General features: G+C 35.7%; 245 protein-coding genes, 1 other RNA gene and 2 riboswitches (2 of these 248 cut by a window edge). Of the genes, 48 read left to right on the top strand and 198 right to left on the bottom strand.

What is annotated here, in order from left to right; genetic code table 11:
- The 5 genes from LG296_RS09210 to dapF all read right to left on the bottom strand — a co-directional run.
- Window positions 1-1,763, bottom strand: the 5' portion of a protein-coding gene (locus LG296_RS09210) for a 2-oxoglutarate dehydrogenase E1 component (RefSeq protein WP_107936150.1). Its footprint begins 1,048 nt before the window's first position; the window shows 1,763 of its 2,811 coding nt (coding positions 1-1,763); it begins with the start codon at window positions 1,761-1,763; its stop codon lies off the left edge, out of view.
- A 252-nt stretch (window positions 1,764-2,015) separates the two neighbouring features.
- A complete protein-coding gene (locus LG296_RS09205; protein ID WP_107936148.1) occupies window positions 2,016-3,419 on the bottom strand; it encodes a cell wall metabolism sensor histidine kinase WalK in 1,404 nt (467 codons plus the stop codon).
- On the bottom strand, window positions 3,416-4,093 hold the full coding sequence (locus LG296_RS09200) for a response regulator transcription factor (RefSeq protein ID WP_107936146.1): 678 nt from the start codon (window positions 4,091-4,093) through the stop codon (window positions 3,416-3,418). Before LG296_RS09200 ends, LG296_RS09205 begins: the two co-directional genes overlap by 4 nt.
- Before the next feature lie 66 nt (window positions 4,094-4,159).
- Window positions 4,160-6,193 (bottom strand): bifunctional diguanylate cyclase/phosphodiesterase, encoded by a 2,034-nt coding sequence (locus LG296_RS09195; protein ID WP_181418070.1) that lies wholly within the window; start codon window positions 6,191-6,193, stop codon window positions 4,160-4,162.
- Window positions 6,194-6,216: 23 nt separating this feature from the next.
- Window positions 6,217-7,182, bottom strand: coding sequence for a diaminopimelate epimerase (dapF, locus tag LG296_RS09190; protein ID WP_107936142.1), 966 nt, complete (start codon window positions 7,180-7,182; stop codon window positions 6,217-6,219).
- A gap of 342 nt (window positions 7,183-7,524) precedes the next feature.
- Between dapF and LG296_RS09185 the strand changes: the two genes are divergently transcribed.
- Entirely contained in the window at window positions 7,525-8,073 is a 549-nt protein-coding gene (locus LG296_RS09185) for a GNAT family N-acetyltransferase (protein WP_107936140.1), read from the top strand.
- A 116-nt stretch (window positions 8,074-8,189) separates the two neighbouring features.
- Here LG296_RS09185 and LG296_RS09180 read toward each other — a convergent pair whose 3' ends face one another.
- The 6 genes from LG296_RS09180 to LG296_RS09155 all read right to left on the bottom strand — a co-directional run bounded on the left by LG296_RS09180 (window position 8,190) and on the right by LG296_RS09155 (window position 14,510).
- Window positions 8,190-9,266 carry an undecaprenyldiphospho-muramoylpentapeptide beta-N-acetylglucosaminyltransferase gene (locus tag LG296_RS09180; protein WP_107936138.1) on the bottom strand — a complete coding sequence of 359 codons (1,077 nt, stop codon included), beginning with the start codon at window positions 9,264-9,266 and terminating at the stop codon, window positions 8,190-8,192.
- Window positions 9,267-9,667: 401 nt separating this feature from the next.
- The gene (locus LG296_RS09175) at window positions 9,668-10,540 is read right to left on the bottom strand and encodes a CAP domain-containing protein (protein WP_107936136.1); all 873 of its coding nucleotides are present in this window, start codon (window positions 10,538-10,540) and stop codon (window positions 9,668-9,670) included.
- 234 nt (window positions 10,541-10,774) lie between these two features.
- Window positions 10,775-11,677: a GTP-binding protein gene (locus LG296_RS09170; RefSeq protein ID WP_107936134.1), complete on the bottom strand. Its 903-nt coding sequence runs from the start codon at window positions 11,675-11,677 to the stop codon at window positions 10,775-10,777.
- A gap of 106 nt (window positions 11,678-11,783) precedes the next feature.
- Complete coding sequence (locus LG296_RS09165) at window positions 11,784-13,280, bottom strand: S41 family peptidase (RefSeq protein WP_107936132.1); 1,497 nt, start codon at window positions 13,278-13,280, stop codon at window positions 11,784-11,786.
- A gap of 185 nt (window positions 13,281-13,465) precedes the next feature.
- Complete coding sequence (deoD, locus tag LG296_RS09160) at window positions 13,466-14,170, bottom strand: purine-nucleoside phosphorylase (protein ID WP_107936130.1); 705 nt, start codon at window positions 14,168-14,170, stop codon at window positions 13,466-13,468.
- A 121-nt stretch (window positions 14,171-14,291) separates the two neighbouring features.
- Complete coding sequence (locus tag LG296_RS09155; protein WP_107936128.1) at window positions 14,292-14,510, bottom strand: YozE family protein; 219 nt, start codon at window positions 14,508-14,510, stop codon at window positions 14,292-14,294.
- Window positions 14,511-14,649: 139 nt separating this feature from the next.
- On the opposite strand from LG296_RS09155, the gene LG296_RS09150 reads away from it, so the two are divergent.
- From LG296_RS09150 to LG296_RS09140, 3 genes are read left to right on the top strand one after another with little or no spacing between them, the layout of a single operon-like run.
- Entirely contained in the window at window positions 14,650-15,765 is a 1,116-nt protein-coding gene (locus LG296_RS09150) for an endospore germination permease (RefSeq protein WP_107936126.1), read from the top strand.
- A 17-nt stretch (window positions 15,766-15,782) separates the two neighbouring features.
- Entirely contained in the window at window positions 15,783-17,243 is a 1,461-nt protein-coding gene (locus LG296_RS09145; RefSeq protein WP_107936123.1) for a spore germination protein, read from the top strand.
- Window positions 17,240-18,388 (top strand): Ger(x)C family spore germination protein, encoded by a 1,149-nt coding sequence (locus LG296_RS09140; protein WP_107936121.1) that lies wholly within the window; start codon window positions 17,240-17,242, stop codon window positions 18,386-18,388. Before LG296_RS09145 ends, LG296_RS09140 begins: the two co-directional genes overlap by 4 nt.
- Before the next feature lie 66 nt (window positions 18,389-18,454).
- Here the strand turns inward: LG296_RS09140 and msrB are convergent, their stop codons facing one another.
- From msrB to LG296_RS09115, 5 genes are all read right to left on the bottom strand, one after another.
- Window positions 18,455-18,889: a peptide-methionine (R)-S-oxide reductase MsrB gene (msrB, locus tag LG296_RS09135; protein WP_181418071.1), complete on the bottom strand. Its 435-nt coding sequence runs from the start codon at window positions 18,887-18,889 to the stop codon at window positions 18,455-18,457.
- Complete coding sequence (gene msrA / locus LG296_RS09130) at window positions 18,876-19,409, bottom strand: peptide-methionine (S)-S-oxide reductase MsrA (protein WP_107936117.1); 534 nt, start codon at window positions 19,407-19,409, stop codon at window positions 18,876-18,878. The genes msrB and msrA overlap by 14 nt, the downstream gene beginning before the upstream one ends.
- An 11-nt stretch (window positions 19,410-19,420) precedes the next feature.
- A complete protein-coding gene (locus LG296_RS09125; RefSeq protein ID WP_107936115.1) occupies window positions 19,421-19,999 on the bottom strand; it encodes a YpmS family protein in 579 nt (192 codons plus the stop codon).
- Between the two features lie 102 nt (window positions 20,000-20,101).
- Window positions 20,102-21,142 (bottom strand): GDSL-type esterase/lipase family protein, encoded by a 1,041-nt coding sequence (locus LG296_RS09120; protein ID WP_107936113.1) that lies wholly within the window; start codon window positions 21,140-21,142, stop codon window positions 20,102-20,104.
- Between the two features lie 167 nt (window positions 21,143-21,309).
- On the bottom strand, window positions 21,310-22,152 hold the full coding sequence (locus tag LG296_RS09115) for a DegV family protein (RefSeq protein WP_107936111.1): 843 nt from the start codon (window positions 22,150-22,152) through the stop codon (window positions 21,310-21,312).
- Window positions 22,153-22,349: 197 nt separating this feature from the next.
- Between LG296_RS09115 and LG296_RS09110 the strand changes: the two genes are divergently transcribed.
- A complete protein-coding gene (locus tag LG296_RS09110) occupies window positions 22,350-22,991 on the top strand; it encodes a hemolysin III family protein (protein ID WP_107936109.1) in 642 nt (213 codons plus the stop codon).
- A 150-nt stretch (window positions 22,992-23,141) separates the two neighbouring features.
- Here LG296_RS09110 and LG296_RS09105 read toward each other — a convergent pair whose 3' ends face one another.
- The 10 genes from LG296_RS09105 to LG296_RS09060 form a co-directional block, all read right to left on the bottom strand.
- Window positions 23,142-26,192: an MMPL family transporter gene (locus tag LG296_RS09105; RefSeq protein WP_404427950.1), complete on the bottom strand. Its 3,051-nt coding sequence runs from the start codon at window positions 26,190-26,192 to the stop codon at window positions 23,142-23,144.
- Between the two features lie 26 nt (window positions 26,193-26,218).
- Window positions 26,219-26,722: a MarR family winged helix-turn-helix transcriptional regulator gene (locus LG296_RS09100; RefSeq protein ID WP_107936105.1), complete on the bottom strand. Its 504-nt coding sequence runs from the start codon at window positions 26,720-26,722 to the stop codon at window positions 26,219-26,221.
- Window positions 26,723-26,944: 222 nt separating this feature from the next.
- Complete coding sequence (locus tag LG296_RS09095; protein WP_107936103.1) at window positions 26,945-27,853, bottom strand: SDR family oxidoreductase; 909 nt, start codon at window positions 27,851-27,853, stop codon at window positions 26,945-26,947.
- Window positions 27,854-28,198: 345 nt separating this feature from the next.
- Window positions 28,199-28,744, bottom strand: a complete 546-nt coding sequence (locus tag LG296_RS09090) for an NADPH-dependent FMN reductase (protein ID WP_107936101.1) — start codon at window positions 28,742-28,744, stop codon at window positions 28,199-28,201.
- Between the two features lie 39 nt (window positions 28,745-28,783).
- On the bottom strand, window positions 28,784-29,218 hold the full coding sequence (locus tag LG296_RS09085) for a MarR family winged helix-turn-helix transcriptional regulator (RefSeq protein ID WP_107936099.1): 435 nt from the start codon (window positions 29,216-29,218) through the stop codon (window positions 28,784-28,786).
- A 119-nt stretch (window positions 29,219-29,337) separates the two neighbouring features.
- Entirely contained in the window at window positions 29,338-29,691 is a 354-nt protein-coding gene (locus tag LG296_RS09080; protein WP_107936097.1) for a DoxX family protein, read from the bottom strand.
- A 216-nt stretch (window positions 29,692-29,907) separates the two neighbouring features.
- Complete coding sequence (locus LG296_RS09075) at window positions 29,908-30,618, bottom strand: hypothetical protein (RefSeq protein ID WP_404427949.1); 711 nt, start codon at window positions 30,616-30,618, stop codon at window positions 29,908-29,910.
- Window positions 30,615-31,490, bottom strand: a complete 876-nt coding sequence (locus LG296_RS09070; protein WP_107936092.1) for an ATP-binding cassette domain-containing protein — start codon at window positions 31,488-31,490, stop codon at window positions 30,615-30,617. The genes LG296_RS09075 and LG296_RS09070 overlap by 4 nt, the downstream gene beginning before the upstream one ends.
- On the bottom strand, window positions 31,483-31,854 hold the full coding sequence (locus LG296_RS09065) for a GntR family transcriptional regulator (protein WP_107936090.1): 372 nt from the start codon (window positions 31,852-31,854) through the stop codon (window positions 31,483-31,485). Before LG296_RS09065 ends, LG296_RS09070 begins: the two co-directional genes overlap by 8 nt.
- A 224-nt stretch (window positions 31,855-32,078) precedes the next feature.
- On the bottom strand, window positions 32,079-32,978 hold the full coding sequence (locus LG296_RS09060) for a LysR family transcriptional regulator (RefSeq protein WP_107936088.1): 900 nt from the start codon (window positions 32,976-32,978) through the stop codon (window positions 32,079-32,081).
- A gap of 130 nt (window positions 32,979-33,108) precedes the next feature.
- Between LG296_RS09060 and LG296_RS09055 the strand changes: the two genes are divergently transcribed.
- Window positions 33,109-34,326, top strand: coding sequence for an MFS transporter (locus tag LG296_RS09055; RefSeq protein ID WP_107936086.1), 1,218 nt, complete (start codon window positions 33,109-33,111; stop codon window positions 34,324-34,326).
- A 100-nt stretch (window positions 34,327-34,426) separates the two neighbouring features.
- Here the strand turns inward: LG296_RS09055 and LG296_RS09050 are convergent, their stop codons facing one another.
- The 5 genes from LG296_RS09050 to LG296_RS09030 form a co-directional block, all read right to left on the bottom strand.
- Window positions 34,427-34,867: a CoxG family protein gene (locus LG296_RS09050; protein ID WP_107936084.1), complete on the bottom strand. Its 441-nt coding sequence runs from the start codon at window positions 34,865-34,867 to the stop codon at window positions 34,427-34,429.
- A 155-nt stretch (window positions 34,868-35,022) separates the two neighbouring features.
- A complete protein-coding gene (locus tag LG296_RS09045; RefSeq protein ID WP_107936082.1) occupies window positions 35,023-35,709 on the bottom strand; it encodes a DUF3600 domain-containing protein in 687 nt (228 codons plus the stop codon).
- Window positions 35,702-36,229 (bottom strand): sigma-70 family RNA polymerase sigma factor, encoded by a 528-nt coding sequence (locus LG296_RS09040; protein WP_107936080.1) that lies wholly within the window; start codon window positions 36,227-36,229, stop codon window positions 35,702-35,704. Before LG296_RS09040 ends, LG296_RS09045 begins: the two co-directional genes overlap by 8 nt.
- A 412-nt stretch (window positions 36,230-36,641) precedes the next feature.
- On the bottom strand, window positions 36,642-37,457 hold the full coding sequence (locus LG296_RS09035) for an undecaprenyl-diphosphate phosphatase (protein ID WP_107936078.1): 816 nt from the start codon (window positions 37,455-37,457) through the stop codon (window positions 36,642-36,644).
- Between the two features lie 132 nt (window positions 37,458-37,589).
- Entirely contained in the window at window positions 37,590-38,465 is an 876-nt protein-coding gene (locus tag LG296_RS09030; RefSeq protein WP_404427948.1) for a DMT family transporter, read from the bottom strand.
- A gap of 162 nt (window positions 38,466-38,627) precedes the next feature.
- Between LG296_RS09030 and LG296_RS09025 the strand changes: the two genes are divergently transcribed.
- Entirely contained in the window at window positions 38,628-39,500 is an 873-nt protein-coding gene (locus LG296_RS09025) for a LysR family transcriptional regulator (RefSeq protein ID WP_107936074.1), read from the top strand.
- A gap of 109 nt (window positions 39,501-39,609) precedes the next feature.
- On the opposite strand, the gene LG296_RS09020 is transcribed toward LG296_RS09025, so the two are convergent.
- Window positions 39,610-40,110, bottom strand: a complete 501-nt coding sequence (locus tag LG296_RS09020) for a hypothetical protein (RefSeq protein WP_107936072.1) — start codon at window positions 40,108-40,110, stop codon at window positions 39,610-39,612.
- Window positions 40,111-40,378: 268 nt separating this feature from the next.
- Window positions 40,379-40,945 (bottom strand): DUF4256 domain-containing protein, encoded by a 567-nt coding sequence (locus LG296_RS09015; RefSeq protein WP_107936070.1) that lies wholly within the window; start codon window positions 40,943-40,945, stop codon window positions 40,379-40,381.
- 223 nt (window positions 40,946-41,168) lie between these two features.
- Between LG296_RS09015 and LG296_RS09010 the strand changes: the two genes are divergently transcribed.
- Window positions 41,169-41,891, top strand: coding sequence for a metal-binding protein ZinT (locus LG296_RS09010; protein WP_107936068.1), 723 nt, complete (start codon window positions 41,169-41,171; stop codon window positions 41,889-41,891).
- Between the two features lie 99 nt (window positions 41,892-41,990).
- Here the strand turns inward: LG296_RS09010 and LG296_RS09005 are convergent, their stop codons facing one another.
- The 24 genes from LG296_RS09005 to folA form a co-directional block, all read right to left on the bottom strand.
- Complete coding sequence (locus LG296_RS09005; protein ID WP_107936066.1) at window positions 41,991-43,466, bottom strand: sodium:solute symporter; 1,476 nt, start codon at window positions 43,464-43,466, stop codon at window positions 41,991-41,993.
- Complete coding sequence (locus tag LG296_RS09000; RefSeq protein WP_285842055.1) at window positions 43,466-43,651, bottom strand: DUF3311 domain-containing protein; 186 nt, start codon at window positions 43,649-43,651, stop codon at window positions 43,466-43,468. Before LG296_RS09000 ends, LG296_RS09005 begins: the two co-directional genes overlap by 1 nt.
- A gap of 296 nt (window positions 43,652-43,947) precedes the next feature.
- Window positions 43,948-45,210: a group II intron reverse transcriptase/maturase gene (gene ltrA / locus LG296_RS08995; protein ID WP_107937924.1), complete on the bottom strand. Its 1,263-nt coding sequence runs from the start codon at window positions 45,208-45,210 to the stop codon at window positions 43,948-43,950.
- 602 nt (window positions 45,211-45,812) lie between these two features.
- The gene (locus LG296_RS08990; protein ID WP_235867664.1) at window positions 45,813-46,838 is read right to left on the bottom strand and encodes a hypothetical protein; all 1,026 of its coding nucleotides are present in this window, start codon (window positions 46,836-46,838) and stop codon (window positions 45,813-45,815) included.
- Between the two features lie 383 nt (window positions 46,839-47,221).
- Window positions 47,222-47,473: a hypothetical protein gene (locus tag LG296_RS08985; protein ID WP_107935704.1), complete on the bottom strand. Its 252-nt coding sequence runs from the start codon at window positions 47,471-47,473 to the stop codon at window positions 47,222-47,224.
- A gap of 55 nt (window positions 47,474-47,528) precedes the next feature.
- Window positions 47,529-48,317, bottom strand: coding sequence for an energy-coupling factor transporter transmembrane protein EcfT (locus tag LG296_RS08980; RefSeq protein WP_107935702.1), 789 nt, complete (start codon window positions 48,315-48,317; stop codon window positions 47,529-47,531).
- Complete coding sequence (locus tag LG296_RS08975) at window positions 48,301-50,025, bottom strand: ABC transporter ATP-binding protein (RefSeq protein WP_107935700.1); 1,725 nt, start codon at window positions 50,023-50,025, stop codon at window positions 48,301-48,303. The genes LG296_RS08980 and LG296_RS08975 overlap by 17 nt, the downstream gene beginning before the upstream one ends.
- A complete protein-coding gene (locus tag LG296_RS08970; RefSeq protein WP_107935698.1) occupies window positions 50,006-50,611 on the bottom strand; it encodes an ECF transporter S component in 606 nt (201 codons plus the stop codon). Before LG296_RS08970 ends, LG296_RS08975 begins: the two co-directional genes overlap by 20 nt.
- A 70-nt stretch (window positions 50,612-50,681) precedes the next feature.
- Window positions 50,682-51,284 (bottom strand): YkoF family thiamine/hydroxymethylpyrimidine-binding protein, encoded by a 603-nt coding sequence (locus tag LG296_RS08965; protein ID WP_107935696.1) that lies wholly within the window; start codon window positions 51,282-51,284, stop codon window positions 50,682-50,684.
- A 138-nt stretch (window positions 51,285-51,422) separates the two neighbouring features.
- Window positions 51,423-51,528: riboswitch (TPP riboswitch) on the bottom strand.
- 128 nt (window positions 51,529-51,656) lie between these two features.
- Complete coding sequence (locus LG296_RS08960) at window positions 51,657-52,178, bottom strand: YfiT family bacillithiol transferase (protein ID WP_107935694.1); 522 nt, start codon at window positions 52,176-52,178, stop codon at window positions 51,657-51,659.
- 543 nt (window positions 52,179-52,721) lie between these two features.
- A complete protein-coding gene (locus tag LG296_RS08955; RefSeq protein WP_146223219.1) occupies window positions 52,722-52,892 on the bottom strand; it encodes a rhodanese-like domain-containing protein in 171 nt (56 codons plus the stop codon).
- Window positions 52,893-52,976: 84 nt separating this feature from the next.
- Window positions 52,977-54,254, bottom strand: a complete 1,278-nt coding sequence (locus tag LG296_RS08950) for an MFS transporter (protein ID WP_107935714.1) — start codon at window positions 54,252-54,254, stop codon at window positions 52,977-52,979.
- 62 nt (window positions 54,255-54,316) lie between these two features.
- Window positions 54,317-54,976, bottom strand: a complete 660-nt coding sequence (locus tag LG296_RS08945) for a metalloregulator ArsR/SmtB family transcription factor (RefSeq protein WP_107935692.1) — start codon at window positions 54,974-54,976, stop codon at window positions 54,317-54,319.
- A gap of 507 nt (window positions 54,977-55,483) precedes the next feature.
- Complete coding sequence (rlmD, locus tag LG296_RS08940) at window positions 55,484-56,884, bottom strand: 23S rRNA (uracil(1939)-C(5))-methyltransferase RlmD (protein WP_107935690.1); 1,401 nt, start codon at window positions 56,882-56,884, stop codon at window positions 55,484-55,486.
- 215 nt (window positions 56,885-57,099) lie between these two features.
- Window positions 57,100-57,642, bottom strand: a complete 543-nt coding sequence (locus LG296_RS08935) for an NADPH-dependent FMN reductase (protein WP_107935688.1) — start codon at window positions 57,640-57,642, stop codon at window positions 57,100-57,102.
- Between the two features lie 66 nt (window positions 57,643-57,708).
- Window positions 57,709-58,167: a hypothetical protein gene (locus tag LG296_RS08930; RefSeq protein ID WP_107935686.1), complete on the bottom strand. Its 459-nt coding sequence runs from the start codon at window positions 58,165-58,167 to the stop codon at window positions 57,709-57,711.
- A 12-nt stretch (window positions 58,168-58,179) separates the two neighbouring features.
- Window positions 58,180-60,756 (bottom strand): peptidoglycan-binding protein, encoded by a 2,577-nt coding sequence (locus LG296_RS08925; protein ID WP_404427947.1) that lies wholly within the window; start codon window positions 60,754-60,756, stop codon window positions 58,180-58,182.
- A gap of 105 nt (window positions 60,757-60,861) precedes the next feature.
- Window positions 60,862-62,055 (bottom strand): GTP-binding protein, encoded by a 1,194-nt coding sequence (locus LG296_RS08920; RefSeq protein WP_404427946.1) that lies wholly within the window; start codon window positions 62,053-62,055, stop codon window positions 60,862-60,864.
- Between the two features lie 47 nt (window positions 62,056-62,102).
- Window positions 62,103-62,372, bottom strand: a complete 270-nt coding sequence (gene rpsN, locus LG296_RS08915; RefSeq protein ID WP_107935680.1) for a 30S ribosomal protein S14 — start codon at window positions 62,370-62,372, stop codon at window positions 62,103-62,105.
- 24 nt (window positions 62,373-62,396) lie between these two features.
- Window positions 62,397-62,546, bottom strand: a complete 150-nt coding sequence (gene rpmG, locus LG296_RS08910) for a 50S ribosomal protein L33 (RefSeq protein ID WP_107935677.1) — start codon at window positions 62,544-62,546, stop codon at window positions 62,397-62,399.
- Between the two features lie 218 nt (window positions 62,547-62,764).
- Entirely contained in the window at window positions 62,765-63,160 is a 396-nt protein-coding gene (locus LG296_RS08905; protein WP_107935675.1) for a potassium channel family protein, read from the bottom strand.
- 118 nt (window positions 63,161-63,278) lie between these two features.
- On the bottom strand, window positions 63,279-64,790 hold the full coding sequence (locus LG296_RS08900) for a flotillin family protein (RefSeq protein WP_107935673.1): 1,512 nt from the start codon (window positions 64,788-64,790) through the stop codon (window positions 63,279-63,281).
- A gap of 11 nt (window positions 64,791-64,801) precedes the next feature.
- Window positions 64,802-65,341 carry a hypothetical protein gene (locus LG296_RS08895; protein WP_107935671.1) on the bottom strand — a complete coding sequence of 180 codons (540 nt, stop codon included), beginning with the start codon at window positions 65,339-65,341 and terminating at the stop codon, window positions 64,802-64,804.
- A 134-nt stretch (window positions 65,342-65,475) separates the two neighbouring features.
- Window positions 65,476-65,955 carry a type 3 dihydrofolate reductase gene (gene folA / locus LG296_RS08890; protein WP_107935669.1) on the bottom strand — a complete coding sequence of 160 codons (480 nt, stop codon included), beginning with the start codon at window positions 65,953-65,955 and terminating at the stop codon, window positions 65,476-65,478.
- A 139-nt stretch (window positions 65,956-66,094) separates the two neighbouring features.
- Here folA and LG296_RS08885 point away from each other — a divergent pair, with 139 nt between their 5' ends.
- The 3 genes from LG296_RS08885 to LG296_RS08875 all read left to right on the top strand — a co-directional run bounded on the left by LG296_RS08885 (window position 66,095) and on the right by LG296_RS08875 (window position 68,462).
- Window positions 66,095-66,901 carry a hypothetical protein gene (locus LG296_RS08885; protein ID WP_107935667.1) on the top strand — a complete coding sequence of 269 codons (807 nt, stop codon included), beginning with the start codon at window positions 66,095-66,097 and terminating at the stop codon, window positions 66,899-66,901.
- 133 nt (window positions 66,902-67,034) lie between these two features.
- A complete protein-coding gene (locus LG296_RS08880) occupies window positions 67,035-67,490 on the top strand; it encodes a branched-chain amino acid aminotransferase (protein ID WP_107935665.1) in 456 nt (151 codons plus the stop codon).
- A gap of 18 nt (window positions 67,491-67,508) precedes the next feature.
- The gene (locus LG296_RS08875; protein WP_146223218.1) at window positions 67,509-68,462 is read left to right on the top strand and encodes a TRM11 family methyltransferase; all 954 of its coding nucleotides are present in this window, start codon (window positions 67,509-67,511) and stop codon (window positions 68,460-68,462) included.
- Between the two features lie 49 nt (window positions 68,463-68,511).
- Here the strand turns inward: LG296_RS08875 and LG296_RS08870 are convergent, their stop codons facing one another.
- Window positions 68,512-69,030 carry a GNAT family N-acetyltransferase gene (locus LG296_RS08870; protein WP_107935663.1) on the bottom strand — a complete coding sequence of 173 codons (519 nt, stop codon included), beginning with the start codon at window positions 69,028-69,030 and terminating at the stop codon, window positions 68,512-68,514.
- Window positions 69,031-69,201: 171 nt separating this feature from the next.
- On the opposite strand from LG296_RS08870, the gene LG296_RS08865 reads away from it, so the two are divergent.
- On the top strand, window positions 69,202-69,336 hold the full coding sequence (locus LG296_RS08865) for an RAxF-45 family protein (protein WP_255502527.1): 135 nt from the start codon (window positions 69,202-69,204) through the stop codon (window positions 69,334-69,336).
- 117 nt (window positions 69,337-69,453) lie between these two features.
- The gene (gene abc-f, locus LG296_RS08860) at window positions 69,454-71,268 is read left to right on the top strand and encodes a ribosomal protection-like ABC-F family protein (protein WP_107935661.1); all 1,815 of its coding nucleotides are present in this window, start codon (window positions 69,454-69,456) and stop codon (window positions 71,266-71,268) included.
- A gap of 77 nt (window positions 71,269-71,345) precedes the next feature.
- Here the strand turns inward: abc-f and LG296_RS08855 are convergent, their stop codons facing one another.
- From LG296_RS08855 to LG296_RS08755, 21 genes are all read right to left on the bottom strand, one after another.
- The gene (locus LG296_RS08855; RefSeq protein ID WP_107935659.1) at window positions 71,346-72,305 is read right to left on the bottom strand and encodes a C-terminal binding protein; all 960 of its coding nucleotides are present in this window, start codon (window positions 72,303-72,305) and stop codon (window positions 71,346-71,348) included.
- Between the two features lie 2 nt (window positions 72,306-72,307).
- Window positions 72,308-73,255 carry a U32 family peptidase gene (locus LG296_RS08850; protein ID WP_107935657.1) on the bottom strand — a complete coding sequence of 316 codons (948 nt, stop codon included), beginning with the start codon at window positions 73,253-73,255 and terminating at the stop codon, window positions 72,308-72,310.
- Window positions 73,255-74,163 (bottom strand): dihydrodipicolinate synthase family protein, encoded by a 909-nt coding sequence (locus LG296_RS08845; RefSeq protein ID WP_107935655.1) that lies wholly within the window; start codon window positions 74,161-74,163, stop codon window positions 73,255-73,257. Before LG296_RS08845 ends, LG296_RS08850 begins: the two co-directional genes overlap by 1 nt.
- Window positions 74,164-74,175: 12 nt before the next feature.
- Complete coding sequence (gene gucD, locus LG296_RS08840; protein WP_107935653.1) at window positions 74,176-75,624, bottom strand: alpha-ketoglutaric semialdehyde dehydrogenase GucD; 1,449 nt, start codon at window positions 75,622-75,624, stop codon at window positions 74,176-74,178.
- A gap of 10 nt (window positions 75,625-75,634) precedes the next feature.
- The gene (locus tag LG296_RS08835) at window positions 75,635-76,510 is read right to left on the bottom strand and encodes a fumarylacetoacetate hydrolase family protein (RefSeq protein WP_107935650.1); all 876 of its coding nucleotides are present in this window, start codon (window positions 76,508-76,510) and stop codon (window positions 75,635-75,637) included.
- A 16-nt stretch (window positions 76,511-76,526) separates the two neighbouring features.
- Window positions 76,527-77,294 (bottom strand): IclR family transcriptional regulator, encoded by a 768-nt coding sequence (locus LG296_RS08830; RefSeq protein ID WP_107935648.1) that lies wholly within the window; start codon window positions 77,292-77,294, stop codon window positions 76,527-76,529.
- A gap of 14 nt (window positions 77,295-77,308) precedes the next feature.
- Window positions 77,309-79,498: a dihydroxy-acid dehydratase gene (locus LG296_RS08825; protein ID WP_107935646.1), complete on the bottom strand. Its 2,190-nt coding sequence runs from the start codon at window positions 79,496-79,498 to the stop codon at window positions 77,309-77,311.
- Window positions 79,499-79,520: 22 nt separating this feature from the next.
- Complete coding sequence (locus LG296_RS08820) at window positions 79,521-80,786, bottom strand: TRAP transporter large permease (RefSeq protein WP_107935644.1); 1,266 nt, start codon at window positions 80,784-80,786, stop codon at window positions 79,521-79,523.
- 26 nt (window positions 80,787-80,812) lie between these two features.
- Window positions 80,813-81,382 (bottom strand): TRAP transporter small permease, encoded by a 570-nt coding sequence (locus LG296_RS08815; protein ID WP_181418066.1) that lies wholly within the window; start codon window positions 81,380-81,382, stop codon window positions 80,813-80,815.
- A gap of 67 nt (window positions 81,383-81,449) precedes the next feature.
- Entirely contained in the window at window positions 81,450-82,499 is a 1,050-nt protein-coding gene (locus tag LG296_RS08810; protein WP_107935640.1) for a TRAP transporter substrate-binding protein, read from the bottom strand.
- A 186-nt stretch (window positions 82,500-82,685) separates the two neighbouring features.
- A complete protein-coding gene (gene rpiA / locus LG296_RS08805; RefSeq protein WP_107935638.1) occupies window positions 82,686-83,354 on the bottom strand; it encodes a ribose 5-phosphate isomerase A in 669 nt (222 codons plus the stop codon).
- Window positions 83,348-84,496 carry a galactonate dehydratase gene (dgoD, locus tag LG296_RS08800; protein ID WP_107935636.1) on the bottom strand — a complete coding sequence of 383 codons (1,149 nt, stop codon included), beginning with the start codon at window positions 84,494-84,496 and terminating at the stop codon, window positions 83,348-83,350. Before dgoD ends, rpiA begins: the two co-directional genes overlap by 7 nt.
- Window positions 84,486-85,139 carry a bifunctional 4-hydroxy-2-oxoglutarate aldolase/2-dehydro-3-deoxy-phosphogluconate aldolase gene (locus tag LG296_RS08795; RefSeq protein ID WP_107935634.1) on the bottom strand — a complete coding sequence of 218 codons (654 nt, stop codon included), beginning with the start codon at window positions 85,137-85,139 and terminating at the stop codon, window positions 84,486-84,488. The genes dgoD and LG296_RS08795 overlap by 11 nt, the downstream gene beginning before the upstream one ends.
- 10 nt (window positions 85,140-85,149) lie before the next feature.
- The gene (locus LG296_RS08790) at window positions 85,150-86,109 is read right to left on the bottom strand and encodes a sugar kinase (protein ID WP_235867665.1); all 960 of its coding nucleotides are present in this window, start codon (window positions 86,107-86,109) and stop codon (window positions 85,150-85,152) included.
- A 7-nt stretch (window positions 86,110-86,116) separates the two neighbouring features.
- The gene (gnd, locus tag LG296_RS08785; protein ID WP_107935630.1) at window positions 86,117-87,052 is read right to left on the bottom strand and encodes a phosphogluconate dehydrogenase (NAD(+)-dependent, decarboxylating); all 936 of its coding nucleotides are present in this window, start codon (window positions 87,050-87,052) and stop codon (window positions 86,117-86,119) included.
- Between the two features lie 19 nt (window positions 87,053-87,071).
- A complete protein-coding gene (locus LG296_RS08780; protein ID WP_107935628.1) occupies window positions 87,072-87,797 on the bottom strand; it encodes a TSUP family transporter in 726 nt (241 codons plus the stop codon).
- A 373-nt stretch (window positions 87,798-88,170) separates the two neighbouring features.
- A complete protein-coding gene (locus LG296_RS08775; RefSeq protein WP_107935626.1) occupies window positions 88,171-89,127 on the bottom strand; it encodes a thymidylate synthase in 957 nt (318 codons plus the stop codon).
- 88 nt (window positions 89,128-89,215) lie between these two features.
- Window positions 89,216-90,403, bottom strand: a complete 1,188-nt coding sequence (locus tag LG296_RS08770; protein WP_107935624.1) for a diguanylate cyclase — start codon at window positions 90,401-90,403, stop codon at window positions 89,216-89,218.
- A gap of 250 nt (window positions 90,404-90,653) precedes the next feature.
- Window positions 90,654-91,163 (bottom strand): (2Fe-2S)-binding protein, encoded by a 510-nt coding sequence (locus LG296_RS08765; protein ID WP_107935622.1) that lies wholly within the window; start codon window positions 91,161-91,163, stop codon window positions 90,654-90,656.
- Complete coding sequence (pucD, locus tag LG296_RS08760) at window positions 91,154-93,412, bottom strand: xanthine dehydrogenase subunit D (protein ID WP_107935620.1); 2,259 nt, start codon at window positions 93,410-93,412, stop codon at window positions 91,154-91,156. The genes LG296_RS08765 and pucD overlap by 10 nt, the downstream gene beginning before the upstream one ends.
- 21 nt (window positions 93,413-93,433) lie before the next feature.
- Entirely contained in the window at window positions 93,434-94,312 is an 879-nt protein-coding gene (locus LG296_RS08755; RefSeq protein WP_107935618.1) for an FAD binding domain-containing protein, read from the bottom strand.
- 331 nt (window positions 94,313-94,643) lie between these two features.
- Here LG296_RS08755 and moaC point away from each other — a divergent pair, with 331 nt between their 5' ends.
- On the top strand, window positions 94,644-95,129 hold the full coding sequence (gene moaC, locus LG296_RS08750; RefSeq protein ID WP_107935616.1) for a cyclic pyranopterin monophosphate synthase MoaC: 486 nt from the start codon (window positions 94,644-94,646) through the stop codon (window positions 95,127-95,129).
- A 58-nt stretch (window positions 95,130-95,187) separates the two neighbouring features.
- On the opposite strand, the gene LG296_RS08745 is transcribed toward moaC, so the two are convergent.
- The 15 genes from LG296_RS08745 to LG296_RS08675 all read right to left on the bottom strand — a co-directional run bounded on the left by LG296_RS08745 (window position 95,188) and on the right by LG296_RS08675 (window position 106,845).
- Window positions 95,188-95,697 carry a molybdenum cofactor biosynthesis protein B gene (locus LG296_RS08745; protein ID WP_107935710.1) on the bottom strand — a complete coding sequence of 170 codons (510 nt, stop codon included), beginning with the start codon at window positions 95,695-95,697 and terminating at the stop codon, window positions 95,188-95,190.
- 24 nt (window positions 95,698-95,721) lie between these two features.
- Entirely contained in the window at window positions 95,722-95,955 is a 234-nt protein-coding gene (gene moaD, locus LG296_RS08740) for a molybdopterin converting factor subunit 1 (protein WP_107935614.1), read from the bottom strand.
- A gap of 19 nt (window positions 95,956-95,974) precedes the next feature.
- Window positions 95,975-96,415, bottom strand: coding sequence for a molybdenum cofactor biosynthesis protein MoaE (locus LG296_RS08735; protein ID WP_107935612.1), 441 nt, complete (start codon window positions 96,413-96,415; stop codon window positions 95,975-95,977).
- A gap of 20 nt (window positions 96,416-96,435) precedes the next feature.
- Window positions 96,436-97,707 (bottom strand): gephyrin-like molybdotransferase Glp, encoded by a 1,272-nt coding sequence (glp, locus tag LG296_RS08730; RefSeq protein WP_107935610.1) that lies wholly within the window; start codon window positions 97,705-97,707, stop codon window positions 96,436-96,438.
- A 12-nt stretch (window positions 97,708-97,719) separates the two neighbouring features.
- Window positions 97,720-98,736: a MoeB/ThiF family adenylyltransferase gene (locus tag LG296_RS08725; protein ID WP_107935608.1), complete on the bottom strand. Its 1,017-nt coding sequence runs from the start codon at window positions 98,734-98,736 to the stop codon at window positions 97,720-97,722.
- Window positions 98,737-98,742: 6 nt separating this feature from the next.
- Entirely contained in the window at window positions 98,743-99,408 is a 666-nt protein-coding gene (gene modB / locus LG296_RS08720; RefSeq protein WP_107935606.1) for a molybdate ABC transporter permease subunit, read from the bottom strand.
- 59 nt (window positions 99,409-99,467) lie between these two features.
- Window positions 99,468-100,244 carry a molybdate ABC transporter substrate-binding protein gene (modA, locus tag LG296_RS08715; protein ID WP_107935604.1) on the bottom strand — a complete coding sequence of 259 codons (777 nt, stop codon included), beginning with the start codon at window positions 100,242-100,244 and terminating at the stop codon, window positions 99,468-99,470.
- A 15-nt stretch (window positions 100,245-100,259) separates the two neighbouring features.
- Window positions 100,260-101,273 (bottom strand): GTP 3',8-cyclase MoaA, encoded by a 1,014-nt coding sequence (gene moaA, locus LG296_RS08710; RefSeq protein ID WP_107935602.1) that lies wholly within the window; start codon window positions 101,271-101,273, stop codon window positions 100,260-100,262.
- A gap of 20 nt (window positions 101,274-101,293) precedes the next feature.
- On the bottom strand, window positions 101,294-101,890 hold the full coding sequence (locus tag LG296_RS08705; protein WP_404427942.1) for an NTP transferase domain-containing protein: 597 nt from the start codon (window positions 101,888-101,890) through the stop codon (window positions 101,294-101,296).
- A complete protein-coding gene (locus LG296_RS08700) occupies window positions 101,883-102,932 on the bottom strand; it encodes an XdhC family protein (RefSeq protein WP_404427941.1) in 1,050 nt (349 codons plus the stop codon). Before LG296_RS08700 ends, LG296_RS08705 begins: the two co-directional genes overlap by 8 nt.
- 236 nt (window positions 102,933-103,168) lie before the next feature.
- Complete coding sequence (locus tag LG296_RS08695; RefSeq protein WP_107935596.1) at window positions 103,169-103,360, bottom strand: ABC transporter permease; 192 nt, start codon at window positions 103,358-103,360, stop codon at window positions 103,169-103,171.
- A 227-nt stretch (window positions 103,361-103,587) separates the two neighbouring features.
- Window positions 103,588-103,842, bottom strand: a complete 255-nt coding sequence (locus LG296_RS08690) for a hypothetical protein (protein WP_107935594.1) — start codon at window positions 103,840-103,842, stop codon at window positions 103,588-103,590.
- 322 nt (window positions 103,843-104,164) lie between these two features.
- Window positions 104,165-104,341: a hypothetical protein gene (locus LG296_RS08685; protein WP_181418064.1), complete on the bottom strand. Its 177-nt coding sequence runs from the start codon at window positions 104,339-104,341 to the stop codon at window positions 104,165-104,167.
- 814 nt (window positions 104,342-105,155) lie between these two features.
- Window positions 105,156-105,980: a hypothetical protein gene (locus LG296_RS08680; protein ID WP_107935592.1), complete on the bottom strand. Its 825-nt coding sequence runs from the start codon at window positions 105,978-105,980 to the stop codon at window positions 105,156-105,158.
- Between the two features lie 259 nt (window positions 105,981-106,239).
- Window positions 106,240-106,845: a YpjP family protein gene (locus tag LG296_RS08675; protein ID WP_107935709.1), complete on the bottom strand. Its 606-nt coding sequence runs from the start codon at window positions 106,843-106,845 to the stop codon at window positions 106,240-106,242.
- A gap of 856 nt (window positions 106,846-107,701) precedes the next feature.
- Between LG296_RS08675 and LG296_RS08670 the strand changes: the two genes are divergently transcribed.
- The 3 genes from LG296_RS08670 (at window position 107,702) to LG296_RS08660 (ending at window position 110,024) form a co-directional block, all read left to right on the top strand.
- Window positions 107,702-108,484 carry an amino acid ABC transporter substrate-binding protein gene (locus tag LG296_RS08670; protein WP_107935590.1) on the top strand — a complete coding sequence of 261 codons (783 nt, stop codon included), beginning with the start codon at window positions 107,702-107,704 and terminating at the stop codon, window positions 108,482-108,484.
- A 124-nt stretch (window positions 108,485-108,608) separates the two neighbouring features.
- On the top strand, window positions 108,609-109,265 hold the full coding sequence (locus tag LG296_RS08665; protein WP_107935588.1) for an amino acid ABC transporter permease: 657 nt from the start codon (window positions 108,609-108,611) through the stop codon (window positions 109,263-109,265).
- 12 nt (window positions 109,266-109,277) lie between these two features.
- The gene (locus LG296_RS08660) at window positions 109,278-110,024 is read left to right on the top strand and encodes an amino acid ABC transporter ATP-binding protein (protein ID WP_107935586.1); all 747 of its coding nucleotides are present in this window, start codon (window positions 109,278-109,280) and stop codon (window positions 110,022-110,024) included.
- Between the two features lie 257 nt (window positions 110,025-110,281).
- Here the strand turns inward: LG296_RS08660 and LG296_RS08655 are convergent, their stop codons facing one another.
- The 5 genes from LG296_RS08655 to LG296_RS08635 all read right to left on the bottom strand — a co-directional run bounded on the left by LG296_RS08655 (window position 110,282) and on the right by LG296_RS08635 (window position 113,774).
- A complete protein-coding gene (locus LG296_RS08655) occupies window positions 110,282-111,070 on the bottom strand; it encodes a class I SAM-dependent methyltransferase (protein WP_107935584.1) in 789 nt (262 codons plus the stop codon).
- Window positions 111,058-111,489 carry a BrxA/BrxB family bacilliredoxin gene (locus LG296_RS08650; RefSeq protein ID WP_107935582.1) on the bottom strand — a complete coding sequence of 144 codons (432 nt, stop codon included), beginning with the start codon at window positions 111,487-111,489 and terminating at the stop codon, window positions 111,058-111,060. Before LG296_RS08650 ends, LG296_RS08655 begins: the two co-directional genes overlap by 13 nt.
- A gap of 76 nt (window positions 111,490-111,565) precedes the next feature.
- Entirely contained in the window at window positions 111,566-112,762 is a 1,197-nt protein-coding gene (locus tag LG296_RS08645; protein WP_107935580.1) for an MFS transporter, read from the bottom strand.
- A gap of 421 nt (window positions 112,763-113,183) precedes the next feature.
- Entirely contained in the window at window positions 113,184-113,363 is a 180-nt protein-coding gene (locus LG296_RS08640) for a hypothetical protein (protein WP_107935578.1), read from the bottom strand.
- A gap of 63 nt (window positions 113,364-113,426) precedes the next feature.
- Window positions 113,427-113,774, bottom strand: coding sequence for a hypothetical protein (locus LG296_RS08635; protein ID WP_107935576.1), 348 nt, complete (start codon window positions 113,772-113,774; stop codon window positions 113,427-113,429).
- 115 nt (window positions 113,775-113,889) lie between these two features.
- Between LG296_RS08635 and LG296_RS08630 the strand changes: the two genes are divergently transcribed.
- Window positions 113,890-114,516: a LysE family transporter gene (locus LG296_RS08630; RefSeq protein WP_107935573.1), complete on the top strand. Its 627-nt coding sequence runs from the start codon at window positions 113,890-113,892 to the stop codon at window positions 114,514-114,516.
- Between the two features lie 29 nt (window positions 114,517-114,545).
- On the opposite strand, the gene LG296_RS08625 is transcribed toward LG296_RS08630, so the two are convergent.
- Both LG296_RS08625 and LG296_RS08620 read right to left on the bottom strand, forming a co-directional pair.
- Window positions 114,546-115,910 (bottom strand): amino acid permease, encoded by a 1,365-nt coding sequence (locus LG296_RS08625; protein WP_107935571.1) that lies wholly within the window; start codon window positions 115,908-115,910, stop codon window positions 114,546-114,548.
- Window positions 115,911-117,092: 1,182 nt separating this feature from the next.
- On the bottom strand, window positions 117,093-117,644 hold the full coding sequence (locus LG296_RS08620) for a GNAT family N-acetyltransferase (protein ID WP_107935569.1): 552 nt from the start codon (window positions 117,642-117,644) through the stop codon (window positions 117,093-117,095).
- A gap of 92 nt (window positions 117,645-117,736) precedes the next feature.
- Here LG296_RS08620 and LG296_RS08615 point away from each other — a divergent pair, with 92 nt between their 5' ends.
- From LG296_RS08615 to LG296_RS08605, 3 genes are all read left to right on the top strand, one after another.
- Window positions 117,737-117,940, top strand: coding sequence for a hypothetical protein (locus tag LG296_RS08615; RefSeq protein ID WP_107935567.1), 204 nt, complete (start codon window positions 117,737-117,739; stop codon window positions 117,938-117,940).
- A 17-nt stretch (window positions 117,941-117,957) separates the two neighbouring features.
- Window positions 117,958-118,251, top strand: coding sequence for a spore coat protein (locus tag LG296_RS08610; RefSeq protein ID WP_107935565.1), 294 nt, complete (start codon window positions 117,958-117,960; stop codon window positions 118,249-118,251).
- 331 nt (window positions 118,252-118,582) lie between these two features.
- Entirely contained in the window at window positions 118,583-119,218 is a 636-nt protein-coding gene (locus LG296_RS08605; protein ID WP_107935561.1) for a pentapeptide repeat-containing protein, read from the top strand.
- 70 nt (window positions 119,219-119,288) lie between these two features.
- Here the strand turns inward: LG296_RS08605 and LG296_RS08600 are convergent, their stop codons facing one another.
- From LG296_RS08600 to LG296_RS08530, 15 genes are all read right to left on the bottom strand, one after another.
- On the bottom strand, window positions 119,289-120,056 hold the full coding sequence (locus LG296_RS08600) for a hypothetical protein (RefSeq protein WP_404427939.1): 768 nt from the start codon (window positions 120,054-120,056) through the stop codon (window positions 119,289-119,291).
- 34 nt (window positions 120,057-120,090) lie between these two features.
- Window positions 120,091-120,459, bottom strand: coding sequence for a VOC family protein (locus LG296_RS08595; protein ID WP_107934528.1), 369 nt, complete (start codon window positions 120,457-120,459; stop codon window positions 120,091-120,093).
- A gap of 166 nt (window positions 120,460-120,625) precedes the next feature.
- Complete coding sequence (locus LG296_RS08590) at window positions 120,626-121,252, bottom strand: PH domain-containing protein (RefSeq protein ID WP_107934527.1); 627 nt, start codon at window positions 121,250-121,252, stop codon at window positions 120,626-120,628.
- Window positions 121,253-121,347: 95 nt separating this feature from the next.
- Window positions 121,348-122,547 carry an MFS transporter gene (locus LG296_RS08585; RefSeq protein ID WP_107934526.1) on the bottom strand — a complete coding sequence of 400 codons (1,200 nt, stop codon included), beginning with the start codon at window positions 122,545-122,547 and terminating at the stop codon, window positions 121,348-121,350.
- Between the two features lie 121 nt (window positions 122,548-122,668).
- The gene (locus LG296_RS08580; protein ID WP_107934525.1) at window positions 122,669-123,196 is read right to left on the bottom strand and encodes a carbon monoxide dehydrogenase; all 528 of its coding nucleotides are present in this window, start codon (window positions 123,194-123,196) and stop codon (window positions 122,669-122,671) included.
- Window positions 123,197-123,263: 67 nt separating this feature from the next.
- Complete coding sequence (locus tag LG296_RS08575) at window positions 123,264-123,476, bottom strand: hypothetical protein (protein WP_107934524.1); 213 nt, start codon at window positions 123,474-123,476, stop codon at window positions 123,264-123,266.
- A gap of 39 nt (window positions 123,477-123,515) precedes the next feature.
- Window positions 123,516-124,121, bottom strand: coding sequence for a group-specific protein (locus LG296_RS08570; RefSeq protein WP_181417984.1), 606 nt, complete (start codon window positions 124,119-124,121; stop codon window positions 123,516-123,518).
- Between the two features lie 179 nt (window positions 124,122-124,300).
- On the bottom strand, window positions 124,301-124,840 hold the full coding sequence (locus tag LG296_RS08565) for a VUT family protein (RefSeq protein ID WP_107934523.1): 540 nt from the start codon (window positions 124,838-124,840) through the stop codon (window positions 124,301-124,303).
- A 35-nt stretch (window positions 124,841-124,875) separates the two neighbouring features.
- Entirely contained in the window at window positions 124,876-125,604 is a 729-nt protein-coding gene (gene queE / locus LG296_RS08560) for a 7-carboxy-7-deazaguanine synthase QueE (RefSeq protein ID WP_107934522.1), read from the bottom strand.
- Window positions 125,597-126,070, bottom strand: a complete 474-nt coding sequence (queD, locus tag LG296_RS08555) for a 6-carboxytetrahydropterin synthase QueD (RefSeq protein WP_107934521.1) — start codon at window positions 126,068-126,070, stop codon at window positions 125,597-125,599. The genes queE and queD overlap by 8 nt, the downstream gene beginning before the upstream one ends.
- The gene (gene queC / locus LG296_RS08550) at window positions 126,067-126,732 is read right to left on the bottom strand and encodes a 7-cyano-7-deazaguanine synthase QueC (RefSeq protein ID WP_107934520.1); all 666 of its coding nucleotides are present in this window, start codon (window positions 126,730-126,732) and stop codon (window positions 126,067-126,069) included. Before queC ends, queD begins: the two co-directional genes overlap by 4 nt.
- A 113-nt stretch (window positions 126,733-126,845) precedes the next feature.
- Window positions 126,846-127,346: a preQ(1) synthase gene (gene queF / locus LG296_RS08545; RefSeq protein ID WP_107934519.1), complete on the bottom strand. Its 501-nt coding sequence runs from the start codon at window positions 127,344-127,346 to the stop codon at window positions 126,846-126,848.
- 126 nt (window positions 127,347-127,472) lie between these two features.
- Window positions 127,473-127,519: riboswitch (PreQ1 riboswitch) on the bottom strand.
- 73 nt (window positions 127,520-127,592) lie between these two features.
- Window positions 127,593-127,973 carry a hypothetical protein gene (locus LG296_RS08540; protein WP_107934518.1) on the bottom strand — a complete coding sequence of 127 codons (381 nt, stop codon included), beginning with the start codon at window positions 127,971-127,973 and terminating at the stop codon, window positions 127,593-127,595.
- 73 nt (window positions 127,974-128,046) lie between these two features.
- On the bottom strand, window positions 128,047-128,601 hold the full coding sequence (locus tag LG296_RS08535; protein ID WP_107934517.1) for a DUF5412 family protein: 555 nt from the start codon (window positions 128,599-128,601) through the stop codon (window positions 128,047-128,049).
- Window positions 128,602-128,915: 314 nt separating this feature from the next.
- A complete protein-coding gene (locus LG296_RS08530) occupies window positions 128,916-129,404 on the bottom strand; it encodes a hypothetical protein (RefSeq protein ID WP_107934516.1) in 489 nt (162 codons plus the stop codon).
- A gap of 233 nt (window positions 129,405-129,637) precedes the next feature.
- Here LG296_RS08530 and LG296_RS08525 point away from each other — a divergent pair, with 233 nt between their 5' ends.
- Both LG296_RS08525 and LG296_RS08520 read left to right on the top strand, forming a co-directional pair.
- Entirely contained in the window at window positions 129,638-129,829 is a 192-nt protein-coding gene (locus tag LG296_RS08525) for a hypothetical protein (protein ID WP_107934515.1), read from the top strand.
- Complete coding sequence (locus LG296_RS08520; RefSeq protein ID WP_107934514.1) at window positions 129,829-130,026, top strand: YwbE family protein; 198 nt, start codon at window positions 129,829-129,831, stop codon at window positions 130,024-130,026. Before LG296_RS08525 ends, LG296_RS08520 begins: the two co-directional genes overlap by 1 nt.
- 124 nt (window positions 130,027-130,150) lie before the next feature.
- Here the strand turns inward: LG296_RS08520 and LG296_RS08515 are convergent, their stop codons facing one another.
- The 4 genes from LG296_RS08515 to LG296_RS08500 form a co-directional block, all read right to left on the bottom strand.
- Window positions 130,151-130,858, bottom strand: a complete 708-nt coding sequence (locus tag LG296_RS08515; protein WP_107934513.1) for a DNA alkylation repair protein — start codon at window positions 130,856-130,858, stop codon at window positions 130,151-130,153.
- A gap of 115 nt (window positions 130,859-130,973) precedes the next feature.
- On the bottom strand, window positions 130,974-131,396 hold the full coding sequence (locus tag LG296_RS08510; RefSeq protein ID WP_107934512.1) for a VOC family protein: 423 nt from the start codon (window positions 131,394-131,396) through the stop codon (window positions 130,974-130,976).
- Window positions 131,397-131,777: 381 nt separating this feature from the next.
- The gene (locus LG296_RS08505) at window positions 131,778-133,136 is read right to left on the bottom strand and encodes an NAD(P)-binding domain-containing protein (RefSeq protein WP_107934511.1); all 1,359 of its coding nucleotides are present in this window, start codon (window positions 133,134-133,136) and stop codon (window positions 131,778-131,780) included.
- 74 nt (window positions 133,137-133,210) lie between these two features.
- Entirely contained in the window at window positions 133,211-133,657 is a 447-nt protein-coding gene (locus tag LG296_RS08500) for a MarR family winged helix-turn-helix transcriptional regulator (RefSeq protein WP_107934510.1), read from the bottom strand.
- Window positions 133,658-133,752: 95 nt separating this feature from the next.
- Here LG296_RS08500 and LG296_RS08495 point away from each other — a divergent pair, with 95 nt between their 5' ends.
- Window positions 133,753-134,253 (top strand): GNAT family N-acetyltransferase, encoded by a 501-nt coding sequence (locus LG296_RS08495; RefSeq protein WP_107934509.1) that lies wholly within the window; start codon window positions 133,753-133,755, stop codon window positions 134,251-134,253.
- 46 nt (window positions 134,254-134,299) lie between these two features.
- Here the strand turns inward: LG296_RS08495 and LG296_RS08490 are convergent, their stop codons facing one another.
- The gene (locus tag LG296_RS08490; protein ID WP_235867602.1) at window positions 134,300-134,884 is read right to left on the bottom strand and encodes a GNAT family N-acetyltransferase; all 585 of its coding nucleotides are present in this window, start codon (window positions 134,882-134,884) and stop codon (window positions 134,300-134,302) included.
- A 93-nt stretch (window positions 134,885-134,977) separates the two neighbouring features.
- Between LG296_RS08490 and LG296_RS08485 the strand changes: the two genes are divergently transcribed.
- Complete coding sequence (locus tag LG296_RS08485) at window positions 134,978-136,348, top strand: PLP-dependent aminotransferase family protein (protein WP_181417985.1); 1,371 nt, start codon at window positions 134,978-134,980, stop codon at window positions 136,346-136,348.
- A gap of 55 nt (window positions 136,349-136,403) precedes the next feature.
- Here LG296_RS08485 and LG296_RS08480 read toward each other — a convergent pair whose 3' ends face one another.
- Window positions 136,404-136,751, bottom strand: coding sequence for a DUF3147 family protein (locus LG296_RS08480; protein ID WP_107934508.1), 348 nt, complete (start codon window positions 136,749-136,751; stop codon window positions 136,404-136,406).
- Window positions 136,748-137,140: a MarR family winged helix-turn-helix transcriptional regulator gene (locus LG296_RS08475; RefSeq protein ID WP_107934507.1), complete on the bottom strand. Its 393-nt coding sequence runs from the start codon at window positions 137,138-137,140 to the stop codon at window positions 136,748-136,750. Before LG296_RS08475 ends, LG296_RS08480 begins: the two co-directional genes overlap by 4 nt.
- A gap of 153 nt (window positions 137,141-137,293) precedes the next feature.
- On the opposite strand from LG296_RS08475, the gene LG296_RS08470 reads away from it, so the two are divergent.
- Window positions 137,294-137,485 carry a hypothetical protein gene (locus LG296_RS08470; protein WP_107934506.1) on the top strand — a complete coding sequence of 64 codons (192 nt, stop codon included), beginning with the start codon at window positions 137,294-137,296 and terminating at the stop codon, window positions 137,483-137,485.
- Between the two features lie 62 nt (window positions 137,486-137,547).
- Here LG296_RS08470 and epsC read toward each other — a convergent pair whose 3' ends face one another.
- The 8 genes from epsC to LG296_RS08430 all read right to left on the bottom strand — a co-directional run bounded on the left by epsC (window position 137,548) and on the right by LG296_RS08430 (window position 146,290).
- Window positions 137,548-138,444 carry a serine O-acetyltransferase EpsC gene (epsC, locus tag LG296_RS08465; RefSeq protein WP_107934505.1) on the bottom strand — a complete coding sequence of 299 codons (897 nt, stop codon included), beginning with the start codon at window positions 138,442-138,444 and terminating at the stop codon, window positions 137,548-137,550.
- A gap of 202 nt (window positions 138,445-138,646) precedes the next feature.
- Window positions 138,647-139,618 carry a D-glycerate dehydrogenase gene (locus LG296_RS08460; protein ID WP_107934504.1) on the bottom strand — a complete coding sequence of 324 codons (972 nt, stop codon included), beginning with the start codon at window positions 139,616-139,618 and terminating at the stop codon, window positions 138,647-138,649.
- 343 nt (window positions 139,619-139,961) lie between these two features.
- The gene (locus tag LG296_RS08455) at window positions 139,962-140,189 is read right to left on the bottom strand and encodes a hypothetical protein (RefSeq protein ID WP_107934503.1); all 228 of its coding nucleotides are present in this window, start codon (window positions 140,187-140,189) and stop codon (window positions 139,962-139,964) included.
- 56 nt (window positions 140,190-140,245) lie between these two features.
- Complete coding sequence (locus LG296_RS08450; protein WP_107934502.1) at window positions 140,246-140,473, bottom strand: thymidylate synthase; 228 nt, start codon at window positions 140,471-140,473, stop codon at window positions 140,246-140,248.
- Between the two features lie 16 nt (window positions 140,474-140,489).
- Complete coding sequence (locus LG296_RS08445) at window positions 140,490-141,020, bottom strand: peptide ABC transporter ATPase (RefSeq protein ID WP_107934501.1); 531 nt, start codon at window positions 141,018-141,020, stop codon at window positions 140,490-140,492.
- A 138-nt stretch (window positions 141,021-141,158) separates the two neighbouring features.
- Window positions 141,159-142,520: an aspartate kinase gene (locus LG296_RS08440; protein ID WP_107934500.1), complete on the bottom strand. Its 1,362-nt coding sequence runs from the start codon at window positions 142,518-142,520 to the stop codon at window positions 141,159-141,161.
- Between the two features lie 449 nt (window positions 142,521-142,969).
- A complete protein-coding gene (locus tag LG296_RS08435) occupies window positions 142,970-143,953 on the bottom strand; it encodes a hypothetical protein (protein WP_404427937.1) in 984 nt (327 codons plus the stop codon).
- Between the two features lie 261 nt (window positions 143,954-144,214).
- A complete protein-coding gene (locus LG296_RS08430) occupies window positions 144,215-146,290 on the bottom strand; it encodes a DNA topoisomerase (protein ID WP_181417986.1) in 2,076 nt (691 codons plus the stop codon).
- A 212-nt stretch (window positions 146,291-146,502) separates the two neighbouring features.
- On the opposite strand from LG296_RS08430, the gene LG296_RS08425 reads away from it, so the two are divergent.
- A complete protein-coding gene (locus LG296_RS08425; protein ID WP_235867603.1) occupies window positions 146,503-147,045 on the top strand; it encodes a hypothetical protein in 543 nt (180 codons plus the stop codon).
- 57 nt (window positions 147,046-147,102) lie between these two features.
- Here the strand turns inward: LG296_RS08425 and LG296_RS08420 are convergent, their stop codons facing one another.
- Together LG296_RS08420 and LG296_RS08415 are read right to left on the bottom strand one after the other, a co-directional pair.
- Window positions 147,103-147,609, bottom strand: a complete 507-nt coding sequence (locus LG296_RS08420; protein WP_107934531.1) for a GNAT family N-acetyltransferase — start codon at window positions 147,607-147,609, stop codon at window positions 147,103-147,105.
- A 154-nt stretch (window positions 147,610-147,763) separates the two neighbouring features.
- Window positions 147,764-148,159 (bottom strand): hypothetical protein, encoded by a 396-nt coding sequence (locus LG296_RS08415; protein WP_107934497.1) that lies wholly within the window; start codon window positions 148,157-148,159, stop codon window positions 147,764-147,766.
- Window positions 148,160-148,336: 177 nt separating this feature from the next.
- Between LG296_RS08415 and LG296_RS08410 the strand changes: the two genes are divergently transcribed.
- A complete protein-coding gene (locus tag LG296_RS08410) occupies window positions 148,337-148,558 on the top strand; it encodes a hypothetical protein (RefSeq protein ID WP_107934496.1) in 222 nt (73 codons plus the stop codon).
- A gap of 48 nt (window positions 148,559-148,606) precedes the next feature.
- On the opposite strand, the gene LG296_RS08405 is transcribed toward LG296_RS08410, so the two are convergent.
- The 4 genes from LG296_RS08405 to LG296_RS08390 form a co-directional block, all read right to left on the bottom strand.
- Complete coding sequence (locus tag LG296_RS08405) at window positions 148,607-149,611, bottom strand: transglutaminase domain-containing protein (protein ID WP_404427936.1); 1,005 nt, start codon at window positions 149,609-149,611, stop codon at window positions 148,607-148,609.
- Window positions 149,612-149,778: 167 nt separating this feature from the next.
- Entirely contained in the window at window positions 149,779-150,546 is a 768-nt protein-coding gene (locus LG296_RS08400; RefSeq protein ID WP_107934494.1) for a YibE/F family protein, read from the bottom strand.
- Window positions 150,543-151,682 carry a YibE/F family protein gene (locus LG296_RS08395; RefSeq protein ID WP_107934493.1) on the bottom strand — a complete coding sequence of 380 codons (1,140 nt, stop codon included), beginning with the start codon at window positions 151,680-151,682 and terminating at the stop codon, window positions 150,543-150,545. Before LG296_RS08395 ends, LG296_RS08400 begins: the two co-directional genes overlap by 4 nt.
- A gap of 153 nt (window positions 151,683-151,835) precedes the next feature.
- Complete coding sequence (locus LG296_RS08390) at window positions 151,836-152,402, bottom strand: hypothetical protein (RefSeq protein ID WP_107934492.1); 567 nt, start codon at window positions 152,400-152,402, stop codon at window positions 151,836-151,838.
- 134 nt (window positions 152,403-152,536) lie between these two features.
- Between LG296_RS08390 and LG296_RS08385 the strand changes: the two genes are divergently transcribed.
- Both LG296_RS08385 and LG296_RS08380 read left to right on the top strand, forming a co-directional pair.
- Window positions 152,537-152,926, top strand: coding sequence for a hypothetical protein (locus LG296_RS08385; protein ID WP_107934491.1), 390 nt, complete (start codon window positions 152,537-152,539; stop codon window positions 152,924-152,926).
- Between the two features lie 116 nt (window positions 152,927-153,042).
- Entirely contained in the window at window positions 153,043-153,969 is a 927-nt protein-coding gene (locus LG296_RS08380) for a polysaccharide deacetylase family protein (RefSeq protein WP_107934490.1), read from the top strand.
- A 113-nt stretch (window positions 153,970-154,082) separates the two neighbouring features.
- Here LG296_RS08380 and LG296_RS08375 read toward each other — a convergent pair whose 3' ends face one another.
- From LG296_RS08375 to LG296_RS08365, 3 genes are all read right to left on the bottom strand, one after another.
- Window positions 154,083-154,382: an RNA polymerase alpha subunit C-terminal domain-containing protein gene (locus LG296_RS08375; RefSeq protein WP_107934489.1), complete on the bottom strand. Its 300-nt coding sequence runs from the start codon at window positions 154,380-154,382 to the stop codon at window positions 154,083-154,085.
- A gap of 104 nt (window positions 154,383-154,486) precedes the next feature.
- On the bottom strand, window positions 154,487-154,921 hold the full coding sequence (locus tag LG296_RS08370; protein WP_107934488.1) for an NUDIX domain-containing protein: 435 nt from the start codon (window positions 154,919-154,921) through the stop codon (window positions 154,487-154,489).
- Between the two features lie 103 nt (window positions 154,922-155,024).
- Window positions 155,025-155,180 (bottom strand): hypothetical protein, encoded by a 156-nt coding sequence (locus LG296_RS08365; RefSeq protein ID WP_181417987.1) that lies wholly within the window; start codon window positions 155,178-155,180, stop codon window positions 155,025-155,027.
- Between the two features lie 100 nt (window positions 155,181-155,280).
- On the opposite strand from LG296_RS08365, the gene LG296_RS08360 reads away from it, so the two are divergent.
- Complete coding sequence (locus LG296_RS08360; RefSeq protein ID WP_107934487.1) at window positions 155,281-155,619, top strand: NIPSNAP family protein; 339 nt, start codon at window positions 155,281-155,283, stop codon at window positions 155,617-155,619.
- 71 nt (window positions 155,620-155,690) lie between these two features.
- On the opposite strand, the gene LG296_RS08355 is transcribed toward LG296_RS08360, so the two are convergent.
- The 3 genes from LG296_RS08355 to LG296_RS08345 form a co-directional block, all read right to left on the bottom strand.
- Entirely contained in the window at window positions 155,691-156,320 is a 630-nt protein-coding gene (locus tag LG296_RS08355) for a zinc dependent phospholipase C family protein (RefSeq protein ID WP_107934530.1), read from the bottom strand.
- A 52-nt stretch (window positions 156,321-156,372) separates the two neighbouring features.
- On the bottom strand, window positions 156,373-156,789 hold the full coding sequence (locus LG296_RS08350) for a DUF5412 domain-containing protein (protein WP_107934486.1): 417 nt from the start codon (window positions 156,787-156,789) through the stop codon (window positions 156,373-156,375).
- Window positions 156,790-156,865: 76 nt separating this feature from the next.
- Complete coding sequence (locus LG296_RS08345) at window positions 156,866-157,300, bottom strand: hypothetical protein (protein ID WP_107934485.1); 435 nt, start codon at window positions 157,298-157,300, stop codon at window positions 156,866-156,868.
- A 189-nt stretch (window positions 157,301-157,489) separates the two neighbouring features.
- Between LG296_RS08345 and LG296_RS08340 the strand changes: the two genes are divergently transcribed.
- Entirely contained in the window at window positions 157,490-157,930 is a 441-nt protein-coding gene (locus LG296_RS08340) for a hypothetical protein (RefSeq protein ID WP_107934484.1), read from the top strand.
- Between the two features lie 147 nt (window positions 157,931-158,077).
- Window positions 158,078-158,437 (top strand): hypothetical protein, encoded by a 360-nt coding sequence (locus LG296_RS08335; protein WP_404427934.1) that lies wholly within the window; start codon window positions 158,078-158,080, stop codon window positions 158,435-158,437.
- A 6-nt stretch (window positions 158,438-158,443) separates the two neighbouring features.
- On the opposite strand, the gene LG296_RS08330 is transcribed toward LG296_RS08335, so the two are convergent.
- The 10 genes from LG296_RS08330 to LG296_RS08285 form a co-directional block, all read right to left on the bottom strand.
- A complete protein-coding gene (locus tag LG296_RS08330; protein ID WP_404427932.1) occupies window positions 158,444-159,016 on the bottom strand; it encodes a tetratricopeptide repeat protein in 573 nt (190 codons plus the stop codon).
- Window positions 159,017-159,075: 59 nt separating this feature from the next.
- A complete protein-coding gene (locus tag LG296_RS08325) occupies window positions 159,076-159,534 on the bottom strand; it encodes a DMT family transporter (protein ID WP_404427931.1) in 459 nt (152 codons plus the stop codon).
- Window positions 159,531-160,196, bottom strand: a complete 666-nt coding sequence (locus tag LG296_RS08320; RefSeq protein WP_404427930.1) for a Crp/Fnr family transcriptional regulator — start codon at window positions 160,194-160,196, stop codon at window positions 159,531-159,533. The genes LG296_RS08325 and LG296_RS08320 overlap by 4 nt, the downstream gene beginning before the upstream one ends.
- Window positions 160,197-160,209: 13 nt before the next feature.
- Window positions 160,210-160,632 (bottom strand): DMT family transporter, encoded by a 423-nt coding sequence (locus LG296_RS08315; protein WP_107934479.1) that lies wholly within the window; start codon window positions 160,630-160,632, stop codon window positions 160,210-160,212.
- 140 nt (window positions 160,633-160,772) lie between these two features.
- Window positions 160,773-161,246, bottom strand: a complete 474-nt coding sequence (locus LG296_RS08310) for an 8-oxo-dGTP diphosphatase (protein WP_251397994.1) — start codon at window positions 161,244-161,246, stop codon at window positions 160,773-160,775.
- Window positions 161,247-161,272: 26 nt separating this feature from the next.
- Window positions 161,273-161,950 (bottom strand): GNAT family N-acetyltransferase, encoded by a 678-nt coding sequence (locus LG296_RS08305; protein WP_404427929.1) that lies wholly within the window; start codon window positions 161,948-161,950, stop codon window positions 161,273-161,275.
- A gap of 124 nt (window positions 161,951-162,074) precedes the next feature.
- Window positions 162,075-163,379 carry a diguanylate cyclase domain-containing protein gene (locus LG296_RS08300; RefSeq protein ID WP_404427928.1) on the bottom strand — a complete coding sequence of 435 codons (1,305 nt, stop codon included), beginning with the start codon at window positions 163,377-163,379 and terminating at the stop codon, window positions 162,075-162,077.
- A 182-nt stretch (window positions 163,380-163,561) separates the two neighbouring features.
- A non-coding RNA gene (gene ssrS / locus LG296_RS08295) (6S RNA) lies at window positions 163,562-163,752 on the bottom strand.
- A gap of 101 nt (window positions 163,753-163,853) precedes the next feature.
- Complete coding sequence (locus LG296_RS08290) at window positions 163,854-164,036, bottom strand: hypothetical protein (RefSeq protein WP_404427927.1); 183 nt, start codon at window positions 164,034-164,036, stop codon at window positions 163,854-163,856.
- 3 nt (window positions 164,037-164,039) lie between these two features.
- Window positions 164,040-164,495 (bottom strand): GNAT family N-acetyltransferase, encoded by a 456-nt coding sequence (locus tag LG296_RS08285; protein ID WP_404427926.1) that lies wholly within the window; start codon window positions 164,493-164,495, stop codon window positions 164,040-164,042.
- Window positions 164,496-164,618: 123 nt separating this feature from the next.
- On the opposite strand from LG296_RS08285, the gene LG296_RS08280 reads away from it, so the two are divergent.
- Entirely contained in the window at window positions 164,619-165,017 is a 399-nt protein-coding gene (locus tag LG296_RS08280) for a glucosamine 6-phosphate synthetase (RefSeq protein WP_404427925.1), read from the top strand.
- Between the two features lie 114 nt (window positions 165,018-165,131).
- The gene (locus LG296_RS08275) at window positions 165,132-166,004 is read left to right on the top strand and encodes a DMT family transporter (protein WP_404427924.1); all 873 of its coding nucleotides are present in this window, start codon (window positions 165,132-165,134) and stop codon (window positions 166,002-166,004) included.
- A gap of 52 nt (window positions 166,005-166,056) precedes the next feature.
- On the opposite strand, the gene LG296_RS08270 is transcribed toward LG296_RS08275, so the two are convergent.
- The 10 genes from LG296_RS08270 to LG296_RS08225 form a co-directional block, all read right to left on the bottom strand.
- The gene (locus LG296_RS08270) at window positions 166,057-166,746 is read right to left on the bottom strand and encodes a class I SAM-dependent methyltransferase (protein ID WP_404427923.1); all 690 of its coding nucleotides are present in this window, start codon (window positions 166,744-166,746) and stop codon (window positions 166,057-166,059) included.
- A 5-nt stretch (window positions 166,747-166,751) separates the two neighbouring features.
- Window positions 166,752-166,880 carry a hypothetical protein gene (locus LG296_RS08265; protein WP_404427922.1) on the bottom strand — a complete coding sequence of 43 codons (129 nt, stop codon included), beginning with the start codon at window positions 166,878-166,880 and terminating at the stop codon, window positions 166,752-166,754.
- A gap of 138 nt (window positions 166,881-167,018) precedes the next feature.
- Window positions 167,019-167,336, bottom strand: coding sequence for a spore coat protein (locus tag LG296_RS08260; RefSeq protein WP_251398005.1), 318 nt, complete (start codon window positions 167,334-167,336; stop codon window positions 167,019-167,021).
- A gap of 21 nt (window positions 167,337-167,357) precedes the next feature.
- Complete coding sequence (locus LG296_RS08255; RefSeq protein WP_107934464.1) at window positions 167,358-167,561, bottom strand: spore coat protein; 204 nt, start codon at window positions 167,559-167,561, stop codon at window positions 167,358-167,360.
- A gap of 132 nt (window positions 167,562-167,693) precedes the next feature.
- A complete protein-coding gene (locus tag LG296_RS08250) occupies window positions 167,694-168,809 on the bottom strand; it encodes a conserved virulence factor C family protein (RefSeq protein WP_251398007.1) in 1,116 nt (371 codons plus the stop codon).
- Between the two features lie 10 nt (window positions 168,810-168,819).
- Window positions 168,820-170,706 carry an ABC-F family ATP-binding cassette domain-containing protein gene (locus tag LG296_RS08245; RefSeq protein WP_404427921.1) on the bottom strand — a complete coding sequence of 629 codons (1,887 nt, stop codon included), beginning with the start codon at window positions 170,704-170,706 and terminating at the stop codon, window positions 168,820-168,822.
- Between the two features lie 221 nt (window positions 170,707-170,927).
- Entirely contained in the window at window positions 170,928-171,062 is a 135-nt protein-coding gene (locus tag LG296_RS08240) for an excalibur calcium-binding domain-containing protein (RefSeq protein ID WP_404427981.1), read from the bottom strand.
- 94 nt (window positions 171,063-171,156) lie between these two features.
- Window positions 171,157-172,596: a M20 family metallopeptidase gene (locus LG296_RS08235; RefSeq protein ID WP_404427920.1), complete on the bottom strand. Its 1,440-nt coding sequence runs from the start codon at window positions 172,594-172,596 to the stop codon at window positions 171,157-171,159.
- Window positions 172,589-173,899, bottom strand: coding sequence for an amidohydrolase (locus tag LG296_RS08230; protein WP_404427919.1), 1,311 nt, complete (start codon window positions 173,897-173,899; stop codon window positions 172,589-172,591). Before LG296_RS08230 ends, LG296_RS08235 begins: the two co-directional genes overlap by 8 nt.
- Before the next feature lie 12 nt (window positions 173,900-173,911).
- Complete coding sequence (locus LG296_RS08225; RefSeq protein ID WP_404427918.1) at window positions 173,912-175,444, bottom strand: AbgT family transporter; 1,533 nt, start codon at window positions 175,442-175,444, stop codon at window positions 173,912-173,914.
- A gap of 108 nt (window positions 175,445-175,552) precedes the next feature.
- Here LG296_RS08225 and LG296_RS08220 point away from each other — a divergent pair, with 108 nt between their 5' ends.
- Entirely contained in the window at window positions 175,553-176,863 is a 1,311-nt protein-coding gene (locus LG296_RS08220; RefSeq protein WP_404427917.1) for a hypothetical protein, read from the top strand.
- A 157-nt stretch (window positions 176,864-177,020) separates the two neighbouring features.
- Here LG296_RS08220 and LG296_RS08215 read toward each other — a convergent pair whose 3' ends face one another.
- Window positions 177,021-177,650, bottom strand: a complete 630-nt coding sequence (locus LG296_RS08215; protein ID WP_404427916.1) for an HD domain-containing protein — start codon at window positions 177,648-177,650, stop codon at window positions 177,021-177,023.
- Between the two features lie 249 nt (window positions 177,651-177,899).
- Here LG296_RS08215 and LG296_RS08210 point away from each other — a divergent pair, with 249 nt between their 5' ends.
- Window positions 177,900-178,322, top strand: coding sequence for a DoxX family protein (locus LG296_RS08210; protein WP_404427915.1), 423 nt, complete (start codon window positions 177,900-177,902; stop codon window positions 178,320-178,322).
- Between the two features lie 125 nt (window positions 178,323-178,447).
- Here LG296_RS08210 and rbsB read toward each other — a convergent pair whose 3' ends face one another.
- From rbsB to LG296_RS08180, 6 genes are read right to left on the bottom strand one after another with little or no spacing between them, the layout of a single operon-like run.
- Window positions 178,448-179,365, bottom strand: a complete 918-nt coding sequence (gene rbsB, locus LG296_RS08205; RefSeq protein ID WP_404427914.1) for a ribose ABC transporter substrate-binding protein RbsB — start codon at window positions 179,363-179,365, stop codon at window positions 178,448-178,450.
- Window positions 179,366-179,377: 12 nt separating this feature from the next.
- Complete coding sequence (gene rbsC / locus LG296_RS08200) at window positions 179,378-180,319, bottom strand: ribose ABC transporter permease (protein ID WP_251398023.1); 942 nt, start codon at window positions 180,317-180,319, stop codon at window positions 179,378-179,380.
- A complete protein-coding gene (locus LG296_RS08195; protein ID WP_404427913.1) occupies window positions 180,312-181,802 on the bottom strand; it encodes a sugar ABC transporter ATP-binding protein in 1,491 nt (496 codons plus the stop codon). The genes rbsC and LG296_RS08195 overlap by 8 nt, the downstream gene beginning before the upstream one ends.
- Window positions 181,803-181,827: 25 nt before the next feature.
- Window positions 181,828-182,217 carry a D-ribose pyranase gene (gene rbsD / locus LG296_RS08190; protein ID WP_251398027.1) on the bottom strand — a complete coding sequence of 130 codons (390 nt, stop codon included), beginning with the start codon at window positions 182,215-182,217 and terminating at the stop codon, window positions 181,828-181,830.
- Window positions 182,214-183,092 carry a ribokinase gene (gene rbsK, locus LG296_RS08185; RefSeq protein ID WP_404427912.1) on the bottom strand — a complete coding sequence of 293 codons (879 nt, stop codon included), beginning with the start codon at window positions 183,090-183,092 and terminating at the stop codon, window positions 182,214-182,216. Before rbsK ends, rbsD begins: the two co-directional genes overlap by 4 nt.
- Window positions 183,089-184,075, bottom strand: a complete 987-nt coding sequence (locus LG296_RS08180) for a LacI family DNA-binding transcriptional regulator (RefSeq protein WP_404427911.1) — start codon at window positions 184,073-184,075, stop codon at window positions 183,089-183,091. Before LG296_RS08180 ends, rbsK begins: the two co-directional genes overlap by 4 nt.
- Before the next feature lie 452 nt (window positions 184,076-184,527).
- Between LG296_RS08180 and LG296_RS08175 the strand changes: the two genes are divergently transcribed.
- Entirely contained in the window at window positions 184,528-186,231 is a 1,704-nt protein-coding gene (locus tag LG296_RS08175) for a methyl-accepting chemotaxis protein (RefSeq protein ID WP_404427910.1), read from the top strand.
- Between the two features lie 120 nt (window positions 186,232-186,351).
- Here the strand turns inward: LG296_RS08175 and LG296_RS08170 are convergent, their stop codons facing one another.
- The 6 genes from LG296_RS08170 to LG296_RS08145 all read right to left on the bottom strand — a co-directional run bounded on the left by LG296_RS08170 (window position 186,352) and on the right by LG296_RS08145 (window position 192,862).
- Window positions 186,352-186,939 (bottom strand): hypothetical protein, encoded by a 588-nt coding sequence (locus LG296_RS08170; RefSeq protein WP_404427909.1) that lies wholly within the window; start codon window positions 186,937-186,939, stop codon window positions 186,352-186,354.
- A 138-nt stretch (window positions 186,940-187,077) separates the two neighbouring features.
- On the bottom strand, window positions 187,078-187,857 hold the full coding sequence (locus LG296_RS08165) for a hypothetical protein (RefSeq protein WP_404427908.1): 780 nt from the start codon (window positions 187,855-187,857) through the stop codon (window positions 187,078-187,080).
- 1 nt (window position 187,858) lies between these two features.
- On the bottom strand, window positions 187,859-188,731 hold the full coding sequence (locus LG296_RS08160) for an ATP-binding cassette domain-containing protein (protein WP_404427980.1): 873 nt from the start codon (window positions 188,729-188,731) through the stop codon (window positions 187,859-187,861).
- Window positions 188,728-189,099: a GntR family transcriptional regulator gene (locus LG296_RS08155; protein WP_404427907.1), complete on the bottom strand. Its 372-nt coding sequence runs from the start codon at window positions 189,097-189,099 to the stop codon at window positions 188,728-188,730. The genes LG296_RS08160 and LG296_RS08155 overlap by 4 nt, the downstream gene beginning before the upstream one ends.
- 174 nt (window positions 189,100-189,273) lie before the next feature.
- On the bottom strand, window positions 189,274-191,001 hold the full coding sequence (locus LG296_RS08150; protein ID WP_404427905.1) for an ABC transporter ATP-binding protein: 1,728 nt from the start codon (window positions 190,999-191,001) through the stop codon (window positions 189,274-189,276).
- A gap of 187 nt (window positions 191,002-191,188) precedes the next feature.
- Window positions 191,189-192,862, bottom strand: coding sequence for a formate--tetrahydrofolate ligase (locus tag LG296_RS08145; protein WP_404427904.1), 1,674 nt, complete (start codon window positions 192,860-192,862; stop codon window positions 191,189-191,191).
- A gap of 185 nt (window positions 192,863-193,047) precedes the next feature.
- On the opposite strand from LG296_RS08145, the gene LG296_RS08140 reads away from it, so the two are divergent.
- Entirely contained in the window at window positions 193,048-193,248 is a 201-nt protein-coding gene (locus LG296_RS08140) for a cold-shock protein (RefSeq protein ID WP_107934419.1), read from the top strand.
- 190 nt (window positions 193,249-193,438) lie between these two features.
- Here the strand turns inward: LG296_RS08140 and LG296_RS08135 are convergent, their stop codons facing one another.
- On the bottom strand, window positions 193,439-194,602 hold the full coding sequence (locus tag LG296_RS08135; RefSeq protein ID WP_404427902.1) for a substrate-binding domain-containing protein: 1,164 nt from the start codon (window positions 194,600-194,602) through the stop codon (window positions 193,439-193,441).
- 206 nt (window positions 194,603-194,808) lie between these two features.
- On the opposite strand from LG296_RS08135, the gene LG296_RS08130 reads away from it, so the two are divergent.
- Window positions 194,809-195,408, top strand: a complete 600-nt coding sequence (locus LG296_RS08130; RefSeq protein ID WP_404427901.1) for a YitT family protein — start codon at window positions 194,809-194,811, stop codon at window positions 195,406-195,408.
- A gap of 198 nt (window positions 195,409-195,606) precedes the next feature.
- Here LG296_RS08130 and LG296_RS08125 read toward each other — a convergent pair whose 3' ends face one another.
- From LG296_RS08125 to LG296_RS08115, 3 genes are all read right to left on the bottom strand, one after another.
- Complete coding sequence (locus LG296_RS08125; RefSeq protein WP_404427900.1) at window positions 195,607-195,975, bottom strand: hypothetical protein; 369 nt, start codon at window positions 195,973-195,975, stop codon at window positions 195,607-195,609.
- Between the two features lie 113 nt (window positions 195,976-196,088).
- Entirely contained in the window at window positions 196,089-196,847 is a 759-nt protein-coding gene (locus LG296_RS08120; RefSeq protein WP_404427899.1) for a VOC family protein, read from the bottom strand.
- 74 nt (window positions 196,848-196,921) lie between these two features.
- Window positions 196,922-197,596, bottom strand: coding sequence for a phosphopantothenoylcysteine decarboxylase (locus LG296_RS08115; RefSeq protein ID WP_404427898.1), 675 nt, complete (start codon window positions 197,594-197,596; stop codon window positions 196,922-196,924).
- A gap of 361 nt (window positions 197,597-197,957) precedes the next feature.
- Here LG296_RS08115 and LG296_RS08110 point away from each other — a divergent pair, with 361 nt between their 5' ends.
- Window positions 197,958-198,941, top strand: a complete 984-nt coding sequence (locus tag LG296_RS08110) for an SEC-C metal-binding domain-containing protein (protein ID WP_404427897.1) — start codon at window positions 197,958-197,960, stop codon at window positions 198,939-198,941.
- Between the two features lie 372 nt (window positions 198,942-199,313).
- Here LG296_RS08110 and LG296_RS08105 read toward each other — a convergent pair whose 3' ends face one another.
- A complete protein-coding gene (locus tag LG296_RS08105; RefSeq protein WP_107934404.1) occupies window positions 199,314-199,508 on the bottom strand; it encodes a zinc-finger domain-containing protein in 195 nt (64 codons plus the stop codon).
- 155 nt (window positions 199,509-199,663) lie between these two features.
- Between LG296_RS08105 and LG296_RS08100 the strand changes: the two genes are divergently transcribed.
- The gene (locus tag LG296_RS08100) at window positions 199,664-200,053 is read left to right on the top strand and encodes an RNase H family protein (RefSeq protein WP_404427896.1); all 390 of its coding nucleotides are present in this window, start codon (window positions 199,664-199,666) and stop codon (window positions 200,051-200,053) included.
- 444 nt (window positions 200,054-200,497) lie between these two features.
- Here LG296_RS08100 and LG296_RS08095 read toward each other — a convergent pair whose 3' ends face one another.
- The 4 genes from LG296_RS08095 to LG296_RS08080 form a co-directional block, all read right to left on the bottom strand.
- Complete coding sequence (locus LG296_RS08095; protein WP_404427895.1) at window positions 200,498-201,952, bottom strand: DHA2 family efflux MFS transporter permease subunit; 1,455 nt, start codon at window positions 201,950-201,952, stop codon at window positions 200,498-200,500.
- A gap of 502 nt (window positions 201,953-202,454) precedes the next feature.
- Window positions 202,455-202,775 (bottom strand): STAS domain-containing protein, encoded by a 321-nt coding sequence (locus LG296_RS08090; protein ID WP_404427894.1) that lies wholly within the window; start codon window positions 202,773-202,775, stop codon window positions 202,455-202,457.
- 280 nt (window positions 202,776-203,055) lie between these two features.
- Window positions 203,056-203,907 carry a type II pantothenate kinase gene (gene coaW, locus LG296_RS08085; protein WP_404427893.1) on the bottom strand — a complete coding sequence of 284 codons (852 nt, stop codon included), beginning with the start codon at window positions 203,905-203,907 and terminating at the stop codon, window positions 203,056-203,058.
- 253 nt (window positions 203,908-204,160) lie between these two features.
- A complete protein-coding gene (locus tag LG296_RS08080; RefSeq protein ID WP_404427892.1) occupies window positions 204,161-205,222 on the bottom strand; it encodes an exonuclease domain-containing protein in 1,062 nt (353 codons plus the stop codon).
- A gap of 327 nt (window positions 205,223-205,549) precedes the next feature.
- Between LG296_RS08080 and LG296_RS08075 the strand changes: the two genes are divergently transcribed.
- Window positions 205,550-206,377 carry a squalene/phytoene synthase family protein gene (locus LG296_RS08075; protein WP_404427979.1) on the top strand — a complete coding sequence of 276 codons (828 nt, stop codon included), beginning with the start codon at window positions 205,550-205,552 and terminating at the stop codon, window positions 206,375-206,377.
- A gap of 51 nt (window positions 206,378-206,428) precedes the next feature.
- Here the strand turns inward: LG296_RS08075 and LG296_RS08070 are convergent, their stop codons facing one another.
- The 3 genes from LG296_RS08070 to LG296_RS08060 all read right to left on the bottom strand — a co-directional run bounded on the left by LG296_RS08070 (window position 206,429) and on the right by LG296_RS08060 (window position 209,939).
- The gene (locus LG296_RS08070; protein ID WP_251400556.1) at window positions 206,429-208,000 is read right to left on the bottom strand and encodes a histidine kinase N-terminal 7TM domain-containing protein; all 1,572 of its coding nucleotides are present in this window, start codon (window positions 207,998-208,000) and stop codon (window positions 206,429-206,431) included.
- Between the two features lie 99 nt (window positions 208,001-208,099).
- Complete coding sequence (locus tag LG296_RS08065; protein ID WP_404427891.1) at window positions 208,100-209,419, bottom strand: D-serine ammonia-lyase; 1,320 nt, start codon at window positions 209,417-209,419, stop codon at window positions 208,100-208,102.
- A gap of 1 nt (window position 209,420) precedes the next feature.
- Window positions 209,421-209,939, bottom strand: coding sequence for a YaiI/YqxD family protein (locus LG296_RS08060; RefSeq protein ID WP_251400559.1), 519 nt, complete (start codon window positions 209,937-209,939; stop codon window positions 209,421-209,423).
- 143 nt (window positions 209,940-210,082) lie between these two features.
- Here LG296_RS08060 and pepF point away from each other — a divergent pair, with 143 nt between their 5' ends.
- Window positions 210,083-211,888: an oligoendopeptidase F gene (gene pepF / locus LG296_RS08055; RefSeq protein WP_404427890.1), complete on the top strand. Its 1,806-nt coding sequence runs from the start codon at window positions 210,083-210,085 to the stop codon at window positions 211,886-211,888.
- 134 nt (window positions 211,889-212,022) lie between these two features.
- Here the strand turns inward: pepF and LG296_RS08050 are convergent, their stop codons facing one another.
- From LG296_RS08050 to LG296_RS08035, 4 genes are all read right to left on the bottom strand, one after another.
- Complete coding sequence (locus LG296_RS08050) at window positions 212,023-213,231, bottom strand: NADP-dependent malic enzyme (RefSeq protein ID WP_404427889.1); 1,209 nt, start codon at window positions 213,229-213,231, stop codon at window positions 212,023-212,025.
- 470 nt (window positions 213,232-213,701) lie between these two features.
- Window positions 213,702-214,532: an MBL fold metallo-hydrolase gene (locus tag LG296_RS08045; protein ID WP_107934381.1), complete on the bottom strand. Its 831-nt coding sequence runs from the start codon at window positions 214,530-214,532 to the stop codon at window positions 213,702-213,704.
- A gap of 87 nt (window positions 214,533-214,619) precedes the next feature.
- The gene (locus LG296_RS08040) at window positions 214,620-215,426 is read right to left on the bottom strand and encodes a sulfurtransferase (RefSeq protein WP_404427888.1); all 807 of its coding nucleotides are present in this window, start codon (window positions 215,424-215,426) and stop codon (window positions 214,620-214,622) included.
- Window positions 215,427-219,050 (bottom strand): dynamin family protein, encoded by a 3,624-nt coding sequence (locus LG296_RS08035; protein WP_404427887.1) that lies wholly within the window; start codon window positions 219,048-219,050, stop codon window positions 215,427-215,429.
- Window positions 219,051-219,463: 413 nt separating this feature from the next.
- Between LG296_RS08035 and LG296_RS08030 the strand changes: the two genes are divergently transcribed.
- The 4 genes from LG296_RS08030 to LG296_RS08015 all read left to right on the top strand — a co-directional run bounded on the left by LG296_RS08030 (window position 219,464) and on the right by LG296_RS08015 (window position 222,668).
- On the top strand, window positions 219,464-219,919 hold the full coding sequence (locus LG296_RS08030; protein WP_107934375.1) for a chemotaxis protein CheX: 456 nt from the start codon (window positions 219,464-219,466) through the stop codon (window positions 219,917-219,919).
- Window positions 219,920-220,314: 395 nt separating this feature from the next.
- Window positions 220,315-220,440, top strand: a complete 126-nt coding sequence (locus tag LG296_RS08025) for a hypothetical protein (protein WP_268968872.1) — start codon at window positions 220,315-220,317, stop codon at window positions 220,438-220,440.
- A 34-nt stretch (window positions 220,441-220,474) separates the two neighbouring features.
- The gene (locus LG296_RS08020) at window positions 220,475-220,972 is read left to right on the top strand and encodes a cytochrome c oxidase subunit II (protein ID WP_107934373.1); all 498 of its coding nucleotides are present in this window, start codon (window positions 220,475-220,477) and stop codon (window positions 220,970-220,972) included.
- Window positions 220,953-222,668: a b(o/a)3-type cytochrome-c oxidase subunit 1 gene (locus LG296_RS08015; RefSeq protein WP_285842553.1), complete on the top strand. Its 1,716-nt coding sequence runs from the start codon at window positions 220,953-220,955 to the stop codon at window positions 222,666-222,668. Before LG296_RS08020 ends, LG296_RS08015 begins: the two co-directional genes overlap by 20 nt.
- A 54-nt stretch (window positions 222,669-222,722) precedes the next feature.
- On the opposite strand, the gene LG296_RS08010 is transcribed toward LG296_RS08015, so the two are convergent.
- The 6 genes from LG296_RS08010 to LG296_RS07985 form a co-directional block, all read right to left on the bottom strand.
- A complete protein-coding gene (locus tag LG296_RS08010; protein WP_404427886.1) occupies window positions 222,723-223,997 on the bottom strand; it encodes a TRAP transporter large permease in 1,275 nt (424 codons plus the stop codon).
- Window positions 223,994-224,479, bottom strand: a complete 486-nt coding sequence (locus LG296_RS08005; protein ID WP_107934368.1) for a TRAP transporter small permease — start codon at window positions 224,477-224,479, stop codon at window positions 223,994-223,996. Before LG296_RS08005 ends, LG296_RS08010 begins: the two co-directional genes overlap by 4 nt.
- A gap of 58 nt (window positions 224,480-224,537) precedes the next feature.
- The gene (locus tag LG296_RS08000; protein ID WP_181417994.1) at window positions 224,538-225,551 is read right to left on the bottom strand and encodes a TRAP transporter substrate-binding protein; all 1,014 of its coding nucleotides are present in this window, start codon (window positions 225,549-225,551) and stop codon (window positions 224,538-224,540) included.
- Between the two features lie 354 nt (window positions 225,552-225,905).
- Window positions 225,906-227,810 carry an ATP-dependent DNA helicase gene (locus LG296_RS07995; protein ID WP_404427885.1) on the bottom strand — a complete coding sequence of 635 codons (1,905 nt, stop codon included), beginning with the start codon at window positions 227,808-227,810 and terminating at the stop codon, window positions 225,906-225,908.
- Window positions 227,811-227,945: 135 nt separating this feature from the next.
- Entirely contained in the window at window positions 227,946-229,085 is a 1,140-nt protein-coding gene (locus LG296_RS07990) for a class I SAM-dependent RNA methyltransferase (protein WP_107934362.1), read from the bottom strand.
- Window positions 229,082-230,686: the 3' portion of a putative bifunctional diguanylate cyclase/phosphodiesterase gene (locus LG296_RS07985; RefSeq protein ID WP_404427884.1), read on the bottom strand. Its footprint extends 147 nt past the window's final position; the window shows 1,605 of its 1,752 coding nt (coding positions 148-1,752); its start codon lies beyond the right edge, outside the window; the stop codon is at window positions 229,082-229,084. Before LG296_RS07985 ends, LG296_RS07990 begins: the two co-directional genes overlap by 4 nt.

The following is a 230,686-nucleotide window of genomic DNA, read 5'->3' as shown; positions in this document are numbered from 1 at the left end:
GTTTCAAGAGCTTCAACACGTTTATTTAAGATTTTAGCAAGCTTGTTTTGTGGCTCAAAGCCTTCTGGCCATGCTAATAAATCGTCATTAATTTGTTTTAGGTCTTCTTTACTTACACTTGTATCTACTACAGGATATTCATTTTTAACTGCTTCAGGCATTTCGATATCGAAATGTCCTTTTTCAGCACCCACTTGTTTAACATGATCGTAAGATGCTTGCATTTCTGCATAAACCTCTTCATCAAGCTTTTTCACTTGATCATGAGTTAGGATACCTTCGTTAGTTAATTTTTCTCCATAAAGTGCACGTACCGTTGGATGTTTTGTAACGATTTGATATGTTAACGGATTTGTAACGGTTGGGTCATCAGTTTCGTTGTGACCAAAGCGACGGTATCCGATTAAGTCTACTAAAATATCTTTGCCGAAAACTTTACGGTATTCGAATGCTAAACCAGCAACTTGTAATACCGCTTCTGGATCATCAGCATTAACATGAATTACAGGAATTCCATAACCTTTAGCTACATCAGAAGAATACTGAGTTGAACGTGAATCATAATGCTCAGTTGTGAATCCAATCATGTTATTAGAGATAATGTGAATGGAACCACCAGTTGAGAAACCACCAGTATTTGCATAGTTGAACACTTCTTGAACAATTCCTTCTCCCGCAAATGCAGCATCACCATGTACAAGTACAGCTACAGCTTTACTTGGATCGTGGCTAGGGTTTCCAGCGTTAGAAGTTACTTCTTGTGCAGCACGAGTAGAACCAGTAATAACTGGACTTACTACCTCTAAGTGTGATGGGTTGTAAGCTAATTTTACTTTCATGCCCGATTTTTTAGAATGAGTTGCACCCATATGGTATTTCACGTCACCAGTCCAACCTTTAGTAATTTCTAAAGATCCATCTGTTGGGAAGAAATAATCGTTTGGAACATGTGCAAAATCAGAAAACATCATATCATATGGTTTGTTTACAACGTGTGTTAGAACATTTAAACGACCACGGTGTGCCATGCCGATTTGTAAATATTTCATTTTTTCTTCGTCAGCTTTTCTAACGATTTCATCAAGTAATACTACTAATGTATCTAAACCTTCAATTGAGAATCGTTTTTGACCAACAAAAGTTTTATGAATAAATTTCTCGAAATCTTCAACACGAGTCAATCTTTCTAATAATGCTTTTTTGTTTTCAGCAGTTAGATTAAAAGCTGATGTACCAGACTCAATTTTGTCTTGAATCCATTGGCGTTCTGCTTCTTGAACATGAGTATATTCATAAGCGATTTTCCCAGTATATAGTGAACGTAAATAGTCGATTGCCTGTTTACCGTTGATAACGCTTCCAGGAGCATTATTAAAGAATAATGATGCTGGCATCTCTACTAAGTCAGATTCAGTTAAACCATAAGAAGCTAATTCAATACGTGAAGAATCTAATTTTCGGTCTTTTAATGGGTAAATATCAGCAGCTAAATGACCGTGAGCGCGAATTGCATCTGCTAATTGTACTGCAGCAAAGATTTTTTTAATATTGCCTGTATTGCCTGGTTGAGTTGTTACACTTTCAGTTACACCTTGTTCATTTCCAATAACTGGTGAGCCAAATTGCTGGAAAAGTGCAACTAGTTCTGGCTCTACTTGTTCAGGAGATTGTAAAAATAAATCGTATTGCTCCATCACGTATCCTAAGTTAGGACCAGAAAATGCTGACCAAGGGGAACCAGCAAATAATACATTGTTCGACATGAGATAACCTCCAAATTTCGCCCTAAGGCAGTTCCATTGTTGTAACTAAAATATTATTTCATATTTTACCATTCTTCTACAATAGAAATTATCTATTGAATTGATTAATATTTATTATTAATAAGATAATGAAGAACGTTTTTTTTCCATATCAATCTTACTACTCTCAATAAAAAAAACAACTATTTTTCACGAAATAAGCAATTTTTTTTGACTAATAACCCATTTTTTGTCTCAATATTAAAAATTATACTAGGAGACAGTAAATTTTAGTGTGAAAGTTGTACCTTTTCCTACTGTACTTGTTACGTCCATTTCGATTTGATATTTCTCTGAAAGCATTTTGGTGATACTTAATCCGAGACCGGTTCCACCGCCAATATTTTCTCTTGAGACATCTACTCGATAGAAGCGGTCAAAGATAAAGGGCAGATTGTCATTCGAAATTCCTATCCCATTATCTCTAATTGTTAAAAAGATGCTTTCCGTTAAGTAGTGTACGTCAATATCAATCACTGGTGATTTATCATTATATCGAATTCCATTTTCGATAATATTACGCAAAATCTGAGCCAACGCGTTTTCCGTAATATTAGGTTGTTTTTCTTCGCCATTTTCAGCAATATTAACAATCGCCTCAGGGTAAATGATTTGTAGCTCGTCCTTTACAGAGCTTAAAACGTTTCTCACATTTGCTTCAGCCTCTATATCCCGTTCTTCTTTTCTAGCCAAATTTAATAGCTCTTCAATCATTTTCTTCATGCGAATCACTTCTACAAGTGAAGTGTTCAAGGATTCCTCTAATACATCAGGATCATTTTTTCCCCATCGTTTGATTAATGATAAATGCCCTTCAATTGCCTGTATCGGAGTACGAAGCTCATGAGACGCATCTGATACAAATTGCTGCTGCTTTGCAAAAGAATTCTCTAAGTCCGCCATCATCGATACATAGAGCTTAAGCAAATCTCCAATTTCGTCATCTGCATCATAGGAGAAATTGATTTTTTCTTCAAAACCCTTTTTCTGAATGGATAACATGGAATCACGTAAATCCTGTAAAGGTCTAATCAAAATATTTGCTAAATAATAGCCTACAAATCCAGCTAATAATATAGCTCCAAAACCTGCGATAAGCATTGTGGTTAAAATATATTGCATCATCGAATGGAAGGTCGATAAGGGATGTATTAACTGCAGTATCCCTGTAAAGTCCTGAGTTTTGATAAGCTTATTAACAACATATACTTCCTCCTGATCCACTTCTTCTTTTGACACTATCATATTATCTAGCTGTGCATAGGAGGCTTCTAAAGGTACTGCCGAATTAACGTTATTAATTCTTATTATTTCATATCCATCAAAGTTAAAAATTCGAACCGTTTGACTTTGATTTAAAATTGCCTTTGATAAACCAGTGTTTTTTTGAATATCCTGTACTGATATCCAGTCGTCTTGTGAGTTAAAAAAAGAGGTTAAATCGTCGGCAGTTCGAATGGCGTTATTTTCTTCATTTTGAATTAGCCAGGAGTATAGTGCAATGTAGATTACACTACAGATAGCTGCATAGCTTATGAAAATGACGATTGCTGTTGAAATTGTCCATTTCTTTTTTAAGGATTGGTTATTTGGAAAAAGTTTAATAACTTTATTCATTCTCTCACCACATACCCAACGCCACGTACAGTTTCAATATATGGTGCAAGCTCTGTTTTCAGCTTAGCACGTAGGTGTCGAATGTAAACATCTACAACATTTGTCTCCACTTCAGTTTTATAGCCCCAAACAGATTGCAATATCATTTCTCTTTCGCAAACCCGATTTTTATTTTCACATAATAGCTTTAACAAATCATATTCAGTCTTAGTTAATTCTAGCTTTTTATTCTCAAAGCTTACTTCATAGGATTGGGGATTTATTATAATATCGCGCACCTTAATAAGATCGTAATCTTCCTCTACATTCGTATTAACCCTTCTTAAAACTGAACGAATTCTTGCGAGCAGCTCCTCAATGGCAAACGGTTTCACGATATAGTCATCTGCACCAGCATCTAATCCTGCCACACGATCCATTACAGCATCCCGCGCCGTAATTAAAAGAATAGGTACATCTGACTGTGTACGAACTCTACGACAGATTTCAATCCCATTTAAACCAGGAAGCATTACATCAAGTAATAGACAATCGAATGGTTGTTCTAATGCTATATTCAAGCCTTCCCTACCGTCGTGGGTTACAAACACATCAAATTGTTCATGCTTTAGTTCAAGCTCGATAAAACGGGCTATATTTTTTTCATCTTCTACTAATAGAATTTTCTTCTGCATCTTATCACCCTTTAAGCAAATAAATAGCCTCTTTTTAAGTTTAACTTAAAAGGAGGCTAGAACAAACTATAATAGTTCGGGACTATATATATTGTAATTATTTTTTGACGTCGTCTTTACACCATATAAGGCCTTATCTGAATGGGATAATAAATTCTCTAGGCTTACTCCATGGTCTGGATAAAATGAAATGCCGATAGATGCTGTTGGCGCAAACATTTGGTTAGATATCAACCAACCACGTTTTAAATTTTGATTGATTCTATCAACAATTTGCTTAACCTGTTGTTTCCGACTTATTTTCTCCTGATGTAATCCAGTTAAAATAATGGCAAATTCATCGCCACCCATTCGAACGACTAGGTCATTTCCACGAATGCTCCTAGATAAGGCCTTGCCGAATTGTATGATAAACTCATCGCCAACCTTGTGCCCAAACTGGTCATTTACCTTTTTGAAATTATCTCCATCAACATAAAGAACTGCCAAGGATTCTGAGTTCGAATTAGAGCTCTCTATGATGCTAGGAAACTCGTTTTGAAGATAACGTCTGTTTGGTAATTGAGTAAGAGAATCATGGTAGGCCAGAAATGATAGTTGATTTTCTATCGCCTTTCTATCATTAATTTCTCGCGCAACCATAATAATTTGAATCCCTTTGTTACGTAGAAAATCTTTAACTATTGTGTAATTGCACTCAGTCCAAAAATTCTCGCCTGACTTCGATTGATGGATCAATTCAATTTTCAAATCTTCCCCATCAGAATCAACTGAAAACTCTTCATTCCATTTAACCTTACTTTCAGGGGATAGAATATCAGTATAAAATTTACCGAGTAATTCCCCTTCATCAAACCCAAGCTTATTCGTATAGGCTTTGGAGACATATAATATGATGCCATCCTCATTAGTAATCACAATCATATCATTCGTATTTTCAGTGATAAGCTTGAACATATGCTCAATATTCTGAAGCTCTGTCAGCATTCTTTTCTTTTCAGAAATATCATAATAGACATTAATGTATTGTTTAATAGCACCATCTTCATCAAAAAATGGGATAATGGTTGTATCAGCCCAGTACGGAGCACCGTTCTTTGTTTGATTACAAATTTCCCCTCGCCAAACTTCACCTTTATGTAATATTGAAAAGATATTATCAAAAAACTCTTTGGAATGTGTACGAGAATTAATGATTTCAAGTGTATTACCTATTAACTCTTCTTTTACATACCCCATTTGCTGGATAAAACGATCATTTACATTTAAAATACGGCAATTTGGATCCATGATGATAATTTCTGCAACGCTATTAATGGCATACTGAAAATTAGAAAGCCCCATAGAGGTTGTGCGCAATTCTTTTTCTTGTTCAATTAGCTGTGTAACTTCCTGTAAGATGATGAAAACCGCTGCTACCTTCTCCAGCTGAATCAGGGGAGAAAAGGTAGCCGTAAAGCTTCTAGAATTCCCATTTTTGTCAATGAAGGTTAATAGCTTAGATGTTAAGTGTGTACCATCAAATGATTCATTTAAATACTGCTCTAGCTGCTCCTGATTAGAGATGAAGGGTAGATCAATAAGCTTCTTTAAACGAACCTCTTCAATATTCACATTAAAATCCTCTAAAAATTGGGGATTGGCTTCTAGTAGCTTCCCATCATTTGAGATTAAAACCGTTGATAAGAATGAATTAAAGAAAACTGAACGCATGAATAGATATTTATCCTCTAAATCTCGGTCGAAGGCAATTTCTTTTGTTATTGCTAACACATAAGTTCGATTGTTATCAAAAATAGGTATGACCGTTGTTTCATACTTTTTCACTTCAGAAAGGTAATAAATATAATCCTGGTAACTAACCTGACCTTTTTTAACTACGGCTTGATGATAATTTTGGGCGATTGTTTCAGAATCACTTGGCTTCATCACTTCAGCAATTGTTTTACCAACTACCTTTTGAGAAAGTATTTCAATAGATGATTTATTCAAATAGATGTAACGAAAATCCTCCCCGTCTTTTTCCATGAAATAAACCAGATCCCTGCTATTCTCAAAAAGCAAATCAAATTGAACCTTGGAAAAGCTTTGTAAAGACATTGAACACACCCTCCTACTCATCATTAAGAAGCAAAAGAAGCGGTCTCCTTCTTAACAAGTTCAAGACATTTTTCGTATAGTTTTTGTTCCCCAGTTTGTTGACTGCTTACAAATTTAAATTCGTTATCCATGATATCAACGACATAGGACGACGTAACTGTAGCATTACCGATAAGTGTTAACTTATAGCCATCCACGAGGATTTTAACTTCACATTTAACAAAGCCACCTGGATTAAATACAGTGACGACATCTGTATCTACAATGTTGTTTAACCTTGATACAAGTGCAGATGCGGTCATTGCTGTGCCACATGCATTCGTAAATCCGACACCTCGTTCAAAAGTACGAACGAAAATTGTGTCATTTTTCATTGGATAGACATAACTTACATTTACCCCGTCCTTAAAAAAGTTATTTTCACCATTTAAATGTTGAGATAACTCTTGCTGATGTGCATTATTTTGAATATCCTGCTGCTCTACAATTCCGATTAAATGTGGGTTTGGTACAGAAACAGCTGTATATGGAACCGTAGCTGAAAATTCTGGAATGATTTGATGCTGTATTTCAGTTTGTTGCTTATACTCCATAGGTAAACTCGTTAACGAAAATGATACTGGAGAAATTTCAACTGCATAAGTAGGAATTTCTGCTAATAATGATACTTCTTTTCGTACTTTTAAGTTTGCTTTCATTGTTTCAATAATTGCTTCTTGTTTATCTAAATTTTCACAGACAAATCTCGCCACACATCGGAGACCATTACCACACATTGAAGCTTCAGAACCATCTGCATTAATCACACGCATTTTTGCATCTGCTGATTTTGAAGGTAAAACGAGTAGTAACCCATCTGCACCATTATGGTTATCCTTTTGACATAACCACTTCGTTAGTTCAACCCAGTTAAACTCATTTTCGTCGCTAGTATTATATAAGTAAAATGTGTTACCTGACCCATGTACTTTTAAAAATGTTCTTTCCACGCATCAATCGCTCCCTATTTATCTTTACTTCTATCATAATTGTAAATGATTTATGAAGCAACTTAATAAATCTTTTAAAAATTTTATAATTTGTTCACAATTTTTAATGAGCAAAAATTGTATTTTTAGATTAAAATTATTGTATAAAATCGAAATTCTATAATATGATGTTAACAGAATTTAAATGTAAATATAGTATTTTTGATGCTATTTTTCTTAAACTAATAAACTTCAAAAATATTTGTTTGACGTCTAGTTCCTTTAGGTATATTATTTCAAATGTTGCCTTGTTATTAAGTAATTTTCAGTTTTGCAACTATCCTAAAAAAGGAGGCGTTTCATTTGTTAAAGTATAGAGATCTTTCAGAAACGAATGAGTTATACCAATTAATGATCCACCCAACAGTTTTCCCATACGTTCGTCATAAAGTAAACTCAGATGAAGAGTATCTATTTATCACGAAACAACTATTAGAAGAAGAACAACTAGGCAAGACTATCTCAAGAACGATAACCGATGACTGGGGTCAACCTATTGGTACGATCACTTTATATGATATTCAAGATGGAGCTGGCTTCCTTGGAACATGGATAGGTGTACCATTTCAAGGTAAAGGTTATAACCAAGCAGCAAAGCATGAATTTCTAAAAGAGCTCTTTTTTGAAAAAGACATTCATACAGTTTTCTTACGTATCCGTAAAGAAAATGAAAAGTCAAAACGTGCAGCACAAAAACTACCGTACGTAATTGATGCAACAGAAACAAACCCTGCTTTATATGAGGAAATCAACGCAGGCGAAACAAAATTTGACTTATATAAAATTCCAAAAGACTTATTCTACATTGTTTCTGCAAATGACCAATCAAACGAAGAAGAACAAGCGATGTAATTCTCGTATCTTCTTGCTATTATAAATATTTACATGAGTATGTTAAAAAACAGCCAGAAGCTTTTGCTTCTAGGCTGTTTTTGTTCTTGAAATCTAACCATAATCATCTAGTCAAATTATTTCTCGAATTTAAGGATTAATTTTACCATTTCATCTGGTGTTTTTGGGCTTTCCGCTTGTTCCATAGCTTGTTTATATTCATTACTTTTTTGTATTAATGTGTTGATGGCCTTCATAAAGGTACTCTTTGAAAGCATTTCCTCTTCTAAGACATGAGCAAAGCCTTGTTTTTCGAAAATATTCGCATTCAATATTTGGTCACCACGACTTTTACTTGCTGAAAGCGGAATAAGAAGCATTGGTTTTTTCAAAGCTAAAAATTCAAAAATTGAATTAGAGCCCGCACGAGAAACAACAAAGCTAGCTGCATGTAGCAAATCTGGAAGTTCAGTTGTTACATAATCAAATTGCTTATACCCTTTTAAGTTATCTAAAGAGGCATCCACATTCCCTTTTCCACATAGATGAATCACATTGAAGGATGCAAGAAGCTCTGGTAAATTACTTCTTAAAGAATCGTTAAGTACAACAGAACCTAAGCTTCCTCCCATAATGAGTAATACCTTTTTCTCGTCCGTAAACCCACAAAGGCTTTTCCCCTTTGCTGCATTCCCTTTAAATAATTGCTCACGCACAATTGAACCGGTGCAGGTTGCTTTATCAATCGGTAAGTATTTTAAAGTATCTTGGAAGATCGTAAACACATGAGATGCAAAGGGTAATGCGATTTTATTGGCAAGGCCAGGTGTAACATCTGATTCATGAATAACAACAGGGATTTTAGCTAATTTTGCAGCTATTACAACTGGTACTGAGACGAATCCCCCTTTAGAAAAAATCATTGTCGGCTTCACTTTCCTAATAACCGAAAAAGCCTGACCAACTCCAGCTAAAACTTTAAATGGATCGGTAAAGTTCTTCATTGAAAAATAACGTCGTAATTTCCCGCTAGAAATACTGTGATAAGGAACTTCAGGATAGCTTTGAGTGATTAACTCCTTTTCAATGCCATCATTAGACCCAATATAATGAACGTCATATCCTTCCTTTAGCAAAGATGGAATAATCGCCTGGTTTAAAGAAACATGCCCCGCCGTTCCGCCACCTGTTAAAATAATTGATTTTTGATTCACAAAAAAACCCCTATCTAAATACAGCTAAATTGTATTTCACTTAAATTTATATGATTACAAAACAATATAATGAAAATTTACCAATAAACTTTCCGTTTAAGTCAATATTGTACCATATATCATTTTACTAACAATCCAAATAAATAAAAAGATACTAAGTGATATACCTTGAGTACTTATTCAATAATTATTTTTCCGAGTCCTAAATCGTTTCAGTATCGATTAAACCGTTTCTATTTCTTCAGCAACCAACTTTCAAGAAGTTTTACTTATTGTTACACTAGTTTAAACTACTAACTACTAATTATATAAACTTCCCAGATTCAAGCTTCATTACAAGCAAATAAAAAATACCGAGGAAGAGTGTTAGCTAACTCTTCGCTCGGTATTAATCTCAACAATTATAGCTGAATAAATTGCTGTGTCCAATAGTTTCCGTTTTCAACATAGCCTATTCCAATATGTGTAAAGCTTGAATTTAAAATGTTGGCACGGTGACCTTCTGAATTCATCCATGCTTGTACAACTTCTTCAGGCGTTCTTTGACCCTGAGCAATGTTTTCACCTGCAGCACGATAAGTAATCCCGGCAGCCTTTATTTGATCGAATGGGCTACCGTAAGTTGGACTTGTATGTGAGAAATAGTTATTAGAAGCCATATCCTGTGATTTTGCACGAGCAACCTTCATTAGAGGATTATAGGCTTTAAGTGGTGCCAAGTCATATTTAGCACGTTCTGCATTTGTTAACTCCACAACTTGAGCTTCAAATCCAGCTACAGAATCAGCCTCTGCTACTGTTGAGGGTTTTGTTGCTTCCTCCACTTGTTCAGCTGGTTTTGACACTGCTGGTTGTTCCGTCACTGGAGCTTGAGGTTTAACCACCTCTTGCTCCTTACTAGATTCTTGCTTCTCCACTTTTTTTGGCTCTTGAACTTTTTGTTCATTAGCAGTTTCATTCTTAACAGGTTTTTGCGATGGCTGTTCCCCTACAGAAACCTTACAACCTTTTAATTGTACCGCGATTAATTTTTCTAAGTTAGCTTTTGAGATTTGCAGTTTATTTGATAAATCTTTAACACTATGAACATTCGTGAAAGACAACTCATTTTTAAATTGAGCTAGAATATCTTCATATTGTTTCATATTTATAACCTTCACTTCATGTTTTACAGACTTTTCTTGCCCTTCCTCCTGATTAGATGCAGCATCTGCTGCTTGAGCTTGTGTTGAGATTAAACCAAGTGCACAAAATGTGATAAACCATTTTTTCATTTTGTATTCCTCCTCTCGCAACTAATCATATACGAGAATAATTGAAAAGAAGGATCCATAACCTGGAAGCATTGCCAACTCAAGTTCAAAATCTGGCTACCTATATGTTTAGAAAGAGCAGAAATAGGAAGGCTTTTCCTGCAAACGAAAAACTTACAACTGAAATGCTATTGACAAATTTTATAGATTGCTATATAAGGCAAAAACTTATCTTATATGACATCCATATTACATTTATTTTTCGCCGATAATATCGATTTCCTGAATGTTCTCGCCAATCATGACAATCTTCGGAGGCATATTGATATATTCAGGTATCCATTGCACCAATCCATATGCATATTGGAAAAGCATGGGGTTGCGAATTCCTTCTATCGGAACATAGCCTTTAATTCGATATACAGAGGACGGCATAGAACGAACCCATTCCTCAAATTGCTCTTGAGAAAAACTTTGCTTAAGCTCTACAAGACGCGAACTTAAATGTAGATGTTTACCAATTTTGGCAGCTTGAATATCGTCCTTAGATGCTTGTGCAGTTGCCTGTAACCCTTCAAGTAGCTTCAATGGGACCTTTCCATTAGTCGTTTGCAGGATAAAAGCATTTGGATTGACACCCTGCATTTCAAACACAACCTTCGCTTGTTCTGCTTCAGTTAATAAGTCCATTTTATTGGCAAGTAAAAGATGTGCATGACGAATTTGTTCTATAAATAGACTTCTAACCTGAGGTGTTAACGAAGAACGATCAAGCCAGAGCTTACTGTCTGCAACAGTGACTATTCCCTTAATATTGAGGCTTTCTGCAAATAAAGGGGAATACACCGCATCCAATGCCTCTACAGGATGCGCTGCCCCCGTAGTTTCGATTATTAAGACATCAAATTCATTATCCGCTAAAAGTGATTGGATTTGAGCCTCCGTTTTTTCTGCCCCTGAACAACAAATACAGCCCTCAAGCATTTCCTTTAAAGGAATCTCTTCATCTACTGCTTGTGAGTCAAATGGAAGCTTTCCTAATTCATTCATAATGACAGCAGGCTTTAGCCCCTTTTCTTTAAATTGTTTAAGGACATTAGTAAGCATGGACGTTTTGCCACTACCTAAAAAACCGCTGAATAAATATACATCTTTCATCTACAGCACACCTTTCCTGAATTTAATTAACAAAAAGAGGGCCTTCAATTGCTCATAAGTTGAACAAAAGCAGCCCTCTCCTATAACTTTTAATCTAATAACAGCTCTAATTCGTAGCTGTTAATAATTCTTTTGCTTTTAGTATATGTGGATCGTCGTTATTGATTTTCTCACGGATTGCATCCATTAATGCATACGTCGTTTCACCAACAAGTACTCCACTTTGTTCTAATTGGTGAGCTTCTTGGAAGGATTCTACTGCAGCTTTAGTTGCTTCATCGAAGGTTTCATCAATTGTACCAGCTTCATAGCCTAATGCGTTTAGGATTTGTTCAGCAGAACGAACTGATGGAGAAACATTCCCAATTTTAAATTCAGTCTCTGGGTTAATATAAGTAGCAGTTGCGTATTCTGGATACTCAACCTTTTCATCTGGCTCTATACCCTTTTCATTAATCCAATTACCATTTGGAGTTAACCATTTACCTGTTGTATATTTTAGGTTTGCACCATCTTGTAAATAGCTAACTGTTTGAACTGTCCCTTTACCAAAGGAATTTAAACCAACAAGCTTAGCACCGGCTGATTCACTTAAAGCACCAGCTAAAATTTCAGATGCAGATGCACTACCATTATCGATTAAAACCACTATTGGTTGACTGTATTTCTTGCCACCTTCAGCTAACATTACTTCCGCATCGCCTTCTCGCCCTTGCACTTGTACAATTGGCTTTCCTTCATCAAGGAAAAGATTTGCGATATCAATTGCAGATGTTAGGAAGCCACCTGGATTTTGACGTACATCTAAAATAATACTTTTCATGCCATCTGCATTAAATTCCTCCATGAATTTAACTAATTCATCGAAAGTCTGTTCACTGAAGGAAGTGATTTGAATATGGGCGATCTTGTCTTCTCCCATTTCACCGTAAACTGTTTCAATTGGAATATCGTCACGAATGATTGTCATTTCGATTAATTCTTCTGATTGGCCACGTTGGATTGTTAGCTTAACTGGTGTACCTTTTTCACCACGAATTAATAATACCGCCTCAGAGGCACTCATACCTTGTATGCTTTGCCCATCGACTGTCAAGATTATATCTTCTGGTATCACCCCTGCTTTTTCGGCTGGTGAGTTTTTTATAGGCGACACAACGACAATGTTTCCATTACGTTCTTGAATTTCTGCCCCAATCCCCTGGAAGCTTGATGAAAGATCACTATTAAATTGTTCAGCTTGTACTACATCCATATAATCTGAATATGGGTCTTCTAAGGCATCAAACATCCCATTAATAGCACCTGTTATTACAGCCTCTTCATCAATTTCAACATAGTATTTATTTTTCAGCTCATCAAAGGCATCATATAACTCCGAAAATTCCTCTCGCTCTACAGGAACGGAAACCTCGACTACCTTCTTTTCACCAAAAGTCAGTGCAAAAATTGTTAAGCCCGCTGTCAATAAAATTGTTAAGAACATCAGCATGATGAAACTAAACGGTTTAATACGAATAAATTTTTTTGCAGGCTTCACCTGTTCTTCCTGTTGTCCATCATGTTCGGTTTTCTCAAATCCTTGTTGGTTTTGATCATCCATCTAATTCACCACTCTCATTTTTACACTCACGTAAAAGAATCTGCTTTACATCCTTTTTGGATTTTTTCTCTAGTATAACGAAAGATAACTTAGCTTGCATAAACTTTCCTGTTATTTACGAAAAGAAAGGCTGTCAATTATTAGACAGCCTTACGAAAAAAAATATGCAAAGCATTTGCTATACATTACTCTTGAATTGCAGCTTCTAACGCAACGACGATCATATCATTGAATGTTGTTTGACGTTCCTCAGAAGAAGTAGCTTCACCTGTAATAATGTGGTCAGAAACCGTTAAAACAGATAATGCTTGACGTCCAAATTTAGCAGCTAGTGTATATAGTGCTGCCGATTCCATCTCAACAGCTAAAACACCGTAGCGAGCTAATTTTTCGTTTTGATTTTCTTCTGAATAGAACATATCAGCTGTAAAGATATTACCTACTTTAATGTTTAACCCAGCAGCAACACCAGCGTTATATGCTTTTAGCAATAAATCAAAATCTGCTGTTGGTGCGAAATCGATACCATTAAAGATAATCTCATTCATTTTAGAATCAGTTGAAGCAGATTGTGCAATGATTACGTCACGCACTTTTACGTCTTTTTGGATTGCTCCACAAGTACCTACACGAATTAGCTTTTGTACTCCGTATTCTTGCATTAACTCTGTTGCGTAAATTGAAATTGATGGTACACCCATTCCTGAACCTTGAACAGAAACACGTTTTCCTTTATATGTACCAGTATATCCAAACATATTACGAACTTCATTATAACATGTTACATCTTCTAAGAACGTTTCAGCTATATATTTTGCACGTAATGGATCTCCAGGTAATAAAATAGTTTCTGCGATGTCACCTTGTTTAGCGTTAATATGGATACTCATTAGCAATCCCTCTTTCCAAAATTATCTCATCTTAAAATATACTTGCTTTTGCAGCATTGTGCAATGATTTACCTTATAATATACATTTTGCACTACTAAAAATCAAAGAAATAAAAGCACTTTAATATTTTATCTCATAAAGTTCCCAAAGTTCATCGAAAGTTTGCGTTGACATGTTATCATCAGCAATCATCTCGATATACCTTGATACTTCCTCAAAAGAGGTGCTGCTTTTAGGAAAACTATGATCTAAAAATGCAGTTTCGGCAAATCTAGTTTTAGGATCGTTTGCATTTCCTCCTCTAAAAGAAAGGATATATAAATAAAAACTCTGTTTCATTTCGGAGCCCCTTTGCTTCTCGATAAACTAATCTATCTATAGTTACTTTGTACTCATATAAAAACATTTTATTTTCTATTCTTATATTTTTAATTGTACTTGTCAAAGCTATCTAAAAAAAGTGTTAGAAGGAAAAACGATGCATAAAATCGGGAAAATTGGAATTTTACATGTCATTTTTTTAGTAATGACCTTTATCGGATTAAAAAATCACGTAACAATCTTACCACCTATTTTAGACCATGTAAAAAGAGATGGGTGGATGTCTGTTATTCTAGCAGCTGTCATTATGTTTCCGTGGTTATTTTTAGTGCTCTTTATCCATAATAAAACAGAGCAAAAACCATTAAAAGAATGGCTATATCAAAAAATAGGTAAAATACCTAGCTCAATTCTCTTATACAGTGTTGTAGTATTTATTTTTATACTTGCAGCTTTTACTATGTGTGAAACATTACTGTGGGTTAATGCGACTTTTTTACCCAATACACCCAAATTAGCTCTCTTAGCGATTTACATTATTCTTTGTTTTTTATTAATTTCAACCAATATGCTGACAATCGTAATTGTTAATACATTTGTATTATTCTTCGTTGTGGTCTTTGGCTTCTATGTAGCAATTGCTAATATTCAAGTCAAGGATTATAGCCTTATACAACCGTTCTTGGAGCATGGTGTTAACCCTGTAATACTAGGTGTTGTATACCCAGCCTCAGGATTTATAGAATTACTATTGCTCTTATTTATGCAACACCATTTTAAAAGTAAACTTCGATGGTACCATCTTGCAATTATGCTATTCATATTGACTGGTCTAACACTTGGCCCACTTTTAGGGGCAATAGTAGAATTTGGACCTGAAGAGGCAGCGAGACAAAGATACCCAGCTTATGAAGAATGGGGACTTGTAACAATCGGTCGTTTTATAGAGCATATGGATTTTCTATCGATTTATCAATGGCTAACGGGTACATTTATCCGAGTTAGTTTACTGTTATTTATAGCTTGCGATATTTTAAATTTGACAGGTCAAAGAAAAAAGATATGGAAGTTTATGTTTTTCCCCTTTTTCTTTTTCTGCTTAATAGTAATAGGATTGGATGATACTCTTTTTTTACATTTAAATGGAAATGAAATGCTGATTACTACCTTTGTTTGCTTTTTAGGTATTTCAATTCTATTAAGTACAATCGCTCTAATCTCAAGTAGAAAAAAAACTAAAATGGCAAAACATCCAGAGAATAATCAAAATTAAGAAAGTAGTGAATTTGGATGGATGTAAATGGACAGAAAGAAATAAATATCACTACATTAAGGAAGCTCTTTAACAAATCGGCCGATGTTATTTTCAATGAATTCACCTTTAACCAATCCCCTGTATTCTTTATTAAATGTGATTCAATGGTAGACGAAAAATTGCTTTACACAGTCGTCTTACCCAATATAGAGAGCTTATTTAAGGATAACAATTCCTGTCTAGTAAATGACCAAATGATTGAGCAATTGCCCATTCCCCAAATACAAAAGATAACAAATGAAAATGACATAATTTCTAAAGTATATAGTGGCAATATTTTAATTTACTTTAAGGATACAAAATTGCTCTATGCTTGTAATATATCTAGAAAGCCTAATCGAACACCTGAAGAAACTAATATGGAAGTACTGGTGAAGGGTCCCCGTGACAACTTTATTGAAGATTTATCTACCAATATTGCATTAATTCGAAAACGCTTACCTACTAATTCTCTTTGTGTCGAGAAATTTAACATAGGTAAACGGTCAAAAACTGAAGTAGCAATAATGTATATGGATGATATTGCGAATAGAGATATTTTGACAGAGTTAAAAAAACAATTTAATAAGATAGATACTGACATAATTGTTAGTGCACAAGCTTTAATGGAGTTTATTAATAAAAAAAACTGGGTTATGCCATCAACCAATTCAACCGGAAGGCCAGATTTTGCTATTCAATCATTAATCAGGGGCAGGTTTATAATTATCGTCGACGGTACACCTTATGCTGTTATTACACCTATCAATTTTTTCTCTTTACTTAAAACATCTGAGGATAACGAAAACCCGATTATTTTCAGCTCTTTCGAAAGGATTTTACGTTTGCTCGGTGTTTTTTTAGGTATCGCCCTACCTGCATTTTGGCTGGCACTGACTCTATTTCACCAAGATCAGCTACCCTTACAATTACTTGCAACAGTTGTAATTTCAAACAGGGGCTTACCTTTTCCCGCTGTTTTAGAAATGTTAATTTTATTAGTAATTTTCGAATTATTCCGTGAGGCTGGATTAAGGATGCCTTCAAAAATTGGTACAACAATAGGAGTAGTAGGTGGTTTAATTATTGGTGATGCCGCAATTCGTGCAGGTATTACTAGTCCTGCAATGGTAGTTGTTATTGCGCTATCAACTATAGCTTCCTATTCGATTGTGAACCAATCACTAGTAACAATGGTCGTTATTCTTAGAATCACCTTTATTTTCGTGACATCCATATTTGGCTTATTTGGATTTTTTGTTTGTATTTTTTTACTTTTAATATATCTCGCTAATATTCGTATTTTCGGAACTCCGTATTTGGATATTACAGCTGACTTAAGCTGGGAAAACATTAAAAAAGCAATTATCAGACAATCAAAACCAAAATATTCAGAACGACCAAATATGCTCGATCCCAAAGATGACACAAGAAACCAAAATGAGGGTACAAAATGAAAAAAACAATCAAGTTATTATACTTATTCCCCCTCGCCTTTCTTTTAACAGGTTGTTGGGATTTAAATGAAAATGAAAGAATGTATTATGCCTTAGGAGCAGCCATCGATTATAAAGAGGGATATTATGAGGTATATGTTCAAATTATCAGCTTCTCAAATGTAGCTAAATCGGAACAAGTAAATCAAGATGTCATTCAATCCGAAGTGAATTCTTTCAAAGGTGTAACCCTCAGTGAGGCTTTTTCAAATTTGTATAAAGCAATTGATGAAGAATTATATTGGGGGCATTTTTCATTTTTAATATTAAGTGAAAATGCTTTAAAGGATAATAGGTTGAATTCCGTAATCAATGATATTACGAGATTTATCGATACGAGATACAATACGTGGGTTTATTCAACCGATGAGCCTTTATCAGAGTTCCTTACGACTGTACCTTTATTAAGACGCTCAATTACGCTGACTAGATTGGCTGACCCTCTCAATTCATATAAACAACAATCCTTCATCGAACCAGTTACTGTTCGAACACTAATCATCTCGTTGAATGAGCCCCCAAAAACAATTAATATACCCTACGTTCGACTCAAAGATGATTGGAAAAACCAAAAGGATCCAAGTAAGAGCATTGAGACAGCTGGAATAGGAATCCTAACACCCACAGATTTTAAAGGGTTCGTAAAAGGTTCTGATGCCGAAGGTTTAAAATGGTTAAGCAACAAAACGATTTCAGCGAGAGTTACATCAACTTTAGAGAATAAAAACCACTTCTCCACAACAGTAAAAAACATAAAAGTGAAAATTGAACCAATTGTAAATGGTAATGATGTGCAATTTGATATTAACCTTTCTTTAACGGCTGGATTAGATAATTTCACAGGAAACTTAACACCAGAAGAAATAGAGAAGGCCATTGTTAAACAAATTAAAAAAGAAATAAAAGATAGTTTTAAGGTAGGGCTAGAAAAAGATGTTGATATATACCGACTAACAGAAACTTTATATCGAAAGCATGTAAAATTATATAAAAAGCTTGAGAAAGAAGAGAACTTAACGTTAAAAGAGGATTCAATTAGAAACATTAATATTAAAGTTCAAGAAATTGATACAGGTAGAAAATCCTTTGAGGATACTATTAACTAATCGATATTAGAAAAGTTGCAAAAAGGGACAACAAAAAAGGTGGAGTTTCTCCACCTTTTCCAGTATTTATTTAAATAATTGTAAATACTCTCCATAGCCTTCTTCTTCCAACTTATCCTTTGGAACAAAGCGAAGTGCAGCAGAGTTAATACAATAACGTAACCCTCCTAGTTCACTCGGGCCATCTGGGAAAACGTGCCCTAGATGTGAATCAGCAGCTTTACTTCGGACCTCCACTCTTCTCATACCATGTGAAGTATCAAAATGCTCTGTTACCTCTTCTGTTTCTACTGGTTTAGCAAAGCTTGGCCAGCCACATCCAGCATCAAATTTATCTTTTGAACTAAATAATGGCTTTCCTGATACGATATCCACATAGATGCCTTCTTCAAAATGCTGATCATATTCGTTTTGGTACGGTGGCTCTGTCCCTTGTTTTTGTGTTACGTAGTATTGCATTTCAGTTAATTGTTTTAATCTTTCTTCTTTATTCATGTTCATGCCCCCAATGTTTTTGAATAAATGCAGCACGTCCTGATCCAATTTGATAACGCTCATAATGCATCGGATTTTTTCTATAGTATTGCTGATGGTAATCCTCAGCAGCATAAAAAGGCTTAGCAGGAAGGATTTTTACGGAAATCGGTTTTTTAAATTTACCTGATTGTTCTAGACGTGCCTTCGATTCTTCTGCTATTCTTTTTTGTTCGTCATTATGGTAAAAGATAGCAGTCGTGTATGACTCGCCTCGGTCATAAAATTGACCGCCTGCATCAGTAGGGTCAATTAGAGTCCAATATAATTCAACCAATTTCTCATAAGAGTAAACCTTCGAATCGAAAGTAATTTGTACAGCCTCTAAATGACCGGTTGTTTCAGAGCACACCTGCCGATATGTAGGATTTTCAATATGACCGCCTGTGTAGCCTGAAAGTACTTCTTCAATGCCGGGTTGTTGGTCAAAGGGCTTCACCATACACCAAAAACAACCGCCAGCAAATGTCGCGATTTCTTTACTCATTCCTTATCCCCCTATTCGTTTGGTACAATTACCTCTAAAAGAACACGATTATTTTCTAAATCAACTTCCTTTGCTCTTACACGAGCACCATTCATCACCTTAATATCTGTTAGATCTACATAAACCTCTTCTTCATTTGGTCGAACAATTATCCAATCAGGAAATGCTACAGCATCATTCATAAGCTTTAAAACTGTTGATGGCTGTATATTTACTTTTCCTACATTAACGGAATCCTGCTTTAATTGTATATTCCCCTCTTCGGTAACTACTGGGTTAAATTTCATTGAAAACGGAACCGTTACACCAAATGCAGTTAGTTCGCTATTTAGGTTAATGGACTTATCAACTACAATATCGATTGGCAGTGGACTATTGGCTAACTCTTTTTGTAAATAATTCATTGCCATTTTTTCGATATCATCAGCTGTTGCTTCGACAAGTAATACACTGTCAGTAGGACTTACCGTAACACCTTTACTATTGATTTGAACATCTTCTGAAGGAGAAGTCGCCAAATAAAAAATGATGGTAATGAAAAGAATGATGGCACCTGTTAAAATAAAAAAGGCGACTTTCCACTTATTCATACTTACGTTCACTCCTTAAATCTTTCACCTTAAAAACTATGTACCCCACATATGACATCATCAATCTATCACAGGATAAGGGCTAACCTTACTTTCTCCATTTTAATTGGTAAAGATTAACCCGTTCGATGAATCTTCTATGTGACAGGCTTTCATCATGGAGAGAATTCGTTCTGTCATTATTGTATACCCATATCCATTTGGATGGAAGAAATCTGAATGATAAACTAAATTTGCGTTTTCATCGAACAAATCCTGGATGTCCACAAAGCATGAATTTTTATACTTACTAGATGTTCCTTCGATTGTATCATTCCATTCCGTGATAATCGATTCGAATTCAGTGATTTCATCTGTTATTACTGAGAAAGGATTATACAGTCCGATCACTATAATTGGAACCTCAGGGTTTACCGTTCGAATATTAGTCAAAATTTCGTTATAGCGATTTGTAAATTGAACTAATTCTTTATCAAAGTCTGCTCTTTTAAGCTCAAACAAATCTTTTTTAACTACTTTCATAATATCATTTCCACCAATAGTTAGTGTAATGAGTTCAGCATTTTTTAGTTCGTAATCATAATGGCCTTTTTTAATAAGGTTCAGTAATTGATCACTTCTACGGCCTCGTTTTCCTCTATTGTCTAAGATTACCTCAGCTACATCAGTAGATTGCACAAGCTTCTCCACTAATCTTTTAGTATACCCATTTTTTTGCTCTTCATCCCCAACACCTCGAGTTAATGAATCTCCAAGCGCCAAATAATATAATCTAGTTGAATCTTCTTTTATTTCTTCAGGTGGGACTAATTTTAATTCATTTAATAATTGCTCTTCAATCGATTCTTGGAATGCTGTCGTTAAGGTCAGTTCTTCAACGGATTCGTCTAAGCCTTCAACTGGATGCTTTTCTGCTTCTGCTTCCGTTTGTGCTTCTGTTTCTGTTTCATCCTCAACTTGTTGAGGTTGATCAGTTTCTGTTGCACCATTTGCATCTAAGGCGACTATTGTATTCGATAGATTTTTTTGTGAAGATTCGTTAGTTACTTGTTTATCACCAGCCACTTTCAAATAACCTAGAAGTAAGACAACACAGCATACGAAGAGAATAGTTATTCGTTTCAGAATGATTACCCCTTTCATATTTGTTTTCTTTTTAAATTTCAAATCGGAATTTGTTGTAAATTGTTTAGTTATATTTAGTTTAATTTGAGCAATTATTTCGTTTTGTATGTGAAATCTATTCTGAAAATAAAAAAGCTATCATTCTACTCATAATAGTATATGAGCGTATGATAGCAGATTTCTTATTATTCAGCGAAATAAATAAATCCAATTGCACCAGGGCCAGTGTGTGTGCTAATGATCGGAGAAGTAAATTTAATCTCTATGTCCTTGATGCCAGTTGATTCAACTAGTTCAATAAGCGGGTTACCCATAGTTGTTAATCCGTCCGCATGAGAAATTCCAACAGCTTTAACTGTTTTCCCTGCAACATCCTCTTGGAACTGCTTAAATAAGTAACTAACAACCTGTTTGTGACTTCTTACCTTCGCAACTGGTGTATAAGATCCATCATCGAGTGTAGCAATTGGCTTGATGTTTAATAAAGAACCAATCATTCCTGTTCCTTTACCAATACGGCCACCCTTAATAAGATTATCTAATTTGTCTACCACTACAAATAATCTTGTGTTTTTTCTTACCTCTTCAAGGCGGGCAATGATTTGCTCTACTGAGGCACCTGCATCACGTAGTTTAATGGCCTCACGAATTTGAATAGCAAGTCCCACCGCGATGTAGCGTGAATCGAAAACCGTTACGTCTGAATCACTCATTTCAGCTGCTTGTCGTGCCGAATCAAATGTTCCACTCATTCCACCAGTCATATGAATGGAGATAATTTGATCGCCCGTGCTTCCCAGTTCGTCATAAAGTTCTTTGAATTTCCCTGGTGCTGGCTGAGAGCTTTTTGGTAATTCCTTTGAGTTTTTCATTAGGTCTAAAAATGATTCAGGTTCTACATCCTGACCATCTATATAGGTTTTTCCATCAATTTGAATTGTTAAAGGTACGACTTTAATGTCATGTTCCATTAATTCTTCTTTTGTTAAATCACAAGTTGAATCTGTAACAATATGAATTCGTCCCAAAATGACACATCCTTTAATATAGTAGAAATATTATAATACAAATATTCACTCTGGAATAATGACAAATGTAATCGATTTCAAAAAATACCTATACTTTGTGTATTTATTGTTCACAATTGTAAAGAAATTTATATGACAAATGATAGTATCTGTCCATTTATTATTCAAGTATAGTGAAATCACAGGGAGTGAAAACGATGAAAAATAACGAAGCATTTGATTATAAAAATTGGAAAGAAGAATTATGGAATGCGATTACACATGGAATTGGCTTATTTATAAGTATTCCCGCTTGCGTCATTTTAATAATTCTCGCCGTTCAAAAAGGAAGCACGGTCCAAATTGTTTCTAATTCCGTTTTTGGAGCTTCACTTGTCCTTTTGTTTTTAATGTCAACTTTACTACACAGTATGCCCGAAAAATATAAAAGATTTTTCTCTATTTTAGATCATTCATCTATTTACATACTTATTGCAGGAAGCTATACACCATTTTTGTTAGTTGCCGTGGATGGAGTTTTTGGAATTGTTCTCCTTTGTACCATCTGGTCAATCGCTATTTTTGGCGTAGTATTTAAATGTCTATTTATCCATAAATTCGAAACTTTCTCATTAATACTTTACATTGTTATGGGCTGGCTAATTATCTTTGCCATTAAACCATTGTACCAGTTCCTGCAATTTGATGGATTCACTGTTTTACTAGCTGGAGGATTGCTATTTACTTTTGGCTCAATCTTCTACGCTTGGAGAAAAATCCCCTACAACCATGCAATTTGGCATCTGTTCGTTATTGCGGGCTGCGCTTGTTTAGTGATATGTGTGGCAGTATATCTTTAAACGAAGTTAGCAGGCTATTTACATTTAGCAATATACCCAACACGAATTATCTAAAAACCTAAAATAAAGGGAATCAATCATAAAATTTGATTGATTCCCTTTTTATAATGGTCTTATGCGAAACCTATTCTTTCAAAAATATTTTACTTATTACTTTTCCTTAGAAACCAATTTTTTTAAAGCTTCTGGTAAAGCGATTAACGCTGGGACAAACAGTGGAAGTAAAATAAAGCATAAAACAATCAGTCCCGTTATGACTGCAATCACTAATTCAGTTAACAGGACAATTCCTGCTGGCATTAATGTAGCGAATGTACCGCCAAGAATAATTACTGCTGAAATAATTACTCCACCTGTATGCTTAGATGCAAGCACAATTGCTTCTTTTGCAGTAAGCTCAGGGTATTCCTTAAAGCGCATCATTAAGAAGATGCTATAGTCTACTCCAAGTGCCACGATTATGATAAAGGAGAAGAAAGGAACAAATGAAGAAATTCCTGCATATCCCAAAATATCTAGGAAAATAAAGTTAATGATGAACATGGCAGTATAGTACGCGCCAATAAGCGACGCTGTGATAAATACTGGTGTCCAGAATGAACGAATCACCAGGAATAACACGAGTAATACACCAATAATCACAATTACTGTTGTACGATTTAAATCCCTTGATAATACATCGTTCATATCATTAGTTGTTGCACTTGTTCCAACAGTTCCGCTCTTTGCATCAGAAAGTTGTGTTCCTTTTAGCCCGTTGGAAAGCGCATCATTAATTTGACTTACTGTTGCCAATGCTGCATCTGAATATGGATCATCCTTTAAAACTACTGTCAATTTAGTGATTTGACGATCCTCAGACATAAATGCATCCAAGGATTTTTTAAATTCTTCGTTTGTTAAAGCTTCCTCAGGAATAAAAAATGTCTTATTCGTATTTAGCTGAGTTAAATAACCATTCGTTTGATCAAGCCCGCTTGATATTTCTTCCAACCCATCATTTACATCAGTTAATTTATCGCCAAATTCACCGAAACCATTAAGACCTGCAACTAACTGCTGTTGACCAGCCTTCATTTCACTCAGTCCGGTATTAACTGCATTCATATTGGTTACGATTGTGTCAATTCCTGAAGATGCTTGTCCAAGGCCATTCTTTAATTTTTTCAAACCATCTGCCATCTGCGATAAACCATCAGTCATACTTGCCAGACTTTTATTCGCAGTGGCAAAGCCTGCATTTGCTGTATTATAGTTTTCATTTAAAACAGCGATACTCTCAGGTGTGATTTGACTTAGAGAGGTTGAAAGCTGATCGATAGTTTGTTTTAGTGCTTGGAAGTTTGAATCTGTTTCAGATCCCTCGTAACTATTGCCTATTGCATCTGTCATAGATTGCATTTGAATAAGTGCACCTTTGACTGCTAATAGCGCGTTTGCTGCATCTTGATAATGTGTTCCCATTTCAGAGTAACCAGCCTGCAATTTCCCATAATTTTCTGCTAAAATCGCAACTCCATTACTCATAGCTGAAAGATTAGTTTCTATAGCTGCCAAGCCATTCTGAATCGTTTGTGGATTATTAGTCCCATCATCGATTCCAGCTTGAATTTGTTTAAGACCATTTGCTAAGGCTGTAACACCAGCCTGAAGTTTTTCTGTACCATCAACCATTTGGCTTGCTTTAGAAAAGTCGGCGGATTTTAAACCTTTTTGAGCTTCTGACAATCCGCTATATATTTGGTCGACTCCAACTTTTGTTTGGGAAATTCCATCTGTAACACTTCCCATTTGACTATCGACATAAAAGTCTTCAATTGGCTGTCCTTGAGGCTGAGTAACAGAAGAAACCATTTTCACACCATCAAGGGCCTTTAATCTCTCTGTAATATTATCAATAATAGCAAGAGATTCATTGTTATTAAGTGGCTGATCATTTTCAATTACAACAGTAGCCGGCATAGCTTGACCTTTTCCAAAATGCTCTGCTACTAGATTAATAGCTTTTGATGAAGGATAACTATCTCCTAGCTCTCCAACTGTATCGAAATTAAGTTTTTCGTCATGAAGCAAGATCATCGGTAAAATAAGCACGAGAATAATCACCGTAACAAGTATCGGATGCTTAGTACCGAAGGAAGAGGTTTTCTCCCAAAATTTATTCTCCTTATGTCCCCCTACATTTTTCGATGGCCAGAAAATTTTCTTGCCTAACACTTTCATGATAAATGGTGTTAATGTCAAAATTTCGATCAATAAAATGGTTACGCCAATCACAACAACTACACCAGATTGATAGATTGGAGATTCAGAGAATACGAGTGCAAGGAAAGCTATAAATACAGTAAGAATACTATAAGCAATTGTTTTTCCCGCTGTTTTATACGTATTAATTATTGAATCATCTACTGATTTACCATTAGCTAATTCTTCTTTAAATCGATTAAATAAAAGAATGTTATAATCTGTACCAATCCCGAACAAGATCAAAACTAAAAGCATTTGCGTAAGACTCGTAATTGGGAAGCCAGCTTTATCAATTAGCTGTGCAGCAATCCCCATTGACACAAGGTAGGAAAATGCTACTGCCACAAGAGAGATAAAAGGAGTAACAACTGATTTAAAGGCGATAACTAATACTACGAGTATGAAAATCACCGTCAGTGCAGCACTTTTTTCAACTCCTGCCTGTGAAGCTTTTAAATAGTCATTATTTATGAAATCTTCACCACTAAGATAAAATTCGACAGGGACACTATCAAGTTTGTTTTCAAACTGTGTCTTAATGTCATCGATTTCTCGTCCTTTTTTATCTAACTTATAGCTCACCATTAAGGTTGTACCATCTTCAGAGAATAAAGAGCTCTTGGCATCTGGTAAACTGAAAGGGTCAATCATTTCTGTAATACCAAGCTCTTTGCTACTACTGCGAATTGATTCAACCGCATCTCCTATTTTTTGCATTTCTTCCTCAGAAATTTTATCTTCATCGTAAAAAACAATTAAATTATCTGTTCCTTCAGTGGTATTCATTTTTGCCAAAATATCCCCTGCGATTACAGAAGGACTATCACTACTTGTACCTTCCTGTCCTTTTTGTCTTAATATCGCATTAATATCTGGCTGTATTATTGTTAACAATATTGTCGCAATAAGCCAAATTACAAAAATAGCCCAGCGTCTTTTTATGATGGTTTTCACCTTGTAGCCTCCATTTTTACTATATGTTATTTCCCACGTTTTTCTTTTTCAGAGAAGTATAATATGTCGATGAAATCATAGTTGTCAATTCCCTCAGCAAGCATTTTTTCTTTTGCGGCAGACACTAATAATTTCATCCCTTTCTCCACTATTTCTTGCTCTTCTTGAGTTAAAAGATTCATTACACCAATTAGTGACTGATTTGTGACCTCGGAAATACTTTCATCAATTTTTTCAACTAAACTAGGAGCTAACGAAATATCTACTAGTCGTTTATCTTTTTGATTTGGCCTTTTTACCAGCAATTCTTTTGCAATCAATCTATCCACAATATCTGAAACCGTACTTTGAGTCATTTTCAAATTTTGCGAGAGTTGCTTAATGCTAACAGTTTTATGGGCATATACATCGCCAATAACCCTTATTTGAGGAATAGTTACGCCATGCTCTTCTGCTGTTTTCTGTAAGCTTTTCATCGTATAGCGGTGTATAAAATCAATAGATTCACCAATAAACTCAGCTTTATTCACAGTTAGTATCCCCTTCCTTAGATAAATCGGATACGATACATCGTACACGATATATATTAAGAATAAAAAATTCCTTTGTCAATGTTTATTATTTTCATTCATAGATTTTATGGCCTATTTTTTAAGTTACTTATAGAGATAAAAGTCATATATTACTAAGTTGACTTTTGTTCCATTAAAAAATAGCCATCCAAAATGGACGACTATAAAAAGGGTGTTTTTTTATGATTGACGAATTATTCCTCCATTTACATGAAGTACTTGACCAGTTACGTACATCGACTCGTTAGCTGCGAGGTATACAAATGCAGGAGCGACTTCAAATGGCTGAGCTGCACGTCCCATTGGTATGTCAGTACCCAGTGTTGCTACATCATCTGCTGGATATGTGCTAACAGTAAGTGGTGTCCATGCCGGCCCTGGAGCAACACCATTTACCCTTATTCCCTTTTCTACAAGTGATAGTGCCAAGGACCGTGTAAATGATACAACTGCCCCCTTTGAAGCTGCGTAGTCAAGTACGTTCTTTTCTCCCTCATATGCAACTCTCGAAGCTGTATTAATAATTGAGCTACCCTTCTTTAAATATGGAAGAGCAGCTTTTGTCATATAAAATAATGGATATACATTTGTTCTGAAGGTGTCGTCAAGTTGGTCATTAGAAACATCCATAATATCCTTTGTGTAAGGCTGAACCGCTGCATTATTCACTACAATATTAATTCGCCCAAATTTCTCTATAGTATGAGTTATAGCATGCTCAGAAGTTGTTGGTTCACGCAAATCTCCTCGGATTAGAAGACAACTGATTCCGAATTTCTCTACATATTGCTTTGTCTCTTGTGCATCTCGATCCTCATTAAGATAGACGATCGTTAAGTTAGCCCCCTCTTTCGCATAAGCTACTGCCACTGCACGTCCAATACCACTATCGCCACCAGTAATAAGCGCAACCTTACCTTTAAGCTTTCCACTACCTTTATATCCAGCATAATCAAATATGGGTCTTGGATTCATTGCCCATTCCATGCCAGGTGCCTGATCTTGATGCTGAGGCGGAAAAGCAATTGGCTGTTGCACTCCCTTTTGTACTACACCTAGGTACGGGTAAACCGGATAATCTTGAGTCATTTTTTCAAGTATCCTTCCATATATAATTTTTATAAAATCTGTCTAAAGGCAACTTTAGAGGTATAGTATGTCGCATGCTTTAATATTGTGCAGTTCAATAATTATGAAAACCTATAAATGGACTCTTTACTTGTCCTTCAAATTTTAACTAATCATATTACGAACGAATTTCATATCTAAGACAATTAGCACTAGAATATCGAATCCGTAATATTAAGATAGATTAGCATTTTTCCGTACCCGTCACTTTTCACACAGTCCATAACATGAATAAATCTTGAAATACAAAACGAACATCAAATACTACTAGAGGTAGCATCCGATGTCCATTTAACTATCAATATATTATTTTCTTAATGTTAGTAAGGCGCCGCTCCAAGCAATAACTTGGTCAAGCATTGCATTTACATTTGTAAGGTGTAATTCAGCTGGTTTGAATGTTGTATAGTTTTCAAAATCTGTGAATAGAGATAATGTAGGGTGTACGCGTACATCTGCAATCATTAACTCTCCCATAATTCCGCGCAAATGCTCTGCTGCACGAGCACCACCAGTCGAACCGTAGCTCACAATACCAGCTGCTTTGTTATTCCATGCTTCACGAGCGAAATCAATTGCATTTTTTAAAGCTCCACTGATGCTGTGGTTATATTCTTGCGCAACAAATACAAAACCATCTAGGCTAAATAATTTTTCATTCCAAGCTGCGATTCCTGGCTCTGAACCATCCGTAGTTCCTAAGAATGGTAATTTATAATCTGCAATGTCAACGATTTCATAGTTTGCGTCTCCGCGGCTATCTGCAATTCCTTTAATCCATTCAGCCACTTGTGGACTAACACGTCCTTCTCTTGTGCTTCCAATTATGATACCAATGTTTAGCTTTGTCATGATTAATTTCCTCCATCACTTGTTTTTTAATTTATTTATCTAACCTTGTGCACCCATTCCAATTCTTTTTAGTAAATCAATTAGAAGTTCTTTTTCCTCATCCGAGATAAATGAAAAGTTTTCAGAAATAGTAGTAGCATGTTTAGGGAAAACCTGATCAAAAAGTGTTTTGCCTTCTTCAGTCAGTACAACATTGGATGCCCTTCTGTCGTTTGGGATAGGCTGTCTTTCAACAAGCCCCTTTTTCTCTAACTTATCCACAACGTAAGTGATACTTCCACTTGGGATTGACAATGTTTCACTTATTTTTTGCACTGGATGAGGCCCTTTACTATAAAGCAATTCAAGAATCATAAAATTTTCACTACTGATCTTATGATTGGCGATATCCTTTTGTATATTTTCAACAACTGCTTTCGTTGCTTTTAGCCAAACACGAAATAATTTTAAATCTAGATTATTTTGCTCTTCCATTACTCAATCTCCTAACTATAAGGCTTATCTTCGTCTACTATATAAAGGATAATCAACTTCAGTTGGATTCTCAATAAGCAGCACCCGAAGCATCTACCTTTAGGACTTGATGAGCAAGCTTAAATTAATGAACCAAAATTAATAACCAGTACGATTAATCCTAAAAATAACAGAATAATTGGCATCATCAAATCTTTTACAGCATCTTCAATTTTGATATGAGTGAAAATTGCACCAAGCATCGTCACAACGATTACTAAACCACCCCATGCTGCCAAAGCTGAATTCCAAATACCCGCAATAACTAATACAGCTGCAGCAAGTTCAACTACTCCTGTAAATACTCTAAACCAAGCAGGGTAACCATAATTCTTAAAGCCTTCAACCATTTGCTGAGACCCAAGCTTCATAAAACCAAACATTAGGAACCCTAAACCTAATAGAACCTGTAAAATTATTGATAAAATCGTCAATTACTTTCTCTCCCATTAGACTAACAATATTTAGCCTAAAATTATTTATCCTAAACTTAGGACTATTTTATCCTAACACTAGGCTATATTCAAGTCAATATGGGATTGAATACTTTTTTAACCTCTTAAAATAAAAAAAGAACAAATTTCCCGTGGGGTTATTTGCTCGATAATTTAAAAGCCCGAATACACAATCTGTATTCGGGCATGGGTACATTAAGTTGTTCTCGTACTCTGTCTAATAAGGACTCGATTCCCTTTTTCTAAAGGGGCATTTCTCATTAGTAAATAAGATATAAGAAGAAATGTAAAAGATAATCCAAACAAAATCACAATAAATAGCATATAGTTATCGAAAATCACATCTAAAATCTTACTTATCTCTGCAAATAGAGCTACAATTGTAACCGCAATTATTAGGAACGTGGCTAAAGAAAGAGTGAAAAGTGTGCCATAGTTAAACCATATTGTTTTTGCGATTATGCCGAGACTAAATACAAAGATAAGCCACGTAAAATCTATCCATAGCTCCATAAGCAAATTAGAATCATTCACAATATTGGCTAAGTGAAAAAATTCAATAGTATTATTAGCATTAATAATTTTACTCAAATAGTAAAATAAATTTAAAAGTAATATACTTATAGCACCATATATCAAGCTCGAAAGATAGAAAGCAAACACAAATTGCTTCCTAGTCCCGCAAAATGAAAGTATATATTGATAGCCTTTAAAATTTATAAATGGATATAACAGAAAGACAATAAAAAGTGGTCCGTGCAAGAAAAATATTCCTGATTTCGCTACATCAAATACACCTAACAGATTAAAGAAAATAAATAGCACAAAAGTAATTGTGGCATTTATATAAAAGGTCATGCTCATTTCCTTTATCATTAACCGGAATGGTCCAACAAATGAATTCATACATTATTCACCTCTTTTTGAGTAGTAAAGCTTATGAGATAATCCTGTAATGGTACTTTTTCTACGTTAATGCCAGCTTCCTTGGCCTTTAATTTCCAATCATTTGAAAATACATCATCAATCATCACACTAATCAGCTTTCCGAGCGTTCTTTTTTCTAGTACTCTTTCGCTAACAATTAAAGGTTCAATTGCCTCCCGTGATCCAGATAAATGTACACCTCGCATTTTTAACTCCTCAGTATCTTGATAGCGTACAATAGTATGCTCATTGATAATTGCAATTTTTTCACACAATGCTTCAATCTCTTCAATATGATGAGTAGATAAAATTATTAAACGAGGATCCTCCTCTAATGTACTCAGCAGCGCTTCTTTAAACTGCTTCCTCATGTATGCATCAAGTCCGTTTGTTGGTTCGTCCATTATCGTTATCGGAGATTTACTAGCAAGTCCAATAACAATTTGAATCATAGTTTGCATACCTTTAGAGAATTGTTTAATCTTCTTTTTTCTCGGTAATTCGAACAAAGTAACTAGATGCTCTGCCAGCTCACTATCCCAATTTTTGTTGAATAATGCCCCGAAACGTAAGGCATCCTCTACATTCCAAAGGTCTGAAAAAGGGTGATTTTCCTGCATGTATGTGATAGTATTCATCGCTTCATTGTTGTTATACGGTGTCATCCCGTTAACACTTATCGTTCCTGCATCTATATTTTCCAAACCAGATAAAAGCTTCATAAGAGTCGTTTTTCCAGCACCATTTCTGCCCCATAATCCTATGATAATCGGCTCTGTTTCTAATAAATTCACATTCTTTATCACTTGATTACTGCCATAAGAAAACGAAACATTTTCGAGTTTAATCATCCCTATAATCCTCCTCGATTAAATTTTGTAGCTCTTCTTTTTTAATATCAATCCGTTTAGCCTCTTCAAGCATTGGTTTTAAATACTCGTTGTAAAATTCCTCCTTACGTTTATCAAGCAATTTTTGTTTGGCTCCTGATGCAACAAACATACCAACCCCGCGTTGTTTATATACATAGCCAGCTTCAACTAATTCTGCAAGGCCTTTTTGAACCGTTGCACGATTAACTTGGTAAAACTTTGAAATTTCTGTAGTTGAAGGAATTTGGTCCCCTTCTAGCAACTCACCTTCGACAATATCATTTGCAATCATTTCTGATATTTGCTGAAATATCGGCTTCGAATCATCTAAAACAACTTTCAAGAATTTCTCACTTCCTCACACGTTGAACGGTTGATTAGTTATGTAATCAACTATACATCGAATCCCTCTATTTGTAAACTGCTTTCAAGCTCATTAATAAAATTACATTATTTAGGAAAATAAAAAGAAACCATTTTGATAAGCTACTTCAAAATTGGTTTCTTTCATTACATATAATCCTCTAAAATAGTTGTTTAATTATCTGCGTTTTTAAATCCAACCTGTCAAACCTGAAAATACTCGAGAAATTTTTGAATTAAACGAAATTGACTTCGATTTTTTGAGTAAATACCTCCAAATAGTAGGTTAAAATTAAGTGGAAATCCTGTTAAGGGGATTGAAATAATCCGTCCACTTTCCAAATAAGGATCATCTGTTAGCATTAGACTGGAAAACAAACTAATTCCTACACCCTCTGCCACCGACTTCTTAATTACTTCCGAATTTGTTGATTTAAAAATAATATTCAGTGCACCGTACTGTTTTTCAAAGTCTTCAATTAAATTGATGTAAAAATTCTTCCCATAAATTACAAAGGGGTGTTCTCTAATATCCATCAACTGCAGCTCCTTACTAAAAGCTAATGTGGAGTCCTTTGAAACAATCACATTAAATGTCGCTTGTGATTGAAATGAATGAAAGGAAATGTATTCAGGAAACTTGTGTTTTACAGAATTAGATATGGCGATTAACCCCAAATCGATTTTGTTTTGATTTACGTGTTCAATAACCTCTCTATTATCTAGCTCCATGAGCGTTACTTTTATTTGCGGGAAATCCTTTTTAAATTTTGCTAAGGCTTTAGGTAAATATGTCATAAATATGCTTGGCACTGTAGCAATCTTTAACTCCCCTATATAAGAGGAGGTTAAAGATTGGACTTCTTCCTTTAATTCATCCGCTTTTTTTAAAATTTCAAGTACTTTCGTAATGATAACCTTGCCTTCTTCTGTTGGAAGCGTTCCATTTCGAGAGCGTTTAAATAGTTCAACCCCAAACTCTTTTTCCAATAATGAAATCGATTGACTGATAGCAGATTGGGTCACGTGAAGGTTTTTTGCAGCAATCGACATTGATTTCGTTTCAACAACCTCTTTTATATATTCCAGCTGTTCAAAATTCATCGAACCTCTCCATTACATTAGTTTTGCTTATATTAACATTAATAAATATAATTATACATTAATGTTCTTTAACTATATAATCAATAAGGTTAAAATCCAATTTGAGTTATATAAGAAAGAAGAGAAGTAAATGAAAGAAAAGATATGGACAAAAGATTTTATCTTTGTATGTTTAAGTAATTTTTTTGTATCGCTGAATTTCTATATATTAGCCACAGCATTCCCTTTATATGTAAAAGATATCTTAAATGGCAATGAGCAACAGATGGGACTAGCTATCACTATCTATTCTCTTGGGATTGTACTAATTAGACCATTCTCTGGACAATGGGTAGACCGTTTCGGTAATAAGAAAATGGCTCTCCTCGGACTGGTAGTCTTTCTTATCGCATCCTTCTGTTACTTTGGTGCAATGGGAATAATTGTTTTCTTAATCATCCGCTTTCTTCACGGGATGGCCTATGCCCTTGCTTCCACGGCTACGACTACAATTGCTTCATCACTAATCCCAGTCTCAAGACAAGGTGAAGGGATAGGCTATTTTAGTATGTTCATGAGCCTGGCAATGGTTATTGGTCCAGCATTCGGACTATTTCTATGGAAAGACAAAAACATCACATTACTGTTAGTAGCTGCCTGCATCATTTCAGCATTGTCACTTCTATTTGCTTGTGCCATGCGTGTCTCATCGCCAAAACGTTCTAATACTGAAGTACAAATTACAGAGCCCATAAAGAAAAAGAAAATGCAATTCAGTGATTTTATTGAAATAAAAGCATTACCAATAGCATTACTCGCATTTTTACTAGCCTTTTCTTATAGCTCATTATCAGGTTTTTTAGCTTCATTTACCGCTGAAATCAATCAAACTCAAATAGCAAGCTTATTTTTTGTTGTGTTTGCTTTGATGATTGTTGTTTTTAGACCTATTGTCGGGAAGGCTTTCGATAAATATAAGGAGCATTATTTGTATTATCCAGCAATTTTATTGTTCGGGCTGGGACTAATCTTGCTTAGTCAATCTCATTCTGGAAAAATGGTCTTATTTTCTGCATTGATAATGGGGATAGGTTATGGAACATTATTTTCGTGTTATCAAGCACTTACCGTTAAGAACTCTCCTATTCATCGCAGAGGAATTGCAACAGCGACATTCTTATTATTTTTTGACCTTGGCTATGGCATAGGCTCATATTTTATGGGGTTAATCGCTTCAATCGTTAATTACAGCATGATGTATCAAGCAGCCGGTATCATCACATTATTATCCGTTTTCTTATATTACGTATTACATCATCGACCACAAGCCAAGGAATCTATAAAAAAACAAGATCAGCATGCTATATAATTAGTGGGGTACTCAAGAAAAGCCTATTACTTTTTGTAGTTATACAATAAGTAACAGGCTTTTTCCATATAAATGAAATGAGATTTTCAATCTTAGAGAACTATGAAAATACTAGGATCTTACGTGCAATTGATTCAGTTAAACGAGATGCAACTTTTGGAACTGCCCATTTAATTACTGGCGTTAACACTGCACCCGAAATGCCTCCTGCACTGACATCTACTGTACATGTCATTGTTGTTTTACCATTTATTTCTTCAGCAGTAAATTGACCACTTCCTGTAAAATTATCCGATAAACCCTTTAGTTCAAACTTTATATTTGAAGGTTCTTCCCATTCAGTAATATCAACTTGGGCTTGAATAGTTTTTTTAATTCCCTTGACACTGCCTTCAAATGTCCAAATGGATTGCTTATCATTGATTAATTCATGTTCTTTATAGGCCGGTACTGTAGGTGCCCAATTTTCCAAGTTACTTATATAATCCCAAACTACTTGTACTTCTACCGGAATTTCCACTGTATGTGTTCCTGTTGCCATTATGATTCCTACTTTCAATATGCGTTATTAGTAATATTTACATAAAAATATTATTACATAAAAGAAGTAAACTTACATCAACATTTTCGATAGGAATTTATGTTCAAAGGGAGAATAGATTTTACTTGGAAATTAGATAGTCTGTCATTCTTTTATCAATTATTTATTTGTAGTTCATTAACATAATTTAAGAATTCACTTGCTTTTACATATTCGTCTTTAACTTCGGTAGGAATCATATCGATTTCAGGAGTACTTGAAGTTCCTACAAGTGCCATTGTTGTTTCATAAGTGATTAATGCTTGAATATATTGTTCATACTCTTCATCTGTCAGTAAATCTCTACTGGATGGTAGACTATTTAACTTATCAAAAATTGGTTGGATATCATACATTACCCCCTCTATCTCCTCAGTCTCTCTCTTTGGAACTAAAGAAAAATTTATATTCCCATTTTTATCCCCATAATCAAGCTTTGCACTAATAATGATATTTAGTAGCTCTTTGAACTTTTCATACTCTTCTTCTCCTAAATTACCTTTTGCTTTATTTAATTTAGCATCAAATAATAGATAGTTTTCCATTGTAAAATTAGTCACATGTTTTTTCACATTGTCAAAAGAACCATATAAATCGTCAGCAAGCAACGATTGATAAGCAAATGTTCCTGTCGGGACTATTATACAAGAGGCTAAAACCGCAATTGCGATTTTTCTTTTCACAAATCGTTTAACACTCCCCGCCAACTCATTTTTTGCAGCTTGGATTCCCAATTTACTTCTTTCATTAATTTCGTCTGGAAGAACAATTTTTTTTATTTCTTCTTTAATTTGATTATCCATAATTGCCTACCTCCTTAGAATTTTCGCGCAGCTTTTCTAATGCCCTATATAAAATTGACTTTACTGTACCAAGGGGAATTTCTAATACCTCCGATATTTCCTTGAATGTTAAGTCGTCATAATATTTTAGTAATATAACGTTCTTTTCATCATCCTTTAAAATCTCCATTAAACTAAGAATCGATAATGATAGTGCGATATCTTCATCTTCATAAACTGGAGTATGTAACTCAAATTTCGGATTTAATGGGATCACCTTTTTATTCTTATTGATGAGATTTAAGGAACAATTTATTGTAATTTTCATTAACCAGGTCTTGAAGTATTCCGGTTTTTTTAATGTGCTTATTTTCTTAAATGACTGATAGGCTACTTCTTGAACTATATCCAATGCATCGTCCTTATTTTTCACATACACATAAGCCATTCTATAAATATCAGCTTCAAATTCCTGAAAAAGTACTAAGTAAGCACTATCATTCCCTTTTTGTGCCTTCCTTACTAGGCGTTTTATGTTCACTACCTTTTCCTCCTTCCGTTTGCAAATACAACTATTAGACAAACAGGAATCTAATTTGGCTCAGATTCTAAGATCTTTTGTGAAAATTATATATTTTACTTTGAGTACCAAAAGAGAAAACTCGAATACTAAAAGTATCCGAGCCTGATATATATTTTAATTATCTAGGAATGTATAAGCCTAATAGAGTATTATACGGACCAGTTATATGCATGTGTGACCCAATCCTCTAACTATCGAATATGTAAAATAAAAATGACAGAACAAGTAACAGCTAATTACTTCTTATTACCTTATTCATCACCTGAATAATATTTCCAAATTGCACCATATATTATTATAGATTGTTTAATCAAATTTCTTCAATAAAAAAACCGCATACAAAGAATGTACGCGAGTTAGAATATCAATATTAAAAGAAGATTAGTAGGAGTATTCCTACAAGAAAACAATAATAGGTAAAATATATTAATTTTCCATTCTTCATAATGCCCATAAACCATTTCATCGCCACATAGCTCATGATTAATGTAGAAAGAAATGCTGCTAGATATGGTATTGCTAAATCTGTTTTATTTGGCTCATTTATGAAATCAGATAGACCTAAAATTACCCCTCCGAGACTTACTGGGATATATAATAAGAACGAAAATCGAAGTGCTGTTTCTTGTTTCATGCCAACAGCAATGGATGTAATGATTGTTGCCCCTGAACGACTAATTCCTGGTGTTAAAGCTACAGCCTGTCCTAAACCAACTATTAATGCATCCTTAGTCGTAAGATGACGTTCATCTTTTACACCCTTCATATTGCGAATTAACCATAACGCGATTCCCGTGACAAAAAGCATTATTGCGATCATTGTCATACTAACATGTTCAGCTATATAATCATCCAGCAGTATCCCAAGTACCCCTGCTGGAATTGTACCAATTATGATAAAACTCACAAAACGGAAGTCACTCTTGTACCTGTGATTTTTTGTTCTAACATAATAAATGGAATTTGTAGCTATTCTACTAATATCATGTCTATAAATATAAAGTATCGCGCATAGTGAAGCTGTATTGGTTAAAATTGCGAAAGTAAAACCTTGTTCACCTAATCCTAAAAGCTCACTTGCTATCATTACATGGCCGCTTGATGACACAGGAATTGGTTCTGTAAAGCCTTGTACTAAACCAATAATTATCATTTTAATGATATAAAGAAAATAAGACTCTTCCATTATGCCCCCTTATTCTTCAAAGAATTTTATAGATACAGATAAAATATGAAATCCTTGAATAAATTTAATGTTTTTATAGTTCTATTAATCTTCTCCTAACATTATTACAACGACGTAATTAAAAAGAAGGTTCTACACTTTTTTCCTAAAATTATTAAAAGATCTAAATAATTCTCCATATGCTGCGCCTCCTAAGATTAATACAGCACCACCCATTTGAACTAGACTTAACTGTTCACCTAATATTAAGGCTGAAAAAATCAATGCTGAAAGCGGTTCTAAATAACCGAGGATGGAAACAGACTGTACAGGAAGCTTACCAATCGACGAAAAATATAAATAGCAACCAATTCCCGTATTCACAACACCTAATAATAGTATAGGAAACAAATTCCCATCTACTATATTGACCGAAAAACCTTGTTTAAATCCTATAAAAATAGCAACTGTTAAAAAGCTGATGACTAGCTGTCCCGTCGCATTTTCAAGGCCTGTTATGCTTCTAGCCTTTTTGTTAAAGACAACCATAATAACATACATGAATGCTGACAAAATCCCAAATATCAATCCTATAGAAACCGTCCCCTGCATAAATGCCTGAACGTTTACACACAGCATCCCGATCATAACTGCAATAAATCCGAGTATCTTAGCCCTTGTCATTTTTTCCTTAAATAGAAACGGTGATAGAATCATAACAATGACTGGTCCACAGTAATAGGCAAGTGTGGCAATACTAACACCAATTTGATTGAAGGCTTCAAATAAAAATATCCAGCTTGCACCCATCGCCACCCCGGAAATTAGCAAATACATAAAGTGTGCTTTATTTTTTAAAATGTGTAATTTTTGCTTTGTTAATATAAATATGGCGATCAAAAATATGCTACCAATTAAAGTTCTAAGATAAACAATCTCATAGCTGGTCAATAGTATGTAACTCGCAACAATTCCATTAGAGCCAAATAAGAGCAATGCGAATACATATTTAAAATAAGTATTTTTCACTTTAAGTTCCCCCAAGCCTCTTGTGAATGCCTAACCATTCTGTAAACCCATCCCTTTTAAACTTGATTTTTCAATAGCAATAGAATAGCATACCCATATATATAACAAAATTGAATGTTTCTCATGCTTTACATAACAAAACCGAATGTTAAGGAGGGAACTATGAATATCCAAAAATATATGGCGTTTGTAAAAGCTGTAGAATATGGGAGCTTCACAAGAGCTGCGGAAGCATTGAACTATACTCAATCAGGTATCAGCCGAATGATTAACGATTTAGAATTAGAATGGGACGTTTCACTTTTTGAAAGAGGACGTGCAGGAATAAGCTTGACCTCTGATGGTATCAAGCTGCTTCCTCAATTACAGCGAATATGCAATGAACATGAAATTTTAATGACACAAATCGAGGAATTACAAAATTTACAAACAGGAATAATCCGTATAGGCACTTTTTCAAGTGTGGCAACACATTGGCTACCAAATATCATTAAATACTTTAAAAAGGACTATCCCAATATCGATTTCGAATTGCTTTTAGGAGATTATACAGAGATAGAGAGCTGGATATTGGAAGGACGTGTTGACTTTGGTTTTTTAAGACTACCTACTAGTAACGCACAACTGGACACGATAGTTTTAGAAGAAGACAGATTGCTCGTAATAATACCTCAAGATCACTCATTTGCTGATGCTGATAATTTTCCAATAAGAGAATTATTAAGCAGTCCCTTTATGCTGTTGGAAAAAGGGGCCAAAGCAGAAATCTCTGAAATTTTCGAGAAGCATCAAATTACTCCACAAATTTCTTTTACAACCTGGGATGACTATGCGATTATGTCTATGGTTGAAAACGGTTTAGGCATCAGCATATTGCCAGAATTAATACTAAACCGTATTCCCTATCAGATATTTGCGAAGGAGCTTGAAATACCTGCATACCGAACTATCGGCATTGCAATGAGAGAGCGAAAATCCCTTTCTCTAGCAGCCAAAAGTTTTTTAGAGTATTTACATTATAGAAAGAAAATGTAAAAAGTTCTTACTGATATAGAGCTTGCAAATTATAGAAACCTAAAAAAGGAGCTTGATAGACTAAGCTCCCTTTTTTAACTATATACATTTGAATCCAACTATCATTTCACTAATTCTTTAATTCTGTAGATAATTCTTGAAGAGTTACCCAATCAACAACTTTTTCTTTTCCAACTCCGTCAATCTTATAGTTAATTTTCACTCTCCGATTACTATCTTCTTTTACATCCTCACCCAAAGTTAATTTAAAAACGATTTTACCTTCCTTTTGAATTTCTAGATTTTCGATACTTTTGAGATCTCCAATATCTGATTCTGGCCAAACACCTGATGTTTTTAATGGATCTGCACCATAAACTTCATATTTTATTCCATCTTCTTTATATGTAATTGTCTCTTCCTTGTTTTTTATTAATTCAATTGAATCGATTTCAACTGGTAAATCACCAGTCCACTCTGTTTTCGTCACGATAAAATAAGTTTCATTTGCTTTAAAGGGAAATCCAGTATTATATAAAAGAAAATCTCCATTTTCTTCGACCTGTCCACTGCATCCAATAATAAATAAGAAACTGACTATAAAGCTAACTATAATTAATAATTTTTGCATAATATCCCCTTCCGATAAGTCATGTTCTATCATCTTTACTTATTTTACCATAATATAAAAACGTATAATTTTCAGCAAAAAGTTTAGTAGATTTATATTTAATAGGTGTAAAAAACTCGAATACATTAGAGCGTATTCGAGTCTATAAGTACCATATATTACTTAGGATTTTAAACATTGCTTGTACGTATTAAGATTAGGCATAATATTTTTAATATCAGCACACTTCTACAATTCTCTGCAAAATAAATCTAATTTCAATCTAAAATTAAACCCTTAGTGAACCACGGAATCCCCTTGCAGCATAATAGGATTCTGCTCCATTGTGGTATAGAAAGACTGTGTCATAACGACAATCGCAAAACAGTGCCCCACCCAATTTTCTAATATTCTCAGGTGTTTTCACCCAGCTTGAAGTTTTATTATCGAATTTCCCTAACCTTTGAAGCTCACGATACTGTTCTTCAGTCAGTAATTTAATGCCCATTTCAGCAGCCAAATCTATAGCACTATTTTCTGGCTTGTGCTGCTTTCTTGATTCGAGTGCTTCTCGATCATAGCAGAGGCTCCGGCGACCTTTAGGACTCTCTTTTGAACAATCAAAAAATATAAATTCACCAGTTTCTTTATCCTGTGCAATGACATCTGGTTCACCGTTAGTCAATTCCATATAGTTAAGTGACCATAATTTTTCAGCATTTGTCTCAAGCCTAGCTCTTACTTCTGACCACTCCATCCCTTCATGTCGATTCATGTTCTTTTCGAATCGCTTTTTCAATAAATCAAGTATTTCTACACGTTGTTCAGGTGACAGCTCTACACCTTTTTTTGCCATGTGCTTTCCCCTTTATCATTAGTATTTTAACTAATTGTCTAACTAGAGTATCCCTATTAAGGATAATAATAACAAAGATAATCATTGGTAAGAAAGAAAATATATAATTATTCCTATTTCGAGTTTTATAAACCGTAATAATTACTATTTACGTTGACATTTGCAAATTAGCTACGTATAATCATAAAGCGTAACAATTACTATTTATAAAAGGAGAATGATGATGAAGGCAAAAATAAGTTGGTTAAGTATTTTGGCATTAAGCGCTATGTTAGTTGGCTGCGCTGAAGAGGAAACAAAGGATAACTCGGTTGAGCAAGCTACCACTCCATCCGAAGAAACAACGACAAGCGAAGAACAGGTACATAATCATGATCACGACCATAACCACAGTCATGACGAAGATTCAAAGGATATTTATGCAGGCTATTTTGACGATGAACAGGTAAAGGAACGTGAACTAAGTGATTGGGCTGGAGATTGGCAATCAGTCTACCCTTATTTACAGGATGGAACTTTAGATGAGGTATTTGAGCACAAGGCAGAGCATGATGATACGAAAACCGCAGAAGATTTTAAGGCCTACTATGAAATTGGCTACAAAACGTCAACTGATCGAATCGTTATCGAAGGAAATAATGTAACATTTTACGATAACGGACATGCCCACATGGGAGAATTCGTGTATGACGGTTATGAAATTTTAACTTACGAAAAAGGCAATCGAGGCGTTCGTTTTATTTACAAACACACAGGTAACGAAGAAGGCGTGCCTGGTTATATTCAATTTAGTGACCATATTATTTCACCACAAAAATCTGATCACTTCCATTTATATTGGGGAGATGATCGAGCAGCGCTATTAGATGAAGTAGAAAATTGGCCAACATACTACCCAGCTTCTATGGATGGACATACGATAGCACATGAGATGATGGCACACTAGTATTCTATTAAACAATCAAAGTCTACAATATAATGTTTTATTTAAGCTTCTAAAAAAGCTCGAATACATAGCGTATTCGAGCTTTAATCTATCATTTTCCTAACCTACTTTACGTTCTGTAAATAATAGATCCATAATAGGGTTTGAATTGCGACTGTTAGCTCTTGCAAAAATAGGATTTAGAATCATAAGTATCAGGATGTTTGCCATTAAACCCCAGAAACCTTCATAGATGCCATAAGTCATTCCTGTTGCAGAAACTGTAAACGTTACCACTAATCCTACAATTAACCCGATAATCGTTGCCTCTTTCGTTTGCTTTTTCCAGAACAAGCTAAAGACAATAGCAGGGAAAATTTGAACCATTCCAGATACCCCTAGAAGTTGAAGTGATACAAGGGCGGTTGGGAACAACATTCCAAATACCAGAGCTAATCCGATAACGACAAATACCATAGAACGTGTAATAAGCGTTAACTTTGCAGGAGCTACCTTCGGATTAATAAAGTCACGATAAATATTATTCGCAAACAAATTGGAAGCCCCAATCGCCATAATCGAACATGGAATAAGTGAAGCAAGAGCAATTGTAGCATATGCTAGACCTTGAACCACCCCGCCATAAGACATTTGTATTAAATTTAATAATGCAAAACGAGGATCACTTCCCTCTGGTAATACATGAAATGCAGCGAAGCCTAGAAACACAACCAGAATCAGCACTATATTATATAGTGGTAGATAGATTGCATTCTTACGAAGTGTATCCGCGTTTTTTGCCGTTAATACTCCTGTTGCACCATGCGCCCACATAAATAACGCTAAACCAGAAACAAGTGAAGCGGTTAGAAACCAAGGAATGCCCTTTGGACCAGTTGTTGGAATTGTGAGAAGCTCAGGAGACTCGACCACAATTTTATTAATCATAGAGCCCCAACCACCAAAATGAATCATTGGAATAGTTACTACAAGGAACAGCATAATAACCCAGATTAAAATATCTTTGATAATTGCTGTATAAGTTGGCCCTTTGATACCACTAAAGAATGTATATAGTGCGACTAATAAAAACGATATAATAACAACTACCTGAACATTAATATAACCTGTACCAGCTACACGTAAAGTATCTTGAATACCTGCTAACTGTAAATCAATATATGGAATAAGCATTAATACACCTACAATGGCTATTAGCAATGATAAAAACTTACTATCAAAACGGCCCTTTGCATAATCGGCAAGGGTAGTGTATTTAAACTCTTTTGCAACCTTCCAAAGCTTTGGTAAATAGAAATAAGAAATAAAGAATGCAATAATCGTGTAAGGAATAGCAAAGAACGCAAGACTACCACTTGAATAAGCAGTACTTGTTAAGCCAAGAAACGTATAAGCTGTATATAAATCAGCACCGACCAAAAGCCAAACAAGTAATGGTCCAAATTTCCTTCCGCCAACTGACCACTCCTCAACAGAGCTTCTACTAGACTTATCTCTTCCCGCTATAAAACCAATTAATACAACCGATAGTACTATAAAGCTTGTGACTAACAAAGCTGTTAAATTTCCTTGCATCATTCAATACTCCCTTCCGATTTTTGGATTCTATAAATGAGATAAGTACATACAGGCACAATGACCATGCTTAAAAATAGCCAGAAATGGAAGAAAGGCAGACCTAGAACAATTGGATGAATTCGGTTAACAAAAGGTATAGCCCCCAGCATTAAAATAAATGGTAAAACGATTAAAATCGCCATTATCAATCTTTTCAATATATATATCCCCCTTCAGTAATATTATAATAGTTTAATATATTGAAATTGTTAGAATTTACTAATAGTATCATAAAGACAGCTTAAAACAAGTGCTATTTTTTTAAAATAGTAAGAAATAATCTTAAATTAGCTACTCGTAGGATTTCATATAGTTCAAAAGTAATCCGATAGTATATTTCGATAAGATATTACTTGCTATAAAATATCGAGTAGGAGGGAGTGATTAACTCCCGACCTCTCACACCACCGTACGTACGGTTCCGTATACGGCGGTTCAATTAAGATGAATAACGCAAAGTTTCGTAACGAACTTGCAGACTTTTCAGCCCTTGGCTTTCCCAATAGGAATTGCCGAGGGTTCTGTGTAATATGGGGCTATTAGAAATGCGCCAGTACCCTTTCCGGGTGTTTCCCCACTCGTATGCTTTTCCAAAAGGAACTTTCAATCGAGTAAGATTTCTGACTCTTGTTCGAGGTTTCTTCCAATTCTTCCATAGACACATCCTTAATCTTCTTTTAATCCAGCTATCTAGTGATTTGAATGTGGAACTTGTATCTGCTAATGCAAAATAACCACACCACCCCATTAGATACTGGTTTAACTTCTCGATTCTGTATTCCATGGAATATGGCATCTTTCTTGAGGTAATCTCTCGTATTTTCATCTTCATTCGGACTAGACTTGTTTTCGCAAGACGAACTTTTGGTTCTTTGTGATTCGTGAAACTAAAACCTAAGAACTTTCGGTTCCAAGGACGATCTACTGCTGATTTCTTTTGGTTTACTTTTAAACGAAGTTTTCCCTCAATAAATCTTTGTACACTCGCCATTACTCTTAACCCCGCACGTTCCGTTTTCACATAAATATTGCAATCATCTGCGTATCGAACGAATTTATGTCCACGTTCCTCCAACTCTTTATCAAGTTCATCTAGAACTACGTTTGAAAGTAGAGGACTTAAAGGTCCACCTTGTGGTGTTCCTTCTTCTGTACTTGAAACCACTCCATTTATCATGACACCGGCTTGGAGGTATTTACGAATAAGTTTTAATAAAGGTTTATCTGAAATTCGTTTCGTTAATGTTGCCATTAGTCGGTCATGATTAACCTTATCGAAGAATTTCTCTAAATCCATGTCAATTACCCATCGATAACCTTCCTTTAAATAACCCTTTGCTTTCCGAACGGCGTCATGGGCGCTCCGATTTGGACGGAATCCATAACTGTGGTCCGAAAATGTTTCGTCATATTCCTTCGATAAAATCTGCGAGATAGCTTGTTGAATCAAACGGTCTGTCACGGTTGGGATACCTAGTAAACGCACACCACCATCTGGTTTCGGGATTTCGACTCGACGTACTGGTTGCGGTTCATAGGTTCCATTCAAAATCTGCGATTTAATGGTTTCCCAATTTTCGAGCATGTGCTGTCGTAAGGTTTGTACGGGCATCATGTCTACTCCATGGCTTCCTTTATTCGCTTCAACTCGCTTTAGCGCTTGTATCATATTTTGCCGTTCAAGAATTTGATTCAACATCACCATTTCGTTCCTTTCCGTGATTAGCTTATCTTCTTATGCCCATCTGAACTCCACCCTCCGCAAATACCCTCGTGGGATTCACCACTACTTTCTAAGCGTGAGGTTTCTCTGTTTTCTGTGCTCATTCATTCTAGATGGAAAGCCAAGGGCTAATCTCTCTTAATTGTTCAGTCCTTCCGACTGGTTCTAGACCCAATCGTACTATGACCTCTGCTGACTTCTGATGATTCAGCTACTTGTCACCAAGTAGGTTATGAAGGGTACTTCATGTTTCCATCAGACCTCCCCGGGTAAGCACATGCACTTTCACACCATCTATCCGCCTCATTTACTAGGTATGACCTTCGACAGAAAGGACTTTGTTTTGTCTTGCAAACTCATCCAGTCGTAACTAGCCTTGTATGAGATTCGTGTTCCTCGGACCGGTGTTTTGCCTCCAGCTTCCTTCAGATTCCGCGTCGCCACGGACACCCTTGCTCTTGGCTAACCTCTACTTCTGTCTTCGGGGTTCGGGACTTACACCCTATAGTTCATGCGCATGCCGGGCGCACAAGAAAAAGGCGATAAACCATATGGTTTATCGCCTTCTTACATGCATTGCTCTAATTTAATTTTTTATTATTTTTATCTCTAACTATTATTTTGTACGGTATTTCTTCTATCGAAAGCTCGTTTCTTTTCATTTCAATGATTTTCTCGACATATTCAGTTATTTGATTTACCTTTTCATCTGAATTCGAGAACCAGCTAGGTGAATCTAGCTCCGTCTTGATAATGATTTGTAAAGGGGCAGGATGAAAAGAATAGCCAAACCCTCTATATTCTTCAAATTTTTTATTTGTCTCATCAATTATCGCAGTAAAAATTGGTTGCCATTCTTGGTCTCTGATTGCGTTTTCACTTTGCCTTTTAAAATTTACAGTGAAATTCAAATCTGTTTTTGAAAGTATCCTCTCATCAATCAGCTTTTCGAGTGCTTCAATTTTCTCACTGTTCTCCAAATCAGCATTATTTCCCTGGAGCTCTATAATGATTTCATTATCCATATTCGTTGAAAGTGAATTATAATGATATCCCTTTTCCTCCAATAAAGCTGAAATCTCCTCATAAACTTTCATAGTAGATTTCCTTATCTGTTCTTCATCTTCACTTACTGCTAATACACGACTATCCAATGTCAGAAAATCAAGTTTAAAATCCTTAAAACCAGTCTCTTTTGACTTATTATGAATAATCTTTTCAATGCTGCTTCTATTTACATCTATATATGTCTGATCTTGAGCTTGTACAGTCAAGCTTCGTTCTTCAAACGAGAAGCTTAAACCAACTTGAAGTCCCTTATTATGTAGTTCATGGGCGGTCTCCGAAAAAAACTTGTCCAGCAATTCTTTTTCCTTTTCAGTTTCTTTCATACTTTTAGACAAAGCTTTTTCTAGTTCTTCCGCATTTACAGCTGTTGAATCATTTGAATTTTTGCTAAGTAACACAAAAGATATAGTAATTATGAGTAGCAACAAACTAAATCCGATTAGCACTTTTTTCACAATACCCCTCCCACTAAAAGGGTATGTCCACTTTTCTATATTATTCTTACTGGCGTTTCCTTCACATTTTGCAAATAGCTTCACCGTAAATTTGATCCTGTCTATTCTGAAGGACTAAACGCTAATGACTATCCAAAAATAAGAGGAAGAATTTCGCTTATTTATATAAATAGCCATATTTCCTTAAAAATAAAGGAAGTTTTTCCTTTTATAGGGGAAAAATCTTCGTAATTCACTTTGTTTAATGCAGTTAACGGAAAATCTTTCGCTTATTTTTGCTTCATAGGTGCTCTATATTACTATTAGAGGAAAATTCTCCTCTTATGAGTCTTCAAGGTCTATAGGAAATCAAAGTTATAAAATATAGATTTTGCTTTTTCAGAGTGTTATCTATAAATCGAAATAGTATACTTTCCATAACGATGAAAAGGCGCACTTCACTGAGAAATGCGCCAATGTCATTAAAGCTATATTACCATTTGAATTATTACCAAGTAAGCCAATGACATTAAACCTAGCAGGAAAACAAAGGATGCCAGTAGTAAAAGTCTCGTCTTTTTATTCGATACTATTCCAGTTTTAAATGAGGTAGATAATCCTAATAACAAACCTCCTAAAATCGCTAGTAAACCAAACAACGGATCAACCATGCTTCCCATCCATATCCCCATCATAAATAGCAATAAAGCAAAAGAAGGTATGATAATATTTACAGTCATAATGTTCTACCACCTTCAAAATTAAGTAATCCATAGAATAATTTCTCTGAATCATTCAATACTTTTCAAATTCTATCCCAAAAATATTTAAAATACCAAGCTGATAAGATATAAAAATACTCACTAAAAACATTCCAAAAAAGACACTAACAAATACCCAATCCCGTTTATTGATGGACATTTCATGATAATGTGTTCGGTCGCTTTCTCCAGTAAACCCTTTGGACTCCATAGCGAGTGCTACACGCTCCGCTTTTCGAATCGCATTCGCCAAAAGTGGAATGGCATAGCGCCGAAACTGATGCAAACGCTCTTTTACTCCTCTGGCTCTTCCAACACCTCGAATACGATGAGCTTGCTTTAACACCTGAAGCTCATAACGAAAGGTCGGCAAAAAACGATACCCTGCCAAAATCCCGAAGGTTAGCTTTGGTGGTAGCTTACATTGCTGCATTAAGCTTAACATAAATTTTGTAGAGTCTGTTGTTAAAATAAACAATAAGGATAATGCAGCGAAAGAAAGTGATCGTAGCCCCAATGAAATACCAGTCCAAAAGCTATCTGAAGTGACTTCTAACGACCAAAGTGAAAATATAACTTCCCCACCTGAAAATGTATCGCTAGGATGGAGCATCGTCATCCATGCGAAGCTTACTGCCAATAAAAGAAATGGTGAAAAAACTAAAAGCCAACGTTTAAACGAAATCTTGCCAAAGAGAAATGTTATAGCAATCGTAAATACTAAATAGATAAAAGGTGTTAGTGGGTCGAACGAAAATGCTAGAAGCAAAGCAGGAATCAATACTGCAAAGGCCTTCATCGTCGGATTAATGGATGTAAGCATGTGCCTGGTCATCCCCCTGTTCACCTTGATTGTTACATAGGCTTTCAAGCGCCCGATTTATCCTTATTCTGAAAGGGAGTCTAAGATTAGCTTCATAGATTAAATCTAGCTTCTCCCATAGTTCCTGAGGCTCGCCGTTGAACTTTAATTCACCTTCACTAACGACACAAACTCTATGACAATATTTGTCGACAAGATCCATATCATGAGTAACAAATACAATAGCAGTACCTTGTTTTTGCAGCGTCTGAATTATTTGCATTAACTCTTCTGTCGTTTTGGCATCTTGGCCAAATGTCGGTTCGTCAAACAGTAAAACACTCGGTGTCCCTTCTAGCATCGTTGCCACACTTAAACGTCTTTTTTGCCCACCACTTAATGCAAAGGGATTGCTCCATTTATGAGTTGTAAGATGAAAACGATTGAGCAGCTGGCTAACGTTTTGGTCTATCGCTTCCTGATTAACCTGGTTTAGCTTCATGCTGAACGCAACTTCATCATAAACAGTATCTGTTATAAATTGATGCTCAGGATTTTGAAATACATAGCCCAGTTCATTTCTCATTTCATTTTCTGACCACACTTCATATTTCTTGTTTAAAAGCAGACGACTACCTGTATTAGTCTTTAAAATTCCTGACATTAACTGTAATAGGGTCGACTTTCCTGCCCCATTTTTGCCAACAATAGCTATTATTTCACCCGATGATAGAGATAGATTAATATTTTGCAGGATGGACTTCTTTCCCCTTGAAAAGGAAACATTACTTAAGGATAAAACCTCACTCACCTTATCATCAAGTTGATAGGATGAATGCAGTTCCTTACGTAAAGGCAGCATTTCTTGGCCAATCGAATGCATCCATGAAACTAGACTCTTCTCGGAAAGGGGACGATTGCTTTCAAGAAGCTTACCCTCATAGGTATCGAGAGCTTCAACAATTCTTGGGATATGAATTCCTTCTTCTTTAACCTTTTTTGCTTCGTTATAAAATACATCCTCTGGAATCCCCTCTAGCAGCAGCTTCCCACAGCTATCAATGGCAATTACCCGATTCACTAGTGGAAGCCAATCATCTAATTGATGCTCGATTATAAACAGAGCAAACTCCCGCTCTTTCTTTAAAGATCTAATTAATTCAATAAACTCGAAACGGGAAGCTGGATCTAGATTTGCTGTCGGTTCATCCAAGATTAATAGTCTTGGTTCTAAAAGAAGAACAGAAGCAAGAGCTACCTTTTGCTTATTCCCACCTGATAATTCATGAATAGGCCGATGTTTTTCTTCAATAAGCCCTACAGCTTTTAAAATATCGTCTATCCTTCTAGACATCTCTTCTCTTGGTGTTTTGATATTTTCAAGTGTAAACGCTAATTCATTTTCCACCGTAACCATACAAAACTGACTTTCGGGATCCTGAAAAACAACTCCAATCTCTTGGTTGATTTCTCCCTTTTTAAAATGACTTAGAGGCTTTCCATTATATAATATTTGTCCATTTACCTTTCCTTCAACCGCTTCAGGGTAAAGGTTATTTAAACAAAGGGAAAGTGAGCTTTTACCAGAACCGCTTGGACCGATACAAAGAAGCGTTTCTTGTTCATGAATGGAGAATGTCAAATCTTTAAGCAGCTCCTCCTTGTCAGAATCATAACCAAACGAGAAATTCTCTACTGAGATGAGTGGCTTATGATGCTTTTTGCTCACGTTTTGTCTGCCACTCCTTTCCAAGTGTGTAGCTTCTTAGCACGCCAGTTTCTGCTAAACGTTCTGAAATCCACTTCCCTAGTAAACCAGCAATCAATGCCCCACTAATCACACGAACAATTAGCATCGAGCTAAGCAATGGCAGTGATAAGGCAATATATCCAGAATGATATAGGCCCCAGATGAAACTAAAGATAGCTGGACCAATTCCGGCAGCAATAAGAACACCCTTAGAATAATTACGATATTTAGTTGCAGCAAAAACCGACTCGGCACCAAGCCCTTGAATAAATGCTGAAACGATTAGCATAGGACCTGCTGGCGAGCCTAATAACACTTGAACACCACCCGCAATCGTTTCAGAGATTAATGCAGCACCTGGCTTACGAATGATATAAGCAGTAATAATTGAAACAATGAACCAAATACCAAAAATCACTTCATATCCAAATGGCCCTAAGCCAAATGGTGTTAAGATGTTGGTAATACCTGTCCCAACGGTGAAAAAGAAAAGGTAAATAACCGCAAACACGACGCCCAGAATTGCCATTAGGACAATTTCACGTAAATTCCATTTATTTAACATTTGCTGAACTCCTTAAAAAAATTCATATTTGTTTTCACATATCAAATCTGTGTTTCAATTAGCCTTTAAGTTATAGATGTTTTTTTGATGGGCTGTTCGCCGAAATTGCTGCAGTCATCGTCACATGACTTCTTTCATGTGTCTTGGATGCATTAACAAACGCTTCTTCAATTGTTTTAAACACAGCATTGGCATCCCCATCAAGACGGGATGCATAATGAACACCTTTCGTAAATGTTCCATGAGCCTTTGCAACTTCTACCTGATCGGCAATAACCTGCATATATTCGGGATTGTTCATAGGATAAAGAGCAAACTGAGTAGCCACCTCAACCTTTACTTTACTAGAGGCATATTCATTTAAACGCTCGTCATTCTCTGACATATAACTATCCCCTTCACTATCTCCAGGACAACCTACAGAAAACGTTCCATTAAAGACTACGTGTACATCCGTTTTGGCTGCATGTATGAAAATAGCCTTAGCCACATCAAATACGTGTTCACTTCGCCCTCTAATGCATGTACTAATGTCATCTGTTTCCATCCAAACCTTTCTCGCATCTACCTCTTTTAACGCTTTCATGATTACATCAATGAAATTGTCCGCCATAGGATAGATGGAAAAACGACACCCTACGATTCTACTTGTACCACAGCTTAAACCTTGCATTCTTTCTTCCTCCCATTTTGTAAATTGTTGTCCGTTTCGCCCACTATTTAAAAGGGAAGTATAGTCCATAAAAACACAAAAAAACTGCATCTCAAATAGAAGATGCAGTGAAATGTTATATAGAAAATACAAAATATAATGAAATCACTTGCACTTCCCCACGCTAGTATTACCTAGTTCTGGTCATGAGGGTCAGCAGGATTTTAACCCGCTTCTCAGCCTTACAGCACCCCTAGTGCGAAACGTATATTCAGTTGTCCCATTCATTGTACGACAAATCTTAACATTTAGAAATAATAATTTTCTATTTTTGGAAAATATATTCCTTAAAAGATACAATCTGCCTAACGGGAATCTCAATGTGAATGAAAATTACAATCGATTGTTTGGTTTTAAGGCGATTTTTATATGTGCTAAGTGATGCTCTTCGTGCCAAGCTAATTTTGCCATTTTATATGCAACCGTTATTTTACCATTCGTCTCGTGAGTAAAGACTCGATTTAATTGATCCTCAGTTAAACTATTGCCCAAAGAAACAACACGTTCATTTATACCTTCTAGCATTTTTATAGAAGGCTCGATTGGTAGCTCTGTATCTGGGAGAACTGCCCATTTTTCTTCATCAAAGGCTGGAATTGTTGGATTCTCGTCTGTTAAAGCAAGCTTCAAGCGTTGATACATATTCAGCTGCGAATCCGCAATGTGATGCACAAGCTGCCGAACTGTCCAGCTACCTTCACGATAAGTTCTACTTAAATCCTCTTTATTTATCGACTCGACAGTTTCTCTTAATCGAATTGTATAGGTTTCGATTTCTTTTAACCATTTTTGTACATGATGCAAAGTTACATTTTCAGGTACCTCTAGTTTCCCAATTGGGTTTCTTATATCCATTTTAAAATCCCCTTTTCATGATCTGGAAAAATTGAATTCCATAGCTTATGTATTATTTCGATGTGAATGTTGAAAATCCTTTTTATGATGGCTAGTGTTCTGATATAGATGGTGTAGAGGGAGCAACTTATTACATCATCAAGGTCATTAGCGACTACGGAAAAATAGACACTTAGAAATGAATAGAGCGATTGTAAATAAGCGAAGATTTTTCGGTTATTTACAAAAAGAGAGCTCATTTCAGGGTAAATAAGGGAAGATTTTCCTGCTATTATAAGAAAAATCGATCATTTCTTATTTTTCAAGTTATTAAGGGGAAATTCTTCGGTTATTCAGGCTATTTTCCACTTTATTTTCTAAATAAGCGGAATTTTTCCTGTTATTTAACAAGCCTAGCTCATGACCGGACCTCCAGCCATAACCGAGCCAAACCCTCCTTACTAAAATCCACATAGTCCTTAATTCACCGTTCCATAAAACTTTTCTCCCACAAAAAAACTCGAATACAAAAATCGTATCCGAGTCTCTAACATAAATAATCTATTATGCTTCAGTTTCTTCTAAAACCAATTCCGCAACACACTCTACGTGTGCGGAGTGTATGTCGCTAAACATATCCCCTAAAGGGATATGTTTAGCTCCCCAAATTTTGCCCGAAGCAACATCATTAGCCTCACGAATATCTATAATGTTTACCTTTTCTCCAGATTTCATTTCATCTCTAATTCTTTTGCTGTAATTTGTTTCATTAAAAAATCCTCCCTCTCGTTATTTTAATCCTTCTAGCAATGTACTTAGCTATTTGTTATTTTTACCGCCTATAGACCAAACCACAACTGGAATAAGTATCAGGGATAATATTCCACCTGCGAGTGATAACGTTTCATAACTTGAACCAGCAACAATCATTCCAGACAAGGCACCACCAGAAGCTCCAGCTAATGCAATTAAAACGTCCACTGTCCCTTGAGTTTTAGCGCGTGTGGAAATTTTAGTTGAATCAACAATAAGTGCAGTTCCACTTATCAAACCAAAATTCCATCCTAATCCAAGTAATGAAAGAGCGATTACTAGAAGTAACATCGAATCTGCAGGTGCAATCGCTGCTATCGTTCCAGCCAGAAGCAACGTAATTCCAGAAGCAATAGCCATCGCAGTTCGCCCTAGCTTATCAACAAGGATTCCTGTAACTAATGAAGGGAGATACATTGAACCAATATGAAAGCCTATTACAAGACCAACAGCATTCAAGCCATGTCCATGATGCTTCATATGGACTGGCGTCATTGTCATAATAGCTACCATTACAATTTGCGTTAGAACCATTATTGTTGCACCAAGAATTATGCCTCTTTTATTTTCTGTATGATGTGTTTTTGCTAAATGTTCATTTACACCAGTCTCTTGATTTGTTGTTTCTATCATTCTAGCAATGACAAATGGATCTGGACGAAGCATTATGAAAAGGACACCACCAGCTAAGATATAGGCGCCTGCAGCTAAAATAAATGGTCCTGCAAGTGATGGAATACCAATAGAAAGAGCAAAATTCCCCATTACCCCCACTAAGTTTGGACCCGCAACTGCACCAAATGTCGTGGAAACCATCGCTATACTTACTGCCGTCGCTCGCTGTTTGCTAGTTGCCAAGTCTGTACCAGCATAACGAGCTTGTAAATTCGTTGCAGTACCCGCACCATATACGAGCAGGGCAGCAAATAATAAAAGCACACTATTTAAGACAGCTGCAACTACAACTCCTATAGCTCCGAGACCACCTGTTATGAAGCCTGTCGCCAAACCAATTCTTCTTCCAAAACGGTTCGAAAGTCTTCCGACCGCTAAAGCAGCTCCTGCTGAACCTAACGTAAATAAAGCAGTTGGTAAACCTGCGAATGCATTTGTTCCAAGCATTTGTTCTGCAAGCAATGCTCCAACTGTGATTCCAGCAGCTAAACCTGCTCCACCAAACATTTGAGATAGAACGACTATGATTAATGTTCGGTTATATAATTTTTTTATTTTCTCTGGATTATCTATATATCCCTGTGCCAAATTATTAGTTTCACTGGCCATAGCAAACACCTACTTCCCCCAATTAAATTAAGAACATTACTTAACTAATTTCTATTTGCGAGTTAATTCAAATGTTCTTGAAATTCATTCCAATCTTGAACGCTTTGTTCTAAACGATAAGCATTAACACCATTACTCTTTAAAATTTCAACTGCCTCTACAGACATCAAGCAATATGGCCCTCTACAATATGCAACAACATCACAGTTCGTTGGTAAAGAAGTGAGTTTTTCCCCTAATTCTTCAATCGGTATAGAAATAGCACCTGGAATATGAGCATTTTCATATTCTTCTCTTGGTCGGACATCTAATAATAAAACTTCTCCTTTTTCCATCCGATCATTAAGTTCTTCAAGCGTAACTCCATTCATTCCTAAATTGGTATTTAAGAACTCTTGTTTTATTTGTTGGACTTGCACAAACTGCTTTTCCGACAAGGTATGCAAAGAATTTAAAAAGTCAGAAATAGCTTCGTCTGCTAACTCATAAATTACGAAATTACCTTTCTTCTGGAACTTTACCAATCTTGAATTAGCGAGAGTTTGTAAATGTTGAGATACATTCGCTACGGACATAGTAGTTGCTTTGGACAAAGATTCCACCGATTTAGGACCCTGAGATAAAATATCGAGAATTTCCAACCGTTTTGGACTTGAAAGGCTCTTACCAATTCTTGCGAACTCTTGATACAACAGATCCTTTAGATTTCTTTCATTGAACATTTTAAATCACCTTCTATTCAAGAATATTATTGAATAGTTGAATTGTAATTTTTTCAAAATTAAAAGTCAATTTTTTTTTACTTCACTTTAGTTAAACTGAGATTTGATTTGAAAATCTTCATTAATAAATTACCTATTACAAATATAAACTAACATTTACGGTACTCCATTCCATTGGATAGAAATCTGAAATAAAAGTACATGCCGCTCAAACTCAAAATAGCTTCTATTTCGATAAAATCTCTTTGTTTTAAATAAGTAACTAGTTAAAGGAAATAAGCGAAGATTTTTCGGTTATTTACAGAAGACAGCTCATTTCAGAGTAAATATGGGTAATCTTTCCTGTTATTTAACAAGCCTAGCTCATGACCGGACCTCCAGCCCAAACCGCTCCCCCTTTTTTTACTACAACGCAATTACCCTTAATTCACCGTTCCATAAAACTTTTCTCCCACAAAAAAACTCGAATACAAAAATCGTATCCGAGTCTCTAATCTCAATAATTTATTATGCTTCAGTTTCTTCTAAAACCAATTCCGCAACACACTCTACATGCACTGTATGTGGGAAAAGATCCACTGGTTGAACAATTTTTAGGACATAGCCGAATTGTTCTAGTTCTTTGATGTCTGTTGCGAATGTGTCTGGGTTACAAGAAACATAGACAACGCGTTCTGGTTTTGAACGGCCGATTTTTCGCATAACTTTGCCGCCTGCGCCTGAACGAGGTGGGTCAAGTAGTAGTAAATCTGGTGTTCCGAAAGTTTCTAGCACTTCGTCGATCCCTTTTCGCGCGTCTTTTGCTAGGAAATACGTATTGTCGATACCGTTATCTGCAGCGTTACGTTTTGCAGATTCGATCGATGATTCTACGATTTCAATACCTGCTAGCTCTCCTACTCGGCTTGCGAATGGTAAAGAGAATGTACCTACACCACAGAATAGATCAATCATTTTCTCAGTTTTCTTTGGCTTAGCCATTTCAACCGCTAAATCGACTAATTTTTGAGCTTGGACTGGGTTCGTTTGGAAGAAAGTATCGAACCAAAGGCGGAAACGGTAGCCATCCATTTCATCATAGATAAAGTCACGACCAGCTAGAGTGTGAGTTTTCTCTGATTGTGTACGGTCAGCCCAGTCTGTATTTTCTAGCCACATCAAGCTTTTCACTTGTGGGAACTTTTCAGTAATTCGGTTGATTAAATCAGCTGCCGCATCTTTAAGATGTGCTTCTGGTGCTTCAGTAGCAAATAAAGCAAGCATCATTTCACCCGTTACAAATGATTGTCTTACCATTAAATGACGTAATAATCCTTCATGCGCATCCTTGTTGTAGCCTGATAATTGATGAGATTTCACCCAATCAGCAACTTCCATAGCAGCTTGAACCATTTCTTTCCCTGCAATTAAGCATGATTCAAGAGAAATAATTTTTCTGAAGTTTCCTTGCTCATGAAGACCTAGAGAACCATCAATAGCAAATGTAAATTCCATTTTATTACGATAGTGCCATTGGTTTTCCATGCCGATTGTATCTTTAACAAGACTTGGATCAAATCCTTGTGATTCAACAGCCTCTTTTACATGGTTTGTCTTATGCTTTAATTGTCCTTGATAGTCCCAGTGCTGCCATACACATCCACCACATAAATCAAAATGTGGACATGGTGGCGCGATACGCTCTGGGTTCGTCTCTAAGATTTCGTCCAGCAATGCTTTTCTTCTTCTACGTTCAGGCTTATCAACTGTTACCTTCACTTTTTCACCTGGTAGAACTTGAGGGATAGTAAGGCGTAGCTTTTTTTGGTTCCCTAATTCATTTTCTCGCCAGATGATGGCACGTCCTGAACCTTTTTCATCTAACTTGCTAATATCTACAACTAATGATTCTCCTGTAGTAATTGTCAAATCTTTTTCCTCCTATTGAAGCATACTTATCTTTTAAGTTTATTGTTTTTATAAGATTAACGAATTCGCAACTTATTTTACACACATTATACTAGTATAAATGAGATAGCACCAAAATAGAAAGCATATATTTTTTGTAGATATTAACAGTGATAACAAAAGACCCTCCAAAATAAAAAACAAGCTGAGAAAGTAAATCACCTCTCACCTTGCTTTTAATTTTTTTGCTGAATATATTTTTGAATCGATAGTATTTCCTTTGCTAATTTTTCGAAGCGTAAATGAAGATTTCGATCATGTAAGTCATTTTCTTCATCAAAATAATCATTGTGTACAAACACATTATTGTTCGGGACTGTTGCTTTAAGGAATGTAAGGATTGATTTCAGATGATACTCCATAACAAGATAATGCTTATCTGTCCCGCCATTTGCGACCATTCCAACTGCTTTTCCCATCAACCCATCAACTGGAAGATGGTCTAGGAGGTTTTTTAGGACGCCAGATATTGAAGCTTGATAAATTGGCGTTCCAATAATGACACAATCTGCAGACAAAATAGTGTCAACTACTTTCACTGTATCTGCATTATAGAAGCTTAAAGGTGCCCCGTTCACAAATTCAACCTCGAAATCCTTTAGGTCTATTAACTCTGTCTCAAGCTTTGAATCGATTGCCTTAGCTGCCTGCAATACTTTAAAAACAGTCGTTAATGTTTTGTAGCCAACTAACGAACCTGAAATCCCGACAAGCTTCATATATCCACCTCAAAAGTTGAAAGCCTCAAATCCTTTCCCAAAGATTTGAGACTTCGTTTTATTTTATCATTCTTCAATAATTTGCAAATTTTTAAATGTGAAATCTGCACTTTCTTTTGATTTTGTAATAACCGAAGCATCTATCTGTGAGGAGGGACTTTCTAATGTAAAAGTCATTTCGTAGGCTGTCCAATCCTCGGTAAGTTCTACTTCCATTGTTTTTTCTTTTATATATTGCCCTCTAGCATTTGTTTCCTCCAGCTTAAGAATTACCCTGCCTTTACCCATTAAGGTAATTTGCATTTTAATGTTCTCACTCTTAAAGGCTTCCTGAGGAGTATAAACAAATCCTTCCTGCTCCTTTGCTCCTTCAGTTTGAACAAGATACTCCCCTTCCATTTTCTCCTGAACTGTCGCTCCAATACCAAAATAAGGGATTTCCGGTGTTTCTTCTGCAGCTAAGGTAAAAGGCTGAATTGATAAGAAAAGTACAATAGCTAATATTGGTGAAAGTATATTTTTCATTTGAAAATCCTCCTATTTGATAACGGAATCCATTTTACCCAAAGTTGCTGGACCGGCGATTCCATCTGCAGCGAGCTTGTATTTTTTCTGAAAAGCTATAACGGCATTTTTCGTTGCTGTATCATAAGTTCCAGTTGCTTTCCCCTTATAAATTCTAGCTTTTATTAATTTCGATTGCAAGTTGGTAACTGCTGTCCCCTTTGATCCTACTTTTAATACAGGGTAGCTTTTTGCAACGGCTTTGGTGGAAGTAGTTGCTTTAGTACTTGTTGCTGTAGCAATAACAGTATCAAGCTTAGACTGTGTAGCTGGACCAGCGATTCCATCTGCAGCAAGCTTGTATTTTTTCTGGAAGGCAACTACCGCACTTTTAGTCTTTGTATCATAAGTACCAGTTGCTTTTCCTGAGTAGCTGCCAGCTTTTATTAATTTATTTTGCAAGTTGGTAACTGCTGTCCCCTTTGATCCTACTTTTAATACAGGGTAGCTTTTTGCAACGGCTTTGGTGGAAGTAGTTGCTTTAGTACTTGTTGCTGTAGCAATAACAGTATCAAGCTTAGACTGTGTAGCTGGACCAGCGATTCCATCTGCAGCAAGCTTGTATTTTTTCTGGAAGGCAACTACCGCACTTTTAGTCTTTGTATCATAAGTACCAGTTGCTTTCCCTGTGTAACTACCTACTTTTATTAATTTATTTTGCAAGTTGGTAACCGCAGTTCCTTTTGAGCCTGCCTTTAATACAGTATAAGACTTTACGGCTGTTATAGTTTTTGCTGGAGTTGTTGATTTAGCCGCTACAGTCGTTGTTTTAGCAGGGGCTGGTGCCGGTTTTCCTACAGGCTTTGGTGCCACTGCTTCCTGTGCTGGCGCTGAAATCGCACCAGGGGTATTAGCTTTTGGCTGTGAAACAGTTTGTGTAATATTAGAAGTTGTAGAGGTAACTGAACTTTTCACCTTCAACACTTGTCCAATATTGATAACATCTGATGTTAAACCATTTAATGTCTTTAATTCAGTGACAGCCATATTATGATCCGTAGCAACTTTCCATAATGAATCCCCTGATTTTACCGTATATGTTGTTGTTTGAATTGTAGGCGCCTCAACTACTGGAGCAGTAGTTGGGGTCAAAACAGCATTACTTACTTTCAATACCTGCCCAATATTGATAGCGTCCGATGTTAGTCCGTTTAAAACTTTTAATTCATCGACTGTCAACTTATGCGCTGTTGCAATTTTCCATAAAGAATCGCCCGATTTTACCGTATACGTTATTTGTGTTGGTGAAATTTCACCGGTTTGTTCTTTAGGCTGGTCAGGATTGACAGGAATGACTTCCACTCCTTCATGGGACATCCAGGTTTTATAATATTGCCACATAGAAGTATTTTCCTGGCCTAAGCTCCAGCTTCCAGTCCCTTTGATTTCATACTTGTGAATAAGTCGTAATTTCTCTCTAATGGAATCATTATTTTCATACCAAATATGGTAGGTTCCTGGGGCTAATGTTTTTCCTGCAATTGTTGTAGTTGGATCTCCACTTTTAATGGTAATAGTAGCCTTTGGAGATTTTGAAGCCTCGTCAAATACTACATTCCCACCATATTTAACTAGCATTTCATCTACCTTTGTATTTGAAATTCCTTTTCCACCCTCACTTGCTGGAGCACCTTCTTTCCAAAAACGACCATAAAAAGGAACTCCTAAAACAACCTTGTCTGCTGGAACACCCTGCTTTAAAGCATATTGAATAGAACGGTCCACAAAGCCAATACTCGCAACCGGCCCCTCAGGACCCCCTTCATAGGACTCATCGTAGGCCATTATCATGAGATAACTTGCGTATTTTGCTAATTCCTTGTAATTGTAGGTACCATGCCAGCCTTTTGTCCAACCGTTTGGATTTGCCGCCACCGCAACAGATACTTCTTTATCTGCAGGTAATTTCTCTCGCAATAATCTCACTAGATCTGTATAAGCGTCTCGATCCACATCTGTTGTATTCTCAATATCAACCTGAACACCATCTAAATTGTTTTTAATAATCGCGTTTGCAATTTGAGTTGATAAAGCTTCACGGTTTGCTAAGGCTGCACGCCCAAGAGTACGATCCCAATGATTACTTAAAAAGGGCACAACCTTTATGCCACGATTATGCATTTCGTTTACAAATTTTGAATCAAACTGACTCGTCAATTTTAAGGACCCATCCGCATTTAAGTCAAAATAACTTGGGGATACAAGATTTAGATTCCCTTGCGTCTTGTCTACTTGTGAAATATAAGAGCTTGTATTCCCGAAATAAAGATAGCTCATATTAAAATCAGCTTCATGAGCCTCTGCTTTTTGCATGGGAATGGTTGTTAGGAGTAGCGTTCCTGCTACTACAACGATTGAAGCCACCTTAAGCTTCGGAAACTTCTTTTTTACGAAGTTAACTGCATTATGTCTTAATGAATCGTCTTTGTTGAAGTTAAATTCTGCACCAAACTCGGTATTTGTTGAATTCTTTGGAACCTTCATATGTAAAACAATTTGCAATTCACCATTCTCATGCTTAAGTTCGACTGATTCAAAGTTATACATCATAAATCATCCACCACCTTTTAAAATAGTATGATGGACTTCGAAGTAAATCATGTATCATTAGTAAGACAAAAAAGGGACTAAATGAAAATTAGCCCCTACTGACACTTATTTATATTGCCATTTATATGGATCTTCCAAGTTACCCCAGGAAGCATCAAATTCAGCTTGTGTTAATAAACAACGATCAAGCTCTTGAATTATTTCTTGTTTTTCAAGATTTGTTCCGATAATAACTAGCTTAGTCATTCGATCACCAAACTCCAATTCCCATTCCCTTTGAATTTCTGGATTATTTTCTAAAATTTGCTTTTGTTGGTACTCTGGTAAAGCAGCTACCCAGTATGAGATTGGCTCGATTTTAACTGATGGACCTGCCTGTGAGAAAAGAATGGCTACATCCTGATGGGAAGCACTCCATATAAGTCCCTTTGCCCTTAAAATGGAAAGTGGCATTTGTTCACTCCACTCGTTGAAACGAACAGCGTTAAATGGCATTTTTCTTGTATATGTAAAAGATGAAATGCCATATTCCTCAGTTTCTGGAGTATGATTTTCGTGACCTAGCTGCAGCTCTTTTAACCATCCAGCAGAATTTGCTACTTTCTCAAAGTCAAATCTTCCAGTATTTAAAATCTTACTTGGTTTAATATTTCCGTTTACTGTACGTATTAATTTCGCATCAGGTTGAAGCTTACGCAAGATATTCTCTAGCTTCTTCAATTCTTCCTCGGACACTAAATCACATTTATTTAATATTAATACATCACAAAATTCAATTTGGTCAATCAATAAATCAGCGACTTCTCGTTCATCTAATTCGCCTACTGCTTCTTTTCGATCTAATAGGCTTTCTCCAGATTGAAAGTCATGCCAAAAACGATTTGCATCCACAACGGTTACCATTGTATCTAGCTTGCATAGCTCTGGCAGGTTAATTCCTGAGTCTTCATCAATATAAGAGAAGGTTTGAGCAACGGGAATCGGTTCACCAATGCCCGTTGATTCAATTACGATATAATCAAAATCTCCTACTTGTACGAGCTGTTGTACTTCGATTAGCAGGTCTTCTCTTAAAGTACAGCAAATGCAGCCATTCGACATCTCAACAAGTTTTTCTTCAGTTCTTGAAAGCCCTCCTCCCTTTTTCACTAGCTCTGCATCAATATTAATTTCACTCATGTCATTTACAATAACAGCAACCTTCAAGCCTTCTTTATTTTGCAGGATATGGTTCAGTATTGTTGTCTTGCCTGAACCTAAGTAACCGCTTAGCACAGTCACTGGAATTTTTTTAGCCATCCTTTAACTCTCCTTCATTTAATTCAATCAAATGAATTATTCTTAATTTACCAGCTCGACTTTTTTACTCCTGGTATTTGGCCCTTGTGAGCATATTCTCTAAATTTAATTCGAGACATTTTGAATATTCGTAAATACCCTCTTGGTCTGCCAGAGATTTCACATCTATTTTTTAACCGAGTAGGTGATGAATCGCGAGGTAGCTTACGAAGTGCTTCATAATCTCCTTTTTCTTTTAATTCTTTTCTTATTTCAGCATACTTTTCGACCAATGCTTGCCTTTTCATCTCTTTAACGATTTTAGATTTTTTAGCCATAAAAAATCTCCTTTCACAAACCAGTTATTTAGTTTCCTGATGTAAAGTTCTTTTTTTAAGCCGTGGACTATACTTCATCAATTCAAGACGTTCAGGGTTATTTCGTTTGTTTTTTGTAGTGATATAATTTTTGTCTCCTGTTTCCGTACATGCTAAAGTAATTTTGGTTCTCATAGGTTCCTCCCAATAATTTAGTCGTAGTATTACAGTTGAATTCATCAATTAGTAACCATTACTATTTGATAAATAAAAAAATAATCCTGAATAATGAGGATTATGAGACTATTGTAAATCGTAACGATTACTATTTACAAGTTTTTTCTATTAAATATTTTTCGAAAAATTAAAGAAGCCCCGAAATTTATTCGAGACTTCTAGTTATATTACTTATTCTATTTTACCCTTAAGATTTTGGGTGCGGAAGGCTTATTGTTTACTTCTTTACGCAATTTATATCTCCTTGCCTTATCTTCTTTAATGATAGCTCTTCCCAAATTAACAAGTAATGCAAACATCAACCCGGTTCCAATGATTAAATAAAGTACTGTAAATAACTTCGTACCCGTTGTAGATGGCACTAAATCTGTATCTACTCCAGTTGGAATCAGACTTACAACCGCGAAATAGAAAGCATCTATTTTCGGCCAGCCTTCATACCGTGAATAGAACAATGTACCAGATAAGACAATTAAGGCAACTGTGGTTAAAATACTTAAAAATTGTGGCTCTTTTATTCCGTGGTATAATCCTTTTAATAGCCTTTTAAAGCTTAAGATGACTGATAGCATGTAATTTCTCCTTTATAAAACCTACATTGTATTACATCTATTAGTCATTATTGAATATTTGAGCCACAATATACAACTAAGAATGCACTATCAAGCTTTGGAAAGTACCAAATACTTCTTAAACTAAATGTTTTTCTTCTTCTCTTGTGTTAATTTCTTCAATTGTAGCTTGAATTGGTTGCTTTCCTACGAATGTCTCGATTAAATCCTTCATATCAATTCCTGAAGAAGCCTTTAATGTTTCTTGTAAGCTACCCATAAGATTAGTTGCATAGGAAGTGATACGATTTGCACCGCCGCCTTCCCCATTTCCTGTATCCACCACTGTAATTTTGTCGATATTCGATAATGGGCTTGCGATTTCTTTTGCGTATTCAGGCATCATACGAACAATCATATCCAAGACAGCCGCCTGACCAAATTGGTCGAATGCTTCGGCAATTTTACGTTTTGCCTCCGCTTCTGCTAAACCTTTTAGACGAATGATTTCTGCTTCTGTTTCCCCTTGTGCTCGTTCTGAATCGGCTTTTGCTAAACCGTCTAAACGTATTTTTTCAGCTTCTGCTTTTGCCAAGGACTCGATTCGATATTTCTCTGCATCAGCTTGCGCTAAATCCTTCATTTTTTGGGCAGAGGCATTTTGTTCAATTGCATAACGATCTGCATCAGCCTTTTTCTTCACCTCTGAGTCGTATTGCTTCTCACGACGTAAAATCTCTTTTTCCTCTAGTTCAATTTGCTTTTGACGTTCAATAATGCGAACCTGCATTTCCTGCTCTGTAACCTGTTGCTTAGCTCTTGCTGATTCTAGCTCATAGGCTTGGTCAGCACGTGCTTTTGCTTTATCTTGCTCAAGCTTATATTCGGCAATTTTGAGCTGGTTTTCCTTTTCTGCCTCTGCAATTTCTGTTGCTCTTTGAAGCTCGGCCTTTTGTGCTTCTTTTTCAGCTTCAGCACGTTTAATACGTGTTTCTTTTTCAGCTTCAGCTGTGGCAATATCTGCGTCACGCTTAATTTGTGCAATTCTTGGTTTACCAAGAGAATCTAAATAGCCATTCTTGTCGCGCACATCTTTAATCGTAAAGGATACAATCACTAATCCCATCTTTGCTAAATCCTGAGATGCTACTCTTTGAACTTCCTGCGAGAATTTATCACGATTTTTATAGATTTCTTCTACTGTCATAGAACCTAAAATCGAACGTAAATGCCCCTCTAAAACCTCTTTTGCTTCATTTTCACGATCTGCTTTGCTTTTTCCTAAAAATTGCTCAGCTGCTGTAGCAATTTCTGAGATAGATCCACCGATTTTAATAATAGCCGTACCATCTGCGGTAACAGGTACACCCTGCTCCGTATAAACCTCAGGTGTAGTTACTTCTAGCTTACTAGATAATAGACTTAATGGCTCTGACTGCTGGAACACTGGGAATACAAAGGTACCCCCTCCACGAATAATTTTTATGCGATTACCTGAATCGTCTGTATGCACATTTTTTGAGCCTAAAAAGCTCCCTGTAACAATCAACCCTTCATCTGGTCCCACCGTTTTGTATTTTGTAACATACACCACAATAATGGCTAAAAGTATAAATACTGCGATCCCGATAATAATTAATGTACTTGGCATTTTTCTTCCTCCTATAATTTAAATTGTAAGTGAGACTCATATTTCTTTACATAAACCGTACCTTCCTTTGCTTCTATGATTAGGACCTGCTGATCATAGTCAATCGGTTCGTTTTCAAAGCCCGTTGCTCGCTTAGATATAATTCCATTAACCGATTCGATTACAATCTCTCCGTAGCCATTGGTAGGTATCGGGACAATTACCTTTCCTACCTGCCCCTCTAGAGATTCCTCAGTATAAGCTAAGGACACTTCAGCACTTTTTAAAGGAACGAGAATAAAGAAATAAATTAAACCGCTAATAATTGCAGAAATAATACACGCAATTATGAAAATCAACGTATTGGATAGGGCTGTGAATTTTTCTAATAAGAAGCCGCCAGCTGAAGTAATTGTTATGAAGGCTAAAATAACTGCAGGATCTACAAAAGGAATCCCTTCAAACAAACCATCGAAAATTTCAGAGAAAAATAGGTACAGAATGGTAATACATCCAACGATAATGAGGGTAAATAAATAAACTGTATGAAGTTCAGCTCCAAATAGCAACAAATAACACCACCTTTACCAAATAAATCCTTACAGCTTATATACGAATCATTCGACACTTGGTTTCAAAAAATTATAATTTTCTTAATAAAACAAAAAATCCCTTTATCTTTTGGATAAAGAGAGAATTTCTTGATTTATTTATTTCTATCATAAATGCAATAGGTATAGCTATATCCATCGGGAGTTTCAATCGGTTCACTTTTTGATATTAGAGACCATCCATCACCATACGTCGGAAAGAACGTATCTCCATTAAACTCATGCTCGATATGAGTGATATAGAGACGATCAGCAATCGGGAGAACTATTTTAAAAATCTGCTCTCCACCAATAACCATTACTTCTGCTACATCACCAGCAAGTCGTAATGCTTCCTCCAAACTGGTAACAACCTCAATTCCTTCTGCTATATAGTTTTCATTTCTGGTAATTACGATATTTCTGCGGCCTGGCAATGGTCGTCCAATTGAATCAAAGGTTTTTCTTCCCATAATCATCGGTTTACCCATCGTTTGTTCCTTAAAATATTGTAATTCTCCAGGTAGATGCCAGGGCATTTTGTTTTCATAGCCAATTACTCGATTTTTGTCATGAGCAACTATTAGTGAAATCATTCTATCTCTCCTATCATCATTTCTTTTTCTATTTTATACTTTTTTATTCATATTTTTACAAAAATCTTAATATAAATAAATAATAGACTTTTATATATGCCAGTATACACAGCTTAAAACTTGTAAAGGAAGTGGAAAAATGCATACCCTTGTTAAACAAAAATTAGCAATTACTTTAGAAGGATACCCTATTCAAACAGAAATTAATGATGTGGTTTATGAGGATCTCATTGAAAGCAAAAGCAAGTATCTTCTATTAGATGAAGAGAAAAACACCCTTACATTGAAGCGTTCTTTTTTTAAAAAGAACAAGCAGGTACAAAATATAACTCGCTTTTTTGTCGAGCTCTCTGGCGATGAGATAACAATAGAAGCTCCTTCTGAGAAGAATGATTTGGTTTTAAATTCAATTTTTTGTGACGATATCATTGATACAAATTATAAAAATAAAACCATAGCTATTCTATTAGAATCCCCTCATATCGATGAGTATGAACAGAATACAGAAAAACTTATTCCTATTGGAGCAGCTCAAGGTCAAACCGGTAAAAAAATAGAAAAAAGTATAGAAAGTTTAATATTAGCTCTTAGGGAGCATCAGGCTATAGAGGAACAGCATAAATATCGCGTAATAATTATTAATGCGGTGAATTTCCAGACGTCACTTCATTTTATACATGAAAAACCAATGAACAACTATTATCGCGAGCTACGAGATAAAATGTGGCAAAAAATGTGGACAGAAATTCCACAAACAAAGAATGACTTTGTCAATCAGCTCGATTCACTTAAGAAGGACTCTATTCTTATAAACGCTTGCCCTAAGTCTTTAAAGCCGCTTATAAATCAGGAGTTAATTCAATTTGTTAATCGATTTTCACTCTTTGAGAGCAATCACCCGAGCTCCACAGAAATTTGGACAAAAAGTTTATTTAAGCTAAATTAGCTTAGAGAATAATTATCATTATTTATAAATTATGTTAAACTAAATGTTGAGTTAAGACAGTCCTTTGCTGACTGTCTATTTTTATTGGCATAAAGGTTATAATAAGGAAGAGAAATTTTGGAGGTTAGTAAAAATGACACTTAATTTATCAGAGGTTTATATTGAGCGTTGTGACAAAGATTCTGAAGAAGTAATTGCACAGGAACAGGCTGCATTTTTAAATACATCCTTAACACATTTAAAACAACATATGAATGAATTTGTTTACATTGAATCAAATTCTTTTGAACCAATCAAAACAGATAGCCTCTCTTTTGAAGTTGACGATGTTTTTAAAACGTATATGGTTTTACTTGGTTTGAAGGTACAAAAGAAGCATGCTCCCATTATTAAAGCTTATTTAGAAGAAAACCTACATGGTGAGGAAATCTACTCAAGTATGATGTTTTCTGGAGAAGACGGGCTTTGGGATATCAATATCCCCCTAGATAATATGGACGGCTTCCGTGAAGAAATGACAATACAAGACGCAACTTCACTAACTTATAGCTTCATCGGACAGTTAGTAAGTGCCATAGAACAGCAGTAGTTAAAGGATGATTACCAATTGAATAACAAACAACAGAAGGTAACTTATATTTACACATATGTACATCACAAAAATGAACACGACCTTTGTCGAATGGAGATGCGCTCATTTTTCGGCTTCGATACCGCTTTAAACTTTTTAATAAGTGATATAAAGGTGGATCCAAGTCGTAGTCCATTTATCGAAGAACGGTTGGAAGTGATGTTTGAGGCTGACAGCGTCTCTGACATGAAAATTTTAATTCAGGATATTAAGGTCAGTGCTTCGACATATAAAGTCTATTGTTTTAATAGAATGGATTTAGGCGAAACAAAGAAAATCCCTCACCCTGAGCGGAGACAGGTTGAACGCGAGCTCGGATTAGTTATCGATGGCGAACCAGATCTTGATAGTCCTGAGGTCGTGTTTGGCTTAGTGCTACTCAACAATCGTTGGTATTTTGGGAACTATACTAAAAGCAATTCAGTTTGGCATGAACATTTACATAAGCCTAATAGCTATTCCACAGCACTTAATACACGAGTGGCTCGAGCAATTTCCAATATAGCTGTACCACATGTGGACGGAATCCGTGCCATTGATCCGTGCTGTGGGATTGGTACTGTAGTAGTTGAAGCACTATCCATGGGAATTGATTTAATAGGACGTGATATTAACCCTACAGTGTGCCAGGGTGCTCGCGAAAATATCGCATATTTCAATTTAAAAGGCGAAATAACAAATGGGCCAATCTCTGAGGTCAGTGAGCATTATGATGTGTGTATTATTGATTTACCATATAATCTTTATACACATATTACACGCGAGGAACAGTTTGATATTATTAAACAAGCTCGAAGAATCGCAGATAAATGCGTCATCGTAACCATTGAAACCATCGACGATCTAGTGGAAGATGTCGGCTTCAAAATCATGGACCGCTGCATTACAAAAAAACATCTATTCGTCAGGGAAATATTATTATGTGAATAAAATTAGTACTCCCAAATGTTTGGTCCAAAACTTTGGGAGTACTATTATACTATCGTTTAACCCACTCCTCTGCTAGGATTGCATAAAAGTATTCATCCCACCATTCTTCTCCACAAGGTATGCACTTTTTAAAGTATCCTTCTCTACGCATACCAAGCTTTTCCATAATACGATAAGAAGGTATATTTTCAGGCTGACATGTTGCGATTATCCGATGCAGCTTCATATCAGTAAAGCCAAAATTTAATAGCACTTGCGCTGCTTCTGTTGCAAACCCTCTATTATAATAATCCGGGTTAAATACCCAACCAATTTCATATGTATGCTCTCCGAAATACCTGAAAAATTCCATATGGCCTATTAGGATATTTTTATTTTTTAATATAACTGCAAATTTCTTAGGATTCTCTCCCATATTTCCGAGCACAAGTTTCTTTGTTTCTTCTTCATTCATAACCCCTTCAGGCATGTATCTCATTACTACTGGAGATGAAGTATATTTACTTACCTCCTGCACATCATCCATAGAAAATTTGCGAATAAGTAATCTGTTACTTTCTAAATACATTTTGATAATCTCCAATTCAATATACTTTATTGCCTTAAAATAATTCGATTAGTATAAGCTGTATACCTTCATTAAAATAATATTAATTTTCCTCTATAAGTAGGAAACGATTGACATTTTACAAAAAAATGAATATACTGAAAATAATTATTTTGAACGGAGGTGAAGAGAATGAATACATTAGCTGTGACGACATGTGTAAATAATGACCGTTTCCTTTATTTTTCACGTGTCATTACTTTCGATTTTGCGACTAACGGGATTCGTATGCCCTTTTTTAGACAAATAAATCGAAAACACAGCTGATTAGCCATTCTTTTCACAAACTTTAGAAAAGACTGCTTGTTAATCGAGCAGTCTTTTTTATGTATAAAAATACATTTAAAGATTGGCTTCACTGTGTAAAAATTGGAGGAAAACACAGTGTCCATAAAAGCAGAGAATATTACGAAAATTTACGGTGGTACGGTTATCTTTGAAGGTTTAACAATAGATATTCATAAAGGAGAGCGTGTTGCAATAGTAGGACGCAATGGCTGTGGCAAAACAACTCTTCTCAAGCTTTTCTCTGGCATAGAAAAGCCAGATGCTGGGAGAATTATTAAAAGAAAAGGCACAACAATTGGGTATTTGCACCAAATTCCACCCTATGAGAATGTATCTGCTATCGATGTGCTTAAAGAGGCTTTTTCAAACATTTTATCTATGCAAACACAAATGCAAAGTTTAGAGCAACAAATGTCTTGTACAGCCCACCTTGATAAGCTACTTAAACAATATGGTGAAATACAGGAACAATTTATAGCTCTTGGTGGCTATGAAATAGAAGCTAAAATTCAAATGATTGCTAACGGATTAGGTATTACTCCCCTACTCCAGTCCCCATTCCAGCTTTTAAGTGGTGGCGAAAAAACAAAGGTCATGTTAGGTCAAATTTTATTACTCAATCCACAAATTTTATTATTAGATGAACCAACAAATCATCTGGATATGAATGCAATCGAATGGCTTGAAAATTATCTAAAAAGCTATGATGGGACATTAATTGTTGTCTCTCATGATCGACAATTTATGAATGAAGCAGTTACGAAAATTATTGAAATTGATAATGGCGAGCCCTTTTCTTACATCGGAAATTACGATACCTTTGTAAAAATGCGCGAGGCTAGAATTTTAAACGAATTTGCTCAATATGAAGAGCAGCAAAAGAAAATTACCAAGATGAAAGAAACTATCAAAAGGTTAAAAACATGGGCAAATGAAGCAAATCCACCCAATGCTGCCCTACATCGCCGCGCAAAAAGTATGGAAAAAGCCTTAGCTAGAATTGAATTAGTAAAGAAGCCGATTGTCTCAAAGAAAATGCAGTTAAAGCTTGAAGCAAATGAACGAAGTGGCAAGGATGTAGTCCTATTTGAAAAAGTAAAAAAGCAATATGACAAAGTTCTGTTCGAAGAGCTTTCCCTTCAATTACGCTGGCAGGATCGTCTCGCAATCGTTGGTTTAAATGGAACTGGAAAATCCACATTACTGAAAATGGTGACAGAAGAAGTTTTACCTGATGCCGGCAAAGTAATTGTCGGAAGTAATGTGAAAATCGGCTATTTATCGCAGAGCTTTGTTTACGAAGATGCCAATGCCCGGTTAATTGATGTTTTCCGGAAAGAAGTATCCATTACCGAAGGAGAAGCACGTCACGTTTTAGCGAAGTTTTTATTTTATGGCTATGATGTCTTTAAAAAAGTGAAGGATTTAAGTGGTGGCGAGAAAATGAGGCTCCGCTTAGCCCAGCTAATGTATGAAGATATTAATCTCCTAATACTTGATGAACCGACCAACCATCTAGATATTGAATCAAGAGAGGTCCTGGAGGAAACGGTGCAGCATTTTGATGGTACCGTATTAGCCGTTTCGCATGATCGCTACTTCTTAAACCAGCTCTTTTCCAGAATTGCATGGATAGAAAATCAAAAGCTCTATTTATATGAAGGCAATTATCAATGGGCTCGAGAGAAGCATGGACAGTATGAAGTCAATGTAAAGACAGAACTGCCACTAAAGCACAAAACTGATAGTATACCTATCGATCAGCAAATCGAAAAACTTGAACAAAAAATAATAGAGAAAAAAGCCAAGTTCAATAAGACAAATAATAATACTTACGAAAATGATCTTAAAAAACTAGAATCCCAGCTTGAAAATCTTTTGTCAATTTGGGTAAATGAATTTGAAAAATAGAATTCATTTATAAATAATTTTCTTTTAAACAAGAAAAGACTTAGTTCTATTTTCCAGAACTAAGTCTTTTTAAGTTGTTATTTAACTAAATATTCTACTTTTTCGCCCTCTAATACTTGAACAATATTTTTTGCTGTTTTTGTTCGAAGCTCTACAATCGCTTCTTCCGAATAAAATGCACTATGAGGTGTTAAATAGACATTCGGAAACTGAATTAACTCACTCGAAAGAGGAATTGGTTCAATTTCAGCAACATCAAGTGCTGCTCCTGCAATTTTGCCACTTTTCACCCCTTCAATTAATGCACATTCTTTAATGATTGGACCACGAGCGGTGTTAATGATTAAAACACCATCTTTCATATTAGCAATTCTGTCTTCGTTAATTAAATGATGTGTAGTTTCGGTAAGCGGAAGATGTAAAGACAAAATATCAGAAGTTTGAATAATTTCATCTAGTTCAACTTTTCTAACATTATATTTACTCATTTCTTCAGCAGTAACAAACGGGTCGTATGCAACTAATTGAAAACCGAATGGATTCACCTTTTCAATTACTCGTCTTGGGATTTTTCCAAAACCTAATACACCAAAAATTCGATTTTCAAATCTATGGATTGGAACTCCTACCTTAAAATCCCAAACACCATTTTTTACCGCTTCATTTAATTGAACGATTTTTCGTGATGAGGCCAATAGAAAAGCTACAGTATGGTTGGAAACTTCCTCAATTCCATAATCGGGGACATTTGTAACTGTTATACCTTTTTCAAGGGCAGTAGGCAAATGAATTGTGTCGACCCCTACTCCATATCGAGAAATCACCTTGCATTTTTCCAATTGAGATAATACTTCTGCATTTAACGGAGCATATTGATTAATAATACCATCCGCATCTTTACAGATATCAATAACTTCCTCAGGTGTTCGACATTGAGCAGCAACAAACTCAATGTCGAGATTTGACCCAGAAAGAACTTCTTCTTCAATCTTCAAATCATGATACTCATAATCTGTAACCACAATTTTATATGTCATGACTACACTCCTCTATCCGCCGTTACTTTCGAGATACCTAATCCTTCTGCACCTAGTTCAGACATGACTGCATCTGGACAGTATCGGTTGATAATCTCCATCCCTATTGAAGCTCTACGCACACGTTCACGAACTAAAGATATGTTCGTTGCTTCCCACTGCTTTCCAGAAGGATAAACATCTGGATGGTTTCGAAGACCAAATTTAATATAAACAGGAGCTAATACACGAATCAACTCTGGGATTTCATAATATCTTAAGAATCCACCGAAATTATCAGGAACTTCAACATAAAGATCGATTGGTATATCAATTGTTTGTCGTATCGCCGCTAATTTATGTAAAGTTAGCGATGATGGAACATTGTAAGTACCTGCTCCCAGCTCTTCCATTATTTTTACTGAAACAGGATTACATGCACCCATTTGTACAGAGACTTTCACAACAAAATCTTCTGGTAATAGGCCTTCTTCTTTCATTTTTTTTGTCATTAATAATAATCCTTCATCAGCTACTAAAGCACCTCGTAAACCAAGATCTGCGCCACGTTTCAAATCTTCCATTGCATACACAAGTTGATTAGCGCCTTCGTGACGTAATGCTTGTGATTTACCTGCAGATGTTAACGGACCTGCACTTATATCCCATGTTCCTCTTGGTCCAACAAATAGACTAAGCTCCATTCCGCGCTCAGCTGTTAATGCACACATTTCCTTTATTTCATCATCCGTCTGTAGCATAATGCCACTACCTTGAGAAACACGATGAATCGTCAGTCCGTATTCATCAATCGCCTTTAACGTTTCTTTTAGCGCAACTGGACCTTCGACACTTGGTATTTCAATACGATATTGTGCACCATCAGGGAATCTTTTTTTTGATGATGGTAAATCCGTATAATCTGTATGTGGATATCCTAATTTCTCTAATAGCTTTTGAGATTCATTCATTAATGAAACACCCCTTGTTCAATAATAGAATCAATTAATTTCCCAGCTTTTTTGCGTGTATCTTTGTCATACTTACTGAATGGCTTTCTCACACCTGTTTGTAGATCATTGAACCAACGATAATAAGCACCTTCTTTAAATGTCGAGAAGAGTGAATTATTAATATCATAAACTTCCATTAGGGAAGATATTTGAACTTGGTATTTTTGAATTTGGTCAAAATCCTTTGAATTTAAAGCTTTTAATAAATTGACTGTTACTTCCGGTAAAAAATTGGTGGTTCCGTTAATGCTGCCAGCAGCACCTATTAAGTAGCCATCAACTAGATGTTCATCAAATGCCGTAAAAACATCGAATTGTGGATGTTTTCCTTTAATCTCTTTCAATACTTTACGAATTCTTCCAAAATCCGATACTGTTTCTTTGATTCCACGGATATTAGGTTGATTTTCTACTAAGGTCGAAATAACTTCGATTGGGATTTCTTGCCCCGTTAATTGCGGAATATTATATAGATAAGTATTAATTGAAACCGCGTTAGCAATTTCACTGAAATACTCAACCATTTGGTCATTTGTTAATTTCCAATAATACGGGTTAACCGCCATTACCCCTTCTATCCCGACAGATTCTGCGTATTGTGCTAATTCAATAGATTCTTTCAAAACCGTATTACCTACACCAACTAAAATTGGTACACGACCATTTATATGCGGAACGATTTCTTTCAAATATTCCATCTTTTCTGATAGTTTTAGTGATGAAAATTCTGAAGAACTTCCTAATAACAAAACACCATCAATTCCTGAATCGATTAATTTATCAATATGTGTTTTATTCAATGAATAATCGATTTCACCATTTTGATCGAAAAAGATTACAACTGGTGGAATAATCCCTTTAAACATTACCGCACCCCCTTATTCTGCTTTTACAAATACCGTTTTAACAGCCGTATAAAATTCTTTCGCAGATTCTCCTTGCTCACGAGTTCCTGTACTTGACATTTTCATGCCTCCGAATGGAGCTTGAAGTTCTACCCCCGCACTCTCAGCATTCACACGAACTAAACCTGCTTCAATTTCTTCCATGAACGTTAGAGCTGAACCAATATTTGTTGTAAATATTGATGCACTTAGACCATATTGAGTGTCATTTGCAACTTCAATTGCTTCTTCAGTTGTATCCACTTGAATTAATGAGATAACAGGTCCAAATATCTCTTCTTGAGCTATACGCATATCCGAAGATACATTTTCAAAAATTGTCGGTTCTACGTAGAAACCATTTGTATTTGATTCTACAGGTTTTCCACCGTATATAATGTTAGCTCCTTCTTCCTGCCCAATTTGTATATACTCAAGAACCGTATTATATTGACTTTCATTCGCACAAGGGCCCATCCAAGTATCGTTTAACAAACCGTCACCAACCGTTATTTTACTCGCTTCCTCAAGTAACATAGATTTAAATTGATTGTAAATACCTGATTGAACGATAACACGGCTTGAAGCAGTACATTTTTGTCCAGTTGATTTAAAAGCACCACTTAGTACGGCATTTACTGCATTATTTACATTTGCATCATTTAATACAATGACAGGGTTTTTACCGCCCATTTCTAATTGATATTTCACACCATTTACCGAAGCAGCTTTTGCTACTAAATGCCCCGTATTTTCAGACCCAGTGAATGTAATCCCATTAATGTCCTTACTATTAATTAGTGCATTTCCCACTTGGGAACCACTGCCTGTAATGAAATTCAGTACCCCTTTTGGAAGACCTGCTTCTTCAAAGCATTTCACAACTTTTGCTGCAGTAACAGCTGCTTCTGAAGCTGGTTTAAAGACAATCGTGTTACCATAAACTAAAGCTGGAGCGATTTTCCAGATTGGAATAGCTACTGGGAAATTCCATGGTGTTATTATTCCTACAACTCCTAATGGTGCACGTTTTGTAAACATTAGCGCATCTTTATCTGATGCAGGAATAACATCTCCTTCTTTACGAGCGCCTTCTGAAGCATAGTATTTTAAGATTGCTATACCTCGTTGCGTTTCACCAATTGCTTCTGGGAGGGTTTTACCCATTTCTTTTGTTAATGTCTCCGCTACATCCTGTAGATTATTCTCAAGCGCTTCTGCTGCTTTATACAAAATTTGCCCTCGGTTGAATTGACCTAATTGGCGCCATTCTTTTTTAGCTAGTTTTGCAGCATCGATTGCTTCAGTAACTTCTTCAATTGTTGAAAATTGAACAGAGCCTACCACTTCGAGATTTGCCGGGTTAATGCTATCTATTAAATTGCCACTCTTACTTTCTCTCCATTCACCATTAATATAATTTGAATATACTTCTCCCATCATGCTTTCCCTCCTACTGGTTTTGATAGACTTTATTTTTCAACGTACCGATTTGTGTACTTGAAATAACAATTTCATCTCCAATTTCCAATGTGAAACTATTCGGTGGAACGATACAAGTACCTGTTAATAGAACTGTTCCTGGTATAACATCATTTTCATAAACTAAATAGTGAACAAGTTCTTCTAGTTTTCTTTTTAATTGACTAACAGAGGCACTTCCAGTAAATAGTTCTTTCCCGTCACGGTAAATTTTGCAATTGAGTTCAATAGAATAAGGATCATCAATCGCTTCAGGTAATAGAATCGCAGGACCAAGCGCACATGAGTTTTTCCAAACTTTCGCTTGTGGTAAATAAAGTGGATTTTCTCCTTCAATATCCCGGCAGCTCATATCGTTACCAAGTGTAAATCCGATAATCTCTTCGCCTTCCCCAATCACTAACCCTAACTCCGGTTCAGGTATTTGCCAGTTTGAATCTCTTCGAATATATACATTGTCGTTTGGACCTACAGTTCGACGTTTTGTGGATTTCATAAAAATTTCTGGACGAGGTGCATCATATACTTTGTCATAGAACGTTTCACTATTTAATTTCCCATCTGTCGCTTCGTAATTACGCGCATGTTTACTTTGTAAATACGTCACACCAGAAGCCCAAACTTCATCTGCTTCAATTGGTACGACTAAATCAAGTGAATAAATTTCAATATTGGATTGTCGTTCTAATTGATTTTCATCAATATAGATTTCTGCAGACCATTGATTTTCTTTAAGTAGCTTGTAAAAAGTTACATAATCAATGTCACCAATTTCCACAAATTCATTTTGACTTGTGATTAATGCAGATACTATACGTTCCCCTTGTTTGAAACGAATAAATTTCATCCTAATCCCTACCCCTTCACAAGACAATTTTTTTATAACCTAAATTGCTAGAAACTATTTCTACGCATTCTTTTAAATATTGATAATTTCTTTCGGCAACCTCATCATTAATGTGAGATTTCGGCGTTGAAACACTTATCGCAGCGATTACTTCCCCAGAAAAGTCATGTACTGGCATGGCAATACAAATGATTCCAGGTTCATTTTCTTCAAAATCCGCTGCATAACCTTTTTCTCTTACTCCTTCTAATTCCTCAACAAATGATTTATATGAATCTATTGTATTGACTGTAGTTTTCTCGAAAATATAGCCATCCATCAGAGATTTCAACTGACTCTCATCAAGAAATGCAGCTAACACTTTACCAACACCACTTGAATGCAAAGGTACTCGTTTTCCTATTCTTGAGTAAATCACTAATGCGGAATGTCCATTGATTTTATCAATATAGATTGCTTCTTTACCTAGCAAAGTAACTAGGTGGACAGTTTGATTTGTCTGTTCATTTAATTTTTCCAAATGAACCCTTGCAACATTTCGGATATCCAATTGACTTACCATTAAATGGCCTCTTTCATATAATTTCCAACCTAATGAGTAGTCCGTTGTTTCATTATTCTGAGAAATGTAGCCATATTCTTTCAATGTTTTTAATAAGGAATGTACGGTACTTTTATTTAAATCTAGTTTCACACTTATTTCTTTAATGGATAGCTCTCGATTTGTATCATCAAATAATTCCAATATCGCTAGTGCCCTAGCTACTGATTGAATGATAGGCATTTTACTCACGTTCCTCAAGGAAGCAGCTGATGAGAATAATGGTCCTTATAAACTAGTTCTGCTTCTTCAAATACTTGAATAGGTACTACACCACAAGAAGCATCAGTATGACCAACCATTCTATTTACCGCTGCAACCAATTTTTGTCTTTGTTTAATATTTGATAAACGATTTTGATATAATAGTTGGCGATTTTCTTCCTGTTTTAAATCTTCTACATAGATTAGGCTATTTTGGTTGACTAATGAATTGCTATTAATTAAATCAATTCGTTTATTACGTAATTGCAAATGCAGTACATCACCAGTTTTCAAGTAGCCAATTCCTCCACCTTGTATTGATTCTGGAGTCATATGACCAATCGCTGCACCGTAAGTTACACCAGAATATCGCCCATCACTGATTATTGTACAAACTCTTTTCAGAATTCTATTTGCATTGATATGTTGCATAGGGGTAAACATTTCAGGCATGCCAAATGCAACAGGACCTTGACCAGCAATAATAACAGCAATTTTTAAAATACCTTCTTTCGCCATTACATCAAACAATTCATCATAAGAAGTATTTTTTAACTCTTCAAACCTTTCTGGTGCATTATACTTTAGCGTTTGAATCAGTTCTTTTTCCTCAAAATGTCGTTTTCCCTTAATTTTTTCTATTAATTTTGAATCTAGTAAACTTTCATTCGCTTGATCTTCATTTTCAAAATATAGTACAAATGCTAACTTATCATCAAACTGATTTAATTGAGGGGTTGGCATTCCACTAATTTTTACAACTGCACTTTCAAAGAAATTCCCACGTAACACATCGACTCCACTAAACGAACGACGAGGTCTATTTAAAATCACTGGATTTTCTTTTATATTGCCTGAAGGTAGTGCATCAGAGTATTGTATCCTACTACGCCAAGATGTACCTGTCACTGTTAGTGCATCTTCATCCATTGGTACACTATTGTTTAATAATTCATAAAATAATGTTTCCATTCCTCGACTATTCCCACTGCAGCATTGCATTGCTAAAGCAAATATGTCGCGGCCTTCAGTCAGGCTATAATCAAATAAATCGGGAATTGGATGTTCTTTATGAATCTTTTCCACATCCCATAATGTAAATTTATATCCTGCGTAGATCATCGCCGATACCATATGCATCATTAAGTTTGTTGAACCACCTGATGCACTATGAATACGGATGGCGTTTTTAATGTTTGCATGTACAATTTCCGCAACTCCAAATTCAGGTTTATTAATGATTGTTGCTAGTGCATCAATAGTTTCATTGATTTGTTGTTGATTTGGTGGTTGAGTTAATAACTCAACAGCTGGATGAACTAGACCTAAACCAGCAACAACATGACGAGAACTATTCCCTGTACCATTAAATGCACAAATACCTCCTTGAGTATCACAGGTTGCAACCGCTAATCGCATTTCAAAATATTTATGCTCCTCTTTTGTGATAATGTTTCTTTCTAATGCACGTTCGAAAACGCCTTGGAAAGATGTATTTGAAGAGCATTGTAAAATATAACTCATGGTATCTTTTAAATCATTTGCAATATCTTTATGTCCCATTACAATTGCTTTGTCATAAACTTTATTTAATTGAATAACGACATCTTCAGGTATAGTACCACCCTGCAATACATGTGCCGGTGCAAAGGTTGCAAAAAACGGTGCATCACCACGAGACTGACGTAATCGATCTAAATGAGCAAGACCGCTTACTACACCTAATGGCTGTTTGTCACACCCTTGAATAACAAAAGCACCATGATAACTATGTGCTTCTAATTGATTTACTATCATTTGTGCAACTGCATTTCTACTCTGTAATGAATAGCTCATTCCTTGATTACTTTGCGCTGTTCCATCACACATTACTGGTGTGGAAAAGTAGAACGGAACACCCCCATTTTGCCAAATACGAATAGCTGCTCTCGAAGAAGTTAAATAATCCATAATATGTGCAGGGTGATCTGGTGAACCGCCAATAATTGCAATACGTGGTGCGTTATTTTCTAATCGATCATAAATTGCATCTAACGTCCAATCTGGTACTCCGCCTTCATATAAAGGTCCTAGAATTTGTTTAGCACGGTCTAATAAGCCTGCAACCGTAATTGGCTCATTGGCTTTTCCTTGTACATTTTCAGAGTAGGGATTCACACCCTTTTCAATTTTTGGAAATAACATTTACTCTCCCCCAATTTGCTTCCTATAGTAAAAGTAATGATAAAGCTGGAATAAACGTAACAATCAATAAGATGATAATCATTACAACAATAAACGGTAAAATTGCCTTTGATAACGATTCCAACGAGATGCCTGAAATACCCGCACCAACAAATAAGTTCACTCCAACCGGTGGTGTGATAAATCCGATTGCAAGGGCAACAATCATAATAATACCGAAATGTATTGGATCATATCCGACTAGTGTAGCAACCGGAAGCAAAATAGGTGTTAAAATAATAATTGCTGCAATTGTGTCCATGAAACATCCAACTATAAGTAGTAATAGAATCATAGATAACATAATAATTATGGGGCTAGATGATATTGACAACATACTTTCAGCTATTTGATTTGGAATTTGCTCCATTGCCAGCAACTTACCAAAAGCAGTGGCAGTACCTACAATAACTAAAATTGTGGCGGTCATTAAGGCAGATTCGATAAAAACATCTGCTAGTTCTTTTAATTTAAGTTCTCGATAGAAAAAGAGTCCAATTATAAACCCGATAAATACTGCTGCAGCTGCAGCCTCGGTTGGTGTGAATATACCACCATAAATTCCGCCCAAAATAATAACAGGTATTAATAAAGACCATTTTGCATTCCAAACTTCTCTCCCTATATTCTTAATGGAAATCTTCTTACCATTTCCTGCATAGTTGTTCTTTTTCGAGTAGTAATATGCATAAATCATTAAACCAAAGCCCACTAAAATTCCTGGGATAATACCCGCAATAAACATATCACCAATTGAAACACTGCCTGATACACCGTACATAACCATTGGAATTGAAGGTGGTATAATTACCCCTATTGATCCAGCAGAAGCTACTACAGCAGTAGCAAACTTACGATCATAACCTTTACTAACCATTGCCGGAATCATAATTCCCCCAACTGCAGCTACAGTAGCAGGACCTGAACCTGATATAGCTGCAAAAAACATACACGTTACTATTGATGTCAAAGCTGTCCCACCTACAACAGATCCTACTATAGATTCTGCAACGTTAATCAGTCGTTTTGATATTCCTCCACGCCCCATAATTTCACCTGCAAGGATGAAAAATGGAATTGCTAAAAGTGGGAAGGAGTTAACTGAGGTAGTTAATTCTTTCATTAAAAACTCTAAAGGCATTCCACCATCGATTAAAAGTGCTATCATGGCCGCTAATCCTAGTGCTATACCAATAGGAACAGCAGCAACTATTAGAATTCCGAAAGATGCAAACAATGTAATTCCCATTTACTGATAACCTCCCTTACATTCACTTAAGAAATACCCACTTCTTTTTTCGTTTCTAATTCAGGTTCTTGCTGGACTACTTGTGCACTTTCTAGAGGGGTATTATCTTGAATTTCTTTCCCATCTTTAAATATTTTTGTTTCATAAATAATTCGTTGTACTAAGCGAATGGTTGTTAAAAACATACCGATAGGCATACCCAAATACATAATTGACATCGGGATACCAATTGAAGGTGCTATTTGACCTGTTGATTGAATAGTTTTCATAATTGTAAAACCATAGTAAGTAGCATAAATAGCAAAATATAAGAATAAAACATTTGCTATTAAATTAATGATAAATTTCCCTCTTCTTTTAACTATTGAAAAAATGGCTTCTACACGGACGTGCTTAGCACGTTTTACTCCGTAGCTTATTCCTATGTAGACAAGCCAGATGAAACAGAACCTCGCCAATTCTTCGGACCATGTTAATGAATTTTCCATTACATATCTCATAAATACTTGAAGAACCGTAACGACTGTCATTACGACTAACAATATTAATAAGATGACTCTTTCAATATTGTTATCTAGCCATTTGATTATTTTCATGCATTCATTCATCCCCTTGTTTTAAAGTGGAAAGGCTGTATTATTCAACCTTTCCACTACTAATTCATTATTCTTTAGAATACTTTTCAACTTCCGCTAAATATTGATCGACAATTTCTGTACCAATTTGACTCTTATATTTATCTATAACTGGTTGTACAGCTTCCTTGAATTTTGCAAGTTCCTCATCACTAATTTCTGTAAATTCCATTTGTGACTTCAATTCTTCCAATGCTTCCTCTGCCGTCTGACGCGTTAATTCTCTGTTATATTCTCCTGCTTCAATCGCAGCATCTTCTATTATTTCTTGTTGTTCAGGTGTAAGTTCGTCCCATACCTTTTTTGAGAATAAGAATAGGAATGGTGAATATACATGATTTGTTTCTGTTAGATATTTTTGAACTTCTGGATACTTTTCTAATAAAATGGATGGATATGGATTTTCTTGACCGTCAACCGTTTTTTGTTGCATTGCTGTGAATAATTCCGTGAAAGCCATTGGTGTTGGATTTGCGCCAAGTGCTTTCCATGAAGCAATATGCGTTTCGTTTTCCATCACTCGAATTTTCAATCCTTTTAAGTCTTCTAAAGTTTTAATAGGTTTCGAGTTGTTGGTTAATTGTCGAAAACCATTTTCCCACCAAGCTAATTGAACAACTCCTTGAGATTCAACCTTTGCTGCTAAATTTTTCCCGAATTCACCTTGCAATACTGAATCAACCATTTCTGTATCCGTAAGTGTGAATGGTAGATCGAATACACCGTATTCTGGTACAAAAGGAACAAAAGGTGCAGAAGATGGAATTGTAATATCTAAAGTCCCAAATTGTAACATTTCTATCGCTGAACGGTCATCTGCAATTTGCCCAGAATGATAGATTTCTATTTTTAAAGAATCTGTTTGACTCTCAACAATTTCTTTAAACTTTTCAGATCCTTTATAAAGTGGATGTTGATCGTTTAAACCTAAGCTAATTCTTAAAGTACGAGCTTCCCCATCGCTCGATGCAGGTCCACTTACTGCTGTTGTACCTTCTGACGAATTTCCCCCACAAGCTGCTAAAATCGTTATTACCATTAAAAGTAATAATGTGAAAAACATTTTTTTCTTAAACATCTTAATCCCCCTTAGTTTTATAATGTAAAACGCCGTTTTCATTTCTGATTTTAAAAAATGAAAACGCTTAATATTATTGCTAACCGTATTATATTGTTAAAATATTACAGTAGTCAATATTAATTTGTAAGAAAATTTGTAAAATTCAAATTATATTAAACTACTATTTCAATATATCATCATACTTTAACTAATAAAGTTAAACTCCATACCATAAAAAACTCCTGTATCGACTACCCCTTGAATACTTTTTAACTCTTCATGAATGGCCTTCCAGTTATAAATTCCTGAAAACTTTGTATCTAAAATATAATTAAAATTATCTGTTACAAAGTTTTCTTCATCCTTATTTTTCCTAATAAAACATGTACCACCTATTTTTTCAATTGACTGCAGTGTCTTCGTATAACCAAAAGGTATAATTTCAATTGGTATGATACATTCACTTAACGAATCAATATATTTTCTTTGATCTGCTAAAATGCAAATATTTTTAGCGTTTAATAAAATTTTCTTTTCCCGAAACAACGAACCACCTCCACCTTTAATTAAAATTTCCTTACCTATAATCCAATCTGCACCATCAAATGCAATATCAATTTCTTCAATCTCATCAATTGATATCATATTCAGATGATACTCAATCGCTTTTTTTTCAATAAATTTAGATGCTGGAACAAATCGAACTGTTAATTTTTCATTTTTCATTCTTTTTGCAATCGCTTCCACAAAATAAGCCATTGTCGAGCCAGAGCCTAATCCAATTGTCATTCCATCTTCCACGATAGCCACGCTTAATTCAGCAATCTTTTTCTTTTGATCTAGATTTTTAGATTTATCAAAAAAATTTACCATTCAGCAACCGTCCCATCCTGATGTCGCCACACAGGGTTTTTCCAATTATGTCCCACCAATTGTTGCTCACGTACAAACTCTTCATTAATTTCGATTCCTAAACCAGGTTTTGTTGGGTTTGATACAAAGCCATTTTGATATTCAAATACAGTTTTATCCGTTAGGTAGTCTAATAAATCACTTCCTTGATTGTAGTGAATTCCTAGACTCTGTTCTTGAATAAACACATTATATGATGATGCATCTACTTGTAGACATGATGCCAAAGCAATAGGTCCTAACGGGCAATGTGGAGCAACAGCTACATCATAAGCCTCCGCCATTGCAAAAATTTTCTTACACTCCGTTATTCCTCCAGCATGTGATAAGTCTGGCTGAATAATATCTACATAGCCATCTTGTAAAATTTTTTTAAAATCCCATCTTGAAAACATCCGTTCACCAGTAGCAATTGGAATATTACAATGTAATGCAACTTCTCTTAATGCCTCATTGTTTTCAGGTAGAACAGGCTCTTCAATAAACATTGGATGATACTGCTCTAATTCTTTAGATAAAATTTTTGCCATTGGTTTATGCACCCTGCCATGAAAGTCAACACCAATGCCAAAATCCGCCCCTAAATTCTCTCGAATAACTGCGACTCGTTCTAAAACAGCGTCGATTTTAGAATGCGTGTCAATGATTTGAAGCTCTTCTGTCGCGTTCATTTTAATAGCGGTAAAACCATTTTCTTTCGCTAACTTTGCTTGTTTCAAAATATCATTTGGACGGTCTCCGCCAATCCATGAATATACGCGTACTTTATCTCGACATGCTCCACCCATTAAATCGTAGATAGGAGCATCGTAGTATTTTCCTTTTATATCCCACAGTGCTTGATCTATCCCTGCAATTGCGCTCATATGAATCGGGCCACCTCGGTAAAAACCAGTTCGATATAACATTTGCCAAATATCTTCAATACGCATTGGATCTTTGCCGATAAGATATTCGCTTAATTCGTGTACAGCTGCTTCAACTGTTGCAGCTCTCCCCTCGACAATCGGCTCTCCCCAACCAACGAGTCCATCATCAGTTGTAATTTTTAAAAACAGCCACCGTGGCGGGACAATAAACGTTTCGATTTGTTTAATTTTCAATCTCTTTCACCTCTTTAAACAACGTTACATACTGATTTGCCAAAGATTGTATTCCATTGAAATCTCGATTTGTGATTAATTCTTTATCCAATAATGAACTACCAATTCCAACTGCCATTGCACCATTATTTAAAAAAGTTTTCAAATTAGTTAAATTCACACCACCTGTTGGCATCAAAGGAATATGCGTTAATGGCCCTAATACATCTTTAAAATAATTTGTACCTAATGCAGCTCCTGGAAACACTTTTAAAATATCTGCACCCGCTGCATATGCATTTAGTATTTCAGTTGGTGTTAATACACCAGGAATAGATATTCGACCATATTGATTTGTCATTTGAATGGTTTCTTCGTTAAAAGTTGGTGAAAAAATAAAATCTGCACCAGCATCAATTGCGGTTTTAGCTGTAGGTGCATCAAACACTGTACCCGCTCCAACAAGTAATTCGTCACCATACTTCTCTTTCAACTTAGTAATAGATTGATAGCTATTATCACTATCTACTGTGATTTCGATAACTTTAATCCCACCAGATACTAGCGCATTGATGACATCCACTAAAATCGTCAGTTCAATTTTTCGAATAACTGCTACAATCCCGTTTTGTTCAATAAACTTTAACTTATCCCATTTACGCATAAAATCCCCCTTAGCGAACTACATCAGAAGTTTCATTATCATTTTCTAAAAATGCATATAAAACATCTTTCGTTGGTAATCCCTCAATATCTCCAAATTGTTGAATAACAAGTGCCCCCATTGCATTGCCTATTTTCGCACAGTTAATGATATCTGTGCCTTGGAGTAATCCGTGCGTAAATCCTGCAGCAAAAGCGTCACCTGCACCTACCGCATCTACAACTGTCTTTACGGGGTAACCTGGTACATGAGATAGTTGACCATCATATACGTAACTTCCATTCGCGCCACATTTTAAGACGATGACTTTATCATTATTCACATCGAGCTTCTTACACATTTCTAATGGATCTTGCAAATTTGTTAGGAAATAAGCTTCTTCATCTCCAATCAAGACATAGTCAGATAGTGCACTAATTTCATGGAGCACCTTAAATGCTTTATCTTTTGACCATAGTTTAAATCGAATATTTGGATCAAAAATAATTTTTACACCATGGTGTTTTGCTAATCGAATCGCATGCATTGTCAGTTCATAACAACTATCACTTAATGCAGGCGTAATACCTGTTACATGAAGATACTTTAAGCTCTCAAATGGAACATTATTTAATATCTCTTTTGTCATATAACTTGCCGCAGATTGTTTTCGATAATAGTAGACATTCATCTTTTCAGTGGTAATTTGCTCTTTAAATAACAATCCAGTTGGTCCTTTATCTGAGAAGACAACATGATTATTGTATACACCCTCACCTCTGACTCTCTTCAAAATAAGCGAACCAAAACTATCGTTTCCAAGTTGACTAATCCACTCAACAGACTCTCCCAGCCGCGCTAATCCAATTGCAAAATTTGATTCTGCACCACCAATTTTAGGAGACACACTCGTAATATTTTCTAAACTTCCGATTTGATTAGATTGAAAAATAACCATTGTTTCTCCAATTGTCAAAACATCCCGGTGCATTTGCACTCTATTCACCTCCTTCAAATTCTTCTTTTTTTACAACAGCATGACCTCCAAATTGCTGACGTAACGAAGCTACAACTTTACCGGAAAACGTATCAGTTCGTAATGAGCGATTCCGCATCATTAAAGAAAGCGCGATAATGGGTGTTGGAACATTTAAATCTAATGCAGTCTCTACTGTCCATTTTGCTTCACCTGATGCATGCATTACTCCAGAAATCTTTTCTAATTTTTCATCTTCACTAAAAGCATCAATCATCAGTTCCATTAACCATGATTGAATAACAGACCCACTATTCCAAAGTGTAGCAACCTCTTTATAGCTAAACTCAAACTCACTCTCGTTTAATAATTCAAAACCTTCAGCGATAGACTGCATCATTCCATATTCAATGCCGTTATGGACCATTTTTAAGAAATGACCACTACCTGCAGGACCAGTATATAAGTATCCATTTTCTTGGCTAATTTGTTTTAAAATCGGCTCAATTTGGTCATAAGCTTCTTTATCGCCACCTATCATCGTACATAAACCATGTCTTGCACCTTTTAATCCACCACTTGTGCCACAATCTAATAAAAATAAACCCTTCTCTTTATACCGTTTATACCAATATTGCGAATTTTTATAATGAGAATTTCCTGCTTCAATAACAATAATATGTTCAGGCAATATATTAACTAACTCATTCAACATCTTTTCTGTTTCTTCACCATGAGGAACTAATAGAAATACTGCAGCTTCTGCCGAAAGAGATTGTACAAATTGATTTAATTCATCAAAAAATTCAAAATTACCATTTTTGAATAATAGATTATTATTAATTTTATTTAACACGTTTAAATCGATGTCGTACCCTTTTACTTCTATATTCTTTTCCAACATATTGCATGCTAAATTAAAGCCCATCTTACCTAATCCAATAATTCCAACTTTCATTTCCATTCTCCCCTTGAGATTAGATCATTAATTGCAACATCATAATGACCGTTACAATTCTTAAAAGAATAGTAACGTGCTCTTTTTTAATGTAATTCGTTAGCTTTAATCCTATTTGCCCACCAATTATTGCACCGGCAGTTAAGGAGAACGCAACTAACCAAATCATTTTTCCACTTGAAATATAAGGGATTAGCGCCCCGATACACCATGCAAGTAAACTTGCCCGTGTATAAATTACGCTTTTAACATACTGAATATTCTGACTTGAAAATACATAAAGAGATAATGTACTACTACCAGGGCCAAATATACCATCGTAAAATCCTACCCCAAAAAGTGTCGGTATAATTTTCCACTTATTTGAGATTTCTTCTTTATCTCCAAAACCTTTAGTCCCCAAAAAAGAGACAATTAGCGCAAATCCCATTAAACATATTGCAATAATTGTTAAAGTACCTTCGCTTACTTTAACAGAAAAAAATCCCCCACTTATTCCACTCAAGAGTCCAAGCGCAAATAGCCAACTAATATCCTTAATCGATATTCCTTTAGTTATAAGTAGATAGATGCAATTTAATAAACTACTACATGCCGCCCCTAATTTTTCAGCTGCAATTGCAGAATGAATTGGTATTCCTAAAAACAACATTGTCGGTAATGAAATTAATCCCCCTCCCCCTACTAATGTCCCGATTAGATGACTTAATAAGCCCACACAAAAGATAATAAAATAGTCCAGCATACCCCTCCCCCTAACCAACTACCCTTGTCGATTCGTGAAATTTTTTGCGCAAAATAGAAATAATGCGCTCTAAAGAGAATAAGTATAATACTGGATTTTCCAAATTTTATATCAATTTAATTGGAAATTCAATACAATATTGGTATAATTATGGTCTCTTATTAAGTAATTACAATATTATAATATCTATTTTCGATAATTAGAATAATATTAAAGAAAAGGTCGATGAAGCTCTACATGTTTTTTTCTAAACTAAAATGGGAATTATCGAAAGGATTAAAAATACTTAAATAATGATTTTACTTTCTTATGATTGATTTATAATCTAAAAAAACAGCAGCCAATATTGGCTACTGTTTTTTATTTTCTATCGTTATACAGCGATCGGTGCCTTGATGGATGGATGTGGCTGATAGTTTTCTATCGTAATATCCTCTAATTCCATGTCAAAGATTGACACTTTATCTGAATTAATTTTTAAAGTTGGTAAATCCTTAGGCTCTCTAGTCAGCTGTTCATTTACCTGGTCTAGGTGATTTACATAAATATGAGTATCCCCGAAGCTATGTATAAATTCCCCAACTTCTAAGCCACACTCATGGGCAATTAAATGTGTCAGCAATGCATAAGAAGCAATATTAAATGGTACTCCTAAAAATACATCCGCACTGCGTTGGTGAAGCTGACATGAAAGCTTTCCGTCCGCTACATAGAATTGGAAAAATGCATGACATGGTGGTAAAGCCATATCGTCTACCTCTGCAGGATTCCATGCAGTGACGATTAAACGACGTGAATCTGGGTTATGTTTAATTTGATCAATGACTTTTTTTAATTGGTCGATGGACTCACCATTTGATGTTGGCCAAGAACGCCATTGTTTACCGTAAACAGGCCCTAAATCTCCATAATTGCTGGCAAACCGATCGTCATTCAGCACTTTCTCATTAAAAATTGCCATTTGTTCTTCAAGGACTTTAGCAAAATCCTCGTCTTTTGTGGCACGCAATCCGAAATCCTTCATATCCGGACCTTGATATTCATCAGACTCTACCCATTTTTTGAAGGCCCATTCGTCCCATATATGATTATTATTTTGTAATAAATATCGGATATTTGTATCTCCTTTGATAAACCATAGCAATTCACTTGCAACTAGCTTAAAAGGTACACGTTTCGTTGTTAATAATGGAAAGCCCTTTGAAAGATCAAATCTCATTTGATGACCGAAAATACTGATTGTTCCAGTGCCTGTTCGGTCTTCCTTCTTAACACCAGTTTCTAAAATACGTTGGACTAGATTTAAATAGCTTGTATCTGGATGCTGCATTTCTACCACACTCCTTACTCTACTTCTGATATTATAACAGAAAACTAGAGCATAAAAATAGGATGATTAGTTGATTCAAAACAACCTTTTAAGCATGGATTTGATGGCGATATTCGAAGCTATTCCGGCCATTTTCTTTTACAGAATAAAGCGCTGCATCAGCTTCACTTATACATTCGTAAATCTCGTTTAATTCTGTTATAAATTTTGTACACGCCCCCATACTTACTGTCACTACTCTGTTAATAGTAGAGGACTCATGCTCTATATCTAACTCATGTACACTTGCTTTAATCTGTAAACAAATTCTTTCTACAACCTCCTCTGTAGCATTAGGTAGTATTAATACAAATTCCTCGCCGCCCCATCTCGCTGCAAAGCATTTATATTCGGCTGATATATCATGCAAGAGTCTTCCAATTTTACTTAAAACATGATCCCCTTTGGAGTGACCATATGTATCATTAAACAATTTAAAGCAATCGACATCCACCATAATAACGGAAACTGATTGAGGTGTTACTAAAATTCTTTGTTGAAGCTCAATCAAATAATCATTATATGCTCTCCGGTTATATAAATTAGTTAAGGGATCCAGAGTGGCATCCTGTTCAAGCTGTCGATTCGCTTCCTTTAAAAGCTCAGTTAAATTACTTAAGCGCTGAATTTCTTCAGCTGTTTGCGTCCGAAGCTCAAGGGAAGCCAAATAATTATTATAAGCTGTTCGAGATATAAAAAATGCTATTGCTGATAAAGTAAGAACATAAATTCCCTGTATGCTATAAATTGCATTAAAACCACTTTGAATTCCTAACCCAATTCCCCATAATAGACTAGAAATTGAGAGTGTAATAGCAATCTCCTTTGACTTCATAACTAAAAAAGGAACGGTAGAAATGAGTACTAAAGTGTAAAAGAAGTTTGGCATGTATGCTGTATGATTTATGTTCGAAAATAGTATTGTGGCACTTAAAGAAAATGCAATATAAAAATGCACTAGATATTTTGCCATTGTAGACTTTACTTCTTTCATTTTCTTGATATCTAGTAAAAACACATAAAATGAATAAACAACCAATAAAATAGAATATTGAAACCAGCTACCGCTGAACGGGTATTCAAAATGAATAGTAAATACCTTTTCTAAGGTATAAATAATGAAAATTATTGAAACTAAGATTGTTAGATAGATTTTATTAATAAAACTTAATCTTTTAAGATTATGCTTTTGGGCTTCAAATTCCATCGCTTCTGCTTTGATATCATAATTGTTCATCTACTACCCACCTTTTCTATCTATTAACGAATCTATATTCCATATACGACATTTTTTAGAATTCCACTCGAATATTTAATTCTATTTATTATATGTCTCCTACCTAGTAATAAGACCATATATTTAATAATGTTCACATGCCAAAAGTCAGTTGTAATAACAGCAATTATTAGTAAAAATCCCTATAAAATAAAAGGCAGCTGAATGCTCGGTTTTGCCAAGCTCAACTGCCTTTAAATGTAATGCAAACCTAGATACCTATTTTTTTAGCTGCCAAGCTTTGAACAGAGCGAATAATGCCCCCATATCCTGTACATCGGCATAGATTTCCTGCGAGAGCTTCTTTAATATCTGACTCTGAAGGATTGGGATTCAAGGCTAATAAATACTTTACAGCCATAATCATGCCTGATGTACAATACCCACATTGGAAGCCGCCTTCTGTTAGAAAAGCTTCTTGAACTTCGTCTACTGTTACACCGCCGAGACCTTCAATCGTAGTAATAGATTTACCGTTCACTTGATAGGCCATAACGAAGCAAGCATTCACTAATTCGTTGTCTATCAAGACACTACAGGCTCCACAACGTCCAATACCACAAGAAATTTTTGTTCCGACAAAGTTCAATTGCTCTCTTAATATATTAACTAGCTTTTCTGTTGAGGCTGTTTGAATATCAATTTTTTCTCCGTTGACTGTTAATGTTATCGTCATCAAAGCATCAATTGGGTTATCTAATACTTTATTGTTTATATCCATGACAGCATCCCCCTTGCCTCCGCTTTTTCAAGAATATCCTCAGAGGAAATTGGCAGTTTTGTTACCCAGCATCCAATTGCATCATGGATAGCTTTGATGATTGCTGGCGTAATGGCAATTGTACCAATTTCTCCAACACCTCGGGGTCCATAAATGTCGCCCTCATAAAGCTCTTCAATTGCATAGACATTTGTATCAAATGGTATATCCACAATATTAGGCATTAAATACGTATCAAAGTTTTGAGTAGCATATTGAGAGTTCATCATTTTAACTTCTTCCATTAAGGTGTAGCCTAACGACATGACACCACCACCCTCAATCTGTCCTCTAAAGCCTTTTGGACTGACAACAGGTCCAGCAGAAATAACATGATCAATGGACATTACCTTTACCATACCAGAAAGAATATCCACCTCCACATCGACTTTTACACCGCCAAAGGAATATAAAAAGTGACCCCCATTGACTGCATCAGGTGTAACCGGGAAGTGAAAGCTTGTTAACACAGTAGAATCCAATAAACCTTCAGCACAGGTCTTATAAGTCATGCAAGGTCCCTCTTCTTTTCCAAGCTCCCAAATTCCTGTGGGACCTAGATATAGATTTTCAGCTGGAATTGATAGACTTATTGATGCATGCTGAATTAATTTATTTTTAAAGGGCTCCTTCATTTTTTGCATGGATTGCCAAACGATACTTGTTCCTCTAGAGGCCGTTGAAGAACCTGATACTGGTACGACAGATGTATCACCAATTACAATCTGAATATCTTCTGCGCTACAGCCAATTTCTTCAATCGCGATATTTTCAATGACCGAGAGTAGCCCTTGCCCACATTCTTCAAAACCAAAGGAAATTTCGATTTTGCCCTCCTTATTTAGAAAGATTCGCCCACCAGCACTGTCTAATCGTCCGAAGCCAAGACCTCCACCATGCATGGCAATGGCAATACCTGATCCATAGCGTTTCCAATTCGAATCCTTACTTGGAGTATTAGATTTCTGATAAAGCCTCTGAATCTCTTTTAACACTAATGCCGCACTATCTGTTGGTGCTATTCGATGCCCTAAAGGTCCTAAGTCTGTGGCATTCCTTAAATTTATTTGTCTAAGCTCTATTGGATCCATATTCAATACTGCAGCCAAACGATCCAATTGTCCTTCTAAGGCAAAGGTGATTTGATTGCCACCAAATCCTCTAAATTCACCAGTAACACCATTATTAGTAAATACAGAGACACCCCCTGTTTCAATATTAGGAATGATATACGGACCCGCTGCATGCTCAACGGCAAAGTCAAGAACTGCAGGACCTAGCGTTGCATAAGCACCTTTGTCTGCAATAATTTTCACTTGATGAGCTAATATTTTCCCTAAACGATCTGTTCCTGTTTTCGCCGTAATTTTCATGGGATGACGCTTCAAGCTAGCTCGCAAGGATTCTGCTCGAGTATTGTGAATTTTTACCGGACAATTCGTTTTAAGTGCTAAAAGGGCTGCATATGGCTGTATATTTAACTCATCTTTTCCTCCAAATGATCCACCCATCGGACTTGAGAAGATACGAATCATCCCTTCAGGAATACCAAGTATTCGAGAAAGCTGGAAGCGATCCTTGAATCCATGCTGAGTTGCTGCATAAACAGTTATTCCTCCATCTTCCTGTGGAACTACTACTCCGCCTTCTGTTTCCATATATCCATGCAGCTGTCTAGGAAGCTCATAGGTCTCTTCAACAATTACTTCACAAGCTTTAAAGGCTTCTTCGATATCTCCATTTATATAAGAGGAGCGATGACAAATGTTGCCTGCAGGATGTAACTTGATGGCATTAGGTTCTAGCCCTTTTTCTGGAGTATCAATAATTGGCAGCTCCTCATATTCCACTTGAATGAGCTTTAATGCCATTTCAGCAATCTCATATGATGTTGCAGCTACTGCAGCCACTGCATCTCCCACAGTGCGAACTCGTTCCTCACACAATACCGGCTGGTCAGGGATGATGATTCCAAAACGATTCATTCCTGGTACGTCTTTATATGTAATAACGCTTGCTACACCAGGTAGTTTTTCGGCTTCTGCTGTATTAATCGAAAGAATTTTAGCGTGTGGGTAGGCGCTTCTCAAAATTTTGGCGTATAGCATATTCGGGAAAGTTAAATCGGTTAAATATTTTAACGCTCCAGTAACTTTGGAAAGACCATCTGGACGCACTCGATCTTCTTTTTCTTGGATATTTGATTTCATATACTCTCCTCCCTTATGCTTCTACTCTTTTGCAAATTGGCTTTGAAGCTCTGCCACAATAAGATTTGCGGCTACTTTTTTACGATAGCTACTTGATACAAAAGCATCTTCAGCTGCAACAAATTCTTCTGCAACAGTTGAAAAAATTGTCTTCCAATCTAAATGGATAGCATTTCTACCAATAATAAGCTGCTCTGTTTTTTCTAAGCGCATCGGTTTGTTATCACCACCACCGACTGCAAGCTTAGCATTTATGATTTTACCTTCTTCATCCCACTTTATTTTTCCAGATACAGTTAATATCGCAGCAGTAAAGGTTTCTCTTCTTCCAACTTTCCGATAGAAGGTGTGACTTTCCAGCATATCCCTATCTAGTGGAATCAATATATGACTTAATAAAAAATCACTGTTCGAGGTTTGTTGGAACCAATCCCATATTTCAATCTGTTTTACTCCCTTCACATCCTGAAATACAAGCTTTGCACTTAAGGCACTCAGGAAGGGTATTAAATCACCTACTCGCCCCATAATATTGCCTCCGATTGTGCCACGATTTCGAATGCCCGGTGCAGCAATCGATTTTAATGCAGTACAGATGATCGGAAACTCTTTTAAAATTTTATGAGTTTGATAGCTCCCAAGCGGAGTGAGTGCCCCTATGGATAACTCTCCCTTATGCTGATCAAATTGAATTGATTTTAATTCAGTAAGCTGTTCGAGACTTATTATTTGTTCTGGGGTTTTCCGACCATTCAACCACTGTAACTGTAATAAAGTAGCGCCTGACACAAATTCCCCATTTAATCCATAATGACTTTTTAGCTCCACCGCTTTTTCGATTGATGTAGGCATCAATATTACAGGTGACTCAGCACTCAATGTATCTACTTGATTAGACATGTTTTATCCCCCTTTTGGCATTTGGCAAACAAATGTGAAAATCATCGGTCCAGATATGTATGTAAGTAATAATTATTGTTTTTGTAGTAAAATTAATCAAATAACAAACGAACCTCATGTAATATTATCTAACATCTTAACAAGGAATTTTTTGGTTGTCACTAACAAATTTTCCTAATAATCAGAATTATTTTAGTGAAAGTAACCAAATCTACTTATCTCTCTAAATAATCGTGTAATAATACATAACATATTTTTTAAAAATCAAAATTTCCATTCTCAATCTAGCTGAATTTCTTTATACTTAGAGACAACAATTGGGAGGGATTAGATGTCAAAATTAACGCATTTCAACGAACAAGGAAGAGCTCAAATGGTCGATATATCTGAAAAAAACGAGACTGTTAGAACAGCAATCGCCCACTCCTCAATCAAAATCAACAAAGATATCTATGAAGAAATAAAAAACGGAACAAATAAGAAGGGTGATGTCCTTGGGGTTGCTCAGATTGCTGGCATTATGGCTGCAAAACAAACCTCCAGCATCATTCCCATGTGCCATCCCATTTCTTTAACAGGTGTCAATATCTCATTCGATTGGCAAATAGATGAAAAACAAGCACAATATGAAATTACCATTGAAGCTGAAGTAAAAACAAAAGGTTCTACCGGAGTAGAAATGGAGGCGTTAACTGCCGTAACTGCTACTGCGTTAACGATTTATGATATGTGCAAGGCTGTCGATAAAAATATGATTATCGGACCAACCATGCTTATGAAAAAAACTGGCGGCAAAAATGGTGAGTTTCTTCGCTAAAGGAAATATACAAAAAAGCCAAGCTCTCATGATTTTCATAAGAACTTGGCTTTTATGCTTAGTTATCTTTTTTTAGTTCATTCACTATATGTACAAGCTCTGGTAAAATTAATTTTTCCATAGCAAGCTTTACGGCACCTGTTGAACCCGGAGTTGAAAAAATAGCTGTTTCATTTGCAATTCCTGCAATAGCTCGAGAAAGCATACTGGCTGAACCGATTTCCTCATAGCTTAATATGCGAAATAATTCTCCAAAACCAGGTATTGGTTTATCTATTAACTCCTCGACAGCATTAAAAGTAACATCTCGATGTGATATACCTGTTCCACCATTCGTTAGAATAACATCCACATTACTATCAAGAATCCCTGACTTAAGTGTAGATGCAATATCTTCTATTTCATCCTTAATGATTTCATATCTCGTAATTTCAAAGAGATTTTTTGATAGTTGCTCACACATCACTCGACCACTTTTATCGGTTTCATACGTTCTTGTATCACTAATGGTAACAACCATCACTTTTACATTCTTTAATTGAACCTTCTTATGCTCTTCTATACTCATCGTTTCAGTTTCCTCTCCTTGCATTCATCCACCGCTAACAGGTGGAAGAAAAGCAATAATATCACCTGACTTCACGATGTCATCTCCATTTGAGAATTCTTCATTTACAGCCGCTATTACTTGCTGTAAATCAACGTTAGGATAAATCGATTGAACATATCTTTTCACTTCCTGTACAGTCGCTTCAGCACTCTCCATCATAAGAGAATCAGAATCAATTTCTTCCTGAAGTCCTGCAAAGAATAATATTTTAATCATATTCCACCTCAATTATTGTCTATTCGTAAGAAACCTTTTGAAGCTGATCACCAATCCATTTTGTTCCATCTTCCCAATATTCTTTTTTCCAAATTGGCACCATTTCTTTTATTCTTTCTATAGCATACTCATTCGCTTCGTAGGCTTCTTTTCGATGAGGGGAGGAAACCGCAATTACTACTGCTACATCAGAAATTTCTAACCTTCCTACACGATGTGTAATAGCTGCAATCGTTCCTGGCCATTTACTTTTGATCTCCTCACCTATTTCAGCGAGCTTTTTTACAGCCATTGATTCATATGCCTGATATTCTAGATATAGTGTTCTTTTTCCATTAGTTAACTCACGCACCGTTCCGATAAATACGGTAATCGCTCCAGCATTAACTGACTGAACTTGTTGAATGACATCATCCACAATGATAGGATTATCTACTATCGAAAATAATTCAGCTTTCATTTATAACACCTCCAAAAATTCTAGGTTAAGAAGAAGCACTCGCTTTGCCCTTCCTCTGATAACAATAAAATATCTACCAAACTTCCTTTTTCATAGCCGCATTTACTTGGAGGAAGCAGAACAAGCGAATCTGCACCTACTAATGAAGTAATAGAGTTAGACATATTCAAACCGTTTGAGAAAGCAAATATATCGGTCCCTTCTACTTTAACCTTTGCTCGGATTAGCTGAGTAAAGTTATTTGGAACCAGGAAGTTCTCCGTTAATATAGCCTTATGTGTATTGAGATAGGGCTGTTTATTTCCTAGTAAAGTTCTAAGGACAGGCCTTACAAACAACTCAAAGCCTATAAAGCTAGCAGAGGGATTTCCTGAAAGTCCAAATAAAAATTGATTTTTCACCTTAGCAACTGTCGTTACACTACCAGGTCGCATAGCAAGCTTATTAAATAATACTTGTGCACCTAAGAGTTCATATATTTCTGGTAAATAGTCAAAATCTCCAACTGAAACACCACCCGTGGTAATCAATACATCAACTTTCTCTAATGCCTGCTCAACTGCATTAAAGCTTTGCTCCAAATCGTCCTCTAATTTGCCTAGAAAGACTGGAGTGGCACCTAACTGTTCAATCTGAGCCATCAGCATATAGGAATTACTATTTCTGATTTTTCCCGGAGCTAGTGGCTCTTCGACATCTAACAGCTCACTTCCTGTAGCAAGGACACCCACTTTCGGTTTCGCACCAACTAGAACCTCGCTATAACCAAATGTCGCAAGCAAGCCGATGATTCCCGGTGATATGCGCTCTCCTTTTTTCACTAGTTGCGAACCCTCTGTAATCTCAGCTCCTTTTTTAAACACTTTTTCATTTTCTGCGATTTGTTTATCAATCGAAATATAAGACTTCCCGTCTACCATTAGTTCCTTCACATGCTCAAGCATAATAACAGCATCACAGCATTTTGGCATTTCTGCTCCTGTCATAATACGGACTGCCTGATTATCACTTACCTCACCCTGAAAAACTGCTCCTGCCCCAATATGTCCTACTATTTCAATCAGAACCAGTTTCATCTGGTTTGCATTTATCGTATCTTTTGCTCTTATGGCAAAGCCGTCGTATAAAGAACGATCAAAAGCTGGCACATCTTGATTAGCCCTGATATCCTGAGCCAAGTACCTCCCACTAGCCTCCATTAAAGGTACACGCTCAGCAACACCTGTACACACATCACCCATTATTTTTTCGATTGCTTCTCCGATTGAAATAGCTTTTCTAGCTGTTAGCATGTACTTCACCTCTTAACCTATTAAACTATAATAAAGCTTTTTCGCCTTTTGGATATCATCTATTCCATGGATAAAAACTCGTCCATCCTGGAAGAAAACAAATCGGTGATCCTCATATTCACAGCTGAGTAAGAATGGATTCCGTTTAACATTTAGCTGTTTGTTCAGTTTATATTCCAATAAATCTAAGCTGAAATTTGTATTAGCTGGCGGTCTTAGCTGCACCGTGTTACGGCCGCATAGTACCGAGGTTTTTGTTTGAGAATCATATTGTAAATAGGGATAAGTAGCGTAAGCTCCACAGGATAAGCACTCCTCCCTTTTTGCTTTTTCAACACGAAACGTATAGTGTTGGTTTTTCCATAAATCTACCGATAAAAAGGTCGCTCGAAGTGCAGCAAAATCCCCTACTAATAGCTTCATGCATTCAGCCACCTGATACACTGCGATCTGTTGCACAATCGGATTAATAACCCCAACAATATCGCAGGTAGCACCTGACATTGGTATTTGTTTTAATAAGCAATGCAGACACGGGGTTTTACCTGGTAGAACCGTATAGGTCATGCCATAGCTCGACACACAGGAGCCGAAAATAAATGGAATCTGATATTTTTGAGCTAAGTCATTTAAAATAAAACGAATATCGAAATTATCCGAAGCATCAAGGATGACATCTACGTTTTCTAGATAAGGAAGTAAATTGGTTGCATCAGCATCCATTACAAGCTCATTAATATTAACTTCGCTATTTATAGCAGATAATCTTCTTTTAGCAGCAACTACCTTTGGAATTTCCTCCTCACAATCCGCTTCACTATACAATTGCTGTCTATGTAAATTGCTTAGCTCCACATAGTCACGGTCAACAATTGTCAACGTACCGATTCCTGCACGAACCAGCATTTCTGCACTGGCACTACCTAGAGCTCCTACACCAATAAGCAGAACATGCTTTTCCTTAATATTACTTTGTCCTTCAACACCTATAAAGGAACACATTTCTTGTTTATAATATCGATTGTTCATCTTCGATTAGTCCCTTCTATTTTCTTTTGAACGAACAAAATATAATAGGATAAAGGATAAAAGCATCATTGTAAGCACCCAAGCCCATGCAAAAAACATCTCTCCATTATCAATAGCCATATAAATAGCCGTTGGTACGGTCTGAGTTACACCAGGAATATTGCCAGCAAACATTAACGTTGCACCAAACTCTCCTAAGGCTCTCGCACCACTTAGTACACATCCTGCGAGTAAAGCTTTCTTCGCAAGGGGCAATGAAACCCGAATAAATACCTGCCTTGAATTTGCACCTAAGTCTATCGCTGCCTCTTCTATTCCTTTTTGAACCCCTTGAAATCCTGCTTTTGCTGTTTGAAACATTAATGGAAATGCAACAACGCTAGCCGCAATCACTGCCGCATACCATGTGAAAATTAAAGACTGTCCAAATATCGACTTGATGATATTACCTATAGGACTTTGATTGCCAAAAATGACTATTAACAAAAAGCCTATGACAGAGGGTGGAAGCACTAAAGGCAACATAAAGAGCGTTTCAAGGAGCACTTTAAATTTAAAGGCCTTTCTAGCAAAAACGAATCCTAGTAATGTACCCAATAGGATTACTAGAGTACTTGCAGCAAGTGTTACAGTTATCGATAATTGAATCGGTTCCCAAAACTGATTCCACATATTCTTCACTTCTATTCCTAATCAAATTCGATTTACCAATAAATCCTGTATAACTAGATTTAAGGAATGAGGGTAAATCCGTATTCAACCCAAATCTCCTTGGCTTCTTCACCTTGTAAAAATTCATAAAACTGTTTTGCTTCTGATAGGGAATCCGTATTTTCTAAAATTCCAATTGGATACGTAATTAAATCATGACTAGCAGCATCAACAGTCTCAATTATCTGTATTCTATCCGAGCTAATGGCATCTGTTTTATAAACAAAACCTGCCTCAACATTTCCAGTTTCCACATATGTCAGCACCTGTCTTACATCCTTTGCATAGATAATTTTATTCTCAATTTTGGACCATAGATTAAAGTGCTCCAAAGCTTGTTTAGCATAGGCACCAGCTGGAACAATAGAGGGTGTCCCAATTGAAATTTTTTCAACTTCAATAGAAGCCAAATCTTCAGTTTTATCGAGCGTCACATCTCCTGACTTTCCCGTAATTAAAACAAGCTCATTGCTTATAAATGTTGCACTCTCTTGAATAAGACCGAGAGAGTTTAACTTTTCAAACTTGTCATTGGAGGCGGATAAAAAGAAATCCACTGGAGCACCCTGTTCAATTTGCTTTGACAGGGAGCCAGAAGCTCCAAAATTAAATTGTATATCTATCTCTCGATGATTCTTTTTAAATTCATCCCGTAATTCCTCTAACACATTTTGTAAACTTGATGCCGCAGAAATGGTTAATACTAGTGAATCATCGTCTTTTCCTGAAGTGCTTTGGGAGCAGCCCCCCATTATAGCTATCAAGCATATAAAACAAATCTTAACGAGCTTTTTCATATAAATCTCCTTAAACTAGCCGCCAATATATGACATTTCGATTTTCTGCTTGGACGGTTGTTTGCTCAATTCAACTCTTTGGTCGGAGTAACGGTCCTCTCTTTTATTCCAAAGTTCTGAGATGAAATCAGTTAACTCTTTATTTGCTAATGCTTCATCTCTAATTTTGCCAACTAAATCCGTTCCTTCTGTTGCAAACAAGCATGTATAGAGCTTTCCATCGGCAGAAATTCTTGCTCGGTTACACGTTGAACAAAAGCTTTCTGTAATCGATGAAATAAAACCCACTTCTTTGTCCGTATTCTTATAGCGATAGCGTTTTGCTACTTCACCAATGTATTTTGGATTTATAGGTTCAAGTGGAAACATTTCCTGAAGGGTATTGAGGATTTCTCTACTAGGTACGACCTTCTCTAAATTCCAGCTATTTGTATTTCCAACATCCATGAATTCAATAAATCTCAACGTATAGCCCTTTTCAAAGCAATACTTGGCAAGAGGTAGGATATCTCCATCATTTACACCTCTTTGTACCACCATGTTTATTTTAATATGCAGTCCGGCAGCTGCTGCTTGTTCTATGGATTTTAGAACTCTTTCCACAGGGAATTTACGTCCATTCATCTGGCCATAAGTTGTTGAATTTAGACTATCTAAGCTCACATTTATACGCTTCAGCCCGGCTTCCTTAAGCTGCTTTGCATAATGACCTAACAAAATTCCATTGGTTGTAAGGGCAACATCCTCTATTCCTTGTATGCTGATGATACGTTCAATCAGCTGTGGTAATTCCTTTCTTAAAAGAGGCTCACCACCTGTTATTCGAATCTTTTTTACACCTAGGGAGCTGAAAATTCTTACAAGATCCTCAATTTCGTCAAAGGTTAATAGTTTTTCAGAAGGAAGAAACGCATAATCAGCCCCAAACACTTCCTTTGGCATGCAATATGTACAGCGAAGATTACATTGGTCCATAACAGATATTCTTAAGTCTCGGAGTGGTCTCTTTAAAGTATCTTTTATAGTCATGAAGCTTCACACTCCTCTTGTTATGATTTTAGAAGCAATTCGTAATCCTGTGGGGTATCGATATCTAAGTTCAATTTTGTATTTTCAAAGTCTACATAAAGCAGCTTTTCTTCATTTGCTTTAATAATACTTTTTCCACCCTCATCCCCACATAAGGCATGAAATTTTGAAAAAAGACTTTTATCAAATAAAATCGGGTGCCCGGGCTGCATTGAGTAGCGCGGACGAACAATTTTCGAGTTCCTCAATTGCTTAAATTCTCGAATCAGCTTTTGAATGACGTCTTTTGAAGCAAAGGGCTGATCTCCTAAAAAGATTAAAACACCATCTAATTCATTCTCTATGGCTGTTATACCTGCCTTTAAAGAGGAGGACATCCCCTTTTCATATTCTGAATTGTGGATTATCGTTATCTGGTTTGAAAATTCACTTAATTCACTTTGTAATTGCTGGATATGCTCTCCACCGACAACAATAATCCTCACGAAATCCATCTCAACTGCCAATGATACAGGGTAATGGATTAGGGGACGATTTAAATAAGGTAAAAGTAACTTTGGCTTCCCCATTCTTACAGATTGACCAGCCGCTAAAATAATAGCCCCTATTTTACACATGTATTTTCCCTTTTCCATGTAAATGATTTTGAATACGTCCTGCTCTTAAACTCATTAGCTCTGAAACAATACTAATAGCCACTTCTTCACTAGCTTCTGCACCAAGGTCTAAGCCTACTGGTGAATGTATGGGAGCACTTAATAAGGAATACCCAATGTTTTCGAGCATCTCATCTGTTCGATAGGCCGGCCCCAAAACTCCAATATACTTCGGACTCTGTTCGATGGCGAATTTCAGGCTAGCTTCATCCTTTTCTTGATGGTGATTCATAATAATCCACCAGCAATTAACTAGCTCTTCCTTTGAAATATTTTCTAAATCCTCAGTAATATGGGTAGACTTAGGAAAATATTGTTCATTGTTGAAGTGAGCACGGCTATCTACTACCGTAACTGCAAACCCTGCTTTATTTGCTAGGTCAGCTACTGGAATAGCATCTCTCCCTGCTCCTGCAACAATTAATCTCTCACTTGGTTTTACTACATCTATATAATATCGTTGATTGTCACTTGATAGAATTTCCGCACGAGTCTGCTTATGCATTACACGCTTCGCACAATCTACTACTTCTTCTGGGAAAATACCATTATAGGAAACTTCATTATTTCGAGCTTCTATAACATCCATTTCACCAACCTTCATATCTATTATAAGAGTAAAAGGAAGATTTAGGGATAATAATTGATCGATTTTTTGGAAAAGTGGATTTTGTGGTAGGATTGGAAGAAAGATAAACTCAAGGTTTCCTTTACAACCGATTCCCAAGCTCCAAATTTCAGTTTCACTTAGGTCATATTGTAAAGTCATTACCTTTTTATTTTCAAATACTTGCTGTGCCCATTCATATAAGTCATTCTCTAAGCACCCTCCGCTAATCGTCCCGACCATTGCTCCAGTAGAAGTCATAAGCATTTTCGTCCCAGGCAGGCGATAAGCAGAACCCTTTGCAGCAGCTAGAATTACTAAAACTGCTTGCTCATTATTTTCATGCGCAAGGCGTACATGGCGAAAAAGCTCCTGAAATTCTTGCAATCTAGACATAGAAATAGCCTCCTTCACCAAAAACTTTTCATTATATTAACAAAGTTCAAAATTGTTAGTCAACAAAAAGATTGGATTTTTGGGGAATGAGTGTATATGTAAACTAACACAGTTATGTTAATTATCTATTTTTAAGCAATAGAAAAGGCGCTGCTCGTATTACCATTACTCGCTGAGCAGCGCCTTTAATCAAATGTGTCTAAATCATCATACAATTCAAGTTGTTTTTTCAATTGTTATGTTGCCTCCCGTAGAATTTGTTTGTTATTTTCAAGTAGTTGTAAAATTTGTTGCAAAATCTTTTCTTCTGTTTTAGGAGATGAATTGACCTCCTTCATAATAATTTTGTTTAACTCCAAAATTGTGCTTACGTCGAGTTTATGTTTCTCTGCTAATTGAAACGCTCGCTCTAACTGACCGGTTATCATCGGCATCCTCCTCAAAAAAATGTTATACATTCATTTTACCTTGAAATGAAATATTTTTCACTATTCAAAACAAAATAAATTATTTAATTGTAATTTACTCATTTTATGCAGAAGTTATTCATCATGTCCCTGCAGTTATCACAAATGAATTTATACCAATTGGACAAAATAAATACATTGCTAAAAAAATAATAGCCACACTCCGCTTGAAATGTGACTTAAATATTTTAGTTATTTGGTTTTACTCGGCTTCTCTCATATTCACTAATTTTAATTTCGGAGTCAATAAAAATTCGATCAAGCTGTTCCGTAGTTAGATTGTATTTTTCGCACGCATACCGAATGACGATTTCATTATATTCATGCTTATAATTTCGTCCATCATCCGTAAGCTCCCCATACTTGGCGCGAATATCTTTATAAATATGACCATTTTCTAAAGTATTAATATAAGCCTCTGTATCCGCATCGCGCGTTAACACCCCTTCACACACCCCCTTCCTTATCATAATGCCATTCAAAAAATTTGTATGTAACATTTTTTTGATAAGTTTGAAAAATGCATAAAAATAAAAACACCCGTAACTAAACGAGTGCACTGTTCTGATTTTATACAGCTGTAAATATTTAGGAATTACTTATCTGATGTCACTAAAATTCTATTAACAGTTATAGAACCTCACTTTTTGCAGCACCAACTTTTAGTGATCCGTTCAAAATTAAATGTGCCATAATTAATATTACACTAAATAGTATCTTAAATATTTATCTAAATAATACAAAAATAACATTTTATATAATCCATTAATTTAAAAAAGGTAATATAAAGAAAAGTAATAAAGACATAAATAGAATTAGAGCGACTAAATATCCGAAAATCCTTAAAAATACAGGTAGCTTCTTCAACGAAATTTTATCTGGTATCCCTATATGTTTTTTCAAATAATCTACCGCATCATTAAAAGAATTATTTTTATCCATTTCGGTCACTCCCTTTCTATATTTATTAATACAATTTCGCAACTTATAAAATTTTGTATGCTCAATCTTTACGGATAAGTCATCAAAAAGTTTCAGTATTCATTAAAGTTATGAGGAGAATAAGCCTTAACTTTTAACTGGTATGAAAATCGCGAATTTCGAGCTTTGAGCTCTTGTAGGAGATACTTCAATAAATATTAACTTCTTCAATACGTTGATATATCAACATTTCCATGAAGAAGCACCCGTAACTGAATGGATGTTTTAGGATAACCATTCACAGAGTATTTTTGGTCCAGAGCACGTTCCAATTTGTTATAGAATGTTTTCAATTTGCAATACCATTTAGAATCAATGTTTTTATAAGTCTTAGGTTTCAAACTTTTTCATATTTAGTATATTAGAGTAAATTTTGCTTGGTAAAGCAAAACACTACAAACGAACCATCTAAAACTCTTCTAACTTTAATGCACCTTTTGCGATTTCACCAGATTTTGAGACGTAGATAAAATCCCTAGCAGATTACGTTGCATAGCTTTTAACATCTGACTCTTCATAACTACCCCAAAAAAATCCAACACACATTCATATTTTAATTACAGAACTAATGATTTTATTTTTCAATAAGAAAAAACCAGGAAATAAATACCTGGTTTTACTGCTTAATGACTGCGTATTAAGATTGAAATATATTTATAATGGTGTAGAAATAACTAGGGATGGTATATTCTTCAGAGTATGATTTACTTAACTATATATCTTTGTAAAATCATCCTATTCATAGTGATGGCTCCAAAAATTTATTTTAAATCGTTTAAATACTACTATCTTTTAAAAACCGTATACTATCTATTTTCCATGCATCTGCGGGGGAAAAACGGACTAAGTAAATATTCCCTTTAAAGTATTTTCTTTGTGAATTATCACTCATCCATTCGATTTCAACTGGCACTTGAAGACTTATTTCATTTACTAGATCTTCAACAGGAAAAATAGATATGTTTTTTAAATTTATATTTTCAATCGATTTAATATACTCTTTCCAGTCAATTTGCTGATGGGAAATGATTGAGATTATGCGGGAATCCTGCTGCTTAAATCCGGCTACATATGCATTAATTAATTCATACGGGTCTGCGCTGGCAACATACTCTTGAAGTTTGCCTGCTGCTTTTAAAATCATTAGTTTATGGGATAAATCCATAGAGTTTGTGCTGTGGGTCTTACTTCCATAAAAATGGATGCAAAAATGACCAGGAAAATTATTTTCTAAAGCACCAGCCCCATGTGGCATCCCATGCATTGAAGCCGCAATCCATTGATCGTGATGAATGACAATAATAGCTCTTCGCTTCCAGCTCCATTTGCCGCCATATATCTCTTTCATTATTTTCGTATCTTTCGAAGTCAAGGGCTGAACGTCCGCATGGCGGTTTCCTGCACGTCTCTGCACCTTAAACATTTTCCCTGTCTCCACATCCAATACTGTAAACTTGCTGTACTTTGGCAAAATCCCATTCGCTTTTTTCCAAGGGAGCATTTCTATCTGAATACCCACACCTTCTTCATTTGCTAAAACACTGGAACAGTTTATGAACAAGGTAATTGTTAAAAGAATGACTGTAATAACAGCTCGCATATATTCCACTCAATTTCATTTTATTTTAAAGATTTTTAGCATACAGAAAGTTTTCCTAAAATAGTTTGGATGTATTCATCAAGAACGATAAATGTGTGACTAATTAAAAAACCCAGCGATAATTAGATTTTGGGGTACAATTTGGGGTATATGATATTTTTGCCATTTTCACATCAACTAACAATAAATGTTAATTTCTTCAATATGTTGATATATTAACAATTTCCATGAAAAAAACACCCGTAACTGAACGGGTGTTTTAGGACAACCATTTCGGCGGTGTATTTTTGCTCCAGTAAATATCGCCTAATGAGTGGTGTGAGATGAAATTGTCTTCAGATGTGTGATAATGGAAATTATAGTAATAGCCTTCTTGTGGTCGTTTTTCAGTGCGTACATGGAAGCGAATTAAGTCTTTACCGCTTGTCCCATCTGAGATATTGAAAATCTTCTCGTTGTACTCGCCACTTGGCTGATTTGAAATTGCTACATATTTAAAGGAATCATTATCAAGGCGTGATAATGTTAGGTCGAGTACTTCTTCTAATTTCGGGTAAATTCTTTGTTCGAATTCATCGCTAATAACAGGTGCTATTCTTGAACCAAATTTTATGTATGATTGTTCTTTTGCTGCGACTAAGATAGGTTCTAGATCAGGTGTATCAATACTTTCAACTTTGGAAAAACTATCTTCAACTATGGTTGATGATAGTTCTGTATTATTACTTTCGACATTACTACCCTGAGAACCGTTATTGGAATGGTTGTTCTCTAAACTATCCCAAATTTCATGATTCGGAGTTATTAATCCAAATGTTAATAATGCTACTGTTATGACTAGGGTTTTCTGCATCCATTTTTTCATGAAATCACCTTCAATATCGCACAATTTTGTAAAAACCTTCTATTAATTAGTACGTTTAAATCATTAAAAGGTTTCATCTTTTACTATTTCATTGTACAATAATATTGTAAATAAAGCGTGTTTTTTTTATCAAGGGAGGTTTGCAATATGGAAATCGCAGCAGGATTTGGTTTATTACTTTTACTAGGTTATTTAACATCTATGTGCTTCACTGACTAATTCACATAGTAAGGGAGTGTCTTAAAATTCATTGAGACACTCCCTTTTTTGACGAAATCTTGCTCTAAAGAGCTACTTTCTAGTTACATTTTATTTCTAAAATTAGACAAGGGGTATCCGATTATTCGGATACCCCTTTAGTATTTCTATGGAAAAATATAAATAAAGAATGTCTCTACCCTATCATCAGGGGAATTTTATAATATAATGCAACCTCGTGCATTTACCAACCGCGGTAAAATTCCACTAAACGCTTTCTAACCTAAGCAACGCAAACCCTACCTACTTTTGCGTCCTTGCAAGCCTCAACTTGCGCCAGTGTGAATAAGTATCTTTAAAAACTCTAGCGAAACGCCAAATTTATTTACATCAAACCTAAAAATAACATAAAACTACTATAACATATCTTAAGTGTAAAGTAAAACCCATTGATAGCTACTTCCCATATATACATTATGTAATAGGAAGTTTATATTTTTCTGAACAATTTGTTTTTATTTTATACAATCCGACCTTTATTGACACAAATCTAGCAATATGCTATCCTTTAACACGTTAGTAATTTAGTGAGTGAAAGCGTTATTCACAATTAAATAGATAAATAAAATAATATAAACAACAAGGGAGACAGATTATTATGAAACGTAAATTTTCACTAGTTTTTATCCTAGCATTAATTTTAACGGTAGTTGCCGCTTGTGGAGCTGATGACAAATCAGAAGGTGCTTCTGGTAAGGATTCCTTAATTATTGGTATAGATGACACGTTTGCGCCGATGGGATTCCGTGATGATAACAACGAAATCGTAGGATTTGATATTGATTTAGCTACTGCTGCTGCAAAGCACATGGATGTAGACGTAAAGTTCCAGCCAATTGATTGGTCTACAAAAGAATCTGAATTAAGCAGTGGACGTATTGATTTAATCTGGAATGGCTATACAGTTACAGAAGAGCGTAAACAAAAAGTCTTATTTACAGAGGCCTATTTAGAAAATGCTCAAGTTGTGATGACTTTAGCCGATTCAAAAATTACTTCATTAAATGACCTTGCTGACAAACAGGTAGGCATACAGGCTTTATCTTCAGCATTAGATGCTTTAAACGCTAATCCTATCAGTGAAAAAGTAACTTTAAATGAGTATAAAGATAATGTTTTAGCTTTGACTGATCTAAAAGCAGGTCGTGTAGAAGCAGTTGTAATCGACAAAGTTGTTGGTGAATACTTCATGACTCAGCAAGCTGATACCTTCAAAATTTTAGAAGAATCCTTAGCGCCTGAACAATACGCTGTTGGTGTGAAAAAAGGTAATGAAGAGCTTCTAGGAAAAGTACAAGCTGCTTTAGATGCTATGAATGAAGATGGCACTTCAGCTGAAATCTCTACAAAATGGTTTGGCGAAGACATTGTACTCAAATAATTTCACAGACTAATTAAATGAAAATCACTTGATAAGAGTTTCCATATCCATGTGAAGCTCTTATCTTTTTGAATCTAAGATCGAATTACAACACGATTTTTTAACAACTCGAGGAGGAAATACAATGGTTGAATATTGGAATAAGATTATTTGGCCAATGCTTGAAGGAGCTCAAATGACGGTACTCCTTTTCTTCATTGCAATAATTGTTTCAATTCCACTTGGTTTCTTGCTTACTTTAGCAGTAAAAAGTAGCTTTAAACCATTATCGTGGCTTGCTCAGAGCTATATAACTATCATGCGTGGGACACCACTCTTATTACAGCTTTTATTAATTTGCTTTGGTTTACCAATGCTACCAATTATCGGCGAGTATTTAGTATTCGATCGCTTTGTTGCAGCATGTATCGGATTTGTATTAAACTATGCTGCTTATTTTGCAGAGATTTTCCGCGGAGGATTACTTGCTATTGATAAAGGGCAATACGAAGCGGCTCAAGTGTTAGGCTTATCAAAATGGCAAACAACCACTCGTGTAATCCTGCCACAAATGTTCCGTGTTGCTTTACCAGCTGTTTCAAACGAATCTATTACCCTTATTAAAGATACTGCCTTACTTTACGCAGTTGCGGTACCAGAGCTTTTACACTTTGCACAAACAGCTGTAAACAGAGACTTTACCATTGTTCCCTACTTCATTGCAGGGGTTATTTACTTAATCATGACGTTAATCTTAACTATGTTCTTTAAATGGCTAGAACGTCGATATAAATTTGAATAGAGGTGAAATAGCATGTCACTAATCCAGGTTTCTAATTTAAAAAAATCCTTTGGTACAAACGAAGTACTCAAGCAAATTTCCTTTTCACTAGAAAAGAATGAGGTTGTTGCAATTATCGGTCCATCTGGATCCGGTAAAAGTACATTATTACGTAGCTTAATCAATCTAGAACAAATCAATGGTGGGAGCATCCAAATCGACAATGATTATTTAGTACACGATGGAGTTTACGTAAAACCTAATGATATTAAAAAAGTAACTGGCAAGATGGGGATGGTATTTCAGCATTTCAACCTATTCCCCCACCTAACTGTAAAACAAAATCTTGAAATGGCACCTAAGCTACTAAATCATCAACCAGCTATTGAAATTGAAACCCATGCAAAAGATTTGTTAGATAAAGTAGGTTTAACGGAGAAGGCGGATGCCTACCCTTCCAACTTATCTGGTGGACAAAAACAACGTGTTGCTATTGCTCGTGCGCTCATGTTAAATCCAGATATCTTATTATTTGATGAACCAACTTCTGCCCTAGACCCAGAGCTAACAGGAGAAGTATTAAAAGTTATGAAGGATTTAGCAGAAGAAAGCATGACAATGATTGTAGTTACCCATGAAATGGGCTTCGCAAGAGAAGTTGCAGATCGCGTTGTCTTTATGGATGGCGGAGAAATCATTGAATCTGGCATCCCAAAAGACTTCTTCTCTAACCCACAAGCCGAGCGGACAAAAATGTTTTTACAGAGGAATTATAAGTAGATAGAGTAGTGAAGAAAACTTTGATTTTCTTCGCTACTTTTTTGTTTTAGTGTTTTTGACGGATATGAGGATTGTGTGGGGGTTTTGAGATGAAGCTTGTTACGTATCAAGATTTTCTTATAATGAGTTTCAAGAACCGGATGAAAATCGTTTCACTCCTTACTCCTTCTCCAAACAAGTTTCATTCATATTCCTCAAAATAAAAAAAGAGATGAGAACGCCAACACCGCTCTCATCTCCTACTGCTTTCAAATTCACTATTCCTTAACCAAAACCCCATAATGAAACTTGGAGGTTAAGCGTATTTCTCTTTTAAATCCGAAATCCTCAAAAAATGTTGACCGAAAGTGTGCTTTTAAAACGACTCGTTTTCTAGCTACTCGTAATGCCTCGTCTACCCATTCCTGCGAAAGCTGTACATGACTGCCGGCTTCACGGAGTGCTTCAAAATTGTTGGATTCTTCGATAACCTCTTCAAACATGGGATCCATGTATACTATATCAAAGGAGTTATCCTTTTGTTGTTTTAAATACTCTATTGCTTCACTTTGGACAACTTCAATATGACGCATACAGCTAGTTAGGGGTAATTCAGTAGTATCATAGGTTTTCATACCGTTATCGACAATAAATGCAACATTTTCATCATCCTCTAGCCCCACTACTTTACCAGTTTCTCCTGCTATAAACGCAGCTAGCATTGCGTCAGCACCCATGCCTAATGTGCAATCCAAGAGGGAATCTCCCACAGCCATGTTACATGCTTCCAAGAATGGGTCTGTCTCTCCCCTTGCAACTCGCTTTAAACGAAAAGCTGCAGAATTAGGATGAAAAAAGAAAGGTGCAGTTGCACCTTTCGGATAATATTCATAACGATTTTTACCAGCAACAATGATATTTGCATCAAATTGCTGACTGATTTTCGTAACGGACCTTTTATTACGAGGCTCGAAACGGATATTTAATTTCTCACAAGCTTTTTTTGCCAGTGTCATAGATAGGTCATCTGGTCGACCAGCAGTTGTAACAAGAGTTATTGTGCACATGCTTGCTTTAATACACCTGTTAAATGCTCAGTAATTTGTTCTACTGGATAGCCTTCGATTTGATCACGAGGGATGAAGTACTCTAATTGCCCATCTCTTAACACTGCAATAGATGGTGAACTAGGTGGTACTTCTTCAAAGAATCCACGCATAGCCATTGTTGCATCCTTGTCTTGACCAGCAAAAACTGTAGCCTGATGATCTGGTTTTACTGCTTCAACAGCTTGGCGAACTGCTGGACGTGCTAAACCGGCAGCACATCCACAAACAGAGTTAATTACTACCAATGAAACTCCTTTAGCAGAAGCCATAAATTCATTTACAGCATCAGGAGTTGTTAATTCGGTAAAGCCTGCATCTACCAATTCTTGGCGCATTGGTTGCACAATGCCCTTCATATATTCATCATAAGCGTTCATAGTATCTACCTCTTTCATATATACTCACTAATCCTTATTATACCAATACAACATTTGTAATTTCAAAGTTTGTGCCTTACTTTGTTGCGCTTACTGTTTCGGCAGGTTGCTTGAGTACTGGTTTTTTCCATACTAAAGCAATTCCTAACGCGACTGCTAAAAATACAGTTGCTAGATAATATGGATAGTCAACATCAATATCAAATAGCATACCACCCAAAATTGGACCAATTGCATTTGCAAGTGAAGTAAACATAGAGTTCATGCCACCAACAAAGCCTTGGTCATTTCCTGCTATTTTGGATAGATATGAGGTTGCAGCCGGACGTATTAAATCGAATCCAACGAAGCACATCGTAATAACAAAAATAATCATTAAATAACTAGACACTTGCGTGATAGCAAATACAAAAATTGCTGAAATTACAAGGCAAAGACGAATTAACTTAATTTCACCCCACCATTGTGTCATTCGATCGAATAGTAAAACCTGTGATAATGCACCAATAAGAGCAGAAACAGTTATTACAATCGCAATATCTCTCGGTTCAAAGCCAAATTTATGGTCTGTATATAAGCTAATAAACGATTCCACCACGGCTAGACCAAATGATGAAATAAATAATATTAAAAAGGCAATTAAGAACATTGGAATTAAGATCTTCTTTAAAGGAGATTTCGATTTAGCATGTTCCACAACTTCTGGTTGCTCCGTACGTTCAGGCTCTGTTAAAAATAGTATCGATAACACAGTAGCGACTACACCTAACACAGCTGCGGCAAAGAATGGCACACGTGTACCTATTTCAGCAAGAAAGCCCCCAACACCTGGTCCAATAATGAATCCTGTACTAATTGCAGCAGACATGTAGCCCAGTGCTTTTGGTCTTGTTTCCATAGTTGTTATATCGGCAATGTACGCCATTACAGCTGGCATGATAAATGCTCCACTAACACCGCCTAAAATTCGTGAAATAAATAAAACTTCAACTGTTTTACCTAATCCAAATAATAGCTCCGAAACAGCAAAGGTAGCGAGCCCCAATATTATCATAATCTTGCGACCATATTTATCGGCAAATCGCCCTGCAATTGGTGATAATACAAGAGATGTTAACGCAAATGCGGCAGTTAAATAACCGACAACAGTTCCGGAAATTTGTAATTCATTCATGATTGTAGGCAACACTGGAATAATCAAGCCAATGCCTAAAAATGCGATAAACAAATTCCCTAATAAGATTGCTAAAACAACCTTTGTATTTTTATTCATAATAATACTCACTTTCTTTTAAATTCTCTCTAAAGCCTTTTTTTATACCTGCGTATGTTTTGATTAAAAAATCATCCTTTCATTCCCCCAACAAAAGAAAATCGATTTTTATAAAAATCCCTTCATACACATAAAAAATGTACAAATGCCTACTCTCTAAGCATTGTACATTTAAATAAGAGCTCAACTTTAACTATATCTAAATTAGACGTCCAAGCATTTAATATGCCTTCAGACTATATATTGATTCAGAATGCAAAATTCCTCTCTTCGATAGTATAATACAGGATTGACATAAATAGCTAACCATTTTATTTTTTTCTTAAATAACACATTAAAAGAGCGCTTATTCTTATTATCGGAATAAACGCTCTTTTTAGGCCAAACTTAGTTCAGAGTTAAATTCATTTTTGGTTTTTAATTAACAACCTTCACAGTTGTCGTCGTTTTGGTTTTGGTTATTACGGTTGCGGTTGTTGAAGCTTGCTTCATCAGCAAATTCCTCTTGGTTGCGGTTGAAGTCTAAATCCTCCGCGAACTCTTCACGATTGTTGTTTTGGTTTTGTTGATGACGATTATTATTGTAGTTTCTTTTTTCCATTGTCACTCACCTCCGTCTTTTTATTTTGAGTAAAATCGCTTTATTTATGCGTTTTAATTTTAATCATTCTTCACTTTTTTTCTCATCCTTACTAGACACCTTCTTATTGATTCCACGATAAATCTGAGTAACCATTGTTCCTTGAACAACATGCTCAAGGAACAATTTTCCGACTAGTTTTAAATATTCATCATCATCAAACATTTTTCTATCCTGAAATTCCATCTCGGCTAGTCCATCGTAAGTTGCCATAATGGCGTAAGTATAATCGTATCCCGTAATAGGAATTAGCACTTCTACCTCATGATCATAAGAATCATTTCGATATTTTTTGATTTCCTGTAAATTCTCGATTGCCTCTTTAAATTTATCTTGTTTAATTTCAAAGGTTTGATATACATGAACAGACATTGTTTCTACTCCTTGAATGTATTTAGAATTTAATAAGCATTAATAGTTGTCCTACTTCTGCTCCATAACGAATAAGATGGTACAAACCATTTTTAGTTACTAAAGGAGTTTTGAAATGAGTGCTTTTTTCGGATATGTCATACTAGGGATTTCGCTTGCAGCTCCAATAGGTCCTGTAAACGCAGCTCAAATTACGAAAGGAATTTATGGTGGATTCGGACATGCTTGGCTAGTCGGTTTAGGTGCAATGTTAGCTGACGCTATTTATATGGCCATAGTATATTTGGGTGTTTTTCATTTTCTTGAAACTCCATTTATGCAAACATTACTTTGGTCATTCGGTTGTTTTGTACTGATTTACACCGGCGTAGATAGCATTATCAACGCAAAAAAAGAAATCAAGATGAATAAGATGAAAAACGATTCACTTAAAAAATCATTTTTCTACGGTTTTTTACTTTCTATTACTAATCCATTATCGATGATGTTCTGGTTAGGTATCTTTGGTTCAGTATTGGCCAAAACCGTTACTACCTACGATCTTGACCATGTGATTTTATATAGCCTTGCAATTTTCGTTGGGTTATTTATATGGGATGTTACTATGGCTTTTATTTCAAGTAGCTTCAGAAAGGTTTTAACAGCAAAGCTTCTAGGTTTGATTTCGGCAATTTCAGGCCTGTCCCTTATTGGCTTCGGGTTATATTTTGGTGTACAAGCCATTAAATTATTGTTTTTCTAACATACTTAATTTTGCTTTCTGAATGTCTGCTAAATTCCACGAGGCAGCTCATTCTTGTTCTTTTTCTTCCCTTTTCTCATAAATAAAATAACAACTATAACAAGTACTATGAAAATTACACTTACAAAAAAGCCCATACGATTTGCTTTATCTACCAAGGTTCCACTTACTGCAAGTAGTATAAGGAGCATGGCTAAAAATCGCTTTACATGATCAAACTTTGTCGCTTTTATAAGCTTAGGAAAAGAAATAAGTATGAAAAACCAATTGTATATAAGCATTAACCCTGCAGCAGTTGTGATATATTCGTAAACTCGATCTGGTACAATGCGTGAGACGATTATAGAAATAACTAACACAGAAATGGTTAATGCTAATGCAAAAGGTGGTACCTTTAATTTACTTTTTTTAGAAAATACCTTTGGCGCATCCCCTTCCTCAGACATTGTAACGAGCATGCTTGTTACAGCAAAAAGTGATGCTGCCATTGTTGAGAAGCCCGCTATAATAACACCTGCATTAAAGACATAGGGGAAAAATGCTAAATTATACTCTGCCAAGGAAATGACAAAGGGACTTTCCTCTGCATTAAATTCATCATAGGCAACTAAGCCTGAAGCTAATATTATTGAGATTATATAAATTGACGTTAAGATAATCAGCATAACAGTAGTAGACTTGATAACCTCTGTTTTCTGTTGGAGCCTAACTGAGAGTATCCCCATGATTTCTATACCACCAAAAGCATAAAAACCAAATATAAGGGATGACCATAAGCCGATCATACCTTCAGCAAAGAACTCATTTGCTGTATTAGGTATATCAAAATCATCTCGATTTCCGCCGAAAAATCCAAATAATACTAAAATCGCTAAGATGATAAACATAAAAATAGCGGCCACTTTCATTACTGCGAATAAGTTTTCGGTTCGTTCAAAGCCTTTTGTTCCGATAAGAACGACAATTATTCCAAGTGTTGCGTAAATTGATGCAAGTATCCAAATCGGTATATTGGGGAACCAGAAGCGAGTTAATATAGAAAGTGCGGTCAATTGACTCCCGGAAATAAGCATTTCGGAGAACCAATATACCCAACCACTACTAAACCCTGCCCATCTTCCAAAAGCTTTTTTAGTATAGGAACGAAATGACCCTTTTTGTGGGTCCTGGATAAACATTTTTCCAAGCTGCTCTGAAACAATCATGGCTGTAATGCCGGCAAGTATAAATGAGATGACAATGGAAGGACCTGTTTTTGAAATACCTATACCCGAACCAAGAAAGTAACCAGTTCCAATGGTACAGCCAACACCAATCAGGGAGAGTTGCCACCATTTCAACTTTCCTCCACCGCTCTTTTCACTTTTCCCTCCTGCACGTGCTGGTATTTCCATCAAAAACTCCCTCCTTAAAATCCTATTTATTATGAGCGATGAAAAAAAGTTTATGCATTTTTTAGATAGGGACTAGAGTTGTTAGTAGAAGTTAATTGGTGTGTTTGATAGTGATGAAGGATTGAGTGTTAGAGATTTGAATTGGGATGGGAGTGGACGTGGCGAGCGTTATTAATCCCCAGTGGAGTGAGTTTACTTTTGGTTTGTCGTAATCATGTTGACTTTGATAGCTTTTGGAGCGGGGTTCTTATTGCTTCGTCGTAATAACATTGGCTTTGCTACCTTCTGAAGCAGGTGTCCTCTTGGATCGTCGTAATATCTCCCGCTTTGCTACTTTTCAAATCAAAATAACTCTTACATCGTCGTAATAACGCTGGTTTTGCTACCTTTTGGAGCGGGTTTCCTGATACTTCGTCGTATTAATGCCAGCTTTGCTACCTGCTGAAGCAGGTGTCCTCTTGGATCGTCGTAATATCTCCCGCTTTGCTACTTTTCTAATCGAACTAACTCTTACATCGTCGTAATAACACTGGCTTTGCTACCTTCTGGAGCGGGTTTCCTGATACTTCGTCGTATTAATGCCAGCTTTGCTACCTTCTGAAGCAGGGGTCCTCTTGGATCGTCGTAATATCTCCCGCTTTGCTACTTTTCAAATCAAAATAACTCTTACATCGTCGTAATAACGCTGGTTTTGCTACCTTTTGGAGCGGGTTTCCTGATACTTCGTCATATTAATGCCAGCTTTGCTACCTTCTGAAGCAGGTGTCCTCTTGGATCGGCGTAATATCTCCCGCTTTGCTACTTTTCTAATCGAACTAACTCTTACATCGTCGTAATAACGCTTGCTTTGCTACCTTTTGGAGCGGGTTTCCTCTTGCTTCGTCGTAATAACACTGGCTTTGCTACCTTCTGAAGCAGGTGTCCTCTTGGATCGGCGTAATAACTCCCACTTTGCTACTTTTCAAAGCAAACTACCTCTTGCTTCGTCGCAATCTCCTCGGCTTTGATACCTTTCAAAGCAAATTTCCTCTCATCTTGTCGCAATATCCCCGGCTATACTACCTTCAGAAGCATGGTTCCTCTCGAAAGGTCGTGATATCGGTTCTATTTTGCATCCTTCCCTTAATTCAGAAAAAAAAAAGCGTCCATCCTTTCTCTAGGATCAACACTTTTACCTTCCCTTTATTTACTTTCATATTTTACAATTCCGTAATATACTAAGTCTTCGAAATGACCATCTTTTTTGATTTGGTCGATGAGGATTCCTTCTTTTTTCATGCCTATTTTCTCCATAACTTTACCTGAAGCAGGATTAGAACCAAAGTATCGAGCAAAAACCTTGTGATAATTCTTTATTTCAAAAGCAAATTCCACCATTGCTTGGGCGGCTTCTGTTGCATAGCCCTTTCCCCAGTACTCTTCCCCAACCCAGTAGGCAAGCTCTCCTTGCTGGAAGGTTTCATTATTAGAAAGTCCTATGGCTCCATATAATTCACCACTTTTTTTATCTGTTATCGCAAGCTCATATAATCGATTCGCGTTAAAATTCTCCAGATGCTGCTCAATCCAACCTAAAGCATCTGCTTCCTCATATGGATATGGCAGATATAAGGTACTTTTATAAATATTATAGTTATTGCACAATTTGGCAACTGTTATAGCATCTGATTTTTGGAAAAGCCGTAGTATTAATCGATTGGTAGAAATAGTTTTATTTTGATTATTAAAAATCATATACATTCCCCTTCTTTAAAAATCTAAGATGGATAAAATTGCTTTCTCCAAACAATACTAACTTCATAAATAAATTGTTCGGAGGTGAAATGATGACCGAACTTACGCTTAAGGAACTGGCATTTATTGAAGATGAAATTCGCGCAGAAGAAATTACCGCAAAAACAATGAATTGGTGTGCTGCGCAATGTGACGACCAGGAGCTAAAGAAGTCCCTTGAAGAAATGGCAGAAAAGCATCAGCTAAAAATCGTTGAGCTTTCCCAATACTTCAACAGAACAAAGAATATTCAATAACGTAAAGGGTGAATTAAATGCCAAATAATATTGAAGGACGTGGTTTAACTGACCGCGAAATGCTACAGCTATGCTTAGAGCTAGAAAAAGGACGTTGCCGCAGCGTCAGCAATACTCTGTTAGAAACAACACACCCCAAACTGCGTGAAATTTATGAGCATTGCTTTGAAAATGCTAGTAATAATCAATTTCAGCTCTTCGAGATTATGAACAAAAAAGGCTGGTATAAAACAGAGCTGGCAACTAAAGAACAAATCGTTAATGTACAGGAGCTTATGCAAAATAACCTCCATCCAGATAATCAATTTTGACCAAATGTCAGGTATTCGACCCTTCCTTCGAATACCTTTTTACTTTAATGTAAACCCATAAATGAAAAAACCATTGATAAAGTAAAGCCCGCACTCCAGGCACAACCTAATATTTTTTGATTATGATAACTTTTTCCCTGTTTTACTTTATCAATTAGCTGGACTAAATTATAGAACCATAATATTGAAAAGACAGTTGGTATAATGAACATAAATAACTCCAAACCAATCCCTCCTATTTCTTAGTTTTTATGTAATCATATTTATCACTTCGCCGTCAATCTACAAAATGTTATAGTTTAATAAACTAAAATACGGCGGTGATCCTTATATGAAAATTGATTTCCCTAAAATTCCAGCTGATTTAACAACTAAAAATTTTCATGATATCTTTCATGAAGAAGATCCAGAGTTAGAATATTGCGAGATACAGCATTCTAATTTTGAAAATGAAGTCGTTCATCGTGCTAGATTAACTCAAATGACTATTAAAAATTGCCGATTCAATAATACAGATTTTGAAAATATCGATTTGACTGATGTCTTATTTGAAAAATGTGATTTGTCTAATGCCAATCTAAGTAAGTCCTCTATTCATCGTGTAAGATTTGTAGATTGCAAGCTATTAGGCGTTAATTTTACAGAATCGAGTCTTGGAAATGTACAATTTGAAGATTCAGTTTTAAACCTATCAATGTTTGGTAACTCAAAGCTCGATAAAGTGATTATTAATAATTGTTTATTAAAAAATACGGATTTCTATGATTGTAAGCTTAAAAGTATCGAGCTTAAAAACTGTCATTTAGACGGTGCTAATTTTGAAGAAACCTCTCTAAAAGGCATTGATTTAAGCACTTCTACTTTTGATGATTTAAATGTTTCTCTTTCAAATTTAAGAGGCTGCAAGGTTTCATCAAATCAGGCGATTCAATTTGCTTCATTACTAGGACTGATTATCAAGGATTGATTTAAGCAATATCAAAAATGTCTAGTAAGTTATGTTTACTGGACATTTTTACAATTAAAATTAATTTAATTTAATTCGAAATAACATATATTGCTGGAATTTCTTCAGTAAGCTGAATTTTAGACGCCATCGGGTTTACCGTTTTCCAATGTTCTTTATTGAAGCCTGGTAATGTCGCCATCACATAATAATTTTTGTTGCCAGATGGTGATACTTCCATTTCAATAGTATTATTCTCACCAGGAAGATTCCATTGTTGTAAAAAATATTGTCCGTTTTTTATTAAATAATTCGCTAAGATGAAGTTTCCCTCAATAAGAACTAAACGTACTAAAAAAGTATCTTCCTCATAATTGGCAATTTCCTCAACCTTCACTTCTTTTTCAAGATACTCGAAAGGTGCTTCGATAACTACTGAGTTAAACAATAATTGATCAATCTCATCCTTATTTGCTTTGTCCATTGTAGAATAAGAGGTAAAGGTAACTGTATGATCTGAATCAACTTTATAGTATTCATTTCGGTATTTGTATCCGTTGGCAACAACTCGATATTCATAAGGCTGGTAACCTTCTTCAAGAATTTTAGGTGTTATCTCAAACTCATGCTTTGGGTAGTTCTCCTGTAAATAATCGACTAAAATGCTGTATCGCTTTGCATGCTGCATTTTCACATAGGAGGGACGAAAAGAGAAAAATAAAATGAAGGCAAGGACTGAAATAATCGTCACTGTAAGAGCTATTTTTTTCTTTTTTCGAAAGATAAACCAAATAATAGCGAGGACAATAATGAGTATAGCGCCGAAAAATAGCATTCCTATAATCTCTACAGGTCTCATCCCTCATCCCCCTACTTTTACATAATAAAAAAATTTAAACCCACTCTAAAATCTCGATTCTATTTCCAAATGGATCAGATACATAGAAACGTTTAGCCCCTGGAAGGTTATCATCCTTGGTGATTGTGATATTGTTTTTTGTTAAGTGCTGTTCGAGTGCCTCGATATTATCTACTTCAAAGGCTGGGTGTGCTTTTTTTGCAGGTGCGAAGGGTTCTTCGATACCAATATGAATTTGCTGATTGCCAAATGCAAACCAAACTCCACCGCGCTTTTTCAGTTGTTCAGGCTTTTCAATTTCAGTAAAGCCTAGTATCTCACTGAAGAATTTTCGAGCCTCCATCTCACTCCCCATTGGTGCCGCTAGTTGAATATGGTCAATTGCTTTAAAATGAAAAGTCATTTAGTTTTCCTCCATTCATTTGTTTTACATCACCTTCTCTTCCAATTTTAAACAAATCCACAACATAAAGAAATGTTATTAAATTTATAATTTTCCATAAATTATAATTATGACCCGAAATTACAAGAAAAGCGTCAATCTCTTTGATCAACGCTTTTTCGCTTATTTAGTTTTGGATATACTTTTGGAAAACATCAGAGAAATCCTTTTTCTCGTTTTGATCGTAGGTTTGCTTCAACCAAGAATTTGTGAGATTAACAATTTTGTTAAATTCGATATTCGTTGGTGTGTCTGTATTTCTTTGACCGTAATTTACATCACGAGCGATTAACACTGCTTCTTTGGCAAACTCATTTAGACGAGCATTCTTTTCTTGAATTTTTGAAATTGCTAGTAAGGATTTGTAAAGATCTGCAATTTCCACACCAAATTTCTTAGCAATATCAATTGAGAATGAATTGTGACCAATTTGGAATTTAATTTCAAGATCAAGGTCAATCGTACCAGCAGTTTCCAGCATTACATTTTCAATATGATGTTTATAAAAATCATAACGCTTTAACACGCGCTTTTTGCTTAAAGCCGAATCTCCATCTAAATGTAATAATGCCATGTTAGTGAAGCAATACTCATCTGATTTAGATTTAATAAGGAAGAAAATCTGTTCTCCATCTTCTGTTAGGATGAAATCGTCTGATTCCGTTTTATTATAGTCCTCAGGCTTAATCACCTGCCCGATATCGCTTAATCCTAAAGCATCTCCAACTGCATTTCCTACTAGGTTTTTAAACATTCCTTTAACCCCTTTCCATACTTACCTCTATTTTAAGAATAAATTGAAAAGTCCAAACTAGCAAGAAGGTATTTCCAACTAATTTACAATTCCCGTCATTCTAAGCCAAGCGCTTTTTTATTAACCAAAATATGAGCATAAAGAATACAAGCCAATAATAGTCCTACAGCTGCAAAACACACTGTTGTAATCTGTAATGAATACCACTCTGCAAGCACACCTATTACAAATGTTAGTGTTACCTGTAGAGCACTTTGCAAAAGATTGATGGCACTACCGAAGCGCCCCATAATTTCTGTTGGAATGGTTTTCTGGTACAGCGTAGCATAGCCTGTATTGCAAAATGCCATGAACAGCCCTAATGTAACGAAACTGACAATAGCCAACCAAAGTGTATTGGAGGCGTAGAAAACTGTATAGCTTAGTAAAGTAAGTGAAAACCCTAGTCCTATATAGGTTTTTAAGGATAGCTTGTTTACTAAAGTAGTCGCAAATATGCCTCCGATAATTGCTCCCACTCCTGCAACGCTAACAATTATTCCATAAACACTATCAGATGCATCCAACACATCCTTTATAAATGTCATTTCCTGAGAATCTAGGGCAAACGCGATGATTAATGCAAAATTGAAAAGTAATAAAAAGTATAATAGGGCTGGTAGCTGCCGAATAAACGACCAAACGACTTTAAAGTCTTCGATAATCGTATGTAACCTAACAATTTCCCGTTTATCAGACGTTACATCATCAAATTTAGGCAATAAATAAATGGCAAGAGCACAAACAAAAAATGTTAAACTATTAATCCACATTGCGACACTTGTATTACTTAGAACAATAATCCCCCCTGCTAAGGCAGGTCCTATCATAAATGAACCGGAATTTATTGTACTAAGAAGCGCATTAAAACGTTGCTTATCATCATCATTTACTAATTTTGTAATTACATATGTACTACTCGGACCAAAAAAACTGCTCGCGATATTCGCTATAAATATAAGACTATAAATCAACCAAATAGAAGTTGAAAACGGCATTATAAATACAAGGATTCCACGGATGATATCTGACCAAATCATTAGCCTTCTTTTATTATTACGGTCAATAATTGAACCAGCTACTAAATTACTTAATATTCGCGCTATGGGACCAACCATATAGATACCAGCAACAGCTGCCGGCGAATGGGTAAGATGCCATACAGATAGGTTTAATGCGATTAGATAAATCCAGTTCCCTAAATTCGAAAAGCCTAGTCCTCCTAATAACAGCCAATATTTCCTCACTACGTTCATTGTCACATCACTCCCTATATAAAAAGCATATGGAAAATATTAGACTTATATAATAATTCGACAAAAAAGAGCATCATCCTTCTTTGGATAAATGCCCTTTTTAAAACCAATATTAATTTAACTAATTAACCGAATTTGCAACATCCATCAGAGCTTTTGAGGGATCTATATCGCTAGCGTTTTTATCAATTCTTACAATGTACTGTAAATTGTTTTTTTCAAAGACAAAAACGTGAAAGATATGGTGTTCCACATAAATACCTTTACTGCCATCCTGAAGCGTATATTCTTTCCCTTCATAGCTCACTTTACTAGGACGAACATCAATCTTAAAAATATTATTTTTCTGTTCTCTATTTACAAAGCGAATTTGCAGCAAATCTTTTTGTCTATCCTTGTGATCCTTATAATATGCTCCAAATTCATGGGTAAACTTAAGGTCAGGAATCATTGCAGGAAGTTTTACTACACAATCACAATTCTTTTCAAACTCACTAACTGCTTCATCTACCGTTTTATACCCAACCCTTACTGAATGGTCTTCATAATAAGGCGTAGTTTCTTTAGAATTTGCAAAAACTTTTTCGTCACCTGTCTCTATAGTAAAACCCATTACGAACAATAATAATAAAGGAAATATTTTTTTCAAGTTATCATACCTCTAGTATTTTTATTACTAAGTTTGTCCAACTTCATATAAATTATCCTCATATAGTTCAATTATTACTATTTCTGATTTTCTCTTTCACAACATAAAACTCGCGAATGAAGGCTCCCAAAACAGCAGCACTACTTATCACAAGAAAAAGATTAATGCCTCTCACAAAAAGGAATGGTGAAGACATTATTTGAATGCTTCCTCCAATAATAAATAGTACAAAAAATAAAGAGCTAATTATCAATTGTTTTTTAGTCTCTTTTACATTCAATTGACTTCCCTCCTCAATCTACTATCATGTTATATATGTTTACTTAAAGGATCCTAAGATTTCCCAATACATTTTCAGCTCATTTTTCCGGTGAAATACTCCAATTACCCTCTCTACATCCTTCACATTGATGCTTCCTAAACTCAAGATGTGGGGAATATAAACAAACATCCCCATCTGGCTGCCATTTTTATGACCTTCTTTAAAGTATTCGTAAGTATCTACCGGTAAGGAAGAACACTCCTCATACGAAATAATATCGATGAGTTCCACTTCATCTTCTGGAATTTCAGAAGCTGGACCGTTATCCTTTTCCTTGCTATACAAAAATACTGCATTTTTATTTTCAAGCAAGCGTTCTGTAGGAATCTTGTAGAACATTAAGTCCTTTTTCACACTGCTTCCGATTGAATTCAACGCTTCGTAGATATAGTACGGATGCAGGGGCAATAAAAAAATGACGTCATTCCACAAACAATTTAGCTTAGGAACGCTTTTAGCTAATAGCTTCGGTCTGTCAGGATGATCAAAATACTTTTTCGCATAGTTTTCATAAAGTGTTGGTTCACTTAATTTCATTTCATTTAAAGAAATAAGATTTTCTCCCACCATGCTTTTAGGTACCATATGATAAACGTATTTCATCTCTCCACCCCGTCCATAATATTATTGGAAATGAATCCCACTTATTTACTTATCATAACCACCAAAAAGGAGAAAATATAGACTGAAATTCTTTGGGAAATTATGCTATAATTGAATTAACTTAAAGCTAGAAAAAAAGCAGCCACCTTCATATTAGAAAGGTGGCTGCTTCTTTAGTTTTATCCTGCCATTACTTCTTTTTCTTTAGTTCCATGAATTTGGCTTAAAATTAATGCACCAAACATTTGGATCACTGTTTTTACAATTACTTGACCTAAAATAGCTGCTGGTACCGCCTCCCATGGCAGGAACCCTGCACCGAGTGGACTTAAACCGACAATTACAAATACAACTGAATCAAAGAAGCCGCCAACAATCCCACTGTAAAATACTCGCCAAGCCATTGGAAGCTTTAGACGTGTATAGATTTCAGTATCTGCTGTTTCAGCGATTAAAAATGAAAGAGCTGAAGCAGCTACTATCATAAGAGTATCTCCTAGAGAATAGGAAACTATCGCAGATAAAAATAAAGCTGTAAAAATAAATAGGTATGTTTTCTTACGACCATATTTATTTTGAACAAGATCTCGGAAAATGAAGGTTGCTCCAACAAAAAGCGTCCCCATTGGAACGATAAACATCCCAAATTCTAATGGAGCAAATCGCGCTGTGACTACATTAGCAATCACAATTGATAATAAATAAAATAATATTCTCATGTCTATCTCCTTAAATTTAAATTTGCACATCAAAGCTAGACGCCTCTTTTATTACCCCAGATCAGCGTATGTAGCTGCGGCAAAACTCTAACATTCCGTAGTTCCTCATCTGCAACAACCTTATCAACTAATACCTCGTATTTTTCAAGTAAACGACTAACCAGCTTCTCATTGTCACTCTCTGAAATATCGTCGTTACCAACTTGAAGGTAAAAAGGGATTTCTGGGTATCTAAGGTGAATATCCTTTGCATATGCATAATCAACTTCGCTAAAGATGACGATTTTTAATGAAATATTTTGATTGCTATTTTTACTATTTAGCTTTTCAATTATTTCAGTTAGCATCGAATAGTTCGTTACCATCCCCGAACTAGGAGGCTTAGGTGAAATAGTTAATTCATCTACCTCATATAACCACTCTTGCCATTTACTCCCCTGTGTCTCGACACCAATTTTAATGTTATTTTCTTTCAATCTATTAACCAGACCCTCTAAATTTCGGAGAAGTACTGGATTGCCTCCTGAAATCGTTACAAAAGAAAAACCGTTTCCGCCAAGTCGTTTTAACTCAGCCCAAATTTCTTCAGCTGTTAGTTGAGAAATCAAATGCTTTCCACTACCATCCCATGTAAAGGCTGAATCACACCAGGAGCAGGAATAGTCACAGCCAGCCGTTCTTACAAACATCGTTTTCTGTCCAACAACCATCCCTTCACCTTGAATGGTCGGACCGAAAATCTCCATAACAGGAATTTTACTCAAGCTCCATCCACTCCCGTCTTGCCTCTGCATAGCTAGTTGGCGTTTCATATAAACGAACGAATTCCACACGAAGCCCGTTATAATCTTGAGTATTCAATAATGCCTCTGCCAGCTTCCCATATATCCAAACCACAATATTTTCTGCCGTTGTATTCATTAATGGGAGTGTTTCATTTAAGTAACGATGGTCTAAATCAATTTCAATTTGCTGCTTCCAGATTTCTTTGATATCACCGAAATCTATTACTAACCCACGTTCATCTGTATAGCCACTTATTCCTAAAACTGCACGATACGTATGGCCATGTAGGTTTTTACATTTACCTTCATAATTATGTAAGTGATGTGCTGCATCAAAGGTAAATTCTTTACTTACGAGAACTCGCTTTGAATGATACTTTAATTGATTTTTTTTGATATCCACATCAAGCTTCTGCAGCTGGTCGACAATTCGAAACTCTCTCATGCCTTAAGACCCTTTTTCAAGGTTAAATATTCATCTAATCCATTTTGACGCAATTTACAAGATGGACATTCACCACACCCATCTGCAATTACACCGTTGTAGCAAGTAAGGGTTCTTTCACGTACAAAATCAAGTGCTCCTAATTTATCAGCTAGCTCCCAGGTTTGTGCTTTGTTCAGCCACATAAGCGGTGTTTCAATCACGAAGGTGTCATCCATAGATAGATTCAGTGTTACGTTTAATGATTTTATAAAAATATCGCGACAATCAGGATAACCGCTGAAATCTGTTTCACAAACACCTGTAACGATATGCTTTGCTCCCACTTGACTTGCTAAAACTCCTGCGAAGGACATGAAAAGTAGATTTCTTCCAGGTACAAATGTAGATGGCAGCTCCCCATCCTCTCCATCTGCTACTTCAATGTCAGTTCTCGTTAATGCATTCGGTGCCAGCTGATTTAAAAGGGACATATCCAAAATATGATGCTTTACGTCAAGCTCCTTTGCAATCTCTTTTGCACATTCAATTTCAAGACAATGCCTTTGACCATAATCAAAAGTCACCGCTTCCACTTCAGCATAACGCTCCTTCGCCCAGAACAGACAAGTGGTACTATCCTGCCCACCACTAAATACTACAATTGCTTTACCTTGTTTCATCCTTAAAACTCCTTTAAACGAAAAAACAGCACTCTAAGAGAAATGCTGTTTCTTCTTAGTTTTTTTAAGAGGGTAGCTAAAACCTCTTCCTTCCAATATGAAGGATTATTTAGTTATCGATTATCGACTTTTTCTGGATTTAAATCATGATTCATTAAACGGTAATTCGCCATTTCTTCATACTTCGTGCCTGGCTTACCATAATTGCACCATGGATCAATCGAGATTCCTCCACGTGGCGTAAATTTACCCCAAACCTCAATATATCTTGGGTCTAGTAAGCTGATAAGATCATTCATAATAATGTTTACACAGTCTTCATGAAAATCACCATGGTTTCTAAAGCTAAATAAATACAGCTTTAATGATTTACTTTCTACAATTTTCTGATCCGGAATATATGAAATGTACATTGTCGCAAAATCAGGCTGACCCGTAATTGGACAAAGACTTGTAAACTCTGGGCAGTTAAATTTTACAAAATAATCACGGTTTGAATGCAGACTATCTACAGCCTCCAGAACCTCAGGAGCATAATCAGATGGATATTGCGTATTTTGGTTTCCTAATAATTTCAAATCATTTAAGCCTTCTTCATTTTTACGGCCAGACATAAAAAAACCTCCTAGAAAATGTATCCCAACACTTTCAAGAGAGGCTGTAGCAATGGCAATATAAAAAAATATGAAACAAGCAAATAAAAAAAGCCACGTCCTGTTATGGACATGGCGAATCGTCATGTTTCCATAGTTTTTTATAGAGGGTATCAGCTATGAACCTCTCCCGACTCGCTCGGGTAATTTATTCTTCATCATATTAAAGAAAATTTTGGAGGAAGTCAATACATTTTTCCAAATTTACTATTTTACAAGTGATCGAGAATTCCTTTTTTCACTCTCAATTAAATATTCAGCATTCATTTTAATCATTTCGATGTATTCTGCATCATTCAATTTGAGCTTATTTATGATCAAGGGGTTGAGTTTAATGGTTTCTACACTTCCGTTTACTTTGATTTCGTGAGTTTTCACATTGTATTGAACTCTCATATATAATTTTTCATTGTATGTAATATAAGCTGTCACTTCATTCTTCTCTATATCAATAACAGGGTATTCAATTTCGATTCCACTAGAAACAAAGAGTGTTTGACCTTGTTTCGATTTTCGTTTTTTGAAAAGCAAAATACACGCGATGACAAATCCCGATAGAGTTATTAAATTACAAGTTTTGCGCTTCATATTTCCTCCTTTTATTTTCTTTATTTGACACTTTAATAGTACCATAAATTTCCAATTCGCAAGTAATCTTTATTCAATTTTGATAGCAATTTTCATATTCATCTTTCATTAAAAGGCTTGTACAAGCGATGCCGGTTTCATCGTAAATATCAGTACTTACATCTAATTCAATACTATCTTCAGCATCTATATGATTTGATGATTCATGAGAAATCGAAATTGTCTCCTCATCAATCCAATACATAAAAAAGTTACTGCTAGCTTCACCATAATAGACAGTTTTAATTTGATCATTATCTTCATGATTAGTGATATTCACCCAGATTTTAACGCCACCAACAGCGCCTCCATAGTTTTGCAGATAAGCATTTGCAGTATATTTTTTTGTTGGCGAGCTCACAGGTTCTTTAAAAGTTTCCCCTATAAGCTGATCGAAGGTAAAAAAATAATTGAGATAAACGAAAATGCAAAAAAACATACCTATTCCTACTAATGAAGCAATTAAAAGCTTTTTAGGAAATCTATTTTTCTTAAAGAAGAAGATAATTAATCTAATAAAAAATATTAGTAACAACAACCCAGTGATGAAAAATATAAAAGATCCTAGTACATTTAGTTGTATAATCATAGCATTACCTCCTTATGAACTCCATTGAATTTCCTGAATAAATAATGCAAATAAGAAGCTACCAAAAATGACAAATAAAATTATTGAAATAATTAACAGCAGCCAGCAAAATGCTAAAAAAGCTTCATCAAAAATTTTCAAATTTTTCATAAAATCTCCTTAATTTCAGCTATATTTTATAAACGAATAAAATGGGATAAAGTTACAGATTGTGTAGTTTTTTGTTAAAACACTTGGCTAAGCTTAGTTGAACTTATACGTTTTAGCGAGTTTTATACCTTCTAATCCATAAAAAAGAAACCTATATAAGGTTTCTACTGTTTTGTGATATTAAGTGCAGCTACATAAGTTGCTCTGCTTTCTTCCCAGTTTCCTACTACTTCAACAATATAGTTTCCTCTTTCCTTGATCTCTTCAAATGAATTATAGGTTGCAATCACTTCTTCACTGTTCCACAACCTCAATTCGTAACTAGATGGTTCAATAGAAAATCGTACATCTATATGTTCGGTTAGGTTCACAGTGGTACCTTCTTCGATATTGACCATTTCGTATGGAGGTGCATGATCTGTTTGAACTTGAATCACCTCCCCTGTACTCTTCTTTATATAATGCCAAGAATAAGCTCCAGTATAAGTTTTTATAACCTCTTCCCCAATCATTATTATTAACGTTGGTGGTTTTTCTTCGTGTATATCAGATATGGCAGGAATTTTTGTCGATGCTATCTGAGCTGATTCGTCCATATTACATCCTATCAAGAAACATATCATTAACAGGCACACTATGATTTGGATTTTCATCAAAACCCTCCTTTTAAGATTAGATTGTTTTTTTTTAAAAATATTACAAAAGAAAGGACAAATTTACCGATTATTATCTCCAATTGTCCAAAACACCATTTTTTATAGCAAAAACTTTAACTATAAAATGTTCCCTAAATTTAACTTTAAATTGAACCAACCTCCTTTCTTTCCAAAGCCGCGAAAATAGATTATACTTGATTCAACATGTATTCCATAAGGAGGAATTTCCTATGACAGAGAACAACCAAAACGAAGCACCAAAAAAGAAAAGCCTGCAAGAGCTAGTAAAGCAGCAGCTTGAGAACAAAAAAAACAATGCGAACAATGGTAACGGGAAGAAGAAAACTGATCTTTCTGGCCAAAAAATGAAGAGCCAGCAGACTAAGAAGGCTAGCAATACTCGTAGAAAAATGGGTGTTTAATGAACGGGCAAAATCGTAAGGATGTAATACCTGGTATTACGGTAGATATTGTTTTAAAGAAGGATCAAAGAACTGGTACGCTTACACGAGGTATTATAAAAGATATTTTAACTAAATCGCCTAACCATCCTCACGGGATTAAAGTAAGGCTAACTGATGGGCAAATTGGACGGGTACAGCAAATTCATTCAACATAAAGATAAACAAAAGCATTCAAGAGCTACATCACTCTTGAATGCTTTTGTTTAATTACTGATCATATATAGAAGAGACTCATATAATCTAAATTCAGTTTACATAATAATATTATATATATATATTTTAACATCTTACATATTTTCGTTTAAAACCTAGGCGTCCTTTATCAAGATCCTTTTGAATTGATTCAGCTGAATTCACAATCGAACTTTTCTTGTTAGGACGTTTGATTTCAACTGAACCAATAGCATGAGCAATTTCAAGAGCCTTCTCGTGTTTTGGAATATATGAAATGCCTGCGGTATATACAAAATTATTCATTGAGGCTTTCGTTCTTTCTGGAGCATCATGAATTGTTTTTTCAATTTGGTCTAACATAATTGAGACTTTTTCTGGATCAAATTCATGATCTGGTCGATTCCCAAATAGCCAGCAATAACAGCTCCAGCCAGCCGACATTTTAAGCTCTTCCCCACTTGCAATCCATTTGTCAGCAACCTGCTGTGCAATACTTGCTTCTGCTAAAGTTACTGCAACTACATAATCCGATAGCATATAAAAATACGCACCATCAATCCAGCGCTCAAAATCTTCTTCAGTCATATACATTGGATCCGCTATAACCCCTGCAAAGTACATCGCATCGTAGTTTCCAGTAGCATATAATTGTTCTGCTAATGCTTGATCTATTTTTATTTTCTTAGCAATAGGCTTCATAGCTCCTGTTGCCACTCCAAAAATTGGTTCATGTGCTCCATTACTTATATACATCTTTTTCATGCGTTCTTTTCCAAGAGCCTCTAGCTCCTGCATAACCGTTTCGAAATTCATTTAGCTACACTCCCTCTCAATTTAAATAACAATTCACTTTAAACCCATTTAAAAAAGAGCTGCAAGGAGATACAACTCTTCGTTTTCAAGTACTTATTATAAGGATAGACTGGCACTAATCTAAATTGGTCGAAAGCTGCCAAATCACTCCGAATTTATCTTTAACTTGTCCATATGAAGGACTCCAAGGTGTTTCTTGTAAAGGCATAAGCACTTCTCCACCGACTAGTAACTTTCCATAGACCTCTCTCGACTTTTCTACGTCATCAAAAAGGATCGCTATATCTACCTGTGAGCCAGTTTGATATGGTTGGCCCGGGAATATATCAGAAAGCATAAGAAATGTATTATTAATTCTCAATTGTGCGTGGATTACACGGTCTTTTGCTTCTTCAGGAAGTGGAAATTCCGGATTTTCAGGTAATTCTCCGTAGGTTTGAACCCCTAAATTCTCAGCCTGTAACGCATCTTCATAAAATTTTACCGCTTCTTTACCGTTGCCATTCATTCTTATATAAGCATGTATACCTAAAGTCATCAAATACACCTCTTTTGTAGTTTGTGGTTTAAAACATTTATTTCAAATATTGCTACTTCTTACATGTAGATTACCATAAATATCATGCCCACTTTCAATTTATTTAACGATTTTTATAAAAAAATGTATAACAATTGATGTGTGAGCTATACTATTAAAGATTTCACTTCGACTCCAACGAATTGGGAGGGTTAACCCGATGGATGGGATTCATTGTTTTCATTGAAGAACATTTTCTGAACAGCTAAAGCGGTTTTCTTAGGTTAAAATCTTAAGAATCAATGCGAAAAGCGAGGCAGCGTATCGTGGATAACTTAATGCAAGTGTAATCAAAACCCGGAATTTATTCCGGGTTTTTAATTATGCCAATTTTTGGACTCTCTAATTACAGCAGCTTTCTTGGCTAACTATATTCACACTACAAACTCCAGTTTCAGGAAGCTCAAGTTCCACTTTTTTTGATGCTTCAATATCACCTCTTAAATAGGAAACAATTGAACGAACTTGTTCATAGCCTGTTGCCATTAAAAATGTTGGTGCTCGGCCATAGCTTTTCATACCTACAATATAAAAGTTCTTTTCCGGTTGTCTTAAGATTGCTTCACCATGTGGTCTTACTGTACCGCAGCTATGAAGATTTGGATCGATTAAAGGAGACAGCGCCTCAACACTTTCAGTTGATGAGTCAACACTTAATCTGATTTCACTCAAAAATGAGAAGTCAGGTCGGCTACCCGTGTTCGTTATAATTTCATCAATTTCTGAAATAGCAAATTCTTCACCGAAATATTCCCCTCTTAGCTCAATCCCGTTACTTTTCCGAGCTAGCTGATTTATCATGAATGGTGTATAGACCTTCACTTTACCACTCTCAACTAACTGATGAATTCGAATTCCAAGCTCACCCCTTGCTTTAAGGGCATCTTTTTCCTTCCCACCATACACATTTTCGACATTCAGCTTTCTCATCACCCAATAAATTTCCACGTTTTCGCCTAAAGTAGAAAGTTCAAGAATTGTATTAATCGCGGAATGACCGCCTCCAATCACTGCAACTTTTTTCCCAATATAACGCTTACGTTGTTTCCCAGATACATCTGGTATGCCATAGAAAATTCGATCTTCAAGCTCTCTTTCTTCAGTAGTCCAAATATTATCAGCATTTACTGGATTAGGCTGTGCCCATGTACCTGTTGCATCAATAACAGCTTTTGCCTCTATTCTTTCTGTAACACCCTGCTGCTCAACATAAATAACAAAAGAACTTTGCTCTCTCCCCGAATTTTTCATCTTATCTAGACTCTTTTTGCTTACAGATAAAACTTTTGCATTCAGCTGAAGATTCTTTTTAATTTGAGGTAAGCTTGCTAATGGCTCTAAATAGTTTTCTACAAGCTCTTTTCCCGTTGGAAGCTCTTCAGCTTGTGGCTCCATCCAACCACTTTCTTTCAGTAATTTTCTCGCTATCTTATCAATATTATACTGCCAAGGAGAAAACAGTCGAACATGAGCCCACTCAAGAATATTGTGGCCTACTCTACTGCCTGATTCTAAAACAATGAAATTTTGTTGCTTATCAGCTAAATGAGCAGCAGCTGCTAAACCTACCGGACCGGCGCCGATAATTGCTATTGGTAAGTGGTTATTTTTATTTAATTCAGAGTTCATCATATTTTTCTTTTCATTCACTGCCCCACAAAAGCTATTTTCAACTCCACTACCTTTTACACAATTACTCATTACATAACCTCCCAATTTAAAATTAGTTGCATAATACAAGTATTTTTTATAAATAAAAGCAAGATTTCTCTTGCCTAATACAAAGGTTTACAACATACAGAGGATTTTGACATAGCTTCGTTTAATAAATTAAGTGAACGAATAACTGTTTCCCGTTCAAATTCATTCATATGAGAAAAGACCTCTTCTAAATAGGTATTCATAGAGTGATCAATATTGGCTGCTACAAATTTACCTTGCACTGTTAAACTTAAAATCGAAACACGTTTATCATGTGGTGAAGGTGTTTTCTTTACTAGATCCATTTGGACTAAGGTTTGTATTTGTCTGCTAAATGTAGTTATATCCATTGCTAAGGATTCAGCTATTTGCTGCATGGAGGGCTCATTTCGCTTATCGATTTCATAAATAATATGGCTTTGAACAAGTGATATCTCAAAGTTTCCAACAGTACAGCAATTTTTATCTAATAAGCCAAATCTTCTCGTTAGTACATGGAAAATTTCACGTTTGTTTTCCATAAATTCACCTCTTGATTTATTTATACTCTACATACTTGTAATTTGCAACTATTTTATTTAAAATTTTATTAATCTTAATTTGGAGGCTATTAATTATGACAATTGAAATACGATTAACGGCTAAATCGGATTGGCATCAAGTAAAATTCATTTACGAAGCAGGTATTGCTACTAAGAATGCAACCTTCGAAACCGAGGCCCCCTCGTCATTTGATCAGTGGTTCGGAAATGCTATTCCATCATGTACTTTAGTAGCAGAAGAAGATTCAACTATTCTAGGCTGGTGTAAGCTTACTCCTGTTTCTTATCGGAAAGTGTACGAAGGTGTTGGTGAATTAAGTATCTATATACACCCAGACGCTAAGGGAAGAGGTGTTGGGACGTTGCTACTAAGCAATCTAATAAATGCCTCTGAAACAGGAGGATTTTGGACATTGGAAGCAAAAATTTTCTCAGAAAATGAAGCAAGCATTCATTTACATAAGAAACAAGGCTTCAAAATAGTGGGCATTCGGGAGAAAATTGCAAAAAGAGATGGAGTTTGGAGAGATGTTTTGCTGCTTGAGAGAAGAAGTCAGATGGTTGGAGTAAATTAAGAAAGATAAAAATCTCTACTTTACCTTTAAAGCAGAGATTTTTCTATTACTTATTCAACAGTTCTCCTAAAAATCGCGCTTTGATTTCTGGCCACTCTTCAAAGATGATGCTATACATTACAGTATGGCGAATGGTACCTTCCTTACGTATCATGTGATTTCTTAAAACCCCTTCTTTCGTTGCTCCGAGTCGTTCGATTGCTTTTTGAGAGCGTACATTTTCGTGACCTGTCTTAATTTGTACTCGATTTAGCTTTAATTCTTCAAAGCAATATTTTAATAATAAAAACTTACAATTTGTGTTAATGCTTGTTCGCCAATAGCCCGGTTGTATCCAGGTTGAACCAATCTCTACCCTTTTATGATTCTCAGCTATATCTAGAAAAGAAGTACTTCCGATGATTTGATTTGTCGCCTTATCGATAATAACAAATGAATATGATATATTTGCTTCCCTTTCCTTAATAGCATTTTCAATATAAAGTTCTACCGCTTCTTTTGTTAATAATGAAACCGATAAATGCTCCCAAATTTCAGGATACATACCTGCTCTCAATATCCCCTCAGCATCCTCCAACTGGATCGGTCTTAATTCTACTATTTCATTTTCAAGATTAATTATTTTTTCCAATTTACTTCCCCCCTATTTCTAGTTAACTGGAAATTTGATATGATTAAAAGTATCAAAAGTGAATATATTTACCATACCAGAGGATGTGAATAATTGGACATTTCAATCATTTTTTCGAACAAACAACCGAAATATATGGATATCTATGATCAAATGAAAACGATGATTATAAATAAAACATTGAGTGCAGATGAAAAGCTTCCCTCAAAAAGAAGCCTTGCAGTTAATTTAAATGTCAGTATTCATACCGTCAAAGAAGCCTACGAGCAACTAGCAAGTGAGGGCTATATATATGGAATCGAGCGTTCTGGCTATTTTATTTCTCATTATGACATGGAATGGGAGCAGCCTGCCATATTACGAGAAAGCAAAGTGCTAAAGGAAGCGCCGAAAGTTCAATATAACTTTAAAAATGGACAGGTCGATTCTGAAACATTTCCCCTTAATGCGTGGCTAAAAATTTATAAAAAGCATTTAAATGCTGATAATATAGCTAACTGTTCTTGGCAAGGAGACTTGGCATTAAGAGAGCAAATTTCTTTATATATAAAGAAATCCAAAGGCTTTAGTTGTGAGGCCGATCAAATATTCATTTATAGTGGTACGCAGCATCAGCTCAATGAATTGTGTCGTTATTTTGGCATTGTAAATGTGGCAATTGAAGAACCCGGTTTTAAAAGAGCAACGGCTATTTTCCAACAAAATGGATTGCCTATTGAATATGTTCCCATTGATGAAAAAGGAGCATCTATCCCTACAAAACCATGTCAGTATTACTACATAACACCTGCTCACCAATTCCCGCTAGGAGGTGTTATGCCTATTGAGAGAAGGATTGAATTATTAAAATGGGCAGGAGAAGCTGATTCCTATTTAATTGAGGATGATTATGATTCAGAATTTCGCTATAAAGGTAGCCCGATTCCACCATTAGCTCAAATCGACCAGCTTGAGCGTGTAATCTATTTTGGAACTTTCTCGAAAACCTTAATGCCTTCGCTCCGTATCAGCTATATGATTTTGCCAAAAACCTTATTAGAAAATTTCAATGCCTTTTACACTGATCAAAAGACAACTGTATCTAAAATCGATCAGCAGGTGATTGCTGAATTTATGGAGAGTGGCTTATACACAAAGCATATCTCGAAGATGAGGACCTTGTACCGAAAGAAAAGATTGAAGTTAATTGAAAGTTTACAGTCTTACCTAGGTTCAGAATTCGAAATTATTGGGGACGCTGCGGGGCTACATATTGTCGTAAAGCTACCGAATTGGCTGAATGAAACCGTTGCAATTCAACTTGCTAACAAGGTCGGAATTGCAATCGATCCTATCTCAACCTCCTACCAGCTCAACAAAAAAGAGAATTTCGTAATGATTGGATATGGCGCAATTTCCTATGAAGAAATTGAACATGCTACCTCACTACTTGCTTCACAATGGAAAAGTCACCATCCAGTTTAATCTTAATGGTGACTTTTTAGAGCTTGTTTAAATTAACATTCAGGTCATTGTTTTTTCATAAATGAATATTAAAATGATTCAATACAAATTTTTGAATTCCTAAAGATAAACCCCAAGCGATTGCTCCTGCAACTAGCGCTACTAATAATGGAAACGAATGTTTTAACATCACATAGACAACTAATAATAAAATAATGGTTGCCGGTAAACCAATAATAACACCTATTGTAAAGGTTTGAATTTGTTTGACTGTTTCTCCTTGTACAGTTAACCAAAAAATACTTAGTAAGCTTATCAAAGGCAGTGCAGCAATAATTCCACCATATAGAGGAAATTTTTTAGCAAGCTCTGTTACACAGGCAATAATTAAAGCTGAAGTCAAAAGCTTTACCCAAATCATCATTTTGCCGCCTCACTCAATAAACGAAAGGCTTGTATTACTTGAGTTTTTTCGTCTTCTTTTAACTTATTTAGAGCTTTTTGTAGTTTAAGCTCGTCCAATTCTGTGTTTTCTTTAAGTACTGCTATGCCAGCTGATGTTAACTCTAAATATACTTTTCTTTGATCTTGTTCACTTCGATTTTTAATAATCCAGCCATTCTTAACAAGTTTTTTAATATGTTCAGACGCTGTATTATGGGAAATTTTTAATGCTACCGATACAAAACTTACAGTAACATCGTCTTCCTTCTGTATCATTTGTAAAATTCGTACGCTTTGATGTGAAATTGTCTGCTCATGTGTTGGGTGGAGATAATAGTATATATCTGTAAAGTATGAATTCAGTTCCATATTGCACCTCTCAATAATATCGTCTCAATAGATTATATCGTATTTTACGACATAATTAAAGTCCATTAATTTTTAACTGCTCGAGAATCTGAATTGAGGGTACATAAACCAAAATGAAAATACTCATATTAGTCTTTGAAGGGAGCTGAAATTATGACTAATAACAAAGAATTCAATTCAAAAAGTAAAAATCCATTAGACCTTTCAAACGAAGAGGTTCGTTTTAGTAAAGATGAAGAGTTTGGGTTGATTACGGTTGAACACCCAGAAAAAAACAACTCTAAAAAGCTACCGATGAAGGATGTTATTAAGAAGATGGATAACAATCAAGGCGGCATGGCTTAACAACTATAAAAAATAGCCTGTTAGGAATATTATCCCCAACAGGCTTTTTCGTATGAGATTTATTAGCTTTTAATGTTTGGGAGAGGCTGTGTTTGGTAAACTCTTGAATTATCAGGCACAGATTGAGTTAACCAAATATTCCCTCCAATTACTGAATTCTGTCCAATCGTTGTGTCTCCACCCAGAATTGTTGCACCAGCATAGATGACTACATTATCTTCTATATTAGGATGGCGTTTAATTCCTTTGATTGGATTACCGTGTTCATCAAGCGGGAAGCTCTTCGCTCCTAAAGTAACCCCTTGATAAATCTTCACATTTTTTCCAATTGTACAAGTTTCACCGATTACAACACCAGTTCCATGATCTATAAAGAAGTACTCGCCAATAGATGCACCTGGGTGAATATCGATACCTGTAAGCTGATGTGCGTATTCTGACATAATTCTTGGAATTACTGGTACGCCCTCTTTATAAAGCTCATGTGCAATACGGTGAATCGTCATTGTTTGAATTGAAGGATAGCTTAGCAAGATTTCTTCAGTTGAAGTTGTTGCTGGGTCTCCATTATAGGCAGCTTGTATATCTGTTTGTAGGACTCTGCGAAGTTTCGGAAATTTATTGATTAAATTCATCACGACTTCTTCAGAATGTTTGGTAATTTCACCTAGCGGGATATTGCTATCATTTAAAAGAACCTTTTCAATTAAATCCTTCAAATTTAATGCAGAGATTCTTAAATTATTACCTATTGTAATATTCAGCCTTGTATCATCATGTGTGACCTTATCACATAAACATGGGAAAAGTGCTGAACGAAAATTACGCAGTATTTTATAAATCGTTTCCTGCCCTTCAAAACCAATTGTCTTATCTATTGAAAAATAATCCTTATGTATCTCTTCAAGTGATTTCGAAATATTTGGCACTTCATTATTCAGCCATTCATTCAATTTCATCGTACTTTTCCCCCTTAATACGAATTTTTTAGCAAATGTATTTTTCTCGCCTGTCTATTATTCTATGACACTCTTAGCTTTAAGTAAATAACTTCGGTTTGAAAGAATTTTAAATATTCCAAATCAATTGCTCGACTTACAAAATTTTGTTTAAAAAAGAGCAATCTCCTTTATAAATGCAAATTGCTTTGTATTAAAAATACTATTTATACACTTCTTCATTCACCGTATGCAGCAAGCGCTCACCTTGTAAGCCCTTTAAAATATTTATCACTCCAATTTCAACCATTTTATCCCTAGTCTCTTTAGTAGCACTTCCAATATGGGGTACAGCTATTACATTGTCTAGAGTAAGTAGTGGGTGATTGTGTCGAATCGGTTCTACTTCAAAAACATCCAGACCCGCAGCGAAAATCTTGTTTTCACTTAAAATCTTATATAAACCCTCCTCGTCTACTGTAGAGCCTCTAGAAACATTAACGAAAATACTTGTTGGTTTCATTTGCGAAAATTGTCCGTAGCCCATCATATGGTAAGTTTCTGCTGAAGCAGGAGCTAACATGACTACATAATCTGACTCATTTAAAAGAGCTTCTAAATTACGATATTCAACATTAAGTTCATCTTCAATTTTTGGGTTAGGTCGTCGGTTCGTATAAATTACCTCCATATTCAAAGCCTTTGCCTGCTTAGCGAGGATTTTACCAATTCGCCCCATCCCGATGATTCCTAATTTAGCCCCAGAAATTTTTTGACCGGCAAATAAAAACGGTCCCCAGCTTTCCCACTTATTATCTTTAATAAATTGTATACTTTCCCCAACTCGTCTTGCACAGGCAAGCATCAGTGTTAATGCAAGTTCAGCAACGGCTTCAGACAGTACATCCGGCGTGTGACCAACCGGAATCCCGCGCTTTGTTGCCTCTTTTATATCAATATTGTCAAAGCCAACTGCCATCGTACTAACAATTTTCAACTTTTTGGCATGCTCAAAAAACTCGGAGTCTAGCTGATCCGTAACATTTGTGAAGATTGCATCTGCATCAGCAACTTCTTTAAGCAGCGCTTCTTTTGGCATAACTCTATTTTCTTCTGTCCACATGAACACTTCATAATCTTCTGGAATCAGCTTTAAGAGAGGAGATTGAATCGAACGAGTAAATAATATTTTCATACTTTCACTACCTTTTAGTATAATTTTACAGCATTTTCCTAACTGAGACTACGGTTGATTTAATTAGAAACTCTTTTTATAAGTGATTTTATGATGATTTTGAAATGTGGTGGGGATGATAGTGGGGATTTTGCTATTTGAATGCTTTTCATTTTCGCTATGAAAAGCATCCGGGGCTGCTTCTTCCTGTGGTATGCGTTTCATTTTCACTATGAAACGCATCCGGGGCTGCTTTTTCTTGTGTTATTCGTTTCATCCACTCTATGAAACGCATCTCACTCTCTTTCTCCCCTCACTACACTTTTCTTTTCTACTATCAAACGCATCCGACACAGCTCCTACTCTAAAAAATCAATTCCATAAACTCGCTCAAGCGGATTAATAGAAAACTTAAGAAAGCTGCGATTGATCGAAGTAATCCGGTTTTCACTAATACAAAAAGTGTGAAACCTACTACGATTACTGTATTTACGACTGCTAATATACGAGTTAAACCATTAAATACTCTTGCTTTTGCCAATAAAAATAGCAATGCGTATAGAATTATTCCGATGAAAAATAGCTGAAACACAGTCTGTCCTCACTTTCACTTATATTCCAAACATTCAAAAAACAACGCTGTATTAGTTACAGCGTTGTGACTTGGCTATTATCTACTTTTAAGTAAATGACTAATTCCTGACGATAGACCGAGTTCTCTAGATAGTGATCTAAGGTATGGAAATCGTATTTAAAGCTACCGAATGGAAATGTTACATTTTCACCTTGAACTGCAGCAAGTAACCCCGATACGTCATTCGATACCATTTCCAAAACTTCTTCTCCTGTCGCTGTTATAACAAAGATAACGTTCATTAAAATCTCTCCTTCATTAAGCGCCAACAAATAATGTTGCTTGGCATATCCCTACAAAAAATTCAGGCTGTTGAATTGGGCTGTTTTCATGAATCTGCAATGTCATATGAAATTCCCCCAACTCTTCGCTAAATTCTGCTTTCCATTTTGCAATCTCTACTTCATCTAGTAGGAAATTTGACCAATCTTCGAATTCTTTTTCGAGTTGGATTTTAAGCTTCCTATCTGTGATAAAAAGTGTTGGAAGTCCGATTCGCCAGTTTTCGTACGAGATAATGTACTTTTTCTTAGAGGCTACTTCCACAGCTTCAAACCAAAGCTTTCCTCTTCTACTGATTTTTTTTACTGTGAAAAGCATTTCTCTTTGACTATCGAGCACCTCATATTTTAAAAAATATCGAAAATCAAACATTTTATCAAAGGTTCTTTTCAAATAGTTTTCATAAACTCGCTGCGAATATAAAATCACTTGCCCTTGCTCATCCATTACAGGAACCTCTCCTGTATGCTCAATAGCTTCTGGATGACGATATGTATAAGTCTTCATGTAATCTCCACCAAAATAATATTTAACAATCATAATAGTAGTAGATAAATTACATTTTAGAAAGCTTGAGGGACTAAAATACAAAAAAAGATTCTACAGCTGTTAACTGTAGAACCTTTTAAAGGAACTAGATGTTGCCTAGCCCACTGTTATGGGAGCAAAAAATTCGTCGTAAAGGGCACGCAGGATTTGGTTTTCTGTTTGTGAAAGAACGCCAAATACTAGGCTTACTTCTGAGGAACCTTGGTTGATCATTTCGATATTCGCACCAGTTCTAGAAATTGCTGCTGCTGCACGAGCTGCTAGGCCAGTATTATTACGCATACCTTCGCCTACAATTACAATCATAGAAATACCATGACGGAAATATACATCATCAGCATGCAACTCTTCTTTTACACGAGTAACAATTCGTTGTTCTTTTTCTTCCGTCAATTGGTTTGAACGGATAATTACAGAAATATCGTCTAAACCTGATGGTGTATGTTCATATGAAATTTGCTCTTCTTCAATAATTTGAAGAAGCTTTCGTCCAAAACCAATTTCACGATTCATCAGATATTTAGAAACATAAAGAATTGAAAAACCATTATCTGCTGAAATCCCCGTTACAGGACGACCTGTTAAAGTACGAGTTGGAAGAATTTTCGTTCCTGGTGCAGATGGATTGTTTGTATTTTTAACGTTTACAGGAATGCTTAATTTATATACTGGCATTAATGCTTCGTCATGGAATACTGAAAACCCAGAATACGAAAGCTCTCTCATTTCACGATAAGTGATTTCTGAGATACCAACAGGATCATTTACAACCTTAGGATTTGCCGAGAATACACAGTCAACATCAGTAAAGTTTTCATACAGATCTGCTTTCACGCTAGCCGCTAAAATAGAGCCTGTGATATCAGAGCCTCCACGGTCAAATGTGCGTAGGATACCCTCTTTTGTATAGCCAAAGAAACCTGGGAACACAACGATTTCATCGCCGCTACCTAAGTTCTTAAGATTTTCATATGATTCAGCAAGAGCATACGTACGCTCTGGGAAATCATTTAGTACTAATCCATCTTTAGGACTCACATATTTTGCAGGCATACCAATAGAAGTGAAGTATTCCGCAATCAATTTTGCGTTATTGTCTTCCCCACTAGCTTTTATATTGTCAATGAATATAAATTCATTTGTTTTATCATAAGCGATACGTTCTTGCAAATCCTTTGCAATCACTTCGCAAATTGAATTATCTAAACCAAGATCCTCTGCAATCTCTTTAAATCGATTCACAACAGCTTGTAACTTTTTTGTTACGTCCCCATTATTAAGAGCTGCATCAGCTAATTCGATTAACATATCCGTTACTTTAATATCGTCTCCGAAACGTTTACCTGGAGCTGATACTGCAATAATCTTTCTTGCAGGATTGGATTTTATAATATTTGCTACTTTTCTAATTTGTTCAGCGTTAGCAACGGATGTACCACCAAATTTACATACAATCATTTCACCAAATCCTTACTATTCAAAATTGTATTTCCCGAAAAAACATTTGATTGTTCACAGTGTACAAACTTTATATCCTGACGTCAAGACTATTTAGAGAAATCAGTAAGTTTTGTACTAAAAGTGAACTTAAATTTAGAGCGGGATATTCATGATATTTAAAATTACTTATACAGCTTTTTAGATAAGTCAGTATATAATATGTAATTTCTCGATTTAGGAAAGCATAATTGCCTAAATCCAGGAGAAATCAGCATTAAATTTTAGACTAGATTAGTTCCATAGTAATCAGAAATCTAAGAAAAGAAAACCGTGTACATCGTTTGCACACGATGCACACGATTGATTAACAATACGGTTACATAAATCTCAAATTTTTGATACGTCAATTTATTATATAACATCTTGACTGTTTCGCAAGACACAATAATTGTAATTTGTATACAAATTTATATCATAAGGATAATTGAAGGTAAATTTGACTGTAAGTTTAGGGTCACAAAGCTTGCGATAAAGATGGTTAAAATGAGAAGCAACATAAATTCAAGCTTAAATATTGTGATTAAATCTGCAACTACTTTCCCTTTTTTCCGCCTTTTCCAAATTACAGCTCTTAAAAATAACAAAATAATTATGACAAAGGCATTTACAAGTAATGCAATTCCCCAAGTTGTGCCTATGAAATCTATATTGGGAGAAAGCAAATACACTCTTCCACTGCAAAGAATTATTAATAAAAGAATGCTTAAAAAAGCAGCTTTGTTGAAAAAACGTAAAAAGTATTTTATATAAAGTCTTTGCTTTCGCCAAAATAATAGGATAAATACAATGCCTGCTGCCCAAAAGGATACTACAAAAAGCTGGATAATATTTAATCCCACTAAAATATAATTTGCTGAATTCATTTCATCTATATATCCACTTATACCTTTTATGATGCCTATTAAGATAACCCAAAAATAATTAAATAATTGATTTTTAAATAAAAATATTAATCCAATTATGGAAATAAGGAAGGAAGCAAATAATAACTTTCCGATATTCGTTCCAATTAGCAAAACTAATTTATCAAGTATCTCGTAGAAAGAAGAAGCTTCCAAATAGATAAAAAGTATAGTTAGTATGCCTAACAAGTGAAGAATCTGAAAAAACCTACCATAAAGTACATATTTTTTTCTAAGTTCAAAGGAATACGTCCGAACAATTTGCCAGAGAAGTGCCCAGCCTATCATCAAAAATAATCCTAGAAAATAAATGCTTTTCGAAGTTATTGACAAAAGCTGTTCTGTCAGTTGTCGTTTCTCCCCATCTTGCACTACCATTGTCCCAGGGGCATCTTCCAGATGATCTATACTTCCTGTAATAGCAACTGACGAATCCAGCGCTGCTACCTGGCTCCCTTCTACCTGAAAGCCCATTGTAACAAATAACAAGCCAATTAATAATAAGCAACTAGATAGTCTAAAAATTTTGTGAGTCAATTTTCATTCCCCTTTATTACTACTTATTTTATTCACGAATTTTATTTTGGGGAGCAAAAATCCAATTGATTGGTTATAAATTAGCATTTTAAAAAGAATTTCTCTAAAAGAGGAAAAATGAGGTCGAGAGATACAAATAATCTCATATTCGGGGCGATTTCACATAAACACTTAAATAAAAAAGCAAAAGGATAGGTCGAGTTTAATACCCACCTATCCTTTCGTTTGTTTTGTAGGAGCCGAGAATACAAATTCTAGTTTTTCGTTCACTAGCTTCAGCTTGGCTTTTCCTTTTTTCCCGCTTTTCCATGTAAATCGAATTTCTCTTGTTTCTTTTCCTGTTAATAATTTTTTTGCATCAGTTGGGGTAATTTTCCCCTTCATGATCATCTTGCTGATAAAGAATTTACAAGCTTTATTGGAACAAGTATAGCCCTTGAAGCCTTCTACAACTGGTTGTCCACACTTTAGACATTTGCCTACTACGACAACTTGTTTTTCTGCCACACTCATATCTAAGCAGATAAAACCATCAGTCGTTTGCTTCACGTATGTGAGCATTTCTTTATAAAATTGGCTTGAGCTTAGCTGTCCATCCACTATATCCTTAAGCTTTTTACTCCAAATGGCTGTTAGTTCTGGGGAAACAATATCATGCTTTCCAATGCTCTGTATAACATCGATACCAAATTGAGTTGCTTTAAAGGACTTTCCTTCTCGAGCAATCATCCCTATTGATATTAGCTTTTCAATAATTTCCGCGCGGGTTGCAGAGGTACCAATTCCCTCAGCATCCTTGAGAACTTTCTGAAGCTCCTTGTCTTCGATAAACCGTCCTGCATGGAACATAGCATCCAATAGTGTGCTATCTGTATACCTTGCAGGTGGCTCTGTCATTTTTGACAAGATTTTTGCATCCCTTATAGGAAGCTCCATATTTACCTGAAGCGTTGGTAAAGGTGTCTCCTGTTTCTTTTTGAAAGCATCATATAAAACAGTATAGCCCTTTTCAATGACCATATTGCCATTTGCTTTGAAAAACACATCATTCGATTGCAAAACAACCGCCGTTTTATCGATTACGTAAGCAGGCATAAAGATTGCTAATAATCTTCTCGCAATTAAATGATAGATTTTTGATTCTTGTGGTGATAGCTTTTTCCTTCCAATCGCTACCTCTGTGACGGTAATGGCATGGTGATCTGTTAATTTTTTATCATCAACATACTTTTTCGAACGGATTGTCTTTTGAATATTATCTGGGCGACTTATTAAATTTTGAACAGTTGAACCGTACTCTTCTAAAGTTGCAAGAGACTGTAGATTTTCCCTAATATTTTGGGCAAAGGCTGTTGGCAAATGCTTGGACTCCGTACGAGGATAAGTAATTAGTTTTTTCTCATACAAGCTTTGAGCAATTTTTAAGGTTTCAGAGGAAGTAAAGCCAAAAAACTTATTTGCCTCCTTTTGCAGTTCTAGCAAGGAATGTAATGGTGGTGCACTTATTGTTTTTCGTTCTGTTTTAATATCTCGAACTACAGCACCTTGTCCAATTCTTGAAATTACCGCACGTGCTTCTTCTAAATTCTTCAGCTTATTTTCATTAGTTTCTGGATTAAACCACATAGCTTTGAACTGGCCTAAATCCAGCTCAATTTGGAAATAAGGTTCAGGCTTAAATTGTAAAATCTCTAGTTCTCTTTTCACTACAATTGCTAGAGTCGGGGTCATCACTCGACCAATTTTAATGATGCGTCCACCCTTAACAGTCGCAGCTCTTGTAAGATTTAGACCAATCAGCCAATCAAAAATCGAACGATACATTGCCGCATTTCGCAAATTACGAATTAATAGATCCTGTTCATCTATTAAATTTAATAGTGCCTTTGAAATCGCACCATCTGTCGTTTGTGATGTCCAAAACCGTTTCACTGGTAGCTTACAACCAGCCCGCTTATAGAAGGAATAAAAAATATTTTCTCCTTCCATTCCAGCATCACAGGCGTTAATGATAAAATCATATCGATTCGTTTTTAAAATTTGTTCAATCTCTTTATATACCTTATAGGCTGATTTTTTCACTCGAAATTCATAGCGTTCTGGAATCATCGGTAATACGTTCAAATCCCACTTTTTCCACTCCGACTTATATTCATGTGGCTCCTTCAATTCTACGACGTGACCGACAAAGGACGTAAAATCAATTTCAAAAGGAAGCTGCATCTTTTTATATACTTTCTGGATATCACGCATGAGAGACGGTTTTTCTGCGATAAGTAATCCTTTCATTAGCAGATCCCCCCTTTCACTTAATAATATAAAAAATAGCTCCATTTTTTAAGTGTAATTGCGAAAATAATTTTTTGGGCACTTTTTGCCAGTTTAACGCGACTTAATCATATGATAGACTTTCATTATCAGCATTTTCCAAAAAAGAAGTAATTTTGGTAAAATCAATCGCTGGTTAGAAGGTGAAGAGAATTAAGAAATTTGGTTTTTTATTGATTATTTTAACAGTTGTATTATTAGCTGGTTGTGTGAAAGAAGAAACCTTGGAGGAATACTTTCATAAAGAAATGACGAAAAATTTGGATGCCGAAGTAGTTAAAGAAACAAATTATTCTTATGCTCTTGTGCATCAGGAACTAAATGTAGTTCATGAAAACGATGGGATTGCTATTTTCACTCAAAACTCTACAGACGGAGAACAAATATATATAGCTTATATGGAGAAAGAAAAGGGAATCTGGAATTGGAGGCAATCAAGGGGAGCTGAGTGGGATACTCCTGTAAAGTGGTCTGCAATGCACCAATCTCCTTACATTTATTCTGGTGCAATAAGCGACAACGCCATAAAAAAAGTGTATGCCGGTGATATCCAAGCGAAAATCATTCAAATTGAAGGCGATAAAAGGTTTTGGTACGCCAATAGCAGTGAAAAAGATGTTGAAGTCAAAATGGAAATGCTAGATGGAACTCAGCAGGTGGTTGATAAAGTTGACGTAGAGATGCTGAAGAATTGGAATTTCGAAGACAGCGAATAGATGCTCAGCATTTTTTTTACAAAGTATGGGGACCTTTAAAGTAATAGGCTCCCCATTTTAATGTAATCTGTATTGGATTAGTTGGCTGTTCTTCCCACAATATTCCTCACTACCATTTCTACTAATTTCCTGGAAGCCTAGCTTTTCCAGCATTTTTCTGGAACGGATATTCGCTTCATGTGTTTCTGCACTAAATGTTGATATCCTCATATTCGTTGTAGCATAATCCATCAAAAGTTTTGCAGCAGCGAAGCCAATCCCTTTCCCCCATAACCTACTTTCACCAATTGCAAGACCAAGCTCAGCAGATTTACCCTTTATACAAGCCAAGTCTGCATAACCTACCAAGTCCCCATTGACCTCTATACCCAATCTTATAAATTCATCAGTAGCATTATTTACGCATCGAAGCCACCAACTATAAAGCTCTTCTGGACTTCGATTTAACTCCCAACCATTTGCTAGACAAAAAGATGTATCCTTACTCCATTTCAAAACAGCTTCAAAATCTTCATCGGTTATCTGCCGCAGCTTTATGCTATAGGGTGAACTATACGTATCCATATCTTGCCTCCCATCTAATTTAATATGAAGCTCTATGACTATCATCCGCTCACCCTCATTACGGAAAGTTAACTTTCCATAAAAGTTATAGACAAAAAAGTGAATGATCTCAATCTCCTAGATCATCCTCTATTTCTATGACGATAAAAACTTATCAAATCTTACCTTGTTCAATATGGTTCGCAAATTCGTTTAGAAAAGTGCGAAGTCCTTTTCTAAATTCAATTACCACCGCTCTATCTTTAAATAGTAAAAGATTTTCTTTTTTTCTTAAAATGTCCTCTAAGCTCCAGGACAGGAATTTAGGGTTTATTTTTTTGTCTGTTTTTTGCTCTAAGTAATACAAATAATTCGTTTTAAAAATCCATCTCATTGTAAACGGTGCTGGTCGACCAGTGAATTGAACCTGATCCCTATTAGCTACCTTAATAAGCTTTTCATAAAACTCTGAGTCCCCTATATAATTAACGTAAACTCGATACGGTAATTCAGCGTTTTGATCCTCTTCTACCATTACTTTAAATTCATATGCTGCTGTATTATTTTTCAATTTGTCCCTTCCTTTTCAATAACTAGGTTAGATACATAAAATATATCATAAACAAGAGGGGACTTAACGGCTTTTGTCGCATTATCTTTCTTTTGAAAACGCTTCATTTTTCTTACTATTCAGAATTACAAATGGTATAATAAGGTAAGAACTTTTTCTGAAACGGAGATGGTTAGGGTGAAGTATTTTAAATATGCAATTTCTGGTATATTAGTAGGAATATTCATCGTTCCAATAGTTTTTAATTGGTTAGCAATTCCACTGTTCGACCAAGTGCTTTACATGTTATTTGGAGAGCCAGATAACCCATTAAGCATAAGTTTAGCCATCATTTTCACTTTAGGGATTATTACATTAGCCATCCTCTTACCTATATCAAGAAAAAAAGCGGATACTTAAGTCTTCTACCTCACTGACGAAGTGAGGTATTTATTTTGAATTCTAATTTCACTCCGCTTCAGGGTAGAATTTCTTATCCCAAAAATAGTATTGGCTAGCCACTTCGTCTGTAAGCTTGTAGAAATATAGACTGACTTGTTCGTCATTTGCAGCACCGAGATCGTTGCTTGTAGCATCAATATGTCGCCAGCCCTCATCCGTTTTTACTAGATTCCATGCATGGGCTGTATTATTATCAGACTCAGTAAGATAACCGACTACAAACTGACTTTCTATTCCCGCTTTTTCCAATAGCATTTGCATAGCAATTGCATAGGCCTGACATACCCCTTCCCCCAACACAAAGAATCCATAAGGAGAATGGTAACGGAAATCTCCTCCATCCACATATTCTATCTGCTCAATGACCGCTCGATGAATAATTGAGATTTTCTCATCATTTGTTTTCCCATCTAATTCAAGACCAGTGTAAAACTCTTCTAATTTTGGTTTAATCGTTGCCATTTCAATATTATTCGTTGTATAGAGTACGTTAAAGTGTATAAAATATTTGCCTTCCACTGCTTCTACCATTCCATATTGTAGATAAGGGACTGTTGCTAAAATCATCGGACTGCTATAATACGCATCCGCTACCATTTGTTCTAAATTTTCCAACGCAGTTCCAGAATAGGCTATAAGAAAACGAAGATCATAATCTAGCATAGCTGATTGAATCGTTTCCTTAAGTGGTGCTTCATCCTTTGCTTCCATGATTGAGCCATATGTATTCCGGACATACCTCTCATCATCAAATAACTCTATAAGTGTTTTCCCTTCCGTTTCACTAGCCAACCTATTTACGGGTATATCAATAAAATCAGAAGTCATATGAAACCATTCATAATTATCCGGATCCTGTTTCACTACCGCCTCATCAGCTACCACAGGGATTACTTCGTTTTCATCCTCTGTACATCCTACTAGTAGCACAGCTCCTAAAATAAAAAATAGCTTTTTAACTTTGTCTAATATCTTAAGCCCACCTTCCCTTAATTGAGTAAGATCAATCAATTATAGCTATTTAAATCATACTATCATTTTCAAGTTTTTTCCTTATTTTTTATAATTTTAGTGATAATTCTCTTTATGCGTTTTGATTGTGGATGTATTTAGGTGAATTAGGAATTGAGCTAAAAAAAAACGCTTGAAATAAGCGTTTTTTCTCGGGAGGAGCTATCTTAGCAATCCTTGCTATTATTTTTCACTAAAAAATAGGCCGTGATCCAGGAGGTAACAGGTATTACAGCTGTTACTCCAATTGCAGCACACAGAATTGTTATCATTTCCGAGCTAAAAATTTTTGAATTGACGATTTCACCAAGTGAGTAAGATAAATCTTTAAACCATATCAGGAGTGCTAGGTAGGCACCGAAAAAGGCAAAGAATAATGTATTTGTACTTGTACCTAAGATGTCTCTGCCGATACTAAGTCCAAAGGCGAATAATTCTTTTCGACTTATGTCGGGATGATGATACTGCATTTCGCGCATGGGCGATGCAATAGCCATGGCCGCATCAGTAATGGCACCAATTGTACTCATGATTATTACTGAAACAGCAATTTTCACAAAATCAATTCCGATTAAAAAGGAAAACATGCCCATTTCTTCGGTTTCCTCTTCACCAAAGCCCTGAATCATTGCATTGTTCGTAATGATGCTTATAAAAACGACTAGAATCAAGGTAGTGATCATCGTTGAGATAAAGGCAGTCTTTGTTTTTTTGTTCACTTCATTAATATAAAAAAGATTGATGCAGCTAATGGCTACACATGCAATCATGGTTAAAATGATAGAGTTAATATCAGGAACATTCATAAAAAAGAGTGTTACGATAATAACCCCAAAATTAAGAAATAAAGCGATAAATGACCTTACGCCTTTTCTTCCTCCAATCAGACTCATTAATAGGAATAATATTCCTGCTAACAATACTAATACATTCATTGTCTTGCCCTCTTTCTATTTACAAAAAATATCGTCGTATAGAGTCCAATTGGGATAGTGAGTACAATCCCAATTCCTCCTGCCAATGCTCGAGCCAATTCTAAAGATAGATTTAAGGAAAGAGTATAGCCAAATGGAGACGCATTTTTAAAATAGAGAATAAGCATAGGAATTGAACCACTCACATAAGCAAAAAATAAAATATTGGTCATCGTTCCCATAATATCTTTTCCAATTTCCATTCCCGAATGAATCAGTGCCTTAACGGAAATATTATTATCCTTCTCATACAGCCCAAAAATAGAGGAGGACATTGTAATAGCTACATCCATCACTGCACCAAGAGACCCTATGAATAGTCCTGCCATAAATACCGTTTTATAGGGTCGAGTTATAAATTGTAATTCCTCATATCGAAGACCATGCTCTCCGGTTACCAATAATGCTAGATAAGTAATGAGAAGTGAACTAAAGGTTCCGAGTAATGTGGCTATAATGGCTGCATATGTCTTCTCATTCAAGCCATTTACGAGTAATAAAGAAATTACAGTAAATAAAATAATACTTATACTGCAAATCAATATCAGACTCCGCTCAGAATTATTGATATATAAATCCAATGCGTAAGATAAAATCACAGCATTCACAACTAAGCTAATAATCGACAATAGCCCCTGCCGTCTACCAACAAGCAGTAAAACAAAAATGAAGACCCATGCAATCATGACCAAATATTTATCACGCTTGACACCCGTAATAGTTCCCGTTCGCTCCGAACCTGCTGCAATTTTTTCATCGATTTTGATAAATAACTCATTGCCAGCTTCAAACTTATGGTCAAGTGCTTTGGAATCCGAAAATTCATTAACTAATTGAATCTCTGTACCTTTGTCTTTCCCATTCATCAATTCTGCTACGAGATGTTGGACATGTACAGCATCTGTATTATTATTTAAATCCTCTATTTCTGTTGATTCTACTATATTTGTTTTAACAACCTTAGCTATTGGTTCTTCATAAAATGAATAGTTATTATGTACAAAAATAAGCGAGCCTACAAAGGAGCATAGTAGTAGGATGATAAAAATTTTATGTTTGTAAGTCATCTTGTCATAGATGTTTTTAAATGTATGCATGCTTAAAACCTCCTACAAAATCATATCTCAACAAAGTAAATGATGTATAGCTTAAAGTCCTGTTTACATGAAAACGTAGAAGCAAATGAAAATAGCCCAAGGAATTCTCCAGGGGCTTGGCTTTTCAATATTTTCTTATCCTCCTAAAATTGTTCAGCCTTCACCTACCTTGTAGTCAATTGTATTTGCAATTTGCACAAGTACATCGGCTGTAACTATATTTGCCACGTCCTTATCTATGCTAAAGATATATTGCCAATTTTCTCTTTCAAATATTAAGAGGTTAAATCCAAGAGCTGCCTTCTCAGAATAAAATGCATCCTTCCCATTCTCTAGCTTCAATGACTTTAAACCATGTTCTTCTCTAAATGGTATCTTATACTTAATAGGTCTAACTTCGATTTTGAAATGGTGCTGAGGATTTTGATCACTAATCATGGTCAATTCAAAATGATCATTCATTTCCCCATCCGCATCAGTAAACCTACCAAAGTGGTGTGTGAATTGAATTGGAGGAATTCTAAGTGGAAGCTTTAGCTCCTCTTTAAAATGCTTTTCAAACTCTCTTGCTGCTGCCTCTGCTGACTTATAACCGAAACTAGGAAGAATTTCTTCTAAAGGCTGAGGAGAATCACTTGAATTAGCTAAAGTAGTTTTATAACTTAGCCCACCTAGAATAGCTACGAGCAATAATACGATAAGCGGAAACTTGAGTCTCAATATAAACGCTCCTAATTGTATTTAGGATTATTTTCTACTATTTAAAAGGAAATATTCACTTTATGAATATCAATTTAATACATAAATTTCCAAAATCGATTATAATGAGCTAAAAGGCTTAAATAGGTGATCGAATGAAAAATATCAAATCCTCAAATTTTTTATTTATCTTAGGTGTATTTATTTTGGTTTCTGCTTATTTGATTCAATTAGTAATTACTTCTGATATACCTGTCATTTTCTCAATTTCTGAAGCGATTTTTTTACAGCTAGTTTTATTTATTTCTACTGTCTTATTTATTTTCGCTTCAATTTTACTTTCTAAAAAAAGTACACGCTATGTTGTTATAGCTATGTTCACTCTCATATTCGTGGTTACCTTATCAAGCTTCTTAACCGATACTGATGCAGAGTACTTTACTGTTTCATATGCACTCCTTACACTTCCCTTTGTGCTACAGCCTCTACTGCTTGTATTATTAAATGGATTTTTAATAATTAAATTTAGAAAAGTCACGGAGTAATCGAATCAGATCTTTTTTTCTATTCCAGAGATTTTTTCATTTCAAGCAAACATAATTCCTTTACAAATTGGGAAACTTAATATCGTTAAAATTATATGATTTTAAAGGGAGAACTAATGAAAAGAAACTACTTTAGATACCTTTTACTGCTTTCAAGTGTTTTGCTGGTGTTAGGTTTATTTGCTGATGCTTCAAAGGCGCGTTCTTCAAAAATGACGAAGGATGAGCTATTTAGAGCCATTGAAAAATACAGTGAAGAAAATAATCGAGAGCCAGTCGATGCAAAAGTCGATTCAATCTGGAAGGCAATACCTGGTTATAATGGGCGTACAGTAGACATTACAGCCAGTTATAAGAAAATGAAGTCAAAAGGTAAGTTTGACGAAAAAAAAATCGTTTATAAGGTAATTCCACCGAAATTCCATTTAGATGATATAGAAAACCAGCCCATCTATAGAGGAAATTCTCAAAAGCCGATGATTGCTTTCTTGATTAATGTAGCCTGGGGGAACGAATATATTCCAGGGATTCTCGAAGCATTAGAAAAACATGATACGAAGGCTACCTTTTTCTTTGATGGTAGCTGGGTGAAGAAGAATCCTGATGTAGCTAAACAGATTAATGACGCAGGACATGAGATTGGAAATCATGCTTATAGTCACCCAGACCTCCAGCAGCGTTCTTTGGAAGAAACAAAAATGGAATTAGTGAAAACAAGTAAGGTAATCGAAGAAACTATTGGAATTAGACCGAAATGGTTTGCTCCCCCTAGTGGAAGCTTTAACGATACAACGGTAAAGGTTGCAGAGCAATTAGAGATGAAAACAATTCTATGGACAGTCGATACGGTGGATTGGAAAAAGCCGGCTGCTGCTGAAATGGTTAATCGAGTAGTATCTAAAGTAGACAATGGCTCCATGATTCTCATGCATCCTACACAGCCTGTTGCTGAAGGGATGGAATCAATGATTAAACAAATTAAAGAAAAAGGCTATAAACTAGGTACTGTTAGTGAGCTTATGAGTGAGGAACGAATCGATTAGAAGCTGAAAGCGTTAGATAAAGCCTAAAGCTAGTTGGAGTTTACTTTTTAAAGTAAACTCCTCTTTTTAATGGACCACAAAAGCGCGGTTTATTAAATAAAGTAACTCGAACATTACAGAGTATTTTCTTTAAATGATAGCCCTAATTCTTTTAATGAGCTTCTTAAAATAGGCAAGGATGCTGGTCCAATTCCATGGATTTTTAATATTTCTTTTTCAGAGTACTTCGATAGTTCCTGCAAGGTCTCAATCCCATCGTGGAGCAATGCATTTCTGGCAGGTGAACTAAGTTTTGAAAGAAACCCAAATTCAGGCCTATTCTCATCATTACATTTTGGACAGCTTTGACACTCGCTACTTTTGTAAAACTTATGTCCCTTTACACAAACCCTTAAGCTTTTTTCTGCTTTCAAAATAATTCCTCCAAACCGATCCTTTATTCAATTCTAACCTACAGTGATAAATGAATTGTATTATCTCTAGCAAACCTCCAAAATAGTTCAGAACAATTATAGGTTTATTGAGTACCTTCAAATTCATAAAATGCAGGTATTTTGTGAGTTTCTGGATTGATTCTTAGCATGTCAAATAAATGTGCCATGAGTTCTCTAGCAGTTTCAATATCAACCCACTTCACTTCTTCAATCTCACCATCAGGGTCATTAATATTTATTTCTCCTCCAATGATTTTGGCAAAGAAAGTGACGATTAAAGCATGGTGATTTTTTTTATCAAAAAACACCTCTCTTAATGAACTTAAACCAGCAACCTCTATAGTAAAACCAGTTTCCTCACTTACCTCTCGAACGACAGCCTCCTCTAACGTCTCTCCGCTTTCAACTGCGCCTCCTGGAAGTCCCCAATAAAATGAATCCCCTTTTCGATTTTTTACCAACAAAATATTTCCTTGAACATCGTAGATTAAAGCTGATACAACATCTATACGTTTCAAATGAACTCCCCCAAATAATTTAAATTATTCACTCTTATTTAAACGAAGCAACTCTTCAATTAGAACCCCATTAATTTTCAAACCCTTGATATTACAATTATTATTAGTCACCAGGTCCATTACTTAGTGAATCAGATGTCCAGCCGCCCCATTTTTTAGCGTGATCATCAAAAGCTCGTTTTTGTATATCTGTTAAAAGTTCTATATCAGATAATTCAGCTCTTACTAGATTAACTTCATTAACTATATTGTTAAGCATATTTATTTTGTCTCCTTTAACTTAAATAAAATTTTCATTAGATTCTTAATGGAAATCTATGTAACATATATTTAATGACATTAGAAAGGATGTTTTCAAAATGTTTTATCGAAGAAAGTTTTATATTGTTAAGAGTGAATTTGTTGAAATATTTAACGATCATTTTAACAATACAAATCTACCTAATCAGTTAAATCATGGCTCGCGACTAGTAGGTAGATGGATGAAAGACAACAAAAACAATACTGTTGAAATTTTTGCTATTTGGGAATATGACAGTTACGAAGATTATGAGCAAATTGAGCACAAAATAAGAAATGATATAGCTCATGTCCAAATGGTTAAAGACTGGTATGAAAGCAATGGTGGTAGAGATTATGTACTTAGCAATTTCATACTTGAAGTTAAAAATGAAGTTCTTATGTCTACTATTAAATAATTTCAATTTATATAAGATACTCTCTATTTTTAGTAATCTAATTTCAAAGAGAGTATCTTATCTTGTTTTACCTACAATTTTGCTCCTTCACCTTTTAGTAAATTCAAATGCATTAAGCCCTTATCGACCGAAGTCTCAATATAGCCAACTATCTGCTGCAAGGCAAAAACATTTAAGGGCTCATTAATCATTTCCTCGTTATAATCCATGTCACTGAATATATAAGGAATGAAATGCTTAATTTCGTTCGATTTGACCTCTACTATGTCAATAATGGCAGGAAACTCATTTAAGCCTGATTTTAATTCATCTGTAAAATCGTAATAGTCAAGTAATTTACCATTCAATAATCGAAAATCGTTATGATATTGTGTGAATATTTCTTTATCAGCTTCCATTCTGTTTCTCAGCCATGGCAAAAAGAATCCTTTCAGCCATATGTCATCGGCTATTAAATGAGTATAGTAGCCTAAAATATAATAGTTTTCATTATGCAAATAATACTTACGCAGGAATCCTTCAAAATCCACAAATCTTGTATAATCCTTTACTTCTCCATTAAAGCAATGTGACAAATCTTTATTTGACACAGCATCCGGTGCAATGCTACCCAGTAGAAATGCTTTTTTGTAATCGCCGTTTATCGCTAATTGTTCAGCAATCTTATTTCCAATGATTAAGTGCATGATTCTTGAACCCATATTTTCACCATCCTTCTCCATATACTTTTCACTCGATTTTTAAGACCAGAAACTACTCATGCCTAAAATCAAACTTTTCGTTCGGTACTTTCAACTTATGGCCATTAATCTCGACTTCGTTATTAGAGATCCAATTGATATGAGCTGTATCCTCGCGGTAATTCCAATAGATATTTTTGGATTTATGCTCTTTTTCATTAAATACAAGCTCTCCGCGGACAGCATAAGCTACTGTAGCACCACCGTTTGTCACGTATGCCTTTACTGTATATTTACCATCGGGAGAGGTTTCTCCAGTCAGAAATTCCCCTGTTGCTAATCGATCCATATCATAGAACGCCCAGTAAATTGCATAGCCTATTAAAGAGATAAATAGTAAGAAAACAATTAGAAATCCTAGAAGTATTTTTTTATAAACTCGCTTTTTCTTATTCACAAGAGCTATCTCGCTTATTGTCAACTCACTCATCCTCTAAAAAATATTGTCATATTTGCGGCCGCTCGGTATTACATATATATAATTTATCAAACAGATTCGAATCTATTTATTTAATCGTTATATCAAAAATATAAGTAAGCTTCCCTTCAGCCCACCCAGCAGTGACCTCATAAATATATGTCCCCGCTTCGGCAGGGATAGGAATTTCATTTCCTGTCATTTCGATTGCCTCAAATTCCCCTTCTTCATCCCATTGGTCAACAATGATAGATGAAGGGTTTTGATCAATTTCAATTGTCAAACTATCCTCTTTATCAACCTCAATCGTATCGAACTCTTCTGCTAATTCATTAATATCCGGTGAGTCCAATTTTCTAATTTCAAAATCCTCTTCCACCCATTCAAACTCACTAACCAGCATTGGATATTCATTATCATTCATCACTACTTTGCCCTGTGGCTGTTCATATGTATTAGCCGGCGTAAGCTTATTACAACCAGAGAGAATAATAGCTAGAATAAGAATCATCATTTTTTTCATTACTTTTCGCTCCTTAACCCATAAACAATGCACTCGAGTTCTTTCCAACTACATTTTTAAAGTTAATATTTTACAATTCAATTATATAATATCCAACGCTATAAATGTTTAAATGTTGCGTAAAATCTAACAATTCAACCAGAAATAGGTTATTCTTGTATTGTGCAAAAAACTGGAAGGGGTTATGTGATGGCAAGCAATATTAACCTTAGAATTATCATTATTGTTCTCGCATTTCTAAATGTGTCCTATATTGGTATCGAAGTAATTAAAAATAATATACGTGTACCTTTTTTAACTGTAGGCGAATTGCCTCAGGCTATCTATTTTAAGCTAGAACGACTAAATCTAGTGACGAGTTTTCTAGAGTTTTGTATAGCGAGTTGTTTAATTTGCGGGATTTTATTTGTGGTTTATCAACAAAGGGGAAATATTAAACTGTTCATTGGTGGAATTGTTGCAATTTTGTTCGTTCTGATTATAGCAAGTTTTTTAGTTTCAATGTTTTTCAATGCTCCATTAGGAAATTTAATGCAACAGTTTTTAAGCCAAATAGCGATTCTAATACTTTTCGGATTCTATGTTTTACTGGCTCCTATCTTTAAAAAGAAAACCGTATTTGAAAGCTGAAGTAAGGATAGCTTAGATAGAATCACTTGTATTCTCCCGATAGAATTGCAACAAGAGCTTGGAGTACTTGGCAATGGAGAAATATTGTCTAATGGGCTATTGGTGATATGAGGCTCTTTTAGCATTGAATAATAAAGCAGGTGAATTATGAAGAAATATCAAACAACTATATTAATAATAATTATGGCGATTGTGTCAATTGGAATAAATGTTTGGCCGAACTATGAAAGAATTTCAAAAGAAGAAGCTGAAGAAATTGCATTGGCTGAAGCTAAATCCTCAGGATATGATTCTGCTACCCTATGGACAGAATTTGAACAGGAAACTTATAAGGCGTACGTATATTCAAGTAAATATAATAAAGACATAAAAATTTGGAAAGTATCAATAGATACAGATGAGCATCCCGACATTTTAAACACACCTGCTTTAGTTTATTTTATAAGTAGGGATACGGGTGAAGTGATTGCAATAATTAATGCAGTAGATAGCGTGGAGGAAATTTAAAATGTTTTAATTCTCTTTTAAATTTTTTATAAAATCTAAGGCAAGTTGAGTTGACTTAATAAGTTCTTCATTACTTTTATATTCTCTCAATTTCAAAGCCACTTTAAAACATTTTTCAGCTTCAATCACTTTATTAAGTTCCAATAAACATTTCCCTTTGTGTTGTAGCACATAGTCTAAATGTAAGGAATCGTGAGCTAGACTCAACTCTAATGCTCCGTCGAAAACTTCCAAAGCTTTTAGATGATTATTATTATACTTTAACGCTTCACCTAAACGGATTTTGCATACGATTTCTCGTTTAAAATTCAGTTCTGTAGATGCAATCATTAAACACCTCTCTAGTATATTGATTGCTTTCTGAGTTTCCCCAAGGACTCTATAAAAGTTACCTAATGTTCCCATGATAAAATACTTTCCCTCTAAGATATTAGTAGATTTTAGTAATCCTTCAGCACTTTGAATGTACTGTTTTAGCTTTGAAGAATTATAAGTCTTTTCTCGCAGAAAATGCTCTCTATCAAAATATATAATTTCATTTATCCTTGATATAGATTTCTTGAAATCCACAAAATTCAACCTTACCCCTCCATAAAAAAAAAGCGTCTATCCAATAGATAAACACTCTCCTGTATTCATTACTTCACTCGTGCTAATGGAACTTTCTTTTTTAAGTTAAAGATTAAAACACCTGAGATGATTAACAATACGCCCATAATATCTTCCCATTTCAGGTCCACTTGAGGTAAAGTTAAAAACCCTGTGACGTCAAATAATAGCGAAAAGGCTAGCTGTGCAATGATACTTATTAAAACCGTTTTCGTTGGGCCAAGTCGTCTCATTGCCTGAATCATCGTGTAAATGACACCGACTCCTACTAATCCAAAAAACCAGTAGCTCGGTTTCATGCCACTTACGTCAAAAATCTTTGTTCCCTGAAGTAGTAATCCGATTATCAAAGCAGCAACGCTACCTGTTAATAAAACAAATGTTGTAGCGAACCATGAGCTTACATGTTCATTTAAATGTCGATTAAAAATATTTTGCAAACCGACAAACGCCCCTGCTACCAATGCTAAAAGTATACCTATAATCAACGTATTCTCTCCTCGTATATGTTATGTTTCGCTAGTTCAATAAGTCGGTCGTGCTGGATGATTAGAATTGAATCCTTTCGCCGTTCAATAATGTTTTCATTAACCAAGTCCACAAGTACCCGATTCATATGGCGCTTACTAGTCCCTATTAAATCTGCTGCATCCTTTAGCTCCCGATTGGAAACGGTTCTATCATTTAATGCAACCGATAAAAGATAACTGCACAAGCGTACTTCCACTGGATACATTAGATTAAATGCTAAGGCATTGGAGTTCACATAAAGCTTCTCTGTGATTCTTTCCAATACAAATTGAACAAATGGTAAATGATTCATGCCAACACTTTGTGCAATGTGCACCGGTATAGTGAGTATTAGTACATCCGTCATTGCCTCTACTGTGTTGATATATGGAGCCTGCTGAACAAATTCAATATCACCTAAAATATCAAATTTCTCTTTAAAGGATAAAATCAGCCTTTTTCCTTCGTCAGAGGTTTTATAGGTTTTGATTTTCCCTTTTACTAAAAAGAATACGTATTCCGGCTCTTCACCCTGCTGAATGATAATATTCCCCTTGCTATAGCGATTAAGTGCCAATGAGCTGATTAACTCATCATTTAGAACACGATCCAACGAAAACTTTTGTATGTAATTTTGCAAGTAGTCGTCACTCCTATAAGCTGATGAAAATTGCACCAAGCATCATTAATGCTAGACCTACCCATTGTTTACCAGCAATTTTTTGTTTTTTAAGATCGAATAATCCGTAAGCTTCAATCATAATTACGATTCCTAATTGGGCCAATAATATTAATGCATTTGATATTGTTGCTCCGACATATGAAACGGCTATGACACTTGAAGCAACTACGATTGCTCCAAATGAACCACCAAACAAGTATAATGGCTTTACTTTATTTAACCCTAAAGTTTGATTTTTCTTGGAAAATAAGTAAATGATAAATGCACCTGTTGCCCCAGCTGCCTGTGTTATCATAGCTGTTGTCCAAGTGCTGAGCTCTGAACCGATAGTTGCGTTAGTTACATTTTGGAGTGCTATAAAAAATCCTGAAAGTATAGCCAAAATTATTCCCATGCTTAAAATCCTCTTCTCGATGTAAGTATACTCTTATTACACCATTTGCCATTCAATTATAAAAGGACATATGTCTCGTTTTCAGAAAAAGATAAAAGCCTATCCCAAAATTCCTGGAATAAGCTCTTAGAATGTTAATCTTATGTATTCCTTACTGTAACTCTTTCCTCCCTATTCTCCTTGTTGTTCCATTCTACTTGTATTTCAAATGTACCTTCTTCAAAGAAAAGAGGAAATCTTCTACGTATCGATTCCTGCATCGGCAAATTGAGCGCATCCTCTAGATTTACCCAAACTAATTTACCTTCTGGTGGATTTTCAAGAAGCTCTCCCTCAAAATCCTTTGTTATGTAATTGAAAATCATATATCTAGCCATAGAATCGGGATTTACATATTCATATAATCCTTTATATACGAGATTTCTAACCTTTAGCCCGGTTTCCTCCTTCACCTCACGAATAGCACTTTCCACAATGCTTTCAGGAAATTCAACTTTACCTCCAGGTGGAATAAACCCCTTGAAATCATCATGCTGCCTATCTAAAAGCAACACCTTACCTTCCTTTTGAATCATACAAACTGTCCAAAGCTTATAATTTATCGAATTATTCATGACTTCCTCCAGTGTAATTAGCAATTTTAGCCCATATGAATGTCAGTGCCAAATTGAATCAAATCTAATTTTCTAGCTAAAGCTTGAGAGGCAAAATTGTCCCAAGATGTACTATATAAAGCGACTCTTCCTTGTCTTTGAACCTCAGCTGCCCATGCATTCGTCACTTCAATTCCATATCCTTTTCCTCGGTAATTTTCATTTGTAAAGACACTTGCTTCAGCAGCCTCTTCTGTTTGTCTTGCGCTACAGCAAATTGAAATCGGTTTGTTGTCTTTCATAACGACAAAGCAAGGCTTCTTATATTCAAAATCCTCAAACGTATATGGGAAGTAAGGCTTCAACAGCGCTTTGTTTTCGTGTTTCACTTGAATGATATTTGAAGAATTGCTTTCTTTGATGTCTGGAAAAACAAATGCAGGTCCCATCCAGAAATCATTAACTTGTCCAACTTCATTTAAAATCTTAATAACTTCTGCTAAATCAGTCCCTGCATTTTCCTCAAACACTTTTTCTAGCCTTTCAACAATGTTCTCATCAAGTAAACTGGAAAATCTTACTATATTTCTCAACCTAGTTGCCCCGATAAAAACTTTAGGCGCTAAATCAAATGGTGGTTCATTTACCCTAGTTATACGATTTTCAATATCATGCTGAAAAAGCACCTTGGCATGAATAGCCATCAATATGTCATCAGTTAGCATTTTCAAACCTCCGAAAGTATCAATAAACTTATTATTCGTGGTGACACTGCCCGTTCCCTGCTTAAAATTTCTTAGCACGAAAAAAAGCGTCATCCTTTTTGTAAGGACAACGCTCGCAATCTTTTTATAGCTGAATACTACTCACTTTATTTTTTCCATTAACTTTTGAATTGTATAATGCTTTATCAGCTTGGTCGATAATGTATTTAGGTTCCATATTATTATTAGGTATAACAGAAGAAACCCCAATACTAATCGTCACAAAATCAGAGATTTTTGACCCACTATGATCGATTTTTAAATCTTCCACTGCTCTTCGTAATTCCTCAGCTTTGGAAATCACTTTAGCGATATCTTGCTCTGATGTGATAATGACAAATTCTTCTCCTCCGTACCTTGCTGGAAGATCTGTAGGATGATCGAACAGGTTTAATACCGTATTTGATATTTGAATCAAGCATTCATCACCTAAAACATGGCCATACAAATCATTATATCTTTTAAAATAATCAATATTGAAGAAGATTAGATTTAAATTGTTCGATAAATTTAACTGACGCTCCCACTCTTCCTCAAGCTTCAGGTTAAAATATCGTCGATTATACAGACCAGTCAAACCATCTTTATTGGCTAAATTATCCATATACATTCGATTTACTTCTAATTGCATTCTCATTGAATTTACATTTGAGATTAAATCCGCGATTTCATCGTTTTTAAAATACTTTGGTGGTTCTTTTGTAAAAATATTATTGGAATAATCCTTAACACATTCACTTAGCTCTACAATAGGACGTGTTATTGAATTAAATTTTTTGAAAATATCGCTCCATAAAACACCGATTGTAAGGATGGTAAGTAAAGAACTTCCTATAAAGAAGCCGATTATTTTATTAATAAATTCTCGCTGTATTTCATTACTTTCCTTTTCAACAAGGTTATGTGAAACTCTATAGGATTCACGAAAAGAATCAAATGCAATTTTTCCTTTTTCTAAAGCCTGTTCGTCAAGGTATTCATATGACTTACTTGACTGAACCTGAGGAAGCCCAAATTGATTTGTCCAGGCTACTCCTTTTTCTATAGTATTTTGTACGTAGTTGTTAAAATTTGGATATTCAATTACTTGCTTTTGTAAATCAGATTGTTTAGATTTAAAAGCTTCAATCCCATTATAGAATGGTTCTAAAAACGCATCGTTACCAGTTAAATTAAATCCCCTTTGACCAGTTTCCTGATCTATTACAGCAATATAGAGAGCTGTTAAATCTTCGTCAATCTCATTGAGTTCAACCAGTCTTTCTTCATGCTCATCTATCTCCAAAACCAAATAAAATAACGAAATAAGGATCAATAGTATAAAAAGTATTGCCGCGATACCTGTTCTAAATAACAATTTTTGACCGAGACTACGCTGTGTATTTTTCATTTAATTTCTCATCCTCAATCACTATAAAAACACTTACTAAAGTTTATCTTATCAAGTTTAAGTAAGCAATAATAAAAGTACTCGAGAATATTAAATTCAATCCTGTAAATTTGATTTATGTACAGAAAGGGCGTAAACAAAATCGTTATGACTTTGTTTACGCCCAATGTATCTTATATGTAAGTGAAGCCGCCTTGCCGTAATTATTATAGAAAGTTTTTAACCACCACTCCTCAAAGTGGGTGTTTGCAAAAGATTTTCTGTGTATCATCATTCACCGCAGTGTGATGCTCGCCATGCCATCTTCGATCTAAAACTCCCTTTTACAGCTTAAAGGTTAAAACTTAATATTCTACGTACAACGCAGCTTTAATATTATATTAAGATAAACTTTTCGCCCGTACAAGTAAGTATATTAGAATAATTTTTTCAAGTTAAACTTTATAGAAAGAGAGGTTTTATTTGCTAATAGATTTATTTATTCCTTTGAGCTCTTTTCCCGTATTCAATTCCCACATTAAAGATTGCCGAAACCATTGCTATAAAGAAAATTGCTTGAACAACTAAGTTAGCAGTCCATATTTCTAAATAGTTCATAAAAACAAAAAGCATTAATAATATCGTAGTTAGTATATTCATCAAGAAACGAGCCTTCATAATCTACTCCTCTTCCATAAAGGTTTGTAAGTTTTTTTCTAAAACAATTTTATGCAAACCATTTTCATCAGTATACGTCTCAATAATTTCAAAGCCATTCTTAATATTTAGAATCAACATACCTCTCCATTTATTCATCGTTTTTGTCTGGACAATATAATAACCACTGTTTTTTAAATATCGATGCTGCATTTCCATTAAACTAGCGGCTATGCCTTGATTTCTATATAGAGGATTCACTCCACCTAACCAGCTATAAAACTTATCATTAGTAATCTCGTAGCCCATTTTGTAGCCCACTACCCTTTCCCCATCCCGAGCAGTTATGATTAATAGCTTTGATTTACTCGACATTTTATTAATCAAATCATCTGAATATCCGAAAATAGCACCATGTAGGTTTAATATTTCATTTAATATATTCTTATCTGGTATTGATTCAAAAATATTATATTCCATTAGTTATTCCCTTCTTTAAATGAGATTGAAATTGTTACTTAAGAAAGAAATTATCAACCTTTTGTAGAAAAACAATACATAGATTGATATAATACTTTTACAAAGGTAAGGGAGAGAGCTACTATGCAAAACGTATCCAAACGCACTATTCTGTGGATTGTCCCAATAGCTATTATAGCAATTTTTTGGTATTTTTATGGCCCACAGGAGGAAATTACAGATAATGAGTACATTACATATATAAAGGAATCGCCAATTCAGGAATCTGGTGCATCGTTTGATAGCGCGTTAACCACTACCTGTACCGATAATAAATGGGTGTATTTTAAAACTCAAAAGAATCATAATGTCGTTGAGTTTAAAGGAAAATGTGACATTGATAGTCAAGTGAATGATGTGAATTTGCAGTTTATCGTTGAAGATGACCAAAAAGGATTTGAAACCGGAGTTTTACTTCTAGATGGTAAACAGCAAACTGAAGATCAGCGTGATAAAGTTTTAAAATTAATAGTTTCTAAGTAAATGGTCGTTACCTTAAAGGCATAAAGCTTTTGAGGTAACTTTTTTATTCTCTTAAAATTCGGGTAAAAATTTGATATATTTTAATAAGATAAACATGTGAAAGTAGGAAATTTTATGAATGTTGCTTCTGTTGCGAAGATGTCTATCGCAATGGCGATTTTTGGATCTATTGGCTTTTTTACAATTCATACAGGGATTCCTGCTGTTGAACTTGTATTTGTACGCTGTATTTTTGCAACTCTATTTTTAAGTGGAATGTGGTATTTTACTGGTGGACACAAAACCGAAGCTTGGAGTAGACGCGAGGTGCTCCAAACCTGTCTTTGCGGCATTTTTCTTGTACTGAATTGGGTATTTTTATTTAAAGCGTTCGAGGAAATGTCCATCTCGATAACAATATCCATTTATAATTTAGCACCGATTTTTGTGTTAATCTTAGGAACTTTATTCTTAAAAGAAAAAATGACGCTTCAAGGAATTCTAGCTACAATTGTATGTTTCATCGGAAGTATTCTTATTGTAGGAATTGATAGCTTCCAATCTGTTGATCAGCTATTGAATTCAGGGTTTATTTGGGCATTACTTTCAGCTCTTTGCTATGCATTAACAATGATTACGAGTAAAACTATACAAAATCTATCACCCTATTCTATGACCTTTATTCAAACTGCTATTGGGATCGTGATGCTGTTACCATTTTGCGATTTTGCTGTGTTTAACGGTTTAACAACATCTAATTGGATTTACATTATTGGCACAGGCTTGATACATACAGGTTTTGTCTACTATTTATTCTTTGATAGTGTTCGAAGTTTACCTACATTTTTAGTATCTGTACTAACATTTGTCGATCCTGTTGTTGCGATTTTACTGGATATAATTATTCTGTCATTTACTCCAACATTGCTTCAAGCATTAGGTATTTTGTTAATCTTTGGTGGTATTTTATATACCATAAAACCAAGGAAAGAAAAGGCTCAGATATAGATTTAGCGACAAAGTCCTTTGATTTATGAAGGACTTTGTTTTCACATGTAATTTACATACCACTTAAAACAAAACTGTTTAATGACAAATCTTCTTCACTTGTTACATTCATCTGCTCATAGAAGCTTGTAACAAGGGTCTGTATCATAGGCGGTGCACTAGTAAAATCACTACGAATACTATTGGCATAGTTCTTCTCCCACTGTCCATCCTGTAAATAAGTTGCATCTACATTACCTTCTTTTATATTGTGAAAACCTGCCTTTTCAAGTAACTTTTGAATTTGCTTTTTATGAAACAGATTTTGTATATTGCCATCATTTTGTACAAAATTTGCGTGCAAGGCAAGAATGGAGGCTGCAAAAAAATGAGGACGCTGTGATAGATGAATAAAATCAAGATCCCACTCAGCAAGGCGAATGCTTTTTGCTATTTTACGTAGCTTGTGAAAATAAGCTAGTAAATCTTCTGGTCTTTTAAAATACCAGGAACAATGAGATAGCACAGCTACATCAAATATTTCACTTGATTCAAAGGTTTCTAAATCCGTTTCAAAATGGAATGTTATCCGTTCTCCCAATGCAGACTTCTTAATTGTATCTGTCGCTTCTCCTAATGTCCAAGGTGCCCCATAGTCTCTGCTTGCAATATCTATGGCGACAACTTTCCCTTCATTCCCTACTGCGTCAGCTAATGCTACGGTAGTATCCCCCTGTCCACAGCCAATTTCTAGAACTCTCATACCTTTTATAATCCAATGGCCTCTACTAATTCTAAGCGGTGTTGTAATTGAACCTGCTGTACCTCATCTGTTTCAAAGAGCTTATATTTAGATAAAAAGTTATTTGTATTACTACTTAATGCAACACTTGCCATAGTCCACCTCCAGAGTATTTAAGTCTCTTACTTTGTATTCTACTTAAAAGAGGTATTTCCCTTTACTTGAGAAAAGCCTAATTTCTCACTTGAAAAAGAGAAATTAGGCTTTAAACTTAAGATTTAAAATAGAAATTTTTAATTATTCTTTACTGAATCTAAAACAAAATCTGCTTTTTCTAAATCATGCTTCATTTGTTCATCTAAATCATATGCATGGTACATTTCTTTTTTAATCATATATTGAGCTATCTTATCATGCGTATCAATTGCAATATCCAATTCACGGCGCAACAGCTTTTTTAATGAAGGAGTTGCTGTTTCTGTAATAGCTACAGAAAGATTTCTTACTCCTGCTTTAGCCGATACAAGTAAATCAGTTGCAATTGCTAGGTCATCAATCATTGGCATTTCAAGCTGTTCGTTATTGGTTTCATCTGATTTTTTTGCTGCCATTTTATATTTCCTCCATTCTTTTTAGGCACTTGCATCAGCAAGTACTTTTCTTAATTCTTTAACCGCCTTTGTTGATAGTTCTAGGTCTTCCTGGATAATGTCTTTAAGCTCCTCATCTTGAACCATATCCACAAATAATTTACTTTTTGTTACACAGGCAGTTTTAAAAATTAAAACTTCATGTGCCTCTAATTGCTCGTGCAGTGCAAGTTTCTCAGTTGCCATTTCATTACCTCCTAGTTCGATTATGTACTACATTTACCCTGTAAAACTATTTTCAATCATAGATTTAGTAGTATCCACACAAAAAAACAGACAAAGAAAAGTCTCCTTTTCTTCGTCTGCTACACCTACATATTATCTCTCCGTCATTTGCTTCCAAACTGAGCCTTTTGCTTCTTCGCCTTGTTCGATACGGGCGATGGCCATTTTAACTTGGAGCTTTACTTCAAATTCTTTGTCATCTTCAGCATCGTGTAATGCTGGTAGACAGCTTTCTGTCCCTGTTTCAAATAGATACATTGCCGCACGCCAGCGAACAAGCTTATTTTTATCCTTTAGGGCTTCAATCATATATGGTTCAAATTCAACTAATCCTAAGTCACTCATGCAATCTCCTGCTGTACGGCGAACCGCTGAGCTTTTGTCTTTTAATGCACGAGCTAAATATGGAACAACCGCTACATCGTCAATCATGCCTAGGTATACTGTTGCTAAACGACGAATAGACATTTGATCGTCTTCTAATGCTTTTTCAAATAATGGCAGATCGTCTACCTCTGGATCTGGTAGCTGGTCTAATAATTGATAGCGTTTTTGCCAATCCTCTGCGGCTAAGTATTGCTCTAACGTTACTTTTTCTCTTTCTAGTGTAACTGTGTTTTTCTTACTGGCACCTTCTACAATTTGAGCGACGCGTTCTTCTGGATATGTCGCATTGAGTTCTTCAATAATCTCATTAGCGATATCTTCTTTTTCACCATATCGAACACCGAAATCTACCCACTTACGTTCAAGAAGGTAATTATCATCGAATTTGTCGACTTCGATTGATTGAAAGGCTTGTACGAAACGCTCCCCTGCTGAAACACGATGCTCAATCGCTGAATCAAATACTTTTACCTGAAGAGGCAGACCTCTAAACATTTGTACATGAACAAACACTTCTCCAAAATGATCGTCAGCTTGTACGTCTTCTTGGCTAGCAGCTTCACCTTTTTCGCCTAATGCTACTCGTACACTCGCTAAGATTGGCTCCCACTGAAACTTGGCATTTCGTTCAACTGCTAAAAAGTCAGCTACATGGTAAACTCCTTTAACTCCTTCGATTTCTAGGATAGCTTTGATTTGCTCAGAGGCACCCTCTGTTTTTTCCTTTGTGAAGTTAAAGGCCTTTCCAAATGGAAGCTCCTCGTCTACCACAATTTTCATCGAATTCGGACTTGGTGTTGGCTCGATTGTTACAATTTTCATAGTATCTCTCCTATCCATTGACGATGTCGTCTAAATACGTCCATCTTTCTATTAATTCTTCATAGTTTTTGTTTAGCTCATCTAGTTTTTCAGTTAACTGTTGAAGCTTTGTATAGTCTGCTCCTGCTGTAGCTATCCCTGCCTCAGTGGCTTCAATTTCCTCCTCCACTTTGGCGATCGTATCAGAAATTGTTTCCCATTCCTTTTGCTCTTTAAAGCTAAGCTTTTTCTTTTCTGTTTTAGCCTTTTGTGCTTTTGGCTTCTCCACTTTTACTTCTTTTGCTTCCTCTTTTTGAGACTGCTGTTGTTTCTCTAGATAATCGCTATATACATCAAGGCTCTCATTCACATTTCCTTGGCCATCTAATATCCATAGCTTTTTTGCGATTCGATCCAGGAAGAAACGATCATGGGAAATGGTCAGGATAACACCAGGGAAGTGCTCTATAAAGTCTTCCAGTACTCCTAATGTTTCAATATCTAAATCATTTGTTGGCTCATCCAATAATAAAACGTTTGGCTGCTCCATCAGTAATCGTAATAAGTGAAGTCTTTTTCGCTCCCCACCGGATAATTTTCCAATCGGTGTACCATGACTATGTAGTGGGAATAAAAATCTCTCAAGCATCTGTGCAGCAGAATAGCGAACCCCTTCTGCATCTGTTATGTCATTTGAAGCCTCGCGGATATATTCAATGATACGTTCGTTTTCATTCATCGCAGGAATCACTTGCTTGAAATGTGCTCTTTTTACGGTAGAACCAACAATCACTTCGCCTGAATCTGGCTCCAGCTCCCCAGCAAGTATGTTTAATAATGTAGACTTACCGTAACCATTGGCACCAATTATTCCAATACGGTCGCCCTGCTGTAATAAGAAGTTAAAGTCTTTTAGAATAACACGCTCGCTATAAGCTTTTGACAGTTGTTCGCCTTCAATAACCTTTTTCCCAAGTCTTGATGTGGCAAGAGACAATTCTAAGTTAGCATCTTTTGAGCCGCGCTCGATTTTGGAATCTAACTCATCAAAGCGATCGATTCTAGCTTTTTGCTTTGTTGTACGAGCTTTAGCACCACGACGAATCCATTTCAGCTCAGAACGATAACGATTTCGCAATTTGTCTTGCGTAGCTGCTTTCATTTCTTCACGCATTGCACGTGACTCAAGATAATCTGCGTAATTCCCTGTATGACGATAGAGCGTTTGATCGGCAAGCTCAAAGATATGTGTTGAAAGCTCGTCTAAGAAATAACGATCATGGGTAATGAAAATAACTGCCCCTTTTAAGCGCATCACCATTTCCTGTAGCCATTCAGTAGATTGCACATCCAAGTGGTTCGTAGGTTCATCCAGTAGGTAAAGATCTGCAGGTTCTATTAATACCTTGGCTAGTGCAACTCTTTTTTGCTGGCCACCTGATAGGCTTGTCACTTGGTGATCAAACATATCTATTCCTAATTTTGTCAGGGCTTGCTTTGCAAGAGCATTGACATCCCAAGCCTTATCATTATCCATTTGCTGCTGCAGACGGAATAATTTATTTTGCAATTCCTCTGACTCAGGATTTCTTGCTAGCTCTGTTAATGTATCTTCGTATTGTCTGTTTAGCTGAAGAATCGGTGAATCTCCCGAGAACACTGCCTGTAAAACAGTTTCTCCATCATTAAACCTAGGTTCTTGATGAAGATGGGAAATGCGATATTTGTTTGGATGATCCATTTCCACTGTATCTGCATCCTGTAGACCAGCTAAAATAGATAGCAATGTCGATTTCCCTGTTCCATTTATGCCGATTAAGCCAGCACGTTCACCCTCATAAATAGTAAACTCAATTTTTTCAAATAGCGTTTTATCGCCAACGGTTTTAGTTAAATTTGATACGATTAAATGACTCATAAAGTTCCTTCACTTTCCTTTTTTAGCTGCTGTAAATCTGGTATCTTGCAAAGATAAAACCTACAATTCACAACATCAACAATACCAAGCGTTTTATATAAATCTAATTATAAAGGATAATGAAAAATAAAGCATTAAAGCGGATTGGGTTTGATAAGTTCGAAGTAAAACATTAGCAAAAGAAAAGAACTATCCTTTAGTGGATAGTCCTTTCCCGCAATCTATTGTTCGTATGCCCAACCATCGTTATCACGATCATGTCTGCTTGCATATGCCGGATGAGTGGATTTGACCCCACTCGGATAAAATTGGCGAAGCATTGTACAGTTATCAAAGCTTGTTCGTGCTCCCGGTATTATATATGTCCCAGAATTCGCATCTCCAACAGGAGGCTTAGGTGTTGGTGTTTGACTTGAATTAGCATCTTTAAATCAACCATTTTACAATGAATCAACCATACATATTCGGTAATACCTCTTTAGGTATTGGATTCACGTATTGTCCCTTTGTTTGTTCACGTAATTCGTTTTTAGCCTGAACGATTAAATCAGGATTATCTAAAAGTTCGATAGCCGTTAATGCAAGCACTTTACTAGCATAGAGCATTCCCTTATGGGCTAGCGCAGTTCTTCCTTGCGATACAAGCTTCCAAGTATGCAGAGGTGTTCCTAGCACAAAGCATGTAGTAAAGAATTGTGATGTCGGTACAACCCAGCTCACATCAGCAACATCTGTTGATCCAGCCATTGTGATAGTTGATTTTTGATAAGGGATTACCTCGGGATAGAAGGTAGAGTCTTTTTCGATTAAATCCTCTACATGGCTATCTTCATTGATCGATTTGATTTCCTGTAGGGCACTTGTAAGCTCAGACGGCGTAATTGTTTTAGCCATTTTCTTTGCATAATCAAGCTCTTCCTCGCTATACGTTGGTAGTCCCACTAACTGTAATTTATCATATACAATTTTGTTGATTGTATCGTTTGCAATATAGTTGGAGCAGGCTTTGTCAAATTTCACTTTTACTTTTGTTTCTGTCATTAATGCAGCGCCCTCTGCAATTTTCAGAACACGTTTGTAGATATCATCAACTTCTTGAATCGTATTAGCTCTAATTAGATATAAAACCTCAGCATTTGCTTGCACGACATTCGGTGAAATCCCACCTGAATTCGTTACGGCATAATGCACTCTCGCATTACTTGAGATATGCTCTCGCAAGTAATTGACCCCAACATTCATTAATTCCACAGCGTCCAAAGCACTTCTTCCAAGATGAGGCGAATTAGCTGCATGGGAAGCAGTACCTTCAAATTCAAAATAAACTTGATAATTTGCTAATGAAGAATAATTAAACACACTTGTGAAGGAATTGGGATGCCAGGTTAACGCAACATCTACATTATTAAAAACACCTTCTCGAACCATGAATGTTTTGCCTGATCCACCCTCTTCAGCTGGACAACCAAAGTAATGAATCCTTCCCTCTACTTCACCCTTATCTATTAAATCCTTTAGAAGTCGAACTGTCCCAATGCCTGCAGTTCCTAATAGATTATGACCACAGCCATGACCATTGCCACCTTCAACAAGAGCTTCTCGAACATCGCTACCTGCTTTTTGACTCAGTCCAGGAAGAGCATCAAATTCTCCTAAAATTCCAATGATTGGACCCTTACTACCATATTTAGCAACAAAGGCAGTATCGATTCCACCAATGCCCATTTCAATTTCAAATCCATTTGCCACTAAATACGTCGTTAAAATTTTTGCTGACTCAACCTCTTGATATCTCGTCTCAGGAACATCCCAAATTCGATCAGCAAGATGAATAATCTCATCCTCATACTGCTTATATAAACTATCAATTTGTTCTAACTTACTAGCCATTTACTTTCAACTCCTCATATAGCTTGAAGGGAACATTCACCCATATTTCTAGAGCTGATAGCATATCCTCTTCTTCAATATCAAACTCCTCGTGATGATGTCCTGCTGCTAAATTTGTTCCAATAATAGAGTAGCAGGCTAAACCACCCTGCTTCTGCACTTTTTGCATTAGGAAGGTTGCATCCTCTGAGCCAGCTTTAAAGTCTCTATATTCAATAACTTCCTTTATTGAAGACTGATGTGTAGCTGTTTCCTTTAGAATTTTCGCTAATTGTTGATCTGATGGAATATTCAATGCATATCCAACCTTTTCTAGTTGAACTTCGACATCGTACATTGCCGCAACCCCATTGAATATTTGTTTAACCCGCTCTTCATAGAAGCTGTTGATGGCTGTTGTTTCACCACGTATTTCTAGCTGCATTTTGGCCAATGAAGGAATGATATTACGACCACTTCCGGCTTCTAATGTTCCAACATTTACACGGGCTACTCCTTCACTATGCGGAGGTAAGCTGTGTAGGGCAAGAGCAGCTTGGGCACTTGCTAAAAGCGCATTTTTTCCTTGTTCAGCATTAATGCCAGAATGGGCGGCAACCCCTTTAATCGTTACATCAAATTTAGTTGTGGCCAAGAATCCATCAACCCCTGCGACAAAGGTTCCTTTTGGAATACCCGTACCAATATGAAGGGCGCATAAGTAATCTATCTTGTCTAATAGAGGAGATGCAACAATGGCACTTCCTCCCCTTACGCCTTCTTCTGCTGGCTGGAAAATGATTATAATCTTTCCACAGAGCTTATCTTTTACTTTCATGAGCTGCTCAGCCAAACCTAACCCGATCGTAGCGTGACTATCATGACCACAGGCATGCATAAAACCATCATTTTGAGAACGGAAATTTAATTGCTGAGGTACATGTTTTTCTTCGGACGATTCCAGTATTGGTAGTGCATCAATATCAACTCGATAAGCAATAGTTGGACCTTGAATACCTGTATCCAAAACAGCAATTACGCCTGTTTTTCCTGCTTCCATTTTCTCTAGCCATTTGCTTGATATATCACTCTCAATTGCCTTTTTATAGAAAGCATCTGCTAAGACTTTATCCGGAACACCCATTGAGTCGCCATGCACAATTTCTTTGCCTACATATACCTCATAACCCCAAGCTTCAAGGTTTTCAGCTAAAATAGCAGAGGTACGAAACTCAAGCCAGCCTGGTTCTGGAAATTTATGAAAATCTCTTCTCCATTCTCTTAAAACCTGTAAATAATCCTTTTCTACAGTTAAAAAGTTCATCTAAGACATCTCCTATTTTAATAAGTAGTGAATACCTGGACCAATCGGAATATTAAATAGTACAAACACAAGCATTAATAGAATCCAAGAAATTAAGAATACAATTGTATATGGAATCATCAATGACATCAGTGTCCCAATGCCCGCTTTTTTGTTGTAAACAAGCATGAAGCCCAGGATGATGGCGAAATATTGATTTAACGGCGTAACCATATTTGTTGAAGATTCCCCAACACGATATGCTAATTGAATAAATGCCGGATGGTACCCTAGCAGCATAAATGTCGGTACAAAAATAGGTGCAACAAGAGACCACAGTGCAGATCCACTGATTATAAATAAACTTAAAATAGCTACTAGCAATACAAATAAAACAACCGCAAAGACATTTGTTAGTTTAATGGCTGTTAATATATCTGCTAAATGTACTGCCATCCAAGTAGCAATATTTGTCCAGTTAAAATATCCGATAAACTGACCAATAATGAAGATCAATACAATATAGCTCGATAAATCACGAATAGCCTCAGCCATAATATTTGGAACGTCAGCTACCTGAGTAATTTTCTTGACCGAAACACCATATGTAATCCCTACTACTAAAAAGAAAGCAAATAGAATCGGTACTATACCAGATAAAAATGGTGAACGTAAAATTGTCCCATCGTCATTAAGTAGAGGAGAATTTGGAATAAACATTAGAACAAGTATCGCACCGACAAAGAGGATTGTTGCAATACCAGTATTACGTAAAGCACGGTTCTCTAAAGGTGTTAGTTCATGTAAATCTGCCTTCTTCTCACCGTTATATGGTCCTAATCGCGGTTCTACGATTTTGTCGGTGACAAGTGCTCCTAGAAATGCTAGTAAAAACGTTGAAGCACTCATAAAGAACCAGTTATCTAATGGTGACACAATCATTGTTTCATCAATTGTTTTGGCAATTTCCGTTGTTATTCCAGATAATAACGCATCTGTACCTGCTACTAGAATATTAGCTGTAAAGCCTATACCAGCACCAGCTAGTCCAGCAGCTAAACCGGCAAGAGGATGTCTGCCCAAGGATAGAAATACTAATGCTGCTAAAGGAGGAATAACTACAAAAGCTGCATCTGAAGCAATATTTCCTAAAATTCCAATGAAAACGACCATAAATGTAACGATGCGTTTAGGTGTTTTAACAATCGCCTTTGTCATTAAAGCCGAAAACAGTCCTACCTTTTCAGATAAACCAATACCTAGCATCATTGTTAGTACTAAGCCTAATGGTGCAAAGCCAGTAAAGTTTGTCAAAGTATTAGCCAAAATGTAGCGAATACCATCTTTTGAAAGTAAATTATTAACTGTTACTGTTTCTCCTGTATTAGGATGAATAACAGAAGCTTGCATAGTACCTAAAATAAATGAAATTACTACCAAAATCAGTGTAAGATACAAAAAGAGCATAAATGGATGTGGCAGCTTATTACCGATTTTTTCAACGGTATTTAGAAATTTGTTGAAAGCTCCATTGTTTTCAACTTCAATTTCAGGATTATTTTTCATAATCTATATTTCCCCCTTTATTATTTTCGGACAATTTATTACAATGTCTTAAAATAAATATTAAAAAATTAAGAAAATTTACACAATGGTAAATAAGGAGGGTTTTATATGTATAAAATTTGCGTCTTTTCAACTAATCTATCTTTTCAATGGGTAAAAAACTGTGAAAATATTAAAATTGATAATATTAATCTGCAAATCTTCATTTATGAGGACCTAAGACATTTAGAGAAACTATTTCTAGAAAATATAAAAACCTATGATGGTGTTATATTCAGTGGACAGATTCCTTACCTACATATTCAAAAACATTTAAGTGAATATTTCACGTCAATTCCTTGTGCTTTTTTTGATATTACCGAACGAGATTTTTACTATAAAATAGCAGAGCTACAATATAAGCACCCAGATTTTTCGTTCAAGCATTGCATGATTGACTTTCTTTATAAAGAAAATAACTATTTAAGCCTGGAAGAGCTGCTTTTACCAGAGGATTTTCCCCATCTCCTAAGTGAGAGCATTGAAGTTTTTGGACTACCAAATGCTTATGACGTTGTCTATAATGCCCATGCAAAGCTATGGAAGGAGCAAAAAATTCGGTTCTCACTTACTCGTTTAACAAATTTGTATACGTATTTTGAAGATGAAACTATTCAGCCTATACTAGTCACCCCTACTGTAGACAGCATGGAGATTACCATTTTAGAGGTAATGAAGGAGATTGAAGTGGCTAACCTATTAAATAGCCAGGCTGTTGCTGGTTATCTTGAATTTTCGATGTCTCAAAATGATCCAGCTGAAATTGAATATCGACAAATTGCCCTTTATAAATCAATTTTAGATTTTAACCGAAAGCTAGGGACATCGTTAATAACATATAGAAGTGCTATTCACTACGAATTAATAACGAATTATAGTGATTTTCTGATGATTACTAATAACCAAGAAAAGTGTTCTTTAGTTGAGTTTTTAAGGGATGAGCTTTCTTTTAAGGTGAAAATTGGATGGGGTATCGGAAAAACATTACAGGAGGCTAGGTTTCAGGCAGAGAAGGCTGCAGCCTACTGTACAGGCTCTTTAACAGAATCCTATATTCTTACAAAGGAAAATCACTTAATTGGGCCACTGGATGGTAATTCTTCTATTTCGTTAAAAGAATATCAAAATGATAAGCTGATAACGATTGCTAATGAAACGAATATTTCCTTGCTTCATTTACAGAAGATTTATGGGTTAATATACAAACTAAAAAAGGATACATTAACCGCCGAGGAGCTAAGTATTCACCTATCAATATCTGTACGTACCGCTAGCAGAATACTAAAACGATTAGAAGAATTTAATTATGCCTCCTCCCTCCTAAACAAAGTGACAAAAGCTAAAGGTCGTCCAAGTAAATCCTACAAATTAGAACTCTAATATTAGTAAGAGCTAGGTAACATCGATTTGGTAACTCAGTAAAACAATAAACCCTAAACAAAGAAGATTTTCGCTTTCTGTTTAGGGTTTTTTAATATTATGTAAATCGTACTTTGTTAATGTGTTTTTTGTAAGAAAACTTTTATATTTTGTTATTCTATGCTCTGCCTTCTCTTTCATCCTTCAGTTGCTCTAAAAATCCTATCATGAATGTGTGACGTTGCTCAGCCATTTCCTTCCCTTTTTCAGTTGTCATTAAATTCTTTAATAATAGAAGCTTTTCATAGAAATGCGTCACAGAAGCTGTACTTTTCGAACGGTAATCATCTTCAGACATTTCAAATCTTACTTCCTCATTATCATCATAGAGCTTACGACCCTTAGCCCCACCATAAGCAAATGTACGAGCGATACCTACCGCACCGATGGCATCCAAACGATCGGCATCACGAACAATTTTCGCTTCAATCGATTTAGCTGCCACTTCATTTCCTCCGTTGAACGACACACTTTCAATAATCTCCTTGATATGCTGCTTTTGATTAGCTGAAAGGTTTAACGAGTTAAGTAGCGTCTCTTCATTTTCCTTAGAATCAGTATATTTTTTATCGCTTACATCATGTAAAAGTACCGCAATTCGAACAATTTCCGGATCTGCTTTTGGCTCTGTTTCTAAAATACTCTCTCCATTTTGAAGAACCCTTTCAATATGCTGAAAATCATGACTCGCATCAAACTGATCATAGATTTTCTGTACTGCTTCTTTAAGTTGATTAATCATATTCATCACTCCTATTTCTTCTATTATAAATAGATTGAATTGAAGTTGCGAGTTTTGGGTTTGCTTGCGAGCTTCGTGCATTTACGTGCGAGTGTTTGGGAATTACTTGCGACTTTCACAACTTTACTTGCGACTTCACTACACTTACTTACGACTCGCCAGTTTACTTTCCAAAACTATTTCATCTGAACGAGTATTATATTGGGACGAGCCACAATATGATAGTAAAAAGGAGTTTTAAAGGGGAGATTATGTATGTATAAGAATGAAGTTGGTGGATTTGTGCTGAGGCTTGTTTTAGGTGGGATTTTTTTAATCCACGGCATTGTGAAATTTAAGGAAGGTATCTCTGAAACCATTACTAGATTTCATGAATATGGAATACCCTACGCAGAAATCGTAGGATTTGGGGTAGCCGGCATAGAAGTGCTCGGTGGCTTCTTTTTGATAATCGGCTTTTCGGTTCGATTTGTTTCCTTCCTATTAATTTCTGTCATGGCGGGGGCAATTGTATTTGTTCACTTTGAAGATGGCTTTTTAAATGGCTATGAATTTAATGTCGCATTAATTGCAATGGCACTTTACTTACTATTTGCGGGAAGTAATATGATGTCACTGGATCAGCTATTTAATGCAAGTGAAAAGAGCTCGAAAGGGAAAATTCAATTCCGCGGCTAATATAAATTGGAGAATTAGCCGTCCGAATTGTACCGACATAAAGAATGCGACCTCGCAACCAAATACTACAAACAAAAAACTGCAGCTCTAATTGTATGGAACCAATTAAAACTGCAGTTCTTTCATTATTTTACTAGCTCTAATTCAACAGGAACAAATTCCTCTACCGTTTCACCATTTAAATAGGCAACAGCTGTATCGATTGCTGCTTTCCCGATTTCATCTGGCTTTTGAGCAACTGTTGCTGCTAGTTTGCCTTCTTCTACCTTAGCTAAGGCATCGTCGGTTGCATCAAAACCAATGACCTCAATATTCTTACCGCTAGCTTCGATTGCTTCTAACGCACCTAACGCCATTTCGTCATTTTGAGCAAATACACCTTGAATTTGTGGATTGGCCTGAAGCATATTTTCCATTACTGTTAAGCCTTCTCCTCGGTCAAAGTTTGCTGTTAAGCTTGAAACGATTTCCACTTTGCCATCGACCGCCGTCAAGAAGCCTTCCCCACGATCACGTGCTGCTGAGGAACCTGCAACCCCTTCTAGCATTGCCACTTTAGCACCTTCACCTACTAATTCAAGTAGATATTCTCCAGCTAAAACGCCACCTGCTACATTATCTGAAGCAATATGTGAGACTACTTCACCACTTTCAGCAGAACGGTCAACTGTAATGACAGGAATCCCAGCTGAGTTTGCCGCCTCAACGGCAGAACCAACTGCTGAAGAGTCTACAGGATTTATAAGAATCAAATCGACACCCTGTTGGATTAAATCCTCTATGTCAGAGGCTTGTTTTGATGCATCATCCTGGGCATCTACGATTGAAATCCCAACACCCTGCTCCTGTGCATTCGCTTTTGCACCCTCACTTAATGTTACAAAGAATGGATTATTTAATGTAGAAATCGAAAAACCAATTTTAAATGACACTTTTTCATTTGCAGCATCATCCTTTGCATTTTCTAAAAATGGAGATTCCATAGAACATGCGGAAAGGACTAACGCGACAAGTGCAACAAATAATATCGTAAGCTTTTTCATGTTTTGTACTCCTTAAGCAGTTTTTTTGCGATCCATCAAGACAGCGATTAAAATAACAATCCCTTTTACAACCTGTTGCCAGAATGAAGAAACTCCTATTAAGTTCATTCCGTTATTTAAAACACCAATGATTAACGCACCGATTAATGTTCCAATAATCCAACCCTTACCACCATTCAAGCTAGTACCACCTAACACAACAGCAGCAATAGCATCTAATTCGTAGGACTGTCCTGCTGTAGGTTGAGCTGAATTTAGTCGAGAAGTTAAGATTAAGGCTGCAAGAGAGGCTAGTAGCCCTGTAATTGCATAAACGGCAATCTTAACTCGATCTGTATTAATGCCTGAAAGCTTTGCTGCTTCTTCATTTCCACCGACCGCGTAAACACGGCGACCAAATGTTGTTTTTTGTAGGATGAAATACAAAACGATAAACGCAATGACCATTGTTACAACTGGTACTGGGAACCCAAGGAAGTAACCCTTACCAAATAATTGGAATGAGTAATGATTCCCAAGATCAGAAATTGGTCGACCGTCTGTATACACTAAAGTCAAACCTCGATAAATTGTCATTGTTGCAAGTGTAGCAATAAATGGAGCTACCTTACCTTTTGTAATAATTACACCATTAATAGCACCTAAAATTAAACCGATGATTAATGAAATCCCTATTGTTAAGAATGGGTCCATTCCACTTGAAAGTAAGCTTGCTGCAATAGCACCCGTTAAAGCTAGTGTTGAACCGACGGATAAATCAATTCCACCTGTTAAGATAACAAACGTCATACCAAAGGCAATAATTGCACTAATGGAAACCTGGCGTAAGACATTGAATATATTTGCGATTGATAAAAAACTTGGATTTAAAATGGATACGATAATGATTAATAAAATTAAACCGAATAGTGGTCCAAGCTTAGAGACTAATTCCTTTGATTTATAATTAGACAACTTGTTCTCCCCCTGTTGCATATTGCATAATGACTTCCTGTGTCATATGCTCTTTGTTTACTTCGCCTGTTAATATTCCTTCTTGCATAACAATTACACGGTCTGCCATGCCAATTACTTCAGGTAACTCTGAAGAAATCATCAATATGGCCACACCCGATTCAGCTAATTGGTTAATAATATGATAGATTTCTTTCTTAGCGCCGATATCCACTCCACGAGTTGGTTCATCCAAGATCAAAATCTCCGGTTCTGTGCCAAGCCATTTGGCGATAACTACCTTTTGTTGATTCCCACCACTTAAGGACTTTGCGCTTTGCTCTGGACCAGAAGTTCGTATCTTTAGGTCTTTAATATATTTTGCAACCATCGAATTCTCGTGTTCCTTCTTCATAATTCCAGAAGAAGAACATTTTTCAAGGTTGGCAAGTGAAATATTATCTTTAATAGAGAAATCAAGAACCAACCCTTCAGTTTTACGATCTTCTGTGACAAAGCCTATTCCGTGCTTCATAGCATCAATTGGTGACTTAACGTTAATCTTCTTGCCATCTATGAAAATCTCACCCTTGCTTAGCTTTCGATAGCCAAAAATTGTTTGAGCAACCTCAGTTCTTCCTGAACCCATTAAACCAGCTACACCAAGAACCTCTCCTTTTTTCAGCTCAAAAGAGATGTCTTGGAACAAATCGTTCACTGTCAGGTTTCTAACTTCTAATTTCGTCTCGCCAATTTTACAGTTTCTTTCTGGGAAGCGTTCCCCTAGCTCACGTCCAACCATCATCGCTACGATTTCATCAAAATTCGTTTCAGGAATATTACGTACGCCCACATATTGACCATCTCTTAAAATTGTAATGCGGTCACAAATTGCAAAGATTTCTTCCATTCTATGTGAGATATAAACAAAGGAAATCCCCTTTGCTTTTAGCTCATTTACTGTTTTAAATAACGTTTCGATTTCTCGATCCGTTAAAGCGGCTGTCGGTTCATCCATTACGATATATTTCGCATCACTTGCTATAGCTTTAGCAATCTCGATAATTTGCTGTTTACCAACTGATAGGTCACCCGTACGCGTTCGTGGATTAATAGTAAGACCTAATTTCGATAGAAGCTTTATTGCTTCCTTTTCCATTTGACGCGTTTTTAATATCCCGGTCTTGCCATATGTAAGTTCTTTACCAAGAAATAAATTTTGTGCAACTGTTAAATCTGGTAGCATATTTAGCTCCTGATGGATAACAACAATACCGAGCTTTTCTGCATCCTTTGGTGATTTAAATTGAACTGTTTCTCCATCTACCATGATTTCTCCAGCATCCTTAGTATAAATACCGCTTAGAATTTTCATCATTGTAGATTTACCTGCACCATTTTCGCCCATTAGCGCATGGATTTCACCCTTTGCTAATTCAAACTGAACATTTTCTAGTACGACGTTTCCATTAAATGCTTTAGATATGCCTGACATTTGAATCATGCAACTTCACCTACTTTTATAGTTTCTAAAAAATGACACCACTTTGTAAAATCACGTTTGCATATGGTGTAGTTTCACCAGTACGGATAATAAGCTTTGTTTGCTTTGTAAGCTCTTTAAATTCTTCATGAGTGACATACTTGATATTTGGTAAGCTCTCTTTTAATTTATAGGCAACCTGATCATTCTTTGTTTCTATTTCTTCAGCTATTACAGCTGCCTCTACAACTAAATCCTCTAAAACTACCTCTAGAATGGATAGAAATGATGGTTCACCTAGCTTATATGCAAGGTCAACACATGGAACTCCATCTGGGATTGGTAGACCACAATCTGCAATGACAATTCGATCAGTATGACCTAATTTCGCAAAACGTCCTGCTAATTCCCGATTTAAAATACCATGCTTTTTCATGTCAAGCCCTCCAAGCGTTCATTCACTTTTTCAATTTGTGGCATGCCACCTTGAGCACCAAATTTCTCTACTGATAGAGAGGCTGCGACATTCGCAAATTGAACAGCTGCTTCAATTGTTTTACCAGCAATAATTGCATGAGCAAAAGCACCGTTAAACGTATCACCAGCACCTGTTGTATCCACTGCATTTGTCTTATAGCCAGGAACTTTCACTAGTTTTGTACCATCATAGTAAGCTGCCCCTTCACCACCAAGTGTTACAATAAGCTTATTTGGATATTGTTTTAATACCGTCTCATAATCTGTCCCAAAGATCTGTTCACATTCCGTTTCATTAGGTGTTAAGTATGTCACTTTTTCAATCCACTCAGGCTTGTAATTTGCTGCTGGAGCTGGGTTTAATAAAACAGGAATCGATAATTTTACACAAACATCCAAAACAAAATCGATCGTTTCGACGGGTATTTCTAGTTGGAGTATTACTAAGCTACTTTGCTTGATTAAGTCCATATGACGATCAATCATTTGTTGATTTAAATCGAAGTTTGCACCTGGCACCACAATAATTCGATTATCATTATCGTGTAATAGAATATTAGCTATTCCTGTAGAATTGTTTGTTTTCTCAATGCCACCTACATGGATATTTTCATTTTTCAAATTAAAATATAGCTCGTTTCCAAAGGCATCTTGGCCGACTGCACCTACCATTTGAACCTGACTGCCAAGCCTTGCTGCTGCTACTGCCTGATTTGCCCCTTTACCTCCTGGAATCGTAGTAAATAGGTTGCCTAGTACTGTTTCCCCTTGCTTTGGAAAAACATCTGTGCGAATCGCTATATCCATGTTAATACTGCCAATTACAGTAATCATTCACTTCTTTCCTTTCTTGTCGTTTCTCTTATTATGAGCTCAGGATCAATACAAATAGATTCTTGGGCTAATTTTTGACCTTCAATTTGTTTAATCAGTAGCTCTGCTGCCGTCTGCCCTAATAAATAAATGTTTTGTGCAACGGTCGTCAAACTTGGCGTCACTACATTACCGACTTGTATTCCATCAAACCCTACTATTTGTATGTCCTCTGGAATACGAAGTTTTAAACGATGGGCTGCTTTTAATGCACCTATTGCAGAAGCATCACTACAAGCAAATATCCCTTCTATAGAAGGATTCGTCTTTAAGTAGTCATATAATATCTTTTCAGCTATTTCAAAATCATATGGACTTTCTATAATGTGGGCATCTACTCCATTTCGGGGGAGAGCTGCTTTGAAGCCTTCAATTCTCGTTTGAGAGGATGTCATGTTTTTAGGTCCACTTATACATAGTAGATTTTTTGCTCCACATTCTAGCAAATAACTTGTTGCAAGTTCTGCACCCTTCTGATTGTTCGTTGTCACTGTTGCGACTTTCGAATCGATTGGTCTATCCAATGCAACAATCGGTAATTTTACATTTTGCCAATGATTTTCTTGTTCAATAATGGAGGTTAAAATAATTCCCGCTACATACTTTTTTGTGAGCTTTTCTAAATAATGTTTTTCTTTCATTGCATTTTCATCTGAATTACAAAGAATAACGGTATATCCGTATTCAAAGGCTGTATCCTCCACTGCTCTTGCTAATTCAGGAAAGAATGGGTTTTTAATATCAGGAATAATTAGACCAATAATATCCGACTGTTTTGTTGAAAGGGAGCGCGCTACCTCACTCGGAACATAATTTAATTCTTTTATAGCATTCTCAATTGATTCTCGTGATTTCGTTCCTACATACCCGCTATCATTTAGAAATCTAGATACTGTAGCAACAGATACTTTAGCTAATTTTGCAACATCACTAATTGTAGCCATCGATTTCTCACTTTCAAAAAATAATTAGTCATTTGTGGTATCGGTTACACATTGCTTAAAAAATAAAAAACGCTATATGTAATCGGTTCCACATTTCTCGAAATTTATATTATAAATAACTTATTAATACCTACTATTTGCGTTTCTACTTCTTTTTTACCCAAAAGCTGTGAAATTACTCAATTATGTTGTACTTAAACAAACAATAGCTTTCAAAACTTTTTATAGTATGTCACATTTTATTTAATTAAGCTATACTTAAATTACAATTTCGATATAAATTCACAAATTCCATATAAAAATATTGATAGATTAGCATATCTTTCTATTTTTAATTGAAAGTAGTGCTAAAGTGATAGACATTATGCCATACTGCTGTGCTATAATCATAGTTACAAAGTAGTGATAATCTATTATTTTTTGGATTTTTAGGAATGAAAGGAGATGTTAATGTGAAGAAAATTTTCAAACTATTCAAATTAGATTCAATTCGCAAAAAAATATTAGTAAGCTTTGCTATAATTGTTTCCTTTACAGCAATTTATGGTGTTTTATCTTACATAATTAATACCTCCTTGATGAACTCATCTAAAGAGATTATTGAAGAAAAGCTGGTTATATTAAATGCCGAAAATGCACTAGCAGAATCTATTAATGTTCGTGCATCTGCAGCCAGAGCCTACGTTTTAAAAGGTGATGAATCCTATAAGGACATGTATTACGAATACAGTAAACAGGCCGATGAAAGCATGGCAATTATTGAAAAAAGTGAGCATTTCGGCTTGCTACAAAACGCTAACTTTACTGCAACAAACTGGAGCAAATTTATCGAAGAACGCGTCTTTGCAGAGTATGATGCGGGAAATATTGAAGACGCTAGATTCAATATAACAATGAGAGATTCAGATGTTGAAAGTATTCGCTCACAATTTGAAGCAGTCGCACAACAAACAGAAAATCAGATTATCGAAATTGGACATATGATGATTGAGGATACAGAAAACGCAAAATTATTACTTATCATTATGTCAGTAATAATTATCGTTGTTGCCATTTCCACTCAAATCGTCCTTTCCTCACTGGTCTCCAAGCCAGTTGTACGATTAATGAAGCAAATGCATAGGATTACAGGTGGGCAACTGGATGTTGAGCCCTTACCGGTAAAGACTAGGGATGAATTTGGAAAACTTGCTGAATCAACTAATAATATGACAGATCAGTTAAAAGCGATCATTGGTCAAATACAGCAGGTTTCTTCTAATGTTGAGCAAAGTAGTATGAGTTTAAAATTATCAGCTGCTGAGGTTACTGAAGGAACCCATCAAACAGCCGTTACTGTTAGTCAAATTGCTGAAGGTACTGAAGAACAAGCATCTAGTACGATGGAACTTAGAAGTACGATGACCGCCTTCTCTGGTCAAATTGAAGAAGCAAATAATAATAGTCAACAGGTTTATCAGCATTCTGAGGTTGTACGAGATATGACGGAAAATGGTCGTCAGCTTATGACTGATACAACCACTCAAATTGAAAGAATTAATGCTATCGTTAAAACAGCCGTAACAAAAGTAGAAAACTTAAATAATCAATCAAAGCAAATTACAAATCTTGTAAAAGTAATTACTGATATTGCTGATCAGACTAATTTATTGGCTTTAAATGCTGCGATTGAAGCTGCAAGAGCCGGCGAGCATGGGAAAAGCTTTGCAGTAGTGGCTGACGAGGTTAGAAAATTGGCTGAGCAAGTTTCTTTAAGTGTTTCAAACATCTCCACTATTGTAACTAGTATCCAAAAAGAAACAAATGAAGTTACAACCTCTTTAATGGCTGGTTATAACGAGGTAGTAAAAGGCTCTGAACAAACTAATCTATCAAAGGAAACCTTTGAAAAAATATCGCTGGCGATTACTGATATGGTATCAAATATTCAAACGGTAGCCTTAAACCTGACAAATATATCACAGCAAACACAAAGTATTGATACGTCAATTGAAACAATTGCTAGTGTTTCCGAGCAATCTGCTGCAAGCTCTGAAGAAGCTGCTGCCACGGTTGAAGAAGTTGCCTCTTCTATGGAGCAGGTCTCTTCTAATGCTGATGAACTAGCAGCTAATGCTGAACAGCTAAATGATCTTGTGAAGCAATTTAAAATTTAGTTTAGTTTCAAGTTATATTATTATGTAAACAAATATTAGTCCCCTCTTAAAAAACCTGTAGATGAAACACTTTTATAGTGCCAATTCTACAGGTTTATTTTATTGCTTTCTTGTTTTGTATTATTTACTAGAACTCTTTTTAACTAGCATATAACTTACTAGAATAATAAGAACTACTACAATCGCAAAAATTGAAATGGGTATCGTCATCGACGGATCACGAAGGGCATTTCCACCTTTTATCCCTTCACCCTTACCGACTTCTACAGAAGGCTTTTGTCCCTCGCCTAATAAATTCAAATCAGCTGCTGCTTCGCTCATTAAAGTCGTCTTAGAACAGAGACTAACTCTCTTTTTTCCACCCTCATTATTGCCATAAACTAAATATTCTTCATCTATCGTAAAATTATATCCACAGCTTGCCGATTCACGCTCGGTAAAAATTAGGGCCTCTGTTTCATTTACACCCTTCCAAGTATTCGAAACTTCAAAATGTATTTCTAGTAAACCCGCTGAAGACTGCGAAAATAGACTCTTATTGGTATCCTGGATATCTAAAACTTTACCCGAAAATACAAAGTCACTTCTATCCATTTCTTCCACTGCACTTCCTGGTTGACCACAAGAGCATGCAAAGCTGGAAGTCGTAGAAAAATTCACTACAAAAGGGAACATTAAAAGAAAAGCTATTAACAGTTTTATTTTCATGATGTGATCCTCCTTTATCTATTCGACTAAAAAATGGAAGTAAAGTTACAATTGAAATCGGTTTTTATAAAAAAAGAAACTACCCAATTGGATAGTTTTAAATAAAATATGCTTATTATTTGTTAGATAGATATAATTTTAGAATTTGACAATCATTCTTTTTGTCAGCTGACGAATGAGCCATAAGCAGATAGAAAGTATTAGCAAAATCGCTACAATCGAAATGACGATTGGGATTTCAATTTCGTCGACAAAACCTGGAACATTCAAGCCTAAGCTTATGGATAATAAAATGTCTTCTGCTTGAACTACTATAAAGCCAAGAATAATGAACAATAACCCTACAATCACACCGAATCGACTAAATGCAGCACCAATTAACCAACCAACAACGTAATAAGTAAAGATATTTATAGCAAAAACTAAAATTGCAGCTATCCAATTCGAGCTCAGCTCAATATAGGGTGTAAAGATAACAGAAGTAATTATATCCGCTACAATATGATTATCAGCCTCATGAAGTGGATTTTCAAAAGACTCTAGATTAATAAGTAAATTGAACAAATTAATGACCAATTGTATAGCTCCTGTAATAACTGCGCTTATTATTGGTAAAACCAGGGCAAGCCCGAGTGTTCCAATAATCGTACCTTTGAAATAATCCTTTCTTGTTATACCATTGCTCACATAATGTGGTATAAATCCAACAGCTGAAATGATTCCAATAACAAGCATGAAGATATTAGATGCTATAAAAGTAGCTGTAAAAAAAGTGTTAACCTCATTCCCATTGAAATAGGATGTTATCATCTTTATAATTTGAACAATTAGCATGACGCCTAAAAAACCTGACGCCCATGTCCCTTGTAAAAAAAACATATCACTTGCAACTTTTGGATAATTTCTTGGTTGCTTCATTTTAGTCCTCCCCTTCTGTTAAATGGATGAACAATTCTTGTAAAGAAATGGGACCAACTTCAAGCCCTTTAGCCTGTGAAGCTTTTCGCTCAGCATCACTTAGTTCCCCATATATCATGACTGATTTTGTATTTCCTAATTGTTTTGTATTGAGCTGGTTCATCGATTGTACAAATGAATCTACAACCTCTGCTGGCCCCGTAATAGATGCCCCTTTTGTAACAAGTGATTCGTATTCTTCTTGAAGAACAAGCTCACCTTTATTTACAATCAATACTTCATCAAACAAATAATCCATTTCGGATACAAGGTGAGTTGACATAATAATAATACGGGGATGTTCAGACTGGTCATCTAGTAGCTCTTGATAGAAAATTTCTCTTGTAGGTGCATCCATCCCATTATAGGCCTCATCGAAAATAGTAATTGGTGCGCGGCTCGCCAAGCCAATCGTTACACTTACTGCGGACTGCATTCCTTTTGAAAATTGCTTTAATGGTTTATCCATCGGTAGTTTGAATCTTTGGATTAGATGGTTGGCATAATCGAAATCAAAATACGGACGATATCTGTTCACATTTTCCAAAGTATTTTTAAGGTTATCTGTTTCATCCTTATAATCCTTGTTGAACACAAAGTTGACATGCTGCATCAGCTTTGCATTTTCAAAGGGATTTTCTTCCTCAATTGTAATAGAACCACTAGAGGGCTCACGAAATGAGGCCAATAGAGATAATAAGGTTGTTTTCCCTGCACCGTTTCTACCTAATAGTCCATAGATTTTGTTTTCATTTATAGTAAAAGTAATATCCTTTAAGGCATATCGGTTTTTAAATTTAACGGACACGTTATTCACTTCTATACGCAATGTTATACACTTCCTTTACATTTTTTGATTAGTTCAAATAGCTCTTGGTCGGTAATCCCCAACTTATTCGCTTCCTGTACAAGTCCCACTACGAAGTTTTCCAGAAAAGCATCTTTTCTATTTTGAATTAGCTTCTCTCTTGCCCCTTCTGCCACAAACATTCCAATTCCTCTTCTCTTAAAAAGGATTCCTTCTTCTACCAATTGATTGACGCCTTTTGAAACGGTTGCATGATTGATTTTATAAAAATTCACAAGCTGTGTTGTTGAGGGTGCTTGCTCCCCTTCTTTTAACTGATTGTCTACAATTTGATCTTCAATTCTTTCGCGAATTTGAAGATAAATCGGTTTATCCTGCTCAAACAAATTACTCAATCGTATCACCACTTTTCGATTTGTACTTTCATGGTTTTATAGTTATACAGTTATACACTTATGTATATAACCATAACAGCATATGCTGTACTCGTCAATAAATGACCAAGAATTTTTATAAAAAAATGCCCTAAAAAGCTGCAATGCAGCCTTTTAAGGCATTTAAATTTTTTGTTAAGTTAATTGCTGTTCTGCATATTTTCGATATAAATCGTGGGATTCCGTTAATTCAGCATGAGTTCCCATTCCAGTAATTTGACCTTTTTCTATAAAGATGATTTTGTCAGCATCCACTATTGTAGAAAGTCGGTGGGCAATGACAAATGTTGTGCGCCCCTCCATTAACCGAGAAAGTGCTTGCTGGACAACACTTTCTGATTGACTATCCAGACTTGCAGTTGCTTCATCCATTAGAAGAATTTTAGGATCCCGTAAGAAGGCACGTGCTATAGCAATTCTTTGCTTTTGACCGCCTGAAAGCTTAACACCTCGTTCCCCCACTTCCGTGTCAAGACCGTTCGCAAAGGAGCGAATAAATTCATCTGCATATGCCATTTTGGCAACTTCCCACAGGCGCTCATCAGATATCTCTTCACTTAAGCCGTAGCACAGATTGTCACGAATCGTTCCAGACATCATGGCACTTTCCTGTGATACATAACCAATTTGACTTCTCCATGAGGATAAGGAAATTTCATTGATAGGTGTATCCCCAACCTTTATAACTCCCTCTGATGGAATATAATAACGTTCAAGCATAGCAAATAAGGTAGTTTTCCCTCCTCCACTAGGACCTGCAAAGGCTACCATCTCACCTGGTTTAGCTTCAAAGGATACATTTTTAATAACAGGCTCGTCTTCGTTGTAGGCATAAGTTACATTCATAACCCGAATTATTTCGTTTTTAATATCCTTTTCGATTCCCTCTTGCCCATCCTCTAGAGGCATTTCTAAAATATTAATAATTCGCTCTGTTGCCCCTTTCGCTTTTTGGAGCTGTGTAAAGAACATTGCAAAGGACGTTATTGGGAAAATAATTTGGAACAGATATAATAGGAAGGCAACAAGAGACCCAGTGGACATCGTACCTTCTGCTACGCGTATACCGCCATAGCCAATGATCATTACAATTACAAACATGACTACTGTATACATAAAGGGTCCGATTAAAGCAAAAATCTTCGCTTCCTTTAGACCAAACTTTAAGAGCGAGCTGATGCCCGTCTTCCCTTTTTGTTCTTCAAACTTTTCTGCATTAGATGATTTCATCAGTCTAATTTCACTAATTGTTTGTTGAATATTACCCGAAAATGTAGCCGTTTCATCCTGCAAACCTTTTGAAATTTTCGCCATTTTTGAGCCAAGCGGAACCATAATAACTACAGTAACCGGCACAGATATAAGCATGATTAAAGTCATTTTCCAATCCATGATAAATAAGATAATGACTGCCCCAATAATTGAAATTAGTCCTGAGATAAATTGCGGGAAATGCTGTGAGATTAAATCCTTCACAATTCCTGTATCATTGACAACGCGGCTAACCGATTCTCCACTTTGCTGAGTATCAAAATACGAAACTGGCAATCTAATCATTTTAAGCCACATTTTTTCACGCATATTAGCTACTACCTTTTGTCCTACAAAGGCTAGTAAATATGTAGAAACACCATCGATGACAGCCTGTAAGATGAAGACTCCTACGATAAGAATGATTAATGTAGTGCTAACAGTTGAAAGCGAAAATCCATCGACAAAATCTCTTGTCAATATAGGGATAGTTAGACCGACAATTGTTGTAATGAGGCTAAATATTAACCCAAAAGTAAGTGCTGCTTTAGGAATGCCGATAGAAAATATCAAAGATAAAAATGGTTTAAGACTATTATTTTGTTTGTCCATTTTTTAATGCTCCTAAATTTATATTTTTGTATCTTTATACAGGAAAAACTTTCATTTCTATCATACAACATAAATAGGTATTTCTTATCAGAATTACTCCACTAAAATTTTCTCTTATAATAATAAAACGAACTCCCTCTTAACATTTAGTATCTTAAGAGGGAGTTCTAAAGTTTTTAGATTCTATTTAGAATAATCCGAGTGCTTGTCCATCTTCTGTTACGTCCATACGTAGAGCTGCTGGTTCCTTTGGTAAGCCAGGCATTGTCATAATGTCACCAGTCAAACAAACAAGGAAGCCTGCACCTAATTTAGGAATCACTTCTCGTACAATGATTGTAAATCCTTGCGGGCGACCTAACTGCTTTGGATCGTCTGATAATGAATATTGGGTTTTAGCCATACAAATCGGTAAATCATCCCAATCGAATTGCTCGATTTGAGCCATCTGTTTTTTCGCTTGATCTGTAAATTGTACTCCTTTACCACCATAAACCCTTTGAACAATTATATTAATTTTTTCTTCAATAGAGTCAGTCGTCTTATATAGTGGCGCAAAGTTTTGCGGCTCCTCGAGTATCTCAAGCACCTGTTGAGCAAGCTCAAGCCCACCTTTACCACCTTCCTCCCATACATTTGTACGTGAAATTCGCACATTATTTGCATGAGCCCAGTTTAGAATAGTAGTAAGCTCTGCTTCTGAATCCGTAACAAAACGGTTCAATGCAACGACAGGTTCGATTCCAAATTCACGTATCGTCTGAATATGTTTTTCTAGATTCGGAATTCCATTTATTAAAGCCTCAACGTTTTCTTCGGATAAATTAGTCTTTGTTACGCCACCGTGCATTTTTAGCGCACGAAACGTTGTAACAACAACTACAGCATCCGGTGCAAAACCACCCTGACGTGCCTTAATATTCATAAATTTCTCTGCACCTAAATCCGCCCCAAAACCAGCTTCAGTAACAACGATATCAGCTAGCTTTCGTGCAGTTTGTGTTGCAATAATAGAGTTACAGCCATGAGCTATGTTAGCAAATGGTCCTCCATGAATAAGAGCTGGTGTACCTTCTATTGTTTGTACTAAATTTGGTTTAAAAGCATCCTTTAGCAATAAAGTTAGAGCTCCTTCAACCTTTAAATCACGAACAAATACAGGCTCCTTCATGTAGGTGTAACCAATTACAATATTTGCAAGACTTTCTTTCAGGTTTTCTAGGCTTGTCGCTAAACAGAAAATTGCCATAATTTCAGAGGCTACTGTAATATCAAATCCATCTTCTCTTGGTACCCCCTGCATAGGTCCACCTAACCCTACTACAATGTTACGAAGAGAACGGTCGTTTATATCTAATACGCGTTTCCATATAATTCTTCTTGGGTCAATTTGGAGCTCATTGCCCTGATGTATATGATTGTCGATAAGAGCTGCTAGTGCATTATTTGCCGATGTAATTGCGTGCAAATCACCAGTAAAATGCAGATTTATTTCCTCCATAGGGACTACCTGTGAATACCCTCCACCTGTTGCACCGCCCTTAACGCCCATTACCGGTCCTAATGAAGGCTCACGTAATGCCACAATTACTTTCTGGTCGAGTTGCTTTAACGCATCAGACAACCCAACTGTAATAGTTGACTTTCCTTCACCTGCTGGAGTGGGACTTGTTGCTGTAACAAGCACGACTTTTCCTTTTGCACTTCCGGAAATTTTAGTTGTATCTATTTTGGCTTTATATCTGCCATATTGTTCAATTGCATCGAGTGGAATTTGAGCAGACTCTGCAATTTCCGTAATTAGCTTCATCTCTGCTTGACTCGCAATTTGTAAATCCGTTAATTTTTTAGTCGTTGTCATATTCGCTGCCTACTTTCTCTCTATGTCTAAATTTATTATAAACTTTTTATGACAAACAAAAAGGGCTGTTATACTTGCAGAAATGTCAAAATGTTGACACTATTATTACAATCATGTATATTTTAATTCGTAATAGCTCCATATTAATAAATGCCATACTAACGATATAGGAGGAGAACGCCTCTATGCACCAAGGAAAAGTGAAATGGTTCAATAATGAAAAGGGCTATGGTTTTATTGAATGCAACGACGGTGAAGACGTTTTCGTTCACTTCACTGGCATACAAGAAGAAGGATTTCGTACGTTAGATGAGGGACAAGATGTATCATTTGATATTGTTGAAGGTAATCGCGGTCCCCAAGCGTCAAATGTTGTTAAACTATAAGTTGGTGCCAGTCAGACAAGCAAGTAAGACTGGTTTTTTTATTTAAATTTACGTAATAATAATGACAGCAATGAAGTATCGAAAAGCCGATACTTCATTTTTATATTTATGCTGTAAAAATTGCTGGTTAATGAGAGCTTGGCAATAGCATGTACATAAACAGATACATTTTCGGTCAAATTACATTTTTCTAATCATTCACTGGGACATAACCTGCTTTTTCAACTAATTCTTGTCCTTCGGGTGATAATATCCAGTCGATTAGTTTTTCTACATTTGGATTTTTTGAACCCGCTGTCACTATATAGAATTCCGAAGCAATTGGATAGCTATTATTACGAATATTTTCCTTAGTAGGAGCAACCCCATCAATTTCAAGTAATTTTATTTTGTTATTTTGGACCATCTCAGTTGAATAAAATCTAAAAGTATAGCCTATTGCATTTTTAAAGTTTTTATATTGAGAGACCTCTCTAATGATACCACCCATTGCAGATGCGATATCGTCTGTAGGTGCTTCCATTATTGGGGTTTCTCCCATAAAGGACTGTAAAGCTGACTGTGAACCACTATCCTCCGGTCTTTGAAAAGCACGAATACTATCGTTCCCGCCTCCAACCTCATTCCAATTAGTGATTTCACCGGAATATATTCCTTTTAACTGCTCACTTGATAAACCCTCGATATCATTCTTTTTATTCACAAAAAATACGAAGGCTTCCCTACCAATTGGAGTCAGCTTTAAATCTAACCCTAGTGATTCCGCTCGATTCAATTGTGATTTAGATGGTGCTGCGACGAAAATCATATCCACTTTTCCTTCGAATAAATTGGTGTAAGCATTAGGAGTTGTCGTGACAATGATTTCACTACTATGTAAATCGTATTCTTTTTCTGGATAAGTAGCCTGTGCAATTGCTGAATACAATGGGTACAAGGCCGTTGCACCATCAATTCTAGGCAGATTTTCTTTCATGGTGAATGTAGACGCCTCACTTAAGATAGCAGCCTTTGAATCCTTTGAAAATGGCATATAATCATAAATATCAACCTCGGAATCTACTGTTGCTAATAGCTTTGTATACCCCACTTCTATTGGTTTAATAGATGTAATACCCATTGCAGCAAAGGCGACTATGAAGAAAACTAGCTTACCTTTTTTCTTTTTGAATAAGTGAAAGGCATTAAACACATACGTTATAAACAATACAAAAGCGATTGCAAAAATTAGTGCTATATAATGCATTTCCCCCATTAGCAAGGTAAAGAACGCAGCTAGTCCTGAAAAAAACAACAGTGAAATAAATACAAAAATAGACATAAAAACTCGCTCGGAAATTGAATTGTTTTCCAAGTGAAAACCTCCTTTTACATAATTCTCTCCTTAGAATGAATAGCCCTATTCTCACAATAACATTTTTTCCCAAGCAATTCTTCCTTTGTTTAAATATTTTAAAAGACTATGTATCTTCTTCCGGGCAATCTCATAATTATGGTATAGGCATCGGAAGGCAGCATCCGTACTTTCCCATGCCCACTATACATATAAGGAGAACTTACTTGAGATCAAAAAAACTCTATAAATATTATCTTAAAGATTTACTGACAAAAATTCCTTGGATTATTGCAGGTGCTTTTATGGCTGCTATAAGTCTTGAAGTCATCCTTGTTCCCAATGGATTGATCGACGGTGGAATTACAGGCATTTCAATTATGCTTTCGAAAGGTTTAGGTTTATCATTAAGCACGCTTATCTTCTTGCTTAATATTCCTTTTATTTACTTGGGGTATAAACGATTAGGTAAACGTTTCGCTTTCTGTACGATGTTAGGCATTATTTCGTTGACTGTCTCAACAGGCCTTTTAGATGCATTTCCTCCCTTTCTTCATGGAAATTCCTTTTTGTTAATCTTTATCGGTGCTATTTTACTTGGAATGGGCATAGGAATTGTACTTCGGAATGGTGGAGCGATAGATGGGACAGACGTGCTTGCAATTCTGATTTCTAGAAGAACCTCTTATTCAGTGGGAGAATCTATTTTCATAATCAACATCTTTATATTCATGGTAGCCTTTCTTCTGTTCGGTCTGATGGGTGCAATTGTTTCAATCATCACTTACTTTATTGCAACAATTGTTGTCGATGTAGTGAGGACTTAAAATTTTTTTAGAAGGCTGAGAATACCTTTTGATTGGTAAATTCAAAAATGGCTTTGTTCCTTTTTTAACTATTAAATGTAGAACGTGTTCTATTTCCTCTCTAGACCTTTCTTCAAGAATTGGCATGATTTCAGCTATTATTTGTTTTCGCTCTTGTTCAGTAAGACCGTATTTGTTCTCAATGCTATTCATGAATTATCACACTTCCCCACTTACTTTTTTTAATACCAGATTGATTTTCCGTTCAACCTGCCCTTTCAGAACTTCCCCAGTGTACTGAAAGGGTATAATGTTACCGCGAAAATTAAAGCTATAGAGACATTCATTTCGATTGAAGCATTGATAATTTTCGTAGGCTACACCCCTCTTATAAAGAGATTTTGATACATGGTTAAATTCGTCCTTTAAAATTTCTAATTGCTGTGTACAAAAGTTAAGATAAGGACGTTTCACCTTAAAGGATTCAAATAATCTCTGATCATGCTTCACAGATTTAATGGCCAATTCTAAGATTACATACAAATGAATCATTGATTTTATTTCATTTGGTAAATCCATGCTGTTCACTTACCTTCCTCTAGTTCATTTTCTTATTAAATACATTATACGAACAAATGTTCTATAATTCAACATTAAAAAGAGCATGTTTTGAATCTTACTCAAAACATGCTCTACTTCAATTACTTTTCACTTTCGAAAATATATTTCGTTCCTTCTATTACGGCATCCTGCTCTTTGGCTGCGCCAGATATAACTACTTGTGAAATTTTATCACTATCAGCTGATTGTTTAAATGTTAATAAACAATTGGGTATATTTAATGTTTTAGAAGTGCCTCTCTCTTTGACATCTAAACCAAAAGCTCTAGCCCAATCTGTAGCTATCGATAAGTCCTTCACCTCGAACTTAATTTCTTTAAATTTAAGATTACCAAGTGTATGCGGTGTAATCGCCCCTGACTCGACAAGATCGTTATAGCGAGCCTCATCCTCTCCGTCCCATTGAATGATAAATGGGAATTCAAGAGCTTGTCCTTCTTTACCAAAATGAAGAAGCTTCCAACTCAAAACTGACCCATCTGGACGCGTTCTCGAAAATTCTTCAGGTCCGTAAATATCATAGCCTAAGGATTTAAGGCTTTCTGCATCCTTCTCGATAGAATTTGTTCTTAAAGCTAGTCGTACTACGCCATTTTGATAGTTTTTATTTTTATATGTTTCATGTAATGTGTATGGCTCACGAGCAGATTTCTCAAACAAAGGTTCATCATAAATACCGATAAACTCAATATACGATAAGCCAAAATAACATAATGAATTATACGTTCCCCACATTTCATGCTTACCACCATTAACAGTATGCAAGCCAAGCTCACTTGTTGAAGCAACGAGCTGCTCAGGTCTTCCTACAAAATGAACAAGATGATCTAATAGATACACAGTCTCCCCCCTTGAATTCATGCATTACACTTTTCCACATAAAAAAGAACAGCTAAAATCCCGTTTGTTCGACTTTATTTATTTGTTAATATTTCTACCAGCTTGTTTGCTGTTTTTTCTTTTCCTTCCACTTGTACTACTTCTCCATTTTTAGAAACAATAAAATGTGGCTCGTCCATCCCGTAAAGTGATTTTGAACTATTGGCAACCATAAATTCTGCCTTTGCAGAATCCATTCGCAATTTAGCACGACTAATCAAATAATCGATATCATCAGTCGCCTCTAGCTTAAAGCCTATTAAGGTTGTATCAGGTGACCAATCCTTAATCTGCCCCAATACCTTTGGAGCTTTTTTAAAATGAATGATTGGTGGCTCATCTGAAGGCATTTTACCCTTTTCCTCCATAAGATTTCCCTGTGTGTCATATACCTTATCAATAATCCAATCAGAGCCAGCTGCAGCCATTATGACAAAATCAATAAATTCCTTTTGGACGATTGATTGAATTTTGGAGCCCAGATCCTCAATTCCCTCAAATACTACTAATTGCATTTTGGATGTATTTTCTGGAAGCTTCGCAAAATAGCCATGTAGGTAAATCACCTCGGCTCCAGCAGCTAAGGCAGCCTCTGCAAGAAAGCAGCCCATCGCCCCTTTAGACAAATTCGTATGGCCTCGCACATTATCCCATTTTTCCAATGTACCGCCACTTGTTATTAAAACCTTTTTACCATTTAATGTTTTCACTGTAATCACCTATTTTATCTCGATAAATTCATTATCACCATTATATATTAATAATTACAAATAAAGTTATCATTAAGATTAAAAAGTATAAATCCCTCAAAATCTATTAATGCTAGTTTTCTTCTGAAACCGCAACAGTCCTAAATTAGTAAAATCCAAATCTATTAAATATACTTTTTATGTCTATTTTCAATTCTCAAATCATATATTTAAATATATTTCCGATATTTCAAATAGTTTAAAATAAACTATTATTTCCCATCCAATTATAAAGCCGTTATTATTATAATTGGATAGTAATATCGAATTAGCTTATTCTATTAAACATTCAACTAGAATTATTGAGAAGGAAGTGTTGTTCATGATAGGACGAAATGACCCTTGCCTATGTGGAAGTGGGAAAAAATACAAAAAATGTTGTGAAGGAAAACAGCAGGTTACGACTGAACAAGTATTTTCAGACGAAATCGAAAGTGTGCTTCAAACATTTTATAACGTCTATCCTGAGAAGAAGGACGTTAAGGATTACCTTGATATAGTTAGTGAATGGTCACCAAAGCTTGAAGCCCATTTACAACGTGAACTAATCGAAGCGGTAGCACTTGACGATTTTTTCTTCCATAAACGTATGGATATCTGGGAAAATTATATAAAGCGAACAATGAAGAAAATGCTCCGTCCAAAAATGGTTGAGCTATTGAATAGCTGGTACCGACCAAGTTTATTTATCGGTGAGGTTGTGGAAATTGAAGAAAAGTATTTTAAGGCTGTCCATGCTTTAACAAAGGAAGAGCTTTATATTCGTCGTGAATCTAATCGCGTAATTCCTGAGGGGATGCAAGTATTTTCTTTCTTACTTCCTGATGAATCTGATAAAGAAAATCATTTCTTAGCAGTATCAACTTTGATTTTCTTCCCAACAAATTACAAGCAAGCCTTTGATAGCTTTGCAATTCAATTTAATGGTACAAGCTCAGTAGCTGAGTATCTACAAAAAAATCATTTGAATTTCTGGGTTAGTCTTGTAGACTCAGGCTACAGTGGTGAAGAATATTCATCCTTTGAAATTGAGGTAGTTGATTTGGCGAAGCAATTCTTGGAGGAAAAATCTATAGAAGCGCCAGAATTACTTGTAAAGCTTGAGGATTACTTAGTTGAGAAAAAACCAAAAGCACGAAAACCAGCTGCAATTGCTGCAGGTGCAATCCGTTATGCTCAAGAAAATGATCTACTGAATGGAGTAACCTTCACAATTAAAGAAATTGCTGAAAGCTTTGGTGTTTCCTCTTCATCTCTAAACAAATACTATCAAGAGCTTTTAGAATATGATGCTGTTTTAGTTTAAAAATTTAGCCCTCTCAATTGATCCTTTGAGAGGGCTTTTCTTGTTTTTACATAGAAAAAAAGAGGCACATGTGATAACATATGCCTCTTTTTTATCCCTACTTAATAGGGAGTAGAAGAATCTCTACTATGGTAACCAACCAAATATATTGTTAACCCTTATTGGGTTTTTCATTCATAAGAAAGCACTATTCCTCATACTTAATCGATTAAGCTTATGAGCGGTAGTACTTACAAAAAATATATTATCAAGAAGTAATGCTGAAATCAAATAAATATCAAAAAATGAATACTTTTTCTATAACTTTTCACACAAATACTACATTCATCATTTTAAAATCAAATCTATTTATAGGCATTAAGTATTATCTCTTTACCTTTTTTCATATATTTTTAACAATTCTTGCCCTAGAAACTGTAACTGTTCCCCAACAGAACAATGTTCGATGCAAAATCTGTGTGCACCTGATTTACCTCGTTTTTTTCGTAAATCCCCTTTTATAGGACAGTCGTTGCAATAAGTGTCTGTCAATTCATCAATATCCTTGATTACTGTATTTTTATTCACAATACTCCCCCTTTACACGAGCATTCCCCTATTTTACTATTTCTATTTTTCATTTGTCAAAATGATCACCCTATGGCTTGAAATACTTATTTTTTATTCAATAAGATATAATATGGTTAAATTGAAATAATTCATTCGAAAAAGTGGGGATCTTATTGTTAGAAGTTTATATTGATGGTGCAAGCGCTGGTAATCCAGGACCAAGTGGCATTGGGATATTTATAAAAGGTGAAGGTCATCACATTAAAATTAGTGAGTATATAGGAGAAACAAACAATCATATCGCTGAATTTATCGCTCTCAATCGTGCATTAGAAGAAGTAGAAAAAATCGGTTCCTCTCTAATCTCGATGCGCTCAGATTCTAAAATCGTTGTTGCATCTATTGAAAAACAATATGTGAAAAACGAAGAATATAAGCCATACTTAGAAAAGGCACTTCAGCTCATTGAATCCATTGATATGTTTTTTATTAAATGGATACCAGACAGTCAAAACAAAGCTGCAGATGCTTTAGCTAGAGAGGCTATTCTAAAAGAAAAATGACCTTTGCCCTGCCACTCGCTTTAAAATTTTATATTGGTATATGCTATGCAAACCACACCTAATTGTATAAGGCAAATAAAATGGTATGTCGTAAAGCATAAGTAAAATTGGTTCTAGCAGGTGCAGTCAATCATTAATGATACAAACATTTATAAAATGTAATGAAGTGTATTTTATAAGTAAAAAGACAGTAAGTAAACTCTAAATTTCAAAGAGTTTATCTACTGTCTTATTTGTAAGTTATGAAGAAATACCTTAGTTAGGTGCCACTCCACTGTGCAGCAACTAACTTATGATGGCTCCCTTGCTGTTTCACTATATGGTTCAATTGTGGAAAAAGAAAAAATTCTGCGTATATAAAAACACAGGATTTCTAAATAATTTATTATAATCTAACGAGGTAGCATCTTCTTTTTATCTAATTTATAGCTGGCCACCAATGAATTATTTATGCTCTACATTCACTCGTTTAACAAAGAAAGCAAGAACCAAACCAATTAAAGCTACAATAATAGCAAAAGTAAATGATCTATGTAACCCTTCTGTAAATGCGATTAGAGGATTTAATGGGTTCACTGCGTCCACAGGATTGCTCAGATAAGCATTTGTTCCCGACGCTAATAATGAAATAGCAATCGCAGTACCAATTGCTCCAGATACTTGCTGTAACGTATTCATAATGGCTGTTCCATGTGGATACAGCTCAGGAGGCAATTGATTTAATCCATTTGTTTGAGCTGGCATCATAATCATGGAAACACCAATCATTAACACAATTAGCAGTCCAATAATGAAGCCCTTTGAAGTCTCAATGTCAATTGTAGTGAAACCAATTAAAGCTGCCATAATTAATACAAATCCAGGAATAACGAGCCATTTAGGGCCAAATTTATCGAACAACCCACCCATTATTGGAGATAGCAAGCCATTTATTATGCCACCAGGCAGCAAAAGTAATCCTGCTGTAAAGGTACTAAGTGCAAGTACAGTCTGTAAGTAAAGTGGTAGTAGAATCATGGAAGAAAGCAAGATCATCATCACGATGACTAAAAGAATTAAACCAATTACAAACATCGGGTATTTAAATGCTCTTAAATCCATGATTGGCTGCTTCATTGTTAACTGACGAATAGTAAATAGTAACAAGCCTAGAACACCAGCGACTAGAGCAATGATTACTTCAAGGCTTCCCCAGCCCCCACCTTCTCCAGCACTACTAAATCCATATACTATTCCACCAAATCCTATAGTCGATAATAGAATAGATAGGATATCAATTTTTGGTTTTGTTGGTGTAGTAACATTCTGCATATAGTAACTACCAAATACAATGGCTACTCCTAATAACGGTAAAGAAATCCAGAAAATCCAGTGCCAGCTTAATGTTTTAAGAATCAGACCAGAGATAGTTGGTCCTATTGCTGGCGCAAAGCTAATAACCAGACCCATTAACCCCATGATCTTACCACGATTTTGCGGGGGGATTAGGACAAGAATTGTATTAAACATAAGAGGTAGTAAAAGTGCTGTCCCAACAGCCTGAACTACTCGAGCAATCATAAGCACAGTAAAAGTAGGTGCGATGGCCGCTATAAACGTACCGATTATAGAAAAAATAAGAGAAGCTATAAATAACTGTCTAGTTGAAAACCATTGTAAAATCAAACCAGATACCGGTACCAAAATACCCAGCGTTAACAGATAACCGGTTGTTAACCACTGTACGGTAGTTTCCTTTATTCCAAAATCAATAATGAGACTATTTAATGCCATATTTAACGCTGTTTCACTGAAAAGACCAACAAAACCGGCTATTAAGAAGGACACGATAATAGGTACAGTTCTTATATTATTTTTTTCAATGGTTGACCCATTGTTTGCGGATATATCTATGTTCATTTTTGTTTTTTCCCCTTTTATTGTTATGAAATTAAAAAAAGAAATGCTAGTTTTATAGAAATGTAGCGTCATGAATCATTCCCATCAAAAAGAAGGCAAATTTGAAAGATGCTTAATCAAAATTGCCCTCCATTTTACGCCAACCATTCGCTTGGCAGGATTTTCATAATATAATTTTTGGGAATGCTTGTCAACACCATTGTTATAGCGTGTTCAACCCTTATTTTAGTTGCTTGAATTAATTCATCTGTGGCTTCATAAATTTAACAGCTAATTAGCGTTCTCCTTTTCCAAAAATAGAGCAAAGCACAAAGCACCTCAATGTATCCAATTTATAACATCCCTTAGAGTTTAACATAGATAAATGGGTTTTATGAAATATTCTAACTCTACTTCTGTGTGCTAGCTTAATGCTTTCCTTAAATTATAGAAAAGTACCTGTGTGAAGAAACACTACTAACTAGTAACTATCTTTAATAAGTTTATAGAAATCTAGCTTAGATTAGTTGGCTCTTCTCAATTCAATATTCATAAATTCGCCAAGTCCTGTAATATTAAACATTCTCATTATTCGTTTAGATAGTAGCAATTTCAAATCAACCTTCTCTTTAATTAGTCTTTTATAGAGAGCAACAATTACTCCAAGACCACTACTATCCATATAAGTCACTTTAGACAAATCTAGCTCTATTAACAAGCCTTCTGTCAAAACAATCATTTCTAATTCATTTATTAATATAGGGGCTGTATGAATATCGATTTCACCTTCGATAAACCCTTTTAATATATTTTCAGCTTCATGACACTGTATACTTAGTCTCATAAATCCACCTCCATAATAGCTAATTTACTAATTCCCCCTTTCGATAGAACTAAACCTTTTTAACTACTTTCAAACAATTCCAATAATACTAAACTCCCTTTTCACTTTATAATCCAACTGATTTCAATTTCAATCTTTCTAGTTTGGTGTTATTAAATACAATATAAGCACTTTCCTTCTTTTCATGGATAGTGCTCAAAAGCTCTATAAGATTAGTCAGATTTAATGGAGTAAATAAAAATAGAACTCCCACAAAACAGGAAGTTCTATTTTAAAAAAATTAATTTGGTGATTCAATTGTGTTAGAAAGTTCTACCTTGTATAGTAAAGCGCCGATTGCACCTGTAAATCCACAATCGTTTAAGAATATGGGTGTATGCTTTTTTAAAATTGTATAGTTAGCAATAACCTGTTTTAAATGCTCGTTATTTGTTAAGGTTGAACCAATATAAATGATACTTTCACATCTTTTTTCTTCTGCAAATTGAATGCTCAAGGTCGTAATAACCTCACCGACTAAACCTTGAATCGTTGCTAAAAGGTCATTCGTTTCGTGTTTTTTCTCCTTAAGGATGTTAACGTTTCCAAAATTACTTGCTGTTAAATGCCCTTCGATAGGTGGCTCCATCCCTTTAAATATATCCTTAACGAATAAATCAATTCCTTCTCGGCTACCAATGGATGCGTTAGCAGTAATTTCATCAAAATCTGAAATTCCAGTAACAATCGTTGAAAGTCCTGTTAGTGTACCTCCACCGACGCCTGTTCCACCAACACGCATATGACTATCCCCATCCAAGTAGTGAATGGATGTTCCTGTACCAATGTTCGTAATAACGGACTGTTCAATGTTATGGCCATTTTTCTCCAGCAAATACTTAACACCTTTAAAAGTAGCTTCAAACTCTACTAAATATTGAATTGACTTCATTGTTTTTAATACATCTAAAAGCTGTTTTGTTCGCCCACCTGTTAAACCTATTTCTTCTATATGTGGATGACCTTCAATCCAGGCCTTTACCTGTGAAAAATCATTTGAAGGAAATACAACAAAATCCATTTCATTTTGCTCATTTATATAAGCTATTTTAGTTAAAGTTCCCCCAGCATCAATACCTATTACATTTTGCATAACCGTTCTCCTTTGACCTGCAATAACTTGCAGTAACACCCAATTCTTTGGATTGAAGCTGCAAGCTAATGCCTGTTAGTTCAACTGACCCTGCAAATAAAAGAATATCAATTTGCTTGGTAGCTAGACTGTATCCCTCACTAAACTTTAACTTTCTTTGATTTATCGTGCAATTATTTTATCTTAAAATATAATTAACTTATATACCAGAAGAATCATACCTCACGTATCCTTTAGTAAAGATTAGCTAATACTAAATATGTATTTCTTCTTTTTTAAAGAGAAGCCTTTTCTCAAATTCATTTACGATATGTGGTTCATATTTTTTTAGCAAAGTGTAAAGTTTATTTTCGTAAGATGGAATTGTCAGGCTATTCAAGGTGAATTCATTTACAGCTTCTTCTGTCTGTAAAATTTGTTGTAATGTCATGGCTTCTGTTTTAGGGAAAACTGCACGATGTAAACGGTTAATCTTTGATAGCTGTTTAAGACCACTTCGAGTAATAAGTACTTTGGTTTCGACATCAGCAATAATATTCTTTATAAAAACTTCTACCTCACTACTTGAATGTATAATAGTACGTTGCACTGTCTCAGTTACACCTTCAGTTATTTCACGTTGTTCTTCTATTGTTTCATAGGCTAATTGTTTATTAATCGATTGAACAGATTGAATGTCAACAGTACCAGCTGGAGTGATTTCACCTACAATATAAGTCAGGAATAAATCGTAAACTTCCTCCTGCTGTCTAAATTCGCTTAGAACAAGACCAAATTCGTTTGTTTGTTGTTTTTCAATTAACTGTTCCCCATTAATTTCTTTGAATATATTAAACAGACTTATAGCATCAGCTAATGCACGATGCTGTATATCTACTTCAATGTTATAAGTTTCTAATAATTTTAGTAGACTTGGCTGCTCTTTCTGTTTGTTTTCAATCATATATTTTTGCTGGAAATCTACGAAGGGATATAGGAAGCTTGTATCCAAGTCATACCGCACTAATTCGTCTTCTAGCACTTTACGGTCAAATTCACCAAAGGCAACTAAGATTGCATCTCCCGCGCACCACTTCATAAATTGTGGCATCACTTCTTTTATGGAGGGAGCTCTTAATAATTCTTCAGTTGAAATCCCTGTTAATTTTTGAATATGAGCATTTAATTTTCGAAATTTATATGGTTGAATAAGCTGCGAAAACTCTTCAGTTGTTCCATCTGGTAACCGTTTTATGGCCCCGATTTCAATAATGTTCTGTTTACCACGTATCAATGTAGCCTCTACGTCGATAAATATGTATGTGTATTTACGCACCATCATTCCACCTTAACTGTTGAAACAGGTCTCTACCTGTCTTATTGTAAAAACTAAGAAGTCGCATTTAAATGTAATTTAAGAATAATTTACATTCTATTAATCTAATTGTAACATTACCGAAAAATAATGACATGTGTATGTCATAAAACACATTATATCACTCATTTTCAATAGAATATACACCCATAATCTGTCGGTATATCCTTCTATCAAATCCTTAAGAGTTGAAATGGATTTACAAAAAATTATATTATCTATTTTTCATTTTAAGGAATTTAAGGTACCATTATATAGATGGATTTTATGAACGAAAGGAAATTCAAAATGTCTGATAAAGAACTCCAAAAAGATGCAATGCGAGTATTAAAAGAAACTAGCCGTACATTTTATATTCCGATTACATTCTTGCAAAAAGAGCTAAAGGCTGCAGTTGCTAATGCCTATTTAATGATGAGAGCTATCGATGAGATTGAAGATAACGAGCATCCTGAAGTTACAGGTGAGTTAAAGCATACGATTTTAAATGGTGTAAGTGAGCTTTTAAAGGAAGAACAATTTAACGAGCAAAAGTATTTTGAAATTATAAAACCTGTACAAGAATATTTAACAGAAGTTACATTACGTCTGGCAGATTGGATTACCCTTCTTCCACCAGGTTCTGAAAAAATCGTTAAGACTTCCACAAGTGAGATGGCTGAAGGTATGGGAAAATGGGCGAAGAATGATTTCAAGGTCCATACAAAAGAAGATCTAGACGAGTACACTTACTATGTCGCTGGGTTAGTTGGGGTAATGCTGTCAGAGCTATGGGAATGGAATGCAGGCGTTAAAACTGATCGCGAATTAGCTATTAGCTATGGTCGAGGACTTCAATTAGTAAATATTTTACGAAACCAGGAAGAGGATTACCGTGAACGTAGTGTAAGCTTTGTGCCAGAAGGCTGGACAAGGAATGACCTATTTGCTTATGCAGAGGAAAATTTAGAAAAAGCTGATTTATACATGAAGGATATTAATAAACGTACGATCATGCTATTCTGCCGACTACCTCTTGCTTTAGCACATAAGACATTAAAATCTCTAAAAGAAGGCAAAGAAAAAATGTCTCGTGCAGAGGTAGAAAAAACTGTAGAAGAAATTCAAGCAGACTAGATAGGAAATGGAGAGGTTTCTAATATACATGAGACCTCTCCATTCTTTCTGTTATGCAGTTGGTATTTCCTCTTTAAATACTTGCACATTGTTTCTACCACTTCTCTTAGCTTCATAAAGAGCATGGTCAGCATTTCTTAACGCTTCTTTAAACACTTCTCCCTGCTCTACAGGTGTAATTAGAATAGGAGAAATCCCAAAGCTGGCCGTTACTCTAATGTTATTGTTATCAATCCTTATAAGCGTTTCTGTGATACTAGTCCTAATTGTATTTGCTAATTCCAATGCATCTTTCGAATCTAGTGCAGGTAAAAGAATAATAAACTCTTCCCCCCCATAGCGGCCAATCAAATCCTCTGGTCGAATGCTAAATTTAACTAAATTGGCTATTTCGGATAAGACGATATCCCCCGCCTCATGTCCATATGTATCATTAATCATTTTAAAATGATCTATATCAAACATTATCAACGAAGCGTTTTTTTCTTTTTTTATAATCGATTCTAAAATGTTAACAGATTGTTCCATAAAAAACCTTCTATTGCAAACCTTTGTTAAACCATCATAATTTGCTAGTATTCTGAGCTGTCTCTGCATCTCTACTGTTTCAGTAATGTTGACAAAGGTAATAATATTGCTTATAGCAGTACCCTTTCTATTCACAACTTGTGAAAACCGCACTTGATAATGCTCGCTTTTAATTCCATCAATATGCTCATATTCGCACTCTTTCCCACTTGAAATAAGATCGGCAAGCCTGACATGCTCTTGTGCAAGCGCCAGCTGAATACCCTTACCAATAGAAAAAGAATTGAATGATGGAATTATACGAAGGATTGCCCTATTAAAGTCGACGATACGGTCATTTTGATCTAAAACGATCACTCCCTCATGCATATTATCAAATACCCTTTCTCTTGCCATAGGTACGACATTAAACATTTTAAATGTAAATAGTGCTATCCCATGAAGAATAAACGAGACACTCATAGAAACTGGCCCTAAATCTATTCCGTATGGACTCAAATTATTTAAATAAAAGGAATTTGCTAAAATGGGGACAAATAATCCTGCAACCATTGTTAAAAGCTGAATTCGAAACTGAAGTAGCGAGTTTTTTATCTGTAACAGCAAGACAATTATACTAATTGAAAGACATAAAAATAAATAAATAGAATGTAAATAGAAAAAGGGACCATATTCTAAATCAATAATTGGAAAAGGAGCTTCAACTAATAACCCAACAGTTACATAATATAAATGATGAAGTTCATTTGTATGATGCATAAAGGTAGTTATTAATGGGACGCCAAACAAAAGAAATACATGCCTTTGTCTTAGCTTAATGCCCACATACTCAAAGCACATCAATAATATAAAGCCCGGTATAAAAGGCATCACGATATACTCAATTCCAAGCCAAAACCTAATTTCCTTGAGCGTGGTACTTGCTAATTCAAAAGCGTAGGAAAAGGTGAATATAGCTGATAATAACGTAACAATTGTATAATGTCGGGCACCTGGTGCGTTTTTAAGCTTAAAATACGAAAAGATTGAAAAAAATAAGCTTAAAACACCTGCCAGGATTATTAGCAGTCTATAAAAATTTAACTCATCGACCATTTATATTCTCCAAACTAGATAAAATCAATTTTCTTTTATTATATAACTCATTTCCAGAGGCTGACTAGTAATTTTTTCCTTATAAATATACCCTTCACATTATACTTTCTTCTTTAAAAATTCCTGCCTTTGCTCTTCCGGGACCATATTACCACCTGTTGACCAGATTAAGTGAGTTGCATTCTCCGGATTTACGATATTTTGCTCTAAATAGGACATGCCTTCGTTAAATAATGCGATTGGACCAAACACAGCTGCATGGGCTGACGGCTCCATAAAAATTTGCTCCTCTTCCCATATAGCTCTCATACTTTTAAACAAAAAGGAGTCTTCTACTGTATAACAGCCACTTAGAATTGGCTCCATCATCTTACCAACAAATTTAGAGGCTCTACCTACAGCAAGTCCATCTGCTTCTGTTTGATTTGTTAAACCTAGATCGGCTACTGAAATTTCGTCATGGTGGCCGGTCATCATCCCGAGCAGCATACATGGAGATTCAGTTGGTTCTCCAAAGAAAAGATGAACATTGTCCCCATAAATCTTCTTTAAACCATAAGAAACGCCTCCAGGACCTCCCCCTACACCACACGGCAAATAGACGAATAAAGGATGGTCGGCGTCGACGATTATATTTGCATCGTGTAACTGTTTTTTTAGTCTTAGAGCTGCTACTGCATAGCCTGCAAAAAGTGCCTTGGAATTTTCATCATCAATAAAATGGCACATCGGATTCAGCGCAGCTTGTTTTCTACCTTCTTCAACCGCTTTACTATAGTCAGATGAGTATTCAATTACTTCAACACCTTTTTCACGTAGCAGCTGTTTTTTCCATGCTTTTGCATCACTGGACATATGAACTGTTACTTGAAAGCCTAGCTTTGCCCCCATAATCCCTATACTTAACCCTAAATTCCCAGTTGAGCCGACTGCTAATTTATAGCGATTAAAAAATTGATGGAAGGAGTCTTTATTTAACCTTGCATAGTCATCATGATAGTCGAGTAAGTTATTTTCAATCGCAAGCTCCTCTGCATACTTGAGCACTTCATAGATTCCGCCTCTAGCCTTTATAGAGCCTGAAATCGGTAAATCATGATCGCATTTCAGTAGCAGCTTACCGGCAAAATTCGAATTACATCTTGCTTCAATCCATTTACTCATCGCGGGTATCTCTCGGATATTAGATTCAATAATCCCTTTTGAAGCTACAGTCTCAGGAAAAGCTACTCTTATATAGGACGAAAAACGATTTAGTCTTTGCTCAGCCTCTAAGACTTCCTTAAAGCTAAACTCAGCTTCAAGAGCAGGATTCTTTCCCTTATTTTCGTTCAACCATAAAACAGTTTTTAATGATTGGAGATCTTCTAGTAAAGGGAATTCTTGAAGAAGTTTATTTACCGAAATATTTTCAGCCATTTTAATTCTCCGCCTTTGCTTTAGTTGATACTGCTTTTTCACAAATTTGTTGAAAGGATTTTTCAAAGGAAAGATTATTTTGTGCTGTACGTTTTTTTGGGCCCTTCGTACGTCCCCCAGCTCTTCGTATTTTGGCACTTTCATATCGAAAAGCAAGCAATTGGTCAATATTATCGGATGACATCTCTCTACCATTTTGATCGACAACAAATGCGCCTTTTGCTATACACATCGCTGCAAGTCCATAGTCCTGTGTAATGACAATATCATATTTGTTAATCGCATTTACTAGCTTAAAATCAACTGAATCAGCCCCTTTAGGAACCATAACTGTTATTGCATTTTCTCTTTCAATTCGGTGTGATGTATCGCAAAACAAGGTTGATTTAATGTCGTACCCTCTTGAAATCGAAAGAGCTAAATCTATGACCGGACAAGCATCTGCATCAATTAGTAATTGTAAAATAAATTTTTCCTCCTTTATAAAGGATTTTTTCTGCGTTTTGTTGAATGTCTTCATCTCTAATTTTAATAATGATTCTTGAAAAAGTCATTTATTTCATAATCAAATATAAAGTTTAGAATTTTCTATCAATGGATGTTCATTTTCAGATAAATATGATACAATTTATTTCGAATATCGGAATTAATGGAGGGAAAAGAATGCTAAAAAGAAGCGAAGTAAAAGTTGAAGAAACTTGGGATTTAACTCCTTTATTTGAATCAGAGCAGCTTTTTGAAGAAGCAATTGAAGCATTATTAACAAAAGCGAGTGACATCGAGCAAGAATTCAAAGGGAAAATTAAGAGTGCACAGGATGCTGTTAATGTGATTACAGCCTATCAAACACTTTATGAAGCACTTATTCCTGTCGGCACGTATTCAAGCCTATCATTAAGTGAAGATCAAACAAATGATGAGTCGCAATTGCGTTCAGCAAAAGTTGGCCAAAACTTCTCAAAAATTAGTGCCCAGCTTTCATTTATTACAAGTGAACTACTGTTACTAGATGAAGCTGTTTTAACAGAAGCAAAAGGCCTAGCACCACAATTTGAGCACTACATCGATAACTTAATTAAAAAGAAGCCTTACCAATTGCATCCTGAGGCTGAAAAAGCATTAGCTGCTTTCGGTACGACTTTCGATGCCCCTTATGGACTTTATAACACTACAAAATTAGTAGATATTAAGTTTGATAATTTCGAAGTGAATGGCCAAAGCTTCCCTCTTAGCTATAACTCATTCGAGGGTGATTGGGAATTAGAAAGCGATACGGAGATCCGACGTGCCGCATTTGCTGCCTTCTCAAACAAACTACGTGACTATCAAAACACTACAGCTAAAACGTATGATACACATTTAAAAATTGAAAAAACAGATTCTGATCTACGTGGCTATGATTCTATTTTCGATTCCCTGCTATTTGACCAAGAGGTAGATCGCGAGCTTTATAATCGTCAAATCGATTTAATTACCAAAGAATTAGCTCCGCATATGCGTCGCTATGCTAAGCTTTTACAAAAAGAGCATGGCCTAGATAAAATAACTTTTGCTGATTTAAAGATTTCACTAGATCCAACTTATGAGCCAAAAATTTCAATTGAAGAATCTCGTAAGTATATGAACGATGGTTTATCAATCCTTGGTGAAGATTACCAAAACATGCTGGACCGTTCATTTGAAGAGCGTTGGATTGACTTCGCTCAAAACGAAGGAAAATCAACTGGTGCCTTTTGTTCTAGTCCCTATGGAAAGCATCCATATATCTTAATTTCTTGGACAAGCCGAATGAATGAAGTATTTGTACTTGCTCACGAATTAGGGCATGCGGGTCATTTCTATATAGCTCAAAAAGAGCAAAATATCTTTAACTCAAGACCATCTCTATACTTCATCGAAGCACCATCTACTATGAATGAGATGTTAATGGCGAATCACCTATTATCCAACTCGAGTGATGCACGCTTCAAGCGTTGGGTAATTTCAACAATTATCGCTCGTACTTATTACCATAACTTTGTTACACATTTATTAGAGGCAGCTTACCAGCGTAAAGTCTATGAAATCATTGATGGCGGCGGAAGTGTAAATGCTTCTATCCTAAATAAGCTAAAACGCGAAGTATTAGAAGACTTCTGGGGTGACACTGTTGAAATCACAGAAGGTGCAGAGTTAACTTGGATGCGTCAGCCTCACTATTACATGGGCTTATATCCATATACGTATTCAGCTGGTTTAACAATCGCAACTCAAGTATCACAACGTATTCTTAACGAAGGCGAGCCAGCAGTACAGGATTGGCTTAAAGTTCTAAAGGCAGGCGGAACAAAATCTCCTGTTGAATTAGCTAAAATGGCTGGTGTAGATATTACAACAGAAAAACCATTAAAAGATACAATTGCTTATATTGGTTCATTAATCGACCAATTAGAGGCATTATCTGAAGAACTAGCAGTGGAAAATGTTTAATTTATAATTATGGAAAGGTGTCTCGACTAACTAGTTAAGACACCTTTTTTTGATCCATTTATAAAAAATAGGGCTATTACATTTCATTTTGATGGACTAGATTGGACGTATCAATTCTCCTCTAGCTTCTACTATTAAATCACAACTTCATCCTCCATCAATTGTGGATATAAATCTGAAACACCAGACTGAACCGCAGCATTCCCCACCGCTTTTGCTACTGCTAACGCTACCCTTTCATCCATCGCTTTTGGAATGATGTATTCTTCAGAAAGCTCTTGTTCAGATACGAGGGATGCGATTGCTTCTACAGCTGCCTGTTTCATCTCCTCGTTAATATCCGTAGCTCTTACCTCTAGCGCCCCTTTAAAGATTCCTGGGAAAGCTAATACATTATTTACTTGGTTTGGATAGTCTGAACGGCCAGTACCAATAATTCGTACACCCCATTTTTTCGCATTTTCATATGTGATTTCTGGATTTGGATTAGCTAAAGCAAACACGATTGGATCGTTGTTCATAGAGTCAATATGTTCTTTTGTTAACAGATTAGCTACAGATACACCGATGAACACATCTGCCCCTACAAGTGCCTCGCCTAGATCTCCTTGTAATTTGTTAGGGTTCGTTAAATGAGCAATATTTTCTTTATGAGGATTCATCCCTTTTTCTCTACCACTATATATAATGCCGGTTGAATCACACATCACAATATTTTTAAAACCACGTTGAAGCAGTATTCGTAGAATTGCTATTCCAGCTGCCCCTGCCCCATTAATGACAATTTTAGTGTTTTCATTGTCTTTCTTAACGATTTTTAACGCGTTTTGTAACCCTGCTCCTACTACAATTGCCGTCCCATGCTGATCATCATGAAATACAGGGATATTACATTCTCTACGTAAACGTTCCTCTATCTCAAAGCATCGTGGTGCAGAGATATCTTCTAGATTAATGGCACCAAATGCTGGTGAGATAATTTTTACTGTTCGAACAATTTCGTCGATATCCTTTGTGTCTAAACAAATAGGAACAGCATCTACATTACTAAATCGTTTTAATAATAAGGCTTTGCCTTCCATTACTGGAAGTGCTGCCTCAGGACCAATATCACCTAAGCCTAATACTGCCGTACCATCAGTTACAACTGCAACAAGGTTCCCTTTAACCGTGTAATCATAGACATGAGAACGATTTTTTTCAATTTCTAGACAGGGTGCAGCAACTCCTGGTGAATAAGCTAAACTCAAATCATATGAGTCTACTAAGGAAACTTTTGAAACTATCTCCAATTTCCCTTTGTGCTGACCATGCATTTCAATCGATTTTTTCATTATATCCATAATATCCACCCTATCTGTTAGAATTTTCTAAAAACTTTATATTTCAGAATGATAGAGCTTTAATCCGTTAAAGTCAAATGGAAATATTGAATAAAACAGCTATAAAGTTAATAAAAACAGAAATTTTTATCATTTTTTATATTTCGAAATTATAATTTATATATCGTTATAATGAAGAGAAATTTTATTAGAATAGTATAAGATTCTAATTCAGTTTTTCAAATCGCTATTTACCTAAGTAAATTCATGTGAAGAACTACACGTATTGTTTTATTGAGGGTAATATGAAATATTTCACAATGTCATTTGCTCATTTTTTCACACACCATAAAAAATTTTTTTTAAAAAAAATGCTACATACATATATAATGTACATAGCATTCTTTCATTTTTTTCAACTTCGGTTAGTTCAATCTGTTGGTCTAAAAATTGGTATGGTACATAAACTTTAAATCGTTGCAGGATTTTGTTTAAAATAAATTAATCGGTTGCTTTATTTCATCGATAATTGATGTCACAATATGAATCGAATCCCATTCACCACTAGATAGCTTTGTTATTGGATATTTGCGAGGAAAAATAGTGTCATGAATTTGTTGTGGGGATAACCCCTCTTGATGATGTTCTATCACTTGCTGCTGAATATGGAGTAAATAATCTCTTTTATTTTCTAAGCTTTTTCTGCCATCCTTTATATACCCAGCATGACTGCAAAACATCTCATCAAATTCATAAGTTAAGAGATGCTCTATGGAACGAATAATCGTTGGAATACTTTCTTCTCTTAATACTACCTTCGTTTTTGTTTGAACATAGAGATCCCCAGAGAAAAGCTGTCCTGTTTCTTTATTAAGAAATGCTAGATGGTCTTTTGCATGGCCGGGCGTTTCGATTACATCCCAATCACCAGTACGTGAGGAGAAGCTTGAGCCTATTGTTTTAGCTTTAAACGGCTTTCTTTTTCCCCAAAACACTTTCCTATAAAGCGGATAATCAGGATTTCGCTCACAATCTTGTACTGACATGTCATGTATGAATATTGGTATCTCTCGTGTTTGCTGTAAAATGGATGCACAGCCAGAATGATCTTCATGAATATGTGTTAACACAACCTGGTCAATATCCGCTCCAAGTAAAAACGGTTCAAAATATTTACTAAGCGACTTAGAGCCCGTATCAATTAAAACACCGTCTATCATATAACAATAAACATTAAGAGATACCTTCCCCAACTTCACCATTCCGTTCGCATAGGTGACATTTTGATGACTCCCAAAATCTATAGATTTTTTTAGTAGCATATATCCCGCCCCTTTGAATGATGATTCAATCATTTTTTTGATAGGAAAGAAACGTATAACTGCTACATTATACGTTTCTCTAATTGACTATTTATGTTCGCCTACTTCAATCTCATACTGAGTAATCCAGTCACTATAACTTCCTACATAAAGCTTTAAATTCTCGTAGCCTGAATCAGCTAGAATTGCATATAACGGAGATGCTGTTACACCTGAACCACAATACACAATAATTTCTTCATCTTTCTTCAATTCGGTAAGGAGTTGTTCATTCGCATGTAGCTGAGTACCCTGCTTTAGCTGTTCCCAATCGAAGTTCTTGGCTGTTGGGATATGTCCTGCTACTTTATCAATAGGCTCGTTTTCGCCACGATATCTTTCCGCTGAACGAGCGTCTAATAGAAGCCCTGTTTGAGCACCATCGACAATCCCTTTTACATCTGCTCGACTGGAATAGATTGATTCATTCCACTGTAATGTCAGATTGGTAGCTGGATAAGTTAGCTCTTCATCAGTGACAGTAAGTCCAGCTTGTTCTAACGCTTCTAATCCACCATTTACAATATAAACCTTTGGGAAGCCTGCATATTTTAACATCCACCAAGCACGAGCAGCAAAGGGCGCCCCACCCTGGTCATAAATATAAATATCATCCTCATAACTTAATCCGCAACGTTCAAATAACTGCTGTAGCTGTTCTTTTGAAGGCATTGGATGACGCCCTTCTGTTTTAGCCATATCAGATAAGTCTTTTTCTAAATCCCAAAAGACTGCACCTTGAATATGTCCATTCTGAAAGGCTTGTTTTCCCCAATCCCGATTCTGTAAATTAAAACGAGTATCAATGAAACGACCGGTCTTTACAGCTTCTGCTGCAACGAACACTTTCCCCATTTATTTTACCTCCGATTTTTGTAAATCATTGTAGATAGATTTCCACACCTCTAAGCGATTTACCTCTTCCAGAAGTAACTTTTCTGTTTCAATTTGTTTCAATGCTTGTTTTAATAAGTAGTTATTCAAGTTTTGAGATTCTTGTTCAATCAATTCCATGGCCCAGCCTGAAATCTTCTCTTTTTCTACATCAACATAGATTTGAGCATCTGGCTTTGTTAACTCTTCTAATGCTAGTTTAAGATTTTCTTTTTCATTTTTCTCAAAGAATGATTTTGTGTTTTTGAAATAAGATTTAACCGAAGCATATTTCTTTTCATCCTCGAACGGTCCTTTAAAGTCTAGTAGCTTTGGCTCTTCAGGCTCAAAGGTAATGAACGAGAAGCTTGGATTTAATTCTTTTAACGTACGCACCTCATCCTTAAAGCGCTCAACAATTTTCTTTTGGATAAATTGCGCTAAACGGAAATTCGTTACACGCAGTTCTTGTGCAAAGTCAAATCTTAATGCACTAACCGTTTCCTTTAAAGCTTGCTCAAGTGCAGCTTGAACCGGCATAGACGAGAAAGTTGATGGATTATAGTTTTCTCTAAAGAAATCCGGATAGCGATAATAAACTCGCTGCATCACGTAGTAAAGAAGCTCATCCAATTCCTGCTTCATATCACTCTTTACCATGTTAGTTGACGTACTGCTATACGTTTTTTGAACATGCTGTTCTAAATCAGCCAGCTCTTTTAAACGCTCGTCTTTACGTTTTAAATTCTCTTCCGTTTGATTTATCAAATCAGAAAGACGCGTATGTGTTTTCTCAACTTCTTCATGTAATGCTTGAACAGCTATTGCAGCAAGCTCTTCATTTAAGAAGTGGTGGAAGGATTTTTCAAAAGGCTCCATACCGGAATCCAATGAATTACCTTCTACCTTTTCACGTAACGCTAAGAGACTTGAAACCCCGAATAATTTTGGGAAACGAATACCAAATCGTTGTAATTCGGTTTTCACATAGTTTTTAACATCTTCTTCCTCATCAGGTGTCGATGCTAGGTCAATAGCATTTACGATAAAGAACATTTTGTCTAATTCAAACGCATCCTTGACACGACCTAACTGAATTAAAAATTCACGGTCGGCTTTGGCAAAGGCATGGTTATAATAAGTGATAAATAAAATCGCATCTGCATTTCGAATGTAATCGAAGGCAACCCCAGTATGACGTGCATTGATGGAATCAGCTCCTGGTGTATCAACTAATGTAACACCCATTCTTGTGATTGGGCTATCATAATAGAAATCAATATTATCGACAAAGCATGAGCGACTCTCTTCTGCTACAAATCGTTCAAACTCAGAACGTTCTACTCGAATTGTTTGCCCAAGCTGAGCTTCATAGGCTTTAAATCCTTGACTAAATGCACGGATAAAGGATTTATGCACATTTAAGCGTTCATCCTTTAATTGAACCGCCAGCCCCTCATCAGCACGTTCAAATGCTTCTTGTAGAGATTGAACTTTTAGACCAATTGCCTCATAAGAGTCTTTAATATCCTCTAATAACTGCTCTCTAGTTTTTAGTTGAACATCAGCCGTTTCATGTGGATGATTTTTTGTTACCGGGCGAATTTTATTAATAGCTGCTGTTGTTGGGTTTGGAGAGACTGGTAAAACGTTCGACCCCATTAATGCATTAGAGAAACTCGATTTCCCAGCACTGAATGCACCGAACAAAGCAATTGTAAAATCCTTTTGCTGCAGTCGCTCTACTTTTTTCTGTAAAAATTGTGCGACTTCTTCAAAGCCATCAACTTTCTTAACGGCATTAGCAGTACGAATCGCCGCTTCTATTACATCATCACCCTTTTGATGGTTAGTTGATACTTGTTGAATTTGGCTTGAATCTTCCTCTACTTCAGCTTCTTTTTTCACAAGCATAGACTCTTCAAATGGTCGAATTTCATTTAAAGCTTGCTCGAAATCGTCATGCCATTGTTCGAATTGCTGTTTAGCGCCTGAACGCGTATCCTTTGCAGCTGTAACGATTTCTTTTTCAGCACTCAATTTAAAGTGATTTAGCTTTTCAATCGATTGAATAGCATCCACTTTTTCTTTTAATACTTTTAGTTTTGCTTGAACAGGTGTGGATAAGCTTTGAGAAGCCTCATTTAATACAGTCTCCTGTTGATCCTTCCATTCATCTGTTGCTTCTATAAAGTAGCGTTTCGTAGCTTCAGCAACACGATTGGCAAAGTTTAATAAAGCATCTGCTGTTAGAAGTGCTCCCTGCTTTATTTGACCCTCTATTAAAGAAAAAGGCACATCAAATTGAAGCCCATCAATAACATTAGCTCGCTCGTCAGTTAAGACTCCAACCTCTTTCAAGGATTGCTTCATTAAATTCTTTAAGTGACCAATGATTTGGGATTGTAAAATTACTTTATATTGCTCAAAAACGTCTTCGATACGGCGTTTCTTTTCTTCCTCTGTTTTCTTTTTAGCAGAGAATAAACCTCCGACTTTAAAGCCTTCCTGTGTACTTTCAAGATATGCACGCAGTTTTTCACGGAAATCTGCTGGAATGATTGCCGCGTTATCCAACAATTCCTTGCGGCGCTCCTTGAAAGTATCATTCCAATTCTCATTTGAGAATAACTCGGTTTGTAGGTTTAGCTTTTCAAATTGCTCTAAGATATCCTGGCGATTTTCCCACTCTTCGGTGCTTAAAACATTTTCATAATCAGAAAGTAAGGTTTCTTTTTCTTCCTCTAAATAAGTAAGATGCTCATTTTGTAGCTTACGCAAAGTATTTTCAGCTGTAAGGATTAGCTGCTCCTGCCAATCGTTCATGGAATCCATCACAATTTTCTTCACTGTATCAAAGTCATTATGAGGGTGGTCAAAATCTCTTAGAGACGTGAAAAAGATTCCCTTTGGTTCAACACCCCATGCTGCAAAGGATTGCTGTACAGAGTTTTTAAATGCATCAAAGGATAGCTCATTATCTTTGTGCTTATCAATTTGGTTTACAATTAAGTATACGTTCGGATTGTATTTCATTAATTGCTTTGTAAATTGAAAGTTTAACTCTGATTGAACGTGGTTGTAATCCATCGTATAAAAAACGACATCAGCAATGTGAAGAGCTGATTCAGTAGACATCGCATGAGCATCATCTGTAGAATCAACACCAGGTGTATCCATTACTGTAACACCTAAAGGAAGCGAGGATCCACTGTGTCCAATTTCAATTTGGGACACAAGCTCACCATTTTTACTTAGCTCCTTTACCGTTTTAAAATCATAGCCAGCTTCAAACTTAACAGGCTTCTCATGATGCATATAAACAATGGCATAATCTTCTTCTGATTTATGCACCTTTACTATGTTTGCACTCGTTGGAATCGGACTTGCAGCTAAGATGTCCTCTCCAGATAATGCATTGATCATACTCGACTTACCTGCAGAGAAATGCCCAGCAAAGCCAATTACATATTCTTTTTGTAATAGTTTTCGAGCAAATAAATGAAGCTTCTCCATTCGTTCTGTATCTTCATTGTTTTTGTAAATTATGTATTGTATCGCAGATTGCTGTAATAATTCCTGTAATTTGTCTTCAAAAGAACCCATGCAACTAAATACCCCTTTGCCTCATTTTTGTCACAATTATATACTATTTTGATTAAATAATAAAATGAGAGAAAAAGAAAGCTTGTAGGAGAATATTTTTTTAATATATTAAAGAAAGATTTTGGAGAATCTAGGAGATTAGTGGATGAGAGTTGTTTCTTTAGGATTTAATAGTTTTCTTCACTACATAAGTACCAATACCAGCATATATTACGATTGTTGCCCCAACAAAAATATAAACCATTATCTCTCCTCCTATAATGAGAATCATTTTCATCCATTATAATGCATAATAAAAACCCCCACAACTTTTATGTGAACGGGTACATTGGTATAGGGTGGTATTATTTTACATGTACTAATGGACTAGTATCATGGTAAGATGGAAAAAAAGTTTAAAAAGGGGTGATTCTATGAAAAATTCACAGCATATACAAACCATCCTAAATGGTTCAATTAATTCTTTGAAAAGCATTCTTCCAATGGAATTAAATATTCAATCCCCTTCAGTCTTAACGGAACCCTTCATTCAAAAAGAAATGGGCGTTTTAATCGGACTAATAGGAGATATCAAGGGAAGAATTATCATCGACAGTACTGCATCCTCCTTCAGTGCCATTGGAGCGAAAATGTTTGGCATGCCTATTGAAGGTGAAATGCTTGAATCCTTTGCTGGAGAACTGGGCAATATGTTTGCTGGTAACCTGTGTACACATGTAGGACAACAAGCACTAAATGTCGATATTACTCCTCCAACTGTTATGGTGGGTAACACAAAACTTTTCGGTTTTGAGAAAGCTTTTAAACTACCGACAATTATCGACGAAGTGGGCACTCTTACAATTCTATTCACAATAGATGAAGAATAATCCTCCCTTACATAAGAAAACTAACCGAAAATTTTTGGTACATAATAAGGGCATACTTACAAGAACACGCTGATCTATATAGATCGGCGTGTTTTTTTGTTTGTTGAAAGCTACTGGTTAGGATATACTGCGATTCCCGTTTTAGGGTGTAATGATTCTGATTCTTGCAGTCTCCTCTACTCTCTCTAACTAATCATTTTTTTAAGCTATAGAGCCCCTAATAGGTATTTCATGAAAAAAATAGTAAAAACCGACCAGTAAATAATACCTTCACATTAAGTTCACATTTAGGTGTAATATGTGTGATTTTTATCACAGCGTGGGCAATCGATTTTTTATATGATTTGTTTGTAAATTACTTAACTACTTTATTTCTTCACTTAGGGGGGAGAGTTATGGCAAACCATAAAAAGACGCCAGATGATAATTTAAAAGGTACACTATATGCAACTTTTGGCATCGGAATTATCATCATAATCGTTTGGGCACTTTGCTTTAATTTATTCATTGATCGTTTCTAAATCATCTTAAAACAATTCCTAGGAGGGAACATCCATGCACATACACAAGTATGAGAAATGGTGGCTTGTATTTGGTACAGCAACACTCATTTCGTTTCTAATAATAATCGGTGTGAGCGCATTCCATGCAGGCGCACATCCAAACAATTCAAAATGGACAATTGACTATGAAAAAGTTGATGAAATTGCTCCATTCGACAACCCAGGCGTTCATAAGGTTGAAGACAAGGACTGGGATTATGAAGTAGTTTTAGTCGCTTCTGCCTTTAGCTATAATCCAATGGAAATCAAGGTTCCTAAAGGCTCAAAGGTTCGTTTCATTGCTACAACTAAAGACGTTATTCATGGATTTGAGGTTGCAGGTACTAATATTAATATGATGCTAGAGCCTGGCTACGTATCAGAGCTTGTGACTACAGTTGATAAGGTTGGCGAATTTGTAATTGTATGTAATGAGTATTGTGGCGTTGGTCACGCAATGATGTATTCTACGTTAAAGGTGGTGGACGCTGATGACAACAGCAATCACTAGTAAAGAAGTTAAACAAACAAACTTACCAAAAGAAAAAACTTCTATTCTAAAAGATAAATTTATTCAAGTAGATCGTAAGGATGCTAAATTAGCTTTAGCACATATGTATGTCGCATTTACTGCCCTATTAGTTGGTGGTCTTGCAGGCCTTTTACAAGTATTTGTTCGTTCTGGTGCTTTTGAGCTGCCATTTGGCATTGGTTATTATCAAGTTTTAACTGTACACGGTGTTCTATTAGGACTTATTCTTACAACTTATTTCATTCTAGGATTCCAATTGGCTGCAGTAAGTCGTACAGCTGGACCCCTTTCTAATACACAACGTAAATTAGGCTGGATTGGTTTCTGGTTAATGGTCGTTGGTACTATTGCAGCTGCAACAATGGTACTTTTAAATGAAGCTTCTGTGCTTTACACATTCTATGCCCCACTACAAGCACACTGGATTTTTTATGCTGGTCTTGCTCTAGTAGTTGTTGGTTCATGGATTGAAGGATTTGCACAAATTATGCGCTATGCTCAGTGGCGTAAGGAAAACAAGGGCCAAACTTCTCCACTATTAGCATTCATGGCTGTTGTAAATAACTTGATGTGGTTTGTAGCTTCTCTTGGAGTTGCAGTTGAAGTATTATTCCAATTACTTCCTTGGTCTTTAGGTTTCGTTGAACGTATTGATGTATTATTATCTCGTACTTTGTTCTGGTATTTTGGTCACGCACTAGTATACTTCTGGCTATTACCTGCCTATATGATTTGGTACGTTGTTATTCCTAAGGTCATCGGTGGTAAGCTATTCTCTGATGCACTAGCTAGACTCTCATTTATGTTATTCTTATTATTCTCAGTTCCTGTTGGTGTCCATCACCAATTAACTGAGCCTGGTATTGATGGTTTCTGGAAATTCTTACAAGTAGTCTTAACATTCTTTGTTATCGTGCCTTCACTTATGACTGCCTTCTCGATGTTTGCTACATTTGAATTACGTGGACGCGAATTAGGTGGAAAAGGTGTATTAGGCTGGTTTAGACAATTACCTTGGAAGGATAGTCGCTTCTTAGTACCATTTATCGGTATGGTTGCCTTCATCCCTGGTGGTGCTGGTGGTATAGTCAATGCTTCCTATCAAATGAACCAATTAATTCATAATACAATTTGGGTTACAGGTCACTTCCATTTAACAGTTGCTACTGCGGTAGTATTAACATACTTTGGAGCTGCATTCTGGCTTATCCCCCACTTAACTGGGCGTAAGCTAACTAGTAAAATGAATAGCCTTGCCAATACATCTGGTATTCTATGGGCCGTTGGTATGTTCATAATGTCTGGGGCAATGCATCTTGCGGGATTACTTGGGGCACCTCGCCGTTCTGAATACTCTACTTATGGAGGATCTGAGCAGGCTGCTGAATGGATTACTTATCAGTTTGCACAAGCAATCGGTGGTACAATTCTATTCATCTCAATTCTACTAATTATTGGTGTTGTTATTAACCTAATCTGGTTTGCACCTAAAGGAGAAGAAGAATTCCCAGTTGCAGAGGCTGCAGCTGGAGGCGGTAAAACACCAGCGATTTTAGAGAACTTCAAGGTTTGGGGCGTTATCTTAGTTGCATTAATCTTGATTGCTTATACATTCCCAATTTTCGATATCATCAGCAATTCTCCTGCTGGCTCAAAAGGCTTTAAATTCTGGTAAAAAATCAACCTCTCCCCTTTTTTAGGGTGAGAGGTTATATTATTGTCTTGTAACTTAAGAGAAAAATTTCATTACCCCTACACTTAGCTGTGGTAATAAATACAGGAGAACCACATCTAATACCATAATGAGGATGAACGGTAATACCGGTCGAATCATTTTTTCTGGTAGCACATTACCCACCTTCGATGCAACGAACAGACTCAATCCAACAGGTGGAGTAAGAAGACCAATCGCTAAATTTATAATCATCAGCACACCAAAGTGAACTGGGTCAATTCCTACTGCTGTAACGATTGGCAATAAAATTGGTGTTAAAATAATTATTGCTGAAATTTCGTCGATAAACATACCAACAATTAATAAGAAAATAATAACCACCAGCATGACAACAAAAGGATGAAGATTGAACTCAGAAATAATCGAAGCGATTTCATGTGGCAATCTTTCTATTGTTATATAGAATCCAAAGAAAGAAGCCGATGCAATAATTATTGATAAAGTTGAAACCACTACTACTGTATCTAGCAATATCTTTTTCATGATTGCCGATGTAATTTTTTTGTAGACAAATTTACCGATGATAAAGCCATATACAACGGCTATTACAGAAGCTTCTGTCGGTGTAAAAATCCCACTATAGATTCCGCCTAAAATAATAAGTGGCATTAATATTGCTAAAAATGAGCTTAGTCCACTGCGTACTGTTCTTTTAAATTCAAACTTTTCATCGCTTTTAATATTATTCTTTAAAGAATAAATATACACCCAGACCATTAATGATACCCCTACAAAAATACCAGGAATAATACCAGCAATGAATAAATCACTTACTGAAACTCCTGCACTTACAGCAAACATGACCATTGGAACACTTGGAGGAATAATTACTCCTGTCGTCCCTCCTGCTGCCTGTACACTAGCCGAAAATTCTCTACTGTAGCCAACCTTTACCATTGAAGGAATCATTAACGCCCCAACAGCTGCTGTAGTCGCGACAGCTGATCCCGAAAGTGCCGCAAAAAACATACAGGCAACAATCGATACATGAGCAAGACCACCTCTAAAATGCCCTACTAGACTCGAGGCAAACTCTACTATCTTATCAGAAATCCCACCATGCTCCATAATTTTCCCAGCTAAAATGAAGAAGGGAGCTGCAAGTAGCGGGAAGGAATCCAGCGTAGTAAACATTCGATGAGGTAATGTACTCAACTCAATACTACCAGTTAAAAATACGATAATTACAGTAGACAAACCAAGCGCCACTGCAATTGGCACATTAATTATGAATAAGACAAGCAACAGGATAAACAGGAGAATACTCATTTACTCACCTCATTACTGCCTACTATATTTTTATATACTAATAAATCAATAATGTTCAGGATTTGTAGCAACGCACCAATTGGAATAGCTAAGTACACTAATCCCATTGGCAAATGTAAGGCAGGTGATTTATTCATTAAGTTTTCTAAAACCAACTCACCACCAGTGGTAATAAGAATGATTGCAAAAATGATTGCAATGACCGTACCTATAATTTTAATCGCTCGATTTAGGGTCGGTTTTAATTTATTTACAAATACCTCGATACTAATATGCGCGCCATATTGATAAGCAAACCCGCTAGATATAAAAGATACCCACACCAGCATGTAACGTGCAGCTTCCTCTGTCCAAGAAAATGAATAATTTAAAACTTCTCTCATGACAATTTGCAGGAATACAAGAAAAACCATTATAACCAATAAAAGCATGGCAATATACTGAGAATACCGATTCAAACCGTGAACAAATTTATGATACATAATTGGTGTCCTCCCACACTTATGGATAAAGGTCCCTCAATTTAAGGGACCTAGAGCTTTAACGACTTTCTTTTATAATCGAGATAAATTCACTAAATTTAGCTTCATGCTTATCATAGACGGGCTGAACAGCTTCTTTAAATGATCCTAGATCTATATCTTCAGCTTCAATAATGTTAACCCCATTTTCCTTCATCAGCTTTTCAGCACTAGCTTCATATTCCGGATAAATCGTATCATGATAGTAATCTCTTCCATCTATAATCATCGAATCAAATTTAGATTTTAAGTCATCCGATAAAGCGTTGTACTTATCTAGATTCATGACAATTACACCTGCTCGGTAGCTAATACCGACCTTTGATAGATGCTTGTTAACCTCGTAGATTTTCCCACCCGTCATTGTTACATTTAGTGGATCAGTACCATCCACTACTCCCTGTTGGATAGATGTGTACAATTCAGGATAAGGAATTGGAACGGGATCAGCTCCTAATGCACGGAACGTATCCATAAAGATTTCGTTTTCCAGTGTACGCAGCTTTAAACCTTTCACATCATTCAATGTATAAATATCTCTTTTATTATTGGAAATGTTAGCAATGCCATAGTCAAAGAAAGTTAGTAATTTTATGCCCTTTTCTTCTGCTTTTGCCTTTAATTTATCCCCTACTTCCCCCTGCAGGATTTCTCTAGCATGCTCGAAATCTTCAAAAAGAAAAGGCATATCTAAAAAGGCAACTTCCTGTACAAAGTTAGATAAGGCCCCACTTGTAACGATAGCCATATCGATTGTGCCTGAACGAACCTGCTCAACCATTTCTACCTCTCCACCTAATTGAGCACCTGGGAAGACCTCCAATGTAATCTGTTCAGAAGTAAAAGCCTTAATATCATCAGCCATTTTATTTGACAGTAAGCCGGCTGGATCAGTCTCTGGAGCAGCATGTCCCAAACGATAAACAATTTCATCCCCACTTGCATTCTCGTTGCCTTCCTTGTTTCCACAAGCCCCCATTAGCAAAGAAAGACAGCATACAACAAACAACAAGATTATCGATTGTTTTTTCAAATAACTACACCCCTTTTTTAAATGCAATTTTATCCGCAAGACGAACAAATTATTTCCCCTAATTTTCATCCTAGTTGTATTGTTTTCTAATTCTACGCGTGAAAGCGCTTTAATTCACCACTAAAAACTATGTAAGTTCGGGGGAAAATTCGTTATCTATTGATGAAGGAGCTATATTAGGATAGTTAAGTTGATATTCAGCAACGGTTTTCAGTTATGGAAGGTTATATGGAGAGGACTTGCTACAGGTCGTATAATAAACAGGCTTTCATCCACCCGCTTTAACTAATAGCTAATTCTTCCCAGTACACGCAAAAAAGCAAAAGCCTAATAACAAGGCTTTTGCTTAAAGTTTTATACTGGTTGAACTGGTAAGATATTTACAAATGTTGATTTATATTGGACTTCGTTTTCATTCATGAAGATATGAATCTCCCCATGGTCATTCGATGTACGGATTAGGCGTCCGATTCCTTGTTGAAGTCGAAGCTGCATGAATGGTAATTCCACTTCTTCAAAAGGATTTTCGGAGAATGCTCTTTTTGCATCGAATAACGGATCCTGTGGAGGGAATGGCAAATCGTAAATGATTACACGTGTTAGGGCTTCTTCTGGTAAGTCTAACCCCTCCCATAGGTGATAAGAGCAAAGTGTTTTCACTGCTCCATTCTGGAAATCACGTACGATTGCCGATAGCTCACGATCACCTTCAAAGGCCATAGTTAATTTAGACATCATTGGTAATTTTGCTTTAAAGTTCAGCATGGATTGCTTTGATTTAAATAAAATTAACGTTTGCTGCTGTCCATCTTTTAGCAGCTTCTCTGCCTTAGAGGCTTTTTCTTCTTGCTTAACTTCATGTAAATGCACCTTCATCACTTCATCATAATCGAATGGTGATGGCACACTAAATGATTGATACTTTTTAATTCCTAAACTATATGCAATATAAGAGAAATCTTTGTTAACAGATAATGTAGCCGATGAGAATACGATTGGCGTCTTTTTAGAGAATAGCTTCTCCTCTAAAACGTCCGTTATTAGTCGTGGCATGATGACTAATGTCTCTTCACCATCAGTTTCCTCTAGCCAGTCAACTGCATCTCCCTGGGCAACGAAAATACGAATCGCTGCTTGATATTGTTCTAGAAACTCTTCTGCCATATTTAGCTCGTATTCTGGAATCATATATAATTCAGATTCAAAAACAAACTCTTCTAACAGTCGTTCTACATCAGCAAGCAATTGTTTCCCTATAGTAAGAAGTCGATCTGATTTTTTAATCGTTTTTCTTTCTTCTTCAGAAGGGACAACATCATCTCGTAATTGGTCAAAGAATAATTCATGATGCTCCTGTAATGTTTCCATTGCATAGAGAGTTTTTTCACGTACACCATCAACCATTAGACGTTCTAATAAGTTAACGATTGTATAGCTTTGAACTTTAACTGTCATCGCATTTTGAGCCGCATATTCCAATAAATGACCTTCATCTAGCACCATCATCGATACTTCTGGTAGTAGAGGCAATTGACCTTCACGTTCACGAGATTCTTTAGTAGCTAAATGCTCCATAAGGAAATCCTGTGAACAAATGATTAAATCAGAAGAGCCACGATAATGTGAACGATGTAATGTTTGACCACAGCGATTACGCATATCACAAACAGAACATTGCATAATGGCATTGTAATTGACTCTTTGCCAATCCTCATCACTAATAGCGGAGTAATCACTTCTTGCTCCATAAGGACTTACTGTAAGCATCGACCCTTGTGCATAAACGCCATCTGGAATTGTCATGGCAATATCATCAATCCATTCTTCGGTTACAACTTTTTCAGTTTCCTCGAAGCGTTTTAAGCATAAGTATTGATTTCTTGATTTAGCTAAACGAACATCAATTGTTAAACCAAGATGCTCTGTTAATTTATAGATATCGCCGCCCTCTTTAACGAGCTGATCGATTAATGTTTCATCTGCACATGCAATTAACGCAGGACGACCTGTATATCGTGCATAAGAAATTGCAGGTAGCAAATAGGCAATGGTTTTACCTGTTCCTACACCTGCTTCTGCGAATAGTACATTTTTTTCTTTTAGTGCCTGTTCAATTTGGTATGCCATAAAGATTTGTTCATCTCGGCATTCGAATCCCTTTTCAGGTAATTCATCATATAAAACATCGCCCATCCAATCACCAAGTGAATCGAAAAAGGAACGATCCTTTGAAAGCTCAAACGGTAAAGACTGTCTCATTCTTTTAATCTCCTTCATTGAAATGCGCAAGATACTAGCTCATTGTAAAAAGAATTGGCACCTGCAGATAAACGCTGTTCGTAATCAAGACAACTAAACGGAAGGAGTAATCCCCCTTCCGTTAAAGCTTACAAATTAGTTATCGCGTTTTGATTTTTGACCCCAATATTGATAAAGGTCTGTACGGATAAAGCCATTAAATAGTTTACGCTTCTTTGTTGCTTTTTGACCATACAATTCTTCGAAATTTTCCATAGAAGAAAGCATATAAACGGACCATGTAGGATAATCCCTCATAACCTGTCCAAAATCACGGATTACTTTTTCAATCGCTTCTATTTCACCAATACGTTCTCCATATGGTGGGTTTGAAATAATTACACCATCTGTAAGACGAGTTGTAAAGTCCGTTGCTTGCATTTGTTTAAATGTAATGATATCGCCAAATCCAGCTTCTAAAGCGTTCTCCTGAGAAATAGAAATCATTCGATGATCGATATCTGAACCGATAATTTCAAGCGGCTCATCATACTTCGCTAAATCATCAGCTTCATTGCGAGCATCATCCCAGATTTTCGCCTTCATCCAAGACCATTCCTCAGATATAAATTCACGGTTATAGCCTGGTGCAATATTCTGTCCAATCATCGCTGCTTCTAATGGAATCGTTCCTGATCCACAAAATACATCAACAAGTGGTCTACTTGAACTCCATTTTGAAACCTTTATAAGAGCTGCCGCTAACGTTTCCTTTAACGGCGCTTCCCCTTGTGTTTGTCGATAGCCGCGCTTATGTAAGCCAGCACCGGAAGTGTCTATTGTTAAAGTTGCTACATCTTTAAGAATGGATACTTCAATTTTATAAGTAGCGCCAGATTCATCTAAAAAGCCTAGACGCTTATAGTGAATTTTCATGCGTTCAACAATGGCTTTCTTAACGATTGCCTGACAATCTGGAACACTATATAGTTTTGATTTAACAGACTTACCAGAAACAGGGAACGCTGCATCTACAGGTAAGTATTTTTCCCAGTCAATTGATTTTGTACTTTCGAAGAGCTGATCGAATGTATGCGCAGGAAATGACCCTACAACGATTTTTACACGGTCAGCAACACGTAGCCAAAGATTACATCTAGCAATAGCTGTCTCGTCACCTTCGAAATATACTTTCCCGTTTTCTACACGTGTCTCATATCCTAATTCTTGTACTTCTTGTGCAACAATTGACTCTAGTCCCATTGCTGCTGTTGCTACTAATTGGTATTTTGTCATGATTCAATTTCTCCTTGGTGTTCATATTCCCAAAATTGAAGGAATTCGATTAGCTCCTCTATAGGAACCGGTTTACTATAATAATATCCTTGGATAAAATCACAGCCCATTCGGCTTAACTGGTTCAACTGCTGAATGCTTTCTACTCCTTCAGCAATTACCTGCATGTTTAACCGATGTGCCATCTGTATAATTGCATCAACAATTGCCTGTTTATCTGCAAGGTTTACAATATGCTGTATAAAGCTTTTATCTATTTTTAAATAATCTACTGGGAAACGGACTAAATAACTTAGAGATGAATAGCCAGTACCAAAATCATCTATTGAGATTTTGAAGCCAAGTTGCTTCAAGCGAACTAGCTTACTGATCGTATCTGCATCACTATTCATAACCGTTCTTTCCGTAACTTCGATTTCAAAATTATGGGCCGATGTATTATTTCGTTCTAAAATCTTCTGAATGGACTCCAAGAAATTCGGCTGTTGGAAGTGTATACTTGAAATATTAATGGAAAATGGCAGCTTAGAATAGCCCGCTTTTCTCAGAATGGCCAATTCCTCACAGGCTTTTTCGATAATTATCTCGCTTATTGGTATAATCAGTCCTGTTTCTTCAGCATATGGAATAAATTCAGCAGGAGAAACAAAGCCCAATTTTTCACTATTCCATCGTACCAACGCTTCAAAGCCAATAATTTTGTTTTCTTCTACGTTCACCTTTGGCTGGAAATACAATTCAAAATCACGGTTGTCGATAGCTTTTCTTATTTCAGAATCTAATAGAATAAGACGATTTGCATCAGTATTTAATTCGTCAAAATAAAATGAGAAACGATTTCTTCCTGATTGTTTCGCATAATACATCGCTTTATCCGCTCGGTTTAAAAGCTCCTCGGTTGTATCTCCATCATGCGGATAAATACTGATTCCTATACTTGTAGAAACGAAAATTTCCTGATTATTTACTTTTATAGGCTTTTCTATCTCTTGAATAATTTGCTCAGCAAATTTAGCAGCTTCACGAGGATGTCGAAGGTTTGTCAAAGTGAGTACAAACTCATCTCCACCATATCTTGCTACGATATCCTTTGCACCTAATAATCTTTTCAAGCGATTCGCAACATCTACTAAAAGAAAATCACCGATTTCATGACCTAACGTATCATTTACCTGTTTAAACCGATCTAAATCTAGGAAGAAAATTGCATGCTGTGCTTCATTAAGCTTTGAGTCTTCATTTAACAGTAGGTCCATTTTTTGCAAATAGCTAAAACGATTATTTACATCCGTTAATGAATCTGTATGTGCTCTTTTTTCTAGTTGATCTTCTACTCTTTTTCTCTCAGATAAATCTGTGAAAATTCCGCAGTAGTGGGTTACATTATCGTTTTCATCTTTAATTTCCATAATAGATAGCCATTCGGGATAAATTTCCCCAGATTTTCTTTTATTCCAGATCTCGCCTTGCCAATTACCTTCTTTACTGAGAATTGCCCACATTTCTTTATAAAATTCACGATTATGTATACCTGATTGTAAAACTTTTGGTCCTTTCCCAACGACCTCTTCTTTTTTATAGCTAGTAACAAATTCAAAGGC

It is taken from the genome of Ureibacillus chungkukjangi, from assembly GCF_044795995.1.
In the GTDB taxonomy this organism is placed as follows: Bacteria; Bacillota; Bacilli; order Bacillales_A; family Planococcaceae; genus Ureibacillus; species Ureibacillus chungkukjangi.
This window is presented reverse-complemented; position numbering and strand designations above follow the sequence as displayed.

Excerpts from the sequence above, each read along its gene's own strand:
- LG296_RS08725 (WP_107935608.1), bottom strand. The coding sequence starts at position 98,736 with ATGAACAATCGATATTATAAACAAGAAATGTGTTCCTTTATAGGTGTT.
- queF (WP_107934519.1), bottom strand. The coding sequence starts at position 127,346 with ATGTCTGGCCGTAAAAATGAAGAAGGCTTAAATGATTTGAAATTATTA.
- LG296_RS08900 (WP_107935673.1), bottom strand. The coding sequence starts at position 64,790 with ATGCCAAGTACATTAATTATTATCGGGATCGCAGTATTTATACTTTTA.
- LG296_RS08090 (WP_404427894.1), bottom strand. The coding sequence starts at position 202,775 with ATGAGACTAAGTATACAGTGTCATGAAGCTGAAAATATATTAAAAGGG.
- LG296_RS08675 (WP_107935709.1), bottom strand. The coding sequence starts at position 106,845 with ATGAAAAAATGGATGCAGAAAACCCTAGTCATAACAGTAGCATTATTA.
- rpiA (WP_107935638.1), bottom strand. The coding sequence starts at position 83,354 with ATGGTAAATTTTTTTGATAAATCTAAAAATCTAGATCAAAAGAAAAAG.
- LG296_RS09125 (WP_107936115.1), bottom strand. The coding sequence starts at position 19,999 with ATGAATAAGTGGAAAGTCGCCTTTTTTATTTTAACAGGTGCCATCATT.
- LG296_RS08025 (WP_268968872.1), top strand. The coding sequence starts at position 220,315 with ATGGCAAACCATAAAAAGACGCCAGATGATAATTTAAAAGGTACACTA.
- LG296_RS08480 (WP_107934508.1), bottom strand. The coding sequence starts at position 136,751 with ATGATGATTTGGGTAAAGCTTTTGACTTCAGCTTTAATTATTGCCTGT.
- LG296_RS08755 (WP_107935618.1), bottom strand. The coding sequence starts at position 94,312 with ATGTCTAATCAAGTAGATACATTGAGTGCTGAGTCACCTGTAATATTG.
- moaD (WP_107935614.1), bottom strand. The coding sequence starts at position 95,955 with ATGATTAAAATATTATTCTTTGCAGGACTTCAGGAAGAAATTGATTCT.
- LG296_RS08345 (WP_107934485.1), bottom strand. The coding sequence starts at position 157,300 with ATGAAAAAAATGATGATTCTTATTCTAGCTATTATTCTCTCTGGTTGT.
- LG296_RS08245 (WP_404427921.1), bottom strand. The coding sequence starts at position 170,706 with ATGAGTCATTTAATCGTATCAAATTTAACTAAAACCGTTGGCGATAAA.
- LG296_RS08640 (WP_107935578.1), bottom strand. The coding sequence starts at position 113,363 with ATGGAAAAAAGAAACTACAATAATAATCGTCATCAACAAAACCAAAAC.
- LG296_RS08615 (WP_107935567.1), top strand. The coding sequence starts at position 117,737 with ATGACCGAACTTACGCTTAAGGAACTGGCATTTATTGAAGATGAAATT.
- gucD (WP_107935653.1), bottom strand. The coding sequence starts at position 75,624 with ATGATGGGAGAAGTATATTCAAATTATATTAATGGTGAATGGAGAGAA.
- LG296_RS08535 (WP_107934517.1), bottom strand. The coding sequence starts at position 128,601 with ATGATTATACAACTAAATGTACTAGGATCTTTTATATTTTTCATCACT.
- pepF (WP_404427890.1), top strand. The coding sequence starts at position 210,083 with ATGCTAAAAAGAAGCGAAGTAAAAGTTGAAGAAACTTGGGATTTAACT.
- LG296_RS09010 (WP_107936068.1), top strand. The coding sequence starts at position 41,169 with ATGAAGGCAAAAATAAGTTGGTTAAGTATTTTGGCATTAAGCGCTATG.
- LG296_RS08035 (WP_404427887.1), bottom strand. The coding sequence starts at position 219,050 with ATGGGTTCTTTTGAAGACAAATTACAGGAATTATTACAGCAATCTGCG.
- gnd (WP_107935630.1), bottom strand. The coding sequence starts at position 87,052 with ATGAAAGTTGGAATTATTGGATTAGGTAAGATGGGCTTTAATTTAGCA.
- msrA (WP_107936117.1), bottom strand. The coding sequence starts at position 19,409 with ATGAGTAAAGAAATCGCGACATTTGCTGGCGGTTGTTTTTGGTGTATG.
- LG296_RS08290 (WP_404427927.1), bottom strand. The coding sequence starts at position 164,036 with ATGAAGGCTCGTTTCTTGATGAATATACTAACTACGATATTATTAATG.
- LG296_RS08620 (WP_107935569.1), bottom strand. The coding sequence starts at position 117,644 with ATGATTTTTAATAATCAAAATAAAACTATTTCTACCAATCGATTAATA.
- LG296_RS08565 (WP_107934523.1), bottom strand. The coding sequence starts at position 124,840 with ATGAGAATATTATTTTATTTATTATCAATTGTGATTGCTAATGTAGTC.
- LG296_RS09005 (WP_107936066.1), bottom strand. The coding sequence starts at position 43,466 with ATGCAAGGAAATTTAACAGCTTTGTTAGTCACAAGCTTTATAGTACTA.
- LG296_RS08445 (WP_107934501.1), bottom strand. The coding sequence starts at position 141,020 with ATGAAGACTTATACATATCGTCATCCAGAAGCTATTGAGCATACAGGA.
- LG296_RS08865 (WP_255502527.1), top strand. The coding sequence starts at position 69,202 with ATGAATACATTAGCTGTGACGACATGTGTAAATAATGACCGTTTCCTT.
- LG296_RS09165 (WP_107936132.1), bottom strand. The coding sequence starts at position 13,280 with ATGGATGATCAAAACCAACAAGGATTTGAGAAAACCGAACATGATGGA.
- LG296_RS08830 (WP_107935648.1), bottom strand. The coding sequence starts at position 77,294 with ATGCCTATCATTCAATCAGTAGCTAGGGCACTAGCGATATTGGAATTA.
- LG296_RS08815 (WP_181418066.1), bottom strand. The coding sequence starts at position 81,382 with ATGAAAATAATCAAATGGCTAGATAACAATATTGAAAGAGTCATCTTA.
- LG296_RS08960 (WP_107935694.1), bottom strand. The coding sequence starts at position 52,178 with ATGGATATAAGAAACCCAATTGGGAAACTAGAGGTACCTGAAAATGTA.
- LG296_RS09070 (WP_107936092.1), bottom strand. The coding sequence starts at position 31,490 with ATGATTAAACTCGAAAATGTTTCGTTTTCTTATGGCAGTAATCAAGTG.
- LG296_RS08825 (WP_107935646.1), bottom strand. The coding sequence starts at position 79,498 with ATGTTATTTCCAAAAATTGAAAAGGGTGTGAATCCCTACTCTGAAAAT.
- queC (WP_107934520.1), bottom strand. The coding sequence starts at position 126,732 with ATGAAACAAGGTAAAGCAATTGTAGTATTTAGTGGTGGGCAGGATAGT.
- LG296_RS08220 (WP_404427917.1), top strand. The coding sequence starts at position 175,553 with ATGTATAAAATTTGCGTCTTTTCAACTAATCTATCTTTTCAATGGGTA.
- LG296_RS08250 (WP_251398007.1), bottom strand. The coding sequence starts at position 168,809 with ATGAAAATTGTAACAATCGAGCCAACACCAAGTCCGAATTCGATGAAA.
- modB (WP_107935606.1), bottom strand. The coding sequence starts at position 99,408 with ATGTGGAATCAGTTTTGGGAACCGATTCAATTATCGATAACTGTAACA.
- LG296_RS09205 (WP_107936148.1), bottom strand. The coding sequence starts at position 3,419 with ATGAATAAAGTTATTAAACTTTTTCCAAATAACCAATCCTTAAAAAAG.
- LG296_RS08020 (WP_107934373.1), top strand. The coding sequence starts at position 220,475 with ATGCACATACACAAGTATGAGAAATGGTGGCTTGTATTTGGTACAGCA.
- LG296_RS08210 (WP_404427915.1), top strand. The coding sequence starts at position 177,900 with ATGTATAAGAATGAAGTTGGTGGATTTGTGCTGAGGCTTGTTTTAGGT.
- LG296_RS08850 (WP_107935657.1), bottom strand. The coding sequence starts at position 73,255 with ATGAATGAATCTCAAAAGCTATTAGAGAAATTAGGATATCCACATACA.
- LG296_RS08965 (WP_107935696.1), bottom strand. The coding sequence starts at position 51,284 with ATGCAAGGTTTAAGCTGTGGTACAAGTAGAATCGTAGGGTGTCGTTTT.
- LG296_RS08570 (WP_181417984.1), bottom strand. The coding sequence starts at position 124,121 with ATGAAATACGTTTATCATATGGTACCTAAAAGCATGGTGGGAGAAAAT.
- rpmG (WP_107935677.1), bottom strand. The coding sequence starts at position 62,546 with ATGAGAACCAAAATTACTTTAGCATGTACGGAAACAGGAGACAAAAAT.
- LG296_RS09020 (WP_107936072.1), bottom strand. The coding sequence starts at position 40,110 with ATGCAAAAATTATTAATTATAGTTAGCTTTATAGTCAGTTTCTTATTT.
- coaW (WP_404427893.1), bottom strand. The coding sequence starts at position 203,907 with ATGCAAAATGTAATAGGTATTGATGCTGGGGGAACTTTAACTAAAATA.
- LG296_RS08395 (WP_107934493.1), bottom strand. The coding sequence starts at position 151,682 with ATGCATACATTTAAAAACATCTATGACAAGATGACTTACAAACATAAA.
- LG296_RS08170 (WP_404427909.1), bottom strand. The coding sequence starts at position 186,939 with ATGAAAATAAAACTGTTAATAGCTTTTCTTTTAATGTTCCCTTTTGTA.
- LG296_RS09170 (WP_107936134.1), bottom strand. The coding sequence starts at position 11,677 with ATGAAAGATGTATATTTATTCAGCGGTTTTTTAGGTAGTGGCAAAACG.
- LG296_RS08235 (WP_404427920.1), bottom strand. The coding sequence starts at position 172,596 with ATGGCTAGTAAGTTAGAACAAATTGATAGTTTATATAAGCAGTATGAG.
- LG296_RS08985 (WP_107935704.1), bottom strand. The coding sequence starts at position 47,473 with ATGACTGTAAATATTATCATACCTTCTTTTGCTTTATTGCTATTTATG.
- LG296_RS08145 (WP_404427904.1), bottom strand. The coding sequence starts at position 192,862 with ATGACAACGACTAAAAAATTAACGGATTTACAAATTGCGAGTCAAGCA.
- LG296_RS08930 (WP_107935686.1), bottom strand. The coding sequence starts at position 58,167 with ATGAAAAATATACTTTCACCAATATTAGCTATTGTACTTTTCTTATCA.
- LG296_RS08655 (WP_107935584.1), bottom strand. The coding sequence starts at position 111,070 with ATGTGCACAATAACTCTTGTTACAACTGCTGGTCGACCAGATGACCTA.
- LG296_RS08980 (WP_107935702.1), bottom strand. The coding sequence starts at position 48,317 with ATGCTTACATCCATTAATCCGACGATGAAGGCCTTTGCAGTATTGATT.
- LG296_RS09095 (WP_107936103.1), bottom strand. The coding sequence starts at position 27,853 with ATGACTCAAGATTATCCGGTTTACCCGTACCTAGGTGTAGTACAAAAG.
- LG296_RS09085 (WP_107936099.1), bottom strand. The coding sequence starts at position 29,218 with ATGGAAGAGCAAAATAATCTAGATTTAAAATTATTTCGTGTTTGGCTA.
- LG296_RS08510 (WP_107934512.1), bottom strand. The coding sequence starts at position 131,396 with ATGACTTTAGGTATACATGCTTATATAAGAATGAATGGCAACGGTAAA.
- LG296_RS08735 (WP_107935612.1), bottom strand. The coding sequence starts at position 96,415 with ATGAAAGCTGAATTATTTTCGATAGTAGATAATCCTATCATTGTGGAT.
- LG296_RS08585 (WP_107934526.1), bottom strand. The coding sequence starts at position 122,547 with ATGAACGTAGTGAGGAAATATTGGCTGTTATTAGGAGGACTAGGCTTT.
- LG296_RS08770 (WP_107935624.1), bottom strand. The coding sequence starts at position 90,403 with ATGAACAATTATGATATCAAAGCAGAAGCGATGGAATTTGAAGCCCAA.
- LG296_RS08450 (WP_107934502.1), bottom strand. The coding sequence starts at position 140,473 with ATGAACGTTATCTTTGTTATAACAGCGACAGGAGAAGAAGTTTTGGAA.
- LG296_RS08265 (WP_404427922.1), bottom strand. The coding sequence starts at position 166,880 with ATGGCAAGTGTTGCATTAAGTAGTAATACAAATAACTTTTTATCTAAA.
- LG296_RS09155 (WP_107936128.1), bottom strand. The coding sequence starts at position 14,510 with ATGAAACAGAGTTTTTATTTATATATCCTTTCTTTTAGAGGAGGAAAT.
- LG296_RS08470 (WP_107934506.1), top strand. The coding sequence starts at position 137,294 with ATGACTAATAACAAAGAATTCAATTCAAAAAGTAAAAATCCATTAGAC.
- LG296_RS08355 (WP_107934530.1), bottom strand. The coding sequence starts at position 156,320 with ATGGGTTCAAGAATCATGCACTTAATCATTGGAAATAAGATTGCTGAA.
- LG296_RS08475 (WP_107934507.1), bottom strand. The coding sequence starts at position 137,140 with ATGGAACTGAATTCATACTTTACAGATATATACTATTATCTCCACCCA.
- LG296_RS09015 (WP_107936070.1), bottom strand. The coding sequence starts at position 40,945 with ATGGCAAAAAAAGGTGTAGAGCTGTCACCTGAACAACGTGTAGAAATA.
- rbsD (WP_251398027.1), bottom strand. The coding sequence starts at position 182,217 with ATGAAAAAGCATGGTATTTTAAATCGGGAATTAGCAGGACGTTTTGCG.
- LG296_RS09090 (WP_107936101.1), bottom strand. The coding sequence starts at position 28,744 with ATGACAAAGCTAAACATTGGTATCATAATTGGAAGCACAAGAGAAGGA.
- LG296_RS09000 (WP_285842055.1), bottom strand. The coding sequence starts at position 43,651 with ATGGCGATTTTAATCGTTTTACCATTTATTTTAATGCTGGGGGCTATA.
- LG296_RS08270 (WP_404427923.1), bottom strand. The coding sequence starts at position 166,746 with ATGAGAGTTCTAGAAATTGGCTGTGGACAGGGGGATACTACCGTAGCA.
- LG296_RS08335 (WP_404427934.1), top strand. The coding sequence starts at position 158,078 with ATGAAGAAATATCAAACAACTATATTAATAATAATTATGGCGATTGTG.
- LG296_RS08215 (WP_404427916.1), bottom strand. The coding sequence starts at position 177,650 with ATGAATATGATTAATCAACTTAAAGAAGCAGTACAGAAAATCTATGAT.
- LG296_RS08165 (WP_404427908.1), bottom strand. The coding sequence starts at position 187,857 with ATGAAGCAACCAAGAAATTATCCAAAAGTTGCAAGTGATATGTTTTTT.
- LG296_RS08275 (WP_404427924.1), top strand. The coding sequence starts at position 165,132 with ATGAATGTTGCTTCTGTTGCGAAGATGTCTATCGCAATGGCGATTTTT.
- rbsK (WP_404427912.1), bottom strand. The coding sequence starts at position 183,092 with ATGATTACTGTAATTGGCAGTATTAACATGGATATAGCGATTCGCACA.
- LG296_RS08695 (WP_107935596.1), bottom strand. The coding sequence starts at position 103,360 with ATGATAACCGGTCAGTTAGAGCGAGCGTTTCAATTAGCAGAGAAACAT.
- LG296_RS08225 (WP_404427918.1), bottom strand. The coding sequence starts at position 175,444 with ATGAAAAATAATCCTGAAATTGAAGTTGAAAACAATGGAGCTTTCAAC.
- LG296_RS08075 (WP_404427979.1), top strand. The coding sequence starts at position 205,550 with ATGTCTGATAAAGAACTCCAAAAAGATGCAATGCGAGTATTAAAAGAA.
- LG296_RS08970 (WP_107935698.1), bottom strand. The coding sequence starts at position 50,611 with ATGTTAAATAAATGGAATTTACGTGAAATTGTCCTAATGGCAATTCTG.
- LG296_RS08015 (WP_285842553.1), top strand. The coding sequence starts at position 220,953 with ATGACAACAGCAATCACTAGTAAAGAAGTTAAACAAACAAACTTACCA.
- LG296_RS08835 (WP_107935650.1), bottom strand. The coding sequence starts at position 76,510 with ATGAAATTTATTCGTTTCAAACAAGGGGAACGTATAGTATCTGCATTA.
- pucD (WP_107935620.1), bottom strand. The coding sequence starts at position 93,412 with ATGAAATCAAATATCCAAGAAAAAGAAGATCGAGTGCGTCCAGATGGT.
- msrB (WP_181418071.1), bottom strand. The coding sequence starts at position 18,889 with ATGAACATGAATAAAGAAGAAAGATTAAAACAATTAACTGAAATGCAA.
- LG296_RS08745 (WP_107935710.1), bottom strand. The coding sequence starts at position 95,697 with ATGAGTATAGAAGAGCATAAGAAGGTTCAATTAAAGAATGTAAAAGTG.
- LG296_RS08790 (WP_235867665.1), bottom strand. The coding sequence starts at position 86,109 with ATGCACCGGGATGTTTTGACAATTGGAGAAACAATGGTTATTTTTCAA.
- LG296_RS09025 (WP_107936074.1), top strand. The coding sequence starts at position 38,628 with ATGAATATCCAAAAATATATGGCGTTTGTAAAAGCTGTAGAATATGGG.
- LG296_RS08595 (WP_107934528.1), bottom strand. The coding sequence starts at position 120,459 with ATGACTTTTCATTTTAAAGCAATTGACCATATTCAACTAGCGGCACCA.
- LG296_RS08340 (WP_107934484.1), top strand. The coding sequence starts at position 157,490 with ATGGCAAGCAATATTAACCTTAGAATTATCATTATTGTTCTCGCATTT.
- LG296_RS08685 (WP_181418064.1), bottom strand. The coding sequence starts at position 104,341 with ATGGATAAAAATAATTCTTTTAATGATGCGGTAGATTATTTGAAAAAA.
- LG296_RS08430 (WP_181417986.1), bottom strand. The coding sequence starts at position 146,290 with ATGAAAGGATTACTTATCGCAGAAAAACCGTCTCTCATGCGTGATATC.
- LG296_RS08045 (WP_107934381.1), bottom strand. The coding sequence starts at position 214,532 with ATGCTACTAAAAAAATCTATAGATTTTGGGAGTCATCAAAATGTCACC.
- LG296_RS08780 (WP_107935628.1), bottom strand. The coding sequence starts at position 87,797 with ATGCTGGACTATTTTATTATCTTTTGTGTGGGCTTATTAAGTCATCTA.
- LG296_RS09050 (WP_107936084.1), bottom strand. The coding sequence starts at position 34,867 with ATGGCAACAGGAACACATACAGTGGAAATTCCGGTAGAAGTACAAGTA.
- LG296_RS08260 (WP_251398005.1), bottom strand. The coding sequence starts at position 167,336 with ATGGCAGCAAAAAAATCAGATGAAACCAATAACGAACAGCTTGAAATG.
- LG296_RS08460 (WP_107934504.1), bottom strand. The coding sequence starts at position 139,618 with ATGAAAATATTATTTACTCGTTCGATTCAATCTCCTCTCTTAAAGCTG.
- LG296_RS09140 (WP_107936121.1), top strand. The coding sequence starts at position 17,240 with ATGAAAAAAACAATCAAGTTATTATACTTATTCCCCCTCGCCTTTCTT.
- LG296_RS08040 (WP_404427888.1), bottom strand. The coding sequence starts at position 215,426 with ATGGGGAAAGTGTTCGTTGCAGCAGAAGCTGTAAAGACCGGTCGTTTC.
- LG296_RS08885 (WP_107935667.1), top strand. The coding sequence starts at position 66,095 with ATGCATACCCTTGTTAAACAAAAATTAGCAATTACTTTAGAAGGATAC.
- queD (WP_107934521.1), bottom strand. The coding sequence starts at position 126,070 with ATGAGAGAGTTTCGAATTGTCGACCAGCTGCAGAAGCTTGATGTGGAT.
- LG296_RS08945 (WP_107935692.1), bottom strand. The coding sequence starts at position 54,976 with ATGTTCAATGAAAGAAATCTAAAGGATCTGTTGTATCAAGAGTTCGCA.
- LG296_RS08810 (WP_107935640.1), bottom strand. The coding sequence starts at position 82,499 with ATGTTTAAGAAAAAAATGTTTTTCACATTATTACTTTTAATGGTAATA.
- LG296_RS08495 (WP_107934509.1), top strand. The coding sequence starts at position 133,753 with ATGACAATTGAAATACGATTAACGGCTAAATCGGATTGGCATCAAGTA.
- LG296_RS09045 (WP_107936082.1), bottom strand. The coding sequence starts at position 35,709 with ATGGATAATCAAATTAAAGAAGAAATAAAAAAAATTGTTCTTCCAGAC.
- LG296_RS08525 (WP_107934515.1), top strand. The coding sequence starts at position 129,638 with ATGACAGAGAACAACCAAAACGAAGCACCAAAAAAGAAAAGCCTGCAA.
- moaC (WP_107935616.1), top strand. The coding sequence starts at position 94,644 with ATGTCAAAATTAACGCATTTCAACGAACAAGGAAGAGCTCAAATGGTC.
- LG296_RS08820 (WP_107935644.1), bottom strand. The coding sequence starts at position 80,786 with ATGGGAATTACATTGTTTGCATCTTTCGGAATTCTAATAGTTGCTGCT.
- LG296_RS09035 (WP_107936078.1), bottom strand. The coding sequence starts at position 37,457 with ATGGAAGAGTCTTATTTTCTTTATATCATTAAAATGATAATTATTGGT.
- LG296_RS08350 (WP_107934486.1), bottom strand. The coding sequence starts at position 156,789 with ATGAGTGAGTTGACAATAAGCGAGATAGCTCTTGTGAATAAGAAAAAG.
- LG296_RS08400 (WP_107934494.1), bottom strand. The coding sequence starts at position 150,546 with ATGAATGTATTAGTATTGTTAGCAGGAATATTATTCCTATTAATGAGT.
- LG296_RS08230 (WP_404427919.1), bottom strand. The coding sequence starts at position 173,899 with ATGAACTTTTTAACTGTAGAAAAGGATTATTTACAGGTTTTAAGAGAA.
- LG296_RS08095 (WP_404427895.1), bottom strand. The coding sequence starts at position 201,952 with ATGAACATAGATATATCCGCAAACAATGGGTCAACCATTGAAAAAAAT.
- LG296_RS08540 (WP_107934518.1), bottom strand. The coding sequence starts at position 127,973 with ATGAAGCGCAAAACTTGTAATTTAATAACTCTATCGGGATTTGTCATC.
- LG296_RS08280 (WP_404427925.1), top strand. The coding sequence starts at position 164,619 with ATGCAAAACGTATCCAAACGCACTATTCTGTGGATTGTCCCAATAGCT.
- LG296_RS08050 (WP_404427889.1), bottom strand. The coding sequence starts at position 213,231 with ATGGATATAATGAAAAAATCGATTGAAATGCATGGTCAGCACAAAGGG.
- LG296_RS08305 (WP_404427929.1), bottom strand. The coding sequence starts at position 161,950 with ATGCTAACTGATGACATATTGATGGCTATTCATGCCAAGGTGCTTTTT.
- LG296_RS08955 (WP_146223219.1), bottom strand. The coding sequence starts at position 52,892 with ATGAAATCTGGAGAAAAGGTAAACATTATAGATATTCGTGAGGCTAAT.
- LG296_RS08630 (WP_107935573.1), top strand. The coding sequence starts at position 113,890 with ATGAGTGCTTTTTTCGGATATGTCATACTAGGGATTTCGCTTGCAGCT.
- LG296_RS08950 (WP_107935714.1), bottom strand. The coding sequence starts at position 54,254 with ATGGCCAGTGAAACTAATAATTTGGCACAGGGATATATAGATAATCCA.
- LG296_RS08070 (WP_251400556.1), bottom strand. The coding sequence starts at position 208,000 with ATGGTCGATGAGTTAAATTTTTATAGACTGCTAATAATCCTGGCAGGT.
- LG296_RS08670 (WP_107935590.1), top strand. The coding sequence starts at position 107,702 with ATGAAACGTAAATTTTCACTAGTTTTTATCCTAGCATTAATTTTAACG.
- LG296_RS09120 (WP_107936113.1), bottom strand. The coding sequence starts at position 21,142 with ATGAAAGGGGTAATCATTCTGAAACGAATAACTATTCTCTTCGTATGC.
- LG296_RS08665 (WP_107935588.1), top strand. The coding sequence starts at position 108,609 with ATGGTTGAATATTGGAATAAGATTATTTGGCCAATGCTTGAAGGAGCT.
- LG296_RS08650 (WP_107935582.1), bottom strand. The coding sequence starts at position 111,489 with ATGAACGCTTATGATGAATATATGAAGGGCATTGTGCAACCAATGCGC.
- deoD (WP_107936130.1), bottom strand. The coding sequence starts at position 14,170 with ATGAGTATCCATATTAACGCTAAACAAGGTGACATCGCAGAAACTATT.
- rbsB (WP_404427914.1), bottom strand. The coding sequence starts at position 179,365 with ATGAAAAAGCTTACGATATTATTTGTTGCACTTGTCGCGTTAGTCCTT.
- LG296_RS08195 (WP_404427913.1), bottom strand. The coding sequence starts at position 181,802 with ATGATTCAAATGTCAGGCATATCTAAAGCATTTAATGGAAACGTCGTA.
- epsC (WP_107934505.1), bottom strand. The coding sequence starts at position 138,444 with ATGAAATTGAATGAATGGCTGAATAATGAAGTGCCAAATATTTCGAAA.
- LG296_RS08705 (WP_404427942.1), bottom strand. The coding sequence starts at position 101,890 with ATGTGTAAAATAGGGGCTATTATTTTAGCGGCTGGTCAATCTGTAAGA.
- LG296_RS08140 (WP_107934419.1), top strand. The coding sequence starts at position 193,048 with ATGCACCAAGGAAAAGTGAAATGGTTCAATAATGAAAAGGGCTATGGT.
- LG296_RS08505 (WP_107934511.1), bottom strand. The coding sequence starts at position 133,136 with ATGAGTAATTGTGTAAAAGGTAGTGGAGTTGAAAATAGCTTTTGTGGG.
- LG296_RS08315 (WP_107934479.1), bottom strand. The coding sequence starts at position 160,632 with ATGGGAATAATTTTGGCTATACTTTCAGGATTTTTTATAGCACTCCAA.
- LG296_RS08150 (WP_404427905.1), bottom strand. The coding sequence starts at position 191,001 with ATGGACAAACAAAATAATAGTCTTAAACCATTTTTATCTTTGATATTT.
- modA (WP_107935604.1), bottom strand. The coding sequence starts at position 100,244 with ATGAAAAAGCTCGTTAAGATTTGTTTTATATGCTTGATAGCTATAATG.
- LG296_RS09145 (WP_107936123.1), top strand. The coding sequence starts at position 15,783 with ATGGATGTAAATGGACAGAAAGAAATAAATATCACTACATTAAGGAAG.
- LG296_RS08795 (WP_107935634.1), bottom strand. The coding sequence starts at position 85,139 with ATGCGTAAATGGGATAAGTTAAAGTTTATTGAACAAAACGGGATTGTA.
- LG296_RS07995 (WP_404427885.1), bottom strand. The coding sequence starts at position 227,810 with ATGAGACAGTCTTTACCGTTTGAGCTTTCAAAGGATCGTTCCTTTTTC.
- LG296_RS08855 (WP_107935659.1), bottom strand. The coding sequence starts at position 72,305 with ATGACATATAAAATTGTGGTTACAGATTATGAGTATCATGATTTGAAG.
- LG296_RS09055 (WP_107936086.1), top strand. The coding sequence starts at position 33,109 with ATGAAAGAAAAGATATGGACAAAAGATTTTATCTTTGTATGTTTAAGT.
- LG296_RS08645 (WP_107935580.1), bottom strand. The coding sequence starts at position 112,762 with ATGAATAAAAATACAAAGGTTGTTTTAGCAATCTTATTAGGGAATTTG.
- LG296_RS09175 (WP_107936136.1), bottom strand. The coding sequence starts at position 10,540 with ATGAAAAAATGGTTTATCACATTTTGTGCACTTGGTTTAATCTCAACA.
- LG296_RS09200 (WP_107936146.1), bottom strand. The coding sequence starts at position 4,093 with ATGCAGAAGAAAATTCTATTAGTAGAAGATGAAAAAAATATAGCCCGT.
- glp (WP_107935610.1), bottom strand. The coding sequence starts at position 97,707 with ATGCTAACAGCTAGAAAAGCTATTTCAATCGGAGAAGCAATCGAAAAA.
- LG296_RS08590 (WP_107934527.1), bottom strand. The coding sequence starts at position 121,252 with ATGTTTAAAAACCTAGTAGGAAATGCAGTTGGAGATGCTTTAGGATTA.
- LG296_RS09195 (WP_181418070.1), bottom strand. The coding sequence starts at position 6,193 with ATGTCTTTACAAAGCTTTTCCAAGGTTCAATTTGATTTGCTTTTTGAG.
- LG296_RS08060 (WP_251400559.1), bottom strand. The coding sequence starts at position 209,939 with ATGAAGACATTCAACAAAACGCAGAAAAAATCCTTTATAAAGGAGGAA.
- folA (WP_107935669.1), bottom strand. The coding sequence starts at position 65,955 with ATGATTTCACTAATAGTTGCTCATGACAAAAATCGAGTAATTGGCTAT.
- LG296_RS08905 (WP_107935675.1), bottom strand. The coding sequence starts at position 63,160 with ATGCTATCAGTCATCTTAAGCTTTAAAAGGCTATTAAAAGGATTATAC.
- LG296_RS08600 (WP_404427939.1), bottom strand. The coding sequence starts at position 120,056 with ATGAGACCTGTAGAGATTATAGGAATGCTATTTTTCGGCGCTATACTC.
- LG296_RS08030 (WP_107934375.1), top strand. The coding sequence starts at position 219,464 with ATGAAAAATTCACAGCATATACAAACCATCCTAAATGGTTCAATTAAT.
- LG296_RS08285 (WP_404427926.1), bottom strand. The coding sequence starts at position 164,495 with ATGGAATATAATATTTTTGAATCAATACCAGATAAGAATATATTAAAT.
- LG296_RS08300 (WP_404427928.1), bottom strand. The coding sequence starts at position 163,379 with ATGAAAAATACACAGCGTAGTCTCGGTCAAAAATTGTTATTTAGAACA.
- LG296_RS09060 (WP_107936088.1), bottom strand. The coding sequence starts at position 32,978 with ATGAATTTTGAACAGCTGGAATATATAAAAGAGGTTGTTGAAACGAAA.
- LG296_RS08700 (WP_404427941.1), bottom strand. The coding sequence starts at position 102,932 with ATGTCTAGATTGCAAGAATTTCAGGAGCTTTTTCGCCATGTACGCCTT.
- LG296_RS08440 (WP_107934500.1), bottom strand. The coding sequence starts at position 142,520 with ATGATTGTATGTAAATTTGGTGGTACATCCGTTGCTAACGCTGAACAA.
- LG296_RS08635 (WP_107935576.1), bottom strand. The coding sequence starts at position 113,774 with ATGTCTGTTCATGTATATCAAACCTTTGAAATTAAACAAGATAAATTT.
- LG296_RS08880 (WP_107935665.1), top strand. The coding sequence starts at position 67,035 with ATGACACTTAATTTATCAGAGGTTTATATTGAGCGTTGTGACAAAGAT.
- LG296_RS08625 (WP_107935571.1), bottom strand. The coding sequence starts at position 115,910 with ATGGAAATACCAGCACGTGCAGGAGGGAAAAGTGAAAAGAGCGGTGGA.
- LG296_RS08530 (WP_107934516.1), bottom strand. The coding sequence starts at position 129,404 with ATGAAAATCCAAATCATAGTGTGCCTGTTAATGATATGTTTCTTGATA.
- LG296_RS08360 (WP_107934487.1), top strand. The coding sequence starts at position 155,281 with ATGTTTTATCGAAGAAAGTTTTATATTGTTAAGAGTGAATTTGTTGAA.
- LG296_RS08065 (WP_404427891.1), bottom strand. The coding sequence starts at position 209,419 with ATGGCTGAAAATATTTCGGTAAATAAACTTCTTCAAGAATTCCCTTTA.
- LG296_RS08500 (WP_107934510.1), bottom strand. The coding sequence starts at position 133,657 with ATGGAAAACAAACGTGAAATTTTCCATGTACTAACGAGAAGATTTGGC.
- LG296_RS09150 (WP_107936126.1), top strand. The coding sequence starts at position 14,650 with ATGCATAAAATCGGGAAAATTGGAATTTTACATGTCATTTTTTTAGTA.
- LG296_RS08365 (WP_181417987.1), bottom strand. The coding sequence starts at position 155,180 with ATGCTTAACAATATAGTTAATGAAGTTAATCTAGTAAGAGCTGAATTA.
- LG296_RS08845 (WP_107935655.1), bottom strand. The coding sequence starts at position 74,163 with ATGTTTAAAGGGATTATTCCACCAGTTGTAATCTTTTTCGATCAAAAT.
- LG296_RS08935 (WP_107935688.1), bottom strand. The coding sequence starts at position 57,642 with ATGAAGCTTGTCGGGATTTCAGGTTCGTTAGTTGGCTACAAAACATTA.
- rpsN (WP_107935680.1), bottom strand. The coding sequence starts at position 62,372 with ATGGCTAAAAAATCTAAAATCGTTAAAGAGATGAAAAGGCAAGCATTG.
- LG296_RS08925 (WP_404427947.1), bottom strand. The coding sequence starts at position 60,756 with ATGATGTATAACTTTGAATCAGTCGAACTTAAGCATGAGAATGGTGAA.
- LG296_RS08610 (WP_107935565.1), top strand. The coding sequence starts at position 117,958 with ATGCCAAATAATATTGAAGGACGTGGTTTAACTGACCGCGAAATGCTA.
- LG296_RS07990 (WP_107934362.1), bottom strand. The coding sequence starts at position 229,085 with ATGACAAAATACCAATTAGTAGCAACAGCAGCAATGGGACTAGAGTCA.
- LG296_RS08005 (WP_107934368.1), bottom strand. The coding sequence starts at position 224,479 with ATGTATCATAAATTTGTTCACGGTTTGAATCGGTATTCTCAGTATATT.
- LG296_RS08420 (WP_107934531.1), bottom strand. The coding sequence starts at position 147,609 with ATGGATACGTATAGTTCACCCTATAGCATAAAGCTGCGGCAGATAACC.
- LG296_RS08110 (WP_404427897.1), top strand. The coding sequence starts at position 197,958 with ATGATAGGACGAAATGACCCTTGCCTATGTGGAAGTGGGAAAAAATAC.
- LG296_RS08920 (WP_404427946.1), bottom strand. The coding sequence starts at position 62,055 with ATGGCTAAAAAAATTCCAGTGACTGTGCTAAGCGGTTACTTAGGTTCA.
- LG296_RS08680 (WP_107935592.1), bottom strand. The coding sequence starts at position 105,980 with ATGCGAGCTGTTATTACAGTCATTCTTTTAACAATTACCTTGTTCATA.
- LG296_RS08180 (WP_404427911.1), bottom strand. The coding sequence starts at position 184,075 with ATGGCTACAATTAGTGATGTTGCAAAATTAGCTAAAGTATCTGTTGCT.
- LG296_RS08660 (WP_107935586.1), top strand. The coding sequence starts at position 109,278 with ATGTCACTAATCCAGGTTTCTAATTTAAAAAAATCCTTTGGTACAAAC.
- LG296_RS08010 (WP_404427886.1), bottom strand. The coding sequence starts at position 223,997 with ATGAGTATTCTCCTGTTTATCCTGTTGCTTGTCTTATTCATAATTAAT.
- LG296_RS08870 (WP_107935663.1), bottom strand. The coding sequence starts at position 69,030 with ATGTATTTAGAAAGTAACAGATTACTTATTCGCAAATTTTCTATGGAT.
- LG296_RS08515 (WP_107934513.1), bottom strand. The coding sequence starts at position 130,858 with ATGAATTTCGAAACGGTTATGCAGGAGCTAGAGGCTCTTGGAAAAGAA.
- LG296_RS08605 (WP_107935561.1), top strand. The coding sequence starts at position 118,583 with ATGAAAATTGATTTCCCTAAAATTCCAGCTGATTTAACAACTAAAAAT.
- LG296_RS08380 (WP_107934490.1), top strand. The coding sequence starts at position 153,043 with ATGAAAAGAAACTACTTTAGATACCTTTTACTGCTTTCAAGTGTTTTG.
- LG296_RS08765 (WP_107935622.1), bottom strand. The coding sequence starts at position 91,163 with ATGGATATAAACAATAAAGTATTAGATAACCCAATTGATGCTTTGATG.
- LG296_RS08385 (WP_107934491.1), top strand. The coding sequence starts at position 152,537 with ATGAAAAATATCAAATCCTCAAATTTTTTATTTATCTTAGGTGTATTT.
- LG296_RS08310 (WP_251397994.1), bottom strand. The coding sequence starts at position 161,246 with ATGAATAATTCGATAAATTATAAGCTTTGGACAGTTTGTATGATTCAA.
- LG296_RS08520 (WP_107934514.1), top strand. The coding sequence starts at position 129,829 with ATGAACGGGCAAAATCGTAAGGATGTAATACCTGGTATTACGGTAGAT.
- LG296_RS09075 (WP_404427949.1), bottom strand. The coding sequence starts at position 30,618 with ATGAATTCATTTGTTGGACCATTCCGGTTAATGATAAAGGAAATGAGC.
- LG296_RS08255 (WP_107934464.1), bottom strand. The coding sequence starts at position 167,561 with ATGGCAACTGAGAAACTTGCACTGCACGAGCAATTAGAGGCACATGAA.
- LG296_RS08775 (WP_107935626.1), bottom strand. The coding sequence starts at position 89,127 with ATGCAGCATCCAGATACAAGCTATTTAAATCTAGTCCAACGTATTTTA.
- moaA (WP_107935602.1), bottom strand. The coding sequence starts at position 101,273 with ATGACTATAAAAGATACTTTAAAGAGACCACTCCGAGACTTAAGAATA.
- LG296_RS09110 (WP_107936109.1), top strand. The coding sequence starts at position 22,350 with ATGAAAAATAACGAAGCATTTGATTATAAAAATTGGAAAGAAGAATTA.